The following is a 228,598-nucleotide window of genomic DNA, read 5'->3' as shown; positions in this document are numbered from 1 at the left end:
CGCGCGCGCCCTGCGGATGCACCGCGCGCGCCAGCGTGAACCAGCGGCTGCCGTCCTCGAGCTCGACCAGATGGCTCAGGATTTCGTCGCGGGCGAACGCCTCGAAAATATTCCACAGCGGACAGATTCCCGGGCCCTCGACCAGCGGCGAGGCGCTCGCGCCGGCATAGCGTTTCGAAACCTGCCCCGCGCGATCGACTCGCAGCAGGAAGAAAGGCAGCCCGCGCGCGCCGACGCGCTGGAGCGTGGTCAGCCGATGCGCGACCTGGCTGAAGCTCGCGCCGAAGCGGCGCTGGAGCAATTCCATGTCGTAGCCGCTCGCCTCGCAGGCACGCAGGAAGCGGGCATAGGGCATCATCACCGCGGCGGCGAAATATCCTGTAAGGTGACGGCGATAGAGGCGCTCGGCGACGCGATCGAGCGCGGCACCCTTCACCAGCGCGTCGATCTCCGCCCGCGCCTCCTCCGCCAGCCGTTCGGCCAGCGCGAAGCTGCGAGCCGAGGCGTCGAGCATTTCCGAGAGCTGGATCTGGCGCGCGTGCAAGTCGAGCCGCTTCATCCGATCAGGCATCACATCTGCAGGCAGGATGCGCACCGCGAGCTGGTGCTTGACTCGCAGCCGCTCTGCCATCGCGCCGTAAAGGTCTCCGGCGGCGATGCGGAGTTCGTCCGCCAGCGCTTCGGCCGCGGCATCGAGATCGCCGAAATGGTTGCGCCAGCGTTCGATTTCGCGGCGGACTTGGCGGCCGGCATCCTCGGGCTCGGCCGCACCCGCCGTCCCGCCGCCGATCCGGTCATAAGCGCGCGCGAATGCCTCGGCGCCGCCCGGCGCGCCTGCCAGCCATTCCTCTAACTGATGCCGATCGATCTCGAGATCGGCGAACAGCGGATCGGCGAGCCGCCGGCGAAGCGCCTCGCTGCCGCCCCCCGGTTCGCTCGCGGCGAGCCGGCGCGGATCGAAGTCATAGGTCTGGGCAAGCCGCAGCATCAACGTCGCCGAGACCGGGCGCTGGTTGCGCTCGACGAGATTCAAATAGCTCGCGCTCACGCCCAGCGCCTCGGCCATCGCGGCCTGGCTCAGTCCCAGCTGACGGCGCAGCCGGCGGACCGCGTGTCCCGCGAACAATTTCGCATCTGCCATTGCCTACAAGCCTTGTTCCTACTATGTTCTTATTCTCGACTTACACTCAGTTTGTAAATATATTTACATAGTTACAAGATCGGCCTGTTTTTCGACCACGTGTCAACGGTGCAATTGAACGAATTTCGGATAAAAGAGTCAATTTAGCACGCATATCAGCTTCCGACACCGTTCACATTGTCAAGGAAGTGACATGCCGATGACGTTCGAAGATCTTGTCCCCGCCCCCAGCGGCCGCTTCGACGGCATCGTCCGTCCCTATTCGGCCGAGGACGTGACCAGGCTGCGCGGCTCGCTGCCGATCGAGCACACCATTGCCCGCCGCGGCGCGCTCAAGCTGTGGGAGCTGCTCAGGAGCGAGGATTACATCCATGCCCTCGGCGCGCTTTCGGGCAATCAGGCGATGCAGATGGTCCGCGCCGGATTGAAGGCGATCTATCTGTCCGGCTGGCAGGTCGCGGCCGATGCCAACACCGCCGGGCAGATGTATCCCGATCAATCGCTCTACCCCGCCAATGCCGGTCCCGAGCTGGCGCGGAGGATCAACGCGACGCTCCAGCGCGCCGACCAGATCGAGCATATGGAGGGCGGCGCCACCCGCGACTGGTTCGCGCCGATCGTCGCCGATGCCGAGGCCGGCTTCGGCGGGCCGCTCAACTGCTTCGAGATCATGAAGGCCTATATCGCCGCAGGCGCCGCCGGGGTGCATTATGAAGACCAGCTCGCATCGGAAAAGAAATGCGGGCACCTCGGCGGCAAGGTGCTGATCCCCACCCAGGCGCATATCCGCAACCTGGACAGCGCCCGGCTGGCGGCGGACGTGTCCGGCGTGCCGACGGTGATCTGCGCCCGCACCGATGCCGAGAGCGCAAGGCTGATCACCTCGGATGTCGACGAACGCGACCACGAGTTCCTCACCGGCGAACGCACCGCCGAAGGGTTCTTCCGGTTGAAGGACGGCACCGGAGCCGATCATTGCATCAAGCGCGGACTCGCCTTCGCCAGCCACGCCGATCTGCTATGGTGGGAGACCAGCAAGCCCAATCTCGACGACGCCCGCCGCTTCGCCGAGGCGATCAGGCGCGAGCATCCGAACAAGATGCTGGCCTATAATTGCTCGCCCAGCTTCAATTGGGAGAAGAATCTCGACCGCGACGACATCGCCCGTTTCCAGCGCGAATTGGGCGCGATGGGGTACAAGTTCCAGTTCGTCACGCTCGCGGGCTTCCACCAGCTCAATTACGGCATGTTCGAGCTGGCGCGCGGCTACCGGGATCGCGGCATGGCGGCCTATTCGGAGCTCCAGCAGGCCGAATTCGCCGCCGAGGCAAACGGCTATACCGCGACGCGCCACCAGCGCGAAGTCGGCACCGGCTATTTCGATGCGATCGCCCAGGCAGTGGCCGGCGGCGAGAGCTCGACCACCGCGCTCGCCGAAAGCACCGAAGCCGCCCAGTTCAACAAGCAAGCTGCCTGAAAGGAGCAACTACGATGACCGGAGAACCCCAGCGCAGCCGCGCCGTCTTCTCGACCGAGGACTTCCGCCTGATCCGCGAGGCGGTCGGGACGCATCTGACCAAGATCAAGGACCGGCCCGAATCGATCAAATACGCCAATCTCTATCACCGCCTCGGCCGGGTCGCCTGACTCTGGGCCTGAAGCGAGACTTTCCTGGGGAGGAAAGGATGCCCGCCGGAGGATCACCCTCCGGCGGGCATTTCCCCTTGTGCGAGCCGCTCCACCCGGGCGAGATGCTCGTCCTTGCCGAACGGGAAGCGCCGGTAGAAGAACGCCGCCGCGAAGCCGAGCGACAGATAGAGCGCGGCAAAGAGGATGGTCAGCCGGTCCACCGTCTCCACCGGCACGCTCCCCGGCTTCGCCGCCTCGGGAAAGCCGGCGATGGCGAGGATCGAGCCCGCGACGAAGATGCCGAGCCCGCTCGTGCATTTCTGGACGAAGAACGCCCCGGCGAAGAACACGCCCTCCGAACGCCGCCCGGTCTCGGCCTCCGAATGCTCGACGACGTCGGCCATCATCGACGCGCCGAGGATGGTCGACGAGACCGAGCAGGTCGCGTTGATCGTGAAGATCGCCAGCAGCAGCGGCACCAGCACCGGATTGCCCGGCTCCGGGAACAGTCCCGCCAGCCGCAACCAGTAAGGCAGTGTGAGAAGCACCGCCGCCGCGATCATGAACCCCATCCCCGCCGCCGGCTTGCCGGTGTGCTTGGCGACGCGCGGCGCAATGAGGAAGGCACCCACTACCCCGAGCAGCAGGATCAGCCCGAGCCATTGGAAGTCGGCACCGCGAAATCCCCAGGCATGCGCGTAGAGATAATTGGACAGCGCATAGCTGATCCCCTGCGCCGAATAATAGCAAATGCCCGCCGCCATCAGGATCAGGAAGGCGCGGTTGCGCACGCTCTCGCGCAGCTCGCGGAAATTGGCGGCGAGCGATTGCCGTTCGATCTCGGGGCGCGGCAGCCGCCCGATCTCGCGATGCGTGCCGAGCGCCGAGACGAGGATCGCGACGAACATCGCCACTGCGCCGGCGAACGCGAAGCCGACATAGCCCTGCCGGTTGAGCAGCCCGGTCTCCTGCCCCGCCTCCGGTGCGAGGAAATAGCTGTACGAAGCCACCAGCATCGCCATGCCGCCCGCCCAGCCGAACAGGTAACGATAGGCCATGATCCGCGTGCGCTCGTCATAATCGGCGGAGAGTTCGGGGCTGAGCGCCTGCGACGGCACCTCGTAGGCCGAGACCGCGGTGCGCACGAGCACTGCGCTCGCGAACACCCAGACCAGCATCGCCCCGTGCGACCAGGCCGGCGGATTCCACAGCAGCAGCCAGCCGAGCGCGATCGGCGCGGCCGACGCGTACATCCACGGATGCCGCCGTCCCCAGCGCCCGCGCGTGCGATCCGACAGGAAGCCGATCGCCGGATCGATAAACGCATCGAGCAGCAGCGCGCACATGATCGCGAAGCCGACCTGCGCGGAAGGGAGCCCAAGCACCTGATTGTAGAAGAGCAAGAGGAAGGTGGAGAAACAGAAGTCCTTCACGCCGTAAGCGACCGCGCCGAACCCGTAAGCGAGCATCGTCGACTGGCGCACGCGGCGGACCGGCGGGACGGCCGGCGCGCCTGCGTTCGCTTCGTTGGCGGCCATGGCCGGCTCCTCTCGCGCTCACTGCTCCTTCGCAGCATAGGTGGCGCCGGGACTACGTCAATCGCCGTATTTGGAAGATCGGGTACGGCTTGCCGGATACGTAAGGGTAGCTATAGCTTGCCGGTTCGAACAACAGGAACGGTTCCCTCGATGTCGCTCGACCCGGAGATCTTCGATACGCTGATCGATACCATTCGCCGCTTCGTGCGCGAAAGGCTGCGTCCGCTCGAAGGCGAGGTCGAGGCCGCCGACGCTATTCCCGATGCGGTGATCGAGGAGATGAAGGGGCTCGGCCTGTTCGGCCTGTCGATCGCCGAGGAATATGGCGGGCTCGGGCTGACGATGCTCGAGGAGTGCAAGGTCGCGATCGAGCTGGGGCGCACCACGCCCGCGTTCCGCTCGACCTTCGGCACCAATGTCGGGATCGGCAGCCAGGGATTGGTGATGGCGGGCACGCCGCAACAAAAGGCCGAATGGTTGCCGCGCATCGCCAGCGGCGAAGTGATCACCAGCTTCGCGCTGACCGAGCCCGATGTCGGCTCGGATTCGGGCGCCGTGAAGACGCGCGCGGTCCGCGACGGCGATGTCTACCGCCTGTCGGGCACCAAGCGCTTCATCACCAATGCCGATAAGGCGCAGCTGTTTACCGTCATGGCGCGCACCGGCGACGAGCTCGGCGGGCGCGGCGTCTCGGCCTTTCTCGTGCCGCGCGACCTGCCCGGGGTGTCGATCGGCGAGCCCGAGAAGAAGATGGGCCAGAAAGGCGCGCGCGTCGCCGACGTGGTTTTCGACAACACTCCGGTCCCCGTCGCCAATCGGCTCGGCGAGGAGGGTCAGGGCTTCAGGATCGCGATGCAGGTGCTCGATCGCGGCCGGCTGCATATCTCGGCAGTGTGCGTCGGCGTCGCCGAGCGGCTGATCGCCGATTGCGTCGCTTATGCGAGCGAACGGAAACAGTTCGGCAAGCCGATCGCCGAGCACCAGTTGATTCAGGCTCTGATCGCCGATTCCAAGACCGAAGCGATGGCCGCGCGGGCGCTGATGCTCGAGACGGCGGCGAAGAAGGACGCAGGCGAGAACACCACGATGGAAGCCGCGGCGACCAAATATTTCGCCAGCGAGATGGTCGGCCGCGTCGCCGATCGCGCGGTGCAAGTCTTCGGCGGCGCGGGCTATACCGCCGATTACGGGATCGAACGACTCTATCGCGACGTTCGATTGTTCCGGATCTACGAAGGCACCAGCCAGATCCAGCAGCTGATCATTGCGCGCGAGACGCTGAAGCGCGGCGGGTAAATTCCCTCTCCTCTTCAGGGGAGAGGGTGGCGAGCGGAGCGAAGCCGGGAGAGGGGCAGTGGGAAATGGTGGCATCATGCCCCTCTGCCCTGTCGTCTCCCCGCAAGCGGAGAGAGGGAGTAAGAAGATGGACACCAACAGCCTGTTCCGCCTCGACGGCCGCATCGCGCTGGTCACCGGAGGATCGCGCGGGATCGGGCGAATGATCGCCCAAGGCTTCGTCGCCCAAGGCGCCAAGGTCTATGTCTCTTCCCGCAAGGCCGAAGCCTGCGAGGAGACCGCCGCGGCGCTCGGCGAGAATTGTATCGCTTTGCCCCACGACATTTCCACCGTCGAAGGCTGTCGCGCACTCGCCGAGGATCTGGCCGCGCGCGAATCGCGGCTAGACATCCTCGTCAACAATGCCGGCGCGGCCTGGGGCGAGCCGTTCGAGACCTTTCCCGAAGCGGGCTGGGACAAGGTGATGGACCTGAACGTCAAATCCCCCTTCTTCCTGACCCAGGCGCTGCACGATCTGCTCAAGGCCGGCGGCTCGGCCGAGCGTCCGGCCAAGGTGATCAACATCACGTCGATCGACGGCCAGCGGCTCAATCCGTGGGAGACGTACAGCTATCACGCTTCGAAATCGGCACTGATCTATCTGACCAAGCGCATGGCCGCGCGGCTGGTGCGCGATCATATCAACGTCACTTCGATCGCCCCCGGCGCCTTCGCCAGCGACATGAACAAGGCTGCGCGCGACCACGGCGATGCGGTGGCCAAGGCGATCCCGGCCAAGCGCATCGGCAGCGACGAGGATATGGCCGGCACCGCGATCTACCTCGCCAGCCGCGCCGGTGATTATGTGATCGGCGATACGATCACGGTCGATGGCGGACTGGTCAACGCCTCGCTCGGCGGCAGCATCGACGGCTAGAGCCGCCGTCCATTCGCGCCCGCTTCCCGCATCGCCTGCTTGTAGGCGCGGCGTACCTCGCGTGGCATGTCCGCGAGCATGGCCGATCGCACGCGCTCGAAACAATAAAAGCGATCGTTGCGCAGCACCTGGGGAGTCACTTCGTCTTCATGGTGCCGACAGAATTCGCGCGTGGCAGCGGCTACCCGCGCACGCAATTCCGCCCGACCGAAAGGGTCTTCGAGCGCGAGATCGCCAAAGACCAGACGCGCCGCCGGTTCGATGGACATGGCCGCCGCTCCGGTGGTGCAGGCGCCGAGCAGGATCAGCGGCAGGAACATGAGGGTCCGCATGGCAATCTCCCTTGTCTGCCGGCAAGCCGGCCCCGTGGCGCGGAATCGCGCTTTCGTTTTCGAGCTTCGCTTGCGCGGTCGGGCGCTAGCCCCCGAAGAGCTTCCGCCGCGCCTCCCAGTCCAACCGGTCTGCCTTCTCGCGCAACGACGCTGCCTCGCGTGCGTGCACGCCCCTGATTTCCTTCGTCACCGTGCCGTCGGCGGCGAGCGCCTCGAGCTCCTGCGCCCCGATCCGCATGCTCTTGGCCGAAGCGGCGAGTTCGCCGGCCTCCTCACGCCTCTCAGCCTTGCGTATGTCGGCTGCCATCTGCGCGCGATTTTTTCCAGCAGTCCGCTTGCGGGGCTCACCCCGAGGGCCGCGACTTTCGGCCAGCGCTTCCTGCCATGCCGCCGCCTGCGTTCCCGGCGCCGGGGGACTTGGCGGACTCGGCGCGGCCGGCAAAGGCGGCGTAACCCCCACGCGCCATGCCGCTTGCCCCGCGCTGTCTCGTTCCGGCGATGAACCCGGCTTCGCGTCGGTCGTATCCACCAGGCTCGGCGCGCGTGCCGAGGATGGCCTGCGCGAATAGCCGTCTGACCGTCGTATCGCTGGTGCTTCGGCCGCCTGGGCTGCGGGAATGAGCGAGGGAAGATAAGTCTCGATCGCTGGCGCCGGCGGGTCCGTTGCGACTCGCATCGGCGCGGGACGGGGCGCCGGCACGCGGGTCAATTGGGTAACGGCAAGGGGAGCGGCCGCCAGCGGCGCGCAGATCAACATCGCGGTACAGACCAGCCGACTGGCGGGACGCGCGGCTTCGGCATCGAGCACATGACGGATCCGCCGCCCGAGCGCGCCATATGTGATCGACATGCCGCATCCCGCGGGGTGCGCCGCGCCGCCCGCCAGCGCCAGCAGCGTCTGGGCGTAATCCGCCCGCGCTACATGGCGGATCGCATCTTCGTCCGCCGCCAGCTCGGTCTGCCGCGCCAGCTCGCATGCGAGCAGCCAGACCAGCGGATTGAACCAGAAGCACAATGTCGCCAGCTGCGAGGCCATCAGTACCGGCCAGTCGAACCGTCGGACATGCGCCAGCTCATGCGCGATCACCGCCTCGGCCTGTTCGGCACGCCGTTCGGTGGCGGGGCCGATCAGCACCCAGGCTGGCGAAAGGCCCCAGCTCATCGGAGCGACAATGCGCGGCGAGACCAATAGACGCACCGACCGGCGCAATCGAACTGCCTGCAGCGCTGTCGTCCAGCGGGGGTCGCGGACGGGCAATGCCCTGTGCGTCCAGCACCACAAGGTGATCAGTCCGATGCCGAGCCGCATGAGCAGCAACCCCGCGCCCGTCAGATAAAGCGTCAGTAGCCAGCTAAACGCCGTAGCAGCCTGCGCCTCCCCAATCGTGGGCAAAGCAGTTCCGGTATTCGCCGCTGCGGGGACCACGAAAGCGGCAGTTTCGAGCGCGGGAAGCACGGCAAGTTCAAACTCGGGACCTGCCCGCGCCAGTAGCGGCAGCATCAATAGCGCCGCCGTCCCCGCCCGGAGCAGTGCAACCCGCTCTCCAGGCGCGCGGCGCCGCAGCAGCTGGTTCGCCAACAGGGCGAGCCCCGCGATCAGTCCCGACTTCCAGCCGAGGTCGACGAGCAGCGCCAACATCACTCGGCCTCCTTGCGCGCCTTGTCGATCGCGCGCTGGAGCATATCGATTTCCGCGGAATCGAGGCGGGGCTCCATGCCGAGCAAAGCCGTGGCGGCCTGCGCAGCGGATCCCTGGAAGAAAGTCTGGACCAATCGCTGCAGCGCGGTCTCGGCGACCGTTTCGGTCTGCTCGACCGGCGCATAGACATAGGCCTGGTTGACCGTGCGGTGCACGACCAGCCCCTTGGCGACGAGCCGCCCCAGCAAGGTACGTACCGCGGAGTCGCTCGGCGGATCGGCGAGCGCAGTGCGCACAGTCGCCGCGGTGCCTTCACCGAGGCTGCACAGGATTTCGAAAACTTCGCGCTCGCGGCGCGGCAGCGACTCGATCATCACGCCCTCGCTACTCCATCCTGCTACGTTTGTAGCATGTTACAAATGTAGCAGCAAGGGCGTGAGTATCAGCGCGCGATTCCCCCCGCGGCGAGCACCGCCAGCGTCACCAATTCACTCGCGGTGGCGGTCATCGGCGCGATCTGGACGGGTTTCTCCATTCCGATCAGCATCGGCCCGATCGTCGAGTCGCCACCCAGTTCGCGGAGCAGCTTGGCCGAGATATTGGCCGATTGCAGCCCCGGCATGATCAGCACATTGGCCGGGCCCGAAAGCCGAGCGAACGGGTATTTCGCCATCTGGCGCGGGTTGAGCGCGACATCCGGCGACATCTCGCCCTCATATTCGAACTCGACCGAGCGCTCGTCGAGCAGCTTGATCGCGCCGCGGACATTGTCGAGCCAGCGCCCCTCGGGATTGCCGAAGTTGGAATAGCTGAGGAACGCGACACGTGGTTCGTGCCCCATGCGCCGTGCTACCTGTGCGGTGCCCTCGGCGATGGCGGCGAGTTCTTCGGCGTTCGGGCGCTCGTTGACCGTGGTGTCGGCGATGAACACGGTGTGCGACTGACCGACCAGGACGTGGATGCCGAACGCGGTGCGGCCCTTCTCATAGTCGATGACGCGCTTCACCTGGCGCATCGTCTCGGCATAGGTGCGCGTGACGCCGGTGATCATCGCATCGGCCTCCCCCAATTGGAGCAACAGCGCGCCGAAGATGTTGCGATCGCGATTGACGATGCGCTCGATATCGCGGCGCAGATAGCCGCGGCGCTGGAGGCGGCCGTAGAGGAACTCGACCATCCGCGGCACCAACGGCGAATTGACGCTGTTGTGCAGCTCGAAATCATCGGGATTGGCGCCGAGTTTCTGCAGTCGCTCATGGACCGATTCGCGGCCGACCAGCACCGGCGTGCCGTACCCACCCTCCTTGAAAGCGATCGCCGCGCGCAGCACCACTTCCTCCTCGCCCTCGGCGAAGATCACCCGCTTGGGATTGGCGCGCGCGCCCTCATACGCGAGGCTGAGCACCGACGTGGTCGGATTGAGCCGCGCGCGGAGCGACTGGCGATAGGCGGCCATGTCGACGATCGGCTTGGTCGCCACGCCCGAATCCATCGCCGCCTGCGCGACCGCCGCGGGGATGAGTTCCATCAGCCGCGGATCGAACGGTGCGGGGATGATATATTCAGGGCCGAAGGTGTGCTGCGTGCCGTACGCGGCGGCGACTTCCTCGGGCACCTGCTGGCGGGCAAGCTCGGCGAGCGCACGGGCGGCGGCGATCTTCATCGCGTCGTTGATCGTCGTCGCGCGCACGTCGAGCGCGCCGCGGAAGATGAACGGGAAGCCGAGCACGTTGTTCACCTGGTTCGGATAGTCCGAACGGCCGGTGGCGATGATCGCATCGGGCCGCGCCGCTTTCGCAACCGGCGGGCTGATCTCGGGATCGGGATTTGCCATCGCGAAAACGATGGGATTGGGCGCCATCGTCTTGAGCAGTTCGGGCGACAGCGAATTGGCCGAGGCGAGCCCCACGAACACATCGGCGCCGTCGAGAGCTTCGGCGAGCGTACGCTTGTCGGTGGCGACGGCATGTGCCGACTTCCACTGGTTCATGCTCTCCTGCCGCCCCTGATAGATCACCCCTTTTAGGTCGAGCATCAGCAGATTGTCGTGCGGCAGCCCCATCGCCTTGATCAGCTCGGCGCAAGCGATCGCCGCGGCGCCGGCGCCGAGCATCACCACCCGGGTAGTCTTGAAGTCGCGGCCGGTGAGGTGGAGCGCGTTGATCAGCCCTGCTGCGGCGATGATCGCAGTGCCGTGCTGGTCGTCATGGAACACCGGGATGTTCATGCGTTCCCGGAGCGTCTGCTCGATCACAAAGCATTCTGGGGACTTGATGTCCTCGAGATTGATCCCGCCGAAGCTTGGCTCCATCAGCTCGACGGCGTCGATGAAGCGATCGACATCCTCGGTCTTGAGCTCGAGATCGATCGAATCGACGTCGGCGAAGCGCTTGAACAGCACCGCCTTGCCTTCCATCACCGGCTTGGAGGCCAGCGCGCCGAGATTGCCAAGCCCGAGGATCGCGGTGCCATTGGAGATCACCGCGACCAGATTGCCCTTGGCGGTATAGTCGTAGGCTAGCGAAGGATCCTCGGCGATCGCGCGGACGGGCACCGCGACGCCGGGCGAATAAGCGAGCGCGAGGTCGCGCTGGGTCGCCATCGGCTTCGAGGCGATGATCTCGATCTTACCCGGCCGTCCCTCGGAGTGGTACAGCAGCGCCTCGCGCTCCGAAAACTGGACGTTCGATTCCTCAGCCATGCATCTCTCCTGACATCGGTCCTTTAGGAGCGACGTTCCGGGGCCGCAACACGTCCGAAACACGATGCGTATGGAAAATGATAGCGCTACCACCCACCGTGCCCGGCGGCGTGCGCGATTCGTCCCCAAGAAATCCGGTTCACGGTGTTGATCGGTGGGCGGGTTCGGCTAACCCGACATGCGCATGTCCTCCGCAGCCCCCACTCCGATGATGGCGCAGTATCTCGCCTTGAAGGCGGAGGCCGAGGACTGCCTGTTATTCTATCGCATGGGCGATTTCTTCGAATTGTTCTTCGACGATGCGAAGATCGCCAGCGCCTGCCTCGACATCGCGCTCACTGCGCGCGGCGAGCATGACGGCGAGCGCATCCCGATGTGCGGCGTCCCGGCGCATGCGATGGACGGCTATCTCGCCCGGCTGATCAAGGCGGGCCACCGCGTCGCCATCGCCGAGCAGACCGAGACCCCGGAACAGGCGCGCAAGCGCATGGGCTCCAAGGCACTGGTCAACCGGGCGATCATCCGCGTGGTGACCGCGGGAACGCTGACCGAGGAAGCGTTGCTCGACAGCCGCAGCGCCAATTGGTGCGTCGCGATCGGCGAGGCGGCGAGCGGCGTGGCGATCGCCTGCGCCGATATCTCGACCGGGCGATTCGAAGTGATCGAGACCGACGGTGATCGCGTCGCGGCGGAGATCGCGCGGCTGAACCCTGCCGAGACGATCGTCGGCGATGCCACCGCCTTCGCCGATCTGGCGACCGCGACGCGGCCGAGGGTCGATTTCGACAGCGCCGGGGGCGAAGCCCGGCTCAAGCGGCTGTTCGGCGTCGCGACACTGGACGGGTTCGGCACCTTCTCGCGCGCGGCGCTCGCCGCGGCGGGCGGGCTGGTCGCCTATCTCGAACATACCGCCAAGGGATCGCTGCCGTTCCTGCGGCCGCCCCGCCTCAGCCGCACCGATGCGGCGATGGCGATCGATGCGGCCACGCGGGAGAGCCTCGAGCTCACCGTCAGCCAGTCGGGCGCGCGCAAAGGCAGCCTGCTCGACGCAGTCGACCGCACCGTCACCGGCGCGGGCGCGCGGCTGCTGGGGCAGGACGTGGCCGCACCGCTGATGGATCGCGGCATGGTCGAGGCGCGGCTCGACCTGGTGCAGCGCTTCCACGACGATCCCGGCCTGCGCGACATGGTGCGCGGAAGCCTGCGCGCATTGCCCGATATCGGCCGCGCGCTCGGGCGGCTCGCAGCAGGTCGCGGCAGCCCGCGCGACCTCGGCCAGCTTCGTGACGGTCTCGATGGTGCGTGGCGGCTGGGTGAGCGGCTCGATGCGATCGACACGCCGCCTCCCTTGCTGTCCGAGCTGGTGCCGCAGTTGCGCGGGCACGGCGCGCTGATCGACTTGCTCGCCCGCGCGATGGTTCCCGAACCGCCGATCGACGCTTCGAACGGCGGATATATCGCCGAGGGGTATGACGCCGCACTCGACGATCTGCGCGATGCCGGCGCGGGCGGGCGGCGCGCGATCGCGGCGCTCGAGGCCGAATATCGCGGGCGCACCGGAATCACCGCGCTCAAGGTCCGGCACAACGGCGTGCTCGGCTATCATATCGAAGTGCCCGCCCGCGTCGCCGACCCGCTGATGAAGCCGGAGAGCGGCTTCACGCATCGCCAGACGTTGGCCGGCGTGGTGCGATTCAACGCGCCCGACCTTCACGACGTCGCGATCAAGGTGACCCAGGCGGGCGCACACGCGCTTGCCGCAGAGGCGGCGCATCTGGAGGAACTGACCGGCCGTGCGCTCGAACGCCGCGAGGCGATCGCCGCAACCGCCGACGCGCTCGCCCGGATCGATGTCGCCGCCGCGCTTGCCGAACGCGCGGCGGAAGGCGGCTGGGCGCGCCCGGCTCTGGTCGACCATGCTTGTTTCGAGATCGAAGGCGGGCGTCATCCCGTGGTCGAGGATGCGGTGGCGCGCGCCGGCGGCCGTTTCGTCGCGAACGACTGCAAGCTTTCCGAGGATTCGCGGCTGTGGCTGGTCACCGGGCCGAACATGGGCGGCAAATCGACCTTCCTGCGCCAGAACGCGCTGATTGCGGTGCTTGCCCAGGCCGGGAGCTATGTTCCCGCGGCGTCGGCGACGCTCGGGCTGGTCGACCGGCTGTTCAGCCGGGTCGGCGCATCGGACAATCTCGCGCGCGGGCGATCGACCTTCATGGTCGAGATGGTCGAGACCGCAGCGATCCTCGCCCAGGCGACGCCGCGCAGCTTCGTCATCCTCGACGAGGTCGGGCGCGGCACCTCGACCTATGACGGGCTGGCGATCGCCTGGGCAGTGGTCGAGGCGATCCACGAGGACAACCGGTGCAGGTGCCTGTTCGCGACGCATTATCACGAGCTGACCCGGCTGGCGGAACGCTGCGAGGCGCTGACGCTGCACAATGTCCGCGCGCGCGAATGGAAAGGCGAGCTCGTCCTGCTCCACGAAGTGGCGGAAGGACCCGCCGACCGCAGCTACGGTCTCGCTGTAGCGCGATTGGCGGGTTTGCCGCCAGTGACGATTCGGCGCGCCAAGGCCGTGCTCGACAAGCTCGAGGCCGGGCGCGCGAAGACAGGGGGGATTGCTGCAGGGCTCGACGATCTGCCCCTGTTCGCCGCCGCGGCCGAGGCCGAGGAGGAGAAGGTCGACGCATTGCGGAGCGAGCTGGAGGCAATCGACATCGACGCGCTCAGCCCGCGCGAGGCACTGGAGACCTTGTACCGGCTGAAGGGGCTGGCGGGCGAGCCGAACTAGGGGGCCCACCTCGACAGGGAAGCCCATCGCGGGCAAGGGCTGTCGCGGCGGCGCGCGCATCTTGCGAAACCAAAGGTCACACCAGGGTCACACTGGTAACCGCAAATTCCAGTGGCGGTGTGGCCATGCGGAAAAAATCTCGAAGTTCAGCCTGACGCGATGGGCGTTCCGGCCGGGATCGACATTGTCAAAGAGCGAGGGCGAAGCGCCCGAGCATCGATCTCAGCAGGCGAAATCCTACATTTCAAGCGGTTTGTCAGGCCGCAGCCAGACGCCCTTCTGCCACAGGGAGACGGCCATCGCCCGGCCGTGCCCCGTCGGTTCCAATCGCGCACAAATCCGGGGCCTCCGCTTCGCGAGGGAGGATTTTGGGGTATAGCCGCCTGCGATGACCGACCCGATGATCCGTATCGCCGAGGCGCTCGAACGCCTTGCGCCGCCGCCTGCCCCGCCTGCCGACCCGTTCGCCCATCCCGCTTATGTATGGCGCGGGCACAGCCTGGCGGCGGCACGTGCATTCGCACCGCTGCCGCTCGAAATGCTCCGCGGAATGGAGCCGCAGCGCGATGCATTGCTCGCCAATCTCGAGAGGCTCGCCAGCGGGAACGCCGCACAGGACGTGCTGCTCTGGGGCGCGCGCGGGACAGGCAAGTCGGCACTGGTGAAGAGCGCAGTCGCATCCGTGCAGGCCAAAGGCGGCAACCTCGCTCTGGTCGAGGCCGTCACCCAGCATCTCGACGCACTCCCTGAGCTGTTCGCGTTGCTCGCCGCCTCCGCGCGGCCTTTCGTCATCTTCCTCGACGATCTCGGCTTCGACGCAGCGGGCGATGCCCGCGCACTGCGCTCGCTGCTCGAAGGCGGCGCCGAGGCGCGGCCAGCCAATACCCGGCTGATCGTCACGTCGAACCGCCGCCATCTGATCCCGCGCGACATCGCCGAGCAGGCCAGCGCGATCAATCCGCGCGATTCGGTCGACGACAGTCTCGCGCTCGCCGACCGCTTCGGGCTGAGCCTCGGCTTCCACGCGATCGACCAGGACACCTATGTCGACATCGTCCGCGGCTATGCCGAGGCGCATGGCCTGAGCTTCGATCCTGCGGAGGCGATCAACTGGGCGACGCGGCGCGGCAGCCGGTCCGGGCGAGTCGCCTGGCAATATGTCGTCGATCTTGCCGGGCGATCCGGCAAGTCCTTGTAAAATACAGTTGATCCATATCAACTATAGCCAAGACGCGGCTTGACAGCAGGAAGACGATCGCGCCTTTTCAGCTCCGCATATGGGGCGAATAGGAGAGCTCGACCTGCCCGAAAGGCTGGCGCCGTACGCGCCGGCCTGGGTGACGCAGTTGCTGTTCGCGTTTCTCTGCGCCGCGGCCGGAATAGCCGCACGCGCACTTGTCGACACCTTCGCGCCGGGTGCGGGTCCGTTCGCGCTTGGCTATCCGGCGGTATTGGTCGCGGCGCTCTTCGCGCGGTGGCAATCGGGCGCGCTCGCCGCCCTTCTGACATTGCTCCACACCTGGTATTTCCTGCTGCCGCCCGTCAATTCCTTCTACCCCAAGGGTCCCGGGGACGGATCGCGGCTGCTCGTCATCGTGATTGCTTATGTGGTCATGCTCGCCGTCGCCGAAATCTTCCGCCGGGCAGTGCGCCGCGCTAGCGCCGAGCGCGACCGCCAGATTGCCGAGCGCGACCTGTTCCTCGAGGAATTCGACCATCGGGTGAAGAACAACTTCACGCTCGTCGCGTCGCTGCTCGACATGCAGCGCCGCCGCGCCGGCGAGGGCGAGACGGCCGAAGCATTGGCAAGCGCGCTAGCACGAGTGGAAAGCATCGCCCGCGCGCACCGGCATCTCTATCGCGGTGCCTCTGCGCCGGGAACGGTCGACATGGCGACCTATATCCACGAGCTCTGCACCGCGCTGGAGGAAGCGCTGTTCCTGCGCGGCGCGATCACGCTCATGTGCGAAGCCGACCACGCCGCATTGCCCCGCGACCGGGCCGTGTCGATCGGGCTGATCCTCAACGAGCTCGTCACCAACGCCGCAAAGCACGCGTTCGGCGAGCGGGAGAGCGGCACGATTTCGGTACGCTTCTCGGCGCGCCCGGGAGGCTGGAGGCTGATCGTTGCCGACAATGGCAACGGGATGCCGGTGGGGCGGCAGAAAGGCCGTCCGGGCGGGCTCGGCCAACGGCTGATCGAAGGGTTCGTCCGGCAGGCGCGGGGCGCGATCCGCACCGAGAGCAGCGGCGAGGGGACCGTCGTTACCGTGGATCTGGAGGCTTAGACTCGTTCCACTCCCTCTCGGGTAGGAAGTAGTTCAGTTTACCCCAGAGCCTCGACCTGCTCGGCGAGTTCCAACCAGCGCATCTCGGCCGCGTCCTTCTCCTCGCGCAGCTTCGTGATCCCGTCGCTAAGCTTGGCGAACTTGCCCGGATCGCGGGCGTAGAGATCGGGATCGGCCAGCGCCGCCTCGTCCTTCGCGATCTGCGCCTCGATCTCCTCGATCCGCCTGGGCAGCAGATCATAGTCGCGCTGATCCTTGTAGCTGAGCTTGGTCGCCTTCGGCTTGGCCGCTTCCGCCACAACCGGCTTGGCTGCGGCCTTTTTCGGCTCGGTCCGCACCGTCCGGCGCGCCTCCCAATCGGCATAGCCGCCGGCGACGACATCGACCTTGCCGCTGCCGTCGAGCCCTAAGGTCACCGTTACCGTGCGATCGAGGAAGTCGCGATCGTGGCTGACGATCAGCACGGTGCCTTCGTAATCGGCGATCACCTCCTGAAGCAGGTCGAGCGTTTCGAGGTCGAGATCGTTGGTCGGTTCGTCGAGCACCAGCAGGTTCGACGGCCGCGCGAATTCGCGCGCGAGCAGCAACCGCGAGCGCTCACCCCCGGACAGCGTGCCGATCTTCGCATCGGCGAGGTTGGGCTCGAACAGGAATTCCTTGAGATAGCCGTGGATGTGCTTCTTGACGCCTAGCACTTCGATCCATTCGCCACCCTGGGCGAGCACGTCGCGGACGGTCTTGGCCGGATCCATCAGGCTGCGCTGCTGATCGATGATCACTTCGTCGAGCGTCTTGGCGAGCCGAACGCTGCCTTCGTCGGGGGCGAGTTCGCCGGTGAGCAGCTTGAGCAAAGTAGTCTTGCCCGCGCCGTTCCTGCCGACCACGCCGATCCGGTCGCCCTTGGTGACGCGCAGGGTGAGATCCTTGATGATCGTGCGGTCCCCGAAGCGCTTGGTGATGTGCTTGGCGTCGATCACCACCTTGGTCTGGGCGTCGTCGCTGCCGATCTGGAGCTTCGCCGCGCCCTGCGGCCCCATCATCGCGGCGCGTTCGGCACGCATCTCCTTGAGCTTGGTCAGCCGGCCCTGGTTGCGCCGCCGCCGCCCGGTGACGCCGCGCAGCAGCCAATGCTCCTCGATCTTGAGCTTCGCATCGAGCTTCTGCGCGTTGCGCTCCTCCTCGGCAAAGACCTGTTCGGTCCACGCCTCGAACCCGCCGAAACCGATCTCGGCGCGGCGGATCGTGCCGCGGTCCAGCCACAAAGTCTGCTTGGTCAGGCGCGTGAGGAAGGTGCGATCGTGGCTGATCGCGATGAAGGCGCCGTTGTAGCGGCTCAGCCAGTTCTCCAGCCAGTCGATCGCCGCGATGTCGAGATGGTTGGTCGGCTCGTCCATCAGCAGCACGTCGGGGTTCTGCGCCAAAGCCCGTGCAATCGCGGCGCGGCGGCGCTCGCCGCCCGAGGCAGTGGCGGCGTCGCGGCCGAGATCGATGCCGAGCTGGTCCGCAATCGCCTCCGCCTCGTAGCGCTCGGGAGCATCGTCTCCGGCGAGGACGAAATCGAGCAGGGTATCGAAGCCGGTGACCTGCGGATCCTGTTCGAGCAGGACGACATGCGTACCCGGCACGATCGTGCGGCGACCCTCGTCGGAATCGATCCGGCCGGCGATCAGCCGGAGCAAGGTCGACTTGCCCGCGCCGTTGCGGCCGATCAGCGCGAGGCGGTCGCGCTCGCCGATATAGAGGTCGAGCCCGCGGAACAGCCAGCCGGAGCCCTGGACCAGCCCGAGGCCCTCATATGCAAGTACAGGTGCAGCCATGGCGGGCCACCTAGGGGGCCCGCACGCCCGCTGCAAGTTACACGCGGCTGACATGCGTGTTCAGGGGCTATTCAATGGCCGGACCCTATGCCATGCGGATGAAGATGCTGGCGAAACCGGTTTTATGCGCGTGCCTGGCAGGCCTCTCGCTCGTCGGGAGCGCCGACGCGCGCGTCCTTTCGATCGGGCAGGACAGCAATCAGGAGGCCGCCAACCAGCGCCGGCAGAGAGGCCAGAACCTTCCGGTCCGCGAGATCGAGCGCCGGGTGATCCCCCGCGTTCCCGGGGCGCAATATCTCGGATTCGATTACGATCCCGGCACGGACATTTACACGCTCAAGTTCCTGCGCAATGGATCGGTGATCTGGGTGGATGCCGACGGACGGACGGGCAACATCATTCGACGCACGGGCAATTGAGCGCCGGCTACGGGCGCGAGCACAGGGATTAGAGCATGCGACTTTTGATCGTCGAGGACGAACCCAATCTCGGACAGCAGCTCCGCAACGCGCTGGAAGGCGCGGGCTATGCGGTCGATCTCGCCACCGATGGCGAGGAGGGGCATTTCCTCGGCTCGACCGAGCAATATGACGCGGTGATCCTCGACCTCGGCCTGCCCGAGATCGACGGGCTGACCGTGCTCGATCGCTGGCGCAAGGAGGGCAAGACCACGCCGGTGCTGGTGCTGACCGCGCGCGACAGCTGGTCGGACAAGGTGGCCGGGCTCGATGCCGGCGCCGACGATTATGTCGCCAAGCCCTTCCAGACCGAGGAACTGATCGCCCGCCTCCGCGCGCTGATCCGCCGCGCCTCGGGCAATGCGTCCGCAGAGCTGATCGCCGGCGACATCCGCCTCGACACGCGCTCGGGCAAGGTCACCAAGGCGGGCGAGCCGGTCAAGCTCACCGCGCAGGAATATAAATTGCTCAGCTATCTGCTCCATCACAAGGGCAAGGTGGTCAGCCGCACCGAATTGATCGAGCATATCTACGATCAGGATTTCGACCGCGATTCGAACACGATCGAAGTGTTCGTGACGCGCATCCGCAAGAAATTGGGCGCCGACGTGATCACCACTATCCGGGGGCTGGGCTACAGCCTCGAGGAACCCGCGGACGCCTGAGATGGAGCCCGAAGGGGACAATGCCCCGTCCCCGGTGAGCGTCGAGGCGGCGCCCGAGCCCCAGCCGCGCCACTATGTGCGCGCGCGCGGCTCGGTGAGCCGGCGGATGATCCTGATCGCGGCGGCATGGATCTTCGTGCTGCTGGTCGGCGGGGGCGTCGGTCTCAACCGCATCCTCACCGATGCGCTCACGCGCAATTTCGACGAGCAGCTCGATTATCTGCTGACGTCGATGATCGTCTCCGCCGAACTGGACTCGCTGGGGCAAGTCATCCTGAATCGCGAATTGGCGGATCAGCGTTTTCTCGAACCCGGTTCGGGTGCTTACTGGCAGATCAGCGGCAAGGGGTTCGAGCCCTTTCCCTCGCGGTCGCTCTGGGACCGCAAGCTGCGCGTCAACCAGCGCCACGACGACCGCGAGCTCCACATCTACGACAGCGACGAATTCGTCGACAAAACGCCGCGTCCCGACCGCGACCCCAACGATCCCAGCAACCAGATGCTGCGGATCGCCGAACGCGACATCAAACTCCCCGGATCGCCGGTCCGCTGGAAATTCCAGGTGGCGCAGAGCCGCGACGGGCTCGACGCGCAGATCGCGACCTTGCGGCGGACCCTGGTGCGCAGCTTCGTGCTGCTCGGGCTCGGGCTGATCGCGATGGTCGGGCTGCAGACCTGGTACGGCCTGCTGCCGCTGCGGAAAGTGCGCAAGGAGATCGCGCGGCTGCGCGCGGGCAAATCGAAGCGGATCGAGGACCGCATGCCCGCCGAAATCGCGCCGATGGTTGAGGAATTGAACGCACTGGTCGAGCATAACGATCGCCAGGCGGAGGAGGCCCGGCGACATGCCGGCAATCTCGCCCACGCGCTCAAGACCCCTCTCAGCGTGATCATGAACGCCGCCGCGGCGGGACAGGAGGACCTTGCCCCCACGGTGATCCGCGAGGCGCGGACGATGCGCCGCCAGATCGACCACCACCTCGCCCGCGCCCGCGCCGTCGGCCGCCGCGGCAGCGCGCATAGCCGTGCGCAGGTCTGGCCGTCGATCGAGGCGGTCGAGCGCGCGGTGGCGCGGCTCTATCCCAATGTCCGCATCGACGTGGACGGCCAGAAGGACCTGATCGCGCATATCGAGCGGCAGGATCTCGACGAGATCCTCGGCAATTTGGTCGAGAACGCCGCCAAATATGGCGGGGGCAGCGTGTTCATCACCGCGGGCGTGCAGGCGGGATTTGTCGAGATCATCGTCGAGGATGACGGCCGCGGTATCCCGGAAGCGGACCGCATCCGCATCTTCGACCGCGGCGTCCGGCTCGACAGCGGCAAGCCCGGCACCGGGCTCGGCCTCGCCATCGTCCGCGACGTCGCGGAGATCTACGACGGCACCGTCAGCCTCGAGGAGAGCGACGATCTCGGCGGACTGCTCGTGCGCCTGCGGCTACCGGCGGCGAGCTGAGCCTCTGGGGAAATAGAAATCCTCCCTCGCGAAGCGGGGGAGGTGGCGCGCGTAGCGTGACGGAGGGGGCGTGGCCGCAAGTACATAGCTCGCGGAGAGGCCCCCTCCACCAGCTTCGCTGGTCCCCCTCCCCCGCTTCGCGAGGGAGGATTTAGAGCGCTCGCATCGCCTCGGCGGCGATCGTCAGGCTTTTCTTGCGGGCGTCGTGATCGAACATCGCGCTGGTGAGCATCAGTTCGTCGGCGCCGGTGCGGGCGATGAAGGCGGCGAGCTGGTCGCGGACCTTGTCCAGCCCACCGATCGCGCTGGCCGAAAGCACCTGATCGAGCATCGCATTGCCGTGCGGGCCCAGATTCTCGCGATAGCCATGGACCGGCGGGGGGAGCTGGATACCGCGTCCCGTGGTGCGGATCGCGACGAAGGCCTGCTGCTGCGAGCTGGCGAGGTACGCCGCCTCCTCGTCGCTGTCGGCGGCGAAGACGTTGAAGCCGAGCATCAGGTGCGGCTTGTCGAGCGCCGCCGAGGCACGGAAGTTGCGGCGGTACATGTCGATCGCCTCGTCGAGCAGTCCCGGCGCGAAATGCGAGGCGAAGGCATAAGGCAGTCCCAGCGCCGCGGCGAGTTGCGCGCCGAACAGGCTGGAGCCGAGGATCCACAGATCGACCTTCGCCCCCGCGCCGGGGGTGGCGCGAACGCCGGTCTGGCCGTCATCGGCGAAATAGCTTTGCAGCTCGATCACGTCCTGCGGGAAGTCGTTGCCGTCGCCGCCCAGCCCGCGCCGGATCGCCGCCGCGACCCGCTGGTCCGAACCCGGCGCACGGCCGAGCCCGAGATCGACGCGGCCGGGGAAGAGCGCGTCGAGCGTGCCGAACGCCTCGGCGACCTGCAGCGGCGAATGGTTGGGGAGCATGATGCCCCCCGCCCCGACGCGGATCGTCGCGGTCGCGGCGCCGACATGGGCGATCACCACCGCGGTGGCGGCACTGGCGATCCCCTCCATGCCGTGATGCTCGGCGACCCAATAGCGGGTGAAGCCCAGGCTTTCGGCATGGCGCGCGAGATCGGCGGCATTGGCGAGCGCCTGGGCGGCGCTCCCGCCCTGGACGATGGGAACGAGATCGAGCAGCGAATATGCGGTCATGGGAGCGGAGATGGGGCGCACCCCGCCCGAGCGCCACCCGAAGCTTTGCTTTCAGGCCGCGAAGCTTCTCAGAACCCCAAAGTCAGCCGCACCGCGCCGCCCTTGTCGCTCGGGAAGGAGGCGTAATTGCCCGGGTTGCGGCGCAGGAACAAATTGCTGCTCACATCGCCCCCCAGCAGCGGCCAGGAATAACGCAGCTCATAGTCGATCTCCCGCCCCTCCGGTGCGAGATTGATGAGGCCCCGGTCCCACGCGCTGACCGCCATGGTCGAGTAATCCCAGTCGGCGGGAAGCGCGATATGGATCCCGCCGCGCGCGACGCGAAGCGGCTGGGCGATGCGGAGGCCGAAGCTGTCGGCGGAGCCGAAGACCCCGTCCTTGCCGATATCGGCGGCGAAGGCGTTGGTGCGAATGAGACCGCTGCCCTGGACGCCCTGACGCAGCTTCGCACTGGTCCAGCCCTGCCGCATCGAGCCGCCGAGCGACCAGCCTTCACCCATGTCGTAGCGCAGCCCGAGATCGACGAAATTGCTGTCTGCGCGCGCCGCGCCCAGCCCGCCGCTGAAGCGCGCGCCGAGCACGGTGTCGCGCTCGCTGAGCCGGGTCAGCGACAGCCCCGCACGCAGATTGCCGAAGCTGCGGTCGAGGCCGAGCGTGGTGCGCCAATAGCCCGAACGCTGCGGATCCCAGCGGAGTGCCGCGAACTGGGTGTCACGGCGGCTGAGCACCTGGCCCTGCTCCTGCGCGAGGCTGACGCCCCACCGCCCGAGCGACTGGCGTACCGCGACCGAACCGCGCACATCGACGTCGAACCCGGCGCTGTGCAGCGGATCGCGCGCGACCAGGAAGGCGGGTTCGTCGCGCCCGGCGAGCCGCGCGGTGAGCGTGTTGCCGCTTTCCGACGCGCCGATCGCGAATTGCGCCGTACTGCCCAGCCTGCCGCTGACCGTGGCGGCGAGCATCCGCGCCACGCCGGCATCGCGCGTGCCGATGCCGAGCCGCTCGATCCGGATCGTGTCGCGCGTCGGCACCAGCGACACTGCGACGCTGAGATCGCGCATGCCGGCCGAGAAACTGCGCTGGCGCGTCGCCATCAGGGCAGGCAGCCGGCGCGCCGGGCCCTGGCGGACGATCGAGCGCGCGAGCTCGGTCGCGAAGGCGCGATCGAACGAATCGAGCACCACCGCGCCGAGTGCCCCCTGCCTGGCGTCGCCCATCGGCGTCGAGAGCGCGCCGTTGACGCCGGTAGAGACCGCGCCGGTCGATCCGGCGAGCGACGTCGTGCCGACCGGCTGGAAGGCGCGCGTGAGGTCGAGCACGCCGCGGCCATAGACCGGGTCGATGCCCGCCGCCCCGACGTCGCGCGCGGTTGCATAAAGGAGCTGGACGATCTGCGCGCCGGTGAGGTTCGGAAACGCCTGTGCGAGCAAGGCGACCGCGCCCGCTATCTGCGGCGCCGAGAAGGACGTGCCCGACCAGAGCATCGCCGTGTTGGTCTGGTCCGGCGCGCGCACGCGCTCGCCGACCGCCGCGAGATAGGCGTTCGCGCCGGTGCCCGCGCGGTTGCTGAAGGTCGAGATCTGATCGGCGGTACCAACCGAGCCGGCGATGATCACCAGTCCGCGCGCGCCTGCGCTTGCGGCGGCGCCCCCGGCAAAAGGATCGGGGTTCACGCCTTCGGGCTTGTCGCCATCATTGCCGGCCGAGATCACGATGACGATCCCCGCCGCCGTGGCGTCGCCGATCGCCTGGAGCAGCCGCGCATTGGGCGGATCCCCGCCCAGCGAGATGTTGACGACGCGCGCGCCGCCGGTACGGGCCGCGTCGAGCCCCAGCGCGATCGCATTGTCGCCGAAGCTGCAGCCGCTGTCGGGATCGCTGGCTTTCTCGGTAGCGCAGCTGCCCGGCGTGTCGGCGCGTGCGACGATGAGCTGCGCGTCGAACGCGACGCCGTGGGTGCCGGCATCGTTGCGGCGCCCGGCGATGGTGAAGGCCACCGCAGTGCCATGCCCGCCCTCGTCGTCGATCGTGCCGTTGCCGGCGGCGGCGATCGACGCGCCGGCGATGCGGCACGAACCCGTGCCGATCCCGCCCGAGCAATCGCCGAATTCGGCGCTCTGCAAGTCGATGCCGCTGTCGATCACGCCGACGCGGATGCCCGCGCCCGTGCCGCCATGGCTGTAGGCAGTGAGCGCATTCATCGAGACCGCGCCGATCGTCGCGCGATATTCGGCGGTGTCGTAGTTCACGCCAGGTGTCGGCGTAGGCGTGGGTACGGGCGTGGGAGTCGGCGTCGGTACCGGTGCGGGTGTCGGCGCGGGCGCCGGCGCCGGGATCGGATTGACTCCGCCGCCGCCGCTACCGCCTCCGCCGCAGGCGGCAAGCGCGAGGAAGCCGCTCATCGCCGCGCTTCGCATCAATCGCGCATGAAATCCCGCCCGCATCCTGTTGATCCCAGTTGGAGATGCACAATGGTGCAGATATGTTTCGCAGCCTTTACCGTAGCTTAATGCCAATCGTCCCTGCCGCCTTGCGGCGTTCGCGTCCACTCCGTAGAGCCCCGTTCCGATGCTTCCCGCGCTCTCCCATATCCGCAACTGGATCTTCGATCTGGACAACACGCTCTATCCGGTAAGTGCTAACCTGTTCACTATGATAGACGCGCGGATCGGCGAATATGTGCGGACGCTGCTGAATTGCGATGCGGACGAAGCGCACCGCATCCAGAAGGGCTATTTCCACGCGCACGGCACCACGCTTTCGGGGCTGATGGCGGAGCACGGCGTCGATCCGCACCATTACCTGGCCGATGTGCACGACGTCGACATGGACGTGCTGGAGCGCAACGAGGCGCTGATCGAGGCGCTGGCGCGGCTGCCGGGGCGCAAACTGGTCTTCACCAACGGCGATGCGCCTTATGCGGGAAAGGTGCTCGACCGGCTTGGCCTCGGCGAGACCTTCGAGGCGATCCACGACATCCACGCGACGCAGTATCGCCCCAAGCCCGATCCTTCGGCCTATCAGGGGCTGTGCGACGCCTATGGGCTGGACCCGCGGGAATCGCTGTTCGTCGAGGACATGGCGCGCAACCTGAAGCCCGCCAAGGCGATCGGAATGACCACGGTGTGGATCGACAACGGATCCGAGCAGACGCCGGACGCGGACCGCAGCTTCATCGACTATACCGTGACCGATCTCGGCCAATGGCTGCACGAAATTTTGGAGGATTGACGTGACCGACCTCGCCGCAACCATCGACGCCGCCTGGGAGGACCGGGCCAATCTGGGCTTCGGAACCGAGGGCGCGGTGCGCGAAGCCGTCGCCGAGGCGCTCAACCTGCTCGACCGCGGCGAGGCGCGCGTGGCCGAGCCGACCGCCGACGGCGGCTGGCAGGTCAACCAGTGGCTCAAAAAGGCGGTGCTGCTGAGCTTTCGGCTCAACGACAATGTCGTCGCCGAGGGCCCGGGCGGCGCCAATTGGTTCGACAAGGTGCCGTCGAAATTCGCGAACTGGGGCGAGACCGCCTTTCGCGAAGCCGGCTTCCGCGCAGTGCCCGGATCGATCGTCCGCCACGGCGCGCATATCGGCAAGGGCGCGGTGCTGATGCCGAGCTTCGTCAATATCGGCGCCCATGTCGGCGAAGGCACGATGGTCGACACCTGGTCGACGGTGGGAAGCTGCGCGCAGATCGGCAGGAACGTCCACCTCTCGGGCGGCGTCGGCATCGGCGGCGTGCTCGAGCCGCTCCAGGCCGATCCGGTGATCATCGGCGACGGCGCGTTCATCGGCGCGCGTGCCGAAGTGGCCGAGGGTGTGCGCGTCGGCGAGGGCGCGGTGCTGTCGATGGGCGTGTATCTGGGCGCCTCGACCAAGATCATCGACCGCGCGACGGGCGAGGTCCATCGCGGGCATGTGCCGCCTTATTCGGTGGTGGTGCCGGGCAGCACTGGCGGCGGCGACGGCAAGCCCGCGCTTTATTGCGCGGTGATCGTCAAGACCGTCGACGCGCAGACGCGCAGCAAGACCGGAATCAACGAGTTGCTGAGGGACTGATTCGGCGGCGCTTCCGCTCCGTATCGCTGTCAACTTTCACTGTTTGCACGGCGAATCGGGAATAAAGTTACGCCACCACGCAATTATGATGCGCAATTCTGTTGGAGATTTTCAACGGATTCAAAGAGCGCGTGCGACGAACGTCCCACATGAAATCCTACATTGGAAGCCTACGCCATTCCCTTCCCGTCACTCCCGCGAAAGCGGGGGGCCATCTCCTGCGGCAGCAACGAGCCAGACCGGTAGCATCAGCTGGATAGTCCGGGAGATGGGTCCCCGCTTTCGCGGGGATGACGACTGCCATGAAAATTCCCTAGAAGGCAGCATGACCGAAAGCATGACCTATGGGCGCTATCTCGCGCTCGACCGGCTTCTCACTGCCCAGCATCCGCTGTCGGACCGGCATGACGAATTGCTGTTCATCATCATCCACCAGACCAAGGAACTGTGGCTCAAGCAGATGATCGCCGAGTTGTTGCCGGCCAAGGCGCTGGTGCGCGAGGGGCGGCTGATCGAGGCCTATAAGGGGCTTGCCCGGGTGAGCCGGATACAGGCGGTGATGACCTTGAGCTGGGACGTGCTCGCGACGATGACGCCGTCCGATTACACGCACTTCCGCGAAGTGCTCGGCCCGAGCTCGGGCTTCCAGTCGGACCAGTTCCGCGCGGTTGAGACCTTGCTGGGCGTGCGCGGCGGCGGCGTGCCGGGGCCGCTGACTACCGAATTCGCCGCGCAGCCGAGCTTGTGGGACGATGCTAATGCCGCGCTCGCACGCGCCGGATTCGATGTTCCTGCCGAAGCCCTGACGCGCAACTGGCCCGAGAAATACGAGCCCAGCGATGCGGTCCGCGAGGCCTGGACGGTGGTCTATCGCGATCCGACGACGCATTGGGATCTGTATCAGCTCGCCGAGAAACTGGTCGATATCGACGATGCGCTGGCGACGTGGCGGCACAAGCATGTGCTCACCGTCAGCCGAGTGATCGGCGGCAAGAGGGGCACCGGCGGCACCGCGGGCGTGCCCTATCTCGAATCGACGCTCGTCAAGCGCGCCTTTCCGGAGCTGTGGTCGCTCCGCACCGACCTGTGAGATCGTACAAGCGCCTGTTCCAGCGGGCGATCGCCGCGGCGCCCGAACGGCTGCACTTCGCCGCGCATTCGCACCATTTGTGGCCCGATGCCTCTTATGTCGGCCAGCTTGCCGCATGGGAGGACGGGGTGCGCCTCGCCGACCGCAAATGGGAGCGGGTGATGGGCGAGATCTGGCCCGCGGCGCAGGGCCATGTCGCCGCCGAGCTGGGGCTGCCCGATTCTTCGACGATCGTGTTCGCGCCCAATACGCACGAACTGTTGCTGCGGATCGCCTCCGCACTGCCCCCGCGGCCGCTGCGCATCCTGACCAGCGACGGGGAATTCCACAGCTTCCGGCGGCAGAGTGCGCGGTGGGAAGAGGCGGGCAGCGCAGTGGTCGAGCGGGTGCCGCTCGGTTCGCTGGTCGAACGCGCGGGTTCGGGCGGGCATGACCTGATCTTCGTCAGCCAGGTCCAATTCGGCACCGGGCATGTGTTCGACGGGCTGGCCGAATTGGCGGCACTCGCGCGTCCCGAAGGGCCGTGGGTGGTGATCGACGGCTATCACGGCTTCATGGCGCTGGAGACCGATCTTTCGGCAGTGGCGGACCGGGTGTTCTATCTCGCCGGCGGCTACAAATATGCGATGGCGGGCGAAGGCTGCGCGTTCCTCCACGCGCCGCCGGGGTTCGGTCCGCGGCCGGAGACCACCGGCTGGTATGCCGAGTTCGACGATCTGTCGCTGCCGCCGGGCAGCGTGGGCTATGCGCCCGATGCGCGGCGCTTCCTCGGCGCGACTTTCGACCCCTCGGGGATCTACCGGTTCGTCGCGGTGCGCGACATGCTGCGGCAGGAAAGGCTGGGCACCGGCGACATCGCGGCGCATGCGGGCGCGCTGAAAGAACGTCTGCTGGCGGAGCTGCCGCTGGAGGCGGAGTTGCTCAATCCGGGATCGCCGGCGCGGTTCGTCGCATTGCGTTCGCCCGAGGCGGCGCGGTGGAAGGCGCAGCTCGAGGCGGAGGATGTGATCGTCGATGTGCGCGGGGACGTGCTGCGGATCGGGTTCGGGCTGTACCAGGATGTCGGTGATTTGGAGGGGCTGATCCGGGCGTTGAAGCGGGTCTGAAGGTGTCGCCACTCCACCGTTCGTGCTGAGCCTGTCGAAGCACGGCCTCAGGCAAGTCGCATGCGGATAGGCGCCCTTCGACAGGCTCAGGGCGAACGGAAGAAAGAGCGTTTGTTCAAAAACCTCAGTGCGCGCCGCCGACCCGCGGTACGCCGAGCCGGGGTATCTCGATCTTGGGGCAGCGGTCCATCACCACCTTGAGCCCCGCCGCCTCGGCGCGGGCGGCTGCTTCCTCGTTGATCACGCCGATCTGGAGCCAGACCGATTTCGCCCCGGCCGCGATCGCCTCGTCCACCGCCTCGCCCGCCGCGATCGAGCGGCGGAAGATGTCGACCATGTCGATGGGTTCGCCGATCTGGGCGAGATCGCGGAACACGAATTCGCCGTGGATATGCTCGCCGGTGATCTGCGGGTTGACCGGGATCACGCGGTAGCCGCGGCTCTGGAGATAGGCCATCACGCCGTAGCTCGGCCGATCCGGCCGGTCCGACGCGCCGATCATCGCGATCGTGCGCGTCTCTTCGAGCAACTGGCGAATGTCTTCGTCGCGGGTCAGCGGCATGGGCGTCATTCTCCGTTCGCGGCGATCCAGTCATCCAGCCGTGCCGCCAGTGCAGCGAACGTCTCCGCCTGCGGGCCGTTCCCCGCCGCCGGCGGATCGCCCGCGTCGGATGCGGTGCGGATCGTCAGTTCGAGCGGCACGCGGCCGAGAAAGGGTAGCCCCATCTTCGCCGCCGCGGCCTCCGCGCCGCCGCTGCCGAACGGATCCGAGATCTCGCCGCAATGCGGGCAGGCATAGCCGGACATGTTCTCGATCATGCCGACGATCGGCACGTTGACCTTGTTGAACAGGTCGATCGCGCGGGTCGCGTCGATCAATGCGAGATCCTGCGGCGTCGAGACGATGATCGCGCCTGCAGGCTTGTGCTTCTGGACCATCGTCAGCTGGAGATCGCCGGTGCCGGGGGGCAGATCCATGATCAGTATTTCGGCGTCGCCCCAATCGGCATCGACCATCTGGCCGAGCGCGCCGCCCGCCATCGATCCGCGCCACGCGATCGCCTGGCCGTCGGGCACCAGCCCGCCCATCGAAAGCAACGGCACGCCGAATTTGGTCTGCACCGGGATCAGGGTCTTTCCGCGCGCCTGCGGCCTGATGCCCTCGACGTCGAGCAGCCGAGTCTGCGACGGACCATAGATATCGGCATCGACCAGCCCGACGCGACGTCCGCGCTTCGCCAGCGCGATCGCCAGGTTCGCCGCGACGGTGGACTTGCCCACCCCGCCCTTGCCGCTCGCCACGGCGATCAGCCGCCGCGTGCGCCGCTCGCTGGTGAGCAGCACGCGGACTTCGGCGACGCCCGGCGCGGCCTCGACCGTGCGCCGGACATCGGCCTCGAGCTCGTCGCGCGCCTCGGGCCCGAGCCCGGTCACGTCGAGCACGATGCTCGCTTTGCCCTCTTCGAAACGCACCGTCGCGCGGCCCGCCGCGATCGGCGCGAGCGCCGCTTTCAAGCTGTCTGCATCCGTCATTACAGGCCAGATAGGCGCACAATCGGCGGCTGCCACTGTAAATCCGCGTATCCGTCCTTATAAAGACAGGCATGATGAACCTATCGGGCTGGCGCGGACTGGCCGGCATCTTCAAGAACGAAGCTCCCAAGAGTCCGTGGGGCAGTGGCGGCGGCGGCTCCGGAAACGGGGGCGGCTCGGGCAATGGCGGCGGCCCGCGCAACCCCTGGTCCTTCCCGCCCGACGGCAAGCGCCCACGCCCTGGCGCGACCAGCCTCGACGAGCTGCTCAAGCGCGCCCGCGGCGGTGGTGGTGGCCTCCCCGGGATTCCGTCCGGCAGCCGGCTGTGGATGCTGGTGATCGGCGGCCTGCTGCTGATCTGGGTGCTCTATACCAGCATTCATCCGATCGGCCCGCGCGAACGCGGCGTCGTGACCACGCTCGGTTCCTATTCGGCCACGCTGACCCCCGGGGTTCGGCTGACTCTGCCCGCGCCGCTCCAGCTCGTCGATGTCGTCGACGTCGCCAATATCCGCACCGAGAATTTCCCGCCGAGCGGCGAGAATCTGATGCTGACCGGCGACCAGAACATCGTCGACCTCGCTTATTCGGTGCGCTGGGACATCAGCAGCGCAGTCGACTACAAGTTCCAGATCGCGCGGCCCGAGGACACCGTTCGCGCGACCGCCGAAAGCGCGATGCGCCAGATCGTCGCAACGACGACGCTCAACGAAGCCATCGGCCAGGGCCGTTCGCGGATCGAAGGCCAGGTCCAGGCGACGATGCAGCAGATCCTCGACCAATATCATTCGGGCATCCGCATCCAGGGCGTCGCGATCCAGAAGGCCGCCGCGCCGCAGGCCGTGGACGAGGACTTCAAGCAGGTCACCGCCGCGCAGCAGGAAGCCCAGGCCAACAAGAACAACGCCAATGCCTATGCCCAGCAGGTGCTCGCCCAGGCGCAGGGCGAAGCGGCCGAGTTCGACAAGATCTATGAGCAGTACAAGCTCGCACCCGAGGTGACCCGACGCCGCATGTATTACGAGACGATGGAACAGGTGCTTTCGCGCACCAACAAGACGATCGTCGAGGCGCCCGGCGTGACGCCCTATCTGCCGCTGCCGGCAGTGCGCGGCGGAGGCGGCACGCCTCCCGCTGACGCTACCCTCCGGCCCCAGGCCCAGGCAGGAGCACCGCGATGACCGCCAGCTGGTTCCGCAGCCCGATCGGCATCGCCATCGCCGTGATCCTGGTGCTCGTGGTGATCATGAGCACGATCGCGATCGTCCCCGAATCGAAGCAGGTCGTGATCCTGCGGCTCGAACAGCCGCTCCGCACGATCAATGCCTATCAGCCCAACGAGCAGTTCGGGCGGACCCAGGCGGGGCCGATCTTCCGCATCCCCTTCATCGACCGCGTCGTCTGGGTCGACAAGCGCGTGCTCGACATCGATTTGCCCAACCAGCCGGTGCTCTCCACCGATCAGCTGCGACTCGAGGTCGACGCCTATGCCCGGTTCCGCGTAGTCGATCCGCTCAGGATGGTGGTCACCGTCGGCAGCGAGGAGCGCGTGCGCGACCAGCTACAGCCGCTGTTCGGCTCGTCGCTGCGCAACGAACTCGGCAAGCGGCCCTCCTCCACCTTGCTCAGCCCCGAGCGCGGCGAAGTGATGGACAATATCCAGAACGCGCTGCAGCGGCTCGCCAGCCAATACGGCGTCGAGATCGTCGATGTGCGGATCAAGCAGACCGAGCTGCCGAGCGGATCGCCGCTGGAAAGCGCGCTCAACCGAATGGCGACCGCGCGGCGGCAGGAAGCGGCGACGATCAAGGCGCAGGGCCTGAAGGAAGCGCAGATCATCCGCGCGACCGCCCAGGCGCAGGCCGCGCAGGTCTATGCCCAGGCGTTCAACAAGGACCCCGCATTCTACGATTTCTACCGTGCGATGCAGTCCTATCGGGCGACCTTCCTCGCACAGGGCGAGGGCAAGGGCGAGACGTCGATCGTGCTCTCTCCGCAGAACAGCTATCTGCGCGAGTTCATGGGGCAACGATGATCCTGCACCTTCGTTCATATTCAATCAGCGTTCAGCATTCGGGCGCGACAACCGCGCCCGAAACCTTGCCCATCCTTTGAAGGGATTCGTATCCGTGCGTTACGCCTACGCTCTTACCACTGCCCTTGCCCTGAGCGGCGCCGCCGCCGTGATGACCCTGAACACCACCGCCGGCGCGCAGACCGCGCAGAACGAGCCCGGCGCGATCCAGGCGAGCGTGCCGCGCGCCGGCGCGCCGATGAGCTTCGCCGACATGGTCGCCAAGCTCCAGCCCGCGGTGGTCAACATCTCGACCACGCAGCGCGTGCAGGTGAACACCAATCCGTTCGCGGGCACCCCGTTCGAGGGGCTCGTCCCGGGCCAGGGCGGCCAGCCGGTGACGCGCCAGGCGGAATCGCTGGGATCGGGCTTCCTGATTTCGGCCGACGGCTACATCGTGACCAACAACCATGTCGTCACCGCGGGCACCCGCGGCGCGGTCGTCGAAGCGATCACCGTCACGCTGACCGACCGCAAGGAATATAAGGCACGCCTCGTCGGCCGTGACGCGCAGTCGGACCTTGCCGTGCTCAAGATCGACGCCACCAACCTGCCCTTCGTTCGCCTGGGCGATTCCAATCAGGCGCGAGTGGGTGACTGGGTGGTCGCGATCGGCAGCCCCTTCGGCCTCGGCGGATCGGTGACCGCCGGCATCGTGTCGGCATTGCATCGCTCGACCGTGGGCGGGGCGTTCGACCGTTTCATCCAGACCGACGCCTCGATCAACCGCGGTAATTCGGGCGGTCCGCTGTTCGACCTCAGCGGCAACGTGATCGGGATCAACTCGCAGATCCTTTCGCCGACCGGCGGCAATGTCGGCATCGGCTTCGCCATCCCTTCGACCGAAGCCAAGCCGATCCTCGACCGGCTGATGAAGGGGCAGACGATCACCCGCGGCTATCTCGGCATCCAGATGCAGGAGCTCACCGCCGATCTCGCCGAATCGTTCGGCGTGCCCAAGAACGGCGGCACGATCGTCGCGCGCGTCGAACCCGGCCAGCCGGCGGAAAAGGCGGGCCTCCGCCAGGGCGACGTGATCGTCCGCGTCAACAACCAGGACGTCACGCCGGACCAGACGCTGAGCTTCATCGTCGCCAACGTGGCGCCGGGCACGCGCATCCCGATCGAGCTGATCCGCGACGGCAAGCGCCAGACCGTTACCGTCACCGTCGGCACGCGCCCGCCCGAGGAAGAACTCGCGCAGCAGTTCGATCTCGACGACAATGACAGCGGTCCGCAGGACGGCGAGACGACCGCGGCCGCATCGCTCGGCGTCGCCGTGACGCCGCTGACGCCGCAGATCGCGCGCCAGATCGGCGCCGATGCCAATGCCCAGGGCGTCGTCGTGGTGCAGGTCGACGCGAGCAGCGATGCCGCCGGCAAGGGCCTTACCCGCGGCGACCTGATCACCACGGCCAACCGCATCCCGGTGCGCACCGCGGCGGATCTGGCGCGGATCGTGGGCCAGGCGAAGAGCAGTGGCGCCAAGCAGGTGCTGCTGTTCGTCCAGCGCCGCGGGCTCGGCCGCTATGTGACGGTGCAGATTCCCGGCTGAGCGATCGCGTTCGACGGCTGACTATTGCCCGTTTCTCCCCTAGAACGATTTCCTGAAAGGGAGTTGGTCATGGCGGGAGAGACGGGCATTTTCATAGGCACGGCCGGCGCGGCCCGGCAGGAGCTGGTGCTCCGCCGCGCCAATCGGCACGGGCTGATCGCCGGCGCGACCGGCACCGGCAAGACCGTGACGCTGCAGGGATTGGCCGAGGGATTCTCGGCGGCGGGCGTGCCGGTATTCGTAGCCGACGTGAAAGGCGACCTTTCCGGGCTGGGCATGGCCGGATCGCCGACCGCGAAGACCCATGAGATCTTCGCGAAGCGGGCGCAGGAGATCGGCGATACCGAATGGTGCTACGGCGCGCTGCCGGTACAGCTCTGGGACCTGTTCGGCGAGCAGGGCCACCCGATCCGCGCGACCATTTCGGAGATGGGGCCGCTGCTGCTCGCGCGGCTGCTCGACCTCAACGAGACGCAGGAAGGCGTGCTCAACGTCGTCTTCCACGTCGCCGACGAGGAAGGGCTGTTGCTGCTCGACCTCGACGATCTCCAGTCGATGCTCGCGCATTGCGCCGATCGCGCGGGTGAGCTCTCGACCAAGTTCGGCAACATCACCAAGCCCAGCGTCGGCACGATCCAGCGCCAGCTGCTGCAGCTGCGGGCGCAGGGCGCCGAACATTTCTTCGGCGAGCCCGCGCTCGACATCAGCGAATTCATCCGCACCGACGAGAACGGCCACGGCGTGGTCAACATCCTCGCCGCCGACAAATTGATGTCCAGTCCGCGACTCTATGGCAGCTTCCTGCTGTGGATGCTTTCCGAGTTGTTCGAGACGCTTCCCGAAGTGGGCGATCCCGACAAGCCGAAGTTGGTCTTCTTCTTCGACGAAGCGCATCTGCTGTTCGACGATGCCCCCAAGGCGCTGCTCGACAAGATCGAGCAGGTCGTGCGGCTGATCCGGTCGAAGGGCGTCGGCGTCTATTTCGTCACCCAGAACCCGATCGACATCCCCGAGGACGTGGCGGGACAGCTGGGTAATCGCGTCCAGCACGCACTGCGTGCGTTCACGCCGAAGGACGCCAAGGCGGTGCGATCGGCGGCGGAAACCTTCCGCGCCAATCCGGACGTCGACGTCGCGACGGTGATCACCGAGCTGAAAGTCGGCGAGGCGCTGGTTTCGGTGCTGCAGGAGGATGGTTCGCCCTCGCCGGTGCAGCGCACGCTGATCCGGGCACCGGGGACGCGGGTGGGACCGCTCGCGCCCGAGGAGCGCGCGGTGCTGATCACCACAGATGCGGTGGGCGACAAATACGATACGCCGATCGACCGCGAATCAGCCGAGGAGATTCTCGCCGCGAAGGCCAACGAAGCGGTCGCGGCCGCAGCCGAGGCGCAGGCCGAGACCGAGGCCGACAAGGCCGCCGCGGCGCAGGCCAAGGAGCAGGCGCGGCTGGCCAAGGAAGCCGAGCGCACCCGTATCGCCACCGAGCGCGCGCAGGCGACGGCGACTTCGCCCTGGGCCAAGATGGCGACATCGGCGGCGCGTTCGGCTTCGTCCTCGATCGGTCGCCAGGTCGCGAACGAGATCGGCCGCGAGATTTTCGGCGGCTCCAGGAAGCGCTCCGGCGGCGGCCTGGGCGCGCAGCTGATCCGCGGCGTTCTGGGCGGGCTGTTCAGGGGCTGACAAGCACGGCATAGTATCTCCCGTTACCTTGGGGAGATAAGGACTTGGCGACCGACGCCGCGGCCCGCGCGCCGCTCGAACTCACGCTTCGCGGCGTAGTGCTGGGGGCGGTGATCACCCTCCTGTTCACGGCGGCGAACGTCTATGCGGGCCTCAAGGTGGGGCTGACCTTCGCGACCTCGATCCCGGCCGCGGTGGTATCGATGGCGATCCTGCGCTTCTTCCGCGGCGCCACGATCCTCGAGAACAACATCGTCCAGACGATCGCGAGCGCGGCGGGCACCCTCGCCGCGATCGTCTTCGTGCTGCCTGGGCTGATCATGGTCGGCTGGTGGTCGGGCTTCCCTTATTGGACTACCGTAGCCGTGTGCACCACGGGCGGCGTACTGGGGGTGATGTTCTCGGTGCCGCTGCGCCGTGCATTGGTGACCGGCTCCGACCTTCCCTATCCCGAGGGCGTCGCCGCGGCCGAAGTGCTCAAGGTGGGATCGAACAGCGGCGCGGGCGATGTCGAGAATGCCAAGGGACTGCGCGTGCTGATGCTCGGCTCGCTCTTCTCGGGCGGCTTCGCGCTGATCGCCAAGATGAAGCTGGTCGCCGAGGAGGCGGGCAAGAATTTCGCGATCGGCGGCACCGCCACCGGCTGGTCGACCAGCTGGTCGATGCTGCTGATCGGCGTCGGCCACCTCGTCGGCATCTCGGTGGGCGCGGCGATGTTCTTCGGGATGATCATCTCGTGGACCGTGCTCGTGCCGTGGCTGGCATCGAGCGGCGATCTTTCGGCCGGCGTCGACGCTTTGGTCAGCGGCACCTTCCGCGGGCAGGTGCGCTTCATCGGCGCAGGAACGATCGGCATCGCGGCGATCTGGTCGCTGCTCAAGATCATCGGCCCGATCATCGCGGGGCTGCGCTCGGCACTGGCGGCGTCGCGCGCGCGCACCGCGGGCGAGACGCTCGACCTGACCGAGCGCGACTTGCCGATCGGCGTGGTCGCATTGGTCACGCTCGCGACGCTCGTCCCGATCGCGTGGCTGCTCTGGGATTTCTCGGCGGGCGGGCCGGTGCACGATTATCCGGTCGCGGTGATCGGCGGCTCGCTGCTCTATCTGCTCGTCGTCGGCGTGCTGATCGCGGCGATCTGCGGCTATATGGCGGGCCTGATCGGCGCGTCGAACTCGCCGGTCTCGGGCGTGGGCATCCTCGCGGTGCTCGGCGCGTCGCTGCTGCTCGTGCTGATCTTCGGGCACGAGGCCGATCCGACGCGCACCAACGCGCTGATCGCCTATGCGCTGTTCACCACGGCGATCATCTTCTCGATCGCGACGATCTCGAACGACAATCTCCAGGACCTGAAGACCGGCCAGCTCGTCGGCGCGACGCCCTGGAAGCAGCAGGTCGCCTTGGTGATGGGCGTGGTGTTCGGCAGCCTTGCGATTCCGCTGGTGCTCGATCTGCTCAAGAACACGCTCGGCTTCGTCGGCATGCCGGGTGCCGGGCCGAATGCGCTCTCCGCGCCGCAGGCCGCCTTGATCTCGTCGATCGCCAAGGGCGTATTGGGCGGCGACATCGATTGGGGCCTGATCGGGATCGGCGTCGCGATCGGAGCCGGCGTGATCCTGCTCGACGAAACCCTCGGCCGGGCCCGCAAGATGCGGCTGCCGCCGCTTGCAGTGGGCATGGGCATCTATCTGCCGATGGGGCTCACCTTGCTGATCCCGGTGGGCGCGCTGATCGGCAGCCTGTACGACCGCTGGGCGCGGCGCAGCGCCAATCCCGAGTTCGCCGAGCGGATGGGCGTGCTGGCGGCGACCGGCCTGATCGTCGGCGAGAGCCTGTTCGGCGTGGCGTTCGCGGGCGTGCTCGCCTGGGCGAACCGCCATTCGCCGATCCCGCCCAACGACGCACCGCTGGCGCTGATGGGCGAGAGCTTCGAGAGCGTAGCGATGTGGCTGGCGCCCTTGATGTTCTTCGGGCTGATCGCGATCGCCTATGCGATCACGCGACGGATGGTGTCCAGCGTGCCGCCGGTATCCGAACCACCGGTCGATCAGGACATCGCGAACTATCGGTGAATTCTTAAATCCTCCCCCGCTGCGCGAGGGAGGATTAAAGGTAGGTCAGTCCATCTGCTCGAGCAGGGACTTGATCGGCACGAAGGCGAAGGCGACCGAGCTGTCGGCCACGCCGTAGGGAATGAACAGCTTGCTGCCGTGGCGGATCGCGCCGCAGGTGTAGACGACGTTGGGAACATAGCCCTCGCGGTCCTGATCGGCCGCCGCCAGCAGCGGCTCCTTCGAGCGCGCGAGCACCTTGGACGGATCGTTCTTGTCGAGCAGAGCTGCGCCGATCGAATATTTCCGCATCGCGCCGACGCCGTGGGTGAGCACCAGCCAGCCTTCGTCCACTTCGATCGGCGGGCCGCAATTGCCCATCTGGACGAGCTCCCACGGATATTGCGGCTTGATCAGCAGCTCGCCGCCTTCCCAATGGGTGATGTCGTCCGAGGTGTGGAGGAAGATGTTCTCGCCGTCCTGCCGGCCGAGCATCATGTACTTGCCGTCGATCTTCCGCGGAAACAGCGCCATGCCCTTGTTGCGCGATGCGCCGCCGCTCATCGGCACCAGATCGATCGCGCGCCAGTCGCGGGTGCGCATCAGCTCCGACTGGATCACCGAGCCGTTATAGGCCGTGTAGGTGCCGATCCATTCCTCGCTGCCGTCGTCATGGGTGAAATGGCAGATGCGTAAGTCTTCGAGCCCGTTGGACTGCGCCTTGGTGATCGGGAAGATCACCGTGCCCGAAAGCGTCGAATCGCGGTGGCGATAGACCGTCACCGGCCCTTCGGGGATCCGCGTCTCTTCCGCTTCGCGCGCGTCGGCCGCGGTGGCGAAGGGAGGCTCGGGAGCGAGAGTCAGCTCGTTCTTGTCGGTGATGATGCCTTCGCGGAACGACACCGACGAGATGTGCCCTTCCCCCACCGCGCGCAGCGACATGAGGATGCGCAACGAGCCCTTGGGCATGCCCGACTGATCGTAATGCGGCACGGCGCTGGGGTTCATCAGCGCGGCGGCGGCATAGCTGTATTCGTGGCAGAAATAGGCGCCGAGCAGCTGGCGCTTCTCGTCGCCGATATCGCCGCCGTCGAGCTTGAGCATCTCCTCGATCTCGTCATAGCGCGTCATGAACACGCGGCGGGTCTGCCAGTGACGCGCCTCGAAATCCTTGAGCACGATCTCGAGCTGGGCGCTCGCCTCGGCCGGCGACATCGCCAGCACTTCCTGAACGATGCGCTCGGAACGGCTGGGTCCCGAGCCGTTCTGTGCCCAGGCGATGTGAAAGGGGCGAACCACAACGCGCGACGGATCTGCCCGTAGCCGCAACGTGTGATTGAACAATTCCTGCATCAACCCCCCGATACCGTCCGAAAGCCGGCGCGAAGGGTTACGCGACGGCGGTGCGCGGGGTGCTTGCCACGTTTTCGGCGGGCTTTGAAAGTGCGGAAATGGCGCAATTCGCCAATTGGAGCGCCAGAATCGACTCGGCGCCCTGATTTCGGTTCAAACCGGTTGGCATCAGCCCGTCGAAGCAGCCGCCGTCCGCCACGGTCGCAAGCGGCAATTCGAGGTCGTTCGCGCCTAGATACCAGCGATAGGCGCGCATCGCCTCCTCACGCCAGCGCTCGTCGCCGGTCATCTGATACGCCGCGACGCATGCATCGATCGTCGCCTGCGCCTCGAGCGGCTGCTGATCGAAGGGCAACGGGTCCGAATAGGAACGCCCGAAGCTTTCGGTGCCCACCGCGCGGAACCGTCCCTCCGGCGAGGTCTGGCGTTCGACGATCCATGCGAGCGTCTCGAGGCCGACCGCGACGAAGTCCGGACGGTGCAGCACTTCGCCCGCGCGCAGCAATGCCTCGGGAAGCCGGGCATTGTCGTAAGCGAGAACGATCTCGAACCACTGCCATTCGGGGCGCCGCGCCTCGTCGAGCAAGGTAATCAGCTCCTCGCCGTACCGCGTGAGGATCGTGCGCGAGAGTGCGTGGCCGGGATGCGCCTCGATCATCGCGGCAGCACCCAGCATCGCAAAGGCGTGGCTGCGCGGCGCCTCGAGCTCGAGCGCGATCGACGCGGTATCGTCGAACAGCACCGAGGCCCAGTCGCGATGTTTCTGCGCCCGCGCATCGCGTGCGGTGACGCCGAGCGCCCAGATCGCGCGGCCGTTCGAATCCTCCGAGCCGACGTCCTCGCACCAGGTGCGATCGAAATTCATGAAGTTGCGGAAGCGGCGCTGATCAGGGTTCCACGCATATTGGACGAACGACGCATAGATGCTCGTCCACTTGTCGCGCACGCTTTCGTCGATACCGTCGATCTTCGACATCAGGATCAGCGCGCGGGCATTGTCGTCGATGCAATAGCCGTGGCGGCGATCGGGCACCGAATAGATCGAATGCTGGAGCATGCCGGTCGAATCGCTCATCCGCTCGACTGCGGCGAGATTAGGCTGGAGCGTGGCAAGCTCGGCGGTCGATTTAGCGAAGCGGTGCGGCCGGGCGGCGACGATCGCGGCCAGCTCGATCATCGCATTCTCGGCGAGACGCGGCCAGATCATCGTGCGGCCGCGGGCATAAGCGCGCTTCGACAGCGCCAGCCGCTCCCGCTCGTCGGTCAGCAGCCGGTCGATCTCGCGCGCGAAGCCGGCGCTGTCGCCGAAATTGACGAGCACGCCATGATCGTCAGCAAGGATCTCGGTGGCATGGACATAGGGCGTGGAGATCACCGGCTTGCCCACGCCGATCGCGTAGGAGAGCGTGCCCGAAGTGATCTGCGCCGGATTGTTGTACGGCGTGACGTAGAGATCGGCTGCCTGGAGATAATCGATCAGCTCGTCATGTTCGACGAACGCGTCGATGAACTGGACATGCCCGGCGACGCCCTTTTCCTCGGCAAGCGCCGTGAGGCGATCGCGATAGGCCTCGCCTTCGTGCGCGACGAGGTTCGGGTGGGTCGCGCCGAGCACGACGTAGAGCGCCTGGCGGTGATTGGCGACGACCTGCGGCAGGGCCGCGATCATCGTCTCGATGCCCTTGTTGGGCGCGAGCAGGCCGAAGGTCAGCACCACTTCGCGGCCTTCCCAGCCGAACCGGGCCTTCATGCTGTCCGGATCGGCAAAGGCGCGATCGGGCACGCCGTGCGGGATCATCACGATGCTCTTGTCGTCGGCGCCGTGCACGCGCTTGAGGATATCGCGGCCCTTCTCGGCCATCACGATGATCCGCGACGAGCGGCGGAGCAGAGCCTCCATCACCCGTCGCTCGTCGGCACTCGGCCGCTCGAGCACGGTGTGGAGCGTGGTGATGACCGGGATCGAGAGCCGGTCGGTCAGCGCGATCAGGAAATCGCCCGCCGGGCCGCCATAGATGCCGTATTCGTGCTGGATCCACAGTGCCTGTGCGCCGCTCGCCTCGATCGCGCGGGCGGCGTCGAGATAGGCGGCGCGATCATGCTGCGGGATCGCGCGCGTTACGGCATCGGGATAATCGTAACGGCCGGGATGATCGTCCATCGCATAGACGTCGACCTGAAGATCGGGATAGCGCTGCTTGAGCGCGTTGTAAGTGTCGGTCGTGTAGGTCGCGAGGCCGCATTTGCGTGGCAGGAAGTTGCCGATGAGCGCAAGGTGGTTGATACCGGGGGCGAGCATGAACGGCGCCATTCCTCTTCCTTCGCTACTGCAAACAACATGACTCTTTCGAGCCGCTTCGGACCTCCCAACTCTCGCTAAGCAATATGGTTTCATTCTTGTTGCATTGCAACATAAATGAATCCGACGAATCGTGCCGTAAATCTGAGGTTCAGCCTCGGCCTCGGTAACCGGGCACGTCCTGCGGCGGAATCCAGACGCCGGCGGGCGCCTCGCCCGACTGCCAGAAGACGTCGATCGGGATGCCGCCGCGCGGATACCAATAGCCGCCGATCCGCAGCCATTCGGGCTTCATCTCCGCGAACAGCCGCTCGCCGATGCCGACGGTGCAATCCTCGTGGAACGCGCCATGATTGCGGAAGCTGCCGAGGAACAGTTTCAACGACTTGGACTCGACGATCGTCTCTCCGGGCACATAGTCGATCACCAGATGCGCGAAATCGGGCTGGCCGGTGATCGGGCAGAGCGACGTGAATTCGGGCGCGGCGAAGCGGATCATGTACCGGCTGCCGGGGCGCGGATTGGCGACGTAATCGAGCTCCGCTTCCTCCGGCGTGGCGGGGAGGCTGGAGGTCTGTCCGAGATGCTTGGGTTCCATGGCGCGCATGTAGGCGTTTGCGGAGCGCTTTGCATCCTTCTAGGACCGACTGCGATGGACGGACTCGTAACGACAGCGTGGCTGGCAGGCGCATTGGGCTCGGAAGGCCTGGTGATCCTCGACGCCACCTACACCTCGACGCTGCCGGGCTCGGCGAAGCAGGACCCCAGGGCCGAATATGCCGCGGGGCATGTCCCGGGCGCATTGCTGCTCGATCTCGATACTCTGGTCGATGCGGACGATCCGCTCCCGTCGATGCTGCCGCAGCGCGACCTGTTCGAGGCGCGGATGGCGGATCTGGGCATCACCGCGGAGAGCCGCGTCGTCCTCTACGACAACAGCCCGCACCACACGTCGTGCCGGGCATGGTGGGTGCTGGGGCGGTTCGGAATCGAGGCGGCCTTGCTCGACGGCGGCATCGCGAAGTGGATGGCGGAAGGACGACCCGTCGAACGGGAGGTCCCTAACCCCGCTCGCAGCCGGTTCGAAGCGGGAGCGCCTCGGACGCAGGTGCGCAGCCTCGTCGAGATGCAGGCGACCGACGAGCAGATCGTCGACGCGCGTTCGGCGGCGCGCTTCACCGGCGACGAGCCCGATCCGCGCAAGGAATGCGCCCCCGGCCATATCCCCGGATCGAAGAACATCCCGCAGGGCCGCTTCTTCGAGGCGGACGGCACCTGGAAGTCGCCGGAAAAGCTCCGCGCCCTGTTCGAGGAGGCGGGTCTCGATCTCGCTAGGCCGCTCGTGGCGACCTGCGGATCGGGGATCACGGCGTCGGTCATCGCCTTCGCCGCGCACCTGCTGGGCCGCGACGTGCCGGTCTATGACGGCAGCTGGTCCGAATGGGGCGCGCTTGCCGCCACGCCCAAGGCGGTGGGCCCGGCATGAGCGACGAGAAGGACGCGACCAAGGTGGTCCAGGCCGGTCGGCGGCCCGAATGGACGCAGGGCATCGTCAATCCGCCGGTATGGCGCGCCTCGACGATCCTCTACGATTCGGTCGCAGAGCTCCGCGCGCGCGGCGCGGCGGACACGCACCACAAGCTGTTCTACGGCCGGCGCGGCACGCCGACGCAATGGTCGCTCGCCGAGGCACTGACCGAACTGGAGCCCGGCGCGGAGGCGACCCTGCTCTACCCTTCCGGAGTGGCCGCAGTGGCCGCGGCGTTGCTCGCGGTGCTCTCGCCCGGCGACGAATTACTGCTGGTCGACAGCGCCTATGATCCGACGCGTAGCCTCGCGGGCGGGCTACTCAAGCGCTTCGGCATCACCACTACCTTCTACGATCCGCTGATCGGGGCCGGGATCGCCGGGCTCTGCACCGATCGGACCAAGGCGATCTTCATGGAGAGCCCGGGCAGCCTGACCTTCGAAGTGCAGGACATTCCGGCGATCGTCGCGGTGGCGAAGGAACGCGGGATCGCGACCCTGCTCGACAATACCTGGGCGACGCCCTTGCTGCTGCCCGCGATCCAACTCGGTATCGATTATTCGATCCTCGCCTGCACCAAATACGTCGTCGGCCATTCGGACGTGATGCTCGGATCGGTCACAGCCGCCGAGGGCCAGTATGAGCGGCTTCGCGCCGCGACCTACCAGCTCGGCCAGACCGCGAGCCCCGACGACGCCTGGCTCGGCGCGCGCGGCCTTCGGACGATGGCGGTGCGGCTCGACCAGCATGGCCGTTCGGCACTGAAGATCGCCAGGTGGCTCGAGACCCGGCCCGAAGTCGCGCGGGTGCTGCACCCCGCGCTGCCCGGATGCCCGGGGCACGAAGCGTTCGTCCGCGATTTCCGGGGCGCGTCGGGGCTGTTCTCGTTCGTGCTGAACGGCGGATCGGACAAGGCACGCACGGCGCTGATCGACGGGCTGAGGCATTTCGGCATCGGCTATAGCTGGGGCGGGTTCGAGAGCCTCGCGATCCCGGTCGATCCGCAGCGTTATCGCAGCGCAACCAGATGGGAGGCCGAGGGACCGCTGGTGCGGCTCCAGATCGGGCTCGAGGATGCGGACGATCTGATCGCCGATCTCGAAGCCGGGCTCGCGCGCTTCACTGCGGCGCGCGGCTGATGGAGCGGCTCGGGGCCTGGCTGGCGGGACATAATCTGCCGGGCACTGCCGAGCTTTCGGAAGCCGCGATCGCCGCCGGGCTGGCCGCGATCGCGATGATCCTCGGCTGGCTGGCGGGGCGGCATATCGGCACGCGGATCACCGCCGCCTGGGCGGAGCGCATCAACGGAAACGCCGCGACCTTCCACCTGCGCGCCTGCGCAATCGTGCGCTGGAGCTCGGCGGCGATCCTGCTCGGGCTGATCGCCGTGAGCTGGCCGTGGATGCCGCTCGGCGCGCTGATCGTCGGCTTGGTCCAGGCCTTTTCGGTGGCGATGCTCGCGGTAGCGGTGCTGCGCGGACTCAATCTGCCGCGCTGGGCGGCCTGGACGCTGGCGGCGCTCGCCTTCGTCGCGGTGCTCAGCCACGCGATCGGCGGCTTTTCGGTGGTCGAGGTCACGCTCGATCGCGTCGGCATCCAGATCGGCCAGCGGCGCTTCTCCTTGCTCTCGGCGCTCACCATCGGCGTCACCATCCTGCTGTTGTTCGCCGGCGTACGGCTCGCGAACAAATTGCTGAGCCATTCGATCGGCAGTGCGCGGGGGTTCGATCCGACCCAGAAACTGCTCGTCCAGAAGCTCGCCGGCATCGCCGTGGTGGTGCTCGCCTTCTTCATCGGCGTCGACCTGCTCGAAGTGGACCTGACCGCCTTCACGGTCTTCTCGGGCGCGTTCGGGCTCGCGATCGGCTTCGGCATGCAGAAGACGATCGGCAATTTGATCGCGGGGATCCTCCTGCTGATGGACCGATCGATCAAGCCGGGCGACGTGATCGTGGTGGGCGACAGCTTCGGCTGGGTGAACAAGATCGGCGTCCGCGCGGTCTCGGTGGTCACCCGGGACGGCAAGGAGCATCTGATTCCGAACGAGAATCTGATGACGCAGGAAGTGGAGAATTGGTCGTACACCGATCGCAATGTCCGCGTCCGCATCCCGGTGACCGTGGCTTATGACTGCGATCTCAAGCGCGCGCAGGAACTGATGCTGCGCGCCGCCGCCGAGAGTCCGCGCGTGCTCGACAATCCGAAATCGAACGTGTGGCTGATGGCATTCGGCCAGTCCGGTGCCGAGCACGAGATCCTCGTCTGGATCAGCGATCCCGAGAGCGGCGTGGGCAATGTGAAGAGCGATGTGCTCAACCGGCTCTGGGTGCTGTTCAAGGAACATGGCATCTTTATCCCCTATCCGGTTCGCGACGTGCGGGTGCGTGAATGGCCGACAGACGGCGCTCCAGGCTCGGCGCCGGAATAGCGACCGGAAGTCCAAAACTCCCCTCCCCCTTCGCGCGAACCGTGCCTATCTTGGCGGCCGTGAGTTCCCAGCCGATTACCGCCCGCATCGCCGACGGCGTCGCCTCGATCCCTTCGGCGGAGTGGGACGCGTGCGCGGGCGAGGCCAATCCGTTCGTCGGCCATGCCTTTCTGTCGATCCTCGAGCGATCGGGATCGGCGACTGCGCGAACGGGCTGGCAGCCGTTGCCGATCCTTGTCGACGGCTGTGCGGGGACCGCTGGGGCGATCGCACCGGCCTATGTCAAATCGCACAGCCAGGGCGAATATGTCTTCGACCATGGCTGGGCCGATGCCTGGGAGCAGGCGGGCGGGCAATATTATCCCAAGCTGCAGGTAGCGGTGCCGTTCACGCCCGTGCCCGGACCGCGGCTGCTGCTGCGCGACGAAGCGCTGGCGCCGGCGCTGATCGCGGCGATCGAAGCAGTGACCGACCAAAACCGGCTGTCCTCGGCGCACGTCACCTTCGTCGAGGCGGCGCAATTGCACTGGTTCGAGAGCGCCGGTTGGCTGATGCGCGCCGGCACCCAGTTCCACTGGCAGAACCGTGATTATGCCGGCTTCGAGGATTTCCTCGCCGCCCTCTCCAGCCGCAAGCGCAAGGCGATCCGCAAGGAGCGCGCCGCCGCACTGGACGGGCTGACCGTACGGCACCTGACCGGCGCCGAGATCACCGAAGCGCATTGGGACGCCTTCTGGGAATTCTACCAGGACACCGGATCGCGCAAATGGGGGCGGCCCTATCTGACCCGCGCCTTCTTCTCGATGCTCGGGGCGGAGATGGCGGACAAGGTGCTGCTGATCTTCGCCGAGCGCGATGGGGTGCCGATCGCGGGAGCGCTCAACCTGATCGGCGAGGACGCGCTCTACGGACGTTATTGGGGCGCTGTCGAGGAAGTGCCGTTCCTCCATTTCGAGCTCTGTTACTATCAGGCGATCGACGCCGCGATCGCGCGCGGGCTGGCGCGGGTCGAGGCGGGCGCACAAGGCGAGCACAAGCTCGCGCGCGGCTATGCCCCGGTCGCCACCTGGTCGGCGCACTACATCCCCGACCCAAGCTTCCGCCGCGCAGTGGCGGATTTCCTGCGGCGCGAGCGCGAGGCGGTCGAGCGGGAGCAGGAATGGCTGGGCGAGATGACGCCGTTCAAGCGCGAGGGATGAGTTGGCGCTTTCGTGACCCCCTATCCCGTTCGCCCTGAGCTTGTCGAAGGGCCGTTCTTCTATCGTCCGGCCAAAGAAAAGAACGGTGCTTCGACAAGCTCAGCACGAACGGATCGAGGTCAACCCGCCATCGCTACGTCGTGCCTATTCGCCCACGGGCGAAGGCGATGCCTCCGGCTCGGGCAGATTGCTGGTGAGCTGCCGGCCGTCGTTGAGGATAAGGTCGCGCTCCCATTTGGGGAGCGGCAACTCGCCGGGGCGGATGACCGGTGCGGGAATGTTGTGATCGACGCGGTAGAGCGCGCTATGGCTGTGATCGTCGACATAGAGCGGCACCAGCCCCTGCAGGAAGCGCTGGTCGAACTGCGGCGGGCGGATCATCCAGACATAATCGAACGCATCGCGCGGGAAGCGGGTCAACGCCCAGGCCACCGGCCGCCACCATTCGCGCGGGCACTGGACGTCGGTGACGATCTGCGAGGGATCGTGCGCGAAGCGCTGGGCGTCGGCATAGCGCACCGTCAGCAGCTGCGCGCCGGGCATCGACCATTGATCGTTGGTGTAAGCCAGCTTGCGTTCGAGCGCGAGTGCGGGGACGTGCTGTAGGCGCGTCATCTTCCATTCGTTGTAGCAGGTCTCGCCGACGAAGCTGACCAGCCGCGCGCCTTCGGGCAGATGCTCGAGCGCCTTCAGCTCGCGGTCATAGGATTTGTCGTAGAGGAAGAAGCTCCACGTCGTCGCGGCGATGCGCGCAGTGAAAAACACCATGCCGATCGCCGCCACCACCGCCGCGCCGCGCATCGACATGCCGGGCTTGGGGCGGATCGCGATGATCCCGATCGCCATCAGGAACGGCACCAGCCGCATATCGGCGTAGGCCGATCCGAACACGATCCGCGGCAGCAGCACATAGACTGCCGCGAGGAACAGGAACGACAGGCTGAGGTTGCGCGAATATTGGAGATTGGGGTCGCGGATCGCCTTGAACAGCAGCAGGAACAGCACGCCGACCGAGGCGATGTCGAACAGCTGCCATCGATCGCGGAAGACCTGGACGATCCACATCATCTTGGCGCGCCAGTTGAACCAGTCCGCGGTCTGCCCGGTGACATGGCCGCCGCTGCGCCACATCAGCATCAGCAAGGCGGGCGGCGCCAGCACGAGGCACTGGATGCCCGCCTTGAACCACGGAAGCAGCCATTCGCGCACGAACCCCTGCCCGCGATGCGCATCGTGGTGGCGGACCAGTTCGGCCGAGAAAGCGAGTACGCCGAGCACGCCCCAGCCGAAGGTGTGCGTGATCCAGATCAGCACCGAGATCGGCAGGAATACGAGGCTGCGGAACTGAAACCTGCCGAGCCGCGCGAGCCGCAGCCACCAGCCGAAGCCGAGCAGCGCCATGCCCATCGACAGCGCGAAATTGACGAAGCCGAAATGGAAGGGGAAGGCATAAGCCAGCGGCAGCGCGAACAAGGCGGTGGCGGGAATGCGGCCATGGACCTCGCGTGCGATCATCAGCAGCCCGGCGACGGTCATCGCAGGGATCGTGATGACGATCAATTTGACTGCGAGCTCGAGCCCGAACACCTTGGACATGGGGATGACGAGCAAGTCGACTCCCAGATTGCCCATCAGGCTCCAGCTGAAATTATACCAGTCGTGCAGGTGCGGATATTGCGCGTAATCGAGCTGGACGCGGTAGCGCCCCATATGGCCGGGCAGGTCGACCAGCGGCGGAATATCCGGCCACAGCAGGGGCACGATCGCCATGAACGTGGCGAGCGCCACGAACCATCGTGTCTGCCACCAATACAGCTTCTCGCCCCGATCCATCGCGCCGCTTTAGTGCGTAGCGCGAGCCTCAGACAAGCGGTGGTTGTCGATCCGGTACAGGATATCGGTCCGATTGCGCCACAGCGGCTGCATTCCTGCGGTCAGTCGGTTGTCGAAAGCCGGCGGATTGATCAGCCAGACATAATCGAAACGGTCGCGCGGCAGCCCGGCGAGCGCACCGTTCATCGTCATGAAATCGGTTTGTATCGGGCAGGGTTCGAGCAGCACGAGCTGCGAGGGATCGGTGTCGTATTTGCCCAGGCCGGGCGCGATCACGGTGATCGGCGTGCTGCCGGCGAGGCGCCACTGATCGTTGGAGAAGGCCGAACGGCGCACGAGCGCCAGCGCAGAAAGATGGCTTTCGCGGCGATGCGCCCAGGGGTCGATGCAATTGGACCCGACAAAGGTGACCAGCCGCGCGCCATGCGGAATATGATCGAGCGCCGCGAGGTGGCGGTTCCATTCGCGATCGACCTGCCAAAAGCCGATCGTCGAACCTGCGGTGCGCACTCCGAAAAAAGCGAGCCCGATCAGCGCCAGTGTCGCCCGCTCGCGCGCGGGGAACGCCGCGCCCGCCCGGAAGGTCAGCAAAGCCAGGATCACCATGAACGGCGCGATCCGCATATCGGCAAAGGCCGAGCCGAACAGGATGAAGGGCAGGAACGCGAAGGCGGCGAACAGCAGCAGCGACGCGGCGGCGAGGCTGAGTGCGCGTTCGATCCGCCGGTCGCGCAATGCGCGGTAGAGAACGATCCCGATCAGCGCGACCGACGCGATGTCGTATATCGCCCAGCGATCGCGCAACACCATTGCGATGAAGCCGAGCTTGAGCCTGATCTCGAAGAAGCGGCCGGTGACGCCGGCGCCGTCGCTCGAACGCCAGACGAACAGCAGCACCATCGGCAGCGCGAGCGGCAGGCAGGCGACTCCCGCCATGACGAGTGTGGCGAGCCAGCCGCGTCCCTGCTGGCGCGCACGTGCCAGCTCGGCGCCGAACGCCATGATGCCGAGCACCCCCCAGCCGACGACGTGCGCGAGCCAGATCAGCGCCGAGAATGGAACGAACAATGCGGCACGAAGCCCGATCCGGTTCTGGCGGCCGAGCCGCAGCCACAAGGCAAAGGCATTGAGCGCGAGCGCCATCGAGAGCGCATGGTTCACGAAGCCGAACAGGAACGAGTAATTATAAGCGAGCGGCAGTGCGAACAGCACCCAGGGCTGAATCCGCCCATGCGCCTCACGCGAGATCCACAATATCCCGCTGGCGGTCAGCGCGGGAATGGCGAGGATGACGAGTTTGACCGCCAGCTCGAGCCCGAGCAGCGGCGCGAGGCCGGCGACGAGCAGGTCGACGCCGAGATTGCCGGCGATGCGCCAGTGAAACTGGTACCATTGCGACAGCACCGCGGCATCGGTGCCGAGCATCACTCGGTAGCGCCCCATATGGCCGGGAAGATCGGTGAGCGGCGGAATCGCAGGCAGCAGCAGCGGGACGATCGAAAGCAACACCGCGGCGAGCACGAAGCCGCGCGTTTCCCACCAGGCGGTTTCGATACGTTTCAAGGCCTGATCTCCGCGGGTAGGTGAGTGACGGCAAACAATGCCGGGGCATCGCCCGGGGGCGAGATCGGGCGCAGCCATGCCGGCGGCCGGCCGCTGCGCAACGCGCCGTTCAACCGCAGGGGGCCGCGCGCCTGCGCGCCGAGCTCTTCGAAGTCGCCGGGGCAAAGCGCGACATAATCGATCCTCCACTCGCGGGCGAGCATGCGGGCAGTCTCGGCCGGGCCGAGGAAGAAGCGGTACATCGCGGCGTTGCCCGCGCCGTTCCGATGATAGGGGGCGGCCACCACATGGTGCGGTGTGGCGGCGAGCGCGAAGGCGCCCATGTCGATGGGGGCCATCAATGTACCGGCCGGCAGCGCGGCGATCCGCGCAAGCGCGGCGGGACTGGAGCAATCGGCGCTCGACGGCGCGGTGGTGGTCGCGCCGCGCGATGCGAGCGCCTCACCCGTCAATGGATAGAGCAGCCCGGCGGAAATCAGCCAGGCGGGGACGAGCGCGGCTACGCCTTTCGCGCGCGCCGCAGTGATCAGCGCCGCGAGCGCGGGGGCGGCGAGCAGCGCGCCGGCATAGGCGCCACGAAGCTGGACCAAGGTCAATGCGAGCGCGGCGAGCTGGAGGGCGAGCAGTACCAGCCAGCGATGATCGCGCGTGCTGTGCCACGCCCAGCCGTTCGCGGCGATCCCCGCGAGCATCAGCCCGGCATAGCCGATCGCCTGCGAGATCGGTGCGCCGAACAAAGGCTGTGCCTCGGCGACATTGGCCAGCCAGAGTTGCGCGAGCAACGGATCGACCGCGCCATAGGGTCGCAGGCAACCGGGCGCGATCGCCAGCGTGCCGGCGGCCGCGACCACCGCGGCGACCAGCGCGGCAACCGATCGTCCCCTCGCCCCGGTCGAGGAGAAGCCGAACACGGCCAGCGCCAGCGGCGCCAGCGCCGCGAATTGCGCGGGGCGCCAGAGTTCGGCGGTGAAGCCGTCGCAGCCCGGCCAGTCCCAGCCGCTGGTGCGCAGCAAGGCGGATCCGGCGGCGAGCGCGAGGACCAGCGCCGTGGCATAGCCGGCCAGACGTGCCTGCCCCTCGCGCGTACCGTGGATCCAGCGCAGGACGATGGCGGCGGCGGCGATGGCGAGCAAGAATGCAGTCTCGACCCCGACGATCAGCGAAGCCGCAGTAGCGATTCCCGCGGCAGCACCCGCGGCGAGCGAACCGCGCCCGACCGCCGTCCACACCACTACCAGCAGAAGCACCATCTGCAGCCCGTGATGATCGATCCGGCCGGGCAGGAACAAGGTCGTCGCTGGATAGGCGAGCGCCGCCACTACCGCCGCCAGCTGTCCCGAGGCGCGCAGAGAGCGCGCGATGCCGGCGACGAGCGCCAGCGCTGCGACGAAGAGCAGAGCGGGCCAGGCGATCACCGCAGTCAGTTCGGCGGCGTGCACGCCTGCGAGCGGCGTCAGCAGGCGAATGATCGCCCCCGGCACGAGATCCGCCAGCCGCGACCAGTGCATTTCGAGCCCGGGAGGCGTCCCGAGGCGGTGCTGGGCGAGATCGCCGAATGACTGCCCGCCCAGCCAGTCGCGAATCTGCTGGAGCCGGACCATGTCGTCGGTGTCGGGCAGGCGCAGCGCGGAAAGACTGGCCCAGTCCCGCATTGTCCAGGCAAGCGTCAGCAGCCCCGCAAGGAGCAGTGCGATGCCGAGATCGCCCCAATGCCGGTCCTGCACATGCGCGGGCATGGCACCGGCCTAGCCATGCATGGTTAAGGCGGCGTTAGCCGTCGCGGCGGCCCAGCAAACGCAGCCGCAATGCGTTCAGCTTGATGAAGCCCGCGGCGTCGCGCTGGTCATAGGCGCCCTGATCATCCTCGAAGGTCACGACCTTCTCGCTGTACAGGCTGTTGGGCGAACGGCGGCCGGTGACGATGACGTTGCCCTTGTAGAGCTTCAGCCGGACGGTGCCGGTCACCTTCTCCTGGCTGTGATCGATCGCGGCCTGGAGCATCTCGCGCTCGGGGGCGAACCAGAAGCCGTTGTAGATCAGCTCGGCATAACGCGGCATCAGCTCGTCCTTGAGATGCGCGGCGCCGCGGTCGAGGGTAATCTGCTCGATCCCGCGATGGGCGAGATGATAGATGGTGCCGCCCGGCGTCTCGTACATGCCGCGCGACTTCATGCCGACGAAGCGGTTCTCGACCAGATCGAGCCGGCCGATGCCGTGCTTGCGGCCGAGCTCGTTGAGCGCGGCCAGCAGCGTCGCGGGCGACATCGCCTCGCCGTTCAGCGCGACACCGTCGCCGCGCTCGAAATCCACCGTGATCGTCTCGGGCTTGTCGGGCGCGTCCTCCGGATTGACCGTGCGCGAATAGACATAGTCGGGGACCTCGTCCCACGGATCCTCGAGCACCTTGCCCTCGGACGAGGTGTGGAGAAGGTTTGCGTCGGTCGAGAACGGCGCCTCGCCGCGCTTGTCCTTGGCCACCTGGATCTGGTGCGCTTCCGCGAACTCGATCAGGCGCGTGCGGCTGGTCAGGTCCCATTCGCGCCACGGCGCGATGACCTTGATGTCGGGCGCGAGCGCGTAATAGCCGAGCTCGAAGCGGACCTGGTCGTTGCCCTTGCCGGTCGCGCCGTGGCTGACCGCGTCGGCATTGACGAGCCGCGCGATCTCGATCTGGCGCTTGGCGATCAGCGGGCGCGCGATCGAGGTGCCGAGAAGATAGAGGCCCTCGTACAATGCATTGGCGCGCATCATCGGGAAGACGAAGTCCTTGACGAACTCCTCGCGCAGATCGTCGATGAAGATGTGCTCGCGCTTGACGCCGGCCTGCTCGGCCTTGCGCCGCGCGGGCTCGAGTTCCTCGCCCTGGCCGAGATCGGCAGTGAAGGTCACCACCTCGCACTGATATTCCTGCTGGAGCCACTTCAGGATCACGCTCGTGTCCAGCCCGCCCGAATAGGCAAGGACGACGCGGTTGATCTTGTCGGACATGAGGCAGGCGACTCCAGAAGATGCGTGGGAAAACCGTGCGCGCTCTAGGGTTCCTGCACCCGCGGCGCAACCATGGTAAGACCCATGCCGGAGGACAGGATGGCCGAAACCAAGACCAAGCCGACCGAGATGAAGGTCGCCGACTTCATCCATGCCGCCCCGGACGCAGTGCGCCGCGAGGACGCGAAGACGCTCGTCGCCTTGATGTCGCGGATTACCGGCGAGGAACCGGTGATGTGGGGCCCTTCGATCATCGGCTTCGGCAGCTATCATTACCGCTACGAGAGCGGGCACGAGGGCGACGCGTGCCGGCTGGGCTTCAGCCCGCGCAAGGCGGAGCTGGTGCTCTATGTGCTGAACGGCGGCCCGGAACAGGAGGCCCAGCTCGCGCGGCTGGGCAAGCACAAGACCGGCAAGGCGTGCCTCTACATCCGGAAGCTGGCCGACGTGGACATGGCCGTGCTCGAGGAGATTATTCGCGGGGCGCTCGCCTCGATGGACGCGCGCTATCCGCGCTAAGCCGATAGCCGCTCCGATATATCGGACGTCTCGCGCAGCGCCTGCTCCGCTTCGATCATATAATCGCGCGTGATCGGCAGCGCCGTGCGCGAGCGCGAGAACTGGAGCTGGTAATTGACCAGCCCGCCATTGACGAAGGCGACATAGGACCCCGCGAGATAGAAGGTCCACATCCGGAAGAAGCGCTCGTCGTACAGCGCGACGATCTCGTCCTTCGCGGCGACGGTGCGGTCGTACCAGGCCTTGAGGGTGTGGGCGTAATGCAGCCGCAGCACCTCGATGTCGGTCGGGAACATGCGCAGGCCTTCATAGCCGCGCGCGATCTCCGACAGCGCCGGGATATAGCCGCCGGGGAAGATGTACTTCAGCGTGAACGCGTCGGTGACGCCGGGGCCGCCGGCCCGCCCGATCGTGTGGAGCAGCATCACGCCTTCGGGGGTGAGCAATTCGCGGCACTTGTGGAAGAAGGTGCGATATTGCGGCGTGCCGACATGCTCGAACATGCCGACCGAGACGATCCGGTCGAACTGGCCGGTCATCTCGCGATAGTCGATCAGCTCGAAGCGCACCTTGCCATGCACGCCGCGTTCGGCGGCGCGCTCGCGGGCGACCTTGAGCTGCTCTTCGGACAGCGTGATGCCGACGACTTCGGCGCCGGTCTTCTCGTGAAGATAGAGCGCCATCCCGCCCCAGCCGCAGCCGATATCGAGCACGCGCATCCCGGGCTCGATCGCCAGCTTGGCGGCGATATGCGCCTTCTTGTCGAGCTGGGCCTGTTCGAGGTTGTTCGCCGGATCGGTGTAATAAGCGCAGCTATATTGGCGGTCGGCGTCGAGGAAGAGATCGTAGAGGCGCCGCGACAGATCGTAATGATGCGCGACGTTGCGCTTCGCCCGCCGCGCCATGTTGTAGCGGCCGATGCGGTGCATGACGGTGTTCGCCAGCCGGGCAAGCGGCTTGGGATCGAGCGCGGCGGTCGCGTCCTCCCAGCGATTGTTGCTCGTCATCAGCACGAGCAGGTCGAAGATGTCGCCCTGCTCGATCGCGAGACGGCCGTCCATGAAGCATTCGGCGGCGCCCAGGCTGGGATCGCGCATGATCGCCCCCGCGGCGCCACGCGCGAACCTTACCGTAACGGGCTTGAGGTGCGGATCGGGTTCACCGAAGCTGCGGCTGGTGCCGTCCGCATGGATCACTGTCAGCTGCCCGCGCTTCACTGCGCGCGTAAAAAACGTATCGATCAACGCCATCGGCCGAACTCGTCAACAGCCCCCACCAGCTGTCTAACTAGGGCCGGAACGACTTTTCGCAATGCGGAAAATCCATATCCGTCGTCCCGGCGGAAGCCGGGATCTCAGGCGAAGGCGCGATACGGCACGAGATCCCGGCCTTCGCCGGGATGACGGACAGGAACCTAGATCCCCGCATACCATTCGTAGCCGTTCGAATCCTCCCAATAGCCCCCCTTGCCCGCGCCAATCGCGGCAAGGCTGGCCACCGCCTCCACGCGCATCACGTACTTCGCCTGCTTGTAGCCGAGCTGGCGTTCGACCCGCAGCCGGACCGGCGCGCCATGGCCGACCGAGAGGGTTGCGTCGTTCATCGCCCAGGCGAGGATCGTCTGAGGGTGGAAGGCGTCGACTAGGTCGATCGATTCGTAAAAGGGCGTGCCGCCGAAGCGGTCCGCACAATGGAAGACGATGTAGCGCGCGCTGTCACGGATGCCGGCGAGCTGGAGCAATGTCTCGAGCCGCGGTCCCTGCCATTTGCCGATCGCGCTCCAGCCCTCGACACAATCGTGCCGGGTGATCTGCGCGCGCTGGGGCAGCGCCTGGATCTGCGCGAGGCTGAAGCGGAGCGGCCGCGCGACGAGGCCGTCGACCGTCAGCCGCCAGTCGGCGAAACGATTGGCGGCGAGGGCATTGTATTCGGGCGTGTTCGGGCTCGCGGTGCCGTTGACCCGAAAGATCGGGCTGCGCTGCTCGGCGCGAAATTCGCGGGCGAGCGCGGCGCGGCCGTTGATCGAGCGCTGGAGAAAGCGATGCGCGTCCTCCGCGCTCATCAGCGCGGGACTGTCGGTCAGCGAATCGCAGCCGGCGAGCAGGCTGGCGCCGCTGCCAACGAGCAGGGTCCGGCGCGTGATCACGAATGATCCTCCTCTGGCGCGCGCCACCAGCCGGTGATCATCGAACGCACTTCGTTGATCGGGCCGGCGAGGATCACCAGCGTCAGGTGGACGATAATGAACAAGGTCATGCACGCCATCGCGATGAAGTGGACCGAGCGCGCCGACTGGCGCCCGCCGAACAGGTCCGCCAGCCACGGCCACATACCCGGCGAGATCGCGAGGCCCGAGGCGATCAGCAGCGGGAGCAGTACGAAGATCACGCCGACATAACTGAGCTTCTGGAAGATATTATAGGCGCGCGGATCGTGCGGATCGTGGAAGCGCAAGGCAAGATGCGCCTTGAAATCGGTCCACAATGCGCGCGGCGCCAGCTCGCCGCGGCGGATGCGCAGGTCGCGCTGGATGTGCCGGTTGATCAGCCCGAACAGCATGTACGCCAGCAGCCCGAAGCCGAGCACCAAGGCGAAGAACAGATGCCAGTGCCGCGCGCCGGCGAGGCTGTAATGGCTCGGGATCGTCGCCCAGCCCGGGAAGCGCGGCAGCTCGAGCCAGGCATGGTCGAAATTCGCGCCGTAATGCCCCCAATAGAGCCGGGGGTGCGCATTGAAGATCATCAGCCCGCTGGGGATCAGGATCAGGATCGCGAGCGCGTTGATCCAGTGCCAGAGGCGCGTGAACGGCCGGTGCCGATAGATCGTGCGGGGCTCGGGAGGCGCATCCATGCCCACTCCTTAGCCTATCCGCCGTACGCGCGCACGAAGAAGACGAGCGTGGTGGCACCGGTGACCAGCAGCGTCCAGGCGCGGACCATGCCGGGCGACAGCTTCTTGCCGATCACGGCACCGAGCCAGCCGCCAAGGATCGAGCCGATCAGCATCGGCAGGCACGCCCACCACCAGACCATCGCGAATCCGATGAAGACGAAGGCCGCGGCGAAGTTCGCCACCGCCAGCATCAGGGTGCGGATCGCGAACAATTCGCGTGGGCGGATATTGGCGAGCAGGCCATAGACCGCGGTGGTGATCAGCCCCACGCCGCCGCCGAAATAGCCGCCATAGATGCCGAGAAACGCCTGCGTGATCAGCAAGGTCGGCCGGCCGATCGTGACGCGGGCATGGAGCCAGTCGGCCGCGCTTTTGCCGAACACCATCACGGCGAAGGCGAACAGCAGCAGCCAGGGGATGAGCAGATCGAATACCGCGGTCGGAGTGAGCACGAGCAACAGGCTGCCGACCAGCCCGAACGCGAAGGTGATCGCGGCCAGCAGCCGCACCGACAGGCCCGCAACGGGCGCGAGCTCGTCGCGATAGGCCCATGCACTCGTCCCGGCACCGGGGAGCAATGCGACGTTCGACGTGGCGTTGGCGATGTTGGCGGGAAGCCCGAGCGCGATCAGCGCCGGCAGCGTCGCGAAGGTGCCGCCGCCGGCCAGCGCGTTCATCGCGCCGCCGAGCACGCCGGCGCCGGCGGCCAATGCTATCGAGAAGAAGTCCACCGTAAGTCCGTTCGCCCTGAGCCTGTCGAAGGGCCGTACTTGTTTTTCCGGCGGTGAAAAGAAGAACGGTGCTTCGACAAGCTCAGCACGAACGGGTTAGGGTCATCCGACCTGTCTCTATGCGGGAGAAAAGCGGATGAACGATGTTCTGGCCGATTATGCCGCAGCGGCGACTCCTGAGCTGATCGCCGGCTATGACGCGCTTCCGCCCGAACAGATCTATGCGGCGGTGCTCGATCTCCTGCCGCGCCCGCCCGCCCGCATCGCGGATATCGGCGCGGGGACGGGCCGCGACGCGGCGTGGCTCGCCGAACAGGGGCATCGCGTGCTGGCGGTCGAGCCGGTGCGGGAATTCCGCGAGGCCGGGGCTGCACTCCACGGCGACCGGATCGAATGGCTGGACGACCAGCTTCCCGATCTTGCCAAGCTGCAGCAGCACGGCTCCTTCGATCTGGTGATGCTGTGCGCCGTATGGCACCATCTCGACACCGCTGGTCGCGCGCGCGCCGTGCCGGCCCTGGCGCAGGCCACAGCGCCGGGCGGCCAATTGATCCTGTCCCTGCGCCACGATCCGGCACCCGACCGCGGCACCTTCCCCGCACCGCCCGAAGAGGCGATCGAACTGGCATCTGCGGCCGGTTTCGATCTGACTCGCCGGGCCGAGACGGAGTCGGTGCACCCCGTAAGCCGGGCGAACGGAGTCCGCTGGACCTGGCTCGTCCTGACGAAGGATGCGAGCGGCTAGACTGAGAACCCATTCAAGCTCTTGATTTGACTACCAGGCTGCCCCCATTTCGTCATCCCCGCGAAAGCGGGGACCCCTCTCCTGAGCGAGCGACAAAATGCGCCGGTGCGATCGGGGATAAGATGGGAGATGGGTCCCCGCTTTCGCGGGGATGACGCGTTTTAATACGAGGCCTCAACCTCAGCCCAGGGCCGCGAGCTTTTCCTCGGCCTGCCGGTCGAGTTCGGCGCGGCTCTTCTTCTCCGACGCGGTCTTGAGCTGACCGCAGGCGGCGTCGATGTCGCGCCCACGGGGCGTGCGCACCGGCGCCGAATAGCCGGCCTCGAAAACGATGTTCGAGAAGGCGCGGATCCGCTCGGGCGCCGAACATTCGTATGGCGCGCCCGGCCATGGGTTGAACGGGATCAAGTTCACCTTGGCCGGAAGCTTGTACTTCTTGATCAGCCGGACCAGCTCGTGCGCATCCTCGTCGCGGTCGTTCTTGTCCTTGAGCATCACGTACTCGAAGGTGATCCGCCGGGCATTGTTGGCGCCGGGATAATCGGCACAGGCCTGGAGCAGCTCCTCGATCCCGTATTTGCGGTTCAAGGGCACGATCTCGTCGCGAACCTCCTTGGTCACTGCGTGGAGCGACACCGCGAGATTGACCCCGATCTCCTCGCCCGCGCGCGCCATCATCGGCACCACGCCCGAAGTGCTCAGCGTGATCCGGCGCTTCGACAGCGCGAGGCCATCGCCGTCCATCACCAGCTTCAAGGCATCGCGGACATTCTCGAAATTGTAGAGCGGCTCGCCCATGCCCATCATCACGATGTTGGTGAGCATGCGGCCCTCGGGCTGGCTCGGCCATTCACCCAGCGCATCGCGCGCGAGCATCACCTGCCCGACGATCTCGGCCGGCAGCAGGTTGCGCACCAGCCGCATCGTGCCGGTGTGGCAAAAGCGACAATTGAGCGTGCAGCCGACCTGGCTCGAGACGCACAAAGTCCCGCGGTCCGCATCGGGGATGAAGACCATCTCGTAATCCTGGCCGTCGTCCGAGCGCAGCAGCCATTTCCGGGTGCCGTCGATCGAGACCTGCGCCTCGACGACTTCGGGGCGCGAGATCACGAAGCGCTGCTCGAGCCAGGGCTGCATCGCTTTCGAGATGTCGGTCATCAGCGCGAATTCGGTGACGCCGCGATTGTAGATCCAGTGCCACAGTTGCTTGGCCCGGAGCTTGGCCTGCTTCGGCTCGAGCTGCGCGGTCTCCAGCGCCATGCGCAGATCGGCCTTGGAAAGGCCGAGCAAGTCGATGCGGCCGTCGGCGCGCGGCTTGAATTCCCGGGGCACGGGCACGGGATCGATGTGCCCCGGAATGGGCATGAGGGCGGCCGACTCTGTCTGCATGACGGCGCATCTAGTCGATTTCGCGCGCGAATTCCACTCCCGGTGGCGAATCCCGCCGCAAATGGCTGCTCCATCCCGCTTCTGCCACGCCGCGTCGCGGAGCGGTTGCCCCGGCGGGACCCCGCCGTCCAGCTTGGCGTTGGGGGCGTACCCAATTCGGAGCGTAATATGAAGTTTCGTACCTCGATGATCCTCTCCGCGGCGCTGATCTGCGCGCCGGCGGCGATGGCACAGACTGCCCAGACCTCGCCTGCGCCCGCCGAGCCGGCACCCGCCGCGCCGGCACAGGAAGGCACCACCGGTGCCGGCACCGCCACTACCGCCACTGCGGTGAGCGATGCCGAGATCAACCAGTTCGCCACCGCGGCGCTCGCGGTCGCCAAGGTCCGCCAGGACGCCACTGTTCCCGAAGCCGACAAGAACGCCAAGATGGTCGAGGCGATCACCGCGACGGGCCTGCCGGCCAAGCGCTTCAACGAGATCGCACAGGCGATGCAATCGGACACGGCGCTGAACAAGAAGATCCAGGACGCGGCAGCGGCACAGCAGCCGGCGGCGCCTGCAGCGCCAGCGCCGGCGAAATAACCGACGGGCGGGCGGCGACGCGTTCGCCGCCCGCATCGGCTCAAGCGGTGATACCGAGCGCGGCGAAGCTGGTCGCGAGCGATTGCGCTAGTGGCGTATGCGGTTCCTCGCCCAGAAAGGCGACGAGTTCGCGATTGTCGAGCCGCAGCGGATGCCGCCAATAAGGCCGCATCTCGATCATCTCGCGCATCGTCGGATTGAACGGCGCGATCAGCGGCAACGCCCACCACGGCATGCCGCGCACAGGTAATTTCCTGCCGAGCACTTCCCGGATCGAACGCGTGAAGCGCGTGCCGTCGGCATCCCAATGTCCGCCGAAATGGAAGCGCGCGAAGTGCGGCAGCACGGGCTCGCGATCCAGCAACAGCGCGAAGGTCTCGGCGACATCGGGCAGATAAGCCCAGGCGTGACCGATGCCCTTGCCGCCCGGATACAGGATCGAACGTACCCGTCCCGGCTTCACCATCCCCTGCGACAGCCAGCTATTGCCGGGCCGCGGGCCATAGAAATCGCCGGTGCGCAGGATCAGCGCGCGGACCCCGGAAGCGTGGATGCTCCGCTCCATCTCGACGCGGATCCGTCCCTTGCGCGTCGCCGGGTCCTGCGGCGAATCCGCCTGCGCCACCGGCGTGGCGGCGGGATCATAATTATAGATCGTCCCCGGCAGCACCAGCCGCGCGTCGTTCGCCCGCGCCGCGGCGATGCTGTTGGCGAGCATCGCCGGCACGAGCCGCGCCCAATCGCGATAGCCCGGCGGATTGACGGCATGCAGGATCGCCGCGACGCCCCGCGCGGCGCCCGATACCGCGGCGGCATCCATCGCATCGCCTTCGATCCATTCGATCCCGGCGTCGAGCCCCGGTCGCACGCTGCGCACCAGCCCCCGCACCTTCCAGCCGTGACGCACCAGCGCACGTGCCGTCTCGCCGCCAACGCCCCCGATCGCGCCGAGCACCAATGCCGTCTTTTCCATGATCGTCTCCATTGCTTGCCGGACAGCAGATGGACGCGGAACAACTCAAAGAAAATTGCCGAACCTTTGCAGCTCGCCTATACAAATTTGATGAGCTCACTCGATGCCGGAATCGATTGGGAGCGCCAGCGCGCGTTCCTTGCAGTCATGACCGAAGGCAGCTTGTCGGCCGCCGCGCGGCGGATCGGCATCGCGCAGCCGACCGTCCGGCGGCGGATCGAAGAGCTCGAGGCGGAGATCGGCACGCCCCTGTTCACGCGCAGCCCCAGCGGTCTGCTGCCGACGGAGCAAGCGCGCGCACTCGCCGAACATGCCCGCGCGATGGCGCTCGCCGCCGACGCGTTCGGGCGCGCCGCCTCTGCCGAAGCGGCCGAGATCGCGGGGCGCGTGCGGATCTCGGCGAGCGACGTGATCGCCGTCGAGGTGCTGCCGCCGATCCTAGCGCGCTTGGCGGCGCGACATCCGGCGTTGGTGATCGAGCTCAGCCCCAGCAACCGCAACGAGGACATGCTGCGCCGCGAGGCCGATGTCGCGGTGCGGATGGTCGCTCCGATGCAGGAGGCGCTGGTCGCGCAGCGGATCGGCGCGGTGCGGCTCGGGCTCCACGCCCACGCCGATTATCTCGCCGCGGCGGGAACGCCGCACACGCTCGAGGCCGTGCGCGACCATCGGCTGATCGGAGTCGAGCGCGACACGCCGATACTCCGCGCGCTCCAGGCACAGGGATTTCCGGTGCGCCTTGCCGATTTCGCCTTTCGCAGCGACAGCGATCTCGCCCAGCTCGCCGCGATCCGCGCAGGGCTCGGCATCGGCGTGTGCCAGGTGCCGCTGGCGGTGCGCGACGGGCTGGTGCGGCTGGTGCCCGAAGGCTTCGGCTTCGATCTGGAGACCTGGGTCGTCTGCCACGAGGATTTGCGCGGCGTGGCACGGGTGCGTGTAGTGTTCGACGCCCTGGTGACGGGGCTGCGCGAGTATCTCGGCTGATATCAGCGCCCCGCGCACCCCAAAGCCGCCGCATCGATCGCGGTTGCCGCACCCTTAAGCGCATAGGTGTCCGCAAAGGCGGTACCGTTGGCCGAGACCGTCTCGACGCTCATGCTGCGCCCGTCGCGGATCGCCGCGACCACGGCGGCATCGGTGCGCGGATCGGGGGCCCAGGCATCCATATCGCCCGCGCGGAGCTCGAAACGGCGCTCGCCGATCGCCAGCGTTACCCGGGCATTGGCCGCGCGCGCGCGACTGAGGCGGATGTGAAGCTGGTTGCGCGCGCCTTGTCCCGGCCAGGTCGCGATGCTGGCGAAGGGCTGGCTCCGGCCGCGCTCGACCGGTCTGGCGATCGCGAAGCAGCGCAACGGCGAAGGGTCGCGAAACGCGCCCCAGCTCCCGAAAACCCCCAGGGTGTCGCGCGGCTGGAGCAGCAGCGCCAGAGCGAGCGCGATCATGCCGGCGCCGCGCCGCGCCCGGTGCCGAGATGGACCACGTGCTCGACGCCCTGCTCGATCAGCACGATCGATCCCTGCGGCAGATCGGGCGCCACCGGTGCGTCGAACTGCGGCATCACGTCCATGCCCGTCATCACGCCGCGCAGGATGCGGCTCGACATGCCGTGCATGATCACCAGCCGGTCGCCCGGATCCTGGTCGGTATCGGCGAGCCAGCCCGAAACCCGCGTGGCGATCGCATCATACCATTCGCCGCCTTCGGGCGGCCGCGTGTACAGTCCGTGCTCGAGATCGAGGAACGTCCCGACCTCTTGCTGCAGATCGTCGTAATAGCGCCCGCTCCAGCTCCCCATGCCGATCTCGACGAGGCGATCGTCAGTCTTCACTTGATGCCAGTCGAGCTCGAGATGCTCGGCGATGATCGCCAGCGTTTGGAGCGCCCGGCCCGCGCTCGATGACCACAGGGTCAGCTTCGGCTTCGGGCCGAGCAGTTCGCGCAGCGCCGCGCCCATCGCATCGGCCTGGGCGAAACCGGCGCGGGTGAGCGGCGTGTGCGGATGATCGCCCTGCATCCGGCGCGCGATGTTGAACACCGTCTCGCCGTGACGCGCGATGAAATCGCGGCCCTTCCTGTTGCTGACGGGGCGGTTGCTGGCTGGCATGCGCCCTTCCTCAGCGCCTCCCGGCGCCAAAGGCAATGGCGGAATTGCGGCATGCCCCGATTCCGCCTCGTTTCGTTCATGCAACAAACAGGTGACTTACGGCATCAGCACACCCGCTCCGTCATCGGAGCGCAAGTACCAGTAACGGAGTATCCCCATGCGTAAGCTTATCCTCGCCGCGCTCGCCGCATCCGCCGCAGCCACTCCCGCCTTCGCGCAGGACGCGACCTTCACCGGCCCGCGCGCCGAAGCGATCGTCGGCTGGGATCATGTCGGCGACGATTCGATCAGCAACGGATCGCGCGACGGCGTCGTCTATGGCGGCCAGCTCGGCTATGACTATCAGGCCGGCAAGGCCGTGTTCGGCGTCGAAGGCGAAGTCACCGGTTCGACCACCAAGGACACCGCCAACGGCGTGCTCGTCGCGGGCGACCGGCTGAAGGTCTCCGCCGGCCGCGATCTCTATGTCGGCGCCCGCGCCGGCTTCGTCGTCGGCGAACGCGCGCTGATCTATGCCAAGGGCGGCTACACCAATGCCCGCTTCAACTCCGAATACACCTCCACCACGGGCACGATCGAAGACCATGACACGGTCGGCGGCTTCCGCGTCGGCGCGGGTGCCGAGGTCAAGCTCAACGACAAGGTCTATCTGAAGGGCGAGTACCGCTATTCGAAGTATGATTCGGACAATTCGGGCATCGACGCCAAGCGCCATCAGGTGCTGGGCGGCGTCGGCGTCCGCTTCTGAACCAGATAATCCTCCCCCCGCTTCAGCGGGGGAGGGGGACCAGCGAAGCTGGTGGAGGGGACCTAGCCGCAAGCGACGTGCTCGCGGCCAAGCCCCTCCGTCACGCTGCGCGTGCCACCTCCCCCGCTAAAGCGAGGGAGGATTGATCATGAGCAACACCCGCCCCGCTGTTGCTCTAATATCACGCTTTTTCCTGTTTATCTGAGGTTCATGCAACTGCGGACTCGGGTCCCCAGTTATGGCCCGGCTCGCACGAACAAGCGGGCCGGTACCCAAGGAGTAGTTATGCGTAAGCTTGTATTCGTCGCCGCCCTAGCCGCCTCGTCGGCCCTCGCCGCCCCCGCCTTCGCGCAGGATGCGGCCCCCAGCGGTTTCCGTGTCGGCGTGGTCGGCGGTCTCGACATCGTCCGCCCGGGCGACAGCGAGGATTCGCGCGTCCGTGGCGACGACCAGAGCATCGAGGGTGCCCAGTACGGCGTCGAGGCCGGCTATGACATCCCCGTCGGTGGCGTTGTGCTCGGCATCGAAGGCGAATTGAGCGGCTCTACCGCCAAGGTCACCACCGACACCAGCGATCCGAACTTCTTCGGCTATGGCCGCGTCAAGGCCGGCCGCGACATCTATGTCGGCGGGCGCGTCGGCGTTCCGGTCGGCACGGGCACTTTGCTCTATGCCAAGGGCGGCTACACCAATGCCCGACTGGACGTGACCGCCGACAACGGCACCACCACGACCGACGAGAATTTCCAGCTCGACGGCTGGCGCGCCGGCGCGGGTATCGAAAAGTCGATCGGCACCAACACCTATGCCAAGCTCGAGTATCGCTACTCGAACTACACCAAGGCGGATTTCCAGTTCGCCAACGGTACGGTGACCGACACGTTCGACGTCGATACCGATCGTCACCAGATCGTCGCGGGCGTCGGCTTCCGCTTCTGAAGCACGCCCCACGCCAAATTTGGTGTGCATGAGAGGGTCGGGGCGCTTGCCCCGGCCCTTTTTGGCGTTAGAGATTGTGACCGAGCCAATCGTCAGCGCCCGGATTCGAGCGCGGCACCGGGGGTTTTGAGTGATGAAGGCGACGATCGAACGCGCAACTCTGTTGAGGGGCCTCAGCCACGTCCAGTCGGTGGTCGAGCGGCGCAACACGATCCCGATCCTGTCCAACGTGTTGATCGAGGCGCAGGCCGGGGGCACGATGCGGCTGATGGCGACCGATCTCGACCTGCAGATCGATGAGACGATCGCCGCCGCGGTCGATCAGCCGGGCGCGATCACCGTCTCGGCGCACACCTTGTTCGATATCGTGCGGAAGCTGCCCGAGGGCTCGCAGGTCGAGCTCGCCGCCGCGGAAGGGCGGATCACGGTCAATGCCGGCCGCGCCAAGTTCACGCTGGCCACGCTGCCGCGCGACGATTTCCCGATGATCGCCGAGGGCGAGCTGCCGACGACGTTCGAGCTGCCGGCCGAGACGCTCAAGCAGATCATCGACAAGACCCGCTTCGCGATCTCGACCGAAGAGACGCGTTATTACCTCAACGGCATCTTCCTGCACGTGACCGACGACGCCCAGCCGCTGCTCCGCGCCGCCGCCACCGACGGCCACCGCCTCGCGCGCGTCACCGTGGCCCGCCCCGACGGCGCCGACGGCATGCCCGACGTGATCGTCCCGCGTAAGTGCGTCGCCGAGCTGCGCAAACTGCTCGACGAGGTCGATGGTTCGGTCGGCGTGTCGCTCTCCGGCTCGAAGATCCGCTTCGATCTCGGCCAGGCGATCCTGACCTCGAAGCTGATCGACGGTACCTTCCCCGATTACAGCCGCGTCATCCCGACCGCGAACGACAAGATCCTCAAGATCGACCCCAAGAGCTTCATGCAGGGCGTCGACCGCGTCTCGACGATCGCCACCGAGAAGACCCGCGCGGTCAAGATGGCGCTCGATCGCGACAAGATCATCCTCTCGGTCACCAGTCCCGAAAACGGTGCGGCGGCGGAAGAGGTGCCGGGCGAATATGCTGCGATGCCGTTCGAGATCGGCTTCAACAGCCGCTATTTGATGGACATCCTCGCGCAGATCGAAGGCGACCTCGTCGAGGTCCATCTCGCCGATGCCGCGGCACCGACCTTGATCCGCGAGAATGACAGCGCACCGGCGCTGTACGTGCTGATGCCGATGCGGGTCTGAATCGCGACGAATTGAGGCCAGTTATCCACGTATTTCCGCGAGTCGCGACAATACGTAGGATTTTGTTTGCAAGCGGCGTGGTAAAGCGCCGCCCATGCTCGGACTGGAAGCTTTGGTATCGTTCAACGACCGGCGCGCACGCGAAGAGCGCGAGCGGGCCGAGCGGGCGGCCAATGCCCGCGACCGTGCGCTCCACCTCGAAATGGCCTCGATTTTCCAGCGCCGCGCCGAGGTCCGCAAGCGGCTGATCCTGTAATTCTCACTGCGCCTTGACGGCACTCACATCGGCACGCGCGCGATCGCGCACGGCGCGGACCTGCGCATCGGCATGGCGCTCGACGATCCGCGCTTCCTTGCGGAGTGCCTCGACGCGGGTCTCGAGCCGCTCGGCCTCGAAGCCGTTGGCGATCTCGGCCTGGCCGGCGATCGTGTCGGCCTCGGCGCGGAGCGCGGCGGCCTCGTTCCCAGCGGCGGATTGGATCGCCTCGGCTTCGGCGCCGGCGACCTGCTGGATATTGTCGATCTGCGCCTGTTCGGGCGTTTTCGGGCCGCAGCCCGGAAGTAGCAGGCCGGCAAATGCGGCGGGCACGATCCAGCTTCGCATCGAACGTCTCCCTCTTCGCGCAAAAGGATGGACCGAATTGAACTTTCCGGCAATGTTTGCTATTTACACTGTTGTCAGTAGTTGAGCAGGCAGATCATGGCGACCCAGGCACCCGAGCCGTTCAATCCCGGCATCCCGATGAAGCGCGAATGGGGCACGGCGCTCTCGGCATTGCGCCGGCTGCTGTCGAACGGCGACGATACCGAGCAGGTGTTCCGCATCATGCGCGCGCTGAACGGCGACGTGACCCAGAAGAATTACCGCAAGCTGCTCACCGTCCCCGGCGGCGGCAAGCTCGCCTATCGCCGGCTCGAGCTCGCCGAGCGGCTCTCGGATCGCAGCTGGATCGACGGCTTCGCCGAGGGCACCGTCGGTGCGGCGTATCGCAGCTTCCTCGACGCCACCGGCTATACCGCCAAGGGGCTCGAGGAAGTGAGCATGAACGCGATCGGCGTCGAAGCCTTCACTGTCGAGCATCCTTATGCCTGGATGGGCCGCCGCGAGCGCGACATCCATGATCTCTGGCACGTCCTCACCGGCTACAAGGCCGACGAGCATCTCGGCGAGGCCTGCCTCGTCGCCTTTTCCTATGCGCAGACCGGCGGGCTCGGCTGGGCGTTCATCGCCGCCGGCGCCGCGCTCAAGAGCATCCGCATCACCGGCAAGCTCGATTTCCTCCGCGCCGTGATCGAGGGATACCGGCACGGTAAGCAGGCCGGCTGGCTCCACGGCGAGGACTACGAGGCGCTGCTCGCCGAGCCGATCGACGCCGCACGGCGCCGGCTCGATATCGCCGAGCCGCGGGCCTATCGTGTCGCGCAGGCCAGCCTCGCCGAGGCGGGGCTCACCGGGATCTGAGGCTCAGGGCTTGGCGGGTGGCTGCGTCGGTTCGTCGAGCGCGGCGTCGAACGCCTCCGAGTCGAGCAGCTCCGCTGGAGCCGCGAAACGCCCGGCATCGATCTCGTCGCCGCTCACATTCTGCAGCACGATGTTTTCGGGACCGGCGAGGCGCAATACCGTCCCCTTGGCCAATACTGCAACGATCTGGTCGCGGAAGCCCATATTGTTCCCGAAGAACGGCGCGAACCCGTCGAGTGCGCGTGCGATACCCCGATGGAACACACCCCCGACCGGCGCGAGCTGCGCGTCGGCGCTCACCACCATCGCCAGCGTGGCGGGCTCCTGCCCCTCTGGCGCGATCTGCCAGTTGCTGCCCCTGCGGCCGGCGACGACCTCGTCCTTTCCTTGCGTCGTGACGAAACGCATCGTTGCCATTGGGCCGCCGGTCGGAGCGTTCTTCGGCGCCTTCGTCTTGAGAAGCGCGAAGAATATGTCGCTGCGCGTAGCACTCACCTTGCCATTGTGGGTGATCAGGATGAATTCGTCGCCGCCGTGGCGGAGCAGCGCGAACTTGCCCGGTATCTCGGCGCGATAATCGCCGCTGTCGTCGACCTCGACGGTGAGCTGCGACTTGCCGACCGAATAGGTCGCGGTGACGTCGGCCGCAGCGGGCAACGGCGCCAGCGCGAGCGCGAGCGCAAGAACCGATGCCCCGCGCATCACTTCGCCTTGGGGGCAGGCGTCGGTGCAGGCGCCGCCGCCGGCTTTTCCTCCATCGGCGGCGCACCCGCCGCAGCGCGGGCACGGGCGCGTTCGGCGTTGAGCCGCGCCTTCAGCGCCGTCTTGTCGATCACTGCCGGCAGCGCGAAGACCTTGGCGTCGATCGGCGCCTTGTCGATCTTGTCGAGCTTGAGCGCGTCGCCGAAGCGCAGCACCATGCCCTTGTCGAGCATCTCCTCGACGCGCTTCTCGAGATTGCCCTGCCCGCCCTGGACCTGCTGCATGCCCGCGGTGCCGAGGCGCGTCTGCATCGACAGCGCCTTGCCGACATTGGCGAGCGCCGGATCGCTGCTGACCACTGCCTCGATCGTCTCGGTCGGCGGGGCGGCCTTGGCATCCTTGGCCGGCTTCGCGCTGACGTTCCATACATCGCCCGCGATGCCGGCGACGGTCTCGCTGCCTTTCTTGACGAGTTCATAGTCGCTCTGCGGCCCCAGCCCGGTGGGCTTCATCCCCTCCTCGCGCATCATCTCGCCCATCGCCGCGATGAAATCGCTCACCTTGGCCGCGAACCGGCCCTTGCTGTCGGTCAGCACCAGATATTCGGTCCCGCCGTTGCGGACGAGGACCTGCTGGCCGCTCTCGACCCGTGCGTCGCCATTCGCGGCCGCCTGGACGGTGATCGACCCCACACCGCCGCCCAGCGTGTAGCGGGCAGTGGTGTCTTCGGGCGCCTTCGAACAGGCGGCAAGGGCAAGCGCCGCGAACGCGGCAACGCAAATACGGATCATGATGTCTCCTTTGCGCCTTCATCGGCGAAGCGCTGTCCGGCGGCAAGTGGCTGCGCTAGAGGAACGGTCAAATGGCCGTCACGCGACTTGTCCTCACCGATTTCCGCAACCACCGCGACGCCGTCCTCGCGGCCGGTCCGGGCTTCGTCGTGCTCACCGGCGAAAACGGCGCGGGCAAGACCAATGTGCTGGAGGCGCTGTCGCTGCTCGCCCCGGGACGCGGGCTCCGCCGCGCGCCGCTGTCGGAGATGGTGCGGCAAGGCGCGGCCGGCGGTTTCGGCGTGGCGGCGACGCTCGGCGATGTCGAGATCGGCACCGGCACCCAGCCCGACACCCCCGAGCGGCGGCTGGTGCGGATCAACGGCGCCGGCGCGGCGGCGGCGGCGCTCGCCGAGTGGGTCACGATGCTCTGGCTCACGCCCGCGATGGACCGGCTCTTCGTCGAGGGGCCGGGCGAGCGCCGCCGCTTCCTCGACCGTCTCACTCTCGCGCTCGCCCCCGGCCACGCGCACCATTCGACACGCTACGAAGCCGCGATGCGCCAGCGCAACCGCCTGCTCGCCGACGAAGCCCCCGCCAATCCCGAATGGCTGACCGCGCTGGAGGCGCGGATGGCCGAGCATGGCGCCACGATCCACGCCGCCCGGCGCGACGCCGTCACGGCGCTCGCCGAACGGCTGACGGCGCAGCCCGAGGGCGTCTTCGCCCGGGCGGGCCTCGCGATCGAGGGCTGGGAGGGCGATACCGAAACGCTCGCCCGTGAGTTGCGCGAAGGCCGCCGCCGCGACGCCGCCGCCGGGCGCACGCTCGCCGGCCCGCACCGCGCCGACCTGCTCGTCACCCATCTCGGCAAGTCCCAGCCCGCGCATCTCTGCTCGACCGGCGAGCAGAAGGCGCTGCTGCTCGGCCTCGTCCTCGCCCATGCCGAACTGGTCGCCGACCGCGTCGGCCGCGCCCCGATCCTCCTCCTCGACGAAGTCGCCGCGCACCTCGATCCGGGCCGCCGCGCCGCCTTGTTCGAACGCCTGGCCGGCCGCGGCCAGGTCTGGATGACGGGCACCGAAGCCACCTTGTTCGATGCGGTGCCGGTCGACGCGACGCGCTATGTCGTGGCCCACGGAACGATCGACCTCGGCTAGCGGCGATGGCGCTCGAACCTGTGTGGAGAGAATGATGACGGATCCGCCAAAAGCGTGGGATGCAGAACTGGTCGGCAAATGGCTCGAGCGCCGGTTGGCGGCCGCGCGACACGATCAGGCGGCGGCGGACCGGCGCGGCTACGAGGCGCGGGACGATTACGACAAGGCAGCGGCCGAGGAATGGGTTTGCCGCGCGCTGCAGTCGCCCGACTGCACCAGAGAGCAGGCCGCGCTCGCCCGCCGCATCAAGGAACTGATCGGACAGGACGACTATCGGGCGACGGGCATCTACGACGACATCCGGTTCGAACGCCATGTTCGCGGCCACCTCAGGAAACTGGCGAAGATGACCAAGGCGAATGAGGGCTTCGAGAAGACGCTGCGCTATCAGTGAGCGGGGCAGAGGGCTTCCGGGACCGGAGCAAGTGGCAGCTAACGTCCCAATTGCGGACCTCGTTGATCCTCCCCGTGCCGGGGAGGAACGGAACGTCCGCTATCCACCAATAGCCGCCCCCTCCGTCCACTGAATCCGCTGGAAATGTAGGATTTGTTCTGCTTTCGTTCACTCATGAGCGAACCACAGAACCTCCGCGCCGACGCCCTCCGATCGCGCTTGTCGCTTGACACGCAAACACGAAAACGCGTCAAGCAAGACTCCCCCGGCCCGACCGCCGCATCCGGCAAGACCCGCAGAAATCCGCGGTTTTCCGAGCCAACCAAAAGGTTGGATCCCGCCGGCGCGGCCGCGCTTGCCAACCTTATGGTTGGCTATCGGCTTGACGCGACATTCCGCGCGCTCGCCGATCCCACCCGACGCGCGCTGCTCGCGCGGCTCGCCGGGGGCGAGAAGCGCGTGACCGAGCTGACGCGCGGCTTCGCGATGAGCGAGACCGCCGCCGCCAAGCATCTCGCATTGCTCGAAGCCGCCGGGCTGGTCCGCCGGCGCCGCGACGGCCGCCACAGTTTCTGCACGCTCGCCGTCGATCCGCTGACCGAGGCAGCGTTGTGGCTGCGCCGCTGGCAGCGATTCGAGAGCAAGCGCGCCGCCGGGCTCCGCCGGCTGCTCGACGCCGCGGAAGGCCCCGAATGACGCCCGCCGCCGTCCACCTTGCTTCTCCTGAAGCCCCTCCCCTGAAGGGGAGGGGCTATTTCCACCCATTTTGCTTCCGTTTCGCAGGGAGCGACCCTATATGCTCGGCATGGCAAATACCGACGATCAGACTCCCGAAAACCTCCCCAACGCAAATGCCTACGGCGCAGACTCGATCAAGGTCCTCAAGGGCCTCGACGCAGTGCGCAAGCGCCCCGGCATGTATATCGGCGACACCGACGACGGCTCGGGCCTCCACCACATGGTGTTCGAGGTTTCGGACAACGCGATCGACGAGGCGCTCGCCGGGCATTGCGACAAGATCATCATCCAGCTGAACGCCGACGGATCGGTCTCGGTCGAGGATAACGGCCGCGGCATCCCTACCGGCATCCATTCCGAAGAAGGCGTCTCGGCGGCCGAGGTCATCATGACCCAGCTCCATGCCGGCGGGAAGTTCGAGAACACGTCGGACGACAATGCCTATAAGGTGTCGGGCGGCCTGCACGGCGTCGGCGTGTCGGTGGTCAACGCGCTCAGCGAATGGCTCGATCTCAACATCTGGCGCGACGGCGAGGAGCATTACATGCGCTTCGCGTTCGGCGATGCGGTCGCCCCGCTCAAGGTCCTCGGCCCCGCGCCGGAAGGCAAGAAGGGCACGCGCGTCACTTTCCTCGCCAGCCCCGCCACCTTCAAGATCACCGAATATGATTTCGAGAAGCTCGAGCACCGCTATCGCGAGCTCGCCTTCCTCAACTCGGGCGTGCGCCTGTTCCTGCGCGACGCGCGGCACGAGGAAGTGAAAGAAGTCGAGCTCTATTACGAGGGCGGCATTGCCGCGTTCGTGAAGTATCTCGATCGCAACAAGGTGCCGTTGATGCCCGATCCGGTGGCGATCGCCGGCACCCGCGACGACGTGACGATCGACGTCGCGCTCGAGTGGAACGACTCTTATTACGAGAACGTCCTCTGCTTCACCAACAACATCCCGCAGCGTGACGGCGGCACCCACCTCGCCGCGTTCCGCGCCGCACTGACCCGCACCCTCAACAACTATGCCGACAAGTCGGGCATGCTGAAGAAGGAGAAGGTCACCCTCACCGGCGACGACATGCGCGAGGGGCTCACTGCGATCGTCTCGGTCAAATTGCCCGATCCCAAGTTCAGCTCGCAGACCAAGGACAAGCTCGTCAGCAGCGAAGTCCGCCAGCCGCTCGAATCGCTGATGGCCGACAAGCTCGCCGAGTGGCTCGAGGAAAATCCTGCGCACGCGCGTTCGATCATCGGCAAGGTGATCGACGCCGCCGCCGCGCGCGAGGCCGCCAAGAAGGCGCGCGAGCTCACGCGGCGCAAGGGCGTGATGGACATCGCGTCGCTGCCCGGCAAGCTCGCCGACTGCCAGGAGCGCGATCCCGCCAAGTCCGAACTCTTCCTCGTCGAGGGTGACTCGGCCGGCGGCTCGGCCAAGCAGGGCCGCGACCGCCATTTCCAGGCGATCCTTCCGTTGCGCGGCAAGATCCTCAACGTCGAGCGCGCGCGCTTCGACCGGATGCTCGGCAGCCGCGAGATCGGCACGCTGATCCAGGCGATGGGCACCGGCATCGGCCGCGACGACTTCAACGTCGAGAAGCTCCGCTACCACAAGATCGTCATCATGACCGACGCAGACGTCGACGGCGCGCATATCCGCACGCTGCTGCTGACCTTCTTCTATCGCCAGATGCCCGAGATCATCGAGAACGGGCACCTCTACATCGCCCAGCCGCCGCTCTACAAAGCGAGCAAGGGCCGCAGCGAAGTCTATCTCAAGGACGATTCGGCGCTCGATCAATATCTGGTCGATGCGGGCGTCGGCGGGAACGTGCTCGAAGGTCCCGGCGGCGCACGCAGCGGCGAGGATCTGCGCAGTCTCGTCGAGCATGCCCGCCGCATGCGTACCCTCATGCGCTATGTGCCGCGGCGCTACGATCCGATGATCATCGAGGCGCTGGCGCTCGGCAACGGGCTCGATCCCGCCGCCACCCGCGAACAGCGTGCCGCGAGCCTCACCAGTGTCGTCACCCGGCTCGACGCCGCCGATGCCGAGGCGCGCTGGTCGGCGCGGGTGACCGAGGATGGCGGCTATCATTTCGAGCGGCGCTGGCGCGGCGTGACCGATCACCACATCGTCGAGGCGGCGTTCCTCGTCTCGGCCGAAGCGCGCAAGCTCCATTCGCTCGCCACCGAACAGGCCGAGAGCTATCTGCTGCCGTCGAAGCTGGTGCCGTCCAAGGCGATCCCCGCCACCGAGATCGAGGCCGCGGCCGCGCTCGAAGGTGAGGAAACCGAGGAGCCGGTGACGGTCGCCAAGGGCGAGGCGCTCGTGTCACGCCCGAGCCAGCTGCTCGACGCGATCCTCGCCGCAGGGCGAAAGGGCCTGTCGATCCAGCGCTACAAGGGCCTCGGCGAGATGAACGCCGAGCAGCTTTGGGAGACCACGCTCGATCCGCAGAACCGCTCGATGCTGGTGGTGCAGGTCGATCAGGCCGATGTCGCCGACGCGATCTTCACCCAATTGATGGGCGACGTGGTCGAGCCGCGCCGCGAGTTCATCCAGGAGAACGCGCTGAGCGTCGCCAATCTCGACGTTTGAGGATCGTTACAGGGCCTGTCCCAGTATCGCTTCGACTTCGCTGCGATAGGTACGGCTCATCATGAGCTTGGTTCCGGTCTTCAACACCACCTCGAATTCGCCATGCGAGCGGCGTTCGAGGCACTCGATCGATCTGACGTTGACGATGTGTGAGCGGTGGATACGGACGAAGCGAAAGGGGTCGAGCCGGCTCGCCACCGCTGCCAGGCCGGCGCGATACAGGAACGCATCGCTTTTCGAATGCACGGTCACATACACGCCCGCCGCTTCGATCCAGTCGATATCATCGGTCATCAACAGGCGGGTCGTGTCGCGTGACTTCACTGTAATCCAGTCCCAGATCTCGCCGGGCTTGGCGCGCTTCGCAATCAGCTTGAGAAGCTCGGGACCGAAGGCATTGGCGCCATCCGAGCCGGTGGAGCGGCCGTCGTCCAGGCGCTCTTTGACCCGTTCCATCGTTCTGTCGAAACGCCGATCGCTGAACGGCTTGAGCAGATAGTCGATCGCTTCCACTTCGAAAGCCTGGATGGCGAAGCGATCATAAGCGGTGACGAACACCGTGAGGGGCATGTTCTCCGGGCCAACGGCCTCCATGACCCCGAAGCCGTCGACGCCGGGCATCTGCACGTCGAGGAACACGATATCCGGCCGCGTGTCCTGGATCCTCGCGATCGCGGATAATCCGTTCTCCGCGCTCAGGATCGACGCGATGTCGGCATCCTTTGCCAGCAGGTCGCAAATTCGCCGCCGCGCCGGCGCTTCGTCATCCACCACCAGTGCACAAAGGGGCCTAGCCTGCGATGCCACGCGTTTCGGCTCCAGTCCTGTGCAGGGGAAGGTGGATCGCTACTTCCGTGCCTCCGCCCTTGCGTCGCGAAATGGTGAAATCGTGACCGTCCGGCTCCGCATAAAGCGCCTGAAAGCGTTCGCGCGTCACTCGTATGCCGAGGCCCGCAGACGTTTCCATCCCCCAATGAGGCGGCAAGCCGACACCGTCGTCAAGCACCTTGATGTGCAACTGGTTGCCGACGTGACGGGCCGAAACCACGATCTTTCCGCCGGACATGCGGCCTTCGAGTCCGTGGCGAACCGCGTTTTCCACGAGCGGCTGCAGGAACATCGATGGCACCATGGCCGAAAGCGCCGCCGAACCGACCTTGATCTGGATGTCGATCCTCTCTCCGAAGCGCAGCTTCTGGATCGCGATATAATGGTCGAGCAGCGCCAGCTCCTGCGCAAGCGTTATCTCCGTGCTGCCCTGACATTCGAGCGAACGCCGAAGCAGCGCGCCGAGGTCCTCTATCATTTCCCGGGCTAGTTCGGGGCTCGCCGCGAGTTCCGACGAGATGGCATTCAGCGTGTTGAACAGGAAATGCGGTTCGAGCTGGAGGCGCAGCGCGTTCAGATGGGATTCGACGAGCCGCTTCTCGACCCGCGCCAGTTCGACCTGGCTGTTCATGTAACGATTATAGTATCTAAAAGTCTGCAGGATGCCAATAATGGCGCAATATGTTCCCCAACCTCCCAGATAGAAATAAATAGCGAATTCAGTACTTTTGATTGGATTCCAGTAGATAGAAGGAATCGGGTACAATATCAGGCCGGCAAGATAGGTATGGATAAGGCTGAACGGGATACTCAACGCAAGATGCGCGGCTGCGACGCGGAAGACACTTTGGTAGGCCGACGTCAGTTTACGATCTACCAGCAACACCGCGGGCGTGAGTAGCGCCCAAGTCCAGGATTCGACGAATTTGCCGATGGTCTCATTCCATCGGAAGCCGTCCACCATGTCCGGCACAGCGATGAAAACGCCTACCGCCGTCCATAACAGGAAGATCAGGACCGCCGGCATCAGCTTCGCTCGCCAGGTTTTGATCCCGGATGCTCCCCCAGGCACAGAAAGGATTCTCAACGGGTTTGGGAGGTCGGGCCCCGATGGGAGTTTGTGAAGAGCACGGTTCATATGCATCACTATCGATCAATCCGGTCACGGGTTGAAGAGCCCTGTCGCATGCCGGGTCGTGACGTGCGGCACAGGTGCTTCGAGGCGAGTCCTCTTTGCCATGAAAAACCACTTAGCGTGCCCGGCTCGGACTCGATTTTTTTGATCGTCAGCGATTCTGCTGACGGCCTCTGGATTGAGACAAGGCCGTTCGAACCGGCCCAGTGCCGATGTTCCATCGGCAGGAATAGCCGGTTCGCTGCCGACAATGTCCTTTCGCCCCTTAAATCAGACAAGATGTCCCGATCGTTTCCGGCAAAAATGTTACCGAACGGACTGACACTTTGTCGAACGGACCTATAATTTGCGAACCGGTCTAAAACAGGAATTTTCCCTGTTAAATCAGTATTTTCTCCTACAAAATCCAACTCCCCTTAATGGACACGATCGAGAGTTTGTGTCCTTTGTGCGGCGTAACAGTTGGTCCATTCGCCCCGCCTTTGGTGCTGGCGAGCGAGAACCGGCGACCGCTGAATGCGAGCGGCACACGAGGAGAGGGAAATCTAGGATGCGATTCAAGACGAGCGACAAGTCCGGACGTTGGCTGGGATCATCCTCTTTTGTTTTAGCAACAATGTTAGCGCTACCAGCGCTGGCCCAGACCAGCGGAAGTTCCGCGGGGGCGGCCGAGCCCGCCCCGACGCAGGATCAATCCGGGGATCCGGCTGAAGCACAGAACGATGCGATCGTCGTGACGGGCCGTCGCGCCGCATTGCAGGCTGCCGATGAGCGCAAGAAAGCGTCGGAAAGCATCATCAATTCGGTCGTGGCCGACGAAGCGGGCAAGCTGCCCGACAATTCCATCACCGAGGTTCTTCAGCGCGTCTCGGGTGTGAGCATCGTGCGCTTCGGCTCGCTGGGCGATCCGGACCATTTCTCGGTCGAGGGATCGGGGATTCAGGTGCGCGGCCTCAGTGGCGTCGCCTCGCGGCTGAACGGCCGCGAGATTTTCAGCGCCAATGGCGGGCGCGGACTGGTCTGGGGTGACGTCACACCCGAGTTGATGTCGGCTGTCGACGTCTACAAGTCGGCGACCGCTGACCTGATCGAGGGAGGAACCGGTGGCCAGGTCGATCTGCGCACCAAGCTGCCGTTCGATTTCTCGCCCGGCTGGCACGCCGCCGGCAGCGTGGAGGTCAGCTACGGCGATTTGGCTGGGAAAACGGACTATTCCGGGTCGATGCTCCTCTCGAATCGCTGGAGCACCGGGATCGGCGATATCGGCATCCTCGTCGATCTGGCGACCAGCCAGCTCACCTCGCGGTCGAACTTCTTCCGTACCGAACCCTATTTTCGCCGGCGGCTGCTGGGAGAAACCGAGGACGTGTTCCTCCCCGGCGGCTATGACTTTGGCGACGAGGAATTCAAGCGCAACCGGAGCGGTATCTACACTGCAGTGCAATGGGCGCCGAGCGACGATTTGACGCTGACCGGTATCTACTTCCAGTCACGCTACAAGAACCACAACCAGTCGCACTTCGCGATGCAGACCTCGCAGGATCTGGTCGTCAATCGCAACCAGAGCGAGTTCGATGAGAACGGCGCCCTGCTGTCGACAAGCGCGATGTTCCTGCGCAATGCGAACACCTTCCTGCCCACCGGCGGCACCATCAACGGCGGCGGCGGCACCGAGGGCACGCGCTCGAAGTCGATGACCCGGGATATCTCGGCCGAATTCAGCTGGCAGCCGGGGCAAGGTCCGCTCAAAATTTCGGGCGCCTATCAGAATACCCTGTCGACATCCCGGCTCAATCGCCTCGCGATATTCCGCGATGTGCCCTTTCCCTCGACATTCGGCTTCGATCTGACCGGTGACTTCCCCAAGATCACCTTGCCGGCGTCGATCTCGACCACGCTCGCCAATCCGGCCAACTATAGCTGGTCCGCGGCGATGCCGCATGATGAGCGCAATCGTGGCACGATGGATTCGTTCAACCTCGATGCAGAATACACGTTCGAGGACAGCTTCTTCCGTGCCGTGAAGGTCGGCGGACGCGTATCGGAGCGCAGGGAGCGCGACCTCAACAACGGCTTCACCTGGTCGGCACTGGGCCGCGGCTGGAACGGCGATCCGCAATTGACCTTCGCCGATGCGCGGCCGGGGGATGTGGAATATTACGCCTTCGACAATTTCTTCCACGGGGACATCGATGTCCCCGCGAATACGCTGTGGCCCTCAGTCGCGCTCGTCGAAGGGGTGACCGCCGACGAACTTCATCGCTCCGCACCCCTAGGATATGGCGGTCCGCGGTCACGGCCGGTAGCGTTCCAGCCGGAGGATCTGGGCCTATGGAAGACCGAAACTTCCGCCGCTTATGCGCAGGTCCGCTTCGGGCGGGATTATGAGGCTGGCAAGCTCGGATTCTCGGGCAATATCGGCGGGCGCGTGGTCCACGTGAAGAACGAGTCGCAGGGCTTCATTGTCCAGGACGCCTTCACCTATGTCCGCAACGGCCAGACGGTGAGCCTGGCGCGCCGGGTCGACCCCCGCGGAGGCAGCGCGAGCTTCACGCGGTTCCTACCGTCGGTGAACCTGCAGTTGCAGCCGGCCGAGGACGTCAAGCTGCGCGCGGCCTACAACATCACCATGGACTTGCCGAACTTCAACGCGACGCGCGGCGGCGGCAACATCGGTGTCGCGACGACCCCGAATCAGGTTCAGGGCCAGCCCGGCATCTTCACCAACTTCACGGCCTCGACCGGCAATCCTTTCCTGAAGCCCGCCATGTCCAGCAATGTCGATATTTCGCTGGAATGGTACGCCAAGCCGGGAACGATGTTCTACCTGAACGGCTTCTACAAGCGCATCACGGATCTGCCGATCTATTCGCTGACCCAACGTGAGGTGACGATCCGTTATCCAAACGGATCCACGGAAGTCGCCAGCGCGGCGGCTTCGGACGTGATCACCGCCACGGAGGCCGCCACGGTGAAGGGCGTCGAAGTGGGCGGCCGCGCCTTCCTCGACATGTTGCCGGGCGCTTTGGCCGGCTTCGGCATTGAAGCCAATTATACCTATATCGACAGCAAGAATCCGGGCGACCTCTATCGGGACATCTTCGGAACGATCCGCAACGATGCGCCGCTTCAAGGTCTCTCGAAGCACAATTACAACGTCACCCTGCTCTACGAAAGGAGCCAGCTTTCCGCTCGCGTGGCCTATTCCTGGCGGTCGAAATATCTGCAATCGACCAACGCGAATGGCACAAATCCGACCTATACCTATTCGCCAGTGCCGACCGCTTCGCTTCCGCCGGGTACGCAGATCGCATTGCCCACTTATGGCGACGGCTATGGCCAGGTCGATGTGGGCCTGACCTACAAGGTGACCGACAATCTGTCGTTCACCGTCAGGGGCACGAACGTGCTCAACGCGACGCAACGCACGCTGATGGGCGGCTACAAGAACGACGCCATCTATACGCGGAGCTGGTTCCAGAGCGACCGGCGTATCAGCCTCGGCGCGAATCTGGCATTCTGACACCCTCCTGGTGGCGGGCGGCACAAAGCCCGCCACCATTTTTTGCTCGGAGTGCATCGATGGTTTCCGAAGGCCGGCGAATCCTGGTCGTGGGAGGCGGAACCGCCGGCTGGATCACGGCGGGATATCTCGCGCGGATGCTGGGCGCCGATCGGCCCGGCGGGATCGCGATCACCCTGGTGGAATCGCACGATATCGGCATTCTCGGCGTCGGCGAGGGCACCTTCCCGACGATCCGCAGGACGCTGGCGCGGATCGGGATCGACGAAGCCGAGTTGGTCCGCCGCTGCGGCGCCACCTTCAAGCAAGGCGCCAAGTTCGTCCACTGGCGGCATGCACCCGGCACGCCGGGGCGCGATCACTATCTTCACGCCTTTCAGGAAACCGACGACCGCGATGGTCCGGAGCTCCTCCCTTACTGGCTGCTCGGCCTCGCCGGCGATGCCAATTGGGACGAAGTCAACACGCCGCAGAAGCGCGCGGCCGACGCGCACCGTGCGCCCAAATTGCCGAGCCATCCCGATTTTGTCGGGCCGCTGAACTATGCCTTTCACTTCGATGCGGTGTCGCTCGCCGTGCTGCTCCGCGAACAGGGCATCGCCAATGGCGTGACGCATCTGGTCGACACCGTGCAGGAAGTGCTGCTCGGCGAAGACGGGGCGATTGCCGGGGTGCGCTGTGCCGAACGCGGCGTCCTGACGGCGGACCTCTATATCGACTGCACGGGCTTCCGCGCCGAATTGATCGGCAAGGCGCTCGGCCAGCCATGGAAGTCCTGCCGCGACGTGCTTTTCTGCGACGGCGCGGTGGCGATCCAGGTCCCTTATGCGCGACCCGACGATCCGATCGCCTCCTATACCATCTCGACTGCCCAGCAGGCGGGGTGGATCTGGGACATCGGGCTCGAGGCCCGGCGCGGCATCGGTCACGTCTATTCGTCCGCGCATGGCGACGCGGATGAGGCGGAGAGGGTTCTGCGCGACCATATCGGTCCCGCCGGCGCAAAGCTGGAAGCGCGCAGGTTCCGCTTCGACGCCGGATATCGCGAAGTGAACTGGGTCAAGAACTGCGTGGCGGTAGGCCTCTCCAGCGGGTTCTTCGAACCGCTCGAGGCGACGGGAATCGTCTTCTCCGAAATCGCCGCAGGCGTGATCGCCAATCTCTTTCCCTGGGCCGGCGATTTCGAGACTTCGGCACGCCAGTTCAATGACAACATGCGCCGCCGCTACGAACGCACGCTCGATTTCATCAAGCTGCATTATTGCCTCAGCGAACGGCGCGACAGCCAGTTCTGGTGCGACAATGTCGATCCGGCCTCGGTTCCCGACAGCCTGAAGGAATTGCTCGATCGCTGGCGGTTCCGGCCGCCCAACGAGATGGATATCGATCGGAACGTGGACATCTTCACGGAGTCCAGCTGGCAATATGTCCTGTACGGGATGGGCTGGAAAACCGATCTATCGGCCAAGGCCGGCGTTTTCCGGTTCGAGGAGGAAGCCAAAGCGGCCTTTGCCACGATCCGGCAACAGGGCGAGTTCGCGATCCGCCAGCTGCCGTCGAACCGCGAACTGGTCCGCTTCGCGCAGCGGTCCGGCTTCGGTCAGGGCGCGAACGCAGCATGATACCGCCGACGACCGAAGCGCCGATCACCCGGCTGGTGATCGTCGGCGGCGGCTCGGCCGGCTGGATGACGGCGGCCGCGGTCTCGCGCCTGGTCGATGCGGGCGTCGCGGTGACCCTGGTCGAATCGGACGAGATCGGCACCGTCGGCGTGGGCGAGGCGACCATCCCTCCCCTGCTGGATTTCAATGCCGCGCTCGGCATCGACGAGGATGAATTCGTCGCCGCGACCCAGGGCACGTTCAAGCTCGGGATCGAGTTCGTCGATTGGGGCAAGCGGGGGGACAAATACATCCATCCCTTCGGCAAATATGGCCGTCCGATGCTGGGCATCAATTTCCACCAGATCTGGCTGCGCCAGCATCTGTTGGGCGGCGATGCCGATCCGGGCCCGGTAGACGACTACGCCATCTCGATTGCGGCGGCCCGGCGAGGGCGCTTCGCCAAGCCCGCCAACAACCCCGAGGCGGTACTGTCCGGCCTGGCTTACGCCTATCATTTCGATGCCGGCCTCTATGCCAGGTTCCTGCGCGGGCATGCGGAAGCGCGCGGCGTGGCTCGCATCGAGGGCAAGATCGCAAATGTCGAGCAGGCCCCGCTCGACGGGTATATCACTGCGGTCGTCCTCGAAGACGGCCGGCGGATCGAAGGCGACTTCTTCGTCGATTGCAGCGGATTCCGTGCGCTGTTGCTCGGGCAGACCCTAAGCGTTCCCTATCGCAGCTGGCAGCATTGGCTGCCCTGCGACAGTGCCCTCGCAGTGCCCAGCGCGAGCGTAGCGCCACCCACGCCCTATACGCGATCGAGCGCCGAGCGCGGCGGATGGCGCTGGCGCATTCCCCTGCAGCACCGCGTGGGCAACGGCCACGTCTTCTCGAGCGCGCATACCGACGAGGAGACGGCATTGCGGCGGCTGCTCGACGGGCTCGACGCGCCGACGATCGCCGATCCGCGCCTCCTTCGCTTCACTGCCGGGCGGCGGGAGAAGCTGTGGGAGAAGAACTGCGTGGCGATCGGCCTCGCCGGCGGCTTCATCGAGCCGCTCGAATCGACGAGTATCCACCTGATCCAGTCCGGCATCTTCCGCCTGATGTCGCTGTTCCCCGATCGCGGCTTCAGCGGAATCGAGATCGACGAATATAATCGCTGGCTGATCGAGGAATACGAGCACATCCGCGATTTCATCATCCTGCATTATCACGCCACCGAGCGCGCCGATTCCGATTTCTGGAATCATTGCCGCACGATGGACATCCCCGACAGCCTCGCCGCGCGGATCGAATTGTGGCGCGAAAAGGGGCGAATCTTCCGGGCGCATAATTCGCTCTTCACCGAAGAGAGCTGGATCGCCGTCCTGCTCGGCCAGAACATCGTCCCCCGCGCCGCCGATCCGCTGGTGGCGATGCTCCCGGTCGGAGAGACCGTCCAGTTCATGAACCATATGCGCGAGATCGTCGCGCGCACCGCCGAGGCGATGCCGACCCACGAGGACTATATTGCTATGAACTGCGCCATGGCGCGCCAGGTGGCGCAATGAGCTTCAAGGGACTCGGCATGGCGTTCGCGGTAGCGGCCGCATGCGCGATGGCGCCGGCTTCGGCCGCGCAACCGCAGCTTGCCGCCGAGGCGCAGTCGCGGCACATCGCGGTGGACCTGCGAAAAGCCGCCGGGCCGCTGGATCGTTCGTTCAACTTCTCGGTGGGATCGGATTATCCGGGAACGCTGATCCGTCCCGAGAGCCTGGCGCAGCTCAAGCTCGCCGTCGACGAGCTCGGCTTTCGCTATATCCGCTTCCACGCCATCTTCCACGACGTACTCGGCACCGTTCGCGTCGAGAACGGACGAACCGTCTATGACTGGACGAAGATCGACCAGCTCTACGACGCCCTGCTCGGCATGGGGATCAAGCCGTTCGTCGAACTCGGCTTCACGCCTGACGCGATGGCGAGCTCGCCCCAGACGATCTTCTTCTGGAAGGGCAACACGTCGCACCCCGAGCCGAAGGCCTGGCGCGCGCTCGTCGATGCGTTCGTGCGACATCTGCGCAGCCGCTACGGCGCCGAGGAAGTGCGCCGTTGGTATTTCGAGGTCTGGAACGAGCCCAATCTCGACGGCTTCTGGGAGCGCGCCGACCAGAAAGCCTATTTCGAACTTTACGAAGCGAGCGCCCGCACGATCAAGGCCATCGATCCGGCCCTGCGCGTCGGAGGCCCCGCGACGGCGGGCGCCGGCTGGGTGCCGGAGTTCCTCGATTATGCCCACCGCCGGGGACTCCCGGTCGATTTCATCGCGACGCACACCTACGGCGTCGATGGCGGCTTTCTCGACGAGAAGGGTCAGGACGACAATCGGCTGTCGACCAACCCCGATGCGGTCGTCGGCGACGTTCGCCGCGTGCGCGCGCAGATCGCCGCCTCGCAATATCCGCGCCTGCCGCTGTTCTTCACCGAATGGAGCGCAAGCTACAATCCGCGCGACCCGGTCCACGATTCCTATGTCGCCGCCGCCTATATCCTGACCAAGCTCAAGGCGACGCGCACGTTAGCGCAGGGCATGAGCTACTGGACCTATAGCGACCTGTTCGAGGAAGCCGGTCCACCCCCCACGCCCTTCCATGGCGGGTTCGGCCTCCTCAATCGCGAAGGCATCCGCAAGCCGGCCTTCTTCGCCTACAAATATCTCAACCTGCTGCGCGGGCGCGAAGTGCCCTCGAACGAGGCGCAGAGCTGGATCGCCACCGAGGGAAATCGCACCGCAGTGCTGCTCTGGGACTGGCAGCAGCCGAAACAGACGCTCAGCAATCGGCCGTTCTTCACCAGGGTATTGCCCGCGCAGGAAGCGGCGCCGGCCGAACTGCGCTTCGCGGGCCTCGCGCCGGGCAAGTACCGGCTGTCGATCCGCCGGACCGGCTTCAAGGCCAACGACGCGCATACGCGTTACCTCGAAATGGGTTCGCCGGCCACGCTCTCGCCGTCGCAGCTGGCCGAGTTGCAGGGGCTTTCGCAGGACCTGGCCGAGACGGTGCGCACGGTGCGCGTCGCAAGGAGCGGCACCTATGCGCTGCGCGTGCCGATGCGGAGCAACGACGTGGTGCTCGCACTGCTCGAGCCGATCGGAACCCGGAAATGAGAACCACCCGCCGCGAGGCCTTCCATCTGGCCCTGGGCGCCGCGGGCACGCTCGGAGTCGCCGCGCCGGCCGCCGCTGCCGGCCGCGCCGGTGATCGGCCCGGCTGGAGGACCGGCATCGAGGGGCAGCGCCTCGCCGATCTGGGGGACGGCCGATACCGCAATCCCGTCCTCGCGGGCGACCGGCCCGATCCCAATGTGCTGAAGGATGGCGACGACTATTTCGCCACCTTCTCCTCGTTCGAATATTATCCCGGGGTGCCGATCTGGCATTCGCGGGATCTCGTCCACTGGACCCCGCTCACGACTGCGCTGCGCAAGCATATCGGGTCGGTATGGGCACTCGATATCGCGAAGCACGAAGGGCGCTATTACATCTACATCCCCGCCCTCGACACCAACGATCCCGCACGGCCGCTCAAGACCTGGGTGATCCACGCCGATGATATGCGGGGCCCGTGGAGCGATCCGGTCGACATGCGGATCGACAACTATATCGATCCGGGGCACGCGGTCGGCGAGGATGGCAAGCGCTATCTGTTCTTCAATGGCGGGCACCGGGTGCGCATCAGCGACGACGGCCTCTCCGCTGTGGGCAAAATCGAGCATGTCTATGGCGGCTGGCCGATCCCCGACGACTGGATCATCGAGGGCTTCGCGCTCGAAGGCCCCAAGCTGCTCCGCAAGGACGGCTGGTTCTACATGTTCTCGGGCCAGGGCGGCACTGCCGGGCCGCCGACGAGCCACATGGTCGTCGTCGCCCGGTCGCGATCGATCCATGGCCCGTGGGAGAATTGCCCGCACAATCCCATCGTGCGGACGGCGCACCGGGACGAACCCTGGTGGTCGCGCGGGCACGCGACTCCCGTGCAGGGTCCTGCGGGCGACTGGTGGCTGATCTATCACGGCTATGAGAACGGCTTGCGCACACTCGGGCGCCAGATGCTGCTCGAGCCCATGGCGTGGAGCGCGGACGGCTGGCCCAGGGCCACCGGCGGCGACCTCTCGCGCCCGCTCGCCAAGCCTCGTCCCGCATCCACCGGTCCGCATGGGGTCGCGCTCTCCGGTTTCACCGATAATTGCTTCGATACGAAACTCGCCTTTCATGGGTCGCGGCGCGATTATGCGCGGCGCGCGAAACTGCAGGACGGCGTGCTGCATCTGGAGGGTCAAGGCTCGGGTCCGGCCGACGCGTCGCCCCTGCTGTTCGTCGCGGGCGACAGATCCTACGAAGTTTCGGTCGAGCTGGAGATCGACGATGCGGCGCAGGGCGGGTTGCTGCTCTTCTACAACGACAAGCTGTTCTGCGGGCTCGGGCTCTCCGAGGGCAAATTGCACGCATATCGCATCGGCCAGGAGGAACGCTGGCCCCCCGGCGGTCCCGCCACGACGCGGCGTCTGCACCTGCGCGCCGTCAACGACGAGAACGTCGTCACCTTCTTCCACAGCCTGGACGGGAAAAGCTGGACCAAGGAACGCTCGTTTGAGGTCGCCGGCTACAATCACAATGTCGCGGATGGCTTTCTGAGCCTGCGGCCCGGCATCTACGCGTCGGGCAAGGGCAGCGTCACCTTCCGCAACCTGACCTATCGCGCGCTTCCGGCACAGCAATGAAGCCGACCCTCCATCCGCGCCGCACATCATCAAGGAAAGAGCCATGAACCTTCGTTGCCTTTTGCTCACTGCTTCGGCGTTGTGCGCGAGCCCCGCAGCCGCACAATCGCTCGCAACGGTCGACCGCAACGGAAGCATGGTCTCGATCGAGGCCTATGGCCCGAACATCGTGCATGTGACGATCGCCCTCGACAAGAAGGAGCTCGACCAGGGACCGGGCTATGGGATCAACGCCAAGGCGGATCCCGCCGGATGGGCGCATCGTAGCGACGCATCCGGCGACGTCTTCACTTCGCCGGCGCTTCGCGTGACGGTCGACGCCAAGCCCTGGCCCAAGCCTCCGTCCCAGATGGAGCGATATTTCGCGCCCTCGCTCCCGCCGGTGTCGATCTCCATCGCGGGTGTGGACGGGCGCGCGATCACCCGCATGAACGGCTGGGAGCTGGCACCGCAGACGGTAAACGGGGAAAAGACCTTCCGTACCGGTGCGAGCTTCGCCGACACCGCCGACACGCATTATTACGGCCTGGGGCAGAACCAGGAGGGAATCCTCGACCTGCGCGGGCGCACGATCGACTGCCGCCACAATTATGATGCGCCGGCTGGCGAGACGGTATGCGTGCCCTTCCTCGTCACCAACAAGGGCTATGGCATCGTCTGGGACAATCCGTCGGCGACCACCGTCTCTCCCGGGCTCCACAGCACGACGCGCTTCCAGTCGCAGGTCGGCGAGCGGGTATCGTTCTTCGTCATTACCGGGAAAAGCACCGACGAGCTATATGCCGGCTATGCGAAGCTGACCGGCGAGACGCCCCTCCCGCCAAAGGCAGCATTTGGGCTCATCCAGAGCAAGGCGCGCTACGAAAGCCGCGACGAACTGATGCGCGTCGCGGAGGGTTACCGCAGCCGGAAGTACCCGCTCGACATCATGGTCCTCGACTGGTTCCACTGGACCCGGATGGGACAGCTCGACATCGATCGGAACGCCTTCCCCGATCCTGCGGGCATGAACCGGGAGCTCCACGACCGGGGCCTGCATTCGATCATCAGCGTCTGGCCGCGCTTCGAACGCGAATCGCGCTATTACGATATGCTTTCGGCCAAGGGATGGCTGCTCAAGGATGCCGACGGTCGGACGGCGGACGGCCTCGCAGTACGCTCCGATCGCGCCGGCGCGCTGCTCGACAGCACCAATCCGGAGGCGCGGCAGTGGTTCTGGGGCAAGATCCGCGACAATATCGCGAGCGAGGGCTTCGACTGGTTCTGGCTCGACGAAACCGAGCCCGACCTCGTCCCGAGCGGTCATTTCTATTCGATCGGATCGGGCGACCGCTATTACAACCTCTATCCCCTGGTTCACCCCAGCAGCGTCGCGGAAGGGTCGGCACGCGACTTCCCCGACAAGCGCAACCTGATACTCGCGCGCGCTGCGTATCTGGGGGCGCAGCGCAATGGTTCCCTGTTCTGGTCATCGGACGTGCATTCGACATGGGAGGCCCTGCGCCTTCAGGTGCCGACCGGTCTCAACTTCACTGCGAGCGGACTGGCGTATTGGGGAAGCGACACCGGCGGCTGGATGTGGCCGAGCGGCCCCAAAGCGGAGCGTCCGGTGCTCGTCGATCCGAAGGGCGCCACCGCCATGGGCCAGGACTATACCGACTATCCCGAGCTGTTCGTGCGCTGGTTCCAGTACAACACCTTCACGCCCACGCTGCGCATCCACGGCCAGCGCCCGGCGACCGCCATCTGGGAATATGGCAGCGCCGCCGAACCGATCCTCGCCGATTATCTGCGGCTCCGTTATGCGCTGATCCCGTATCTCTATTCGCTCGGGCGGCAGACCTACGAGACGGGCGCACCGTTCATGCGCGCGCTCTTCATGGACTTCCCCGATGATCCGGCGGTCGTGAATATCGGCGACGAGTATATGCTCGGGCCGGCGTTCCTGGTGGCGCCGGTCACCGAACAGGGGCACACCAGCCGCCGCGTCTATCTGCCCAAGGGGAGCGACTGGTACGATTACTGGACCAACCGGCGATACACCGGCGGCCAGACGATCGACGCCGCGGCGCCGATCGAGCGGATTCCGGTCTTTGTCCGGGCCGGATCGATCCTGCCCATGGGCGTGCCGGTCTCGAGCACGGCGGAGAAGCAGAAGCTGCAGGCGATCCGCGTCTATCCGGGCCGGGACGCACGATTCACTCTGTATGACGACGACGGCATCACCAATGCGTATCGCCGGGGCGGCGGAACGAAGACCGAGCTCGTCTGGAACGACGGCAGCCGGACGCTCTCCAGCAAGACCAGATTGCCCCTGGGCCAGGATGCAGCGCAACTGGTGCAGGTGGTGAGCGCGACGGCGCCATGAGCATGGTTCGCGAAAAGCCGCATATCTCGTGCGACGCATGACTGGAGGAACGGTTCGAATGTGGCGACTTTTGGCAAAATGCGCGCTGGCGCTCGCGACGGTCGCGGCCGTCCCCGCGGCGGCCCAGGAGCTTCCCCGGCTGGTTTCGCGCGACGGTCGCCATGCGTTGCTCGTCGACGGAGCACCGTTCCTGATGCTCGGCGCGCAAGCCAATAATTCGAGCAATTATCCGGCGATGCTGCCGAAAGTCTGGCCGGTGATCGAGGCGATGCACGCCAACACGCTCGAGATCCCGATTGCCTGGGAGCAAGTGGAGCCGGTCGAGGGGCAGTTCGACTTCTCGTTCCTCGACACCCTCGTCGAGCAGGCGCGCGCGCACAAAGTCCGGCTCGTGCTTTTGTGGTTCGCGACGTGGAAGAACACCGGCAACAGCTACGCGCCCGAATGGGTGAAGCGCGACACCGCGCGTTTCCCGAGGATGAAGAAGCCCGACGGCACGACGCATTATGCGCTCAGCCCGCACGGGCGAAACACGCTCGAGGCCGACAAGCGCGCCTTCGTCATGATGATGCGGCACCTCGCGAAGATCGATCGCGACCACAATGTCATCATGGTGCAGCCCGAGAACGAGGCGGGCAGCTATGGCCTGGCCAGGGATCATGCGCCCGAGGCGGATCGCCTGTTCAAGGGCGATGTCCCGGCGGAGCTGGTCCGCGCGCTCAAGGTAAAGCCGGGAAGCTGGACCGCAGTGTTCGGCAAGCGTGCGGAGCAATATTTCCAGACCTGGTACCTCGCCCGCTTCATCGACGAAGTCGCCGCGGCCGGTAAGGCCGTGAAGCCGCTCCCCATGTATGTGAACGCGGCGCTCGGGGACGCCTTCACCGACGAGGGCGGCAATGTCGGTCCCTCGGGCGGGCCGAACTGGAACGTGATTCCGATATGGAAGGCGGCAGCGCCGCACATCGACCTCGTCGCGCCGGACATCTACAACCGCGATGCGCTGGCGGTAGAAAGCTTTCTCGAGAAATATGCCCGGCCGGACAATGCCTTGCTGGTGCCCGAGATCGGCAACGCGCTCGACTATGCGCGCTTCCTGTGGCCGGCGCTCGGCCGCGGCGCAATCGGCTTCGCGCCCTTCGGCATGGATGCCACCGGCTTCTTCAACTACCCGCTCGGCGCCAAGGCGCTCGACGCCGCGACGATGGAGGCCTTCTCGGGCCCCTATGCGATGCTCGCACCGATGGCACGCGACTGGGCACGCATCGCTTTCGAAAACCCCGTCTGGGGAACGGCGAAGGGCGCGAAGATTCAGGCCAAGGTCTTCGGCCGCTGGCAGATCGCTGCGGAATATGGCCGGTGGCAGATGGGCGAACCGGGCTGGACGAGCTGGACCAAAATCGATCCGCACCCGCTGGCCGAGGCGCCGGTCGGCGGAATGGTCGCGGCGCAGCTGGGGCCGGACACTTTCCTGATCAGCGGGAGCCATGTCCGGATCCGGCTGACCGCCGCCGGCGCCGCGCCGAACGAGCAGGCGCAGATCATCAGCGCGGAGGAGGGCAGCTTCGTCGCGGGCAAATGGACGATGCGCCGGCGCTGGAATGGCGACCAGATCGATTACGGCCTCAATTTCACCGGCGAGCCGGTGATGCTCAAGGTGACGATGGGCCTGTACCGCTAGATGCAGGACCCACTATCTACCTCGTAGCAGCCCGCAAGGGAGAGACGGCGATCCGGTATCGGCTGCGCAGCCATCTTCGACTAGCCTGCCGTCAGGGGTGTCGACGGCACATGCCGTTCAAGGCCATTGTGGATCACGCGCACCTCGGTAACGCTGGCGTCGGAAGCGACGCACGTCACGCGCGGCGCCAGAACGGAACAACGGACATGTCGCTCTACACGGTCTTGGCAGTCGTTGCTGGACTGGCGTGCCTCGAATGGGCTTTGCGATTGCGGGAGCGAAGGAGAAAATCCGCTCCGAAGTCTCCCGCCGCCCCGGATTGGTCGAGCTTCACGGACTATGCGGCGCTTGCGGATGCCGCGCACGAGGCGCGGTGGCTCGCTCCCGATGCCTTTCTCCAGGGGCCGTTCAGGCGGTTTCTCGAAATGGCGAGCGTTCCGGGTGATTACCTGAGGGTCCGTGCCCGGATCATGGAGTTTTGCCGCGGCGCTTTCCTCGCCTATCGGGAAAGCTGGCGCGAGCGCGGTGTCGACCCCGTCGAACTGCACGCGCGTGCACGCGCCATGGCAGCGGACCGGTTCGGGCGGCTCGACGCCGAGGATCGCGATTACCTGCTCGAGGTGTTCGACGGCTTTTCGGATCACAATCGCCGCGGCACGCCAGTCGTCCCTCTCTCGGAACCGCGCGGGGACCCGGCGCCGCATCGCATCGATGCTCGCTGATCCGATCCCCCGGTTCGGATACGGCATTGCCGGTCGGCGTGCCGCACGTATCGACGATTTCGGCGAAACTGGTCGTCCGTTCATTGCAGCGTCAGGCGTGCGGTCGTAGCGTGCGAGGCAGGAATTTGCCGGGGATGGGAATCGGATGCGCGTGCGGACCTTGATGCTGTGGGTGGCGACGGCTGCGCTCGGGTTCGGCGCGGCGCCGGCTTCCGCCCAGATCACCACGATCGACCCCAACACCGCGATCGATTCGGACCTGCAGGCGCCGCCGCCGGTGCAGAACGATCCGCAGCCCGTGGACCAGGGTGCCTATCAGGAAGCTCCGCGCACCGATGCGCCGGTCGCTCCGCAGCCCGTGGAGATACCCCCGGCCGCCGGGACCGGCACTGCCGCCGGCGCGCGCGCGCAGGCGACCAACACCTATCAGCGCGACGACCTGATCGGCGCGGCCGAGGGCGTGTTCGGCAAGGGCGCGTCGGGGCTGGCCGGGATCATCGAGAACATCCTCAAGGACCAGGGCGAGCCCAACGCCTATATTGCCGGGCGCGAGGCGGGCGGCGCGATCGGCGTCGGCCTGCGGTACGGCTCGGGCGAATTGTTCCACAAGGTCGAGGGCCAGCGGAAGGTCTATTGGACCGGCCCGTCGATCGGCTTCGACATCGGCGGCGACGCCAACAAGGTCTTCGTATTGGTCTACAACCTCTACGACAGCCAGGAGCTCTACAAGCGCTTCCCCGCCGGCGAGGGCCGGGTCTATTTCGTCGGCGGCTTCTCGGCGAGCTATATGCGCCGCGGCGACGTGGTGCTGATCCCGGTCCGGCTCGGCGTCGGATGGCGGCTCGGCGTCAATGCCGGCTATATGAAGTTCAGCGAGAAACAGCGCTGGCTGCCTTTCTGACCCCGCGGGAGCGCTGCGCTCCCCGGGGTTTAGGAACGAACGCTCGACACCGGCGTTTTGCCCGCTGTGTCGGGCCGTCATCGGGTCCCGTGGGGAGTCCATGACGACGATTGCCGATTCAAGTGAGGCGGGCGTAAACCGGTTCGAGATGCTCGTTCAGAGCGTGACCGACTATGCCATCTACATGCTCGATCCCACCGGCAAGGTGGTGAGCTGGAACGCCGGCGCGCAGCGATTCAAGGGCTATCGCGAGGACGAGATCCTCGGCCAGCATTTCTCGCGCTTCTACACCGACGCCGATCGCGCCGCGGGGATACCCGCGCTGGCGCTCCGCACCGCCGAGTTCGACGGCCGGTTCGAGGCCGAGGGCTGGCGCGTCCGCAAGGACGGGACGCACTTCTGGGCGAGCGTCGTCATCGATCCGATCCGCCAGCCCGACGGCACGCTGATCGGCTTCGCCAAGGTCACCCGCGACCTCACCGACCGCCGCATCGCCGACGAAGCATTGCGCCGGAGCGAGGAACGCTTCCGCCTGCTGGTCCAGAGCGTGACCGACTATGCCATTTACATGCTCGACACCGGCGGCCATGTCGCGAGCTGGAACGCGGGTGCCGAGCGCTTCAAGGGCTATACCGCGGACGAGATCATCGGCGAGCATTTCTCGCGCTTCTACACCGAGGAGGACCGCGAGGCCGGCATCCCGCGCCGGGCGCTGGAGACGGCGACGAACCATGGCCGGTTCGAAGCCGAGGGCTGGCGCGTGCGCAAGGACGGCACGCGCTTCTGGGCGAATGTCGTGATCGATCCGGTCCGCGATTCGAGCGGCACGCTGGTCGGTTTCGCCAAGGTCACGCGCGACCTGACCGAGCGCCGCCAGTCGCAGCTCGCGCTCGAACAGGCACAGGAGGCGTTCTTCCACTCTCAGAAGATGGAGGCGATCGGCCAGCTGACGGGGGGCGTCGCGCATGATTTCAACAATCTGCTCGCCGCGATCGTCGGCAGCCTCGATCTCGCCCGCCGCAAGATGGCCAACGGCGCCGACATCTCGCGTTTCATCGACAATGCCATGAAGGCCGCCGAGCGCGGCGCGGCGCTCACCCAGCGCATGCTCGCCTTCGCGCGCAAGCAGGAGCTTGCGCTGGAGACGGTGGATCCGGTGGCATTGGTGCGCGGCATGGCCGAACTGCTCCAGCGCACGATCGGCGGCGGCGTGCGCATCGACACCGAGTTCCCGCTCGTCGTCCCGCATGTCCACGCCGATCCCGCGCAGCTCGAGCTCGGGCTGATCAACCTGGCGGTGAATGCCCGCGACGCGATGCCCGACGGCGGCCGCATCGTCATTGCCGCACGCGAGGAGCATGTCGCGTCCGGAGAGGGCTTGAAGCCCGGCGCCTATGTCTGCCTGTCGGTCATCGACAATGGCCAAGGCATGGACGCGGAGACGCTCGCCCGCGCCACCGAACCCTTCTACACCACCAAAGGTGTCGGCAAGGGCACGGGCCTCGGCCTGTCGATGGTGCACGGCTTTGCCGAGCAATGCGGCGGCAAGCTGTCGCTGCGCAGCCGCGTGGGCGAAGGGACGACGGCCGAACTCTGGTTGCCGGTGTCCGACGGCGATGTACCCGGGGATCGGCCGGAGGCGTCCGAGCAACCCCCGGCGGCCATGGATCAGCTGGTGGTGCTCGCGGTCGATGACGACGCGCTGGTGCTCACCAACACCGCGGCGATGCTCGAGGATGCCGGGCACCGCGTGCTCCTCGCATCGTCGGGCAGGGCCGCGCTGCAGCTGCTGAGCGAAGCCCGTGTCGACATGGTGATCACCGATTTCGCCATGCCCGAAATGAACGGCGCCCAGTTCGCCGAAGCGGCGCAGGCGGGTTGGCCCGGACTGCCGGTCCTGCTCGTCTCGGGCTACGCCGAACTGCCCGAAGGCATCGCCGAGGATCTGCCGCGGCTCGCCAAGCCGTTCGGCCAGGACCAGCTCCTGCGCGGCGTCGCCCGGACCATGGCGGCGAACCGCCCGGCTGCTGAACTGCTCAAATTCCCGGCGCGCAAACGACGCTAGCCGGCGAACCCATTCAACCCGTCAATTCGACTACAGGCTGGCCCCAATTTCGTCATCCCCGCGAAAGCGGGGACCCATCTCCAGCATTATCCACGATCGCGCCGGTGCATTTGTCGCGCGCTCAGGAGATGGGTCCCCGCTTTCGCGGGGATGACGCTTTATGAGCATGAGTCCTAAACCTCGACGGCCGTGGACTTCCCGGCCGCGCAATCCCAGACTGCGGCCATGCTCGTTTACGCAATTCTGGCGCTGCTCGCAGTCAATCTCTGGACGATGCTGCGCTTCCATCAGGACAAGCAGCGCGCGATCGCGGGCCAGCGGCGGATTCCCGAAGCGGATCTGCTCGCATTGGCCTTTATCGGCGGCACGCCCGCTGCGTTCGCCGCGCGCCATTTCTTCCGCCACAAGACCCGGAAGCAGCCCTTCTCGACCTGGCTGTGGCTGATCGTGATGATACAGCTCGGCGTTGCGATCGGGTTCGCGCTCTAGAAGCCGAACCGCCGCCTCGGCCGGGGTGGCGGTTCCTCGGCGGGCTCGCGGTGGATCATCCAGCTATGGTTCTCGACGATCCGCGCCGGAACCGGCCGTCCGCGTTCGTCGCGCGAGGGGCGGAAACGGAAGCGCTGTTCGATCAGCCGGCAGGTCGTGGCATCGAGCTCGGCGCTGCCGCTCGAACGAGTGATCGTGCATTCGCGGACGCGGCCGTCGGTCCAGACCAGATAGCGCACGCCCACCGTCCCGCCGATGCCTGCCTCCGCGGCGCCCTCGGGATAGTCCGAATCGCGCAGCTCGCCGCGCACCAGGCGGGGCGGGGTCTCCGCACCCCCATCGCCGCTGCCGTCGCCTTCGCCGCCACTGCCACGGCCATCGCCTTCGCCGCCGCTCCCGGTGCCGGGGCCGATCACGTCGGCATTGCCGGCCGTCGGAGCGCTGCCGACACCCGCGATCGGCGCGGCGATGACCGGCGGTGGAACGGGGAGCGGCACCAGCGGCGTCGGCGCCACGATCTCGGTCGGCTCCGATCGCAGATTGGGCGGCGATGCCGCGCCTTCGCGCCGGTGGCTGGGATTGCGGTGCGGCACGATCTTCTCGCGCGGCGGAGGCGGCGGCTCCGGGCCGACCTCGAAGAGAGTCAGCGCTTCCCCGGGAGATTTGCCGCTGCCGATCGCGAGCCCCGCCACCAGCGCATAGCCGAGCGCAGCGGTCAGCAATGCCGCACCCAATGCAGCCCTGCCGCGCTCCGCTCGCGTCGATCGCACAAAGGTCATGATCACAGACGCCGACCTCGTCAGGAAATACGCGTCCCCAACAACATAGGTCTCATGAACGTGCGCTGGCGCTCAAAGGATGCACCGCAGCGACGCGCCCGGATCAGCCGAACTCGACGGCCTCGAACCGCACCGGCGCGCCGATCGCGGCATTGGCGAGCTCGCCTTCCCACATCACCCTATTGCCGCGGATGATCGTGCCCAGCGGTTTGCCGGTCAGCGCCATGCCCGTGAACGGCGACCAGCCGCACCGCGAGGCGAGCCAGCTCTCCTCCACCGTCCAGCGCGCCTTCAAATCGACGATCGTGAAGTCGGCGTCGTAGCCGACGGCGATGCGCCCCTTGCCGACGATGCCGAAAATCCGCTGCGGCCCGGCGCTGGTCATGTCGATCAGCCGCTGCAGCGTCAGCCGTCCCTCGACGACATGGTTGAGCATCAGCGGCAGCAACGTCTGCACGCCCGGCATGCCGCTGGGGCTCGCCGGATATTCCTTCGCTTTCTCTTCGCGCGTGTGCGGGGCATGGTCCGATCCGATCACGTCGGGAACGCCCTGGACGAGCCAGCGCCACAGCCCGTCGCGATGCGCGCCCGATCGGATCGGCGGGTTCATCTGCGCAAAGGTGCCGAGCCGCGGATAGGCGTCCTCGCCCGCCAGGGTCAGGTGCTGCGGCGTGACTTCGCAGGTCGCGACGTCCTTGTTCCTGCCGAGCAATTCGAGCTCGGCGGGCGTCGTCACATGGAGCACGTGGATCCGCCGCCGCGCCTCGCGCGCGAGCCGCAGGATGCGCTGCGTCGCGAGCAATGCGCTCTCGTCGTCGCGCCACACCGGATGCGAGGCGGGATCGCCGGTAACGCGCTCATCCAGCCGCGCATTCATCCGCGCCTCGTCCTCGGCATGGATCGCGACGCGGCGCTTGCCCGAAGCCAGCACCCGCGCCAGCTCCGCATCCTCGGCGACGAGCAGGTCGCCGGTCGATGCGCCCATGAAGATCTTCACGCCGGCAGTCCCGGGAAGCCGCTCGAGCTCCTTGAGCTGCGGCGCGTTTGCGGCGGTGGCGCCGACGTAGAAGGCATGATCGCACCACATGCGATCCTTGGCGCGGGCGAGCTTGTCGGCGATCGCCTCGGCGCTGTCGGTGTTGGGCTTGGTGTTCGGCATTTCGAACACCGCGGTCACGCCGCCGAGCACCGCCGATCGGCTGCCGCTCTCGAGGTCTTCCTTGGCCTCTAACCCCGGCTCGCGAAAATGGACCTGGCTGTCGATCACGCCGGGCAGCACGTCGAGCCCGGTGCAGTCCACCGTCTCGCCGGCATCGCCGACCTGGCCGATCGCCACGATGCGGCCGCCGGTCACGCCGACATCCACTTCGGCCGGTCCGCCGGGCAGATGCACGCGCCCGCCCTTGAGCTTGAGATCGACGCCAGCCATTTTCGCCCTCTTCCTTAGTGCGTGTCCGGCTCCTACCTGTTCGCCATGAACGAGACCAGCCCCGGAACATGGCTATCCGATCGCGCGCTGCTGCGCGTCGGCGGCGAAGACGTGCGCGGCTTCCTGCAGGGGCTGATCACGCAGGACATGGCGGAAGTGAAGCCGGGGGAGCCCAAATGGGCCGGCCTGCTCACGCCGCAGGGCAAGGCGCTGTTCGATTTCATCCTCTGGGACGACGGCGACGCGATCCTGATCGACTGCGAGGCCGATCAGCGCGATGTGCTCGCCCGTCGCCTCACGCTCTACCGGCTCCGCCGCCCGATCACGATCGAACCGGTGGAAGGCGGCATCCATTGGAGCGCCGAGGGCACCGACGGCGTCGCCGATCCGCGCCTCCCTGATCTTGGCCGGCGCTGGCTCGGCTCCGCGGCCGGAAGTCCGGCGACGGGCTGGCTGGCGCATCGCCTGCGCCTCGGGGTGACGGAGGGTGCCGCCGAGCTCGGCCAGGACAAGACGCTCTGGCTCGAATGCAATGCCGCCGAACTGGGCGGCGTCAGCTTCACCAAGGGTTGCTATGTCGGGCAGGAGAATACCGCCCGGATGCACTATCGCGCCAAGGTCAACCGCCGGCTGGTCGTCGCCCCGATCGGCGAGGCCGGCGACCGTACGCGCGCGATCTGGCCGGAGCTGGGCCTCATGGTCGAGTTGCGCCGCATCGAAGCCTTGGGCGACGCCATCGTTCCGAACTGGCTGCACGCCGCAATCCATGAGCAGTCGGAGGCATCGCCCACGTGACTACACGGAATGCCGTCCGCCGGATCAGCTCACATCGGGCGGCGGCGTCCGGAACAATCCGCGCGCGATGAACCCGACCAAACCGATTGCCGCCACCGCCGTGCTGCCGACGAGCGTGGCGAGGATCTCCACCGGCAGATCGAAGCCGCCGACCCGATAACCGGCCCCGATCACCAGGAGCCCCACCGTCCCCGAATAGAGTTCGAGATAGAGCAGGATGCGGCCCGCATAGGTTTTCCGCATCGCGCGGTCGGCCTTTACGTTCTTGATCTGCGATCGCGCAAGTCGATTGCGCAGCCGCAGCGCCTCGAGCTCTTCGCTCTCGAGCATATCGTTGAGGTCAGGCCGCATCTTGGCCTCGACCAACGCCGTGCCCGCGGCGATCGCGTCGAGCGTCGGATCAGGCAGCTTGGCGGGCGGCGAGGTCAAGGAAATACTGCCGGATTTTCTCGGGGTTGATCTCGTGGAAGCGGCCGCTGCCTTCGCCATAGACCTGGGTCCATGGCGTGTCGGGCTCGTGCGTCAACGCGGAGAGCTTGAAGGCGTGGAAGCGTCCATAGTTCTGATAGACCCGGTCGATGATCGCCTGCTCATCCTCGCCCAGCCGCGCCCGCGCCGGAGCGCCCGCGGTTTCGTCGTCGAGCACTCCCGGCAGATATTCGCCGTTGCGGATCTCGCGCGTGACCGGCGCGCGGCCATAGGCCCGCAGCGCTTCCCACAAATCCCGATAGACCGGGCCATAATCCCATGCCTGCGGATCATCGTGGGTGAGCTTCTCGCCGTTGATCGCGAGGTTCCAGCCGTGCGCGATGTAAACGAGCTTCTGGAGCTGCATCTGCGTGAGCGCGCGGTTCTCCGCCGCGGCGCGGCGGATGAACTCATTCGCGATTTCGGCGGACCATGCGGCCATCTGCGCTCCTCCTGGACCAATTCATATAGGAACTCGGTTCAGAACGGAAACAGAACCGTTCTCGCCGGGAGCTCCGTCCAGCGGCTGCGGCGAAACATCACAATTGATACCCACAAAGAAAAAGGGAGGCCGGTTTCCCGACCTCCCAAATTCTTGCCGTTCCGAAGAACCTGCGTGGCTTACTGACCCGAACCCGGGCCGTACATGATTTCCACGCGGCGGTTCTGCAGTTCGCGGACGCCGTCGGCGGTCTCGACGCGCGGGCGGCTTTCGCCGAACGCTTCGGTCGAGATGACGCCTTCGGAGACGCCACGGCCCGTGAAGTAGGCCTTGACCGCGTCAGCGCGACGCTGCGAGAGGCCCACGTTGTAGGTGGCAGGACCCGAACGATCGGCGTGGCCAGCCAGCATGACCTGCGAGTTACCGCAGTTCTGATAGTTGCTGATGGCGTTGTCGAGGATGCTCGCTGCCTCCGGCGTGATGTCCGACTTATCCCAGTCGAAGAACACGATGTACGGTCCGGGGGTGCACTGCACCGCCTGCGGCGGCGGAGCGGGCTCGGGCGGAGGAGCAGGCATCGGCTCCGGCGCCGGTGCCGGCGGCGGTGCGACGGGCTCGGGCTCGGGAGCACCGAAGTTGAACACCAGTCCGCCCATGATGCTGTGCGACCGGAAACGGCCGAACCACGGACGACCCGCAACGTCGACGAGCTCGGCGCCCGGCGCGTTGAAGAAGCGATACTTCAGCGACACGTCGATATTGTCGGAGATCGGAGCGCGGACGCCCGCGATCGCCTGCCAGGCAACGACCGTATCCGAATCGTCGAGGAAGTCGCCATTGGTGTTCAGACCAAGGCGGCTCTTGACGCGCGCAACGCCGAGACCGGGGCCGACAAAGCCCTGGACGCCGTCGTCATCGCCGAAATCCCACAACGCATTGACCATGAAGCTCAGCGCCGACGTACGGCCGCCCGCATAGTCATAGGTGCCGCCCGGCGCGAACGCCGTGCCACCTGCAGCGGTGACATAAGGAAGCGTGGTGGTCGAGCGAAGGCCCGTCACGTTGGCGGCGCGATAGCCGACTTCCGCCTCGAGGCGAACCGGGCCAAGATCGTAGCCGACGGTTCCGCCGACGTCGAAACCGGCGCGATGATCGACGGTGACACTGTCGATCGCAGTGCCGACGTCCCAATCGATGTCTTCGACCAGCATGGCGCCGCCCTCGACACCCACGTACCACGCATCGTCGCGTGCAAGTGCGGGCGTGCTCAGCGCGGTCGTTGCTAGTGCCAGAGTTACGGCAAGCTTCCGCATATTAATCCCCTTTCAAAGTTGTCACTACGGACAGCGACAAACTCACTACCGAAACGAAAGTTTCTGCGCAAGCTCACAAAACCGGTACCGTTGCATTAATGACACAGGTTTAATCACCTTCGATCAAACCATGCGTGCGCAATGCATCCAGCACCGAGGCTATCGCTGCCCGCGCTTCCGCATCAACCGTCGATCCTCCCGCAGGTTCCGCGATCGCGGCGCCCCTTGGCCCAACCACTTGGTCTCCCTCGACAAATAGTTTTCCGTGCAGTTCGCTCAGCCGCCAGGCGCCGCCTTTGAACAGCGCAAGGCTCCCGGTCGAGCCAATCCAGAGCTGCATTCCTTCGCGCGGCTGCACGAAAAGCCAGCCCGACTGCGTCCACCCGGCAATCTCATGCGCATGGCCCGCCCAATCACCGCCCGGGGCAGCGCCGACGATCCAGCAATCGCCCGGATCCGGATCCGTTGGCGGCGCGTCGATCGCGGCAACCACCGCGCCCTGCACTGCGATATCGAGGCGCGCGATCGCCTCGTTGACGAGCATCTCCTTCTGCGCCTGCCCCGGCTGGAGCAACGGCAGCGCCAGCCGCGGCGTATGCATCTCGCTCATTCATTCTCTCCCGATCAACTCAGTTCGAGCGTCGCCGGGCGCGACAGGCCATGCGAGCCGATTTGCCGGACGACGATCCTCGTCGCCGCGATTCGCTCTTCGGAACTCAATGCGAATCGCGGCTCTGGCGTTTCCGCGACCTGCGGCGGGTTCTCGGCGCGCTCGATCGTCACCTGGTAGCGCTCGCTCTCCTCGCCCAGCGGCGCATCGACGCCATCGATCCAGTCCCAGCCCAATCTGCTGCGCCGAACCCAGCGGATCTCCGCGCTCCCGTCAGGCAGATCATCGATACCCACATGCACGGGCGCCGGAGGCACGATCGAGATGCCGGTCATGAACGCCTCGGCCCCGGCCGCGTCCTCGTCTCCCACGCCTTGGGCAAGCACGCGCGCGCTGGTCCCGACCGCCTGCATCGAAAGGTCGAGCATCACCAGCGTGTCGGGCTCGAGCAGCACGAATCGATCCCCGGCTAATTGTCCCCCGATCGCGTCTTCGGTCCCGCGACGCCCGCGCCAGAGGCCGCTCAGCCGCCAGCGTCGCCCGCCCAGCGGCACCGCATGCGCGAACTGGAGCAATTCCGCGCCCACCATCGCGAGATTCGCCCCCGCCGCCAGCGCAGCGGTATCGGCGTCGTGGAGCAGCATCGCGCCGTTCGCGAGCTCGACCACGAGCGTGTTCGCCCGATCCTCGAGATGGCTCGGAGCCGTTCCGGGCGCAGTCACGACATGCCCGAGCACCGCCGGCATCGCCGTCGCTCCCGCGGGAGACCAGCTCGCGCCGTCCGTGCTGATCAGCAATGCGGCGCTTCGCCATCCCGGCCCGGTCCCCGCCGCGGCGATCGCCAGTCGCGGCGTCGTCGCCAGCGAACCCAGCGGCGGAAGCTCGAAGGCATGGACCACCGTTTCCCCCGTCGCGAGATCGGGCGCGGGCAGCACCCGCCCGCCGCTCGCTTCGGCACTCGGCATGCCGGGCGTCACTGCGACGCATTCGAGCAGCACCACCATGTTCTCGAGCCGCCAACGCTCGACGCGCCATGTCCCCGGCGCTCCTGCTATCGTGACGCGCTCGCCCGGACGTATGCCCAGCGAACCCCAGGGCAGCGCCACGGTGCGCCGCTCGCGCTCCATGTCGAAGCGCATCAGTGCCGCCTCGGCGATCGTCTTGGCGCCGGCCGCGTCGATCGCCGCGGCAAGCTCCATCCGCGCCTCGCGCACTCCCGCGCCCGGCCGCACGGCGCGCTGCACCCCGGCCTGATAATCACGCCCGGGCTCGTAATAAGCGAGCGTCAGCGTGCGCGGCGCGAAATCGGCGGCGGCGACGTCGCGCCGGCCCCGCCCGTGTTCCTCGCCCGCGCCCATGTCCGCCAGTTCCACTGCGGCGCCGTCGCCGTGCAGCAGCGCAAGCTTTCCTGCATCGGCGCGGAACCATCCGCCCGCGGCACCCGCCAATGTCTCGATCACTGCCCGCGCGCTCGCCCCCGAAACGGCGAAGCCCGCCAGCGCGGTCGTGCCTTCATCGGCGGTCAGCACGTCGCCGGCCAGCGCCTGCGCGATCGCGCCGGCTGCCTGCGGCCCCGGATCCGCGATCACTTCGAAGCTCAGCGAGGGAATGCGATTGCCGAAATCGCCGAGCTCGAGATCCTCGAACACGGCGTAGGCAATCCCGCGATGCGCGGGCGTCATTGCGATCCCTTCCGCCGCGGCGATCAGCGGGTCGGGCGCCTGGTCCTCGGAGCCCGGATGCAGGCGAAATCGCGTTCGCGCCTTGAAGTCGCCCGCGGCGCCGCGCAGCAGCTTGCCGTCCGCCCAGATCCGCCCGATGCCCAGGATCGGCCGCGTCGACAGCGCGACTGCGAACGACGCGGTATAGCTGTAGTTCGTCGTGCTCGGCCGCCCCTTGCCGCCGCCCTGCGTCGATCGGTGCTCGACCAGGTCGGTCGCCCAGATCACCGATCCCGCGACGCGCATCGTCCCGAATATCTTCGGGATCTGCGTGCCGTAGGAGGATGTCTGCACGCGCAGCTCGCTCAGCCGCGGCCCTTCGCGCCCCTTCGGCTTGAACAGCACTTCGCGATCGACCACGCTGCCCAGCAGGCCGCCGATCGCTCCGCCCATCGGCCCGCCGATCAGGCTGCCGGCGACCGTCAGCACGATTGTCGCCATGTCAGTCTCCTCTCGCCAAGCGCCAGCGGCCGATCACCGGCCAGGGCAATCCGGGTCGCTCCACCACCCGCCGCAGCATCGCGTCGGCATGGATCACGCCCGCCTCCGCCTGGATCGCGAAATGCAGCTGCCCCGGGCCCGCCTTGAAGAGCAGCAAGTCGCCGGGCCGCGGCTCGGCCGCCGGCACCAGCCCGAGCGCCTCGATCGCCGCACCCACCCGCCCGGCATCGCCGCTCCGCAGCGCATAGCCGCTCGGCACGGTCCCCTCGAACCCCTCCGCCCGAAGCGCCAGCGCCGCCAGCCCGATGCAATCGAGTCCTTCGGCGAGCCCCTCGATGCTCCGCCCGTGCAGCCGGAACCGCACGCCCAAGGCCGCCCGCGCCGCCGCGACGGCGCGCTCGCCCGGCATCATCCGCCCGGATACCGCGTCAGCAGGTCGATCCCCGGCAGCCAGGGTTCGCCGCGGAAATTGACGGCATTGCCGAACCGCCCCGCACAGGTCGCCAGGCTCTTGTCGCACCCCTCGACCAATTCGACCAGCGCGCCCACCCCCACGAAGCGCGGTGGCCGCCGCAATGTCACTGTCGCGCCGTCCGATCGCGCGATGGCATCCTCCAGTCCCGAATTGCCGCCGCCGAACCAGCGCAGCCGCCCGCCGCCATAGCCATTGGCCACCGGCTCGCCCGCATCGAGCGTCAGCACCGATCCCGCCACCGCGGTTACCCGCGCAAACCTCCGCCGCCCCGCCATCGCCACGCGGCAGCGCCGGTCGCCCAATTCGGCCCGGCATTCGGGCGAAGTCTCCTCCACCACCGGCCGCTCCAGTGCATCCGATAACCCCCGCAGTTCCGCAGTCAGCATTCCGCCGCGCGTCTCGACCGCGCCGATCGTCCCGTCGCCCAACGCCACCCTCGCGCCCGGCGCCGACCAGTCGGTCGCGAACAGCATCACCCGCGCCCCGTCCCAGCGCCCGGCGAGCAGGTCGACCTCGCCGATCGCCGTGCTGGTCAAGGCGCCGGTCACGTCCATGCTGTCGGCGTCGAGGCTCGCGCTCCGGCTGATCGCGCTCGGCGTCATCCCCGGCGCCGCGCGATAGACGAGACCGTCGATCTCCAGGTCGCGATCATGCGCGGTGATTCCGATCGTCACGCCGTCGCGCCGCTCGATCCGCCAGCACAAAGCGAGGGTGGTGCATTCGCCATCGAGCCAGCTCATTCGCGCACCTCGATCAACGGCACCGAAGCCGCCGCCCCCGCCAGATAGGTCGCCCGGCTGACATTGAGCCGGTCCTCCGCGAACCGCACCGGCACGTCGAACTCGAAGCTCGCCGTCACCACCGCGCCCGCGGCCGGCGCCGTATCGAGCGTCACCACGCCCCCGGCCCCCAGCGTGAAATCCTCCGTCGCCAGCCCGTCCACCGCCACCCGCACGCTGCCGCTTACCGGCCGGGTGATCCGCCGCACCACCTCGCCATAGCGCCGCACCAGCTGGAACCGCGCCTCGACACCGTCGCCGACGCCCAGCACTTCGTCCTCGCCCGAGGCATCGAACGGATCGCGCAGCCGGAAACCCCGCGCCGGCCCCATCCGCGCGCGGAAGAAGCCGATCAAAGCGGCGATGTCCGCCTCGGATCGCACCCCCGGCCCGACATCGTAGCGCATCCGCGCCTCGGCCCATTCGGCATTGCGGTTCTCGCGCCCGCCCGCGCTGGTCACGATCGCCGTCGAAACCTCGGGCGCCACTTCGGCCTCGCGACCCAAAGCGAGCGGAAACAGCACGTCGTCGAACGCGTCCACATCACTCTCCCCATCGAAATGCACGAAGCCGTCGCGCAGCACCTGCGGCAGCGCCCAGACGAAGGTCGCCGCGACCCCGCGCCTGCGCCCCCGTTCCGCCGCCGCGGCGATCGGCCGCCACTGCGCCTTGTCCGCCGGGTTCAGCACGAACCCCGCCAGATAATGCTGGTCCGCCGCCGCATAGCCCAGCCGTGCCTCGGCAAGCGCGACGCCCTTCGCGCTTGCCGAGACGTTGCCCGCCGCCGCCCAGTCATAATCCTCGAGCTGCAGCACATCGAACGCCGGCGCCGCCCAGCCGATCGGCAGATTGGCGCGCTTCAATTCGGGCATCGCTTTATCCAGCACCGTCGGCAGATAGGCGAGCAGCAGCACCTCCGCCCCCGGTGCCCAGCGCACCACCTCGCGCAACGCCAGGGTCGATGCCGCCAGCAAGGCCCCCGCCGCGTCGAGCACCGCGGTATCGACCGCCCCCCGCACATTCTGCTCGGCCGGATCGTCCAGTTCGGCCCGCGCCGCATCGTCATGGATGCACAGCCGCCCGTCGGGCATCACCCACCACCACGGCTCGCCGACCTGGAACTTCACCGCCAGTCCCGCGGCCTGTGCGATCCCGACGAACGCCAGCGCCACCACCCGCAGATAATACATCGCGCCCGAATGCGCCGGGGAGAGCAGGGCCGAGGGCGGGCTCCACCCCGTCAGCCCCGGCGATCCGTCGGCCGCGCGCTGCTTCCAGTCGTTCCAGCAATGCTGGTCGAGCAGTTCGTACGACAGCGACCAGATCACGTCGTAGCCGAACGCCTTTGCGCGCCGCGCGAAGTCGCCATGCCACGCCGCGCACGCCACATTGAGCGTGCCGCCCGCCAGGCTCACATAATAGCCGCCCGAATTGGGCTCGAGCCGGAAATAATGGCTCATCCCCACATAATGCAGGATGCTCCCGCAATAGCCGAGCTGCAGCGCGTTGCGCAGCACCCGCGCGGGCGTCAGATGGTAGCAATCGTCATAGCCGTTGGCGATCCGCAGCCCATGCTCGGGCACCACCACATCGCCGATCGCCAGCACCGAACCCGGCCCCTCGCATGCGATCCCGCTGATCTCGACCCAGGCCTCGGCCGGCGCGGCCAGGGGCGCATCGGTGGCAGTGTATCCCGCCGGCACCAGCGAAACGAACATCCGGTCGACATCGCCCGCGAACACGGGGTCCGCCTCGCCGGGCAGCAGATATCCACCCTCGACGCTGGCAAAGTCGATCGCGACCAGCGCATCCTCCGGCGATCCGCTCGCATAATTCCACAGCCGCACATACCAGGCGCGCGGCGCACCCGCGGCATCGCGCCCCTCGATCGTCAGCACCGGCCCGTTGACGGCGTCGAGGGCCAGCACTCCGGCGGACCGCCAGCGAAACCGCAGCCGGCACCCGCGAAAGTCGCGATCGGTCTCGTAGCGGAGCAAAGGATGATCGTGCCGGTCCTCGGCCTCCCAGATCAGCCCCGCCAGATCGTCCTGGCGATAGAAGACCGCATCGACGCGCAACGCATCGGGCGCCGTCGTCGTCACCGAAGCCATCATCGGCCGCGGGAAGTTGACCGTCCAGTAAGCCGGATCGAAGCGCGAAATCACGCCCTCCGCCTGACCGCGCCGTTCGGATGCGAGCCAATGCGCCATAAAACTCCCTCTCCCCAGCTCGCCGGCAGACTCCCCTCCCTGCAAGGGAGGGGTAAGGGGTGGGTGTCGGAGGCGAGGCTCGATGCCTCGCTTCCGACTTCGTCGCAGGGCGCCGCTCTCGCGGCGCACCCACCCCCGGCCCCTCCCTTGCAGGGAGGGGAGCACTCGTTTCACTCCACCCCCGCCAACGCCGCCTTCACTGCCCGCGCCACTTGCCGGCTCGATTGCGCCAGCGCCCGCGGCGCCTCGCCCGGTCCGGCGTTCACCGTGATCGCCACCCGCACCTCGCGTGGCCCCGCCGCCATGGGCGCCGCCACCGAACCCGCGCTCGACGGCACGAACAGCTCCGGCCCGCGCTCGCCGACCCAATAAGGCCGCCCGGGGCTCACCGGCCCGCCCGTCGCCCGTCCGGGCGACCCGCCGAACAGCCCGAGGATCGCACCCAGCAGTCCCCCGCCGCCCGCCGCGCCGCCGCCCAGCGACCCCAGTCCCTGGTGCAGCGCCGATGCCGCGATCTCGCCGAGCACCCCCAGCGCCATCACGCGCAGATCCTCGAACCCCAATTTGCCGGTCTTCACTGCACGCAGCAGCGCGCTTTCGACTGCGCGCCCGGCACGATCGGCGCCCGCCTCCAGCGGTCCCTCGATCGCCCCACGCATCTCCGCCACATCGCGCGCAAAGCCGCGCGTGTCGGCGCGCACGCTGACGATCAGCCGTTCGATTTCTTCATCCATCGGGAAAAAGCTCCTTGAGCCGGGCCAATTCGCCATCGCCGAGCGGCGCCGCTTCCTCGCCCGCCAGCGCCCGCACCAGCGCGCCCAGTTCGGCCGGCGTCGCGTTCCAGAAAGTCTCGGGCGTCCAGCCGAACGCGAGGCCGGCCGCCCCCGCAAGCCGAACAGCGCGGCCAGAAAACTCCTCCCCGGGACGGGGAGGGGAACCAGCCGCAGGCTGGTGGAGGGGGCTCTCCACAGAGGATGTCGCCCGTGGCGCTCCCCCTCCACCACGCCCTTCGGGCGCGGTCCCCCTCCCCGTGCCGGGGAGGATCTGATCCTCCGCCATCACCGCCCCGCCAATATCTGCCCGATCAGCGCCTTGAGCGCCGGTATGTTCGCCGCCAGCCCGCGCGCCGTCACGCCCTCGGCAAAGCCCTCGCGGCTCAGCCCTTCGGGCCGCTCGCGCAGGCAATGCCAGAACAGGGCGACCATCTCGCTTAGCGCCAGCCGCCCGTCCGCGGCGCGTTCGACCAAGGCGAACAGCGGCCCCAATTCCCCCTCCGCCGCCACCAGCGCCGAGAAGCTGGGCCGCAGCACCAGCATTTCGCCGGCGACGCGCAGCTCCGCCTCGCCCCGCGCGGGATTCGCCCCGCTCATGCGCTCACCACCGGCCCGGAACTCTCCAGGCTCAGCGTGTAGCTGCGCTCGCCGTTGAAATCCCCGGCATAGTCCAGCCGCGTCACCAGGAACCGCCCGGTCATGCTCTCGCCGCTCTCGAAGCTCAGCCGGTAATCGTCGATCACGCCCGACAGCGCATTGGTCTTCACCCGCGCCTCCGCCGCCGATCCCGTGAACACTCCGGCGCCCGAAACGCTCACCGAACGCACGCCTGCGCCCGACAGCAATTCGCGCCACCCGCCCGAATCCTTCGACGTGATCACCACCGCCTCGCCATTGACGCTGAGCTGCGTCGTCCGCAGCCCCGCCACCGTGGTGAAGCCCACCGGCGATCCGCCATTCCCCACCTTGAGCAGGAACGCGCTACCCTTCTCCGCCGCCATGTTCTTTCTCCTCTAAGATCCTCCCCGGAACGGGGAGGGGAACCAGCCGCAGGCTGGTGGAGGGGGCTCTCCCCAAAGGATGTCGCCCGTGGCGCTCCCCCTCCACCACGCCCTGCGGGCGCGGTCCCCCTCCCCGTGCCGGGGAGGAGTCAATTCGCCTGAAGCATCCGCACCCGGAACTCGACGACCGCCGCGCACAGCCCGGGCCCTTCGCGAAAAATCCGGCTGCGCAGGAACGCCAGGCTGGCGATCCGCCACCCCTCGCCCAACTCGCTCGGCAGTCCGGACACTGCCGCGGCGGCATGATCCGCCAGCGCGCGCAGCCGCGCGCGATCCTCGCCGGCCTCGAACAGCCCGACGGCCAGCCGGCCCTCGCGCCCCATCATGTCCTTGGTGCTCCAGTCGACGAGCACCGGATCCTCGACCACCGCAAAGGGCCGCACCGCGCGTGCCGGGGCTGCATCGAACACGCCGTTGATCGCGATCCCCAGCCCCGGATGCGCGCCGAGCACTGCCTCGACGGCCTCGGTCAACACTGCATGCGCGCTCATCGCATCAGCCCTCCCAGCCAGCGGAGCGCCGGATCGCGCAGCATCCGCCGCGCCAGCCCACGCCCGGAAATCACCACGCGCCCCGGCTCGGCCTCGGCCGACACGCCCGGCAGCTTTTCCCGCGCCGCCGCCGCCAGCCGTGCCGCGGCACGCTCAGCCGCCGCCGCGCCCAGCGTCTCCGCCCGCGCCTCGAATCCCTCCATCATGCCGATCGCCGCGCATTTTCGAGCCGCATCCGCCGCCACGGCCGCCACAAAGCCGCGACCGCCGCCGGCGGCGCCCCGCCGCTCGCCCGCGCTTCGAAGAGATGCGCCGCCAGCAGCACCACGCCCTGCGTCAGCGGCGCGGGCAAAGCGCTCCATTCCGCCGCAAGGCCCGCCGCATAGCCGACCCGCAGCCGTCCCGCCGCGATCGCCGCGCTGCCGCGCACCCAGCCTTCGCCCGCCGCGTCGATATCGATCGCATAGGTGTCGGCGGGGAGCGCGAAGCCGTTGTCGGACACGTTCAGTCCCTCGACGCTGTCGATCGTCGTCACCGGCGCGCCGACGAGCCGCTGCCACGCGGCATGCGCGGGCAGCACCGCCTGCCATGTCCGCACGATCAGCGCCTGGCCGGTAAACGCCTCGCACAGCGCCAGCGCGGTCTCGGCATGGGCCTCGAGCAGCGCGTCCTCGGCCGTGCCCGGGATCCGTAAATGAAGCTTGGCGGCATCGCGCGCAGCAACGATCGCCGCCGCCGGAAAGGGCGGAGCAAGCATAAATGTCTCCTCACTATTGAGCTCCCCTCCCTGCAAGGGAGGGGCTGGGGGTGGGTTGTGGCGACCGGGGCTCGATGCCCCGGTCGCCACATTTTTGGCTGCGAGCCTTTTTTTTGGGCGCGCAGACGCGCGCACCCACCCCTCGGTCCCCTCCCTGCAAGCAGGGAGGGGAGGTCGGATCACGAAGCCGCGAACTTCAGCAGCTTGATCGCCTCGGAGTTGCTCACCATCCCGCCCACGCGCTTGGTCGCGTAGAAATGCACGAACGGCTTGTTGCTGTACGGGTCGCGCAGCACCTGCGTCTCGCCGCGCTCGGCGATCAGATAGCCCGCCTTGAAGTTGCCGAACGCGATCGACAGCGAATTGGCCGCGATGTCGGGCATGTCCTCGGCCTCGACCACCGGGTAGCCGAGCAGGGTCGCCGGCTGCCCCGCCGCCAGGCTCGGCGCCCACAGGAACGCGCCGTCGATGGTCTTGAACTTGCGAATCCGGGCCAAGGTCGCGCTGTTCATCACCCAGCTCGCGCCCTGCCGATACGGCGCGCGCAGGCTCTGAACGAGGTCGATCAGCTTGTCCTCGGGATTGGCCGCAAACGCCCCCGCCGCGCCGCTCGCGACATATTGCAGCGTCCCGAACGCCCGCGCCGCATCCCCGGTCGCAGCCGTCGCGGTGGCGAGGAAGCCCCGCGGCTTGTTGGTCCCGTTGCCGTTGACGAACGCCGACCCTTCCGCTGCGGCGAACTCGCGCGCGATCTCCTGTGCCAGCCATTCCTCGACATCGAACGCCGCGTCGTCGAGCATCGCCTGGCTCGCCGCCGGATTGGCGTAGAGGTCGCCGCTCGGCGGGGCGACTTCGTTGAAGGTCGGCGTCGCCGTCTCGGTCCGCGCCGCCGTCTCCGCCGCCCAGCCCGAAGCGATCCCGCCGCTGGCCACCAGTTTCCGATACCCGCTCGATCCCACCTTCACGACATTGGCGATCGCGCGAATGGGCGAGACCGCCTTCAGCGTCGCGTCGATCCGGGCATCGATCTCCTCGGGCACGGCATAGCCGCCCGCCGCATCGCTCGCCCCCGACAGCGCCTTCATCTCCACCCCGCCGCTGCCGGCGCGCAGGAACCCCTCGAACGCCGCGCTGCCCAAAGGCCGCCCGCCCGCCAGCATCGGCCGCACCGGCGGCAACCCCGCATTCTCCACCGCCTCGAAACTCGCCTCGAGCGCATCTGCCTTCACTTCGATCATGTCCGTCTCCCACAAAAAAACCTCCCGCGCGAACCGCGAGAGGGCACACCGACTTTCCTGAATCTCTCCGGCTAGCCCTCGCTCACCGCATGCACGCGCGCCAGCGGCTGCATCGGGCTCGCCACCAGGCTCACTTCGAGCAATTCGAGCCCCTTGATCTCGCGCCGCGGCCCGCCGCCCGCCTCGGTCACCCGATATCCGAACGACAGCCCGGTCACCGCGCCCTTCGCCACCGCCGCGGCGAGTTCGGGCACCGCGACGCGCCCGATCACGCGCAGGCCCCGGCCGTCCTCGCTCAGTTGCTCGATCTCGCCCACCGGCTTGCCCGAATGCTGCCACAAGAGCGGCACCGGTCGCGCCAGCCGGAACGCCCCCCGGCGCACGACGTCGCCGCCGCGATCGGGCACGTCGAACACCGCGGCATAGCCGGCGAAGCGCACGCTCATTTGAGCCACCCGGGGAATCCCAATTTCACTGCGAGCCCGACCAGTACGAGGGCCGCGAGCATCCGCCCCGCCCAGGAGAACGCGGCCTTCAATGCCGAGCGCTTGGCGTCGCGCCATGCCCCCAGCAATTCGCGCAGCTCCGCCATGTCCTTCGCCGCGCCGACATCCTCCAGCCCCAGCCGCGCCAGCGCCCGCTGCGCGCTCAGCTCGCCTGCTTCCTCGGCGATCGCCCGCAGCGTCGCCGTATCGGCACCGTCTTCCTTCGCCTGCTCGATCAGTTGCGCGAGCACCGTTTCGTTACGCATCACATTTCTCCCGATTGCCGCGCCGCCCGCGCGCGCCTAGGCCGTCGACATGCGCCGCCGGCTCTTTCCCATGTTGGTCCTGTTGACCGTCGCGCTCGCCGCGCTGCTCGTCTGGCTGTGGTGGTCGGACTATGTTCCGATCGACAAGTGCCTCGACGCCGGCGGCGCCTGGAATGCCGAGGCGCGCACCTGCGTGCTCACCGTCACGACAATCCGACCATAGCCCTCTTCTCGTCGTCGCTGAGGAAGTCCGCCGCGCTCACCTGGCGCCACAGCCGCTCGCGATCCTCGGCCAGCGCCGCCACCCGGTCCAAGTCGACCGCCAGCGCCGCGTCCGGAAACCACCCCGCCAGCGCCTGTGCCAGCCCGGCGAGGATCGTATCCGCCACCGGCAGGATCGCCAGCCGCCACAATGCCCGGTTCGCCTCGCGGTAATTGGCGAAGGCGGTGTCGCCCGGCAGTCCCATCAGCATCGGCGGCACGCCGAAGGCCAATGCGATCTCGCGCGCCGCCGCCGCCTTCAATCCCATGAAGTCCATGTCGGCGGGCGTCATGCTCATCGCCTGCCATTTCAGCCCGCCCTCGAGCAGCATCGGCCGCCCGGCATTGGCGGCCCCGGCGAACGCCGCCTCGAGCTCGCTCTTGATCCGCGCGAACTGGTCGGGGCTCAGCACCCCGCCGTCGCTCACGTCATAGACCAGGGCCCCCGAAGGCCGCGCCGCATTGTCGAGCAATGCCTTGTTCCAGCGCGTCGCGGCATTGTGGATCGCCACCGCGCCCGCCGCCGCGCCCAGGCAGCCGAGCCCGTAATGATCGTCGACCGGATTGAACGCCTTGATATGCGCCACCGCCGGCCGCCCCCCGGGATCTTCCGCCGCGAGCCGGCTGACATGCTCCCCTACCCGATACCGATACGCCACCGGCCAGCCCCCGGCATCGGCCTCCACCGTCACCCGCTCGGGCCTGAGCGCGAACAATTCGCGCACCTGCCCGGCGCTGTCGCAGAGGATCTGCACATAGGCGTTGCCGTGGAGCAGCAATTGCGCCGCCACCGTCTCGATCAGCACCTGCCCGCCCGACCGCGCCGTCGCCAGCGCCGCCAGCGCCGGATCGCTCGCCTTGAGCGGCGCCGATCCCACGCCTTCGCTCACCAGTTTCACCGCGCGCTGCGCCACCGGATTGTTGCAATAGCCTTCGCGCACCTGCGCCTCGTAGCTGCGCGGCCATTCGCCGAGGCTGGTGATGCTCCCGCCCCGCGCCAGCGCCGGCCGCACGCCCTCGCGCGCGGACTTGCGTCCGAACCATTTCATGCCCGTCTCCTGATGTGCGAACCGTAAACTCCCCTCCCTGCAAGGGAGGGGTTGGGGGTGGGTGCGACCCCGGCGAAGGCCGGGGGAGCCCTCCGATGCGCTCGGTAATAAAAGAAAAGGCCGGGCATCGAGCCCGACCTTTTCTACCCACCCCTGACCCCTCCCTAGAAGGGAGGGGAATACCGCTACCGCTTGATCCCGAACCAGATCACGTGCCGCGGCCCCTTGCCGTTGCTCCGCGCCTTCACGCCGACTTCCTCCACTGCGAAGTCCGCATCGCGCAGCCGCCGCGCGAACGCGGCGTCCGGCGCTGCCGACCATATCGCCAGCACCCCGCCGGTCCGCAGCGCGGCCCTGGCCGCCGCCAGCCCGCGCATCGAATAAAGCCCGTCATTGCCCGGCCGGGTCAGCCCGTCCGGCCCGTTGTCGACGTCGAGCAGGATCGCGTCATAGCCGCCGCGCCCGTGCCGGATCATCGCCCCGACATCGTCGAGCACCACCTCCACCCGCCGGTCGTCGAGGCATCCCGCCGCCAGCTCGGCCATCGGCCCGCGCGCCCAGTCGATGATCTTGGGCACCAGCTCGCTCACCGTCACTCGCGCGTCGCCGTCCAGCCGCTTCAGCGCCGCCCGCAGCGTGAACCCCATCCCGTATCCGCCGATCAGCAGGTGCGGCGCCGGCACGCGCAGCCGGTCGATCGTCATCTCGGCGAGCGCTTCTTCCGATCCGCTCATACGGCTGTTCATCAATTCGTTGCGGTCGAGCACGATCATGAAGTCGTTGCCCCGCCGAAACAGCCGCAGCGGATCCCCGCCGGGCACTTCGGCCGTATCGATCAATTCCCGCGGTACCATCCCGCCGCTATCCGCGCTGTCCGGCCGCTGCACAAGCCATAAAGCCCCTCCCCTTCAGGGGAGGGGTTGGGGGTGGGGCATGTCCGTCTCACCGAGACCGACGTGCATGTTGACAGGCCCCACCCCAACCCCTCCCCTGAAGGGGAGGGGCTAAGAAGACCCCCTCACATCAGCGTAACCCGCGCCGCACCCCTCTTCCCCAGCATCAGCTCGGTCATCGCCCACACCAAAGCGTCCGCCCGGTCCGGCGAGCGGCCCGGCCCCTCATAGCCGCCGCCCGCCTGCAGCCCGCACAATTCGTCCTCCAGCTCCGGAAACGCCCTGGCATGCAGCACCTTTCCCGCCTCGTAGAGCAACGCCACCGGCTCGGCCCGCGCGCTCTTGCCGCGCGAGGCATGGACCAAAGTCACCGGCAGCCCGGTATCGGCGCCGCGCAACACGCTCGCCACCATCTCGCCGCCCTGGTTCTTCTCGGCCACCACCCGGTCGGCGCCGCACCGTGCCGCGCATTTCGCCACCGCACGCGCCCAGCCTTCGGGCGAGACCCCCGACACCGTGGCATCCTCGATCACATAGCCGCGCCCGTCGCGCCCCAGCCCCACCGCGACGATCCCGCACGCATCGCCCCCCGCGCTCGCCGGCGGATCGACGCCCACTATCACGCGCTCCAACTCGGGCGCCGCCTGCACCCGCACGCGCTCGATCAGCGCCCGCGTCCAAAGCGCACCTTGCACATCCTCGAGCAACTCGCCGTCCAGCTCCTGCCGCCCCAGCCGCGTGCCGGCATAGGTCGCCAGCATCGCCTCGACGAAGCGCTCGGGCAGATGCGGATTGTCGCGCGTCCGCCCGCGGACCAAAACCGCCGCCGCATCCGCCAGCCGCTCCACCCGCCGCATCAGCTCGGTCGGCTTGGGCGTCGTCGTGACCAGCACCCGCGGCTTGGTTCCCAGCCGCAATCCCAGCATCAGATTGTCCCACGCTTCGGTTCCGCGCTTCCATTTGCCGATCTCGTCGCACCACGCCGCATGGTGCTCGGGCCCGCGCAGTGCCTCGGGCGCTACCGCCGAATACACAAAAGCCTTCGCACCCGATGCGAAGCGCACTTCGCCGCGCGTGCGGTTCCAGTCGATCGCCTCGCCGCTGCGCGCAACCGCGAGCAAGCCGCTCGGTCCCTCGACCATCACCCGGCGCACGTCTTCGGCGTTCCCGCCGACCAGCGCGAAGCGCCCGTTGCGTACCCGCCGCGCCAGCCCGCTCAGCCATTCGGCGCCGGCGCGGGTCTTGCCGAAGCCGCGCCCCGCCAGGATCAACCACACCAGGGGATCGCCGCCCGGATCGAGCTGCCCGGCATGCGCCCAGATCGGAAAGCGCTCGAACCATTCCACGCACTGCACGTCGTTCAGCCGCGCCAGCACCTGCGCCCGCTGCGTGGCCGGCAGGCGAACGAATGCCCGGAGCAGCGCCAGGTCGTCGGGATGCACCGTCTCAGGCGTCATCGGACTTGCCCAATCGCTTCTCCGCCGCCGCGATCGCCTTGGCCAGCGCGGCGTTGGTTTCCTCCCGCGTCGGCATTTGCCGCTGCTTGCCGCGAGCACCCGGCAACCTGTGTCGCGACGCGCGATGATGCTTGAGCAATTCCATCGCCTTGGCGAAGTCGAAGCGCGGCAAGCTCTCCGCGATCTCGGCTTCGGCGCGCCCCGGATCGGCGGGTTCGAGCGGGACGCCCGCCCCGCCATGTTCGAGCACCATCGCCTCGAGCCGGTCATATCCCGCCTCCAGTGCCTCGCGCCACTGCGCCACGAACTGCGGATCCTTCGCGCGCTGGGCATAGACGCTGCTCAAGGTGATCTCGGCAAAAGCGGCGGCGCGCGTGACGTTGCAGGTAAGCGCCAGCGCATCGAGGAACCGCTGCCGCCGTGCCGGTGTGAAGGCCCGCCGGCCCGGCTTGCGCCGCTGCCGCTGTCCGTCACGGTTGCCCGTGATCAGGTCATCCATCCTGTTTCTCCCGAAACGAAAAAGGCCGGCGCACCTCCCGGTGCCCGACCCATCCAGAGGCCCGAAGGCCCCGACTCGCAATTCTTCAGCGTTCACTACATGTGCCACATCAACGTGACGATGTCAATCTAAAAGTGCCTATTTGGTTTGTTCTTCTGGTTCCCCTCCCTGCAAGGGAGGGGAATCGCGGTGCTGAATGTCGATACGCCCCTAGGTTGAGAACCTATTCAACCCGTTGCTTTGACTGACGAGTTCCGCGAAAGCGGGGACCCATCTCCGACAGTCTCCACAAACGCACCGGTGCATTTTGCCGCTCGCTCAGGAGATGGGTCCCCGCTTTCGCGGGGATGACGTGCTTTTAATATGAGTCCTCACCTAGCGTCCCCTGCGTCGCGCCAGCCATCCGATCAAAAGCGCAACGACAACAATCGATAGCGTGAGGATCGACAAAACAGTGAGATAGATTGCCGCATGTGAGCCGCTCATTCCGGCTTCTCCGCGGGCTCATCGGCCGCCGCCTCCCGCTCGACCTTCTCCCAAAACTGCGTCCGGATCGTATGACGAAGGTAAGCCGCGCCGAACAGGAGGCTTCCAAAAGCTTCCCAATATTCACGCGTGAAGAAGGACCGAACGTAGTTGCGAAGCGTCATTCCGGCGGTCCATTGCCGAAATAATAGGATGCAGCCGAGCCGCAGAGCGCAAGCGATGGCAAACATCGCCAAGAAGCCAGCCACGGCGACATGTTCCAGATATCGATCACTCCGCCGTCTCCGACTCGCAATTCTTCATTGTTCCCTAGTTGTGGCGTATATGTAGTTTACACACCCAATAGGAACGCGCATGTTTCTCCCAACGACTCGTGGGGAGGGATAAATGCCGGCATACATCGTGGGCTACGATTTGGATCAGCCGAACCAACAGTATGACTGCTTGAAGAAGAAACTCGAAGCGTACGGCACTCAGTGGCGCTTCCAGCAATCTGTGTGGCTAATTGATACCAGCGATTCCGCGGCAACGATCAGGGACAACCTAAAGAGCTGCTTGGACTCTGGCGACAAGCTCTTTGTCGGTCGACTTGCTGGCGAGGCCGCTTGGCAGGGGTACTCGGACAAAGGCAACTCGTGGCTGACGAAACTTCTGACCGCGGGGTTTGGTTGACCATCGGCACGTCGCTCATCGCTTGGCTCCCGGCGTAGTTCACCAGCATGCCGATTCCTCTAGCACGAGCGTGACGCTGTGTCAAGAGAAATAACCGATTTGGTTATACCTTATCTACCCATGTGTTGCGCAGCCAGTCGAATGTGTCCTTTCTATCCGGCGGATGCAGACCCGCCCAAGTAATATCTTCGGGGATCTCCATGACGAGCGCCACAGCGCTAGTGATGCCTAGCTCCCGGAGTTTGTCTCGAATGCCGATGACGGAGATGGCGCCTTGTCGTCGTGTGACGAGCAACCAGAAACTCGGCGCACGGTGCCACCACCCGACACCATGCTCTTTTAGGTAGGCAAGGAACGCCTTTTCGCCGGCCTCAGAAAGCGACGCCGTAACGATGAAACGGTAAGTCATTCAGTTTTCTCACTCGGCTCACTCGTCTCACTTTGACGAGCCGGCCCAGCCAGCTTTGGCGGTTCAATTACCCCCACCGCGCTATCGCCATAAATGCCGTGTTCGATAGCCATCTTATGGAGGGTGTATTTTTCTGAGCGCAGCGCGTCCCGATCGTAAAACAAGCAAAACACGTAGGACGCTGCATAAATCGTGAAAAAAACTGCTAAGGGCGCCGAAATAAGCACTATAATCCAGTTGTCTGCCTTGGCTGTGATGGCTGTTACGAGGACCAATAAGAGAGCAGAAATTGGCCACATGAGGGAACGCAGTACGTCCGATCGCGTCAGTCCCGCCTGCATTTGCTCACGCAAGACTGCGGCTATCTGCAGAAAATTAGGCACCGAGCTTCTCGGGCTTTGGCTTCGTCTTCACCAACTTTCCCAGCCGCTCCTTGAAGCGCTCGGGGTCGTCGTCCGTCTCAAGCTCGCGCGCGGCTTCCTTGAATTTCTCAAGCTGGCTTTTGGGTTCGCTCATCGAAAAGCCCTCCGTCAAATGGGTTCCTCGCCTGAGTAATTTCCATTCTCGTGCCGTCCATGCAGCAGATCGAGCCGTCCAGCCGTAGGAGGTCATCGTGGTCGTAGGTGTGGAATAGCGGCACATTCCACACAATTGCGCTCGCCAGATGGATCGAGTCCGGACCCCTAAGTCTGTCAGTTTCGCGAATCAGCTTGCGCGCCCATTTTGCGATCCGGGAGTCGAGGCTCACGAGTTTAACGAAGGGTTGGAAAAACAGATCGTCTAACAGTGCTATGCTCTCTGGCGAAATCGGCCGTGAGCTGTTCTTTTCGGATTTTAGTCGGTTCGCCTCGACAATCGAAATTGTGGCGGACCAAATTTCAATCAGGCCCTGCCGTGCGAGACCGTACACGCCTTGAAGTTGGGCCAACCGATCGGGTTCAGCATTGACGAGGCCTAGCCACGCACAACTGTCCCAATAGACCTTCGTGGGGTCAGCCAAACCTCTCTCCCCAAAATTCGTCTAGGTGCTCCTGGACAGTTCGGCCGGCAGTTATATCCAACCCCTTCAAGGCCACGACTGGAATGTCGGCCCACACGACAGGCTCGTGAAATGAAGCATTGATACGTTTTAACTTGCCGTCGCTACCATACGTGAGCTTTCCGCCAATACGCAATTGTCGGCCTTCCCACGCCTCAGACCATTGATGCTCTGGCCCAACCTCTGCCGCTAACTCCGCGGTCAGGACGCAGACCACCTTTTCTCGCGATAGGCGCTCAATTACGATAATCGCGGGAGAGCTATAGTATCGCGTTAGTCCTATGACTTGGCACTCAACGGTTCCGTATTCGGTTCGCTGGGCGTCTTCGACGGGATCTAAATCAGCCAGCGCCTCGATGCCGATCCGCGCAGAGGTGGGCACAATGATCAGAGCGGGCTCCCCCTCGATCACGATATCGGTGTGCCCCACGCCGTCGAGATTTCGCTTCAGCGCACGCTTGAGCAGCTTCCCGGGCTCGCTTTCAAGCCAGTCTGGCCGCGTGCCCGCCAGCACCGTGGAAATCGCCACCGCGTACAGGTGGGTGACGCGATCAGCCTCAAGCGAAACGGAAATTTGCGGGTCACGTGAAAAGGCTTCCGCAGTCACGGTGAACGGAGGCGAATTAGTGTGAGCCTCAGTCAACCGCCAAATGATCTGACGCTCGCTGCTATCGCCCGCCTCGATCCCCTCAAGCGCGCCGATCATATCGAGCACTTGTTTCATCGCGTCAGACACAGTGAGGTATTCGCCAGAAAGATCGGACGGATGAACCGTGATCGAGACCGATTTGGCCATTATTTCCCGACGTTTAAAATCTCCGAAGGAGATTCTACGGGGCAACCTTCCCGCCGTCAACCTAACCATTTAGGCGTTGAGCGCTAGCCACGATTTCGATGCGGCTTGGTGATCCAGCGGTCACGTTTGCCGCCCGTCGATTTCACTCCGGCCTAACTCTGGGATAATAGGTGCTGTGTAGGTCAGGCGCTTGCCGACGATGCCAGCCACGGCGTTACGCGCCCGCTGGCGGTCATCCACGCCATTGGCGATGCGGTTGTTATACCGGAACTCGAACTCCGCCAGATAGCGGTGAAGATGCTGCTCACCACAGTGCTGGCAGCCGATTAGAATAATTTGATGGCTTCTTTATTGGTATTCCCGACCTTCCCGCCCCCTATCAACGCCGATGCCGGACCGAATGTTCGCCGGCGGTAGCAAGGATGTTCGTTGATGGGTGCCAGGGAATTAGCGCGGCGACTTGATCAGGCGTCGCTCGGCAAAACCTTTCTCGGTGCGGCCGCCTTGTTGTTCGGGATCTCCTCGTTCGTGCAAGGAGACTTCACGATCATGGGGCAGCCTGTCCCACAGAGTTCATCGCTCCGCCACGCTATAGCTTACGTGCTTGCGGGCTTACTCGTCGTCAGCGGCGCGGGATTGTTGAAGTCGGGTACCGTTCGCCCGGCAGCCAGGACTCTGATGGTGATCTTCGGAATATACAGCCTTTGCTACCTCAGGGTCTTGGTTGGACCGCCCGTGCAAGTGAACGCCTTGATGGGCCTGGCGGAGCAGTCGTCGGTGCTGGTAGGTGCTTGGGCGGTACTGCTTATTCTGCGCGAAAACGGAACATTCGGGCCGAGAGCTGCGAGAATCGCCTTCGGCATATGCTCCCTGATATTCGCTCTTGCCCACTTTGTTGCCAGGGTGCCGATGGCCAATGCGGTGCCTGTCTGGATGCCGGGCGGTCAGATGTTCTGGGCACTCGCCACGGGCGTCGGTCACCTGGCTGTCGGGGTCGCGCTGATCTCCAATCTAGCTGCCGTTCTCGCGGCACGCCTGGGCGCAATGATGTACACGTGCTTCGTATTCCTGGCTTGGCTGCCGGACGCGTTCAGTCACCCCGCTGAAGCGTATCGCTGGGCTGGCGCCGCATTCAGTTTGTGTATGGCAGGTGCATTGTGGCTGGTGGGCGACCTGATCTTCACCCGTCGATTGGCGGCAGCCATGGAACGAGGACAGACCTCCCGCGCCCATTACACGGCAGCAATCCCTGGCTGAACCTCAAGGCCTCGCGTCGAGCTTCACGCTGACGCGGGGCACGTGAGCCGCTCGCCTCGATAACGTCACGATTGCCCCAGGACGCCGCTTCGGGCATTCGCCGCCTGCATGCACCGATATCTTGCCTGGGCCTTCTGGGCCGCTCTCGCCTTCGCCTTCGTCATGGCGACGTTGCCGCATCCGCCACAGCTTCCGGGCGATCCGGTCGACAAGGTCCAGCATATCCTCGCGTTCACGGTGCTCACTGCGCTCGCCTGCGCCGCCTGGCCCGCGATGTCGCGGCTGCGGCTGCTGATCGCCCTTTCGGCGTTCGGCGCGCTGATCGAGGTCGTTCAGGCGATCCCGGCGCTTCACCGCGATTCCGACTGGCGCGACTGGGTGGCGGATACGGGCGCGATCCTCGTCACGCTCGCGCTCGCCGCCGCCGCCCGGCGCCTCGTGCGCGGGCGTCAGGCGGAAGCGGCGCGCCTGCGGAACGGCACGTCGCGGCGCCAATAGGTCAGCGCGCGCCACGCCCATTCGATCGGGCCGTACTGGAAGTGTCGCAGCCACCAGGCGGCGAGCACCAGCTGCGCGGCGATCGCGCCGATCCCGACCCAGAGGCGCGTCAGCTGGTCCCAGTCCTCGTAATGGCCCAGCCCGAAGCCGTAGAAGACCGGCACGAACACCAGGGATTGCAGGATGTAGAGCGTGAGCGTCGTGCGGCCGACCGCCGCGAGCGGACGGATCGCGACGCGCGCCGGGCTCTGGAAGAGCGCGAGCAGCACCAGCAGCCACACTGCCGTGCCGGAGAGCTCGAACCAGCTGCCGAGCAGATAGGAGAGCAATCGGTCGGACGCCTCGCCGTGATGCTGCGCGGCGAACCACGCCTTGATGCCGTCGCGCAGGAAATAGAAGGCCAATGCCGTCGCCGCGGCGGCTGCCAGCGCAAGTCCGCGCGCCTTGGCGAAGTCGCCCAGCCGCGCGAAGAAGCCGATCCGCCCGAGCACCATGCCGACCAGGTACAGGCCGAGGATCTGGGTGAACCGCCCCGATTCGACCATGAACCACCATTTGGGCAGCTGGCCGGTCCACAGGTTCGCGCGGAAATGCTCGGCGAGGTTGCCGTGGAGATAGACGGCCATCGCCGGGTCCGAGAAATGGTGCGGAGGCTGGTTGGCCCAGCCCGCGCCCGACATCGCCGCGGCGAGCTGGAAGAGCTGGATCGGGTTGGCGAAGCACAGCAATGCGATGCCGATCAGCAGCCGATTGCTGCGCACGCGGTGGAAGGCGAGCAGCAGGAAGCCCATCAATGCGAGCAACTGGATGATGTCGCCGCGATAGACCATCGCATGGACGAAGCCGATGCCGAACAGCACGGTCAGCCGCCATGCGAAGCGCGCAGTGAAGTCCACGCCGCGCTGCGCCGCGCGGCCCATCAGGACGAAGAAACTGAACCCAAAGCACAACGCAAGCAGCGAAAAGCTCTTGCCCATGAACAATAGATAGACCGTGTCCGAGATCGGGCCGGTCTTCGGATCGGCCCAATAGAGCTCGTAGCTCTCGATCATATGGACCAGGAACAGCGCCAGCAGCGCGAAACCCCGTACGATGTCGACCGATTCCAGCCGCGCGTCGCTGGCCCTTGCGGTCGTGATGGCGTGCATGCGTGCTCCCGTTTTCGCAGCGACTTAGCGGCCGCGGCCGCGAAATCAACGTGCCTGCGGCGCTTTGGGGGCCGATCTTTACGGGTTGTTGGGGATGCGGCGCGTAGCGTTCGGCATGCTCGGGGGACTGAAGAACTGCCTGCTGGCGCTCGCCGCGTGCACCCTGCTGTGGTGCGGCGCGCCCGCGTGGGCGCAGGCGGGCGTCGCGGGCAAGCCGCTCCGGGTCTGCGTGCTGCGCGATACCGGCGGGATGGACGCCGCGGCTCTGATCCGCCGGCCCGGCCGCTTCGACTGCACCACGCCGCAGCATCAATTCGGGCCGGGAAGCTACTGGGCGGTCTCCGAGGACATCGACCAGCGCTCGCGCTCGCGCGCGCCGCTCAACGTCCGGATCGCCAGCCTGTGGCAGCAGGGGCTCACGCTCCACGTCCTCTACAGCGACGGCAGCATCCATTCGCAGGGCACCGACGCGCGCGGAGTCACGCCGTACATCCAGCTCGGCGCGATCGTCGAGCAGCCGTTGCCGCGCCTGCAGGCGCGGGTGGTCCGGCTGATGTGGCATGTCGAGGGCGCCAGCAATCTGCGCGGCATCCTCCTCGGCGCCCGCCTCTCTACCGGCCAGCAGAGCGAGCATGCGAATTTATCGATGGCCGCGCTTTACGCGGGCTTCGCCGGCCTCGCGATCGCGCTGATCATCTACAATCTCGCTTTGTGGGGTGCGCTGCGCCACCGCTTTCAGCTTTATTACTGCATGATGGTCGGGCTGCTGCTCGCTTATACGTTCTCCTCGTCGGGCGCGCTCGCCTGGGCCTGGCCCGATATCGCCAACAACACCCGCCTGCGCATCAATTACCTGTTGGTCGGCAGCACCGGGACCGCCGCTCTGGTCTTCGCGCGCAGCTTCTTCGAGGAGCGCATCTTCGCCGGCTGGCTTGGCCGCTACGCGACCTGGGTCGGTGTCGCGGTGACCGGCATCGGGCTGTTCTATTTCCTCACCGCGCCGTTCGCGATTCAGGCGGTCGACCTCGCCTTCACCTGCGCGTTCGTCGCGCTGGCCGCGGCGGTGGTGCCGGTGCTGTGGCGCGCGTGGCGGCTCAGGAGCAATTATCTTTGGCTGTTCGCCATTGCCTGGGGCGCGCCGCTCCTGACTTCGGTGCTGCGCGCGCTTGCCAATATCCACATATTGCCGTGGAGCTTCTGGATCGACAATTCGACGATCCTCGCGATGATCGTAGAGGCGATCGTCTCCTCGCTCGCGGTCGCCTATCGCATCCGGCTGCTGCGCGACGAGCGCGACGACGCGATCGAGCGCGAAGTGATGATGCGCCGCCTCGCCGATACCGATCCGCTCACCGGGCTGCTCAATCGCCGCGCCTTCCTCCACCAGGCGATCGGCCGCATCGGCGAGCAATTGCTGCTGATCATCGACCTCGATCACTTCAAGCGCGTCAACGAAACGCTCGGCCATGACGGCGGCGACGAGGTTCTCCGCGTTTTCGCCCGGATGCTGCGCACTTCGGTGCCGCAGGGCACGCTGGTCGCGCGCATCGGCGGCGAGGAATTCGCGATCCTCACGCCCGCCGAAGCCCCGATCGAGCCCGAGGCGTTGCTCGTCCGGCTCCGCCAGATGCGCATGCCCTTCGACGTCCAGGTCACCGCCAGCATCGGCACCTGCCGCGGCACGCTCGCCAGCGAAGTCGACTGGAAGGCGCTGTACCGGGTCGCCGACGCGGCATTGTTCGAAGCCAAGTCGGCGGGGCGCGATCGCGTCCGCCATGCCCTGCGCGACGCCGCCTGATCGCTTGCCGCTTCGCCCCGCCGGGCTTATGGCTGGGGAATGATGCAGCGCCGCCGAACGATCCTGCTCGCAGCCGTGGCGGCCTTGGGCCTGGTCGCATTCGCCTCGCCCGATCACCGCGCCGACATCCGCATCCTCACCCACCGCACCGGCGATCTCGATCCGCAAAAGGCGCAGGCGGTCGTCGATATCGGCCTCGCTTCGATCTCGGTCCTGGTGACCTGGAGCAAGCGGCTGGGCTATTGACCGCAAGCGAGGCTTGCTTACACCAATGTCAATGACTGATCCCGAGCAGGTCTGGCGTACCGCGTTCAATCACCCGGGCAAGTGGGACGATGTCTTCCCGCCCGTTTCCATGGTCGAGCTTTTCGAGGCGAGCGCCGCGGCCCATCCGCACGCGCCGCTCCTCGATTTCATGGGCCGGAAATACAGCTACGCAGAGACGCTGGACGGCGCCGATCGCGTCGCCTGCGGACTGAAGGCGCTCGGCTATGGCCGGGGCGACCGGATCGGGCTCTTCCTGCCCAACGTCCCCCATTATGTCGCGGCTTATTACGGCATTCTCAGGCTCGGCGCGACGGTGGTCAATTTCTCGCCGCTCTATTCGGTCGAGGAGCTGGCGGCGCAGGTCGAGGATTCGGGGACGAAGCTGCTCTTCACGCTATCGGCCTCGGCATTGCTGCCCACCGCGCTCAAAGTGCTCGAGGCGAGTGCGCTCGAGCGGCTGGTCGTGGGATCGGTGGCGGGCGCGCTGCCGCCCACCAAGTCGCTGCTCTATCGCTGGTTCAAGGCGAAGGAAGTCGCGCCGCGCCCCGACGATCCCCGCATCCTCGCTTTCTCGAAGCTGATCGCCAATCCGGGCAGCTGCGAGCGCGTGACGCTCGATCCCGAACGCGATCTCGCATTGATCCAATATACCGGCGGCACCACCGGTACGCCCAAGGGCGCGATGCTGACGCACCAGAATCTCTCGGCCAACGCGCGGCAGGTCGCCCGGCTCGATCCGGACCTGGGCAAGACGCAGGACAAGATCCTGGGCGTGCTCCCGTTCTTCCACGTCTTCGCCAATACCTGCGTGCTCAATCGCACCGTGTTGACCGGCGGCGAGATCGTGATGCTGCCGCGCTTCAATGCCAAGCAGGCGCTCGCCGAGTTGCGCCGCACCCGGCCGCGCTCGCTGCCCGGCGTCCCCACCATGTACCAGGCGCTGCTCGACGCGCCGGGAATGAAGCCCTCGGATTTCACCAGCCTGCGCTATTGCGTATCGGGCGGCGCGCCGCTCCCTGCCCAGCTCAAGGAGGAATGGGAGCGCATCACCGGTGCGCGGGTGATCGAGGGCTATGGCCTGTCCGAAAGCTCGGGCGTGGTCTCGACCAATCCCTATGAAGGCCTCAACAAGCCCGGCACGATCGGCCAGCCGCTCGCCGGCACGCGCGTCCGCCTCGTCGACAAGGAGGATCCCACGCGCCCGCCGCCGCCGGACGAGCCCGGCGAGATCGTCGTCTCGGGCCCGCAGATCATGAAGGGCTATTGGAACCGCCCCGAAGCCGATGCCGACGTGTTCGTCGACGATCACTGGCTGCGCACCGGCGATGTCGGGACGATCGACGCGGACGGCTATATCCGCATCGTCGACCGGCTGAAGGACATGATCGCGGTCGGCGGCTTCAAGGTCTTCCCGAGTCAGATCGAGGCGGTTCTCTATCGCCACCCGGCGATCAAGGAAGCGCTCGTGATCGGCCTGCCCGACGCCTATCACGGCGAGCTGCCCCACGCCTATGTCGTTCTCGACGCGGATGCCGAGCCGATCTCGGGCACCGAACTAAGCCTCTGGCTAAACCCCCAACTCGGCAAACACGAACGAGTCTCGGAAGTGGTGGTGCGCGAAAGCCTGCCCAAGACGATGATCGGCAAGTTGAGCCGCAAGGACCTGCTCGCCGAAGTTCGGAGCCCCAACTAGTTCCTTCCCGGAACTGGAGGGGGACCGTGCCACGCAGTGGCGTGGTGAAGGGGGTTGCTCTCCTCGTGCCTTACACCCGCAGGTAGCTGCCTTCCCCTTCCGGGGAGGGATTTGCCTCGGTGGCGGACATCTCCGCCGCCGTTGCAGCCCACCCCCACCAGGCCTAGACTGGCCGCCGCAAGGAGGTCCCATGCTCCCCCGTCTCGCCGCGCTCGCGTTTCTCGCCCTCACTGCTGCTGCCCCCGCCGAGCAGCGCATCGACGTTGCGCTCTCCAATTTCGAATTCATCCCCTCGACCATCCAGCTGACTCACGGCCGGCCTTATGTCCTGCATCTGACGAGCAAGGGCGGCCACAGCTTCGCGGCCAAGGCCTTCTTCGCCGCCGCGACGATAGCACCGGCGGACCGCGCCAGGATCAAGGAGGGCAAGATCGAGCTCGAAAGCGGCGAGACCGCCGACATCCACTTCACTGCCCCCGTCCCCGGCAACTATCCGATCAAATGCACCCATTTCCTCCACGCCAGCTTCGGTATGACCGGCAGGTTCGTCGTGCACTGAGCCTTGGGTCTCAATCCCCCGCCTTCCCAGCACCGTACATCACGGCCTTCAAGTTCATGAACTCGTGCATCCCCCACGGCCCCAGCTCGCGGCCGTGCCCCGACAGCTTCACCCCCCCGAACGGCGCCGCCGGCGTCGAGGCGAGCAGCGAATTCACCGCGGTCATTCCGGACTCGATGTCCCGCGCGAACCGCTCGATCTCGGCCTCGTCCCTGGTCCACACCGCCGAGCCGAGCCCGTAGGGAACGTCGTTCGCCAGCGCGATCGCCGCGTCCACATCCTCCGCCTTGTACACTGCGGCGACCGGCCCGAAGATCTCCTCCTTCGCGACATCGCTCTCCGGATCGAGCCCCACGAGCACGCCCGGTGTCATCCACGCGCCTTCGCGGTCGATCTTCTCGGCACCGAACAGCAGAGTCGCCCCCGCCGCCTTCGCGCGTTCGACCTGCTCCAGCACCGTATCGCGCTGCGCCTCGCTGGAAAGCGGCCCCATCACCGTGGCCGCGTCCATCGGATCGCCGATCTTCACCGCCTTCATGCCTTCCGAGAATTTGTCGAGGAACGCGTCATAAACGTCCGCTTGCACGATCATCCTCTTGGCGCAGATGCAGCTCTGCCCGGCATTCTGGACGCGCGCGGTAACCGCGGTCTTCGCCGCCAGATCGAGATCGGCCGAGGGCATCACGATCAGCGGATCCGATCCGCCCAGCTCGAGCACCACTTTCTTGAGCGCCTTGCCCGCCGCCTGCGCGACCTTGGCGCCCGCGCTTTCGCTGCCGGTCAGCGTCACGGCCACCACGCGCTTGTCGGCGATGATGTCCGAGACCTTGTCGGACTTGATCGCGAGGTTCTGGAACAGCCCGTCGGGCGCGCCCGCCGCGCTCGCCAATTGCTGCATCAGCGCGCCGCAGCCCTGTACGCTCGACGCATGCTTCAGCAGCGCGACATTGCCCGCCATGATCGTCGGCGCAAGGAAACGGACCACCTGCCAATAGGGGAAGTTCCACGGCATCACGGCGAGCACCGGACCCATTGGCAGCCAGCGCGCCACCGCGCGGCCGCCGGGCGTCGTCACTTCGGTCGGCTCCAGATAGCCAGGCCCATGCTCGGCATAATGCCGGAAGCCCGAAATGCATTTCTCGACCTCGGCGATCGCGCCGGTGATCGGCTTGCCCATCTCCTTCACCGCGGTCTCGGCCAAGTGCTGCTTGTTCGCTCCCCATTGGTCCGCGATTCGCCCGAGCAACGCGGTCCGCTGGTCGAGCGGGGAATTGCGCCACGACTGGAAGCAGGTCTGCGCGCGGCTCAGCGCCAGTTCCACGTCGTCGGCGTCCAGCTCGCGGAAGCTTTCGCCGGCCTCGCCGGTGGCGGGGTTGATGCTCGTGAACATGGCGCGCGTCTCCTCGAAACTCCGTGCTCAACATGTGGTGTGGTTCGGCGGTTGCAATCCCCGCCCGCCCTGCCGCATAGCGGGCGCATGGCAGACGAAGCGCAAATCTCGGAGCTCTCGTTCGAGGAGGCTCTCAAGGAACTCGAGCGAATCGTCATGCGGCTCGAAAGCGGCGACGCACAGCTCCAGGAGGCGATCGACCTCTACGAACGCGGCGACCAGCTCCGCCGTCAGTGCGCCGCCCGGCTCGACGCCGCGCAGGCCCGCATCGAGGCAATCCGTACCGACGCGCAGGGCCGCGCCACCGGCACCGCTCCCTTCGCCGCCGGCTGACCGGGTGGCGAGCGTGGCCGACGCGTCTCTCGCGCTCCAGTCGGCGCTCAGGCAGGTCTCCACCGAGATCGATCGCCAGTTCGACGTGCTGCTGGCGATCCCCGACGATCCCCGCGAAGGCCTGTACCGCGCGATGCGCCACGCCGCGATCGGCGGGGGCAAAAGGCTGCGGCCCTTGCTCGTATTCGGCACTGCAGGCCTGTTCGGAGTCAACCGCACCGCCACCGCCCGTGTCGCGGCCGCACTCGAATGCATCCATGTCTATTCGCTGATCCATGACGATCTGCCGGCGATGGACGATGACGACATGCGCCGCGGCAAGCCGACGGTGCACAAGGCATTCGACGAGGCGACTGCGATTCTCGCCGGCGATTGCCTGCACGCGCTCGCCTTCGAGATCCTCGCCGGCGAAGCGACGCATGCCGATCCCTTCGTGCGCGTCGAATTGGTCGGCGCGCTCGCCCATGCCTCGGGGCCCTCGGGCATGGCGGGCGGGCAGATGATGGACCTGGAGGCCGCGAAGGCGAGCTTCGACTTGCCCACCGTCACGCGGCTGCAGGCGATGAAGACCGGCGCGCTGATCTCCTGCGCGGTCGAGAGCGGCGCGATCCTCGGCCGACTGCCGCCCGAGGGCCGCACGGGCCTGCGTGGCTATGCCCGCGATCTCGGCCTCGCCTTCCAGATCGCCGACGATATCCTCGATGCCGAGGGCGACGAAGCGCTCGCCGGTAAGAAGCTCCGCAAGGACGCGTCGGCCGGGAAGGAGACGTTCCTCACCCTGCTCGGCCTCGATCGCGCCCGCGAACAGGCGCGGCTGCTGGTCGACCAGGCAGTCGCGCATCTGAAGCCTTACGGCCCCGAGGCCGATCTGCTGCGCGACATCGCGCGTTACACGCTGGAGAGGGATCGATGAGCGTCCGCATTGGAGTCTATCCCGGCACCTTCGATCCGATCACGCGCGGTCATATGGACATCATCCGCCGCGGCGCGAAGCTGGTCGACCGGCTGGTGATCGGCGTGACCACCAATCCCTCCAAGTCGCCGATGTTCACGATCGACGAACGTCTGGCGATGGTAGAGCGCGAGACCGCAGGGATCGAAGGCGAGATCCACGTCGTCAGCTTCGATTCGCTGCTCATGGACTTCGCCGAGCGCGAAGGTGCCGGCATGATCGTCCGCGGCCTGCGCGCCGTCGCTGACTTCGAGTACGAATATCAGATGGCGGGGATGAACCAGCAGCTGAACGATCGCGTCGAGACGGTCTTCCTGATGGCCGACGTCTCGCTCCAGCCGATCGCTTCGCGGCTGGTCAAGGAAATCGCCCTGTACGGCGGTGCTATCCGCAAGTTCGTTAGCCCCTCGGTCGAGGCCGACGTCGTCCTCCGGGTCTCGGAGATCGGCCGCAAGGGCAGTTGAGTCGCGGCCTTCCCGCCGCCACAGAGTTGCTCTAGACCCTTTGTCGACAAGAGAAATCCGAGTGGGGATGTTGATGCGTTTCGTTGCCGCTTTGGCCGCTGCTGCCGCCATGTTGATTGCCGTGCCCGCCGTCGCCCAGAAGGGCCCTGCCGCCAAGCCGGAGGTCGAGACGTTCAAGGGCGTCGCCGCCGATCCCAAGGCGACCGTCGCGACCACGGTCGCTGCCGATCCGGAAAACACCTGGGTCCTCGATCTTTCGACCGGGGGCCGCGTCACCATCCGGTTGCGCCCCGATGTCGCGCCCAAGATGGTGGCGCAGGTCAAGACGCTCACGCGTCGCAAATTCTACGACGGCATCGTCTTTCACCGCGTGATCGACGGCCCCGAGAACATGGCGCAGGGCGGCGATCCGACCGGCACCGGCACCGGCGAATCCGATCTTCCGGACGTGCCCGCCGAGTTCAACAATCTGCCCCATGTCCGCGGCGCGGTCTCGGCCGCGCGCACGCAGGACGTGAACAGCGCCAACAGCCAGTTCTTCATCATGTTCGGCCCGCGCCTCGGCTTCGATCATGATTATACGGTGTTCGGCCGCGTGGTCGAAGGCATGCAGTGGGTCGACAAGATCGAACGCGGCGAGCCACCCGCGAACCCGACGCGCATCCTCCACGCTTATATCGCCGCGGACAATCCGCCGCCTTATCAGGCCGCACCGGTCGCCGCGCCGGCGCTGCCGGAGGGCGAGACCAAGGTCACGCTGCCTCAGTAAGTGAACGTCGACCTTTTCGATTTCGAGCTGCCGAGCGAGCGGATCGCGCTCCGCCCGGCGAGCCCGCGCGATTCCGCGCGCCTGCTCGTGCTGGAAGGCGCGGAGACACGCGACGCGACCGTGCGCGAGCTGCCACGGTTCCTCCGCCGCGGCGACCTGCTCGTGTTCAACGACACCCGCGTCATCCCCGCCCAGCTCGAGGGGCTGCGCGGCGAACGTAATGATGGCGCACAAAGCGCGCCGGGCGCACGCATCGGCGCCACCCTGCACAAGCGCGAGGGCCCGCGGCGCTGGCGGGCGTTCATCCGCAATGCCAAAAGGCTGCGCGAAGGCGACAGCGTGGATTTCGGCCACGGCGTCACGGCGCTGGCGTCGGACCGCGCCGAAGATGGCAGCTTCGCGCTCGATTTCGGCGGCGACGAGCCGGTCGAACTGCTGCTGACACGCTGCGGCCGGATGCCGCTGCCGCCGTACATCGCCTCGAAGCGCCCCACCGACGCGCGCGACGCCGAGGACTATCAGACGATGTTCGCGAGCGAGCCCGGCGCCGTCGCCGCGCCGACCGCCGCGCTGCATTTCACGCCCGAACTGCTCGCCGCACTCGAGGCTGCCGGGATCGGCCACGCGACCCTGACGCTCCATGTCGGCGCAGGCACCTTCCTGCCGGTCAAGGCCGAGGACACCGACGCGCACAAGATGCACGCCGAATGGGGCCGGATCGACGCCGCGACCGCCGACCGGCTCAACGCGGTCCGCGCCGCAGGAGGCCGGGTGATCGCGGTCGGCACCACCAGCCTGCGCCTGATCGAGAGCGCCGCAAGCGCGGACGGCGCGATCCGTCCCTTCGAAGGCGACACGGCGATCTTCATTACCCCCGGCTATCGCTTCAAGGGGATCGACGGCCTCGTCACCAACTTCCATTTGCCGCGCTCGACCTTGTTCATGCTGGTATCGGCGCTGATGGGGCTCGATCGGATGCAGGCGGCCTATGCCCATGCCATCGACAAGGACTATCGTTTCTATAGCTATGGCGATGCCAGCCTGTTGCTGCCCTGACGGAAGGACATCGATGCGCCTGTTCCTGCTGTTCGCCGCGCTCGTCGCCAGCCCCGCACTCGCCCAGCAAACGCGGCCGGCGCAGGTAACCCCGGTCGTGCCCGGTCCGCAGGCCCAGCCCGCCGCCACGGTAATGGCCGAACCGGTGGCGATGATGATCGCGGCGTTCGATCGCGACGGCGATGCCCTGGTGAGCCGCGCCGAGTTCGACGCCGGGCTCCGCCACAGCTTCGACAGCGTGGACACTCGCAAGACCGGCTCGCTCGGCTATATCGCGTTTTCCGACTGGTCCGAGCGCTGGCTCGGTGACCGCAACACCCTGCCCAGCCCGTTCGAGACCGATCGCGACGGCGACAACCGCATCACCTGGGACGAATTCGCCGCGCGCTTCGCGCTTCTGTTCACGCGATTCGATACCAACAAGGACGGGTCGCTCTCACGCAGCGAGCTGCTGACGCTGCGCCCCCAAATGTTCGATCGCGACCGGCGCGGGCGCCCCATGAACGCACCCGCGAAGCCTCCGCGCAATTGAGGTCCTAGCATCTCATGCGTTTGCGTGGCTAAACGACGATAATGGCCGGACATCACGAGCACGATCATCACCATGCCCATGGTCCGGCCGATTTCGGCCGCGCCTTCGCCATCGGCACGGCGCTCAATCTCGGCTTCGTGCTCCTCGAAGGCATTGCGGGCTTCCTCACCGATTCGGTCGCCTTGCTCGCCGATGCCGGTCACAATCTTTCCGACGTGCTCGGGCTGCTCGTCGCCTGGGCAGCCGTGGAACTCGCCAAGCGGCCCGCCTCGAAACGCTTCACCTACGGCCTTCGCGGCAGCTCGATCCTCGCCGCACTGACCAATTCGGTGCTGCTGCTCGTCGCCGTCGGTGCCATCGCCTGGGAGGCGATCGGGCGTTTCTCGGATCCGCCGGCAATCGCAGGCGGGACGGTGATGATCGTCGCCGGCCTCGGCATCGTCGTGAATCTCTCCACGGCGCTGCTGTTCGCACGCGGGCGCAAGAGCGATATCAACATTCGCGGCGCCTATCTCCACATGGCGGCCGACGCCGCGGTCTCTGCCGGCGTGGTGATCGGCGGCGGGCTGATCCTGCTGACCGGCTCGGAATGGGTCGATCCGGCGGTGAGCCTGGTGATCGTCGCGGTCATATTGTGGAGCACTTGGGGGCTGGCACGCGAATCGCTGACGATGGTGCTCCAGGCGGTTCCCGAAGGGATCGACGCGGACGCGGTCCGGAACACCCTGGCGAGCCTGCCCGGCGTCGCGCGCGTCCACGATCTCCACATCTGGCCGATGAGCACGACCGAGGCGGCGCTGACCGCGCATCTGGTGATGCCCAGCGGCCATCCGGGCGATGCATTCCTGATCGACCTGCAGCATCGTCTCGCGCACGATTTCCGGATCGATCACACCACGGTCCAGATCGAGCTGGGCGAAGGCGCCGAATGCCGATTGCATGGGCACGCGCATGGTTGAGGCGACACGCGCAGACGGCGCGCCGACGCCGCCGATCCGGCTGGTGATCTTCGATTTCGACGGCACGCTGTCCGATAGCGGCGACTGGTTCCTGTCGGTGGTCGACCAGCTTGCCCGGCGCTTTCGCTTCCGCACCGTCGCCCCCGACCAGGTCGAGATGCTGCGCCACAAGAGCTCGCGCGAAGTGATCGATTTTCTCGGCATCTCGCGCTGGAAGATGCCGTTGATCGCGCGCCATCTGCGCAAGCTCGTGGGCCGCAACGCGCATGAGATCGAGCTCTTTCCGGGCACCCCCGATCTGCTCGAGCGGCTGGCGGATACCGGCGTCAAGATCGCATTGGTCACCTCGAATTCCGAAGCCAATGCGCGCAAGATCCTCGGCGAGGAGCATGCCGCCCGGATCGACTTCTATGCCTGCGGCTCGTCCTTGTTCGGCAAGGCGCCCAAGTTCCGCCGCGTGCTCAAGAAGATGGGCATTCCCGCCGCCCAGGCGCTGGCGATCGGCGACGAGACCCGTGACGTGGATGCCGCACGCGAAGTCGGGATGCGCGCCGGCTCGGTATTATGGGGCTATGCCAGCGAGGCGGTGCTGACTGCGCTTCAACCCGACGCCCTGTTCCGCAAGCCGCAGGACATCATCGACTACGTCGCCGCGCATCGCTGAGCCCTAGACAGACCGCTGATATATTATCGTCATCCCGGCCTTGAGCCGGGATCCCGCTTCTTCTGCTTGGCCAAAGCAGTGGGACCTCGGCTCAAGGCCGGGGTGACGAGGGAAGCATACAAGTCTCAATCTAGTCCAGATGCACCGCCAGCCAGACACTCGGGCGGTCCTTTGCGGTCCATGTCACCCAATGCCTCTGTCCGCCCGCGATCCAGACATGGTCGCCCGGGCCAAGCGTCACCTCGGCCGAATCCTCGATGCGCAGGCCCGCGGCGCCCTCGAGCAGCAACACCCATTCGTCCTGCGCCTGCACCATCGGTTCGTCTTCGGGTGTCGCCTGCCCGCGCGAGACGATCCGCTCGACACGAATGCCTGGGCGCGCCAGCAATTCGGTGAACGCCTCGGCGCGCTTCGCCGCGGGCAGCTTCGTCAGCAGGTTCGCCACCTTCACCTTGAAGCGCGGCTTCGGCTTCGGTTTCGGCGCCGGAGCCGCTTTCACTTCGGGCTTGGCCTTTTGCCGCGCCTTCACCGAACCCGCCGACTTACTCCACGCATTGCTCGCCGCGCCGCGAAGATAGTCCTCTACCTCCTCGGCGCCGGCGATGAGCCCGTCTTTCTCGATGCCGAACACCGGCGCCCCTTTCGCGTCGTGCAGCCCGTATTTGCCGAAGTCGCCGCCCGGCTTGCGCCGCCGCGAGCTCACCAGCTTCAATCCGCGATGCGCCGCCATCTCGCGCAGCTTCTCGGTCGTCTCGTTCGGCATGATCCCTCGACTCAAGGCGATTGGGGCCGCTAGGGCAACGCCCCATGTCATCCTCGGCTCCCCGTTTCCAGTTCACCATCCACGCCACCGACGGCAAGGCGCGGCTCGGCACCATCGCGATGCAGCGCGGCGAGATCCGCACGCCCGCCTTCATGCCGGTCGGCACCGCCGCCACGGTCAAGGCGGTCAAGCCGCAGGATGTTCGCGCCTCGGGCGCCGACATCCTGCTCGGCAACACCTATCATCTGATGCTGCGCCCCACCGCCGAGCGCGTCCACAAGCTCGGCGGGCTGCACAGGTTCATGGGCTGGGATCGGCCGATCCTCACCGATTCGGGCGGCTATCAGGTGATGAGCCTGTCCGAGCTGACCAAGCGCAGCGAGGAAGGCATCGTCTTCAAGTCGCATCTCGACGGCTCGCGCCACATGCTCAGCCCCGAACGCTCAATGGAGATCCAGCGTCTGCTCGGCTCGAACATCGTCATGGCGTTCGACGAGCTCGTCCCCACCATTTCGACTCGCGACGTGCAGGCCGCGGCGATGGAACGCTCGATGCGCTGGGCGAAGCGCTCGCGCGCGGGGTTCGACGCCGGCGGCGAGCATGCCGAGAACAACGCGCTGTTCGGTATCCAGCAGGGCGCGCTCGATGAGGGGCTGCGAAAGGCATCGGCCGACGCATTGCTCGACATCGGCTTCGACGGGTACGCGATCGGCGGGCTCGCCGTCGGCGAGGGACAGGAAGCGATGTTCGGCGTGCTCGATTATGCTCCGAGCCAGCTCGATGCCGCCAAGCCCCGCTACTTGATGGGCGTCGGCAAGCCCGACGACATCGTCGGCGCGGTCGAGCGCGGAGTCGACATGTTCGATTGCGTCCTCCCCACGCGCTCGGGCCGCACCGGGCAGGCCTTCACACGCACCGGCCCCATCAACATCCGCAATGCGAAGTTCGGCGAGGACGAGGGGCCGCTCGATCCCACCTGCGCTTGCCCGACCTGCACGGGCTGGAGCCGCGCCTATATCCACCACCTGGTCCGTGCCGGCGAGATTCTCGGCGCGATGCTGATGACCGAGCATAATCTCTGGTTCTACCAGCAGCTCATGGCCGATCTGCGCGCGGCGATCGGCGAAGGGCGGCTGACGGCATTCGCCGACGATTTCCGCGCCCGCTATCGCACGGCCGAACCGCCGAAGCCTTGACTTAACCATCTTCTGTTCCGTCGCGGGACGGGTCGAAATCGAAGGGCGTTTCGTTCAACTTTTCACGATATATGCGCTGCTTTCCGGGCCCTTTGGGCTTCCATGAGGCAGCGCATTTGTTCTGGCGGCGGTTCACCCGAATACAGACACGAGGGCTGACGGCGGGGGCTTTGGTCTCGCTGGTCGGCGCCGGATTCTCGGCGCAGGCGCTCAGCCCGGAGCCGCGCACCACCTCCGGCAAGCCTGCCGTCAGCGGCTATGAGGCCGAGGATCATTTTCCCGGCGCGGCTTATTATACCGCCGTTTCCGACGAAGCGGCTGCGGCGAGTGGCACGACCGGGACGATCGCGCTCCCCGATCTGCCCGTGCCCGAAAATGCCGTGATCGATTCGTCGATCCAGCCGGCCGCGCCGTTCCGCCTCGCCGGGAGCGCAGTCGATAACGCGCGCGCGCTCCAATGCCTCACCACGGCCATCTATTATGAAGCGGCGAGCGAGCCCGACGACGGGCAGCGCGCCGTCGCGCAGGTCGTGCTCAATCGCGTGCGGCATCCGGCATTTCCCGCCACGGTGTGCGGCGTCGTGTTCCAGGGCTCGGAGAAAAGCGGCTGCCAGTTCAGCTTCGCCTGTGACGGTGCGATGGCGCGCATCCCGTCGCGCACCGCGTGGGACCGCGCCGCGCGGGTCGCCGGGGCGGCGCTCGCCGGCAGCGTGTTCGCGCCGGTCGGCATGGCGACGCATTACCACACTTATGCCGTGACGCCGTCGTGGAACCGCAGCCTGGTGATGACCGGCGTGTTCGGCGCGCATTTCTTCCATCGCTGGAAGGGCTGGTGGGGCATGGCCGCCGCATTCCGCCAATCCTATCAGGGCGGCGAGCCCTTGCCGGCGCCGCATGCGAGCGCGGCTGCGACGATCGCCGCCGTGCAGCCGGTGCCGCAGCCCGTTGCGGCTGCGTCCCGGCCGATCAACGAAACGATCCAGCCGGCGCATGCCGAGAGCGGCATGCCCACCGCCGATTATGCCGCGGCTGCGCTTCCGGATTCGCAGATCCTCGACAAGTGGAAGGACAGCGGCAAGCCTTTGCGCTGAATCGGGACATTGTGTCCCGGATTGACGCTGCCGCGTTCCGGAAAGCGTTTGCGCGCGTTCCGGAACGGCTCCTAGTCTGGGCGCATGAAAAAGCCTGTCAGTCCGGAAGATTTCGGCGACATCATCGAAACGATGATCGAGACGCAGGCGCTGCTTGTTTCCTCGATCTACGTCGATCTGGTGAATTTCGGGCTGCTCGAAACCGATGCCGCCGCTCGCCGGCTGCAATCACTCGGCAATCTCACCACCACGCCCCACCACCGCCACCCGGAAGTCGCCGCCGCGCTGGGCGACCGCCTGCGCGATTATGCCGACGGCTTCGAACGGGCGCATCGCAGCGGCGACCGCCCGCAGGTTCGGCTTCGTGTGGTGAACGGCGGCAAGCGCTGAGCGTCAGGCGCGGTGCCGGTGGGCTTCCGCTTCGGCGGGATCGGCGGAATTGGCCCGGTGGCGACAGAATTCAGGCTTGAGCGCCCAGCCCTGCCCTCGCACCGAATGGATGAAATCGCGGCCGCCGCTGGCCAGTTTGAGCTTCTGGCGTAGGTTGGACACGAACACGTCGATCGTCCCCATCGACGCTTGTTCGGCCGCGTCGGCATACAGCGCCTGATGGATGTTTCCGCGCGAAACCGGCTGCGGCATCGCCTGCCAGAGCAGATCGAGCACGTGCTTCTCCGATTCGGTCAGCCCCACCTGCCGCCGGCCGACGCGATACTGGTTCTCCTCCGGCCGATAGACCAGCGAATTGAAATAATCGTTGCGCAGCTCGCGCGGCTTCGCACCCTTTTCCAGCGCGGAGAGGACGAGGCCGACCAGCTCCTCGCGATGCGAGTCGAGCACGGCCTCGAGCGCCGGCGCCTCTCCCGCCGCAGGTGCGTCCTGGCTCAGCTCCGACGCCCGCCGAACCAGGTCCAGCGCGTCGTCCACCGAGCGGCGGCTTTCGATGAGCCGCGCTTCCGCGTCGCGCAATAGCCTGGCGAGCGAATTGCCCTCAGCGCCCATGCCGCGATCCGGATGCACGGATGCAGTCGACTGCCGCAAATGCAGTGGCAGTGATCGGTACCGCGAGGCGGCCGGACTTTGTCACAGTTACGCAAAGCATAAATGAAGCCACTATACGTTAAGGTGCACCGATGCGATAAGATGCAGTGTAGCATCTCGTCGCCCAAGACATTCCACCAATCTTTGCGCAAGCGCAACCATCGATGTCTCTTATTGTCGCAATAATGTATTGTTAATTGTTTAATAACTGCGACTGTGTACCCATATTATAGTTAATTTTTCGTTAATTACTGGCGTTCCTGAATTCACGAGTGATCTGGACTATGCGCCGCCGCTTCGAGCCGTCGGCAAATCCGCCATGGGTGGTCGCTTGCTACGCCCGCGCTCCCGGCGTAGCCCTCCGCCATGACCGACTCGACGCCCGCACTCGACTATGTCGAGACCCATATCGACGACAGCCTCGATCGCCTGTTCGCGTTGATGCGCGTACAATCGATCTCCACCGATCCGGCATATGCCGAACAGTGCCGCGTCGCCGCGCAACTGCTCGCCGACGAGCTGACCAGCCTCGGCTTCGAGGCGCGTGTCGCGCCGACCGAGGGCCATCCGATGGTGGTCGCGCATCAGGAAGGCGACGGCCCGCACGTGCTGTTCTATGGCCATTACGACGTCCAGCCGGTCGATCCGCTCGCGCTCTGGAAGCGTGATCCGTTCGATCCCGTGCTCGAGACGCGCGCCGACGGCACCAAGGCGATCGTCGGCCGCGGCGCATCGGACGACAAGGGCCAGCTGCGCACCTTCATCGAGGCGTGCCGCGCTTGGAAGGAGATTGAGGGACACCTTCCGGTTCGCGTCACGATCCTGTTCGAAGGTGAGGAAGAATCGGGCTCGGAAAGCCTCGAGCCGTTCCTTCGGGCCAATGCGGAAGAGCTCAAGGCCGATTTCGCGCTGATCTGCGACACTTCGATGTGGGATACCGCCACGCCCGGCCTCACCATCGGCCTGCGCGGCATGGCCGGCGGACAGGTGACCGTGCGCGGCCCCTCGCGCGACCTTCACTCAGGGCTGTATGGCGGCCCGGCACGCAACCCGATCCAGGTGCTGACCAACATCCTCGCCGATCTCAAGGACGCCGACGGTCATGTCACCTTGCCCGGCTTCTACGACGGCGTTCACCCCTTGAGCGACGAGGTCCAGAAGAGCTGGGACGCACTCGGCTTCGACGCGAACGAATTCCTCGGCGATGTCGGCCTCAGCGTCCCCGCGGGCGAGAAGGGCGTCGGCGTGCTCGAGCAGAGCTGGGCGCGGCCCACCGCCGAGATCAACGGCATCTGGGGCGGCTATACCGGCGAAGGCTTCAAGACCGTGATCCCCGCCGAAGCCCATGCCAAAATCAGCTTCCGCCTCGTCGGCGATCAGGATCCCGACCAGGTCTGGGCGGCGTTCGAGGCGCATGTCCGCTCGCGCCTGCCCGCCGACTGCTCGGCCGAGTTCAACGTCCGCGGCGGATCGCGCGCGATCAGCCTTGCCAGCGACAGCCCGCCGCTCGCCGCCACGCGCGCCGCGCTCGATGCCGAATGGGGCAAATCGGCGTTGCTCGCCAGCGGCGGCTCGATCCCGGTGGTCAATTCGATCCGCTCGATCCTGGGCATGGACAGCGTGATGGTCGGCTTCGCGCTCAACGACGACAATATCCATTCGCCCAACGAGAAATACGACCTCAACAGCTTCCACAAGGGCATCCGCTCCTGGGTGCGGATCCTCGGGCGACTGGGAGCGATGGAATCGGCAAGGCAGACCGAGACCGCCTGAAGCGGCTACGGTTGACAGCGTCGGGTCCGAAGCCGGATAGGCAAGGCATGGTTCCCCTTTCGTTCGGCGGTCATGCGTTTCAGGCGCTCGCGCAAGGAGCGCTCTACTGGCCTGCCCGGCGCGCATTGCTCGTCGCCGATCTCCATTTCGAAAAGGGAAGCTGGTTCGCCAGCAAGGGGCAAATGCTGCCGCCTTATGATTCGCTGGCGACGCTCACCGATCTGTCGGCATTGGTGACACGCACGGGCGCAGTCGAACTCTGGTGCCTGGGCGACAGCTTCCACGATTCGGCGGGCTGCGAACGACTTCCCGCCGATGCCCGCGCGCTTCTCACCGGACTTACCGCGCAGCTCGACTGGCGCTGGATCACCGGCAACCATGATTCGCTGCTGATCGATCATTGCGGAGGTACGATCCTCGAAGATGCCGAGGTCGATGGGCTCATCCTCCGCCACGAAGCCGAGCCGGGCGAGATCCGCCCCGAGCTGTCCGGCCATTTCCATCCCAAGTTGCGAATCAACATCCGCGGCCGGCAGGTTTCCCGCCGCTGCTTCGTCGCCACCGCCACCAAGCTGATCCTGCCCGCGTTCGGCGCGCTCACCGGCGGGCTCGACGCGCATCATCCCGAGATCGTCCGCGCGGTGGGGCGCGGCGCGCAAGCGCTCGTCGCACTCGACGATCGCCTGCTGCGCTTCCCGCTCGCCGCCTAGTTTTTCCGGATCGTCCCCGAACACGTCATCGGCCCGGACCCACGCAGCGTGCATTCGGGCTTGCCGAATATGGCGATTTCGCCGCTGCCCATCGCCATGGCCTGCGCGGTATAGCGAACGTTGAGACGGACATTGCCGCTGCTGTCCGACGTCAGCCGTGCGTCCCCGGCGGTCAGCCCGGCGGCATCGATCGAGCCCGCGCCGGAATTGCGCAGCGTCGCACGCGCAGTGGTTCCCGCCAGCGTCATCGCGCCAGTGCCGGTCAGGCTCGCATTGAGATCATCGGCCTTGATCGCCGCGACATCGAGACTCCCCGACCCGGTCAGCACCAGATCGATGCGCCCGCCGCGCATCTGCGCCACGCGCACCCGCGCGCCGCCGGTGAGCGTCACTCCGCGCAGCGCCAGTACCGACACGCGGACTTTGGGCAAAGGGGCGGCCGCGCTCTTCGCGCTAGCCCAGGAGAGCGGCCCGGCGCTCACTACCATCGTGTCGCCATTGACCTGCACCGCCACCTGATCGAGCGTCCCGCGGACACCGCTGGCCGTCGCGCGCGGCGAGCCGGTCACGACCTCGACTTCGAACGGTCCGTCGACGCGCAACCGCTCGAAACTGCCGACCATGAAGCTGCGTTCGTCCGCCGGCGCGGCGGCGGTGAGCAACAGGAGCGGAGCGAGGAGCAGCGATCGCATGCCGCGACAGTCGCTCCCTGCGCCCCTTCAGGCAAGCCTTAGCTGCAGCGCGCCTCGCCCGAACCGACCGCATTCACCGAGCATTTGGCGCCGCCGCCCAGTTCGGCATCGCCCGAACCGACGATCGAGACCGACGCAGGCCCCTTCACTGTCCCGAGGACGTTGCCCGATCCCGCGATCGAGACCTCGGCGCTTGTGGCGGTCAGGCGTTTCGCGTCGATGTCGCCCGAACCGGCGATCGAGGCGGAGAGCTTCGACGCACTGCCGGCGACGCTGAGGTTGCCCGAGCCCGCGATCGACAGGTCGGCCGCATTGGCGCGGAGATCCGCCACGCTGAGATTGCCCGAGCCGGCGATCGCGCCGTCGAAATCGCCTTCGCCCCGCTGCGCAGTCAAATCGCCCGAACCACTGACCGTTGCGGAAGTGAGCTTGGGCATTACGACATGAACGCGTGCGCCATGGTCGTTATTGAACCATTGCTCCTTCGAATCCTTGCGGCCGACCCGCAGCGTGCCGTCGACGACGCGGATGTCGAGCTTGTCGAGCACCTTGGGATCGCCTTCGGCTGTCACCGAGAAGTTCTGGCCGGTCTTGACGTCGACATCGTCCGGCCCGCGCAGTTCGACACCGGCGAAGCCGCTCGCGGCGAAGCTGCGCGAGGCGCCCGTGCCGCTCGCCTGAGCCGCCTCGCCCTTCTTCTCCCAGTTCGACTGGCATGCGGCCAGCGGCAACAATGCGATCATCAGCAACATACGCATTTCCTTCTCCCGAACTCGTGTGTTGGTTAGGCAATACACTATCAATCGACAAAGGAAAAGGGGCGGCCGTTGCCGGTCCGCCCCTCGTCAAAAGTCACTGGGCTGCGCGCGTCAGGCCGGGACCTTGTCCTTGTTCCAGATCGCAGCGGATTTGCGCAGGATGTCGAGGATCTTCTCGAGCGCGGTCGGCTCGTCGACTTCCTCCATCGCGGCCAGCTCGCGCGCGAGGCGCGATGCGGCGGCTTCGAAGATCTGGCGCTCCGAATAGCTCTGCTCGGGCTGGTCGTCGGCGCGGAACAGGTCGCGGACCACTTCGGCGATCGACACGAGGTCGCCCGAATTGATCTTGGCTTCATATTCCTGCGCGCGGCGCGACCACATGGTGCGCTTGACCTTGGGCTTGCCTTTCAGCGTCTCGAGCGCTTCCTTGAGCGTCTTGTCGCTGGAAAGCTTGCGCATGCCCACGCTCTCGGCCTTGTTGGTCGGAACACGGAGCGTCATCTTCTCTTTTTCGAAGCGCAGGACGTAGAGTTCGAGCTGCATGCCCGCAATTTCCTGCTTCTGCAGCTCGACCACACGGCCCACGCCGTGCTTGGGGTAAACGACATAATCGCCGACATCGAAGGACAGCGCCTTGGCAGCCATGGGCTAGAGACCTTTCCGTGAATAACCGGCCCCGAACGATTGCGGCGTCGACCCAGACGCGGCTGGCGTCGGGCAGGCGGTTCGGGGCAACAACCTATGCTTCTCCGGGCGGAAGGGCGATACATCGCCTCCGTCCTGGCCTATTTAACACGGTTGCAATAAAATTACCAGCCGCGCGTCATCGCTGCGGCGCATTTATGTGCACTGCGGCGAAGATTCTTGTCGGGACCGCGCAAACGGCGCGCCGGGATCAGCTCCCGGTGCCGGGCTCCGCCGAGAAATACTTGTCGAACTTGCCTTCCTGGCCCTTCATCGCGTCGGCATCGGCCGGGACATCGCCCTTCTGGGTGATGTTGGGCCATTCCTCCGAATAGGTGCGATTGAGCTCGAGCCACTTTTCGAGGCCGTTCTCGGTATCGGGCAGGATCGCCTCGGCCGGGCATTCGGGCTCGCAGACGCCGCAGTCGATGCACTCGTTGGGATTGATGACGAGCATGTTCTCGCCTTCGTAGAAACAGTCGACCGGGCACACTTCGACACAGTCCATGTACTTGCACCGGATGCAGGCGTCGGTGACGACATAGGTCATGGCAGGTCGGCTCCCTGAGCGGCAAAGGTCTGTAACGCGCGCCCCTGCTATGCCTGGGATTCTATCGCGTCAACGTTTCTGGGGGCTTGGATTTCCAGTCGGGTGTAAAGCTCAGCTGCTTCGGCGGGCGGGCCGCGCCGCTTCGGCAGCGCCTCGACCCGCAGCGCCAGAACCTTGCCGAAGAGCGGGAAGACGATGATCGATCCGATCCGCACCGGGGCCGCCGAACGCTCGATCCGTCGCCCGTCGAGCCGGAGCGTGCCCTTCTCGGCGATCGCCTGCGCCGCGCTGCGCGACTTGGCCAGCCGGGCGAACCACAGGAAGCGGTCGAGCCGGATGCTCGCGGCGTCAACCACCGCGCAATCCGGCGAGCACCGCAAAGGCGTTGTCGGTCGGAGCGGCGCGGGGCTTGGCGATCGGAGTCAGCCCCTGCCAGATCCAGCGTTGCGGCTCGCTTTCGCGCGCCCTCGCGGCCTTGAAGCCGAGCTGCGCCATCAGCCGCGCCAGCGTCTCGGGTGTGAGGCCGATCGAAGTCGCCAGCGCGGAATCGGGCATAAAGGGTTTCCGCCCCTGCCGCGCGTCGTGTGCGGCGCGCGCGATCCGCTCGACCAGATCGACACGCACTGCCTGCGCGCCCAGTGGACGGAAGCCATGCGCGAGGTCCGCGCCCGGCGCATTGCGGGGCAATACCGTCGAACCCTCGGGCGGCGCCTCGGCCAGCGCCATCAATTCGCGCCGCCACTTTGCCGCACCGGGCTTGAGCAAGCCCGGTGCGAAAAGATCGAGCGTGCCGATGGTGATGCCGATCGCGCGCAAGCGCTTCCGCGCATCGGCGTCGAGCCCTTCGACCAAAGCCGCCGCCGCCCGCCGGGGGAGCAGCCCCCCGGCATCGAGCAGCGCATTGGCGAGCGCGCGCAGCGGCCCGCCCGCTTCGGGATCGCGGCTCGCGGCGTCGAGCTTCGACAAGGACGGCAGCTGCCGGGCGACCTGCGCGGCGAACCAGCCTTCCAGCCGCGCCTGCACGGCGTTGCGCACCGGCGGATCGAGTATGTCGAGCGCCCGATCGAGGACGATCTTCGGGCGGACGAGGTTCGGCCCAGGCCGGAGTTCGGCAATCGCGGACCCTCGCCACTCTACTGTATTGTTCCCCGGCGAAGGCCGGGGCCCAGACTCAGCGTTGCTACTTTCAAGGCTGGGCCCCGGCCTTCGCCGGGGAACGATGACCAGCTCGGTATCAGCCGCGTTGATCAAGGCTTCGCCACGCTTGCGATATTCGCCCGCCAGCCTCTTCTCCGCCGCGGCGAGCAACATCCTTTTATCCGCGGCGCGCGCGTCGGGCTGGACGGTGAAGCGGAAGCCATGGATCGTGCCGAGCGGATGCTCCTCGACGCTCACTTCGCCCTCGGGCCCGATCGTCACCGGCAGATTGGAGGCATCCGCGCCGATCTGGCGGAGCAGCACGGTGGTGCGCTTGTCGACGAAGCGCTGGGTCAGGCTGGCGTGGAGCGCGTCCGACAATTTCTCCTCGATCGCCCGGGTACGCTCGGCCCAGTGGATCGGGTCCTGCAGCCAATCGGCACGGTGCGCGATATAGGCCCAGCTCCGCGCCGCCGCGATGCGCCCGGCGAGCGTCTCGACATCGCCGGCCATGTTGTCGAGCCGCTGGATCTCGTCGGCGAACCATTGGTGGGGGACATGGCCATTGGCTTCGGAAAGATGCCCGAACAGGCGCCCGACGAAGCGCGCATGGGGATCGACGCCGAGCTTGCGGAAATCGGGCAGCCCGCACGCCGCCCAGAGCCGTGCCACCATCCGGGGCGAGCGCACCCGTGCGCGTACCCAATCCTCCTCCGCCAGCCGCTTGAGCACCGCGAGATCGACTGCCTCGGGCGCCGCGCGGAGCACTTCCTCGCGCGGCTTCGCCTCGAGGCTGGCGACCAGCGCGTCGATGCTGTCAAAATCGGGTTCGCCTTCGCGCCAGTAGAGGTGCTCGAGCCGCGGCACCTTGTGCGCTTCGAGCGCCAGCACTTCCTCGGGGGTGAAGGCGCTCGGCCCCTCATCGTGGAGCGCGCCGAACGTTCCGTCCTTCTGGTGACGGCCGGCGCGGCCGGCGATCTGCGCCATCTCGGCCACGGTGAGGCGGCGCTGGCGGCGGCCGTCGAACTTGGAGAGGCTGGCGAAGGCGACATGGCTCACGTCCATGTTCAGTCCCATGCCGATCGCGTCGGTGGCGACGAGATAGTCGACCTCACCCGCCTGGAACATCGCGACCTGGGCGTTGCGGGTGCGCGGAGAGAGTGCGCCCATCACCACCGCAGCACCGCCGCGCAAGCGTCTGAGCGCCTCTGCCACCGCGTAAACCTCCTCGGCGGAGAAGGCGACGATCGCCGAGCGGCGGGGGAGGCGCGAGAGTTTCTTCGCACCGGCATAGCTTAGCGTCGAAAAACGCGGGCGGCCGATGATCTCGGCGTCGGGGACCAGTGTCTTGAGCATCGGCTTCATCGAATCCGATCCCAGGATCATCGTCTCGGCATATCCCCGTGCGCGCAGGAGCCGATCGGTGAAGACATGACCGCGTTCGGGATCGGCGCCCAATTGCGCCTCGTCGAGGCCGACGAACGCCACTTCCCTCTCCAGCGGCATGCTTTCCGCGGTGCACAGCAGCCACTTGGCCTTGGGAGGGAGGATCTTCTCCTCGCCGGTGATCAGCCCGACCGATTCAACGCCCTTCATCCGGACGACACGATCATAGACCTCGCGCGCGAGCAGCCGCAGCGGGAAGCCGATCATGCCGCTGGCATGGCCGCACATCCGCTCGACCGCGAGGTGGGTCTTGCCGGTATTGGTGGGGCCGAGCACCGCAGTGACCGGCGAACGCGCGAACTGGCTCATGTCGCTAACCAACATCGTTCCGAGTCAGCCCTTAAGCAACACCCCCTGATTGCAAAGGTCCCTTAACCATGTTGATTTATTAGGACATTCGAACACGAGGCCTCTCTTGGTCCCGACACTTGCACAGGTCGGCGCAGCAAAGAGAGCGGAATGGGCTGCTTAATTTGACTTTAAACGCTCTCTTCCACAGTGATCCGGTGTTCGCCGGGGGTGGCGACATTTTCGACGACGGAGTTTTCGGGGGGCATCGCGCCTTGTTCCTGCGTAACGATCATGGCCTGGAGCTCGGCGGCGGCGGCATCGCCACGCCTGCGTTCGCCGCTGTGCCCGGCACTGCCCTCAGCACCCAGCTCAAGCGGCGCTTCTTCGCCGATCTCGATCTGGCGCCCGATCTCGGCGCGCGGATCGGTTCGCTCACCTGGTATCGCGGCGTCGCCACCTGCATCGGCCTGTGTGCGCTGACAGTGCTGATGGCGCCCGGCTTCGAAACCCCGATCTACGGCACCGTCGCGCCCGCGCTCACCGGCGCCGAATGGGATGCGGCCCGCGCGCAGGCGATCACCCCGCTCGCCCAGGGCGCGACCACCGGCTACCGCGTCGCCGCGACCAGGCTCGTCTCGCCGCTGACCGACACGCCCGAACGCCCGATGATCGAGGGAACCGCCAAGCTCGCGTTCGGCGAGGCATTGGTCTCGGTCCTCCAGCGCACCGGCGTCGGCAAGGCGGACGCCACCCAAGTCGGCCAGCTCGTGTCGAGCGCGATGCCGCTCGGCGAGATCCAGAGTACGCTGCTCGACTACCAGCTCGGCAGGCGTCCCGAGAAATCGCAGCCGCGGCCGCTGGAGAAGCTCGAGCTGCGCGCCGCATTCGACAAGAGGATGGAGATCACCCGGGTCGGCGCTTCGCTCAACCTGAAGGTCATCCCGATCGCGATCGACCATACGCCGCTGCGCGTGCAGGGCGCCGTCGGATCGAGCCTGTATCGCTCCGCACGCGCCGCGGGTGCACCGGCCAAGGCAGTCGAATCCTATATCCGCACCCTCGCCACCCGCGTCCCGGTCGCGCGCCTCGGCTCGGACTGCAAGTTCGACATCATCGTCAAGCAGGCGCGCGCCGCGACCGGCGAGGTCCAGCTCGGCAACCTGCTCTATGCCGGCGTCAGCGGCTGCGACGACAAGGTCCAGATGATGCCGTGGGAATCGAACGGCAAGATCGAATGGTTCGACGGTGCCGGCAAGGGCAACAAGACCGGCATGATGGCGATGCCGACCAACGGCCGCTTCTCGTCCGCCTTCGGCATGCGCCGGCATCCGATCCTCGGCTATACGCGGATGCACAGGGGCGTCGACATCGCCGCGCCCTGGGGCGCACCGGTCTATGCCGCGACCGACGGCGTCGTGCAGTTCGCCGGGCGCAGCTCGGGCTATGGCAATTTCATCAAGCTCGATCATGGCGGCGCGTTCGGCACCGGCTATGGCCATCTCAGCCGCATCGTGGTGCGCAGCGGACAGAGCGTGCGCAAGGGCCAGGTGATCGGCGCGGTGGGCAATACCGGTCTCTCGACCGGCCCGCACCTCCATTACGAGCTCTACAAGAACGGCGTCGCGGTGAATCCGCGTTCGGTGGCGTTCAGCTCGCTACGCCAGCTCACCGGCAGCGACCTCGGCGAATTCCGCTCGAAGCTCAACCAGCTCCTGTCGGTGCCGGTGGGGCGCGGGGCGGAAAAGGACGAGGACTGACACTCCTTCTCGGGATCCGATCCCGGCCTGAGCGGCGCTGAACCGGCCGCTCTGATCCAATCGCGTCAGTCGCGCGCGCGCCGCTCCGCATATTCCGCTCGCGCCGCGTCCATGCGTGCAGAATTGGCGACTACCCATTCGGCGAGCGTCTGGACCGGCTGGAGGAGATCGCGACCGAGATCGGTGAGGGCATATTCGACCTGGGGCGGCGTGACGGGCGTCACGGTGCGCGACACGAAGCCGTTCTCCTCGAGTTCACGCAGCGTCGATGCCAGCACCTTCTGACTGATCTCGCCGACCTCGCGGCGCAGCGCATTGAAGCGGCGAGGACCCCGCCCGAGCACGCGCACCACCAGCATCGTCCACTTGTCGCTGATCCGCGCGAGCATCCGGCTGATATGTTCGCAGCGCGCGGTATCCGCATGGTTATCTAGTGTCGCCAAGGTGCCTCCTTGTTGATCCATGGAAACCTTCCGTAATCTGGTTACTCCAAGAAACCAGCATAAACGAGGTTATCATGAGTACCAAACCCCGCATCGCCGTCATCGTCGGTTCGACCCGGCCCACCCGATACGCCGACGCGCCCACGCGATGGATCCTGGCGCAGGCACAGGCGCGCGGGGACATGGACCTGGAAGTAGTCGATCTGCGCGATCATCCGCTGCCCTTCTTCGACGAGATGGCTTCCAATCTGTGGATGCCGAGCCAGAATCCGGAGGCGGTCCGCTGGCAGCAGACGATCGGCGGGTTCGACGGCTACATTTTCGTAGTCGCCGAATATAACCACTCGATCACCGGCGCGCTCAAGAACGCGCTCGATCAGGCTTACAAGGAATGGAACCGCAAGCCCTTCACCGCGATCGGCTATGGCGGCACCGGCGCGGTGCGGGCGATCGAGCATCTGCGCCAGATCGCTGTCGAGCTGCAGATGGTCTCGACGCACGCCGCGGTTCACATCACCGGCGGCGATTTCATGGCGGTGCACCCGGCGTTCGGCAACAAACCGATCGAGGAGATCGAGACAAGCCTGCTGCCGTCGGCGAAGACTGCACTGGACGAGCTGGCCTGGTGGGCGAAGGCGACGATGGCCGCCAAAGCGACCGAGGCCTGAGGGCATCGACGGACGAGCCGGTGTCATCGCCGGCTCGTCTCCGGATATACCGGTTACTTTCCCTGCGAGCGCCAGCGCTTGATCGTGCGTTCGAGCATCTGCTCCTCGCCGCCGGTCTCGCGCCACAGCTCGGAAAACAAAGGATCATCGGACGCCGGGCGCTTGCCGTCCTCGAGGGCGTCGAACAGCAAGCGGATCGGCGTCGCGACGCCTTCACCCACCGCGATGCACTCGCGATTCCGGAGCGCCGGAATCGAATCGAGGAAGCCGCGCGCGCCTTCGGGCATCGCCGCCTTGACGAAGGCCTGGTCGCGCTCGTTGTTGAGCCGCATCGACAGGATCGTGCCGCACTGTGAAAGCACACCTTCGGCGAGATCCGACGGGCGCTGCGTGATCAGGCCCAGCGAAACACCGTATTTACGGCCTTCCTTGGCGATCCGGCTGAGGATACGGCCGACCGACGAGCCATCGGCGTTGCGCTCGTTGGGGACGTAGCGATGCGCTTCCTCGCACACCAGCAGCACCGGGCGCTTGGCCTCGCCGCGCGACCAGATCGCGAAGTCGAACACCATGCGCGACAGGACTGCTACCACCACCGACGTGATCTCGCTCGGCACGCCCGAGACATCGACGATCGAGATCGGCTTGCCGCCGCCGGGCAGGCGGAACACGCGCGCCAGGAACGCAGCCATCGTATCGGCGACGAGCATGCCCGAGAACATGAAGGTGTAGCGCGGATCGCCCTTGATCTCGTCGATCTTGCTGCGCAGGCGGAGATAGGGCGCCGTATCGGTCGCCTTGTCCATCTTGCCCATTTCGAGCTGGAGGATCTGGGTGAGGTCCGAGAGGAGATAGGGGATCGGCGCATCGACGGTGAGCTTGCCGAATTCCTGCGCGAGCCGGTTCTTGCCCTTGGCGAGCAGGATGCACTTGGCGAGGATGTCGGCATCGACCTGCCGGTCCGAGCCCTGCGTGGTGAGGAACACCTCGCAATGCTCCTCGAAGTTCATCAGCCAATAGGGCATCTGCAGGTTCGAGACGTCGTAGAGCGCGCCCGTGGTCTTGAACGCACTGGCATATTCGCCGTGCGGATCGATCATCACGATATGGCCCTGCGGCGAGAGCTCGCAGATCCGGTGGAGGATCAGGGCGGCCGCGGTGGACTTGCCGGTACCCGTCGAGCCCAGCAATGCGAAATGCTTGCCGAGCATCGAATCGACATAGAGCGCGGCACGGATGTCCTTGGTCGGATAGACATTGCCGATCTCGATATGGGCGCGATCGTCGGCGGCGTAGATCTGCTTGAGATCGGCGGTCGAGACCGGGAACACCGCGCAGCCGGGCGTCGGATAACGCGTGACGCCGCGACGGAACTTGTAGAGCTTGCCCGTGAGCTTCTCCTCATCGCCCTCGCCGAGGAAATCGACCTGCGCGAGGATCCGATCGCCGCCGGCATCGAGGCGCAGCGAACGGACATTGGCGATCAGCCAGATGCTGCCGACGCGCAATTTGACCTGGCTGCCCACCTGCCCGGCATTGGCGACCGCGACGTCGCTGTTGCTGGCGAGCGCCTCGATCTCGGCGGGGTCGAACATCACCTGGCTCGACGATCCGGCGATCTCGAGCACCGCCCCGATCGAGCGGGCCTGCGCGCGCGGCGAGACCGCGTCTCCCGACGAAATGGGCGCGGCATTGTCGAAGGCGCGCGCACCGAACTGACCTTCCATCGGATACTCCCCGGGGTTGTGCGGAGCATCATGCACACGGGAGCGTAAATTTTGGGTGTGCAGCGTCTCCGCGGACGTGCCGCTAGAATCGCCGCCAGATAGCGCCGGCGCCCCAGCCGAACAGCACCGACAGCGCCACCGCCACCAGCCCATAGGAAATCGAATAATGCTGGGCGCTGCTGGCGACGAAGCGTTCGAACCCCGATTTGCGGATGTCGATCGGGCGCACCGCCGCAGCGAGCACGCGACCGTTCTGGATCAGGAAGGTTTCGGCGGTGAAGCGCCCCACGGGCACGCGCGCCGGTATGGCGAGGCGCGCGCGATAGAGAACGCCGCCGGTGATCTCCACTGCGCCGGGAGCTTCGTAATAAAGGCCGCTGCGCGTGCGCAGATCGACGAGGCCGCGATCGAAGCGCTGCTGCACTTCCGGAACGGCGCCCGAGGCAGGGGAGAGCTGGAGGCTGTCGACGCCGAGCTCGAAGATCGCGCGGGTACGCTCGTCGACGATTTTCCGGATCGGACGTGGCGAGGCGATGGCATAGAAGCTCGGCGCCGAGCGATAGCGCATCGATTCGGCGTTGAGCCAGATGCCCGCCCGCTGCGCCTTCTCGCGCACGAGAATCGCTTGGGTGGGGCCCTTGACCACCACGACGATGTCCACGGGCCCGTCCTCGGGATCGGGTGCGCGGCCGCGTGGATAGAGGATCGCGCCGAACAGCAGCAGCTCGGCGCCGGTGAATGAATAAGCGATCTCGATGTCGCGTTGCGACACGTCGGGGACCAGCACCGGCTTCGCCTGCCCCATCAGCACCGGCGCACCGAGCATCAGCAGGATGGCGCCGAGCCGCTTCACAACAGCTCCACCGAGAAGATCTCGTCCGGACGCCAGGCGAGTCCGAGCAGCATGCGCAGCGCCACGACGATCACGATCAGCGCCAGTGCGAGGCGGAGATATTCGGGCTTCGCCTTCTGGGCGAGGCGGGCGCCGAGCTGCGCACCGGCCACCGAGCCGAGCAGCAGCAATACCGCGAGGACGATGTCTACCGCCTTGGTGGTGGTGGCGTGGACCATCGTCGCGGCGGCAGTGACGAACAGGATCTGGAACAGCGACGTGCCGACGACGACCTGCGTCCCCATGCCGAGCAGATAGAGCATCGCGGGCACGAGGATGAAGCCGCCGCCCACGCCGAGAAGCACGGTCAATATGCCGGTGAAGAAACCTAGCAGCAGAGGGGCGAGCGGCGAGATATAGAGCCCCGAGCGATAGAAGCGCCAGCGCAAGGGCAGCATCGCGACGAGCGGATGGTGGCGGCGCTTGCGGGGTTTAGGCGGGCGGGCGCCACGCTCGACGCGAACCGCCGTCACCGATTCCTGGAGCATCAGCCCCCCGATCGATCCGAGCATCAGTACATAGAGGATGGCGATCACGGTATCGATCACGCCGGTCGCCTGGAGTATCCGGAACAGCCCCGCGCCGGCGATGCTGCCGATCACGCCGCCGGCGACGAGCACCAGCCCCATGTGCACGTCGACTCCGCCGCGCCGGAAATGCGCGAACACGCCCGAGACGCTGGCGCCGGTCACTTGGCTCGCCGCGGATGCGGCGGCGACGGTGGGCGGGATGCCGTAAAAGATGAGCAGGGGCGTGGTGAGGAATCCGCCGCCGACGCCGAACATTCCCGAGAGCAGCCCCACGCCGAGCCCGAGCGCCACGATCACCAGCGCGTTGACGGACAGATTCGCGATGGGAAGATAAAGATCCATTGCGCGGAGGCGATACCGCGTTTGTGCGGCGGTGCAAAAGCTTCCGGGCTAGAAATCGCTTCCGATGGTGAGCGCGAGGCCCGAGCCGGGGCGGGCGTCGCCTGCGATGCGCTGGCGCCAATCGAGCGCGAGCCGCACATTCTGCCTGCCGATCGGGAGCGCGAGCGTCGCTGAGGGGCCGAGATCCAGGCGCGCGGCGTCGCGCTGCGCCGCGCCCCAGGCGCCGCCGCCGAGCGCGAGCCGTACACCACCGCCCTCGGCGAGCGTGCGCGTCGCGCGGACGGCACCGTCGGCATAGGGTTCGGTGCGGTTGCGCCGGATCGCTCCCGCCTGACCATAGGATTCGAGCCGGAACCCGGACGCGATCGGTCCGTCGAACCCGGCGATCACTCCGATGCCGGGTCCGCTTTTGATGCCGTCCAGTCCGAAGCGCTGCTCGGCAACGAGGCGCACCGGTGCGCGGGTGGGCTGCCATTCGAGACCGAGCGAGGCCTCGGCGCCCCTGCTCCGGAGCGGAGTCACTACCCGCGCCAAAGCTGCCAACCGGTGGCTGGGAAGGAGCATATATGCCAAACGGACCCCGGCCTGCCCGCCTCCGATCTGGCTCGCTCCCGGCGCCGCGCCGAGCCCCGTGCCCGGACGCGCCACCAGCCACGCGCTCGCCGACCAGCGCGAGGGAGAGAGCGGCAAGCGATCGGGTTGAGCGGCGAGCGGCACTGGCATGGTCGCGACACCGATCGTGGCCGGTGCCCCATATTGGACGAGCGCGAGCAGCGCCATCTGGACGCGTTCGGGGTCCGCGGCGATCATGGACGTCATCGTGCGCGGGGCCGGCTGATGTTCGCCGACGGCTGCGGGGATGCGTGCCGCTCGAATAGCCGCAACCGGAGGCAGTTGCACCGGCGCGGCGACCGCGCCGGGAATAGCCGGCGATACCAGCGGCACCGCCTGTCGGATCGCTTCGGGGAGCGAGCCGGTCTGCGACCAAAGCAAGACGATGCGGATTCCGACCCAGCCGAGCGCCACCAGTGCGAGGAAGCGGATCGGGCGCCCCTGTCCGGTCACCCGGCCGCCTGTTCAGGGAGATCGGGAAACTGATGGTCGGTCTTGTCCCAGCGCGGCGCGGCGCCGAACAGCATCCGCGTGTAGAGCCCGATCGCCCGGCGCGCGGCGAAGAGCGCAATGTAATTGCCGACCAACACCCGCGGCGCCGACCACAATGCCTCGCGCCAGCCATAAGCGCGGTGCACGAACGCGGCGCGTACCAACAGACGCCAGCCGACGAGTGCGAAATTCATCCAGAGCAGCGCCTGAACGGACGGATCGAGCACCGGCGCCGCCGATCGATCGACCAAATGAACAAGTGTCGACACGCTCCACAGCAGCAGCGTGCAATAGGCGATCGCGAGCACCGGCAGCGCTAGCGTGGCGCGCCGATCGCGCATCCGCATCCAATTGTCGCCGAGATGCGCGGCCGCGTGCCATCCGGTGCGGTCCCATCCGGCCAGCGCGATGCCCGTCAGCCAACGTGCCTTTTGCCGGACCGCGGCCCGGAGCGTGTCCGGGAAATAGGCACGCACGGCGACTGGCGGTCCGCCGACACGCTCGGGTACGCGCACCAGCAATGTCTTTCCGCCCATCGCGTGGATCGTCAGCCCGAGTTCGTAATCCTCGGTGAGGCTGGTCGCATCGAACGGCGCGCCGCCGCGCGCGCCGGCAATCGCGCCGAGCATGTCGCGCCGGATCGCGCAGCCCACTCCTGCCAGCGGCAGTCCCGCACCCAGCGCCTGGCGCACGACGAGCGTTTTCGCATGCGCCTCGGCAAACTCGTCGCAATAATGGCCGGCGACGAAGCGCGATCGCGGATGCGGCAAGGGCAGCACCGGCAACTGCACCGCCGAGCAATGCCGTAGCTGATCGGCGAAGACCTTGAGTTCGAGCGCGTGAACGATGTCCTCGGCATCGTGGAGGACGATCCCCAGCGTCGGGGAGCCTTCCGCCGCCTCGTCGCGAAGCAATGCGCGCCAGAGCGCGTTGAGACAATCGGCCTTGGTGGTCGGCCCCGGCGCGCCGCCGATCACCAAGCGTATGCGAGGATCCTTCTCGGCAACCTCCGCGACGGCGGCGATGGTTGCCGGATCATTGGGATAGGTCCCGACATAGATCGCATAATCGGCATGATCGAACCGGCGCAGCGCGGTGCGCAGCATCCTGCCGATCACCTGCGACTCGTCCCACGCCGCCACGAACACCACGATCCGTCCCGGCGGAACCGGCCCTGCACATTCCGGAGATAGGAGGGCGCGCTGCGGCGGACCGCCCACGCGCAATCGAGCGCGCCTCGCCAGATAGATCAGGTCGACCAGCAGATCGTCCAGGCCGCCGATCAGGAACCAGATCGCCGCGAACAATGTCGCCTCACGCGCAAACGCATCTATCGCGGTGATCAGCACGACCGTCCCAGCACCGCGAAATCTCCGATTCGGATGCACTCATCTTCAGCAATGTTTATTAAATGATCAAGTTGACTTGGCCGGGACTCTCCAGATTTTCATCCGTTTCGGAGTCGGTCATTTCGCCGTTGGCCTGTTTCCCCTGCCCGGCTAGGGTGCGTCGGCCTTTGGGGGGATTTGTGCCATGAAGCTCGTTGCCCGGCTCGGTATTCTGGCATTGATAGCCGCGCCGCTGGGCGCCACGCTCGCGATGGGTGACAACAGCCCGCAGGTCGAGATGGCCACGCCCGGCGTCGGCGATGGCGCGATCGAGCGGTTCACCGCGCGTTTCAATCAGCCGATGGTGCCGCTCGGCGACCCCCGTGCGGCGGGACCGTTCACCGTCGAATGCCCGGTCGGCGGCGAAGGGCGCTGGGTCGACCAGCAGACCTATGTCCATGAATTCGCCAGCCCGCTCCCCGGCGGCGTGACCTGCACCTTCACCTTGAAGGACAAGCTCAAGAGCCTCGCGGGTTACGCACTGACCGGCCAGAGCAAATTCACCGTCGACAGCGGCGGCCCGATCGCGCGCGCGGTGCTGCCGAGCCGCTATGGCGGCGAGATCGAGGAGGACCAGACCTTCCTCGTCGCCGCCAATATCGCGCCCGATCGTGCCTCGGTCGGCGCCAATGCCTATTGCGCGGTCGACGGGATCGGCGAGCGGATTCCCGTCGATGTGCTGCCCGCCGACGTGCCGGGCAAGCTGCTCGCGGGGCTGGGCACCGATCAATGGTCGGTGCAGAGCTTCCTCGAGGAAGCGGGCTTGCCCAAGGCGCTTCCCGCCGCGGAAGCCGATCGGGTGAAAGCCACTGCCAGCGTGGTCGCGCTCAAATGCCGCCGGCCCCTTCCGCCCGGCCGCGACGTCGCGCTCGTCTGGGGCAAGGATATCGCCAGCGGCGGCCGCATCGCGGGCACCGACCAGCGCTTCGACTTCACGGTGCGCAAGCCCTTTGCCGCGCGCTTCGAATGCTCGCGCGTCAACGCGCAGGCGGGCTGCAGCCCGGTGCAGGACGCATGGGTACGCTTCTCCGCGCCGATCCCGCGCGCGCAGGCCGAGGCGATCCGCATCACTTTGCCCGACGGCAAGGCGCTGACGCCGATCTTCTCCGACGAAGAGAAGCGCAAGGCAGTGATCGCGGACGTAAAGTTCAAGGCGCCACTACCGGCCGCGGTCACCGCCAAGTTGACACTCCCCGCCAATGTCGCAGACGAAAGCGGACGCAAGCTCTCCAACGCCGAACGCTTCCCGCTCGATGTCCGCTTCGACGAGGCGCCGCCGCTGGTGAAGTTCGCCGCGGATTTCGGCATCCTCGAAGCCGCCGAGGGCGGTGTCCTCCCGCTCACCGTGCGCAATGTCGAGGGGCAGCTCGGCGGCAAGCAGATGGCGGTCGGCGGACAGAGCCTCAGGGTCGAGGGGGGCGACGGGGAGATTGCCAAGTGGTTGCGGGCGATCGACGATGCCGCGGAGACCAAGACCACATCGACGCAGCACGGCGACGAGACGATCCGCGTCAATCTCACCGGCAGCGAGCCGTTGCTCACGCCTGCCACCGGCAGGCCGTTCCAGGTCTCGCTGCCCGGCAAGGGCAAGGAATTCGAAGTCGTCGGCATCCCGCTGACCAAGCCCGGATTCTATGTCGTCGAACTCGCCAGCCCACGTCTGGGCAGAGCCCTGCTCGGCCGCGACAGCCCGCGCTATGTCGCGGCGGGCGCGCTCGTCACCAATATGAGCGTGCATTTCAAATGGGGCCGCGACCAATCGCTGGTCTGGGTCACTGCGCTCGACAGCGGCAAGGGCGTCGGCAGCGCCGAAGTGCGCATCACCGACAGCTGCACCGGCCAGATCCTCGCGAAGGGCACCACCGATGCCTCGGGCCGGCTCGGCGTCCCGGCCGGGCTGCCCGAGCCTGAGACCTATTCGGGCTGCGAAGGCAGCAGCTCCTCGCCGCTGATGGTGTCGGCACGCAAGGCCGATGATTTCAGCTTTACGCTCACCCAATGGGGCGACGGCATCCGCCCGTACGACTTCGACCTGCCTTATGGCTGGCAGAAGCAGGATCAAATCTTCCACACCGTGTTCGATCGTGCACTCGTCCGCCAGGGCGAGACGATCCACATGAAGCATATCGTCCGCCAGCCGATCGCGACCGGCTTCGGCACTTCACCGGCGTTCACAGGCACATTGCGCCTCTCGCATCGCGGATCGGACACCAAATACGACCTGCCGCTGACGATCGACGCCAACGGCATCGGCGAGACCGAATGGACCGCGCCGCAGGGCGCCAAGATGGGCGATTACGACATCCAGGTCGTGACGACCGAGGGCGAGAACGAGAAGATCGCCTATACCGGCCAGTCGCTCAAGATCGACGAATACAAATTGCCGACGATGAAGGCGTCGGTCACGGGACCCAAGGAGGCGGCGGTGCGCCCCTCGACCCTGCCGCTCGACCTGTTCGTCGGATATCTCTCGGGCGGCGGCGCGGGCAATTTGCCGGTCGAATTGCGCGTCGGCTGGTTCGAGGGCGTTACCGCGCCCGACGGCTATGACAGCTACAGCTTCGGCGGCCGCGCGCTGACCGAGGGCGTGAAACCTTTGAACGGCGACAGCGAGACCGACGAGGAATCGACACCGCTGCCGCCCACCCAGACCTTGCCCGTCACGCTGGGTGGCGACGGCACCGCACGCACTTCGATCGAAGTGCCGCAGAGCCTAGACCAGCCGACCAACATGCAGATCGAGATGGATTATCAGGACGCCAATGGCGAGATCCTGACCGCCTCGCGCCGCATCCCGATCTACACCTCCGCGGTCCAGCTCGGCATCAAGACCGATGGCTGGCTGATGAAGCAGGACGATCTGCGCCTGCGCTTCGTCGCGCTCGACACTTCGGGCAAGCCGCTCGCCAACCAGTCGATCTCGGTCGAGCTCTATAGCCGCGAGATCCTCACCGCGCGGCGGCGGCTGATCGGCGGCTTCTATGCGTACGACAACCAGATGAAGACGACGAAGCTGGGCGCGACGTGCTCGGCGACCACCGACGCGCAGGGGCTGGCGACCTGCCAGCTCGATCCGGGCGTGTCGGGCGAAGTCTATGCCGTGGCGACCACCAAGGACGCCAATGGCAATGTCGCGCGTGCGACGCGCTCGACCTGGCTGGTCGGCGACGACGATTGGTGGTTCGGTGGCGACAATGGCGACCGGATGGACGTCATCCCCGAGCAGCTCGAATACAAGGCTGGCGAAACCGCCAAATTCCAGGTCCGCATGCCCTTCCGCGAGGCGACGGCCTTGGTGACGGTCGAGCGCGAGGGCGTGCTCTCGAGCTTCGTCGTCGGCCTCAGCGGCAAGGATCCGGTGATCGAAGTGCCGATGCCGGCATCCTATGCACCCGACGTCTATGTCTCGGTGATGGCGGTGCGTGGCCGCGTGTCAGGTTTCGCCAATTGGCGATCGAGCCTCGCGCGCGACTGGGGGCTGCCCTTCTCGCAGGACGGCGGCAAGCCGACTCCGACGGTCGATCTCGCCAAGCCGGCTTACCGGCTCGGCATCGCCAAGGTGAAGGTCGGGTGGGAAGGCCATCGGCTTGGTGTCGCGGTCAAGGCCGAGAAAGCGACCTATGCCGCGCGCGACATCGCCAATGTCGACGTGCAGGTGAAGAATCCCGACGGCTCGCCGGCGCGCGAGGCCGATGTCGCCTTCGCCGCAGTCGACGAGGCACTGCTCCAGCTCGCGCCCAATGAAAGCTGGGACGTGCTCACGGCGATGATGGGCGACCGGCCGATCTCGGTGCTCACTTCGACCGCGCAGACCCAGGTCGTCGGCAAACGGCACTACGGCAAGAAAGCCGTCGAGGCCGGCGGCGGTGGCGGCGGCGATCTCTCGGGGCTCAACCGCGAGAATTTCCAGCCGGTGCTGCTGTGGAAGGGCAAGGTGCCGCTCGACGGCAATGGCCGCGCCCGCGTGCAGGTGCCGCTTTCGGACGCGCTCACCTCGTTCAAGCTGGTCGCGATCGCCACCAATGGCGCGCAACTGTTCGGCACCGGCGAGGCGAGCGTCCGCACCCATCAGGATCTCAGCATCTATCCGGGCGTGCCGCAGGTGGTGCGCTCCGGCGACACCTTCGGGGCGATGTTCACGCTGCGCAACGGATCGGACAAGCCGATGCGCGTGACGGCGAATGTCGTGCTCAGCCCGGCTGTCGCTACCGGCAAGCCGCTGACCGTCGACATCCCGGCGGGCGGGGCCGCGCCGGTCAGCTGGAACCTCACGGCGCCCAACGCCGCGGGCAAGCTCAGCTGGACCGTGTCGGCCAAGTCCGCCGACGGCAAGGCAGTCGACAAGGTGACGGTGGCGCAGGATGTGATCCCGGCGGTGCCGGTCGAAGTCTGGGCGGCGACGCTCGCCCGGGTCGGCGAAGGCACGAGCTTCTCGATCGCGCCGCCCGCGGGCGCGCTGCCCGGCTTCGGGATGGTCGACATCAGTCTCGCCGACACGCTTGCCCCGCCGCTCCAGGGCGTGCGCGATTACATGGGGACCTATCCCTATGGCTGTCTCGAGCAGCGCACGTCGCGGGCGATCGCGCTGGGCGACAGCGGAATGTGGAACGGCATTGCCGGCGAGCTCCCCGCTTATCAGGACAGCGACGGGCTGCTGCGCTACTTCCCCGGCGAATGGGCGGGATCGGAGGCACTGACCGCCTATATCCTGTCGATCACCGCCGAGGCCGGCCTGCCGCTGCCCGACGGGCCGCGCGCCAAGGCGATCGACGCGATGAAGGCAGTGCTCGACGGCCGCCTGCGCCGCGAGGATTATGGCGATGTCCGGCTCCAGCGGATCGCCGCCTTCTCGGCGCTCGCGCGGCAAGGCGCGGCGACCAGCGCGATGCTCGGCCAGCTCGGCATTGCGCCGGCCGAGATGCCGACTTCGTCGCTCGCCGACTATCTCGCCGCGCTGGGCAAGGTCCCCGGTCTCGCCAACGGCGCGCAGCTCCGCGCCGATGCCGAGCAGGTGCTTCGCCAGCGGCTGGTCTATGAAGGCACACGCATCGACCTCAGCGACAAGGGCAATATGCCGTGGTGGCTGATGTCGTCGGACGACGAAGCGGCGATCAAGGCAGTGATGGTCACGCTCGGCCGCCCCGGCTGGCAGGCCGACACGCCCAAGATGATGGTCGGCGTGGCGATGCGCCAGCAGCGCGGCCATTGGGGCACCACCACCGGCAATGCCTGGGGTACGATCGCCGTCCGGAAATTCATGGCCGCCTATCCGGCGGAGGCGATCGCGGGGGTGACTACCGCGAGCCTCGGCAGCGCGAGCGTCAACCGGCCCTGGCCGCTGCTCGAGCCGCAGCGCAGCTTCAGCCTGCCGCTGCCGGCGGCGACCACGCCGCTGGTGATGCGCCAAGCGGGCGGCGCGGGGCCATGGGCCTTCGTCCGGGTCAAGGCAGCGGTGCCGCTGACCCAGCCGTTGATGGCGGGGTACAAGATGACCAAGCAGGTCAGCGTGGTGCAGGGGCTGGTGCCCGGGCGGTATACGCGGGGCGACGTCATCAAGGTGACGATCAGTGTCGAGGCATCGGCCGAGCGCAACTGGGTGGTGATCAACGATCCGGTGCCGAGCGGCGCGACGGTGATCGGCAGCCTCGGCGGCCAATCAGAGATGCTCAATGCGCAGGCGGGCACGGCCGAGGGCGTATCGCCCAACTGGATCGAGCGCGGGCAGGGTTCGTGGCGGGCTTATTATGGCTGGGTGCCGCGCGGCAGCTTCACGATCTCGTACGTGATGCGGCTCAACGCCTCGGGCCGGTTCAGTCTGCCAGCGACGCGCGTCGAGGCGATGTACTCGCCCGAGATCCGCGCCCAGCTGCCCAATGCAGTGATGACGGTGGCGGAGCGGTGATCTCTCTCCCCGTCATCCCGGCGAAAGCCGGGATCCAGAGCTATGAGCGAGACGGCATAGAAACACTGGATCCCGGCTTTCGCCGGGATGCCGAATTGTAGTGAAGCAGCGCCTTTCGGGTCTGATCCAGCGTATCGATCGCTTCCCCGAAGCGCTCGTCGCATGGGGACGTCGCCAGCGCGCCGCATGTCGCGAGCGCGGCTGGCGCGGCATCTTCACGCCTTCGCGAATCGTGCTCACCGCCGCGGCCCTGCTCATCGGCAGCTTCGTATCGCTCTCCTGGGTCACGCGCCCGCCGCCGCTCCCCGGCTACGCCGCGGTAACCGCCAACTGGCACCCCTCCGAGGCCTGGCTCTACGATCGGGGCGGCCGTCTGATCGACAGCACGCGTGTCGATTACCAAGCGCGCCGGCTCGGCTGGGTCCGCCTCGCCGACATATCGCCGGTGGCACGTGACACCCTCGTCGCCGCCGAGGACCGTCGCTTCCGCAGCCACGACGGCGTGGACTGGTGGGCGCTCGGCGGTGCGCTGCGCGACCGCGCCGAGGGTAAGCGCGCGCGCGGCGCCTCGACGCTGTCGATGCAGGTCGCTGCCTATCTCGCCCCCGATCTCGCGACACCGGGCCATCGCAGTACGTGGGACAAGGTGCGCCAGATGCGCGCGGGCGCCGCGCTCGAGGCGGGCTGGACCAAGGACCAGATTCTCGAGGCGTATCTCAACCTCGCCGGTTTCCGCGGCGAGGCGCAGGGGATCGGCGCCGCGGCTTTGGGGCTGTTCGGCAAGACGCCCGCGACACTCACCCGCGACGACGCGTTGCTGCTCGCGGCCCTGCTTCCCAATCCCGGCGCGGGATCGACCGAAGTCGCGCGGCGCGCCTGTGCACTCAGCCGCGACAAGGATTGCAGCCGCTTCGCCGGCGCCGCAGCGTCGATGCTCGGCCCGGCGCGCAGCCTCGCGCTCGATCCGGGGCTCGCGCCGCACCTTGCCGCGCGATTGCTCGACAAGCCGGGCGCGCGCGTGACCACCACGCTCGACGCGCGCATCCAGTCCGTCGCGATTGCGGCGTTGCGGCGCCAGCTGCAGGGATTGGGCGGCACCCGCGCGAGGGACGGCGCGGTCGTCGTGGTGGACAATGCCAGCGGCGACGTGCTCGCTTATGTCGGCGGAATCGGCGGCGAATCGACGGCGCCCGCGGTCGACGGCGCCTCGGCATATCGCCAGGCCGGATCGACGCTGAAGCCGTTCCTCTACGCGCAGGCGATCGAGAAGGGCTATCTCACCGCGGCCTCGATCCTCGACGATTCGCCGGTCCAGCTCGACACCGCCTCGGGGCTCTACGTCCCCCAGAATTACGATCGCGCATTCAAGGGACCCGTCTCCGCACGCATCGCGCTGGCGGGATCGCTCAACGTGCCCGCGGTGCGCACGCTGCTGCTGACCGGAGTGGATGCGTTTCGCGACCGGCTGTGGGACACCGGCTATCGCGGGCTGGTCGAGGACGGCCAATATTACGGCTATTCGCTGGCGCTCGGCTCGGCCGAAGTGACCCTGCTCGAGCAGGTCGCCGCCTATCGCAGCCTCGCGCTCGGCGGACGCTGGTCGCCGCTGCGGCTGACCGAGGCATCGCGCCACGAGCCGCTCCGGCAGATCGTCTCACCCCAGGCGGCATGGATCGTCGCCGACATCCTCGCCGATCCGAACGCACGTGCCGGCACCTTCGGCGTCGATTCGGCGCTGCGCCTGCCCTTCTGGGCCGCGGCCAAAACCGGCACGTCGAAGGCGATGCGCGACAATTGGTGCATCGGCTTCAGCGACCGGTTCACCGTCGGCGTGTGGGTCGGCAATCTAGAAGGCGATCCGATGCGCGCGGTCTCGGGCACCAGCGGCGCGGCGCCGGTATGGCGTGACGTCATGATGACATTGCACGCCGCCACGCCTTCCAGACCATCACCGCCGCCGGCCGGAATCGAGACGCGGCAAATCCGCTTTGCCGAGGGCATCGAGCAGCCGCGCCGCGAATTTTTCGTGAAGGGCACTGCGCTCGACCAGGTCGCGGCGGCGCCCGAGACGGCGCGGCGGCCGCGGATCGTCAATCCGGTGGCGGGCAGCGTCTATGCGCTCGACCCCGATATCCCGATCGATCGCCAGCGGCTGGCGATCGCGGTGGCGGGGCAGGTTGCAGGCCATCGCCTGCTGCTCGATCGCGAGGATCTGGGCACCGCCGATTCGCGCCCGTTGCTGCTGCCGACGCGCGGGCAGCACCGGTTGCGGCTGGTCGATCTCGGCGGACGCGTGGTCGACCAGATCCTCTTTACGGTGCGCTGAAGATTCGCATTTCGCTACGGGAGCGAAATGCTTTTCCGCGCGTTCAAATGCGCGGTCCTTCCCTTTCGGACCGTGTCTCAGGGCACCGGCCGCGCCGCCGCAACCGGCGCGGCCGAACCCGGACCGCTCACGCGGCCCGGGTTCGGTCCATTTACCAGTAGAAGCCCGGGATCACACGCACCACGACGCCGCGGCGCGTATCGATCAGCAGCACGTCGTTATAGTGACGCACCCAGCGCTGATAGCGCCCGACCGGGGGCAGCCGATAGCGCCACGGATCGCCGATCACATAGCGTGAACCCCAATAAGACGGGGCGATCCGCACGCCGCTGCGGAAGCGGGTATAGCCGAACGGCGCCCGCCAGTTGCCGCGGGCATAGACGCCGCGGTTGCGTGCGCGATAGTCGCGCCAGTCATTGTCGCCCCAGCGGCGATCGCGGTCGCGCCGATCCTCGCGATATTCCTGACGTGCCTCGCGGACGTCGCGGCGCTCGTCGCGAATGTCGCTGCGATCGCCCCGGCGCCGCGCATCGCGCAGCTCGCGCTGTTCCTCGCGGATGTCCTGGCGGTCGCGGCGCAGCTCGCGGTTCGATTGCGCGCTGGCGGCGGTGGGCACAGCCACCGCGGGCATCGCCACGGCGGCAAGCAGGGCTGCGGTGATGATCTTCTTCATGTGGATTCCTCCAAGCTCACAGGCCGGTTCTTCCGGCACCGCTGCAATCTGGAGGAGTCCGGCTGAACCGCGCGGGAATGCGCTGGTCAGCAATCAGCAACTTTGATTACTGGCCCGATCCGCCCGGAGGGCCACCGCCGCCGGTGCCCGGTGCGCCGACCGTGCCGATATTGCCGAACAGATCGCTGAAGAAGCTGCGCTTGCGGCCCAGGGTCGGGGTCTTCTTGCCATAGGGATCGACCGAGGCGATCAGTTCCTTGCCCATCTTCTCGACCGAGGCGACGTTGCCAGCCTGGTCGAAGCGAATGCGGATCGTGGTCTGGTCGCGCACCTTGGGATCGCTATAGCCGAAATTCCGGCTGTCGCGGGACACGTAATACCATTCGCCCTGGTTGAACTGGCTGGTCAGCGTCGGGCGGCCGAGCGTCTGCATCACCGATTCGCGCGTATCGACGCCGGGTTGGACCGAATCGACGAGCTCCTTGTCGATGACATAGCCCTGGTGCGACTTGATCGGCGCGCAGGCAGTGCCGCCCATGGCGACGAGGAGCGCGGCGCAACCGGCCAGGCGAACGGGGAAGGGCATCGAAATCTCCAGGGCAACGCGAGCACCGGCGCACGCATTGCATCGCGCGCCATTCACCTCAATATGCGGCAAAATGCGGCCAAACAAGGTCGCGCCACAAGTTGCACGGACGAAGACCAACCATGGGACTGCTCAAGCGCCTGTTCGGCGCCTCCGATCGCGGCACTGCGCCGCAGCTCTACGCGGGCATAGTCGCCAGGGGCCGCGCCCCGCATTGGTATACCGAAGGCGGCGTCCCCGACACGATCGACGGCCGATTCGACATGATCGCCGCAATACTCTCGCTCGTCCTGCTGCGGCTCGAAGGCGAAGCCGAGGCAAAGGCGCCGAGCACCGCGCTCGCCGAATGCTTCATCGACGACATGGACGGCCAGTTGCGCGAGATCGGCATCGGCGACGTCGTCGTCGGCAAGCATATGGGCCGGATGATGGGCATGGTCGGCGGCCGGCTCGGCGCCTATCGCGCGGGGCTCGCGGGCGAGGGCCTCCGCGCCGCTTTGGTCCGCAACGTCTATCGCGGTCAGGCGCCGGCGGATCCCGCGCTCGCCCATGTCGAGACGCAACTGCTCGCGCTCCGCGATAGCCTTGCCGCCACGCCTACCGCCGCGATCATCGCCGGGGAGCTGCCGCAATGACTCCCGAATTCCCGCGCCCGCACCGGCTCGACCAGATCGGCGCCGGCGAAACCAATGTGACGGTCGAGGCCAACGAGACCGAGCGCGCAGCGTTGGCCCGGCGCTTCGATCTCGTCGCGCTCGACCGTCTCGCCGCAAGCTTCGCGCTGCGCCGCGACGCGGCCGGCGTGCGCGCCAGCGGCCATTTGTCGGCGGCGGTGACCCAGTCCTGCGGCGTCACCGGCGACCCACTCCCCGCGAAGATCGAAGAGGATTTCGCGATCCGCTTCCTCACCGAACCCACCGAGGACGAATCGCACGACGAAATCGAGCTGGCCGAGGAGGATCTCGACACCGTCTTCTACACCGGCAGCGCGCTCGATCTCGGCGAGGCGGCAGCCGAGACGCTGGCGCTGGCGCTCGACCCCTTCCCGCGCAGCCCCAATGCCGCGGAAGTGCTCAAGCAGGCCGGTGTGATCAGCGAAGAGGAAGCGGGGCCGTTCGGTGCCCTCGCGGCGCTCAAGGACAAGCTGGGCAAGAAGTAACGGGGAACGCCTGCTGTTGGTGGGAAGCGGTCCGGCTGCTTCCGAATCATGAGAGGCGATCGGCGGCCGTTCCGGAAAGCTTGGCATTCCACTAGAGATGCGCTGAAATCAATGCGCGGGGGCACGATGCAAACGATCGGTCTGATCGGAGGAATGAGCTGGGAGAGCTCTGCGGAGTATTACCGGATCCTCAATCAAGGCGTTCGGGACCGGCTTGGCCCCACGGCATCGGCTCGTTGCCTTCTCTGGTCCTTCAACTTCTCGGAGATCGAGGAGCTACAGCATAAAGGCGACTGGCAGGGTCTTACCGCTCGCATGGTAGATGCCGCGCAACGGCTGGAGTCTGGCGGTGCCGATGTGCTGCTGATCTGCACTAACACCATGCACCGTATGGCGCCTGCCGTCGAGGCAGCGGTCAAGATACCCCTGATACACATCGCCGATCCGACGGCCGAGCGCATCAGGGCGGCAGGCTTCCAGAAGGTCGGGCTACTCGGCACCGCGTTCACGATGGAACACGACTTCTACAAGGGCCGGCTGGCCGAACGGCACGGACTGAGCGTCATCGTTCCCAATGACGAGGATCGCGCAACGGTTCACCGGGTAATCTACGAGGAGCTGGTCGCAGGAAGGGTCGTTCCGGCGTCGCGGGACGCCTACCGAGCGATCATCACGCGTATGGTCGAGGCTGGTGCGGAAGCGATAATCCTCGGATGCACCGAAATCATGCTGCTGGTCCAACCAGAAGACAGTTTGGTCCCAGTTTTTGATACCACTGCGATTCATGCCGGAGCGGCGATCGAGGTGGCCCTGGCGGACTGAAGGATGGATTCCGCTATTGGCTGCAACTGGACCGTAAGCGCCGGCTAGCTCTTCGCAGCAATCCCCCGCGCCAGCATCGCCGCCACCGTCTCCGCGATCGCCTCGGGCGCGACGTCCTCTTCCCACACGCTGTAGCGCAGGCCGAGGAACACGTTCATTCCCATGATCGCCCAGGCATGGACCTCGCCGACATCGTCGCGCACTTCGCCGCGCTCGGCCGCCGCGCGAAGTCGCCTGGCGATGCGCTCGGCGGTGGTGGCATAGTGCATGCGGAAGCTCTCGGGATCGACGAACTCGGCCTCGTCGATGATCCGGTAGATCTCCTTGTGGGTGCGCGCGAACTTGATGAAGGCGAGCAGCGCCGCCTGCTCGGCCGCGATCTGGCCGGGCGCATCCTTGAGCGCGGGGGCGACATGCTCGCGGACCTGCTCGGACATGTCGCGGACCAGTGCGCGGAACACCGCGTCCTTCGAATCGAAATAGGTGTAGAAGCTGCCGAGCGCGACGCCGGCGCGGCGGGTGATCCCGCTGATCGAGCCTTCGTGGAAACCCTTCTCGCCGAATTCCTCGGCCGCGGCGTCGAGGATCGCGCGCAGCGTTCTCCGCCCGCGCGCGGTGCGCGGCTCCTTGCCCGCGCTCGCCGCCTCGCTGCCGTCCACCCTGTGGGGTGTGGCGTCCGCGCCACTGCCGCCTGGCATTTGCCTCTCCCCCTCATTCTTCCAAGTTGAAACCCGGTTCAGGTTTCAGTATAGCTTCCTTCAACAGCTTACAACCCGCGCACGAGACGGGTCGAATTCTGGGGAGGAAAATGACCATGTCACGCCTGATTCCGTCTGCCCGTACGATTCTCCAGGCAGGCGCCGCCTTTGCCGCTCTCTCCACCATGCCGGCCCTTGCGCAGGACAATCACGACGCGAACGCCGCAGCTTTCGAGAGAGCTGCTCAGGAGGCCAGCGACGCGGTCGTCGAGGATCCCGGCGAAATCGTCGTCACCGCGCGCCGCCGCGAAGAGACGCTGCGCGACGTGCCGATCGCGATCACTGCGTTCACCGGCGAACAGCTCGAGGCATCGGGCGCGCTCGACATCACCGACATCGCGAATACCACGCCCAACGTGACGCTCGAAGTGTCGCGCGGCACCAATTCGACGCTGTCGGCCTTCATTCGCGGCGTCGGCCAGCAGGATCCGGTCGCCGGGTTCGAGGCGGGCGTCGGCATCTATCTCGACGATGTCTATCTCAACCGTCCGCAGGCCGCGGTGCTCGACATCTACGACGTCGAGCGGATCGAAGTGCTGCGCGGACCGCAGGGCACGCTGTACGGCCGCAACACGATCGGCGGCGCGATCAAATACGTCACCCGCCGACTGGGCGACAAACCGACGTTCAAGCTGCGTGGCACCTATGGCTCGTACAACCAGATCGATGGCGTAGTCAGCGCCAGCGCGCCGCTCGGCAATACCGGGCTGCGCGTCGGTGCAGCCTATGCGCGGCTGACCCGTGATGGCTTCGGCGAGAATCTCACCACCGGCGCCGAGAATTACGACAAGGACCTGTGGGCGGCACGCGGCACGATCGAATTCGAGCCCAGCGCCAGCGCCTTCTTCCGCGTCTCGGGCGATTACACCAAGGACACCAGCCAGCCGCGCGGCGGCCACCGGCTGATCCCCGGCATCGCCACCGGCGCGCCGGTGCTAGACGATGTCTATGATACGCGCGCCGGCCTCACCAGCCCAGCGCAGGAAGTCGAGGCCTGGGGCGTCACCGGGCTGATCGAATTGAAGCCCGCCGACTGGCTGACCTTCCGCTCGATCACCAGCTATCGCAAGGACGACAGCGCCACGCCGATCGACTTCGATTCGCTTCCCGCGGTCCAGGTCGACGTGCCGGCCTTCTACAACAACAAGCAGTTCAGCCAGGAAGCGCAGTTCCTGATCGACACCGGGTCCTTCTCCGGCCTGCTCGGCGTCTATTATCTCGACGCCGAGGCGCGCACCGTGTTCGACGTGCGGCTGCCGGGCGGGGTGACGGCGCTGACCTATGGCAATGTGTTCACCGACACCGTCGCGGTGTTCGGCGACTTCACCTACGATCTCGGCGAGATGTTCAGCGTCTCGGCGGGCGGGCGCTATACTTGGGATCAACGCCAGTCGACGATCCTGCGCCGGACCTATCTCGGCGGCGGCTCACCCTTCTTCGGCGGCACCGGCACGCTGTTCGCGACCACGTCGAACTTCCGCGGCAGCGCCGATTTCGCACAATTCACGCCGCGCGCCTCGATCAGCTTCAAGCCAAGCGCCGATCACAATCTCTACGCAAGCTGGGCCAAGGGCTTCAAGGGCGGCGGATTCGATCCGCGCGGCCAGTCGACCGCCTGCCGCAACCCCGCCGGCGGCGCCTGCTCGCCGCAGCAGGTCTATGATTTTCTCGCTTTCGATCCCGAGAAGGTCACCACGTACGAGATCGGCTACAAAGCCAGCCTGCTCGATCGCCGCGTCAATCTCGCGCTCGCCGCCTTCCAGTCGGATTATACCGACGTGCAGGTGCCCGGCTCGATCGGCACGACGGTCAATGGCCAGCAGACTTTCGTCGGCGTCACCACCAATGCCGGCAAGGCGCGGATCAAGGGCGTGGAATTCGAAGGCAATGTGATCGCCTCGCGCGATCTCGGCGCCCCCGGCGGTACGCTCAACCTGAGCTGGACGCTCGGCTATCTCGACGCGAAATATCTGCACTTCATCGATGCGCGCGGCATCGATGTGGCGAACCGCCGGAAGATCCAGAACACGCCGGACCTGACCGCCAGCGGCACCCTGGCCTATAAGGTGCCGGTCGGGGACGGCTCGATCAGCGCAAGCACGACGGTGTCGTATCGCAGCGATTCGCAGCAATTCGAGCTGCGCACGCCGCTGCTCGACCAGCCCGCTTATACCTTGCTCGACGCCAATCTCGTCTGGGACATCAACCAGACCTTCTCGCTCGGCATCCACGGCCGCAATTTGACCAACGAGCGCTACATCGTCGCGGGCTACAATTTCCTCGCACAGAACCCGGACACCGGCGATTTCCTGCGCACGCCGGCGGGAGCCTATGTCCCGACGCTCGGCACCGAAGGCGTGCTCACCGCATATTACGGCAACCCGCGCCAGGTGTTCGTGACCGGCACGGTGAAGTTCTGAGAAACCCTCTCCCGCTTTCGCGGGAGAGGTAGCGAGACTTGGCAGCTTGCTGCCTAGTCGCAGCGGTGAGGGTCTTCTTCTTCCTCGCCGCGAAAGAAGAAGACCCTCACCCAACCCTCCCCCGCGAAGGCGGGAGAGGGCTATAGGCCCGCCCATGAACCACACCCATTCCGCTCCGCGCCCAGCCTATCCCGCCGTCGTCCTCGCGATGCTGCTGCTCGTCTACACCTTCAACTTCCTCGACCGGCAAATCCTGAGCATCCTCGCCCAGCCGGTGAAGAAGGATCTGGGGCTCGACGATGCGCAGCTCGGCATGCTCGGCGGGCTCGCCTTCGCCGCGCTCTATTCGACACTGGCGATCCCGCTGGCTTTGCTCGCCGACCGGACCAGCCGGACCTGGGTGATCACTGTCTCGCTCGGGGTGTGGAGCGGCTTCACGGCCTTGTGCGGCTTCGCGCAGAACTTCACGCAGATGTTCCTGTTCCGCCTCGGCGTCGGGGTCGGCGAGGCGGGCGGCGTCGCGCCGAGCTACGCACTGATCTCGGATTATTTCCCGCCCGAGAAGCGCGCACGGGCGCTGTCGATCTATTCGCTCGGCATCCCCTTGGGCGCCGCGGGCGGCGTGCTGCTCGGCGGCTATATCGCGCAGAATGTCGAGTGGCGCACGGCGTTCATCGTCGTCGGCCTCGCCGGCGTGGCGATCGCGCCGATCTTCCGGCTGGTGGTCAGGGATCGCCCCCGCCCCGCCGCCACTGCGGAGAACCAGGTGCCGGTCGCGCGGGTGTTCGGCATCCTCGCCGCCAAGCCCGGCTTCTGGCTGATGGCGTTCGGCGCCGCGGCCGGATCGATGTGCGGATACGGCGTCGCCTTCTGGCTGCCGAGCCTGATGCAGCGCAGCTTCGGGCTGAGCCTCGTCCAGACCGGCCAGTTCTTCGGAGCGCTGCTGCTCACCGGCGGGGTTGCCGGCATATTGCTCGGCGGCTGGCTGGGGGACCGGCTGGGGCCACGCAACCGCCGCTGGTACGCGCTGGCACCTGCGATCTGCTACGCTGCGGGCGCGCCCTTGTTCATCGCGGGGGTATTGGCCGACAGCTGGCCGATCGCCTTCGCCTTGTTCCTGCTGCCCCAGGCCCTGGTCTATGTCTGGCTCGGCCCGGTGCTCACCGCGGTCCAGCACCTCGTCCCCGCCCATATGCGCGCGACCGCTTCGGCCAGCTTCCTGCTGATCAACAATCTGATCGGGCTAGGGCTCGGTAGCTGGGCGATCGGATCGCTCTCCAAGGCGCTCACGCCGGCTTATGGCGACGAGGCGCTGCGCTACGCGATCGCCGCGGGGCTGTGCCTCTATCTCGTCGCCGGCGCGCTGATGGCGCTGGCCAGCCGGTTCCTCCAGCGCGATTGGGTGGACTAGCGCTCCCGGGTCGCCGCGAACTTCACGTTCGAATAGCGGTCGGCGATATAGCCCACTTCCCACGCCGATTTCGCGAGGAACACCGGGTTGCCGTCGCGGTCCTTCGCCATCGCACCGCGGTTGAGGCCCATGAACTCCTCCAGCGCCTTCGGATCCTCGCTAGACACCCAGCGCGCGGTCTCGAACGGCGCGGGTTCGAGCCCCGCCGCGACCTTGTACTCCGCATCGAGCCGCGACAGCAGCACGTCGAGCTGGAGCTGGCCGACCACGCCGATGATCCAGTTGGAACCGATGTCGGGGTAGAAGACCTGGGTCACACCCTCCTCGGCCATGTCGTCCAGAGCCTTGCGGAGCTGCTTGGTCTTGGTCGGGTCCTTGAGGGCGACACGACGCAGGATTTCGGGCGCGAAATTGGGCAGGCCGGTGAAGCGCACATCGGCGCGCTCGGACAGCGTGTCGCCCACCCGCAAAGTCCCGTGGTTGGGGATGCCGATGATGTCGCCCGGATACGCCTCGTCGGCCAGCTCGCGCTCGCGTGCGAAGAACAGGATCGGCGAATGGATCGCGATCGGCTTGCCGTGGCCGCTGGGAGTCAGCTTCATGCCGCGCTTGAAGGTGCCCGAGCACAGCCGCATGAATGCGATGCGATCGCGGTGGTTGGGGTCCATATTGGCCTGGACCTTGAACACGAAGCCGGTGACTTCGTCGCGCGACGGCTCGACCGGGGCGGGCTCCGCCGGCTGGGCGCGCGGCGGAGGCGCGAAGCTGGCCAGCGCCTCGATCAGCGAATCGACGCCGAACTCCTTGAGCGCCGAGCCGAAATAGACCGGGGTCAGATCGCCGTGGCGATAGGCCTCGGCGTCGAACTCGGGATAGCCGACCCCAGCCAGCTCGACTTCCTCGCGGAGCTTGGCGAGGTTCTCGGCGGAGACGATCGCGTCGAGCTGCGGATCGTCGAGCCCGCTGGTCTGGATCACCTTGCCCTGGAATTCGCGGCTATTGCCCTCGGGGAGCAACAGGCGCTTCGTCGCGAGATCGTAGATCCCTTCGAAATTGCCGCCCATCCCCACCGGCCAGGTCATCGGCGTCACGTCGAGCGCGAGCAGATTCGCCACCTCGTCGAGGATGTCGAACACCTCGCGGCCCTCGCGGTCGACCTTGTTGACGAAGGTGATGATCGGGACGTTCCTGAGCCGGCAGACCTCGAACAATTTCCGCGTCTGGCTCTCGATGCCCTTGGCCACGTCGATCACCATCACCGCCGAGTCGACCGCGGTCAGGGTGCGATAGGTATCTTCGGAAAAGTCCTCGTGGCCCGGCGTGTCGAGCAGGTTGAAGGTGATCCCCCCGCGCTCGAACGTCATCACGCTCGACGTGACCGAGATGCCGCGCTGCTGCTCGATCTTCATCCAGTCCGAACGCGCGCGCCGCGCCTGCCCGCGCGCCTTGACCTCGCCGGCCAAGTGGATCGCGCCGCCGAACAGCAGCAATTTCTCCGTGAGCGTGGTCTTGCCGGCGTCGGGGTGCGAGATGATCGCGAAGGTACGGCGGTCGTTGATGTGGTCGGAAGGCATGCAATATTTGTCCGTTCGTGCTGAGCTTGTCGAAGCACGGTTCTGTTGCAGGGGCGGTAGAAGAAGGACCGCCCTTCGACAAGCTCAGGGCGAACGGAGGTTACGCGTCCAGCGTCACCTGCATGCTGAAGGTGCGGGCTTCGCCGGGCGCGAAGCGGAGGATGCCGGGCTTGTCCCAGATCTCGCCGTCGAAGCCTTGTCGGTCGGCGATGCCGTGCCACGGCTCGATGCAGACGAAGCGCGCGCCGGGCTTGGTCCAGATGCCGAGCTTCGGCATGCCGACAAAACCGATCTCGAGCCCCCGCCCTTCGCCGCCGTCATAGCGCAGCGACCGGCTTTCGAGACTGTCCCACACCAATGCATCGCGCGCGAACAGTTCATCGGCGAGCTTCAGTTCGCGCCCGTCGAGCGGGCTCGGCCAGGTCTCGGGCGCGATCCAGCCACCGGGCACAATCGCAGAGAGTTCGGCCGGCTCCTGCTTTTCGAAGACGATGCGGTGATCCGCACGTGGGCGGCCGAACGGCAGCGGCCAAGCAAAGGCCGGATGGAAGCCGAAGCTGGCGGGCATGTCGCGATCGCCGGTATTGGTCACGGTGATGTCCGTCGCCAGCGTCGCGCCGATGAAGGTAAACGCCGCGTCGAGCGTGAAGGCGAAGGGATAGACCGCACGGGTCTCGTCATTGTCGGACAGCCGGAACACCACGCGGTTCGCCGCCTGCTCGGTCAACGCGAACCTCTGCCGCCGAGCGAAGCCATGCTGCGGCAGCGGATATTCCTCTCCGTCGAGGCGGTATTTGTCGCCCATCAACCGTCCGACGATCGGGAAGAGCAACGGCGCGCGGCCCGCCCAGAATGCCGGATCGGCATCGGTCATCAGCTCACGCCCGTCGGCGACACGCAGGCTCGACAACTCCGCCCCCAGCGGGCTGATCGCGGCGTGAAGCCCCGCGCTCGCGATCTCGATCCAGTCGTCGGCCAAGGCTCAGCCCTCGCGGTGGACGAGGAAGGGCGACCAGGCCTGGTTGACCGGCATCAACTCGATCGTGTTGACGTTGAGGTGCGGCGGCTGCTGGGCGACCCACAGCATCGTCGCGGCGATGTCCTCGGCGGTCATCGGATCGACGCCGGCATAGACCTTGTCCGAAGTCTCCTGGCTGCCGGTGCGCACCAGCGTGAATTCGGTCTCGACCATGCCCGGCTCGATCGAGCAGACGCGCACGCCGGTGCCGATCAGGTCCGAGCGCAGATTGAGGCTGAACTGGCGCACGAACGCCTTGGTCGCGCCGTACACATTGCCGCCGGGATAGGGGTAATTCGCCGCCACCGAGGCAAGGTTGATGATCGCGCCTTTCCGCTCGATCAGCTGCGGCAACAATTTGTGCGTGACCGACACGAGCGCAGTGATGTTGGTGTCGATCATCGTCGTCCAGTTGGACAGCGACGCCTGCTGAGCCGGCTCCAGCCCCAGCGCGAGCCCGGCATTGTTGATCAGCAGGTCCACGCCGCGGAATGCCTCGGGCAGGTCATCGAGCGCCGCGTCGCGCGCGGCCCCGTCACGGATATCGAATTCTAGCGTGTGGAGCGCGTCGCCCAGTTCCGCCTGCAGCGCCGCCAGCCGATCGGCACGCCGCCCGGTGCCGATCACGTTCCACCCCGCCGCGACGAACGTCCGCGCGGCGGCTTCGCCGATGCCGGCCGTGACGCCGGTGATGAGAGCGGTGGGCATGCAATTCTCCGTATCCGTCATCCCGGACTTGTTCCGGGATCCACTAAGCCTCCCGCGAGACGCCGGAGCCTCCAATCCTGCCATTGCCTCCCGGTGGACCCCGGCACAAGCCTGTCCTGAGCGCCTGCCTTGCAGGCAGTCGAAGGGGCCGGGGTGACGGTCAGGGAGCTCAGCCCCGCAGCGTCGCGCCGAGCTTCGCCGCCGCGGCGACCACCTTGTCCGCCACCGCCTTGAGCTCCGCATCGGTGAAGCTCTTCTCGCCCGGCTGGAGCGTGACTTCGATGGCGAGGCTCTTCTGCCCCTCGGGCACGCCGGTGCCGGTGAAGATGTCGAACAGCCGCGCGTCGACGATCACCGCCTTGTCGGCGCCCTTCACCGTGCGGACCAGATCGCCCGCCGCCAGCTCGGCCGGCACGAGGAAGGCGAAGTCGCGGGTGACTGCCTGCAGCGCGGGAGGCGTGTAGGCCGGACGCATGAAGCCGCTTCCACGCTTGGCCGGAAGCGCATCGAGATAGATTTCCACCGCCGCGACATCGCCGTCGAGGTCGAACGCCTTGAGCACGCCGGGATGCACCATGCCGAATGCGGCGAGCACCGTCTTCGGCCCGAGCCGCAAGGTCGCCGACTGGCCCGGATGATAGACATCGCCCGCCTCCCCCATCACCTGCAGATTCGCCACCGGCGCTCCCGCGGCTTCGAGCAGCGCCAATGCCTCGGCCTTGGCATCGAACGCACCGAAACGTTGGCCCTTGCCGCCCTGCCAGCCGCGGGCCGAGCGGTCGCCCGCCAGCACCACGCCGAGCGTCAGCCGCTCCTTGTCGGCGAGGTAGCGCCGGCCGATCTCGAACAGCCGGACCCCGCTCGCGCCGCGCTTCACATTGCGCTCGGCCGCGGCGAGCAGGCCGGGCAGCAGCGACGGCCGCATGACCTTCATGTCCTCGCTGATCGGATTGGCGAGGCTCCACGCCCCCCCGCCGAACGGCGCGGCCTCGGCCTCGGAAATGAAGCTCCACGTCACCGCTTCGTTGAGTCCGCGCGCCGCGGCGGTGCGGCGAAGCTTGCGCTCCAGCTTCTGCTCGGGCGTGGCGGTCGGGCGGGCGACGCCGGGCACGCGGTCGAGCGGCGTCGGCGGCACCTTGTCGATGCCTTCGATGCGGATGACTTCCTCGACCAGATCGGCGGGGCCGTCCACGTCGCGGCGCCAGCTCGGCACCGTGACGTTCCAGTCGGCGCCGACCGTGAAGCCGAGGCTTTCGAGGATCGCCTTCTGCCGATCGGCCGGCACGGCGAGCCCGCCCAGCGTTTCGGCAAGGGCCGGATCATAGCGATAGCTGCGCGGCGTGGTCGGCGCCTGCCCGGCGCGCGTCACTTCGCTGGCGGTGCCGCCGCACAGGTCGACCACATAGCGCGCCGCGATCGCGATGCCGTCGTCGAGGAACGCAGGGTCCACCCCGCGTTCGAAGCGCGAACGCGCGTCGCTGGCCAAATTGAGCTTCTGGCCGGTGCGCGCAATGTGATCGGGATCGAAGAAGGCGCATTCGATCACCACGTCGGTGGTCGCCTCGGACACGCCGGTATCCTCGCCGCCCATGATCCCGCCGATGTCGTGCACGCCGGTATCGTCGGCGATCACCGTCACGCTCTCGTCGAGCGTATAGGTCTTCTCGTTGAGCGCGAGCACCTGCTCGCCGGCCTTCGCCTTGCGCACCACCAGCGCGCCGCTCAGCTTCGCCTTGTCATAGACGTGCAGCGGGCGGCCGAGATCGATCATCACATAATTGGTGATGTCGACCAGCGCCGAGATGGGGCGCTGGCCGATCGCCTTGAGGCGCTGCTGCATCCAGTCGGGCGAGGCGCCGTTGGTGACGCCGCTGACGGTCTGTCCGAAATAGGCCGGGCACCCCTCGGGCGCCTCGATCCGCACTTCGGGACCGGCGCCGCTGGTCGGCACCGGATCGACCTCGAGCGGCTTGAGCGTCCCCAGCCCCGCCGCGGCGAGATCGCGCGCGATGCCGCGTACGCCCATGCAATCCTGGCGGTTAGGGGTGATCGAGACGTCGATCACGGCGTCGTTGAGTCCCGCATAATCGGGATAGGGCATGCCGATCGGCGCATCGGCGGGGAGTTCGATGATTCCCTCATGATCGTCGCCGAGCTCGAGCTCGCGCGTCGAGCACATCATGCCGTTCGATTCGACGCCGCGGACCGCGGCGACCTTGAGCTGCATGCCGTTGGCCGGCACCACCGCGCCCGGAAGGCCGAGCACACCGACCAGCCCGGCGCGCGCATTGGGCGCGCCGCAGACGACCTGCAGCGGCGCACCTTCGCCGGTATCGACGGTCAGCACCTGCAATTTGTCGGCCTGAGGGTGACGCTCGGCAGTGAGCACTTTGGCGACGCGGAACGCCGCGAGCTTCTCGCCCGGATTCTCGACGCCTTCGACTTCGAGACCGACGCGCGTCAGCGCCTCGACCACGTCGTCGAGCGAAGCGGTCGTCTCGAGATGCTCCTTGAGCCAGTTCAGCGTGAACTTCATGCGCCGACTCCCCCGCTCAGCGTGGGCACGTCGAGCGCCGAGAAGCCGTAATGGCGCAGCCAGCGCAGGTCGCCGTCGAAGAAGGCGCGCAAGTCGTCCATCCCGTATTTGAGCATCGCCAGCCGGTCCACGCCGGTGCCGAACGCAAAGCCCTGCCATTCGTTCGGATCGAGCCCGCAGGCGGCGATCACCTTGGGGTGCACCATCCCGGAGCCCAGCACTTCCATCCAGCCTTCGGACCCGCCGATCACGCGTTTTCCGTTGACCACCGAATAGCCGACATCGACCTCGGCGCTGGGTTCGGTGAAAGGGAAATAGCTCGGCCGCAGCCGCAACACGATGTCGTCGCGCTCGAAAAACGCCTTCAGGAAGGTCTCGAGCGTCCACTTCAGGTGACCGAGCGTGATCCCCTTGTCGATCACCAGCCCTTCGATCTGGTGGAACATCGGCGTGTGCGTCGCATCCGAATCCGAGCGATAGACGCGGCCCGGCGCGATGATCCGGATCGGCGGCTTGTTGGCCAGCATCGTCCGGATCTGCACCGGCGAGGTGTGGGTGCGCAGCAGATGCTTCTGGCTGCCGTCGGCCTCGGGCGGGAAATAGAAAGTGTCGTGCATCGCCCGCGCCGGATGGCTCTCGGGGATGTTGAGCGCCGTGAAATTGTGCCAGTCGTCCTCGATCTCGGGACCCGTCGCGACGGCGAAGCCGAGGTCGGCGAAGATCTCCGCCAGCTCGTCCATCACCTGACTCACCGGATGCACCGAGCCCGCGGGAACCCCGTCGACCGGCAACGTCATGTCCAGCGTCTCGCTCGCCAGCCGCGCATCGAGCGCCAGCCGCTCGAGCACTGCCTTGCGATCGGCCAGCGCCGCGGTCACTGCCTCGCGCAGGCCGTGGATGCGCGGGCCCTGTTCCTGGCGCTCCTCGGGGCTCATCCCTCCGAGAGTCTTGAGCAGCCCGGTGATCGCGCCCTGCTTGCCGAGTGCATGGACGCGCAGCGCCTCGACGGCGTCGAGCCCGTTCGCGGCGTCGATCGAGGCGAGCAGGCCGCTGCGCAATTGTTCGAGATCGGTGGTCATGAAAAGGCCCGAACCCCAGAGTGCGCACGAGGTCAACCCTCCGCCGCAAGATTCGCCTCTGCACACGGCCCATCGCGGGGGCGGGGCAGGATGACGCAGCCCCCTTCTCGCCGGTCCGCGATCATGAGACGCCACCGCCGTCGACTTGTGTGCTTGGAGGCGACCGATGTTGATGCAGGCAAGGCTCGAAACCGTCGATTGTCCCTGCTGCGAGAGCGACGGGCACCGGCACTGGGCATCCGAGAACGGCTATGACGCCGTCAAATGCACCGGCTGCGGCACCGTCTATATCCGCGAGCGCCCACGCGCCGAGGACATCTCCGCCGCCGCGCGCGACGGCGTCCACCCGACCGAAGACGGCACGCTCGATCAGCGGCTGCGCCGCCAGGGCTGGAAGGTGCCTTTCTATGCCGGCATCGTCCGCCGCTTCTTCGAAGGCGAGAAGGGCCTGAGCTGGCTCGATGTGGGTGCCGGCAATGGCGAGTTCGTCGAGGCAGTGCAGCACGCGCTGCCCGATGCCAAGGCCAGCGGTATCGATCCGATGGAAGTGAAGGTCGCACGCGCACAGCAACGTGGCGTGCCGATCACCGCGCAGACGCTGGAGGAAGTGACCGGCAGCTACGACGTGATCTCGATCATCAACGTCTTCTCGCACGTCCCCGACTTCCAGCATTTCGGCGGGCTGATCCGCGCCCGGCTCAAGCCCGGCGGCTCGCTGTTCGTCGAGACCGGCAATGGCGGCGACCTGCCCTCGCGCGCCGATTATCCCGGCGAGTTGCTGCTCCCCGACCATCTCACCTTTTCGGGCATCGAGCAGATGAAGCAGACTCTCGGGCGCCTCGGCTTCAGGCGCATCGAGCATTTCAGCCGCCGCACCGATCATCCGCTCTGGGCCGCCAAGCAGATCGTGAAGAGCGCGCTCAAGGGCAAGCCGAAGCTGGTCCTCCCCTGGACGCGCAAGTTCCGGACGGTGTTCTACCGCGCCTATCTCGACGGCTAGACCCGGCTGCCGAGCAGCGCCCCGCCGAAGCCGATGAACATCACCCCCGTGGCGCGGTTGAACAGCTTCTGGCGGCTGGCCGGCGCGAGCCAGCCGGCCAGCGACCGCCCGCCCAGCGCATAGACGCCGTACCAGAAGCCCTCGATCACCACGAAGCTCGTCACCAGCACGCCGAGCTGGATCCAGAACGGCCGATTCGTGTCGAGGAACTGCGGAAACAGCGCCGCGGCGAAGATGATCAGCTTGGGATTGGACAGCCCGGTGGCCAACCCCGTCGCATACAGCGCCCCCGCCGAGCGCCGCGTGTGCGGATCGCTCGCCGCGGCGCCCACCGGCGCGCGCCACGCCTTGGTCCCCAGCCACACCAGATAGGCGACGCCGGCATAGCGCAGCACGTCGTACAGCCCCGGCGCCGCCTTGAGCAGAGCGCCGAGTCCCGCCGCCGAGGCGAGCAGGCAGAGCAGGACCGCGCTCATCAGCCCCGCCATCGAGAAAAGCGCGCGGCGCGGCCCGTGATGGATGCTCTGCACCATCACATGGAGCATGTTCGGCCCGGGCGTCCCCGCGATCAGGAACACGGCAGTGACATAGAGCCACCAGGTCTGCATCGCCATTTCGCTTGCCTCCCAAATCCAAACCGTCACCCCGGTGACCGCAGAAAGAAAAAGGGCGCCGGTGGTAACCACCGACGCCCCAAATCTTCTCGCTCTCGGTCGCCTCAGGCGGCCTGGGGCAGAGCCGCCTTCGCCTGCGCGACGATGGCGGTGAACGCCTCGCCTTCGTGCATCGCGATATCGGCCAGAACCTTCCGGTCGAGTTCGATGCCCGCGAGCTTGAGCCCGTGCATGAACTGCGAATAGGTCAGGCCTTCGGCGCGGACGCCGGCGTTGATGCGCTGGATCCAGAGACCACGGAAGGTCCGCTTCTTAACCTTGCGGTCGCGATACGCGTACTGGCCGGCCTTTTCGACGGCCTGCCGCGCGATGCGGATCGTGTTCTTGCGACGGCCGCGATAGCCCTTCGCCTGTTCCAGGATATTCTTGTGCTTGGCGCGGGTGGTAACACCCCGTTTGACGCGTGCCATGTCTGCTGGCCTCCCTTACTTCAGGCCGTACGGCGCCCACGCGATAACGCGGGCGGTATCGGCGTCGGCGAGCACGGAGGTGCCGCGATTCTGGCGGATGTACTTCGCGTTGTGCGAAATCAGGCGGTGGCGCTTGCCGGCGACTCCGTGCTTCACCTTGCCAGTGGCGGTGAGCTTGAAGCGCTTCTTGACGCCGCTCTTCGTCTTGAGCTTGGGCATTTTGGTCTCCTTGCTAACTCGAACGTGCGAACAGCCGCGGCAGCCCTTGATGGCCGGGCGTGTTCCTGACGTTCGAGGAAAGCGGGGCGCATAACCGAAGCCCTGCCGCAATGCAACCTGAGTCGGGAACCCCCGGAGGTTGCTGCGCTTTTCAGCCTTTATGGCAGAGGAACCACCGCCCCCGGCCAGCGGCGCTGCTCCGGCAAGGCCCGCACGTGCGCTCGGCACGCCGCTCGCCAGCGTCATCGCCGCCGTCACCACGATCCTCGGGCTGCTCGTCCTCGCCTGGACGATCCTGTTCGTCACCAAGGGCCGCTTCCTCAAGTCCAGCTTCGAAAAGGTCGTCGCGGCGCAGACGCATCGCAATGTGCACGTCGGTGGCGATTTCCAGCTCTATTTCGCGCCGTTCAACGTCAAGTTCCTCGCCGAGGGGCTGACCGTCTCCAATCCCGAATGGGCGGGGCGCGGCAATTTCTTCTCGGCGAAGAAGATCGATTCGCGCATCTCCACCTGGAGCCTGATCACCGGCAATCGGCGGATCAACTGGCTCGGGCTCGAGGACGGCCATGTCGACCTGCAATGGGACAAGGAAGGTCGGCGCAACACCTGGACCTTCAGCGAGGAAAAAGGCGAACCGCTCGACCTGCCGATCATCCGCCGCGCGCTCGTCCAGGGCACGATGATCCGCTATGTCGACCCGCGGATGCGGATCGCCGCGGGCATCCGCATCCACACCGTAGAGGCGCGGGACACCGCGTTCGCCAGCGCGATACGCTTCGACGGGAATGGCACCGCGCGAGGCACGCGTTTCACGCTCGCCGGCGCGCTGCTCACGCCCAACGCCACCGTCGCGGGCGGACAGAACCAGCTCCAGCTCCATATCGAGGGCGTCCGCACGCGGATCGACGTCGCGGGCACGCTTCCCGGCGCGACCGAGATCGAAGGCGCCGATCTCCACATGGATGCACGCGGGCAGAACCTCGCCGACGTCTTCTCGGTCGCGGGCATCGCCGTCCCCGACACGCGCAATTATCGGCTGCGTGCGGATCTCACCAAAAGCGGCGACGAATGGCGCTTCACGCGGCTGCGCGGCCGCTTCGGTGCCAGCGATCTCGCCGGCCGCTTCACCGTGGCGATGAAGGAGCCGCGCCTGCTGCTCACCGCGGACCTCACGACGCGCGTGCTCGACATCGTCGATGCCGGCCCGTTCATCGGCTACAGCCCGCAGGCATCGGCCGCGGGCGCAGTGGTGACGACCCAGGCCACCGGCACGCCGCGGATCCTTCCCGATGCCCCGCTCCGCGTCGAAGCGCTCAGGAACTTCGACGCCAAGGTCGACTGGAAGGTGCGCACCGTCCGCGCCAAGAGCCTGCCGGTCTCGAACATCACATTGGGGCTCGATCTGAACGACCGGCTGCTCAAGCTCAGCCCGCTCAATTTCTCGATGGCCCGCGGCACGGTCAATTCGGACATCACGATCAACGCGCGCCGCGATCCCGTTTTCACCGATTACGACATCCGCCTCTCGCCGACGCCGATGGGCGTGCTGCTCGCCGGGTTCGGTGTCGAGGAATCGGGCACCACCGGCACCTTGAAGGCGCGCGCGCAGATGACCGGATCGGGCAACAGCGTGCGCGATTCGCTCGCCAATTCGAACGGGCGCATCGCAGTGATCCTGCCCAAGGGCAGTTTCTGGACGCGCAACGTCCAGCTCTCCGAACTCGATATCGGCGTGTTCATCCAGAAGATGTTCGAGAAGAAACTGAAGGAGCCGGTGCAGATCAATTGCGGGCTGATCGGCTTCAGCGTGCGAAACGGGATCGCCGCGGCGGATCCGATCCTGATCGATACCGAGAAGAACGTGATGCTCGGCCGCGGCGGCTTCAGCTTCAAGAACGAGACGCTCGACCTGGCCTTCCGCGCCGACAGCAAGAAATTCAGCCTGTTCTCGGGCCAGTCGCCGGTGGGGATCGGCGGCTATTTCGCGCGGCCGAGTATCGACGTGATCAGCCCGGAGCTGGTCGGGCGCGCCGGCGCCGGCCTCGGCCTCGGCGTGCTCGCCAGCCCGTTCGCCGGAGTGATCGCATTCGTCGATGTCGGCGATGCCAAGGCGGCGGATTGCGGCCCGGTGCTCGCCGGTGCCTCGGCACGCGCCCAGCGCACCGACAAGGGCAAGCCCCGTGACGATGTCGGCAAGGGCACGACCGCCAAGTCCGAAAGCGGCAAGGCGTCGAAGGGCGAGCGCAAGGAACAGCGCAAGAAGTTCCTCGGCATCTTCTAAAATCCCTTCTCCCTTGATGGGAGAAGTCTGAAGGCTCCCCTCCCTGCAAGGGAGGGGCAGGGGGTGGCTGCGACCCCGGCGAAGGCCGGGGGAGCCCATCGACCTGCTCGGAAAAGAAGGAAAGCCCGGGCATCGAGCCCGGCTTTCCTTACCCACCCCTAACCCCTCCCTTGCAGGGAGGGGAACCTGAATATCGATACGGCTAGCGTCTCGCAGCGACTATACTCCCCACCAAACGACTCGAAGGAGAGCGAGCATGGCCGAGAATCAGGGCCCGATGGACGGCGTCACCGCGCATCTGACGATCCGCGAGGGCAAGGGCAGCGAAGCCGTCGAATTCTACAAGAAGGCGTTCGGCGCCGAGGAGCAGCTCCGCCACCTCGCCGACGACGGCAAGCGGATCATGCATTCGCATCTGAAGATCAACGGCGGTTCGGTGATGCTCAACGACGACTTCCCCGAATATACCGGCGGCATTTCGGTCCCCGCCGGCGTCACATTGCACCTCCAGACCGACGATGCCGACAAATGGTGGGAACGCGCCGTCGCCGCCGGCGCAACCGTACGCATGCCGCTCGACAACCAGTTCTGGGGCGATCGCTACGGCCAGGTCGTCGATCCGTTCGGCCACCATTGGTCGATCGGTGGGCCGGTGAAGGAATAAAGGCGCCTTATCTGCGCCGTTGCAATGTAGGATTTCACCTGCTTGGCTGGCGCAATGCCGCGTCGCAACGCCCTCCGCGCCGCCCCTGATTCGCTCGCCACATTCGGCCCGAGGCAAAGTTTACGAATGGACCGCGACTCCCGCAACTTTGCGGTGTCAATGTCCCCGACAGGCGAGTGCTTCGAGGATCTCCTCGATCCGCGCCGGATCGCCGGCGGCAATCACTTCGCCGTTGCTGCCGGCATGGAGCGGATCGCCTTGCCAGTCGCACATCCGCCCGCCCGCGCCCTCGACCACGGGCACCAGCGCCGCGAAGTCGTGAAGCTTGAGCCCCGCCTCGACGACGATATCGAGCCAGCCGCTGGCGACGCAGCCGTAATTATAGCAGTCGCCGCCGAGCACCGTGCTCATCACCGCGGCATCGAGATGCTCGAAGGCATGGAGCTGATCGTCATCGAACAAGGCGGGCGACGTCGTGCCGAGGATCGCGCCCTTGAGCTCGCGGCAGGCGCGCGCCTGCGCGGGTTTGCCGTTGAACAGCGTCGGGCGCCCTGCGACGCCGAGCCAGCGCTCGCCGATGATCGGCTGGTCGATCACGCCGAGCAAAGGCCAGCCGTCCTCGATCAGCGCGATCAGCGTCCCGAAGATCGGGCGGCCGGCGATGAAGGCGCGGGTGCCGTCGATCGGATCGAGCACCCATTGCCGGCCGCTGCTGCCTTCGCGTACGCCGAATTCCTCGCCGATGATCCCGTCCATCGGCCGTTCGGCGATGATCAGCCGGCGCATCGCCTCCTCGGCCTCGCGGTCGGCGAGCGTCACCGGCGACAGATCCTCCTTGGCCTCGAGCCCGAACGAGCCGCGGAAGCGCGGACGGATCGCCGCGCCCGCCGCATCGGCAAGGCGTTGGGCAAGTGCGACATCGGTCTCGGAAACAGGCATGACCGCTGCCCTACCCGCCCCTTTTTGACTCGCCAAGGTCACAAAGCGCTGCCAGTCGTTCCGCTTATGCGCCTCGTCCCGTTCGTCATCGGCATTTTCATCGCCATGCCCGCCGCCGCGCAGGTGCGTGCGGTGCCGGCCCAGCCGGCTTCCGAGCAGGAAGCTTTGCGCGGCGTCGAGGTCTTCCTCGTCAACGAGACAGCGGCGCCCGTCGCCGATGCCGGACCGCGCCAGATCGAAGTGACCGCAGTCGACGGCACGCGCCTCGTGCTCGAGCGCGCGCCCGGGCCGACCCCGACGATCGCGCCCGGCGGCTTCGCCAAGGCACGCTACGTTCCGGTGAGCATCGCCAGCGTCGCCATACCGCCCTCGGACCAGCATCCCGCGGCGAAGATCCCGGCCGAGGAGACCGTAGTCCAGAGCTCGACCGGCTCTTCAGCGGGGTTCCTCGATCGATTCGAACCGCACGAGCCCATCTACGGCGTGTTCGGCACCGGCGACGCGGGCGGCAAGCTCCAGATGAGCTTCGCCTTTCGCCCCTTCGCCGAGGACGCGCCGCTCAAGCTCGGCAATCTCCGCTTCGCTTATACCCAGACGATGTTCTGGGCGCTGAGCGAGCCCTCGGGCCCGTTCCGCTCGACCATTTATTCGCCCGAAGTCTATGCCGATATCCCCTTCGACGAGACCACCAGGGTCGCGCTCGGCTGGCGGCACGATTCGAACGGCCGCGGCATGGCCGATTCGATCGACGTCAATCGCATCTTCGGCCGCGTCGAGAAGAGCTTCGATCTCGGCGGCGACTGGCATCTCGATGTCGCGCCCCAGGCCTGGTTCTATGTCGGCCGGTTCGGCACTGCGCCCGACGCGAAGGACTATCTCGGTTACACTGCGCTCACCGCCGCGATCCGGCAGAAGGATGGGCTCAAGATCGCGCTCACCGGCCGGGGCAATTTCGAGACCAAGCGCGGCGGCGCCGAATTGTTCGCTTCATACCCGCTGGCCCCGATCGGCGGCGGCATCGGATTCTATCTCTTCGGCCAGGCCTTTACCGGCTATGGTGAGGCACTCGACGACTATCGACGAAACGACTCGCACGCGCGAATAGGGATCGCGCTGACCCGATAACCCAAGGAGTGATGCCATGCGGACCAAGCTTTTCCTCGCCGCCCTGCTCCTGCCGCTGTCGCTGCCGGTCGAGGCGGCGCTCGCCCCCGGCGCCGTGGCGCCCGACTTCAGCGCCGCGGGCGCGATGGCGGGCAAGCCGCTCAGCGTGAACCTCAAGGCGGCGCTGAAGAAGGGGCCGGTCGTCCTCTATTTCTTCCCGGCAGCGTTCACCGGCGGCTGCAATGTCGAGGCGGCGGCCTTTGCCGCGGCGCTCCCCGATTTCACCGCCGCCGGCGCGACCGTGATCGGGATGACCGCGGGCAATGTCGACAAGCTCGTCGCCTTTTCGAGCGAGCATTGCGCGGGCAAGTTCGCGGTAGCGGCGGCAAGCCCCGCCGTGATCAAGGGCTATGACGTGCTGCTCAAGAAGCCCGACGGCACGCCGACGACGATCACCAGCCGCACCAGCTATGTGATCGCCCCCAACGGCAAGATCCTGTTCGCCCATACCGACATGAACCCGAACGACCATATCAAGCTGACGCTGGACGCGGTCCGCAAATACAAGGCGGGAAAGCGGGGCTGATCGGCGCCCGGGTCTCATTTGCTCACCGGATGTTAGCAGTTGGCCATTAGGCACTGACCCAACAGATATGCGGGACGGGACCGCAAGGGATACCGCAACCGAGATGCACGGGGGTTAGTGGCTATGGTCGGCGCAAGGGCCGTCCGGGCGGCAAGTGAAAGCGATTCGCCGCGCCGTCTTTACGACCGGATCGGCGAATTCCTGGTCAATCAGCGGCTCGACCCCGATCCGGGCAACTATGCCTTCGCTTATCATCTGCTCGCCAATCCGGAGGGCCCGCTGGCCCGCGCGGTCCATGCGCTGACCGACGGCGGCGTCCGCCTCACCCAGCGCGACATCGAGACGCTGGGCTGCGATCTCCGTCCGGCCCAGAACGGCAAGGGCGCGAAGGAAAAGGCCGACGGCCTCGTCGCGCAGACCCAGATGCAGGTCGAAGGCTTCCAGGACATGGTCACGGCCATCCGCGCCGAGACCGAGGATTTCGGGCGCGATCTCGCCGCGAGCGCCGAAGCCATTTCGCGCTCCACCGACGCCGGCGGAGCGATCGCGATCGACGAGGTCGCCCGGATCACCGCCGCGATGATCGAGCGCGTCCACAGCACCGAAGCCCAGCTGGCACGCGCGACGTGCGAGGCCAGCGAGCTCCGCGAGAAGCTGGAGGAAGCGCGCGACAATGCCCGGCGCGATCCGCTCACCGATCTGCCCAACCGCCGCGCGCTCGAGGAAGCCTATGCCGCGCAGGCGGCATCCGGCACGCAGATCTGCGTCGCGGTTTGCGACGTCGATCATTTCAAGTCGGTCAACGATCGCTTCGGCCATGCCGTCGGCGATCGCGTCCTCAAGGCGATTGCCGAGGCGCTCGGCCAGACCTGCGCCGGACATCTGGTCGCGCGCTATGGCGGCGAGGAATTCGCGGTGCTCTTCACCGGAGTCGATCTCCGCACCGCACGCGACATTCTCGATACTGCCCGGGTCACGGTCGCGACCAAACGCTATCGGCTGCGCGAAAGCGACGCGCCGCTCGGCGAGATCACCTTTTCGGCCGGGATCGCCCCGGCGGCGGCGGGCGAAGGCCTGTCGACCGTGTTCCACCGCGCCGACCGGCTGCTCTACGCCGCCAAGACCGCGGGACGGAACTGCCTCCACATCGGGTGACCGATATCGGACAGTGATTGTCCGCTTCTGATTGGGATTCTACACCAACCTGGTGCGAATATTTTCCCAACTTTTCCACCCTTCCAAATGTCAATTGATACTTTTCAATGGCTTAATGGAGTTGGCACGCTCCCTGCTAATATCCTGGCATCGGCCGCCGGATGATCCGGAAGCCGCCAACCAGGGAGTAAGATCAATGACCGTTCGTCTCGACTCGTTCCACCGCACCCTCGCCGTCCTCGGCTCGGTTCTCTTCACTGTCGCTTTCGTGGTCTTCTCGACCCCCGTGGTTCCGATCGCATGAGCCGGCTCGCTCAAAAGGAGAAAATCACCATGGTACGCAGCATCATGCTTGGCCTGGTCTCGTTCGGCCTCACCGCGACGATGATCCTCGCCACCGCGACGCAGGGTTCGGCGCTCATCGCCTGAACCCTGCCCCGCCGCCCCCGGGCGGCGACGAGACGCGGAACCTCCGGCGTTCCGCACCGGTTCTCTCGGCAACCCCTCCACTGGAGCCAGCCGATGAGCGATACCGACACGATCGACATGATCCACGAGGACGCGCTGCCCGGACACGAGAGCGCGCTCGAGCCCAAGCCCGATTGGGAGCCCCGTTACCCCGGCTCCGGCCGATTGCGGGACAAGGTGGCGGTGATCACCGGCGCCGACAGCGGCATCGGCCGCGCCGTCGCCGCGCTCTATGCCCGCGAAGGCGCGCATGTCGCGATCCTCTACCTTTGCGAGCATGACGATGCCGCGATGACCGCGGACATCGTCCGCCAGGAAGGTCGCGAGGCGCTGACCATCGCCGGCGACATCGGCGACAAGGCGTTTTGCGACCAAGCGATCGCGCAAGTGATCGAGCGGTTCGGCCGCATCGACCTGCTGGTGAACAATGCCGGCGAGCAGCATCCCGACAAGGACATCACCGACATCACCGAAGAGCAGCTCAAGCGCACCTTCCAGACCAACATCTTCGGGATGTTCTTCCTCACCCAGGCGGCGATGCCGCACCTGAAGCAGGGCGCCGCGATCGTGAACTGCACCTCAGTGACGATGTACCAGGGCTCGAAGGAGCTGCTCGACTATTCGAGCACCAAGGGCGCGATCACGGCTTTCACGCGCAGCCTTTCCGAGAACCTCATCGAAAAGGGCATCCGCGTGAATGCCGTCGCCCCCGGGCCGATCTGGACCCCGCTCAACCCGATGGGCGGCGCTTCTCCCGAGAAGATCGAGCATTTCGGCGAGAACACGCCGATGGGCCGCCCCGGCCAGCCCAACGAAGTCGCGCCCTGCTTTCTGTTCCTCGCCTGCGAGGACGCCAGCTACATGTCGGGCCAGGTGCTCCATCCGAACGGCGGAACGGTCGTCAACGGCTGAGCGCTTAAATTGACTCTTTTTACGGAAACGCGCGCAATCTCGTAATTTTCTTTCCCATGCGTGGCGATGCCAAAGAGCGGCCGGGCAGCACCCGGCCGCTCCACTCAATCAGCTGAAATCCTACATTGCAAGGCGTGATGTCGAGTGGGATGCTGGGCGTAGCGCCATTTAGATTCCCCTCCCTACAAGGGAGGGGTTAGGGGTGGGTAAGGAAAGGCCGGGCTCGATGCCCGGCCTTTCCTTTTGTCGAGCCGCGGTGAAGGGCTCGCTGCGCTCGCACCCACCCCCTCCCTTGCAGGGAGGGGAGTTCCGCGCCGAATGCCGATACGGCCTATGTCGCAGCGACCGCACCGATCGGGCCGACCGGCGCCTCCTCGCCGCGCGAATAGGTGCCGGTGAGCACGCCCGCGGCCAGCACGCGGCCGGCCATCGCGCGGACGATCGCGCTGCGGCCGGGACTGTCGCCGACATCAGGGCCGGGCCCCAAAGCGAACAGCTGGAAGGCGTAATTGTGCGGGCCATGGCCGGTGGGCGGATCGGGCGGCAGCCACCCCTCGCCGAAGAAGCTGTTGCGGCCGACATCGGTGCCGCCGCGATCGCCGGCGCCATCGGCGCGGATTGCGCCTTCCTTCAGTTCGCCGTCCTCGGGCGGCAGGTCCCAGACCACGGCATGGACCAAGGGCTGCGGCGCGGGCGCGTCGGGATCCTCGACGATCAGTGCCAGGCGCTCGGTACCCTCGGGCACCCCCGTCCAGAACAAGGGCGGCGACACGCCCTCGCCATCGGCCGTGAACCGCTCGGGCAGGCGCGCACCGTTGGCGAAGGCCGGGCTGGCGAGATGCAGCGCCTCGAACGTGCCGAGCTCGCGCTGCGCGATCGCCAGCTTGCCGACCCCGGCGCGCAATCCCTTGAGCGCGCTTCCCAGCCAGTGCGGAACATGTTCGAGCATCGGGCCCTCCTGCGGATTGGAAGCGTGAACGACCGGACCGGCAAAACTATCCGGCCAAATCGCAGCGCCGTCACGATGCTGGCGCGGATCGTCCCTTTGAGCTAGCGGGATCGTCATGAGCGCACCCCATATCGTCGCCTTGGGCGGAACCTTGCGGGCCGAATCCACCACCGGGCGGCTGCTCGCGGCGGCGCTGGAGATCGCCGAGGCGCGCGGCGCGCGCACCACCCTGCTGACCGGCGACGACATCGCATTCCCGCATTACGAGCCCGGCAATGCCGACAGCCATGCCGCGATCGGCCGCTATCTCGCCGCGTTGCGTACCGCCGACGCAGTCATCGTCGGGTCGCCCGGCTATCACGGAACGCTGTCCGGACTGGTCAAGACCGCGCTCGATTATGTCGAGCAGTTGCGCGCCGACGAGCGCGTCTATTTCGACGGGCTTCCGGTGGGGCTGATCGCGACCGCGGCCGGCTGGCAGGCGGCGGTTTCGACGCTGCAGGCACTGCGCACCATCACCCATTCGCTGCGCGGCTGGCCGACTCCGATGGGACTGGCGATCAACACCGCCGAACCCGGCGACGCCATTGCCAAATGCAATCCGCAGATGGACGTCATGGTCGGCCAGATCTTCGACTTCCTGCGCCGATGATTTCGGATGCTTAACGTTTTCGTGAAGGCTTTGCGGCTAGTGTAGCGCTTTCGAACCGGGGGGTTTTGAGCGCGAATGGATCAGGCTTCGGCCCAGCGAATCGCGGGCGCGCGCCGCAAGGCGATGCGTACCGTCCTGGCGGCCGGGAGCTGCCGCACGAGCCTGAACGAGATCGCCCAGCGACTGGGCAATCTCGGTTATCTGGTCGTGCTGGGCGAATCCGCGCCGCAGGCCCTCGAACTCATCTCGGCGCGGGGCTTCGATCTCGCGCTGATCGACACGCTGTCGCCCGAAAACGCCGCCATCCACATGCTCAACGAAATCCGCGGCTCGCGTGACACCGCCGATCTGCCTGTGATCCTGCTGGGACATGCGGACCGCGTGATCGAGGCGTTCAACGCCGGCGCCGACGACTGGCTGGCCAAGCCATTCGCCTTCGACGTGCTGGCAGCCCGCATCGATCGGATCCTGGCACGGGCAGCGCGGATCGACGAACTCAAGCGCTCCAACCTGGCGCTCGACGCGCGCATCGCAGCGCGGGCGATCGAGCTGGGCGAGGCAAAGGCCGAGCTGGCCGTCGCGCGCACCGACCGTTCCCGGTTGATGGCCTCGATCCGCAGCCTGCACGACGCACTCGCCCTGCAAAGGAATGCGGCTTAGGTTGGGGCTCATATTCAGAATGCGTCACCCCCGCGGAAGCGGGGACCCATCTCCTGAGCGAACAGCAAAACACCGGCGCTCGTGGACAATGTCGGAGATGGGTCCCCGCTTTCGCGGGGATGACGAAGAGAGAGAACAGTCCGTTAGTTAAATCAACAGCTTGTATAGATTCTCAACCTACCGCTCGAACCAGTGCCGGCGGATGAAGTAGAAGGCGATCGCCACCGCCATCACCACGCACAGCCAGAACACCCCCCAGAACGCCCAAGGCTCGTGCGCATAGGGTATGCCGGCAACGTTCATGCCGAGCAGCCCGGTGATGAAGGTCAGCGGCAGGAACACCATTGCGGCTACTGCAACGATCAGCGAGCGCTGGTCGAGCTGCTCAGCGCGGAGATCGGTGAGCGTTTCGTGCGTGAGTGCCGCGCGTTCGCGGATGCTCTCCAGCTCCTCGGCCATGCGCGCGGCGCGATCGGCCGCCGACGAGAGATGGAGCCGATCGTCGTCGCCGAGCCAATCGCTTGGCATCGCGGCGAGCTTTTCGATCGCGGCACGCTGCGGATTGAGGAAACGGCGGAAACCGATCGCCTGGCTCCGCACGCGATTGACCGTGCGGCGGAGTTCGAACGCCTTGCCCGCGGAGATCTGTTCCTCGCAATCATCGAGCGAATCGCCGAGATCCGCGACTACGGGATCGAGCTCCTCGGTGATCGCCTGCGCCAACGCCGCGATCAGATCGCCCGGATCGAGGATCTTGCCCGTCTCGACCAGCTCGCGAACCGGATGGAGCGCATTCAACGCCTTGCGCGTGACCGAGAAGACGCAGCCGCCATGCGCGTAGATACGGATCGAGGCGAGGAGATCGGAGGTCGCGAGCTCTTCGGACGAAAGGCCTCGCAGATTGATCACCGCGCCCTCGCCTACCGAATCGCAGCGCGGACGGGTCTCGGCAGCGGTCAGCGCCTCGATGATATAAGGGGACAGCCCGGCCTCGCCGCCCAACCATAATTGTGCGCGCTCGTCATTGGTGGTGAGATGGATCCAGACCAGCCCGGCGCGGCGCCCGAGCGCCTGCTTGAGCGGCGGCGACTCGACCTTGCCGTCTTCGACCACATAAGCGAAGCCGCTCATGCTTCCATCTCCAGATAGATTGAGAGGCCCGGACCGGGATCGGCCGGGGGGCGATCGCAGGCGATGCGCGCGGCATCGGCGCGGGCGCGGTCGAGGATCGGCGACGGGACTTCGCTGCGATGGAAGACGCGGTCGGCCTGCGACAGCGCGCGCGCCTGGCGCAGCGACAGGTCGTCCGGGTCCGGCGATGCGAGCGTGAACCGCAACAGGCCGGCTTCTGTCGTGGCCGAGCCTTCGACCCAAGTCTCGACGGCATCGGCAGGATGATCGCGGAGAGGATCCAGCGGGCCCGCGAGCGCGGCACCCAATGCGCGACGGCGTTCGCCGATCTCGGACCAGCGGCCGCGGATCGCCGGTTTCGCCGCCTCCAGCGCACGGGCGAGGCCGCCGAGGCTTGCCGGCAGCACCGCCTCCAGCCGCTGCCGCAAAGCCGCCGCCAGCCCCGCCGAAACCCCGCCGGTGCCGATCGCCACGAGCACCGGATCGCGGTCGACGATCGCGGGCAAAGTGAAATCGCAGAGATCGGAGCGATCGACTGTGTTGACCAGCACGCCGCGAGCACGGAGGCGCGCGACGACGAGCCCGGGGTCTTCTGTAGCAACGATCGCAAGCGTCGCCTCGTCGGTCTCGCCTACAATCATAGCGCCCGCGCGTTCGAGCAGGCGGCGCTTGGCCTCCGCCGCCTCGCCCGCGCCGACCAGGATGACCGGCCGCCCCGCCAGCTTCACGAAGATCGGCAGGGCGGCGAGGCTCATTTCAGCCAGTCCGGAACATGCTCTTCGGCCATGATCGCCTCGGCCGAGATGCGGCCCGCGACGATCTCGAACCGGTCGCCCGAGACGAGCACTTCGGGGACGAGCGGGCGACTGTTATAAGTGCTCGCCATGGTGGCGCCATACGCGCCGGCGCTGCGGAAGATCGCGAGGTCGCCGGACTTCACGACGTCGATCTCGCGCCCCTTGGCGAAGACGTCGCTGCTCTCGCAGACCGGGCCCGCGACATTGGCGATCATCTTCTCGCCGGTGGGGCGCACCGCCGCGAAATCGTGCCAGGCATCGTACATCGCGACGCGCGCGAGATCGTTCATCGCGGCATCGACGATGACCCAGGGGTTGACCGCGCCCGGCTTGACCCAGAGCACTTCGGTCAGGAGCACGCCCGAATTGGCCGAGATCACCCGGCCCGGCTCGAACATCAATTCGACGTCCCAGCCGCGCGTGACCCGCTCGACCATCGCGCCGAATTCGGCGGGCGACGGCGGATTGTCGCCTTCGCGGTAGCGCACGCCCAGCCCGCCACCGAGATCGACATGCGTGATGGTATGGCCGGCGGCGCGCAGGTCTGCGACGAGCCTGCCGACGCGCTCGAACGCGCGCTCGAGCGGCGCGAGGCTCTGGAGCTGGCTGCCGATATGGACCGCGACGCCGCGCAGGTTCAGCCCGGGCAAAGGCGCGAGCCGATCGAAGATCGCCGGCGCCTCGTCGATCGGCAGGCCGAACTTGTTCTCGGCGCGGCCGGTGGAGATCTTCTCGTGCGTGCCGGCGTCGACATCGGGGTTAACCCGCAAGGTGGCGGGGGCGCGCAGCCCGCGCGCGGCGGCGAGCTGTGACAGCACCACGCCTTCTTCCTCGAGCTCGAGGTTGAACTGGCCGATGCCGACGCCGAGCGCTTGATCGAGCTCAATGCGGGTCTTGCCGACGCCCGAGAAGACGATGTCCTTCGCCGCCATGCCCGCCGCCAGCGCGCGGGCGAGTTCGCCGCCTGAGACGACATCGGCGCCGAAGCCTTCATTGGCGAGGAGCCGCAGCACCGCGAGATTGGGGTTGGCCTTGACCGCGAAGGCGAGATGCTTGCGCGCGATCCCGGCAAGACCGTCGCGGAACACCCGCGCATGGCGCTGGAAGGTCGCGGCGGAGTAGACATAAACGGGCGTGCCGACTTCGGCGGCAATGCGCGCGAGCGGCACGTTCTCGACGTGCAGTTCGCCGTCGATCAGATTGAAATGGTCCATGATTTTCCGTCAGTTGGGCGGCGGCAGATCGAACTTGTCGCTGCGCCTCTTGTCCGTGCTCTCGATCAGGTCGTCGCTTCGCGCGGGGCGGGTCTGCACCGGCGGCTTGAGCAGATCGTCGGGAGTCGGCGTCGCCGTGGCGCCGAACGGCGCCGGCGGCAGCGCCTGGCCCGGCGCGGGTTTGAGACCTTCGCGCGCGCCGCAGCCGGCCAGCGCAAGAAGTCCTCCCAAAACTAGCAGCCGCTTCATCGACCTTCCTCCTCGCGCGCCTTGCGGGCGGCGGCGATCGCCGCACGCACCCGCACCGGCGCGGTGCCGCCGAAACTCGTGCGGCTGTTGACCGACGCATCGACGCTGAGCACGCCATATACGCGATCGTCGATCCGCGCGTCGATTTCCTTGAGCGCATCGATCGATAACTGATCGAGCCTGGTGCCGGCCTGCTCGGCGGCGGCGACGGCGCGGCCGGTGATGTGGTGCGCCTCGCGGAACGGCACGCCGGCCTCGCGGACCAGCCAGTCGGCCAAATCGGTCGCGGTGGCGAACCCCGATTCGGCGAGGCCGCGCATGCGATCGGTGCGGAAGGTCGCGCTCTCGACCATGCCGGTCATCGCCGCGATGCAGAGGCCGAGCAGATCATGCGCCTCGAACACCGGCGGCTTGTCGTCCTGCATGTCCTTCGAATAGGCCAGCGGCAGGCCCTTCATCGTCATCATGAGGCTGACCAGGGCGCCGGTGATCCGCCCGCTATGCCCGCGCACCAATTCGGCGGCGTCGGGATTGCGCTTCTGCGGCATGATCGAGCTGCCGGTCGACCATTGATCGGATAGCTGCACGAAGCCGAAGGGCTGGCTCGCCCAGATCACGAACTCCTCGGCGAGCCGACTGAGATGCAGGCTGCACTGCGCCGCGGCGGTCAGGTATTCGATCGCGAAGTCGCGGTCGGAAACCGAATCGAGCGAGTTGCGGGTGGGGCCCTCGAAGCCGAGCGCGGCGGCGGTCGCGTCGCGATCGAGCGGAAAGCCGGTGCCGGCGAGCGCGGCGGAGCCAAGCGGGCACAGGTTCATCCGCGCCCGCGCGTCCCTGAGCCGCGAGCGATCGCGCGCGAACATCTCGAAATAGGCCATCAGATGGTGGCCGAGCGTCACCGGCTGCGCGCTCTGGAGATGGGTGAAGCCGGGCATCACACTCTCGGCGTGCTCCTCGGCACGCGCGAGCAATGCGTCCTGCAAGCCCCCCAGCGCCGCCTCGGCCTGGTCGATCGCGTCGCGCACCCAGAGGCGGAAATCGGTCGCCACCTGGTCATTGCGCGAGCGTGCGGTATGGAGCCTGCCCGCGGACGGCCCGATCCGGTCGGCCAGCCGCGCCTCGGCGAGCATGTGGATGTCTTCGAGCGCGAGATCGTCGGGCACGCCCTCGGCTTCGAACTCGGCGGCGACCTGCGCGAGTCCCTCGGCGATGCGCGCCGCATCCTCGGCCGAGACGATGCCCTGCTTGCCCAGCATCGCGGCGTGCGCCTGCGATCCGCGGATATCCTGCCGCCACATTCGCTTGTCGAAGGGAATCGAGGCGTTTATCTCACGCATCACCGCGGACGGGCCTTCGGCGAAGCGCCCACCCCACATGGCATTGGAGCTGTCCTTGCGCCCAACGATTGCGCTTCTCCTTCTCGCAGCGAGCCTGATCGGCGGCTGCGATAGGCAATCCGGGCAGCCGCAGCAAGCGAACGCCACGAATGTCGCCGCCGAAGCCGCGCCGGCGGCACTCGACAAGATCGATCGCAGCCACAAAGGCGAGGCCGCGCCGAGCTTCGCCTTCGCCGATCAAAAGGGCAGGAAGGCCACGCTCGCCGACTTCCGCGGCAAGCCGGTGCTGCTCAATCTCTGGGCGACCTGGTGCGCGCCGTGCGTGAAGGAAATGCCGACGCTCGACGCGCTGGCGGTGCGCGAAGGCGACAAGCTTCAGGTGCTGACGGTGAGCCAGGATTTCGAAGCGGCCAAGGTCGCGCCCTTCTTCGAGAAGGCGAAGTTCCGGAAGCTGCAGCCATGGCACGACCCCGAGACTGCGTTCAGCCTCCAGCTCGGCGTCAATCTGCCCACGACGATCCTCTACGATTCGAGCGGTCGCGAGGTCTGGCGAAGGCAGGGGGATACCGACTGGACCGGCGACGCGGCGGCGAAGCTGATCGGGGAAGCGGGGTGAGTCCTGGGTTGAGAACTTATACAAGCTGTTGATCTGGCTGACGTATCCATTCCCATTTTTGTCATCCCCGCGAAAGCGGGGACCCATCTCCCACGGTATCCACGAGCGCACCGGTGCATTTGCCTCTCGTTCGGGAGATGGGCCCCCGCTTTCGCGGGGGTGACGCGTTTTGAATATGAGTCTTCAACCTAAGCGGCTTCGTGCTTGTCGCGCCGTCGCTTGCCGAACAGCATGCCGCGCTCCAGCCGCGTGCAGAGCGCCGCATAATAAGCGCGCAGGAACGCCAGCTCGTCGCCATCGGGGCCGATCCAGCCGATCCGCGTCCGGATCGTGCGGGCGACGACGATCATCGCGAGCTCGTCCTGTCGGCGCAGCACTTCCTCGAGCTTCTGGAGCTCGAATTCGCCATAAGCGGCGAGCTGCTGATCAGTGAACACATAGCGATCGAGCGCCTCATGGCCGACCACGCTGGTGCCGAGCTTCCGCCGCGGGAGGCGCACCACCCAGGTGCCGGCGATCAGATCACCGACGCGCATGTGATCGCGATTGAATAGCGGGAAGAGCAGGAAGCAGCCGCTCCACAATAGCCCCGCGGCCGACATCGCGAAGTCCGCGAGGCCCTGGCTGCTCTCATAAGCGAGGAAGGAAAGCGGCAGGAAGAATTCGAGCTCGCGCATCGCGTTGCGCGCCACGACCGCGTGTCCCGAAAGGCGGCGCCCGTCGCGCGAGACCACGCGCAACTTCAGGACGCGCTTGCCGATCGTCGCCGAGCGCGTGCCGAGTTCGAACGCCGTGAAATAGAAATTGCGCAGGACGAAGAAGCCGAGCAGCCAGATCGCCGCGACTGCCTGGAGCGCGACCGGCCCGCTGCTCGCGGCGCCGATGACCATGAAGATCGCGACGAGCGTGAATACCACCAACACGGCGGCGATGATCAGCAGGTCGAGCACGAAGGCCCCCGCGCGTTCGCCGACGCTGCCGAGATGCAGGCCCAGATCGACGCCTTCGGGCGTCACGAATTCGCGCAGGTCGCTCCTGGCGGCACGGGCGGGGCGGTCAGCCATTCGCGTCCTCGCGAACCGGCATGACGTAGAAATACAGGAGCCAGCCGAACAATGCGACGCCGCCGATCGCGGCGCGCGCGGCGTCGCTCTGGACCACCTGGCGGCCGACGCCTTCGAGCAGGCCGGCGACGCCGAGCATCACCACCACGCCCAGCATCGCGATCGCCGCGGTGCGGCCCGCGGAGACCGCGGCGTCGCCGCGTGACGCCCGCCCGGGAAAGGCGACCGCCATACCGATGTGAAGCCCCGCGGCGCCGGCCAGCGCGATCGCGAACAACTCGGTCGTGCCATGGATCGAGAGCCAGGCGATCGCCTGAAGCCCGAGCCCCTTGGAGACGTGGATCGCGAGGAAGGCGCCGAGGATGCAGCCATTGTAGAGCAGCAGCAGCACCGTCGGCACGCCGAACGCGAAGCCCAATGCGAAGCACATCAGCGAGATCTGGGCATTATGGGTGAACAGCAACGTCGCGAACAAGGCGAGCGGCCCCTCCGAATGATAGAGGACCGCGCGCAGTTCCTCCGGCGAAGCCTGAGGCCCGCGCCCGCCCGCCAGATCCTCGGGAACGATCGCGTAGAACCAGGCCGGATCGCGGAGCACCATCAGATAGGCGGCGAGCGCACCGACGAGCATCAGCGACACCGCCACCAAAGTCTCGCGCCCGATGGAGCGGATCGCCCTGGGCCAGGCATGGGCGAAAAAGTCGCTGATCCGGTGCCACAAAGGCGGCTGGACGCCGTAAAGGATGAAATAGGCGCGCGTCGCCAGCGATTCGAGATAGGCGACCAGATCCTTATCGAGCGACGTCTCGCGCGCGGCCGAGAGCGACGACAAGGTCGCGCGATAGAGCACCGGCAGCTCGAACAGATCCTCGTCGCTGAGCGACGGCGCGCGGCCGCGCTCGACCCGATCGATCAGCGCTTCGAGCCGATCCCAATCGTGCTCGCGCGCGGCGCGAAAACGACCGCTGCTCAGGTCCGACGCGCTCACAGCAGATTCCTTCGCTTGAAATCGAGATATTGGCGCACCAGCGCCGGGCCGACCGCGTCGTGCGCCGCTTCGAGCACGTGGATACCGAGATGGCGCAGCCGCGACACCACGAGCCGGCGCTCGCGCAGCATCGCCGCGGCGGCAACCGCGCGCGATACGTCGTCGACCTCGTGCGGCTCGGCAGCGGCGATCGCCTCCAGCTCGGCGTCTTCGAGTACCACGAACAGCACGAGATGCCGCTTCATCAGGTTCGCGGCGGCGCGGATCATCATCTCGGCGCCCGCCTGATCGGTGAATTCGGTGAAGACGATCACGAGCGAGCGCCGCGTCAGATCCCCGGCGAGCGTGGCCAGCGCGAGCGTGAAATTGGTCTCGGCGGTGCTGTAGTCGAGCTCGCCGGCGAGCCGCTGCATCAGCGGGAAGGCACGCGTTCCCGAAACCGTGCCCGATGCGATGCGCGGCTTGGAATCGAACCCGAACAGGCCGACGCGGTCGCCGAGCTTGAGCGCCGAATAGGCCGCGAGCAGAGCCGCGCTGATCGCCCGGTCGATCCGCGGGAGCCCGGCGACCGGCTCGCACATCGCGCGTCCCGCATCGATCGCGAACACCACCTGGTTATTGCGCTCGATGCGATTCTCACGCGCGAGCAGCTTGAGATGGCGGGCGCTCTGGTTCCAGTCGATCGTGCGCCGCTCCATGCCCGAGCGCCACTCGGCCAGCGCATCGAACTCGCTGCCTTCGCCGCGATCGATCCGCATCATCTCGCCGACCTGCGCGTCGCGCAGCAGCATCGCCGCCGCGGCGCGCACCGGCCGTATATCGGGCGTGATCACGATTCTGCGATCGAGCGCTTCGACACGCTGGCGCCAGACGAGCCCGAGCGGCCCGGTCCAGCGCAACCATAATTGCCGAAGCCCGTCCGTTCCCCGCCGGACGGGCGTGAAGGCGATCAGGGCGGTCCGCTCGTCGGGGGCGAGACGGACACGTTCGTCGGCGAGCGGGACGAGACGCGGCCCGGTGGCGATCGCGAATTCGAGCGCGAGCGGCGCGTTCCCGTGGCGATCGACCGTGATCTCGACTACCAACGGCGCGCCGATCTCGACGGCGCCCGGGAACTCGAGCTGGAAATGGGGCGACGCCCGGGTGAACAGCGCATCGAGCCCGACCAGCGTGAGCGCGAGCGGCACCCAGACCAGCCCGACGAACCACAAATGCGGAACGAGCACGCCGAGCAGCAATGCGAGCGGCGCGCCGGCGGCCAGCAGCAGCACGCTTCGCCGCGTCGGGCGTATCAACGCGGCGCCTCGACCTGCTCGACCAGAGCCGCAACCACGGCATCGACCGAGCGCCCGTCGATCTCCGCCGCGGGAGACAGCAGCACACGGTGCCGCAGCGCCGCCGGGGCGAGGCGCTTCACATCGTCGGGCAGGACGAAATCGCGGCCGTCGAGCGCAGCATAAGCGCGTGCGGCAGCGGCAAGCGTCGCGGCGGCGCGCGGCGACGCGCCGAGCTGGAGATCGCCGGTATTGCGCGTCGCGCGGACGAGGCGGACGACATAGTCGACGATCTCGTCGGCGAGCCGATTGACCGAGACGGCATCGGCGGCGGCGCGGATCGCCGCGGCATCGGCGACGCGCGTCACGCCCCAATCCTCGGGATGCGGCGTGCCGAAGCGATTGCCCATCGCCGCGACCATCCGCCGCTCTTCCTCGTCCGAAGGATAGCCGACGACATATTTGAACAGGAAGCGATCGAGCTGCGCTTCGGGGAGCGGATAGACGCCCTGATTCTCGATCGGGTTCTGCGTGGCGACGACCATGAAGCGATCGCTCAGCCGATGGTCGATGCCGTCGATCGTGACGGTGCGCTCCTGCATCGCCTCGAGCAACGCCGCCTGCGTCTTGGGCGGAGTGCGGTTGATCTCGTCGGCGAGCAGCAGCTCGGTGAAGATCGGCCCCTGGGTGAGCGTGAAGGACGAGGTCTGGAAGTTGAACAGGTTCGAGCCGAGAATGTCGCCCGGGAGCAGGTCGGGCGTGAACTGGATTCGGCCGTAATCGAGCCCGGCGGCGCGCGCGAAGCATTGCGCGAGGAAGGTCTTGGCGGTGCCGGGTGGCCCTTCGAGCAGGATATGGCCCGAGGCGAACAACGCGACGAGCATCAGTTCGACGGCATCGTCCATGCCGACCACCGCCTTGCCCACTTCGCCGCGGATCGTTTGGCCGAGCGCCTTCACTTCATCGATGTTCACGCGTCACGGTCCTCTTCCACTGATAGAGATCGCGCGCTGCATCGAGCAGGCGACGCGTGTCGGGGGCATCGGCGGCGCGGGCCGCCAGGTGCGAAAAGGGCTCGGCGGCGGGATCGAGCCGATCGAGATAACGGTCGAGCGCGTCGCCGCTCAGCCCGGCCGGCGCGCCGGTGCTCGCCGCCGCCGCCTCGCGCACCAGAGCCGCATAGCGTTCGCCGGTCCGGTGGCGCCGCCGCGCGAGGCGGAGCAGGGCCGCGCCGTTGTCGGCCAGCGCGCGCTTGCCGAACGCCAGGCCGCGTTCCGGCAAGGCGGTCGGCCCGAAGCGCAGCATCGCGTGCCAGCCGGCGAGCAGCGCCGCGACCAGCACGCACAGAGTGAGCGGCAGGAACGGCGCCTCGAAAGCGAGCTTGAGCAGGTTGGGATTGCGGCCGAAGCCGTGGAGCGTGAGATCGAAGGCGACTCCGCCGCCCGCACCAATCTCGTCGAGGATGTCCATCGCGCGCTCGGCGCCTTCGCGCGTGGCGAGGCCCTGATTGTCGAACAGATCGGGATCCGCGACGATCGTGAGCAGGCTGTCCTCTACGGTAGCCGCGAGCGGGGCGCCGTCGGGCGCCGCGTAGATCGTTTCGAGGCCGGCGCCCGAGATCGTGCGAAAGGCCTGTTTAGGCGACGAACCCACCGTAACCGCTCTCGCCTCGGAGAGCGGCAGCGCCGCCAAGCTCTCGGGAATGGTGCCGGTGGTGCGCACCCAATTGGGCTTGCGCGGAAGCGGGACGGCGATCCATTTGGGCAGGATCACCAATGTCGGCAGCCCTTCCCCTTCGCGCCGATCGAGGATGGCCTTGACCGCCGCTGGCTTGGTCCCGGGGCCGGGAGTCAGCACCAGTAGGACATCGTCGCCCAGATCGGCCTCGCGCCGCACCATGCGCACGTCGCCGCGCGTCTGCTTGACCAGATCGGCCAGCCCGGCGAACCCGATTGCCGAGGTCGACAGCGCGTGCGTGCCGCCATTCTGCGCCGGCCGCAATTCGTCGGCATACGCGAACAGCAGCAGGAACGAGACGAAGCCCACGATCGCCAATGCGACGAGGACGAGCACCGCGCGCACCGTGAACGCCGGGGCCGATGCACCGCTCATTTCCAGGATCCCGGCAGCGCGAACGCCCCATAGGCCGCGCGTGCCTCTTCCCAATCGCCGCGCGCGAGGCTGCGCCCGCCGAACAGGCTCCGCTCGACCGGCGTGGCGAGCGCGACGAAGGCGGCGCGGACGCGCTCGGGCAGCCCCGCCAGCGCGCCGATCTCGCGGCTGGTCAGCGCGGGACGCAGCAGCCGCGGGCGATTGCGCGCGATATCCTCGAGGCCACGGTGCAGCAGCAGCCGCGCGGCTTCCTCGTAGCGCCCCTCGGCGGCCATCGCGTCGGCTTCGGCGAGCAGCGCGCGCGCCACCTTTTCCTCGGGCCGCCATGCGGCGACTTCGCTCTCCGGCACGGCGCTCGCGTCCCCCTGGCCGCGCCGGCGCAGCAGGCTCCGCACGATCAGCCACAGGATCGTCGCGGCGCCGAGCGCGACCAATGTCCAGAAGATCCATCCCATATATGGGCCGAGCGGCTCGAGCGTCCGCGCGAGCCAGCGCAGCCAGGGCGGTATTTCAGTCGGCTTGGCGGCGGGCAGCTCGAACTGGATATCGGTTCGCGCGCGCAGCTTCGCATGCGCCGCCGCGATCGATTCCGTCGCGGATCCTTCCGCCGTTGCCTTGACTGCCCCCACGATGCGGAGGCTAACCGATCCTCCCGGACGTGAAAAGCCATTCAGGCTGGACTTGGGCCATAGTTTGGGTTCACTTTGCCGCGCGGCGAGCTCGATCGCCGGAACAGGGGGAATTATGGCAGAGGTCGGAGAAGGGCAGTACGAAATCGCCAGCGTCATTTCGCGATCGTTCGCGACGATCAGTTCCAATTTTGTGTTGTTCGCCGGGCTCGCCGTGGTCCTGGCCGGCGTGCCGGCATTTGCGCTGAATGCATGGCAGGCGAGCGTCAATGTGAATTTCGCGACGGGTCAGCCCGATCTCGGCACGGTCCTCAGCCCGTCCTATCTCGGACCGATCTTCGCGGCCTGGATCGTCGCCGTGGTGACCGGCGCCGTGCTCCAGGCGGCGCTCACCCGCGCGACCGTCCTGCACCTCTCCGGCGAGAAGCCGACCTTCGCCCAATGCCTTTCCGTCGGCCTGGCGATGATCCTGCCGATGATCGGGATCGGCATCCTGTTGTCGCTCGGCGTCGGCCTCGCGATGCTGCTACTGATCGTTCCGGGCATCATCCTGTGGCTGTGCTGGTCGGTGGTCGTGCCGGTATATGTTCAGGAGAAAGTCGGCGTGCTCGAAGCCTTCGGGCGCAGCCTGGATCTCACGCGCGGCGCGCGCTGGCGGATCTTCCTGACGATGCTGCTGGTCGTCGTCGGCCTGTGGCTGCTCAGCATCCCGGCGGGCATGCTGACCGTCGCGGCGGCCGCGAGCGGTTCGATCATCGTCACTGCATTGTTCAGTTCGGTGATCAGCGCGCTGGGCAGCATGGTGATGGTGACGGTGCAGTCGTGCATCTATGTCGAACTGCGCAACGTCAAGGAAGGCGTGGCGCCGGCCGATCTCGAGGCGATCTTCGCCTGACGCACCCGTATCGGCTACCGGGGGCGGCTACGCGCCGCCTCCGGCCCGACGTCAGACATTGACGAGCGACGTCGGCCAATCGACAGCTCGGCCGCTGTCCATCGCCTGCTCGCCCAACAGCGAGGCCACGCTCGCCCAATAGGCCTGGCGCAGCAGGCCGGGCACCGGCGTCCCGCTGCGCACCGCCTCGCCGAACGTCTCGAACTGCAGCATCGTCTCGTCATATTCGCCCCAGCCGAGCGACTCGCCCGGCGTAGTCACCGGCAATTCGGGAAACCAAGTGGCGCCGCCGATCGGCACGGGGCGCTTGCGGCCCTCCTTCACGTCCTGCGTCATCCGCCGAAGCGCGGGTACGCCCGGCGGGTTCTCCTTGAAGATCCGGCCCAGCTCGGGTTCGATCGTGCCCTTGCTCCCCTGGATCTGCTCCTCGCAGCCATAGCGGGCGTTGTTGAGCAGCGAGGTCCAGACCAGCTTCCGACCGCCGGCATAGTCATAGACCAGAGCGGCATGGTCATAGACTTCGCGGCCATCCTTCCAGAAGCAGATGCTTCCCGATCCGATCACGCGCGTCGGCGCGGCGTCGAGGAACCAGTTGGCGACTTGCAGCTGGTGCGTGGCGAGCTCGGTCATCAGCCCGGCCGAACTCTCGCGATACAGGCGCCAGTTGAGCCGGCGGTCGGTGCTGTCGGCGGGGACCGGGCGCCGCCAGCTGGTATTGCGATGCCAGCTGGCGCGGATCTGAGTGACAGTGCCGATCTCGCCGGCCTTCACGCGGCGGAGCGCATTCAGATAGGTCGGGTTGAACATGCGCTGGTGGCCGATCTGGAGCACCTTGCGGCTATCCTGCGAACGCTTCACCATCGCGCCGCAATCCATGATCGTCCGCGCCATCGCCTTCTCGCACCAGACGTGCAGCCCGGCGTCGAACGCGTCGAAGGCATGGCGCGCATGGACATGGAGCGGCGTGGCGATGACCACGGCGTCGATCCCCTTGGCATCCAGCATCGCGCGGTGATCGGCAAAGGCGGGGACACCCGCATCGACCAGCGCGCGGGCCCGCGCCAAGTGCGGTTCGTAATCGTCGCAGAGCGCCGCGACGACGCAGTTGCGGGTCTTCGCGATGTTCCGGATCAGCGTCCGGCCGCGATCGCCCGTGCCGATCACGCCCAGCCGCACGCGATCGGTCTGGAGCGGTTCGGCACCGGCGGCGAAGGCGGCCCAAGGCGCGGCAGCGGCAATTCCCGCCGATGCCTTGAGCACATGGTCGAGAAACGACCGCCGCGTCAGGTCAAAATCCTTGTCGATCATTCTGCAACAATCCTAACTGGCGAGACGGGCATCGCCTTCCTCTCGCGTAAAATCAAACAGGAAGCGGCGCGCGCTCTCCCCGAGCAGGCGGGCCGCCCGCGCATCGTCGGCGACGAGCAACGCCGTGCTCATCGCCTCCGCCCGCGCGCCGCTGCGATCCACCGCGATCGCCGTGCGTCGACCGGTGACGATCGCCCCGTCGGTCGGCCGGATCATCGGCGCACGATCCGGCGCGTGCGTTCCCGCGCCGACGGTGGCCGAAATCGAAAGCGCCTCGTCCGTCAGCTCGATTTCGACGAGGACATGATCGGATTCGAGCGGGTGCGGGATGGAAAACGGCCATCCTCCGCCGAGCGGATGCTCGCCCACCACCGCGATCGAACTCTCGCCTGCCGATAGCAGTGCCGACACGACACCCCCGCTCCGCAACACGTCGCACGCCCGGTCGAGCGCGAAGCCCTTGCCGAACCCGCCGAAGTCGAGCGCGACGGGCTGCGAGGCGCGGATGCGCGCGTTCTCGCGATCGAACGCGATCGTCTGCCATCCCGCCGCGCCAGGACGGGCATCGACTGCAGGATCGAACAGCCCAAGCGTTCCTGCATGAGCCGCCTCGATCTCGACCAGCGCGTCGAACAGCACGCGATCGTCGACCACCGCCTCGCGGCCGGCCATCAGGCATTCGTTGAGCGCAGTCGCCGCCGAAGGGCGGTGAATGGTCAGCGTGTCGTCGACTGCCTCGATCGCGCGCCGCGCCTCGATCATCGCGTCGGCACCGGGCGTTCCGAATCGATGCAGCTCGATCCGGGTACCCATCGCGACGAAGCGCTCGACCTGCGTCGTGATTGCGGCGAGCGTCAGGCCTTCACCTCCCAGCCGGGCTCATAATCGACCGACCATAATTTCATCCCCTCGGGGCTCGACGGCCTGCCGGTCGTCGCGTCCAGGGTCAGCACCGATCCGGTGCGATAGGCGATGTTCCCCAGGTGACAGAGCGTCGTGCTGATATGCCCCTCGCGGATCGGCGAGGCGAGCGCGTTCGTCCGGCCGCGGATCACGTCGACCAGATTGCCGGCATGATAGACGTCGAGCGCGCCTTCGCCCACCGTGCCGGTAGTCTCTGAGCTCGCGGCCGCGACCACCTTCCGGAGCGGCTTGCCCGCCAGATCGAACAGCTCGAATCCGTTGCGGTCGACGATCGCCGACCCCTTGGTCCCGAGGAACAGCACCCCGCGGCCGCGGCCATAGCGCTCCATTCCGTTGCAGCTGTTGCCGTCCCACCGGATCGTGCGGCCGTCGGCATAGACGAGGTCGAGCGCGAGCGTGTCGTACATCTCCCAATCGTCGCCGCGGTAGAACCGCCGCGATCCGCGCGCCGACACCGTCTTGGGATACGTGAGCCCCATCAGCCAGCGCGCCACGTCGAGCTCGTGCATCGCGTTGTTGCAGGTCTCGCCGGTCCCGTATTTCCAGAACCAGTGCCAGTTATAGGGCACGAGGTTCGAGCGATAGGGCCCGCGCGGACGCGGCCCCTGCCACAGGTCCCAGTCGAGATGCGCCGGCGGGGCCATCTCGTGTCCGCGGCCGATCGAGACGCGGTTGTTCGCATACCAGGTCTGCGCCTCGTATATCTCGCCCAATTCGCCGGCGCGGATCAGATCGGCGAGCTGGCGCGTCTCCTGGCTCGATCGCTGCTGATTGCCCACTTGCAAATGCCGTCCGGTGCGTGCCTGCACGGCGATGAGCGCCTCGCCCTCCGCGGGCACCATGCCGATCGGCTTCTCCAGATAGACGTGCTTGCCCGCGTCCATCGCATCGATCGCCAGCTTGGCATGCCAATGGTCCGGCGTGGCGACCGTCACCACGTCGATTGCCTTGCTCTCGAGCATCCGGCGATAGTCGTGCACGGTCTCCGGCGCGGGATTTCCCTTGGCGGCGAACTCGCCCGCACGCTTCGCCAGCACCTTTGAATCGACGTCGACGAGATGGGTGACCGCGACGTTCGGCAGCTTGGTGAACGCGCTCATATGCGCCTGTCCGCGGCCGTTCACCCCGATCACCGCGACGCGCAGGCGATCGTTCGCGCCCTTGATCCGGGCGTAGCTGCGCGCGCTCATCGCCATGCCCAGCGTCGCGCCCGCACCCTTGATCACTGTCCGGCGGTTCAGCATCGATCCCGTCCCTTTCACAACTCGCGCAGCTTGATCGAGCGGAAATCGACGCGGTTGCCATGGTCCTGCAACAGGATCGGCCCAGCCTCGCGCTCGCCGAACTTCGGCCATTTCGCATATTTGCTCTGCGCGACCAGCGCGCGGAATTCGGGCGATCCCCGTTCGTATTCGACCACCTTGAAGCCGTTCAGCCAGTGCTCGACATGGCGGCCGCGAACGACGATCACCGCCCGGTTCCACTCGCCCGGCGGGTTGAACCTCTTGTTCGGACTGGCCGGATCGGAGAGGTTCCGCGCAGTGATCAGGTCGTAGAGCGAACCGAGCGTGCGATTGCCGTCGCGGCCCATCTTGGCATCGGGATGGCGCGCATCGTCGAGCAGCTGGAATTCCAGCCCGATCGCCGAGCCCTCGCCCTTCAGCAGATCGGGGTCGACGAAATATTTGATCCCGCTATTGGCGCCGGGGGTCAGCCGGAAGTCGACCGAGAGCTCGAAATTCCGATAGTCGCGCGTCGTGATGATGTCGCCGCCATTGGTCGCTTCGGCGCCGCCCGCGCCTTCGACCGACAGGATGCCGTCGTGCATCGACCAGCCCTTCTTCGGAAAGTCAGCCGCCCTGGCGCTGCGCCAGCCGCTGCTGGTCTTGCCGTCCCACAACAATTTCCAGCCGGCGCGCCGCTCGGCGTCGGTCAGCCGGTTGGCGAGCCATCCCTGTTGCTCCAGCGGCGTCGCCCGCGAAGCGAAGCGGCCCGGTGCATCGGTGACGATCCGCACGTTGCGGAAACGCACTTCGGGCTGTCGGCTCGCTTCCGCGTCGGAGATGGCGTGGACTTGGAAGGCGATGAAACCGCGCGCGTCGGTATCGTCGGCGATATCGGCTGCCGGCACGCCATTGATGAAGGTGCGCAGGCGGTTTCCGATCGCCTCGACCCGATAGTGATTCCAGTCGCCCGAACGGAAAGCGCGCCGTGCGGCATCGTTGCGGCCGAGCGTATAGAGCCACTGGCGGCGCTGCTCGTCATAGATGCCCGCGCTCCAGCCGCGCGGCGACGGATCGATCTCGGCCTGATAACCATGGACGGCGCCCTCACGATAATCGGGCCGGCTCTGGCCGCGGATCATCACGCCCGAATTGAGTTTCTGGTCGGTCTTCGCGTCGAATTCGAGGATGAAGTCGCCATATTGCGCATCGGACACCAGCCAGCTGTTCGCCTTTCCCGGCGCGGCGCGGCCGACGAGCTCGCCGTTCGCCACGTCGAACCCGGCCTTCCCGCCGGCGGTGTGCCAGCCGGCCAGCCCGGCGCGCGGCGTTATGTCACGCCATTGCGACTGGCCTTGCGCCGCTGCCGGAAGCGGCATCATGCTCAGGAGCGGCACCGCAGCCAGGGCCAGAAACGCGATTCCTCGGGCCATGCCGCTCTCCCTCATCCTTTTACGAGCGCCGGCCGGCCCTCGCAGGGCGTTATCGCCCATTGTAACCGCTATCGCGGCGTGTTCTGCCCCATTAGTAAATTGTGGCCTGACCACGCGCAATAGGTTGTCAGACATTTTTATCTGGAAGCTGATCAGCAGCGGCTGTGGCCTGCCCAAGATGCGGGGCGTTGCTCTCGTACTCGTACAGGAATTTCGTTCCAATCCACTCTGTGGGATTCAGTCTCACATGTTAGAGATAGTCCGCCGCTTCCATTTTGGTCATGCCACATGAGCCATTTCTGTCAGACCACTGTTGTCATATATAATTGGCAATGATACCTGACCTCAGCTGACCAAGAAGACAAAAGTCGATTGTCAGCGGCGCCTGGGCGGATCGCCGGGCGTCTGGGCCTAACGGGAGAGGCGATGTGAACTGCAACCGGCGCAACAGGCGTGGACTGCTGATTTCGACTAGTTTCATTGGGCTGGCGCTAGCGTCGCCCGCCATGGGCCAGACGGTCGGGCAGGAACCCGCGCCCACCACCGGTCAAACCGCGGGGGATCCCGCCAGTCCATCCGCCCCCCAGGACGCCGCCGCTCCGCAGGCCGACGATATCGTCGTCCAGGGCTTCCGCGCCTCGCTGGACAGCGCATTGAACCTGAAGCGGCAGGAAACCGCCGCGGTCGACAGCATCGTCGCCGAGGATATCGGCAAGTTTCCCGATTCCAACCTCGCCGAATCGATGCAGCGGGTTCCCGGCGTGGCGCTCTCGCGCGGCGATGGCGGCGAAGGCCGCAACATCTCGGTGCGCGGGCTCGGCGCGCAGTTCACCCGCGTGCGCATCAACGGGATGGAAGGCGTCTCGCAGGTGACCGGGACCGACATCCGCGGCGGCGTGAGTACGGCACGCTCCTTCGACTTCATCACCTTCCCGACCGAAATCTTCTCGGCATTGTCGGTGCGCAAGACGACCTCCGCCGACGTGGAGGAAGGATCGCTCGGCGCGACGGTGGACCTGCGCGCGCCCAAGCCGTTCGACCAGAGCAAGGACTTCGCCGTCTCCGCCACTGCGCGCGGCATCTACAATGATATCAGCAAGAAGGTGGACCCGCGCCTGTCCGCATTGGTGTCGAAGAAGTTCGGCGACACGTTCGGCGTGCTCGGCAGCGTCGCTTATTCCCGGCGGCATATCGAGGAATATGCCTATTCGGCAGTCGATATCCTGCCCACCTATGTCGCCGGCCAATCGCAGTCCGTCCTGTTGCCGGGGCAGACGACGCCGACCTCGATCATCTTTCCGTTCTGCACTCCGATCGGGTACACCTATCAGGGCGTGGCCGTCACCAGCCCCGGCCCCAACAACACGGTCGGCAATCCGGGCGTCTCGGTCGGCGCCGACGCGAACAATTGCAGCACCGGCAATCCGCGCACCAGCACTCGCGCAGCCTATGACTATGTCATGAGCCGTACCGGCGTGTCCGGACGCCCGGGCGGCGGCGTGTTCCTTCCCCGCCTGCCGCGTCCGGTGAAGTCGAGCCAAGAGCAGGAGCGCATCGCCGGATCGCTGACATTGCAGTGGAAGCCGAGCGACCGCACCGACATCTCGATCGACGGCCTCTATGCGCGGTTCAAGGTCGATCGCCTCGACACGATGCTGGATGCGCGCTCGATGGGGCGCACCTTGTCGAACGGCGGCCAGCCGATGATGTCGATCAAGGAAATAGAAGTCGACGACAATGGGTCGCTGATCCACGGCTTGTGGGACGGCGTCGATCTGCGATCGGAAATGCAGAACGACAAGTTCACCTCGACCTTCCGCCAGGTCAACTTCAACTTCGATCACCGCTTCAGCGACGCTTTCCGTGTCTACGGCCTCGCCGGCGTTTCCGATTCGGTGCTGCAGGACAACAAGCTGCAGGTGGCGATCGACGCCAACGATACCGACAATTTCTCGATCGATTTCCGCGACAGCCCCAACATTCCGAAGCTGAGCTACGGCGTCGATCCGACCGATCCGACGATCTTCTCGTTCGGGCCGCCGCGGCCGGACGGCAACCAGCGCGGCCAGATATCCTATTTCGACCGCCGCAATAAGATCGTCAGCAAGACGTTCGAGCTCAATAGCGAATGGAAGGCGGCGCCCGGCTTCGCCCTGCAGACCGGCGGCCAATATCGCACGGGCACCTATACCCAGCGCCAGTTCGACCTGGCCCCGACCTACCGCCTGCCACAGACCCTGCCTGCGGGCGTTTCGCTCAGCGACCTGACGTTCACCACCACGGGAGTGAACAAGAATCTCGGCGGGAACATGCAGGATTTCGCCGCGATCGACCCGGACAAGTTCCGGGCGGCGATGAACTTCGCCAGCTATCCCTTGTGCGGCATCGAATGCGGCAGCGCCTATGGCCGGGTGGCGGAGAAATACAGCTCGGGCTATCTGATGGTGAAGTTCACCACCGAGGATACGCTGCCGTTCACGGTTCGCGGCGACGCCGGCGTCCGCTACGTCCATACCCAATTGAACACGGAGGGCACGATCCCCGTCAACGCGCCGGCCGGATCGCAATATCCGACGCTCGGCGTGATAACGCCCGTCGAGCGCTCCTATGAAGACTGGCTGCCGTCGGTCAACGTCGCGATCGACCTGACGTCGAACCTGATCGGCCGCGTGTCCGTGGCACGCGTGATGTCGCGTCCCTCCTACGGCCAGCTGATCCCGAGCGCGAGCGTCAACGCCGTCATCCGTACCGGATCGGCCAGCAATCCGTTCCTCGATCCGATCCGCGCCAACACCTTCGACGCGGCGCTCGAATGGTATTTCGCGCCGGGCTCGCTGCTGTCGGTCGCCTATTTCCACAAGAATATCGAGACCTACATCCAGAACACGAACCAGCTGGTACCGTTCAGCGATCTCAACCTGCCGCTCTCGTTGCTCTCCGGCAGCACCGCGAGTCCGTCCGAACTGTTCAACTTCTCGCGCAGCAACAACACGCCCGGCGGCCCGCTGAGCGGCGTCGAGGTCAACGTGCAATTGCCCTTCCGCTTCCTGCCGGGCTTCCTCCGCAACTTCGGCGCGCTCGCCAATTTCACGCGGGTACGGTCGAACATCAACTATATCCTGCAGACCAACCCCGTCACTGGCCAGCCGACGCTGGCCGTGACCGCCCCGCTCGTCGGCTTGTCGCCTGAGACGGCCAGCGGCACGGTCTATTATGAGGATGATCGCTTCAGCATCCGCTCGACCGTCAATTATCGTTCGGGATATCTCACCGGCATTCCGGGCCCGGTCGACAGCGACGCCAACGGCGCGGCAAGCTCGATCTTCGTCGATGCCTCGGCCTCGTACAACATCAGCGAGAACATCAAGCTCATCGCCGAAGTGCAGAACATCACCAACGAGCAGAACCGGCTCTACACCGATACGACGCGGCAGGACCCGCTATACACCGCCACTTTCGGCCGCACCTTCGCGCTGGCGCTGAACCTGCAGTTCTGACGCCGTCGCGAGGGCCGGTCCTTCCGGCAGGCGGCAGCGCACATCCAGATTCCCCTCCCTGCAAGGGAGGGGTTAGGGGTGGGTAAGGAAAGGCCGGGCTCGATGCCCGGTCTTTCCTTCTTTTCCGAACATCTCGATGGGCTCGCTACGCTCGCACCCACCCCCAGCCCCTCCCTTGCAGGGAGGGGAGCTTTCAGGCTGAAGTCAATACACCCTCGAAAATGCCGCCCGCTACTTTGCGGCGCCGAGCGCCGGGTATTTGATGCCGAGCTGGTCCAGATAGGTCGGGTACTTCTTCGGATCGTAGTAAAAGGCCTTCAGCTTCGGCCGCATGCGATCCATCAGCTCGCGGTTCAGGTGGATCGCGGGCTGATCGGCTGGCGTCAGCACCGGATCGTATTTCTGGTCCTTCAGCTGGACGTTGGCGAAGAAATCCTTCGCATCGGCGACCAGCTTCGGCTGGGTCATCAGGTCCAGCACGGTCATCGCGACCGCCTTGGCGCCGCTCACCGCCCCCTTGTGCGCGATCGGCGTCGCCATCGCGATCGCCGCCAATTTGTTGTGCGCGATCATGCTGGGGATGTTCGAGGGGAACCGGATGGTGATCGTCGGCACGTTCCACATGATGTCGCCGATATCGTCCGATCCGCCGCCGAAGGAACGGTCGCGATTCTCCGGCGTCGACAGTTCGGAAATGGTGGTCGCGAGCGGCTTGATCGGCCGCTGGTTGGCTTCCTGCACCGCGCGCGTGAATGCCTGGTCGTCCGCGGACCATTGCGGCATGCCCACTGCCTTGATGTTGGCGTAAGCGGCCTCGGCCAGCGGCTTGTTGCCGTAATTGGGCGCGGCATAGCCAAGCAGCCGGTGCTCGACCGTGGTCCCGGTCGCCTTCGCCGCCGCTTCGGACATCTCGTTGCCGAGATTGTAGAGATTGCGGACGCTGTCGAATTTCTGGTCGCGGAAATAATACCAGACCGAAGCCAGATCGGGGACGACGTTGGGCTGACCGCCGCCGTTGGTGATCACGTAATGCGAACGCTGGCTGAGCGGCAGGTGCTCACGCCGGAAGTTCCACGCCGTGTCCATGATCTCGACGCCGTCCAGCGCGCTGCGCCCCTCCCAGGGCTGGCCGGCGGCGTGCGCGGTCTTGCCGTGGAAGGTGTATTCGGCCGATACCAGCGCGTTGTTGCCCATATCGCCCCAGCCGGTGCTGAAGTCGCTGCTGACATGGGTGAAGATCGTCGCGTCGACGCCCTTGAACAGCCCCGCCTTGACGTAGAAGGCCTTGGCCGCGAGCAGCTCCTCGGCAATCCCGGGCCACAGCATCAGCCGCCCCGGGATCTTGTTCTTCTCCATGATCGTCTTGGCGGCGATCGCGGCCGCGATGATCAGCGGCATGCCGGCATTATGGCCTTCGCCATGTCCCGGTGCGCCCTCGATCATCGGCTTGAGCTCAGGCGAACCCGGATATTGCGACAGGCCCAGCAGGCAATCGACATCGCTGCCCAAAGCGATCAGCGGCCCGCCGCTTCCCCAGGTCGCGGTCCACGCGCTCGGCATGCCGGCCACGCTTTTGGTGATCTTGAAGCCGTTCTTCTCGAGGATGCCGGTCAGATATTCCATCGTTTGGAATTCCTGAAAGCCGGGCTCGGCGAAGCTGAACACCGAATCGACCATCTCCTGGACCAGTTTGGCATGGGCATCGACATTGGCCGACGCCTCGGACTTCATCGCCGCCAACTGGTCGGCGGGCAGGGGTGCCGCTTGGCGGACGGCCCGGTCGATCGGCGTGGCCGCGACCGAAGTGGTGATGGTCGAGGCGATCAAGGCGGCGGCGATGGTACGAGTGAGCGTCGACATGCGATTCTCCGGTTTGAAAGGTGAAAGCAGTGCCGGGAGCGGGCGCGATGCCACTCCCGGGCTCGTCAGAAGTGAAAGCGCACCCCCAGCCGGTATACGCGGCCGAGCACGTCGTAGAGCGCCCGGTTGGTCTGCGGATAGGCTGGCGTATTGTTGCCGGTCGGGCCGTTGCCGACCAATACCGGATCGGTATCGAAGACGTTGCGGATCGACAGGAAGCCCTGGAACTTGGCGCCGGCCATTTCGAAGCTGCGATTGGCCATCAGGTCGAAATAGATCGCGCCCGCGATATCGTTGCGGTTGACCGTGCGATTGGCCACGGTCGAGGCGGGGCAATCGGTCGCGCAGACGACGTAGCTATTGTCGTAGACGCCGCTGCTCACGCCGCGGCCGACGACCTGGAAGCCCCAGGAGTCGATGTCGTAGCCGGCGCTGAACCGATAGGTCCAGCTCGGCAGGCTGCCCGAATTCTGGCCCGCGGCTTCGGTGGGCACGTCGATGCCATTGTTGGTGTAGAGGCTGATATTGCGCGTGCCGAGCGCGCGCAGCGACAATTCGCCGCTGCCGATCGGGCGCCGGTAACTGAGCTCGATATCGACGCCCTTCGATTGGATCGAGACGAAGTTGGTCGGCCGCAGCTCGATATTGGTGATCGCGAGCCCCTGCGTGGTGACGCCGCGTCCGCCGGTGGTGGTGATCGCGGCGCAGGCTTCCGCATTGGCCTGCTCATAGCATTGGGTGACGAGGGTCTGCGCGCTGATCGTGTTGATCGCGCCCTTCAGCTTGATGTTGAAATAGTCGACCGAGGCGGCGAAGCCCGGCAGGAAGCTCGGCGTGAAGACCACGCCCAGGCCGAGCGTCTTGGCGATTTCCGGCTGCAGGCTCTGGTTGCCGATCGTCGCTTCGAGGAACTGGTCCGCGCGTTGCCCCCCGCCCGGAAGCGGCACGTTGACCGTGTTGGTGCGCCCCGTCGCCGCGGCGAACAATTCGCCCAGATTGGGCGCCCGGATGTCGCGCGAATAAGTGCCGCGCAGCTTGATGTCGTCGATGACCTGCCAGGTCAGGCCCGTCTTCCACGTCGTGACGCTGCCTGAAGTCGAATAATCGGTGACGCGGAACGCTCCGTTGAAGTCGGCGCCGTGGAACAGCGGCACGACCGTCTCGATATAGGCTTCCTTGACGTTGTACTTGCCGAAGGTCGGCACGTAATTGCCGTAGATCCAGGTCGGCGCGGACACGCCGTTGGTCACGCGCGGCTGGAACAGCGGATCGACCGATCCCGATACCGATTCCCGGCGATATTCCGCGCCGAACGCGAGCGAGATCGGCCCCGCCCACAGATCGAACAGATTGTTGGTCAAGAAGTTGAGCGCCGCGACGTCCTGCTTGAGCGTCTGCTCGCGCAGCGGCTGGAGGCCGCCATAGAAGATATAGTCGAGCGCGGCGGGAGTGACGCCGCCAACGCCGATGCGGTTGATCGGCACGCAGCCATTGCCGGGCGTGGCGAGCGTCGAGCGGCAGACGATCGTTCCCGCCGCGATCCCCGCCGCATTGCCCGCGGGCGCCACCACCGCGTCGGTCGCCAGCGCCATGCGCTCGACGTTCCATGCATTGGTGAGCAGCTCGTCGGTCTTGGTGACGCCTTTCTGATAATATGCGTCCCAGGCCCAGTCGCGGTCGAACAGGCCGAACTTGCCGTTCGCGCCGATCACGAAGCGGAACACTTCGCGCGTATTGTCGCTGCCCTGGGGCGGGATCCCGGCATTGCTGGTGCCGATCTGCACCGCGGTCACCCGCGTGGCCGCGGTCGCGTTATAGGCATTCACCTGATTGATGAACGACTGCGGCAGATAGGCATTGATCAGCCCGCCATTCGCCGCGCTGGGCGCCACCTGGATCGCCACGCCGGTGGACGGCGTCTGCTGGTAATAGCTCTGCCCGTTATAGCGGCTATAGGCGAACTGGCCGAACAGCTCGAATGCCTCGTCGAACTCGTAGCTGAGCCGCGAAAAGGCGCTGATCCGCTCCTCGCTCGGCTGGAGCGTGGCGCTGCCGAGATGGCCCTCGCGGGTATAGAGATAGTCGCCGCCGACCATCCATTGTCCGTTGACCTGGCCGAAAGCGAGGTTGCCCGTGGTCGCCCGGCCGGTGGCGGGATCGATCGTGCCGAAATAGGTGCCGCGGAAGGGGCCGGTGCTGATCAATCCGCCGGGGGTGAATTGGCTGGTGCCGATCCCCGCCTGCACCAGCCGCGCCGGATAGCAGATCGTCGCGGCATTGGTGTCGGTGCACGCCGCCGCGCTGTAGGCGGGATTGTCGATCTGGAAGAAGCCGGCGTCGTTCCAGTCGCGGTCGATCGTCTGGATGCCCTTCTGGGTGAAATATTCGCCGCTCGCGATGAAGTGGCCGCGTCCGTCGGCGAAAGGGACGCCCGCGGTCAGCGAGATCTTGTGGTTGGGCGCATCGCCATAGGTCGTGACGCCATATTCATATTCGCCCGAGAGCCCGGTGAAATCCTTGTCGAGGATGAAGTTGATCACCCCCGAGACCGCGTCCGAGCCATAAGCCGACGAGGCGCCGCCGGTCACCACCTCGACGCGCTTGATCAGGGCCTGCGGGAAGGTGTTGACGTCGACCACGCCGCTGGTCGCCGAGGCCACCGAGCGCTGGCCGTCGAACAGGACGAGCGTCCGGTTCGATCCGAGCGAGCGCAGATTGACCGATGCGATGCCGGCAAGGCCGTTGCTCAGCGATCCGTTCGAATTGGCGGGAGTCGAGCTGCCGCGCACCGAAGGCAGCGTATTGACGAAGTCGGCGATGTTGGCGGGCGCCTCGGTCTGGATCTCCTCGCTCGTGATCACGCTCACCGGGGTGGGCGCGGTATAGCCGTCGCGCTCGATCCGCGAGCCGGTGACGGTGATCTCGTCACCCTCGGCGATGGTCTGGCCGGTGACCGGGTCCACCGCGGCTTCGGGCTTGCCGCCGGGAGTGTTGACGGTTTCCTGCGGACCCGGAGTCGATTTGCCCGGGCCGCGGGCATCCTGTTCGGGTTCCAGCGCGGCCTGGGCGCGGGCCGCCTGCCCCGCCAGGCAGAATGCCAGGGCCGCCGTGGCAACGAGCCCGTACTGCGCAAGGATGGTCTTCTTGTTCGTGCGATGCGTCGGCGCAGTGTACGTCTTGTTCATGGATCACCCCTGGTTGTGGATGGGCGATCCTCTCCCCTGGAATGCGTCAGCAACCCTGTTTGACGGATCCGTCCGCAAGGCGCCGGATCCGTCTTATTGTGCAACGCACTATATCAGAGCCGTCCCGTGGCTTCCCGGCGTTCTCCAACGCGTCCGCGACGGTGATTGAAGGATTCGATCACATCGTCTCGCAGAAATAACAGAATCGTGCGCGCACCGGCGCCATGAAGAAGCTTTACTCCAACCCGCGTGGGTGGATTCGCGCGGTGAGCATGAATTTCTGCAGATGCGAAAAGCGCGTCCCTAAATCAGGCTCATCGCCTGGAGGATCGCGGGTGCGAGCGGGCGTCTTTCCACCGATCGCATCAGGAAACTGCTGCGGATCCGCGCGACGTGCGGCAAGGTGGAGAGCTCGCGCCGATAGACCCGGTCGTAATCCTCGAAGGATCGGACGTGGATCATCATGATGAAATCGGTTTCGCCCGACACGAAGCTGCAGAACGACATCGACGGGCAGCGGACCACGGCTTCCTCGAACTCGTTCAGCGCGGTTTCGGCCTGCGAGCTCAATTCGATCGAGACGAGCACGTCGATGCTGAAGCCCAGCCGGGTCTTGTCGACATCGGCGGTATAGCCCTTGATGACCCCCCGATCCTCGAGGATCTTGCGCCGGCGCGCGGTCGCGGTGCTCGAGAGGTGGATCTTCTCGCCCAGCGTGACGTCGGTGGCGCGTCCGTCGGCTACGAGCTGCTGCAGCAGCCGCATATCGGTGGCGCTCGGCCCCCGCCATTCGTTTTCGTCCACCAAAGTCGACCCCCTTTGCTGGATTCTGTCAATTTATGCGGGAAACTTGTCGGTATTTAGCGGGATGCACAACCCCCGTCCGTGCTATTTTTCGCAAGTGCAGCGTTTGGGAGACGGTGGATGAAGCGGCAGACTGGCATGGCGATGTGCGCAACCTTCGCAATCTTCCTGACCGCCCCGTCCGTCAGAGCCGATGACGGGCCGTTGCTGCCGGTCAAGGCGGAGCAGAGCGACGGTCGCATCCTGTTCACGCTGCCCGCACCCGATCGCGACGGCGTCGCGGGGCGCTTCATCTATGCGAACGCGCTGCGGTCGGGCCTCGGCTCGGCCAATCTCCGGCTGGATCGCGGCATGGTGGGGCCCGAGCAGGTCCTCGCTTTCCGCCGGATCGGCAAGAAGATCGCCGTCACTTTCGAGAATCTGCGCTTCCGCGCCACCGGCGACACCGGCGTCCAGGCAGGCGCGCGCACCAGCTTTCCGTTCAGCGTCGTCGCGATGCTCGACGTGGTCGCGACCGGGCCCGACGGCGCCGTGACGGTCGACATCGCGCCGTTCCTGACCAGGGACCTTCTGGGCATCGCCGATGCGCTGAACGAGGGCGGCAAGGGCTTTCGGCTGGTCGATTCGCTGAGCGCCACAGATCCGGCATCGGTGAAGGTCTTTCCCGACAATATCGAAGTCGACACACTGCAAACCTACCAGTCGGACGCGCCGGGAAGCGAAGTCGAGCGCATCGCCGTCGCGCCCAAGCAGATCGGCTTCATCGTCCACCACAGCTTCGTCCGGCTGCCGGCGCCGGGCTTCCAGATGCGCAAGTTCGACACGCGCTCGGCTGCCGGGGGCGAGCAATATTATGATTACGGCACCCCGCTCGGCGAAGACGTCGTGCAGCAACTCGCCAATCATTTCCGCATCGAGAAAGTCGATCCCGCCGCGCCGCGTTCGCGCGTCAAGAAGCCGATCGTCTTCTACATCGATCGCGCCGCGCCCGAGCCGATCCGCACCGCTCTGCTGGAGGGCGTGAATTACTGGCAGGCCTCGTTCGAGCGCGCCGGATTGATCGATGCCTTTCGCGCCGAGATCCTGCCCGAAGGCGCCGATCCGCTCGATATCCGCTACAACATGGTCAACTGGAGCAACCGGCTGACGCGCGGCTGGTCCTATGGCGGCGGGATCGTCGATCCGCGCACGGGCGAGATCATCAAGGGCAATGTCGTGATCGGCGCGCTCCGCGTGCGGCAGGACATGATGATCTTCGAAGGGCTGGTCGGCACCGCGGAGAACAACAGCGGATCCGCGAACGATCCGGTGCGCGTCTCGCTCGACCGTATCCGCCAGCTCGGCGCGCACGAGGTCGGCCACGCACTCGGGTTCATGCACAATTTCGCCGCCAGCATCCAGGACCGCACCTCGGTCATGGACTATCCCGGCCCGCGGATGCGGTTGGCGAACGGCAAGATCGACCTTTTCGACGCCTATGCCAAATCGGGCGGCGCGTGGGATGATTTCACCGTCGACTGGCTCTATGGCCAGCCGGCGCCCGGCGTGGATCCCGATGCGGCGGCGCGCGACAAGGCGCTGGCGGTGCAGGCGAAGGGCCTCCGCTTCGTCACCGACATAGACGGTCGCTCCCCCGATACGCCGAGCCCCTGGGGAAGCATGTGGGACGACGGTCCCGACCCCGTCGCGTCGCTCCGCCAGATCATGGCGGTGCGGAAAGTAGCGCTGGCGAATTTCGGCCCGGGCGTGCTGCGCCCGAACGAGGCGCTCGCCAATCTGCGCCGCAAGTTCGTGCCGGTCTGGCTGCTCCACCGCTACAATGTCGACGCGGTCGGCAAGCTCGTCGGCGGGATCGACTCGGATTATGCCGTGCGCGGCGACAATCACCCGACCGCCAGCCCGGTGCCCGCGGCCGCGCAGATCGCCGCGATCGATGCGCTGATGACGACCTTGTCGCGCGAGACGCTGTCGGTGCCCGATCGCCTCGTCATGCCGCTTTCCGCCGCGATCAACGGCCGCGGCGACGCGCAATTCGATCAGGAGGTGTTCCGCAACGCCGGCTCGTTCGCCTTCGATCCGCTCGTGGCCGCCGATGTCGCGGCGCAGCTCACGCTCGATTCGCTGCTGGCGCCGGCCCGACTCGCCCGCCTGTTCGAGCAGCATCGGCGCGATCCGGCGATGCCTGGGGTCGAACTGCTGCTGGATCGTATCCAGTCCGCCGCGATCGCCGCGCGCCGCGATCACGTCGGTCGGCGCATCGCCCATCGCGCGATCATGACGATCGCCCGTTCGGCGAAGGACGCGACGACCTCGCCGGACGTCGCGGCGATTCTCGAGGATCGCCTCGCCCGCCTCGCGACGAACCTGGATGCGGGCGGCTCCGGCGAGGGCGGCATCTGGAGCCGCCACATCGCGAAGCTGCTCAAGGACAAGGACCTTCTCCAGCGCGAACTCGACAAGCGCCCGGCGGCGCCGACGATCCCGCCCGGCATGCCGATCGGCGACACCGGCTGGTTCGACGACTGACCTCGCGTCAATCTCCGTCGGCCTGAAGCGTGACGCGGCCCGGCTTCAGCCCGGGCGCGGTCGCGAGCACGGTCACCTTGCCCGAACCGGTGCCGCGCACGAAGGTGACGGCCTTGCCTCCCGCCGCGGCGCGCTGCGGCGAAGCGAAGGCGGTGTGATCGGTGATGCTGCCATTGTCGAGCGCGGCGAGCGCGGCCGGCCCGGTCACCGTCACGGTCAGCAGGTCGCGGGCGCCCGGCACCAGCACGCCCTTGGCATCGACGATCTCGATCCGGATCGCAGCGACTTGGTCGAAGCCGGTACCGACCTTCGGTGTCTCGGCGACCATGCGGATCGCCGCAGGCGCGCCGGCGGTGCGCAGCACGTCCTCCGCGACCTTCTTGCCTCCACGATAGCCGACGGCGCGCAGCTCGCCCGGAACGAAGCCGACGGTCCAGGCGATGGCACTGTCATCGGCGTTGCGCGGCTTGCGGGCGAGCGAACGCCCGTTGAGCAGGAGTTCGACTTCGTCGGCATTGGAATAGACTTCGACCTTCTCGTCATGCGCGGCGAGGGTTTCAGGCGTCCAGTCGGCAAGCGCGCCGGGCCCGCGCGGCTGCGGCATCGCCACGCCGACCATCGTCGGCAATTCGCTGGTGTCGATCACCGGCGTCACGCGCCGCGCGAGCTTGACCACCGGCTTTTCGGACCACCAGCTCGCCCGCTCCCAGCCGATCGGCTTGACGCCGTCGATGCGGTCGACGAGCCCCGAGGGGTTGCTGATCGCCGGCCAGCCCGCGCGATCGGCCTCGCCCAGATAATCGACACCGGTCCACAGGAACATGCCGGCATAAGCGGGATTGTCGCGCACCACGAGCCAGCTCGCGCGGTTCTTGCTGTTCTCGGTGCCGATGATCTTCCGCGTCGGCTTGTCGGCATGCGCCTTGGCGAGCTCGTTCTCGCGGTAATTCTGGCCGACCACGTCGAGCAGGTCGGCGGTGCCGTTTTCATAGTCCTTGGTGGTGTTCGGGCGGAACAAAGCCATCGTCACCGGGCGGGTCGGATCCTCTTCGTGGAAGACCTTCTGGAGGCGCTGGATGATCGACTGCGCCACCAGCGGATAGGGCGTGTCGTGGATCTCGTTGCCGATCGACCAGATCACGACGCTCGGATGATTGCGGTCGCGCCGGACGAAATCGCGCGCGTCGATCGACGACCAGTCGGTGAAGAACAAGTGATAGTCGTTGGGGTTCTTGGCGACGGTCCACATGTCGAACGCCTCGTTCATCACGACCAGGCCGAGCCGGTCGCACAGATCGAGGAATTCGGGGGCGAAAGGATGATGCGCGGTGCGGATCGCAGTGACGCCGAGCGCCTTCAGCCCCTTCAGCCGGCGCTCGTAGAAAGCGAGCGGCACCGCCATTCCGAACGGCCCGCCATCGGCGTGGATCGCAACGCCCTTGAGCTTGATGTTGCGCCCGTTGAGCCAAAAGCCGGATGCCGCCTCGAACTTCGCCTCGCGGATGCCGAAGGGGATGCGCTCTTCGTAGAGCAAGGTGCCGTCCGCGCCGCGCACGCGGACCAAGGCAACATGGAGTGCGGGATCATTGATATCCCAGCGCCGCGCCTTTGCGATGCTGCCTGCGAGCGTGAGCGGCGTCGCCCGCCCGACGGCGAGTTGCGCCCGCGTTCCGGCGAAGGTCGCGATCGTTTTCCCATCCGGAGCTAGGATCGTCGCTTCCAACCGGGCGTCGACCGGTGCGGCGCCGCGATTGGTCACATCGCTCGCGATCGAAAGCTGCGCGGTCTCACCATCCAGCCTGTCGACCCGCACCGCGGTGCGCCAGGCATCGGCATAGACGTCGCCCAGCATTATCAGCCGGACATGGCGATAGATACCCGATCCCGCATACCAGCGCGATGCCGGCTGCGCCGAGGTGTCGGTGCGCACCGCGATGACATTGTCCTGCCCCGCGGGATTGAGGTGCGGCGTCAGTTCGTAGCGGAAGCTGGCATAGCCATTGGGGCGATGCCCGACATGGTGGCCGTTGATCCACACGCCCGAGCGCTCCATCGCGCCGTCGAATTCGACGAACACGCGCTTGCCGGCGTCGGCGGTGGGTATCGTGAAATGCTTGCGGTACCAGGCGACGCCGCTCGGCAGAAAGCCGCCCGATCCGGTGGCCGGCGCGTGCGCATCGAACGGCCCCGCGATCGCCCAGTCATGCGGAAGATCGACGCGCTGCCACGCCGCGTCGGCGAAACCCGCCGCTTCGGCCCCCGCAACATCCCCTTTCGAAAAGCGCCAGTCGGCCTCGATCGGAGTCGTGCCGGTGACCTGCGCATGGCCCGACGCTCCCCAGAGGAACGCGGCAAGCAGGACAAGCGCAAGGCGCGCGACCAGGGCAGCAGGCATGGGTCTCTCCTTTTCCGCTCTGGCGGCGGGCACCGAAGGATAGAAAGAATTATCCCGCAATGTAAAGATGCGTGCCAATTATTGAGAGTTGCGCGGCAAGCGTCGGGGCTGGATTGAGAGCATTCAAAACGCGTCATCCCCGCGAAAGCGGGGATGACGAAGTGAGGGATCAGCCCGTTAGTCAAATTAACAGGTTAACCTAGCGCCTCGCCAGCGCCCCGAGCCCCACCCGCTCCGCCGCGACATACCGGTCTCAGTCGGCGCGCCTCCGGAACCCGCCATTGCCCAGATTCCACGCCGAGCCCGAATAATAGACGAACGGCTTTCCCGGCGTGACGCGCAGCAATGCGAGATGATTGTCCGCGTCCTTGACGACATCGACGAGCATCGCCGGATCGAAGCGCAGTGCGATCGCCATCCGACCGTGCTCCTTCTCCTCGGGGGCCACCAGGAAAGCATGCCGCGCGCCTTGTCGACCGTCAGCTCGCCCTCGACGCCGGTCGGTTTGCGCGCGTTGCCGATGCCCACCACCAGAGGCCCCGTTTTGTCCGAACGGATCGTCGAGACCATCCGGGTGAAGTGCGTGCCCATCGGCGAGGTGAAGCGCCACAGGCGCGGCAAGCTCAGGCCAGCGCGTTCACCGCCGCATCCCAGGCGCGGGCCTCGTCCTCGCGCCGATCGTGCACCATCGGCACGCCGGCAGTCGCGGTCGCCGGGTCCACTTCGATGCTCGCATCGTAGAGGAAGGTCGCGTTGCCGCTGATCGTCACCCTGCGATCGGCGCCGGCGCGCCCGCGCACCAGTCCGCCCTTGTTGAACACGCGTATATCGGCGTCGAACGGAACGCGTCCGGTCAGCGCCGCCGACAGTACCGACGCCGCCATCGCGCTGCCACAGCTGTCGGTAAGGCCGACGCCGCGTTCGAAGGTCCGCACGAACAGATCGGGCCCGCGCTGCTCGACGAACGACACGTTCGCCCGTCCCGGGATCAGCGCCGGGCCGGCCTCGCACCACATGCCCAGGGTCACTAATTCGGCCTCGTCGATCGCGTCCACGAACGTCACCAGGTGCGGATTGGGCATAGCCACCGCGGTGAAGGCGCGGTCGCTAGGCAATTCGTCCAGCGTGCCGCGGATGCCAACATCGGCGAGATCGGTCGAGGCCGGACCGACCAGCGTGCGAATCGTCGCCACGCCCGGGGCCAGTTCCACCTCGCGCGCGACGTTGGCCGAGCTGGTCTTGAGCTTCACTTCCGCCGCGTCGATCCCGAGCGCCTCGAACCCCGCGCGCGCCACGCAGCGCAGCCCGTTGAGGCAAGTCTCCGCCTCGGAACCGTCCGAATTGAACATCCGCATCCCGAAGGCGTGGGTGTCGTCACCGGTCGTCAGCAGCAACAATCCGTCGCCACCCACCGGCCCGTCGCGATCGGCGAGCGCACGCGCCACGCCCGCCCATTCCGCATCGCGCAGATCGAGCGCGCGCGCGTCGATGAGGGGGAAGTCGTTCCCCGATCCGTGGCATTTGGTGAAGGCGAAGCGCATGCCGCCCATCTAGGGTGCGGCAAGCGGCATGGCTACTCCCTCACGCCGCCTGCTGCGCCGTCACCGGTCCGCCCATCGCAGTCACCAGCGCCTGATCCTTATCGATGATCGCGGCGAAGCTCGGCCGTGCGAGGATCGCAGCGGCATACGCGGCGGTGCGCGGATGCCGGTTCGGGTCGGCCTTCACGCCGATGCATCCCAGGGTCGCGAACGGGCTCGCCACCGCGATATCGGCCAGGGTGATCCGGTCCTCGACCAGGAAGCCGCTCGCCGGAATCACGTTCTCCAGATAGTCGAACAAGGGCGGCAGCAAGTCGCGCTCGGCACAATCCGCGGCATCGTGATCGCATTCCTGCTTGAGCACGCGCGGCCGGACGAAGCGATTGCCGAAGATCGCGGCACCCGCCGCCATGATCATTGTGTCGGCCAGCTCGTCATACCAGATCGTCCGCGCCCGGGCGCGCGGCTCGAGCGGGATAAGGTTGGGCTCGGGATATTTGGCCTCCAGATAGGCGACGATCGCCGACGAATCGGAGATCAGGAAGTCGCCGTCCTTGAAGGCGGGTATCTTGCTGAACGGGCTTGCGGCCTGGAAATCGGGGCCGCCGCGGCCCAGCCCGGCCGGCTGGAGTTCGAGCTCCAGCCCTTTTTCCGCCCCGAACACCATGCATTTGCGTACATAAGGCGAAAGTGTCGAACCAAATACAATCATCGGAAATTCCCCTCCATCATGCTGCGAAACCGGCACTCCGGACCCGGGGGAACACCTGATACGCCACGACAGCGCGAATCCGCTGTGCCAAGGAGAAGCCGTTGACAGTCTTCCTGTTCCTGCTCGTCCTTGGCGTCGCCGTGACCCTCTTCGTGGTCCTGCGGCGCTTGACGATAGTGGAACAGGAGTTGCGCCGCGTCGAGTCACTCGTCGTGCGGCTGGAGGAGCGCGCGTCCCATTTCGCCGCACCTGCCGCGCCGCCCGCCGCGGAAGCGCCTGCCGAAGCTGCGCGCGCGCCCGCGCCGATCGCCGCAGCCGCGCAGCGTTCGCCCGCACCGGCAGCACGTGTCGCGCCGCCGCCGCGCCCCGCGCCGCCTCCGCTCAACCTCGAGTCGCTGATCGGCGGCCGCCTGCCGATCTGGATCGGCGGCGCGGCCCTGGTCCTCGCGGGCTTTTTCCTCGTGCGCTATTCGATCGAGAGCGGGCTGCTCGGCCCCGCGATCCGCACCGCGATCGCCGCATTGTTCGGCGTCGCGCTGATCGCCGCCAGCGAAGCCGCGCGGCACTTTCCCGCGACCGCCGAGGATCCGCGCGTCGCGCAGGTGCTCGCCGGCGCCGGCATCGCCAGCCTCTATGGCACGCTCTACATGGCGGCTGCGCTCTACCATCTGATTACGCCGCTCACGGCCTTCGTCCTCGTCCTCTTCGTCACTGCCGCGGCGATGGGACTGGCGCTGCGCCACGGCCCGCCCACCGCGGTGATGGCGCTGATCGGCGGCTTCGTCGCGCCTCTGGTGGCGGGGTTCGACGCCGCAGGGATCGGCCCGCTGCTCGTCTATCTCGCTCTGTTCATCGCCGCCTTGTTCGGGCTGGCGATCCATCGCGGCTGGGGCTGGCTCGCGCTCGCGGCGAGCATCGCCGGCTTCGGTTGGATCAACTTCCTGATCGCCGCATTGCACGGGCGCGATCAGGATCTGTCCGCGGTCGGCGCCTTCACCATGCTGCTCGCCGCCTGCGCCAGTGCCGCCTTGCCCGCCACCGGCACGCGCAATCCCTGGCTGCGGCTCGCCCCGCTCGTCGCCGGCTTCGTCCAATTGCTCGCGCTCGCGCCCTCGCTCGAATTCGGCGCGCTCGCGTGGAGCTTCTACCTCGTCCTCGCCGCCGCAGCCCTGTTCCTGTCGTGGCGCCAGTCGCTTTATCTGCCCGCAGCGCTCGCGGCAGCGGGCTTCCTGCTGGTGCTCGAAGCTCTCGCGCTCCTACAGCCCGAACGGACCGCAACGCCGCTCGCCGCCGCAATCGCCACCTTGCTGTTCGCTCTGCCCGGCCATGTGCTCGCGAGCCGCGGCCGCGGCTGGGCAGCGCTCGCGCTCGGCGGCACTGCCGGGCCATTGCTCATCGCACATAGCTGCGCGCCGTCGCTGCTCGCGCCGGCTGCCTGGGGGGCGCTCGAATTGCTCGCGGCCGCCGCCTGTGCGCATATGGCGTGGCGGCATAAAAGCGAGACGGACGACATCGTCCTTACCGCCGCTAGCTTCCTCGCTGGACTGCTCGCGGCACTGGGCCTCGCGCAGTTCCTGCCCGACGCGTGGCTCGGGCTTCCACTCAGCCTCGCGCTGCTCGGTCTTGCCGGCTGGGCGCGTGTCGCCCGCGCGCCGGCATTGTTCGAGCTTCCGGCGTTGCCCTATATCGCCGCCTTGCTCGCCGCCACGATACCGCTGGCGGCGCTGGCAGACCTGATCTCGGCTTCGCTTGGAGGCGATCGCCTGCCGTGGCTGCTTATCCCCGCTCTGCCCGATCTGTTCCGCACGCTCGCGCTGCCGACGATCGCATTGCTCATCCTCCTGTTTGATGCGCGTCAGCTCGGCCGCGGGCGCCGCTTCGTCGGCAGCGTCGCGATCGGCATCGGCATCCTGCTGCTCTACGCACTCGCCAAGCAGCCGCTGGCGATCGCCACGTCGGAACGCTTTGAGGCGATCGGCTTCATCGAGCGCGCGCTGCTGACCCAGGCCTGTCTCGCCGCCGGCTGGTATCTTCTCCGCAACCGCCGCTTTCCCTCGCTCGCGACGATTCTGCTGGGCCTCGGGCTGCTGCGTCTGGTCTGGTTCGATCTGCTCATCTTCAATCCTGCGATCGAGGCGCAGGCAGTGGGTGGCATCCCGCTGCTCAACGCCGCGGTCCTCCACGCCGCCCTCACCGCCTTTTGGCTATGGACGCTGCCCGCCAAGCAAGCCTGGCGCGCGGGCGCCGCATTGCTAACCATCGCCGCCGCGCTCGCATTCGTCCGGCAGGCGACGCATGGCAGCCTGCTCACTGGACCGGTCACCACACTCGAGAATGGCGGCTATTCGGCCGCATTGCTCGGCATAGCCCTGTTCTGGCTGTGGCGCGGCATCACCGCCGGGGTCCATGATCTTCGCATCGCCGGGCTCGCTTTGCTGACCCTCGTCACCTTCAAGGTTTTCCTCGTCGATGCCGCCGCGCTCGACGGCGTGCTGCGCATCCTGTCCTTCCTTGCGCTCGGCATCACGCTGATCGGGATCAGCTGGGCCTATAGCCGCTTTCTCGCGCGCCCCTCGCCCGACGGCGAGGCGCCGCAAGCGCTCACCGAAGCCTGAGCTGTCACGGGAGCCGATAATGATCGGCGATCCGGTCGAGCGCGAAACCGAGCACCAACTTGCCGGCGCGGCTCGGCCAACCGAGCGATTTCTCCGCGGCGGCCAGCCTTTCGCCCGCGCAGACCACGCGCCACAACACGTCCGAAAGTCCCGGACCGGCGGCCGCCACTGCCTCGGTGAAACGTCGTTTCGCCGCGATCTGCGCAAGCGTCGGGTCGAGCGCTTCGGGGGGGCCGCGTCGCCCGCCGGCGCGGGGGCTCGCATCCCAGCGCATCGTCACCCGCGGCCCCAAAGCGGCGGTTTCATAATCGGCGCGCAGCCGCTCGCCCGCCTCGAATTGCCGCGCGTCGATGCGCCCGCGCGACCGCAGCCATGTCAGTGGCGATTCGGCGAGATTGACTGTCACCCGCCGGCCCGTCCGCTGTGCGGCAATGCTCGAGACGCCCAGCCCGTCGACGTTCCGCTCCGCCAGCTCTCGCATGTTGATCTCCTTTTGTTCCGATTCGTTCCTCTTGCCATAGAGTCCTGTTTGTAGGAAAGAGAAAAAACCAAATCGGTTAGGAGCTGCGTAGTGATCACGGCAATCCGCGAAGTTCGGCGCGCCAAGGGGCTCACTTTGGAGGAAGTGGCGCAGCGCTGTGTGCCGCCCACCACCGCACAGACGATCGGCCGGCTGGAAACCGGCACGCGTACCGTTTCCGTCGGCTGGCTCAATCGCATCGCCGACGCGCTCGAGGTGGATGCCGCCGATCTGGTCCGCCTGCCCGATCGCCCCGAGATCGCCGTCGCCGCGGTGCTCGACGGCAGCGGCGCGCAGGCGCCGCGCCGCCCCGCATCGGTGGTTCCGCCACGCGGCGAAGCGGGGATGGTCGCAGTCACTGTCGGCGGCGGCATCGGCGATTATCGCGCGGGCGACGAGATCTGGTGCGACCGGCTCGCACCGGAGAGCTATGCCCGCGCGCTCAATCGCGACGTGCTCGTGCCCCGCCCTGCCGGGCGCTTCCTGTTCGGCCGGCTGATCGGGCGCGAGGGCGACAAACTACACTTGCTGCCGCTGGGCGCCGGCGCCCGCCAGCAGGTGGTGAGCGATCCGCCGTGGATCGCCTGTGCAGTGCGGCTCGTCCGCGCGCTTTAGGGCACGCCGCTTCCCCCTTGCCGGCAGCCCCGCAGAGGCGCAATCTGCGAGGCAGAAAAGGGCAAAATGCAGGAGGGGACTGCGATGATCAGAACAGCGATGACGATCGCCGCCGCGATGATGTTCGCCGCGCCGGCGCTGGCCGAGGACTGGGATTTCGTCCTCGTCAACAACACCGGCAAGCCGATCAAGGCCGTCGAGATCTCGCCCGGCGGCGCCGGCACCTGGGTCGCCAACAAGGTCGAGCCCGAGATGAAGCGCGAGGGCGCGACCGGGCCGGGCAAGCGGATGACCGTGCATTTCGACAAGGGCACCGGCTGCAAATACGACATCAAGGCGACCTTCGCCGACGATACCAGCGCGGTGTGGTCGGGCATCAATGTCTGCGACAACGCCTATGTGACGGTGAACTACGCCAACGGCACGCCGACTTTCAAAGCCAGCTGAGCATTGTGTTGAGTACGGATAGGCCACCTCAACCGGCTTAGATCGAGAGGCACCCGAGGCTGTGACCATCACTTATTGCGACGCCAGGTAAGTCTCGAGATGGGCGACAGCGACGGTGCGCCGATCCGGGCAGAAGGAACGTGTTCCCCGACGGCCATCTCTGGGAGTGGCCTGGAACCCGGCAAATTTGCCCGATGAGAGTTGAGGTCGCAACTTCACGCATTCCTGCAGCTGGGCGTTTTAGTAACGCGGACACTTCATCAGGCTCACGGGCTCGCAAGGGTGTGGGTCAAGAGCACCGGGGTTAGCCGAAATCGATCTTGAAGACAGTGGCATGCCGCGTGGACAGCGTGTCGGGAATATCGATGACCAGGGCGCTGCTCATTTGCCGGAAGCTGACGGGGACACGATGGCCGAGCAATCGAACCCGCCGCACCCGACGGACCTCAAACGGGTTGCCGGTGGCGAGCGAGCGTATCGTGGTCGTGCCCGAAGGCTGACCAAGCGCAATAGCATAGAGCGACTCGCCCCTGGTGGTGAAGCGGATGTCCCGCGCGGTATAATCGACCTTTTCCTTGAACATGCCGACCCCGGCCTCGGTCGGTCCCTCGCCGTGCACCTTCCACGGACGCGTGCCGTGTATCGCTTCCGAATTGATCTTCATCCAGGCCGCCATCTCGGCCAGCAATTGTTCCGATTCAGGCGGTAGACTACCGTCGGCATACAGCACCACGTTGAGCAGCATGTTACCGTTCTTGCTGACGATATCCGCCAGCATGGTAATGACGTCGGCCGCCGTCTTGTATTTGTCCTGTTCGTTGTAGAACCAGTCGCCATTGGACGTGTCGGTTTGCCACGGCAGCGGGTTGATCCCGTCGAGCACGCCGCGCTCGACGTCCTGCACTCCCCATTCCTTGTGGAACTCGCCCGGACCCCAGTCCTTGCTCGCGTACACGGCCTGCAATTCGCCGTTCCGAGTCGCGCGGCTGTTGTACAAATGCGCGAGCAGCGAACGCCCAACCTCGCCGAAGGGCAGTCCTCCGTCCGAATAGAGAAGATCGGGCTGATAGGAATCGATCAAGTCGCGGATTCTTTCGAACCAGTGCGCGTGGAATTTCGCATTCTTGGTGTACCAGCTGGCAGGCGTGTTGAGGTACGGTTCGTCGCGATTGTCGTGATACAGATCGGCATATCGCGGATCCGCGCCATCATAACGCACGCCCAGCTTCGGCCAGAACTGATCGTAAAGATGGTTCGGGTGCCACCAAGTATAGCTGGCGCCCAGATGCTCGGACACGCCGAACCGTAGCCCCCGGCGCTTCGCTGCCGCCTTCCACGCGCCGACGATATCACGCTTCGGCCCCATGGCGGCTGCGTTCCAGCGATGGTGCCTCGAATTCCACAAGTCGAAATTGTCGTGGTGCACACCCATCGACACGAAGTATTTCGCGCCGGCCGCGGCATATCTGTCCATCAGCGCATCGGGATCGAACTTCTCGGCTTTCCAGAGCGGGATGATGTCCTTGTAACCGGCTTCCGAAGGATGGCCGTAGGTCTTCAAGTGGTGATCATAATGTGGGTGACCTGGCACATACATGAAGCGTGCATACCAATCGCCTTGCCGGGGCACCGCTTGCGGGCCCCAATGCGCCCAGATCCCGAGCTTGGCGTCCCGGAACCATTCAGGCGTGCGATAGGCTTTGAGCGATTCCGCTGTCGGTTCGAAGCGGCCAGGCGCCACGTCGAGGCGGCGATCCTGAAAAGCAGCGCCGCCATCGCTCGTGCCCCGCGCACGCGCAGCCACGCCGAGGCCCAACGCCGCACAGGGCGCCAACAGGACGTCGCGCTTGCTAAAAGTGGCCATCCAGCCCTCCCCTATAAACGCCTGCCCGAGACGGGATCGCATATTTGCAAATAAGTTTTCATGTAGCAAGCGCGTGAATGGCGAGGCAGGCCGCTCGACCGGAACCATGCCCCAGCGCTCCACGGCCGACAGGACGTTCCAGCTTGCGTCATATCGATATCCGAGCGAGATCGCGCACTGTCACATATCTGACGGACTGGGAGACACAATGGCACGAGCTGGGCTCAAGGGCACCTATGCCGCTCCCGCGATCGGGAAGGCGTTCGAAGTCATCGAGCTCCTCGCGACCAGGCCCGAAGGCGCATTGATCACCGAGATGGCGGCCGATCTGAACCGCTCGGTCGGCGAGCTTTTCCGGATCGTGGTGGTGATGGAGCAGCTCGGCTACCTGCGTAAATCGGACACCACCGATCGCTACACCGTAGCCTACAAGCTGCTCGACGTCGCATTTCGCGCAACACCCTCGCAGGACCTTATTCGCGCGGCGATGCCGGAAATGCAGGTGCTCGCGCTCGAAGCCGGGCAATCTTGCCATCTCGTCGTGGCTAACGGAGGCCGCGGCATGGTGGTCGCCCGCGAGGAGCAGCCAGGCACAAGGGGTTTCGCCCTCAAGGTCGGCGCGCATATCGACATCATTCACAGTTGCTCGGGACAGGTGATCCTGGCCTTTTCCAATCTCCAGCGCGCCGAGCGGATCGTTCGCGCCGCCGAAGAGGAGCGGAGTATATCGGTCGACCGGAGCTGGCTGGCGGAGCGGTTCGCCGTCATCCGGCGAACGGGCCATGACAGTCGCAAGAGCCCGATAACCCATGGCGTGACGGACATCAGCTTTCCCATATTCGGCTTCGACCGAAACGTG

Annotated in this window: 208 protein-coding genes and 1 pseudogene (2 of these 209 only partly in view); 95 read left to right on the top strand and 114 right to left on the bottom strand. The window is 66.6% G+C overall.

Going from position 1 to position 228,598, the window contains the following annotated elements; genetic code table 11:
* Positions 1-1,141, bottom strand: partial view of a helix-turn-helix domain-containing protein gene (locus tag ASE13_RS13500; RefSeq protein WP_056616702.1) — the 5' portion only. 236 nt of this gene lie to the left of the window's left edge; 1,141 of the gene's 1,377 nt are visible here — the first part of the coding sequence; it begins with the start codon at positions 1,139-1,141; the stop codon falls past the left edge of the window.
* Positions 1,142-1,334: 193 nt separating this feature from the next.
* Here ASE13_RS13500 and aceA point away from each other — a divergent pair, with 193 nt between their 5' ends.
* Positions 1,335-2,618 (top strand): isocitrate lyase, encoded by a 1,284-nt coding sequence (gene aceA, locus ASE13_RS13495; RefSeq protein WP_056616699.1) that lies wholly within the window; start codon positions 1,335-1,337, stop codon positions 2,616-2,618.
* Positions 2,619-2,632: 14 nt separating this feature from the next.
* Entirely contained in the window at positions 2,633-2,788 is a 156-nt protein-coding gene (locus ASE13_RS20180) for a hypothetical protein (RefSeq protein ID WP_200955709.1), read from the top strand.
* Between the two features lie 53 nt (positions 2,789-2,841).
* On the opposite strand, the gene ASE13_RS13490 is transcribed toward ASE13_RS20180, so the two are convergent.
* Positions 2,842-4,308 (bottom strand): MFS transporter, encoded by a 1,467-nt coding sequence (locus ASE13_RS13490; RefSeq protein ID WP_235536978.1) that lies wholly within the window; start codon positions 4,306-4,308, stop codon positions 2,842-2,844.
* A gap of 150 nt (positions 4,309-4,458) precedes the next feature.
* Between ASE13_RS13490 and ASE13_RS13485 the strand changes: the two genes are divergently transcribed.
* Together ASE13_RS13485 and ASE13_RS13480 are read left to right on the top strand one after the other, a co-directional pair.
* Positions 4,459-5,604, top strand: a complete 1,146-nt coding sequence (locus tag ASE13_RS13485) for an acyl-CoA dehydrogenase family protein (protein WP_056616696.1) — start codon at positions 4,459-4,461, stop codon at positions 5,602-5,604.
* Positions 5,605-5,731: 127 nt separating this feature from the next.
* Positions 5,732-6,520, top strand: coding sequence for an SDR family oxidoreductase (locus ASE13_RS13480; RefSeq protein ID WP_056616692.1), 789 nt, complete (start codon positions 5,732-5,734; stop codon positions 6,518-6,520).
* Here ASE13_RS13480 and ASE13_RS13475 read toward each other — a convergent pair.
* The 4 genes from ASE13_RS13475 to ASE13_RS13460 form a co-directional block, all read right to left on the bottom strand.
* On the bottom strand, positions 6,517-6,840 hold the full coding sequence (locus ASE13_RS13475; protein WP_235536977.1) for a UrcA family protein: 324 nt from the start codon (positions 6,838-6,840) through the stop codon (positions 6,517-6,519). The two genes, ASE13_RS13480 and ASE13_RS13475, sit on opposite strands and share 4 nt — an antisense overlap.
* A 97-nt stretch (positions 6,841-6,937) precedes the next feature.
* Positions 6,938-8,491, bottom strand: a complete 1,554-nt coding sequence (locus ASE13_RS13470; RefSeq protein ID WP_056616686.1) for a M56 family metallopeptidase — start codon at positions 8,489-8,491, stop codon at positions 6,938-6,940.
* Positions 8,491-8,865 carry a BlaI/MecI/CopY family transcriptional regulator gene (locus ASE13_RS13465; RefSeq protein ID WP_056616681.1) on the bottom strand — a complete coding sequence of 125 codons (375 nt, stop codon included), beginning with the start codon at positions 8,863-8,865 and terminating at the stop codon, positions 8,491-8,493. The genes ASE13_RS13470 and ASE13_RS13465 overlap by 1 nt, the downstream gene beginning before the upstream one ends.
* 68 nt (positions 8,866-8,933) lie before the next feature.
* Entirely contained in the window at positions 8,934-11,192 is a 2,259-nt protein-coding gene (locus ASE13_RS13460) for an NADP-dependent malic enzyme (protein WP_056616678.1), read from the bottom strand.
* Positions 11,193-11,400: 208 nt separating this feature from the next.
* Between ASE13_RS13460 and mutS the strand changes: the two genes are divergently transcribed.
* The 3 genes from mutS (at position 11,401) to ASE13_RS13445 (ending at position 16,271) form a co-directional block, all read left to right on the top strand.
* Positions 11,401-13,983, top strand: a complete 2,583-nt coding sequence (gene mutS, locus ASE13_RS13455; RefSeq protein ID WP_056616674.1) for a DNA mismatch repair protein MutS — start codon at positions 11,401-11,403, stop codon at positions 13,981-13,983.
* 388 nt (positions 13,984-14,371) lie between these two features.
* Entirely contained in the window at positions 14,372-15,181 is an 810-nt protein-coding gene (locus ASE13_RS13450) for an ATP-binding protein (RefSeq protein ID WP_056616673.1), read from the top strand.
* Positions 15,182-15,260: 79 nt separating this feature from the next.
* A complete protein-coding gene (locus ASE13_RS13445; protein ID WP_056616672.1) occupies positions 15,261-16,271 on the top strand; it encodes a sensor histidine kinase in 1,011 nt (336 codons plus the stop codon).
* Between the two features lie 38 nt (positions 16,272-16,309).
* On the opposite strand, the gene ASE13_RS13440 is transcribed toward ASE13_RS13445, so the two are convergent.
* Positions 16,310-18,088, bottom strand: a complete 1,779-nt coding sequence (locus tag ASE13_RS13440; RefSeq protein ID WP_056616665.1) for an ABC-F family ATP-binding cassette domain-containing protein — start codon at positions 18,086-18,088, stop codon at positions 16,310-16,312.
* Positions 18,089-18,162: 74 nt separating this feature from the next.
* Between ASE13_RS13440 and ASE13_RS13435 the strand changes: the two genes are divergently transcribed.
* The 3 genes from ASE13_RS13435 to ASE13_RS13425 all read left to right on the top strand — a co-directional run bounded on the left by ASE13_RS13435 (position 18,163) and on the right by ASE13_RS13425 (position 20,667).
* Positions 18,163-18,507, top strand: a complete 345-nt coding sequence (locus ASE13_RS13435; protein ID WP_156404881.1) for a hypothetical protein — start codon at positions 18,163-18,165, stop codon at positions 18,505-18,507.
* A gap of 35 nt (positions 18,508-18,542) precedes the next feature.
* Entirely contained in the window at positions 18,543-19,211 is a 669-nt protein-coding gene (locus ASE13_RS13430) for a response regulator transcription factor (RefSeq protein WP_029937243.1), read from the top strand.
* A gap of 106 nt (positions 19,212-19,317) precedes the next feature.
* Positions 19,318-20,667, top strand: coding sequence for a sensor histidine kinase (locus ASE13_RS13425; RefSeq protein WP_056617833.1), 1,350 nt, complete (start codon positions 19,318-19,320; stop codon positions 20,665-20,667).
* A 151-nt stretch (positions 20,668-20,818) separates the two neighbouring features.
* Here the strand turns inward: ASE13_RS13425 and ASE13_RS13420 are convergent, their stop codons facing one another.
* The gene (locus ASE13_RS13420) at positions 20,819-21,808 is read right to left on the bottom strand and encodes an LLM class flavin-dependent oxidoreductase (protein WP_056616663.1); all 990 of its coding nucleotides are present in this window, start codon (positions 21,806-21,808) and stop codon (positions 20,819-20,821) included.
* A 68-nt stretch (positions 21,809-21,876) separates the two neighbouring features.
* On the bottom strand, positions 21,877-24,210 hold the full coding sequence (locus ASE13_RS13415; protein ID WP_235536975.1) for a S8 family peptidase: 2,334 nt from the start codon (positions 24,208-24,210) through the stop codon (positions 21,877-21,879).
* Between the two features lie 166 nt (positions 24,211-24,376).
* On the opposite strand from ASE13_RS13415, the gene ASE13_RS13410 reads away from it, so the two are divergent.
* The 4 genes from ASE13_RS13410 to ASE13_RS13395 all read left to right on the top strand — a co-directional run bounded on the left by ASE13_RS13410 (position 24,377) and on the right by ASE13_RS13395 (position 28,058).
* Positions 24,377-25,039 carry a pyrimidine 5'-nucleotidase gene (locus ASE13_RS13410; protein WP_056616660.1) on the top strand — a complete coding sequence of 221 codons (663 nt, stop codon included), beginning with the start codon at positions 24,377-24,379 and terminating at the stop codon, positions 25,037-25,039.
* Position 25,040: 1 nt separating this feature from the next.
* Positions 25,041-25,862 carry a 2,3,4,5-tetrahydropyridine-2,6-dicarboxylate N-succinyltransferase gene (gene dapD / locus ASE13_RS13405; RefSeq protein WP_056616657.1) on the top strand — a complete coding sequence of 274 codons (822 nt, stop codon included), beginning with the start codon at positions 25,041-25,043 and terminating at the stop codon, positions 25,860-25,862.
* A gap of 325 nt (positions 25,863-26,187) precedes the next feature.
* Positions 26,188-26,952: a tryptophan 2,3-dioxygenase gene (locus tag ASE13_RS13400; protein ID WP_056616654.1), complete on the top strand. Its 765-nt coding sequence runs from the start codon at positions 26,188-26,190 to the stop codon at positions 26,950-26,952.
* Entirely contained in the window at positions 26,949-28,058 is a 1,110-nt protein-coding gene (locus tag ASE13_RS13395; protein ID WP_056616649.1) for a class V aminotransferase, read from the top strand. Before ASE13_RS13400 ends, ASE13_RS13395 begins: the two co-directional genes overlap by 4 nt.
* 124 nt (positions 28,059-28,182) lie before the next feature.
* On the opposite strand, the gene ASE13_RS13390 is transcribed toward ASE13_RS13395, so the two are convergent.
* Positions 28,183-28,620, bottom strand: coding sequence for a CoA-binding protein (locus ASE13_RS13390; RefSeq protein ID WP_056617826.1), 438 nt, complete (start codon positions 28,618-28,620; stop codon positions 28,183-28,185).
* Positions 28,621-28,625: 5 nt separating this feature from the next.
* Positions 28,626-29,591: a P-loop NTPase gene (locus tag ASE13_RS13385; RefSeq protein ID WP_056616646.1), complete on the bottom strand. Its 966-nt coding sequence runs from the start codon at positions 29,589-29,591 to the stop codon at positions 28,626-28,628.
* A 71-nt stretch (positions 29,592-29,662) separates the two neighbouring features.
* Between ASE13_RS13385 and hflK the strand changes: the two genes are divergently transcribed.
* The 5 genes from hflK (at position 29,663) to ASE13_RS13360 (ending at position 36,975) form a co-directional block, all read left to right on the top strand.
* Positions 29,663-30,772: a protease modulator HflK gene (gene hflK / locus ASE13_RS13380; protein WP_082596778.1), complete on the top strand. Its 1,110-nt coding sequence runs from the start codon at positions 29,663-29,665 to the stop codon at positions 30,770-30,772.
* Entirely contained in the window at positions 30,769-31,626 is an 858-nt protein-coding gene (hflC, locus tag ASE13_RS13375; protein WP_056616643.1) for a protease modulator HflC, read from the top strand. Before hflK ends, hflC begins: the two co-directional genes overlap by 4 nt.
* 94 nt (positions 31,627-31,720) lie before the next feature.
* Complete coding sequence (locus ASE13_RS13370) at positions 31,721-33,220, top strand: Do family serine endopeptidase (RefSeq protein WP_056617824.1); 1,500 nt, start codon at positions 31,721-31,723, stop codon at positions 33,218-33,220.
* Between the two features lie 69 nt (positions 33,221-33,289).
* Positions 33,290-34,903: a helicase HerA-like domain-containing protein gene (locus tag ASE13_RS13365; RefSeq protein ID WP_056616640.1), complete on the top strand. Its 1,614-nt coding sequence runs from the start codon at positions 33,290-33,292 to the stop codon at positions 34,901-34,903.
* Between the two features lie 44 nt (positions 34,904-34,947).
* Positions 34,948-36,975: an OPT family oligopeptide transporter gene (locus ASE13_RS13360; RefSeq protein ID WP_056616638.1), complete on the top strand. Its 2,028-nt coding sequence runs from the start codon at positions 34,948-34,950 to the stop codon at positions 36,973-36,975.
* Between the two features lie 45 nt (positions 36,976-37,020).
* On the opposite strand, the gene ASE13_RS13355 is transcribed toward ASE13_RS13360, so the two are convergent.
* The 3 genes from ASE13_RS13355 to queF all read right to left on the bottom strand — a co-directional run bounded on the left by ASE13_RS13355 (position 37,021) and on the right by queF (position 41,213).
* On the bottom strand, positions 37,021-38,307 hold the full coding sequence (locus ASE13_RS13355; protein WP_056616634.1) for a glycoside hydrolase family 130 protein: 1,287 nt from the start codon (positions 38,305-38,307) through the stop codon (positions 37,021-37,023).
* Between the two features lie 37 nt (positions 38,308-38,344).
* Positions 38,345-40,618 (bottom strand): glycosyltransferase family 4 protein, encoded by a 2,274-nt coding sequence (locus tag ASE13_RS13350; protein WP_056616631.1) that lies wholly within the window; start codon positions 40,616-40,618, stop codon positions 38,345-38,347.
* Between the two features lie 139 nt (positions 40,619-40,757).
* Positions 40,758-41,213 carry a preQ(1) synthase gene (queF, locus tag ASE13_RS13345; protein ID WP_056616627.1) on the bottom strand — a complete coding sequence of 152 codons (456 nt, stop codon included), beginning with the start codon at positions 41,211-41,213 and terminating at the stop codon, positions 40,758-40,760.
* 45 nt (positions 41,214-41,258) lie between these two features.
* Between queF and ASE13_RS13340 the strand changes: the two genes are divergently transcribed.
* From ASE13_RS13340 to ASE13_RS13325, 4 genes are read left to right on the top strand one after another with little or no spacing between them, the layout of a single operon-like run.
* Positions 41,259-42,092 (top strand): sulfurtransferase, encoded by an 834-nt coding sequence (locus ASE13_RS13340; protein WP_056616624.1) that lies wholly within the window; start codon positions 41,259-41,261, stop codon positions 42,090-42,092.
* Positions 42,089-43,273, top strand: coding sequence for a cystathionine beta-lyase (metC, locus tag ASE13_RS13335; protein WP_056616621.1), 1,185 nt, complete (start codon positions 42,089-42,091; stop codon positions 43,271-43,273). Before ASE13_RS13340 ends, metC begins: the two co-directional genes overlap by 4 nt.
* Positions 43,273-44,562: a mechanosensitive ion channel family protein gene (locus ASE13_RS13330; protein WP_056616618.1), complete on the top strand. Its 1,290-nt coding sequence runs from the start codon at positions 43,273-43,275 to the stop codon at positions 44,560-44,562. The genes metC and ASE13_RS13330 overlap by 1 nt, the downstream gene beginning before the upstream one ends.
* 59 nt (positions 44,563-44,621) lie before the next feature.
* Positions 44,622-45,761 carry a GNAT family N-acetyltransferase gene (locus ASE13_RS13325; RefSeq protein ID WP_056617821.1) on the top strand — a complete coding sequence of 380 codons (1,140 nt, stop codon included), beginning with the start codon at positions 44,622-44,624 and terminating at the stop codon, positions 45,759-45,761.
* 144 nt (positions 45,762-45,905) lie between these two features.
* Here the strand turns inward: ASE13_RS13325 and ASE13_RS13320 are convergent, their stop codons facing one another.
* The 4 genes from ASE13_RS13320 to ASE13_RS13305 are packed head-to-tail and all read right to left on the bottom strand — an operon-like array spanning position 45,906 to position 52,145.
* Positions 45,906-47,594 carry a hypothetical protein gene (locus ASE13_RS13320; protein ID WP_056616615.1) on the bottom strand — a complete coding sequence of 563 codons (1,689 nt, stop codon included), beginning with the start codon at positions 47,592-47,594 and terminating at the stop codon, positions 45,906-45,908.
* A gap of 9 nt (positions 47,595-47,603) precedes the next feature.
* Positions 47,604-49,157: a hypothetical protein gene (locus ASE13_RS13315; RefSeq protein ID WP_056616612.1), complete on the bottom strand. Its 1,554-nt coding sequence runs from the start codon at positions 49,155-49,157 to the stop codon at positions 47,604-47,606.
* Positions 49,154-50,893, bottom strand: a complete 1,740-nt coding sequence (locus tag ASE13_RS13310; protein ID WP_056616607.1) for a hypothetical protein — start codon at positions 50,891-50,893, stop codon at positions 49,154-49,156. The genes ASE13_RS13315 and ASE13_RS13310 overlap by 4 nt, the downstream gene beginning before the upstream one ends.
* A gap of 34 nt (positions 50,894-50,927) precedes the next feature.
* Positions 50,928-52,145 carry an argininosuccinate synthase gene (locus ASE13_RS13305; protein ID WP_056616605.1) on the bottom strand — a complete coding sequence of 406 codons (1,218 nt, stop codon included), beginning with the start codon at positions 52,143-52,145 and terminating at the stop codon, positions 50,928-50,930.
* Positions 52,146-52,244: 99 nt separating this feature from the next.
* Between ASE13_RS13305 and ASE13_RS13300 the strand changes: the two genes are divergently transcribed.
* Positions 52,245-52,664, top strand: a complete 420-nt coding sequence (locus ASE13_RS13300) for a DUF1801 domain-containing protein (protein ID WP_056616600.1) — start codon at positions 52,245-52,247, stop codon at positions 52,662-52,664.
* Here ASE13_RS13300 and ASE13_RS13295 read toward each other — a convergent pair.
* From ASE13_RS13295 to ASE13_RS13280, 4 genes are all read right to left on the bottom strand, one after another.
* Positions 52,661-53,914 carry an SAM-dependent methyltransferase gene (locus ASE13_RS13295; RefSeq protein WP_056616597.1) on the bottom strand — a complete coding sequence of 418 codons (1,254 nt, stop codon included), beginning with the start codon at positions 53,912-53,914 and terminating at the stop codon, positions 52,661-52,663. The genes ASE13_RS13300 and ASE13_RS13295 overlap by 4 nt on opposite strands.
* A 164-nt stretch (positions 53,915-54,078) precedes the next feature.
* Positions 54,079-54,810 carry a molybdopterin-binding protein gene (locus ASE13_RS13290; RefSeq protein ID WP_235536974.1) on the bottom strand — a complete coding sequence of 244 codons (732 nt, stop codon included), beginning with the start codon at positions 54,808-54,810 and terminating at the stop codon, positions 54,079-54,081.
* The gene (locus tag ASE13_RS13285; RefSeq protein ID WP_056616587.1) at positions 54,807-55,514 is read right to left on the bottom strand and encodes a cytochrome b/b6 domain-containing protein; all 708 of its coding nucleotides are present in this window, start codon (positions 55,512-55,514) and stop codon (positions 54,807-54,809) included. The genes ASE13_RS13290 and ASE13_RS13285 overlap by 4 nt, the downstream gene beginning before the upstream one ends.
* A gap of 14 nt (positions 55,515-55,528) precedes the next feature.
* Positions 55,529-56,287, bottom strand: a complete 759-nt coding sequence (locus tag ASE13_RS13280; protein ID WP_056616585.1) for a sulfite exporter TauE/SafE family protein — start codon at positions 56,285-56,287, stop codon at positions 55,529-55,531.
* Between the two features lie 136 nt (positions 56,288-56,423).
* On the opposite strand from ASE13_RS13280, the gene ASE13_RS13275 reads away from it, so the two are divergent.
* Entirely contained in the window at positions 56,424-57,032 is a 609-nt protein-coding gene (locus ASE13_RS13275; protein WP_056616583.1) for a class I SAM-dependent methyltransferase, read from the top strand.
* A gap of 180 nt (positions 57,033-57,212) precedes the next feature.
* Here ASE13_RS13275 and rlmN read toward each other — a convergent pair whose 3' ends face one another.
* Complete coding sequence (gene rlmN / locus ASE13_RS13270) at positions 57,213-58,421, bottom strand: 23S rRNA (adenine(2503)-C(2))-methyltransferase RlmN (protein ID WP_056616581.1); 1,209 nt, start codon at positions 58,419-58,421, stop codon at positions 57,213-57,215.
* Positions 58,422-58,589: 168 nt separating this feature from the next.
* Here rlmN and ASE13_RS13265 point away from each other — a divergent pair, with 168 nt between their 5' ends.
* The gene (locus tag ASE13_RS13265; protein WP_056616573.1) at positions 58,590-59,006 is read left to right on the top strand and encodes a DUF4168 domain-containing protein; all 417 of its coding nucleotides are present in this window, start codon (positions 58,590-58,592) and stop codon (positions 59,004-59,006) included.
* A gap of 40 nt (positions 59,007-59,046) precedes the next feature.
* Here the strand turns inward: ASE13_RS13265 and ASE13_RS13260 are convergent, their stop codons facing one another.
* Positions 59,047-59,991: an NAD(P)H-binding protein gene (locus ASE13_RS13260; protein WP_200955706.1), complete on the bottom strand. Its 945-nt coding sequence runs from the start codon at positions 59,989-59,991 to the stop codon at positions 59,047-59,049.
* A 78-nt stretch (positions 59,992-60,069) separates the two neighbouring features.
* On the opposite strand from ASE13_RS13260, the gene ASE13_RS13255 reads away from it, so the two are divergent.
* Positions 60,070-60,963, top strand: coding sequence for a LysR family transcriptional regulator (locus tag ASE13_RS13255; RefSeq protein WP_056616570.1), 894 nt, complete (start codon positions 60,070-60,072; stop codon positions 60,961-60,963).
* Positions 60,964-60,965: 2 nt separating this feature from the next.
* On the opposite strand, the gene ASE13_RS13250 is transcribed toward ASE13_RS13255, so the two are convergent.
* A complete protein-coding gene (locus ASE13_RS13250) occupies positions 60,966-61,421 on the bottom strand; it encodes an invasion associated locus B family protein (protein ID WP_056616568.1) in 456 nt (151 codons plus the stop codon).
* Positions 61,418-62,083, bottom strand: coding sequence for a histidine phosphatase family protein (locus tag ASE13_RS13245; protein WP_056616565.1), 666 nt, complete (start codon positions 62,081-62,083; stop codon positions 61,418-61,420). Before ASE13_RS13245 ends, ASE13_RS13250 begins: the two co-directional genes overlap by 4 nt.
* Positions 62,084-62,240: 157 nt before the next feature.
* Here ASE13_RS13245 and ASE13_RS13240 point away from each other — a divergent pair, with 157 nt between their 5' ends.
* The 4 genes from ASE13_RS13240 to ASE13_RS19895 all read left to right on the top strand — a co-directional run bounded on the left by ASE13_RS13240 (position 62,241) and on the right by ASE13_RS19895 (position 65,272).
* A complete protein-coding gene (locus ASE13_RS13240; protein WP_056616558.1) occupies positions 62,241-62,831 on the top strand; it encodes an outer membrane protein in 591 nt (196 codons plus the stop codon).
* A gap of 285 nt (positions 62,832-63,116) precedes the next feature.
* On the top strand, positions 63,117-63,770 hold the full coding sequence (locus ASE13_RS13235) for an outer membrane protein (protein WP_056616556.1): 654 nt from the start codon (positions 63,117-63,119) through the stop codon (positions 63,768-63,770).
* 133 nt (positions 63,771-63,903) lie between these two features.
* Entirely contained in the window at positions 63,904-65,016 is a 1,113-nt protein-coding gene (gene dnaN / locus ASE13_RS13230) for a DNA polymerase III subunit beta (RefSeq protein WP_056616553.1), read from the top strand.
* A 94-nt stretch (positions 65,017-65,110) separates the two neighbouring features.
* A complete protein-coding gene (locus ASE13_RS19895) occupies positions 65,111-65,272 on the top strand; it encodes a hypothetical protein (RefSeq protein ID WP_156404880.1) in 162 nt (53 codons plus the stop codon).
* 3 nt (positions 65,273-65,275) lie between these two features.
* Here ASE13_RS19895 and ASE13_RS13225 read toward each other — a convergent pair whose 3' ends face one another.
* Complete coding sequence (locus ASE13_RS13225) at positions 65,276-65,620, bottom strand: hypothetical protein (protein ID WP_056616549.1); 345 nt, start codon at positions 65,618-65,620, stop codon at positions 65,276-65,278.
* An 81-nt stretch (positions 65,621-65,701) separates the two neighbouring features.
* Here ASE13_RS13225 and ASE13_RS13220 point away from each other — a divergent pair, with 81 nt between their 5' ends.
* Positions 65,702-66,478, top strand: coding sequence for a Coq4 family protein (locus ASE13_RS13220; RefSeq protein WP_321164349.1), 777 nt, complete (start codon positions 65,702-65,704; stop codon positions 66,476-66,478).
* A 3-nt stretch (positions 66,479-66,481) separates the two neighbouring features.
* Here the strand turns inward: ASE13_RS13220 and ASE13_RS13215 are convergent, their stop codons facing one another.
* Both ASE13_RS13215 and ASE13_RS13210 read right to left on the bottom strand, forming a co-directional pair.
* A complete protein-coding gene (locus tag ASE13_RS13215) occupies positions 66,482-67,180 on the bottom strand; it encodes a hypothetical protein (RefSeq protein ID WP_056616542.1) in 699 nt (232 codons plus the stop codon).
* Complete coding sequence (locus ASE13_RS13210) at positions 67,180-67,971, bottom strand: hypothetical protein (RefSeq protein ID WP_056616539.1); 792 nt, start codon at positions 67,969-67,971, stop codon at positions 67,180-67,182. Before ASE13_RS13210 ends, ASE13_RS13215 begins: the two co-directional genes overlap by 1 nt.
* A 71-nt stretch (positions 67,972-68,042) precedes the next feature.
* Here ASE13_RS13210 and recF point away from each other — a divergent pair, with 71 nt between their 5' ends.
* The 4 genes from recF to gyrB all read left to right on the top strand — a co-directional run bounded on the left by recF (position 68,043) and on the right by gyrB (position 72,832).
* Positions 68,043-69,110, top strand: a complete 1,068-nt coding sequence (gene recF / locus ASE13_RS13205) for a DNA replication/repair protein RecF (protein WP_056616536.1) — start codon at positions 68,043-68,045, stop codon at positions 69,108-69,110.
* Positions 69,111-69,144: 34 nt separating this feature from the next.
* Entirely contained in the window at positions 69,145-69,504 is a 360-nt protein-coding gene (locus ASE13_RS13200) for a hypothetical protein (RefSeq protein WP_200955705.1), read from the top strand.
* A gap of 366 nt (positions 69,505-69,870) precedes the next feature.
* Positions 69,871-70,200, top strand: a complete 330-nt coding sequence (locus ASE13_RS13195) for an ArsR/SmtB family transcription factor (RefSeq protein ID WP_056617814.1) — start codon at positions 69,871-69,873, stop codon at positions 70,198-70,200.
* A gap of 109 nt (positions 70,201-70,309) precedes the next feature.
* Complete coding sequence (gene gyrB / locus ASE13_RS13190) at positions 70,310-72,832, top strand: DNA topoisomerase (ATP-hydrolyzing) subunit B (RefSeq protein ID WP_414885317.1); 2,523 nt, start codon at positions 70,310-70,312, stop codon at positions 72,830-72,832.
* A gap of 6 nt (positions 72,833-72,838) precedes the next feature.
* On the opposite strand, the gene ASE13_RS13185 is transcribed toward gyrB, so the two are convergent.
* Complete coding sequence (locus ASE13_RS13185; RefSeq protein ID WP_200955704.1) at positions 72,839-73,603, bottom strand: LytR/AlgR family response regulator transcription factor; 765 nt, start codon at positions 73,601-73,603, stop codon at positions 72,839-72,841.
* A 19-nt stretch (positions 73,604-73,622) separates the two neighbouring features.
* A complete protein-coding gene (locus tag ASE13_RS19520) occupies positions 73,623-74,687 on the bottom strand; it encodes a sensor histidine kinase (RefSeq protein WP_162254693.1) in 1,065 nt (354 codons plus the stop codon).
* Between the two features lie 724 nt (positions 74,688-75,411).
* On the opposite strand from ASE13_RS19520, the gene ASE13_RS13175 reads away from it, so the two are divergent.
* The 11 genes from ASE13_RS13175 (at position 75,412) to ASE13_RS13125 (ending at position 92,903) form a co-directional block, all read left to right on the top strand.
* Complete coding sequence (locus ASE13_RS13175) at positions 75,412-78,318, top strand: TonB-dependent receptor (RefSeq protein ID WP_056616520.1); 2,907 nt, start codon at positions 75,412-75,414, stop codon at positions 78,316-78,318.
* Between the two features lie 59 nt (positions 78,319-78,377).
* Positions 78,378-79,940, top strand: a complete 1,563-nt coding sequence (locus ASE13_RS13170; RefSeq protein ID WP_056616517.1) for a tryptophan halogenase family protein — start codon at positions 78,378-78,380, stop codon at positions 79,938-79,940.
* Entirely contained in the window at positions 79,937-81,475 is a 1,539-nt protein-coding gene (locus ASE13_RS13165) for a tryptophan halogenase family protein (protein ID WP_056616515.1), read from the top strand. Before ASE13_RS13170 ends, ASE13_RS13165 begins: the two co-directional genes overlap by 4 nt.
* Positions 81,472-83,067: a GH39 family glycosyl hydrolase gene (locus ASE13_RS13160; RefSeq protein ID WP_235536973.1), complete on the top strand. Its 1,596-nt coding sequence runs from the start codon at positions 81,472-81,474 to the stop codon at positions 83,065-83,067. The genes ASE13_RS13165 and ASE13_RS13160 overlap by 4 nt, the downstream gene beginning before the upstream one ends.
* Positions 83,064-84,680, top strand: a complete 1,617-nt coding sequence (locus ASE13_RS13155; protein ID WP_056616511.1) for a family 43 glycosylhydrolase — start codon at positions 83,064-83,066, stop codon at positions 84,678-84,680. Before ASE13_RS13160 ends, ASE13_RS13155 begins: the two co-directional genes overlap by 4 nt.
* A gap of 43 nt (positions 84,681-84,723) precedes the next feature.
* The gene (locus ASE13_RS13150) at positions 84,724-87,048 is read left to right on the top strand and encodes a TIM-barrel domain-containing protein (RefSeq protein WP_056616510.1); all 2,325 of its coding nucleotides are present in this window, start codon (positions 84,724-84,726) and stop codon (positions 87,046-87,048) included.
* Positions 87,049-87,106: 58 nt separating this feature from the next.
* Entirely contained in the window at positions 87,107-88,726 is a 1,620-nt protein-coding gene (locus ASE13_RS13145) for a DUF5597 domain-containing protein (RefSeq protein ID WP_056616507.1), read from the top strand.
* 110 nt (positions 88,727-88,836) lie between these two features.
* Positions 88,837-89,448 carry a hypothetical protein gene (locus ASE13_RS19890; protein ID WP_156404878.1) on the top strand — a complete coding sequence of 204 codons (612 nt, stop codon included), beginning with the start codon at positions 88,837-88,839 and terminating at the stop codon, positions 89,446-89,448.
* A 145-nt stretch (positions 89,449-89,593) separates the two neighbouring features.
* Positions 89,594-90,349, top strand: coding sequence for a DUF1134 domain-containing protein (locus ASE13_RS13135; protein WP_056616501.1), 756 nt, complete (start codon positions 89,594-89,596; stop codon positions 90,347-90,349).
* 100 nt (positions 90,350-90,449) lie between these two features.
* Positions 90,450-92,414, top strand: a complete 1,965-nt coding sequence (locus ASE13_RS13130) for a PAS domain-containing sensor histidine kinase (protein WP_056616498.1) — start codon at positions 90,450-90,452, stop codon at positions 92,412-92,414.
* Positions 92,415-92,639: 225 nt separating this feature from the next.
* Positions 92,640-92,903, top strand: a complete 264-nt coding sequence (locus tag ASE13_RS13125; protein ID WP_056617804.1) for a DUF1294 domain-containing protein — start codon at positions 92,640-92,642, stop codon at positions 92,901-92,903.
* Here ASE13_RS13125 and ASE13_RS13120 read toward each other — a convergent pair.
* Both ASE13_RS13120 and ASE13_RS13115 read right to left on the bottom strand, forming a co-directional pair.
* A complete protein-coding gene (locus ASE13_RS13120) occupies positions 92,900-93,682 on the bottom strand; it encodes an energy transducer TonB (protein ID WP_082596772.1) in 783 nt (260 codons plus the stop codon). The genes ASE13_RS13125 and ASE13_RS13120 overlap by 4 nt on opposite strands.
* Positions 93,683-93,785: 103 nt before the next feature.
* Positions 93,786-95,111 (bottom strand): dihydroorotase, encoded by a 1,326-nt coding sequence (locus tag ASE13_RS13115; RefSeq protein WP_056616496.1) that lies wholly within the window; start codon positions 95,109-95,111, stop codon positions 93,786-93,788.
* Positions 95,112-95,156: 45 nt separating this feature from the next.
* Between ASE13_RS13115 and ASE13_RS13110 the strand changes: the two genes are divergently transcribed.
* Positions 95,157-95,906: a YgfZ/GcvT domain-containing protein gene (locus ASE13_RS13110; protein WP_056616492.1), complete on the top strand. Its 750-nt coding sequence runs from the start codon at positions 95,157-95,159 to the stop codon at positions 95,904-95,906.
* A gap of 24 nt (positions 95,907-95,930) precedes the next feature.
* Here the strand turns inward: ASE13_RS13110 and ASE13_RS13105 are convergent, their stop codons facing one another.
* The 18 genes from ASE13_RS13105 to ASE13_RS13020 all read right to left on the bottom strand — a co-directional run bounded on the left by ASE13_RS13105 (position 95,931) and on the right by ASE13_RS13020 (position 109,436).
* Positions 95,931-96,335 carry a hypothetical protein gene (locus ASE13_RS13105; protein WP_056616490.1) on the bottom strand — a complete coding sequence of 135 codons (405 nt, stop codon included), beginning with the start codon at positions 96,333-96,335 and terminating at the stop codon, positions 95,931-95,933.
* Entirely contained in the window at positions 96,307-96,816 is a 510-nt protein-coding gene (locus ASE13_RS13100) for a Panacea domain-containing protein (RefSeq protein ID WP_056616487.1), read from the bottom strand. Before ASE13_RS13100 ends, ASE13_RS13105 begins: the two co-directional genes overlap by 29 nt.
* A 179-nt stretch (positions 96,817-96,995) precedes the next feature.
* Positions 96,996-98,129 carry an OmpA family protein gene (locus ASE13_RS13095; RefSeq protein WP_056616483.1) on the bottom strand — a complete coding sequence of 378 codons (1,134 nt, stop codon included), beginning with the start codon at positions 98,127-98,129 and terminating at the stop codon, positions 96,996-96,998.
* 109 nt (positions 98,130-98,238) lie between these two features.
* Entirely contained in the window at positions 98,239-98,739 is a 501-nt protein-coding gene (locus tag ASE13_RS13090; protein WP_056616477.1) for a DUF2793 domain-containing protein, read from the bottom strand.
* A 14-nt stretch (positions 98,740-98,753) separates the two neighbouring features.
* The gene (locus tag ASE13_RS13085; protein WP_056616475.1) at positions 98,754-100,901 is read right to left on the bottom strand and encodes a phage tail protein; all 2,148 of its coding nucleotides are present in this window, start codon (positions 100,899-100,901) and stop codon (positions 98,754-98,756) included.
* A 1-nt stretch (position 100,902) separates the two neighbouring features.
* Positions 100,903-101,310, bottom strand: a complete 408-nt coding sequence (locus ASE13_RS13080; RefSeq protein ID WP_414885387.1) for a peptidoglycan endopeptidase — start codon at positions 101,308-101,310, stop codon at positions 100,903-100,905.
* Positions 101,310-102,116 (bottom strand): DUF2163 domain-containing protein, encoded by an 807-nt coding sequence (locus ASE13_RS13075; RefSeq protein ID WP_056616469.1) that lies wholly within the window; start codon positions 102,114-102,116, stop codon positions 101,310-101,312. Before ASE13_RS13075 ends, ASE13_RS13080 begins: the two co-directional genes overlap by 1 nt.
* Positions 102,113-104,365, bottom strand: coding sequence for a DUF2460 domain-containing protein (locus ASE13_RS13070; protein ID WP_056616466.1), 2,253 nt, complete (start codon positions 104,363-104,365; stop codon positions 102,113-102,115). The genes ASE13_RS13075 and ASE13_RS13070 overlap by 4 nt, the downstream gene beginning before the upstream one ends.
* Positions 104,366-104,535: 170 nt before the next feature.
* Complete coding sequence (locus ASE13_RS13065) at positions 104,536-105,099, bottom strand: hypothetical protein (RefSeq protein WP_056616465.1); 564 nt, start codon at positions 105,097-105,099, stop codon at positions 104,536-104,538.
* Positions 105,092-105,334, bottom strand: a complete 243-nt coding sequence (locus ASE13_RS13060; protein WP_056617798.1) for a phage tail assembly chaperone — start codon at positions 105,332-105,334, stop codon at positions 105,092-105,094. The genes ASE13_RS13065 and ASE13_RS13060 overlap by 8 nt, the downstream gene beginning before the upstream one ends.
* 89 nt (positions 105,335-105,423) lie before the next feature.
* Positions 105,424-105,735, bottom strand: a complete 312-nt coding sequence (locus tag ASE13_RS13055) for a gene transfer agent family protein (protein ID WP_056616462.1) — start codon at positions 105,733-105,735, stop codon at positions 105,424-105,426.
* Positions 105,732-106,139 (bottom strand): phage major tail protein, TP901-1 family, encoded by a 408-nt coding sequence (locus ASE13_RS13050; protein WP_056616460.1) that lies wholly within the window; start codon positions 106,137-106,139, stop codon positions 105,732-105,734. The genes ASE13_RS13055 and ASE13_RS13050 overlap by 4 nt, the downstream gene beginning before the upstream one ends.
* A gap of 149 nt (positions 106,140-106,288) precedes the next feature.
* On the bottom strand, positions 106,289-106,690 hold the full coding sequence (gp17, locus tag ASE13_RS13045; RefSeq protein WP_056616456.1) for a tail completion protein gp17: 402 nt from the start codon (positions 106,688-106,690) through the stop codon (positions 106,289-106,291).
* Positions 106,687-106,896 carry a hypothetical protein gene (locus ASE13_RS20355; protein WP_056616454.1) on the bottom strand — a complete coding sequence of 70 codons (210 nt, stop codon included), beginning with the start codon at positions 106,894-106,896 and terminating at the stop codon, positions 106,687-106,689. Before ASE13_RS20355 ends, gp17 begins: the two co-directional genes overlap by 4 nt.
* On the bottom strand, positions 106,893-107,447 hold the full coding sequence (locus ASE13_RS13035; RefSeq protein WP_056616448.1) for a head-tail connector protein: 555 nt from the start codon (positions 107,445-107,447) through the stop codon (positions 106,893-106,895). Before ASE13_RS13035 ends, ASE13_RS20355 begins: the two co-directional genes overlap by 4 nt.
* Before the next feature lie 179 nt (positions 107,448-107,626).
* Positions 107,627-108,685: a phage major capsid protein gene (locus tag ASE13_RS13030; RefSeq protein ID WP_056616445.1), complete on the bottom strand. Its 1,059-nt coding sequence runs from the start codon at positions 108,683-108,685 to the stop codon at positions 107,627-107,629.
* A 71-nt stretch (positions 108,686-108,756) separates the two neighbouring features.
* Complete coding sequence (locus ASE13_RS13025; RefSeq protein WP_056616436.1) at positions 108,757-109,131, bottom strand: HK97 family phage prohead protease; 375 nt, start codon at positions 109,129-109,131, stop codon at positions 108,757-108,759.
* Positions 109,128-109,436: a DUF6127 family protein gene (locus tag ASE13_RS13020; RefSeq protein ID WP_025495775.1), complete on the bottom strand. Its 309-nt coding sequence runs from the start codon at positions 109,434-109,436 to the stop codon at positions 109,128-109,130. The genes ASE13_RS13025 and ASE13_RS13020 overlap by 4 nt, the downstream gene beginning before the upstream one ends.
* Positions 109,437-109,506: 70 nt before the next feature.
* Here ASE13_RS13020 and ASE13_RS20055 point away from each other — a divergent pair, with 70 nt between their 5' ends.
* The gene (locus ASE13_RS20055) at positions 109,507-109,659 is read left to right on the top strand and encodes a hypothetical protein (protein ID WP_162254687.1); all 153 of its coding nucleotides are present in this window, start codon (positions 109,507-109,509) and stop codon (positions 109,657-109,659) included.
* On the opposite strand, the gene ASE13_RS13015 is transcribed toward ASE13_RS20055, so the two are convergent.
* The 5 genes from ASE13_RS13015 to ASE13_RS12995 form a co-directional block, all read right to left on the bottom strand.
* On the bottom strand, positions 109,640-110,746 hold the full coding sequence (locus tag ASE13_RS13015) for a phage portal protein (protein WP_056616433.1): 1,107 nt from the start codon (positions 110,744-110,746) through the stop codon (positions 109,640-109,642). The two genes, ASE13_RS20055 and ASE13_RS13015, sit on opposite strands and share 20 nt — an antisense overlap.
* A 185-nt stretch (positions 110,747-110,931) precedes the next feature.
* Positions 110,932-111,600 carry a spermidine synthase gene (locus ASE13_RS13010; protein WP_056616430.1) on the bottom strand — a complete coding sequence of 223 codons (669 nt, stop codon included), beginning with the start codon at positions 111,598-111,600 and terminating at the stop codon, positions 110,932-110,934.
* A 164-nt stretch (positions 111,601-111,764) separates the two neighbouring features.
* Complete coding sequence (locus ASE13_RS13005) at positions 111,765-113,096, bottom strand: DNA-packaging protein (RefSeq protein WP_056616427.1); 1,332 nt, start codon at positions 113,094-113,096, stop codon at positions 111,765-111,767.
* Entirely contained in the window at positions 113,086-113,595 is a 510-nt protein-coding gene (locus ASE13_RS13000) for a hypothetical protein (protein WP_056616424.1), read from the bottom strand. The genes ASE13_RS13005 and ASE13_RS13000 overlap by 11 nt, the downstream gene beginning before the upstream one ends.
* Positions 113,596-114,077: 482 nt before the next feature.
* Positions 114,078-114,245, bottom strand: coding sequence for a hypothetical protein (locus ASE13_RS12995; protein WP_156404877.1), 168 nt, complete (start codon positions 114,243-114,245; stop codon positions 114,078-114,080).
* Positions 114,246-114,468: 223 nt separating this feature from the next.
* Between ASE13_RS12995 and ASE13_RS12990 the strand changes: the two genes are divergently transcribed.
* The gene (locus ASE13_RS12990; RefSeq protein WP_056616415.1) at positions 114,469-114,753 is read left to right on the top strand and encodes a hypothetical protein; all 285 of its coding nucleotides are present in this window, start codon (positions 114,469-114,471) and stop codon (positions 114,751-114,753) included.
* Positions 114,754-114,856: 103 nt separating this feature from the next.
* Here ASE13_RS12990 and ASE13_RS12985 read toward each other — a convergent pair whose 3' ends face one another.
* From ASE13_RS12985 to ASE13_RS19515, 5 genes and pseudogenes are all read right to left on the bottom strand, one after another.
* Positions 114,857-115,162, bottom strand: coding sequence for a hypothetical protein (locus ASE13_RS12985; protein ID WP_056616413.1), 306 nt, complete (start codon positions 115,160-115,162; stop codon positions 114,857-114,859).
* Positions 115,163-115,537: 375 nt separating this feature from the next.
* Positions 115,538-115,678: a hypothetical protein gene (locus ASE13_RS20175; RefSeq protein WP_200955703.1), complete on the bottom strand. Its 141-nt coding sequence runs from the start codon at positions 115,676-115,678 to the stop codon at positions 115,538-115,540.
* The gene (locus ASE13_RS12975) at positions 115,653-116,162 is read right to left on the bottom strand and encodes a type II toxin-antitoxin system VapC family toxin (protein WP_082596770.1); all 510 of its coding nucleotides are present in this window, start codon (positions 116,160-116,162) and stop codon (positions 115,653-115,655) included. The genes ASE13_RS20175 and ASE13_RS12975 overlap by 26 nt, the downstream gene beginning before the upstream one ends.
* Positions 116,155-116,997 (bottom strand): hypothetical protein, encoded by an 843-nt coding sequence (locus tag ASE13_RS12970; protein WP_056616405.1) that lies wholly within the window; start codon positions 116,995-116,997, stop codon positions 116,155-116,157. The genes ASE13_RS12975 and ASE13_RS12970 overlap by 8 nt, the downstream gene beginning before the upstream one ends.
* A 120-nt stretch (positions 116,998-117,117) precedes the next feature.
* Positions 117,118-117,315 (bottom strand): annotated as a pseudogene (locus tag ASE13_RS19515) (hypothetical protein); the annotation flags it as partial.
* Between the two features lie 114 nt (positions 117,316-117,429).
* Here ASE13_RS19515 and ASE13_RS12965 point away from each other — a divergent pair.
* Both ASE13_RS12965 and ASE13_RS12960 read left to right on the top strand, forming a co-directional pair.
* Positions 117,430-118,254: a hypothetical protein gene (locus ASE13_RS12965; RefSeq protein ID WP_056616403.1), complete on the top strand. Its 825-nt coding sequence runs from the start codon at positions 117,430-117,432 to the stop codon at positions 118,252-118,254.
* A 108-nt stretch (positions 118,255-118,362) separates the two neighbouring features.
* On the top strand, positions 118,363-118,752 hold the full coding sequence (locus ASE13_RS12960; RefSeq protein ID WP_056616401.1) for a hypothetical protein: 390 nt from the start codon (positions 118,363-118,365) through the stop codon (positions 118,750-118,752).
* Here ASE13_RS12960 and ASE13_RS12955 read toward each other — a convergent pair.
* Positions 118,704-119,900 carry a DUF418 domain-containing protein gene (locus tag ASE13_RS12955; RefSeq protein WP_056616398.1) on the bottom strand — a complete coding sequence of 399 codons (1,197 nt, stop codon included), beginning with the start codon at positions 119,898-119,900 and terminating at the stop codon, positions 118,704-118,706. The two genes, ASE13_RS12960 and ASE13_RS12955, sit on opposite strands and share 49 nt — an antisense overlap.
* A gap of 94 nt (positions 119,901-119,994) precedes the next feature.
* On the opposite strand from ASE13_RS12955, the gene ASE13_RS12950 reads away from it, so the two are divergent.
* The 4 genes from ASE13_RS12950 (at position 119,995) to ASE13_RS12935 (ending at position 124,217) form a co-directional block, all read left to right on the top strand.
* Positions 119,995-121,698 (top strand): sensor domain-containing diguanylate cyclase, encoded by a 1,704-nt coding sequence (locus ASE13_RS12950; protein WP_056616395.1) that lies wholly within the window; start codon positions 119,995-119,997, stop codon positions 121,696-121,698.
* A 39-nt stretch (positions 121,699-121,737) separates the two neighbouring features.
* Positions 121,738-121,944, top strand: a complete 207-nt coding sequence (locus ASE13_RS12945; protein ID WP_056616392.1) for a hypothetical protein — start codon at positions 121,738-121,740, stop codon at positions 121,942-121,944.
* A 31-nt stretch (positions 121,945-121,975) separates the two neighbouring features.
* Positions 121,976-123,658, top strand: a complete 1,683-nt coding sequence (locus ASE13_RS12940; RefSeq protein WP_056616389.1) for an AMP-binding protein — start codon at positions 121,976-121,978, stop codon at positions 123,656-123,658.
* A 190-nt stretch (positions 123,659-123,848) separates the two neighbouring features.
* The gene (locus tag ASE13_RS12935) at positions 123,849-124,217 is read left to right on the top strand and encodes a cupredoxin domain-containing protein (protein ID WP_056616387.1); all 369 of its coding nucleotides are present in this window, start codon (positions 123,849-123,851) and stop codon (positions 124,215-124,217) included.
* A gap of 10 nt (positions 124,218-124,227) precedes the next feature.
* Here ASE13_RS12935 and ASE13_RS12930 read toward each other — a convergent pair whose 3' ends face one another.
* Positions 124,228-125,607, bottom strand: coding sequence for an NAD-dependent succinate-semialdehyde dehydrogenase (locus tag ASE13_RS12930; RefSeq protein ID WP_056616384.1), 1,380 nt, complete (start codon positions 125,605-125,607; stop codon positions 124,228-124,230).
* A gap of 87 nt (positions 125,608-125,694) precedes the next feature.
* Between ASE13_RS12930 and ASE13_RS12925 the strand changes: the two genes are divergently transcribed.
* From ASE13_RS12925 to ASE13_RS12890, 8 genes are all read left to right on the top strand, one after another.
* Entirely contained in the window at positions 125,695-125,940 is a 246-nt protein-coding gene (locus ASE13_RS12925; RefSeq protein WP_056616381.1) for an exodeoxyribonuclease VII small subunit, read from the top strand.
* Between the two features lie 13 nt (positions 125,941-125,953).
* Complete coding sequence (locus ASE13_RS12920) at positions 125,954-126,853, top strand: polyprenyl synthetase family protein (protein ID WP_200955702.1); 900 nt, start codon at positions 125,954-125,956, stop codon at positions 126,851-126,853.
* A complete protein-coding gene (coaD, locus tag ASE13_RS12915; protein WP_056616377.1) occupies positions 126,850-127,356 on the top strand; it encodes a pantetheine-phosphate adenylyltransferase in 507 nt (168 codons plus the stop codon). The genes ASE13_RS12920 and coaD overlap by 4 nt, the downstream gene beginning before the upstream one ends.
* A 73-nt stretch (positions 127,357-127,429) precedes the next feature.
* Complete coding sequence (locus ASE13_RS12910; RefSeq protein WP_056617795.1) at positions 127,430-128,125, top strand: peptidylprolyl isomerase; 696 nt, start codon at positions 127,430-127,432, stop codon at positions 128,123-128,125.
* Positions 128,126-129,181 (top strand): tRNA preQ1(34) S-adenosylmethionine ribosyltransferase-isomerase QueA, encoded by a 1,056-nt coding sequence (gene queA / locus ASE13_RS12905; RefSeq protein WP_056616374.1) that lies wholly within the window; start codon positions 128,126-128,128, stop codon positions 129,179-129,181.
* Between the two features lie 13 nt (positions 129,182-129,194).
* The gene (locus ASE13_RS12900) at positions 129,195-129,713 is read left to right on the top strand and encodes an EF-hand domain-containing protein (RefSeq protein WP_056616371.1); all 519 of its coding nucleotides are present in this window, start codon (positions 129,195-129,197) and stop codon (positions 129,711-129,713) included.
* A gap of 41 nt (positions 129,714-129,754) precedes the next feature.
* Complete coding sequence (locus ASE13_RS12895) at positions 129,755-130,672, top strand: cation diffusion facilitator family transporter (protein WP_056616368.1); 918 nt, start codon at positions 129,755-129,757, stop codon at positions 130,670-130,672.
* Positions 130,665-131,336: an HAD-IA family hydrolase gene (locus ASE13_RS12890; RefSeq protein ID WP_056617792.1), complete on the top strand. Its 672-nt coding sequence runs from the start codon at positions 130,665-130,667 to the stop codon at positions 131,334-131,336. The genes ASE13_RS12895 and ASE13_RS12890 overlap by 8 nt, the downstream gene beginning before the upstream one ends.
* Before the next feature lie 130 nt (positions 131,337-131,466).
* Here ASE13_RS12890 and ASE13_RS19885 read toward each other — a convergent pair whose 3' ends face one another.
* The gene (locus ASE13_RS19885; RefSeq protein WP_235536971.1) at positions 131,467-132,099 is read right to left on the bottom strand and encodes a cupin domain-containing protein; all 633 of its coding nucleotides are present in this window, start codon (positions 132,097-132,099) and stop codon (positions 131,467-131,469) included.
* A 44-nt stretch (positions 132,100-132,143) separates the two neighbouring features.
* On the opposite strand from ASE13_RS19885, the gene tgt reads away from it, so the two are divergent.
* The 3 genes from tgt (at position 132,144) to ASE13_RS12870 (ending at position 134,776) form a co-directional block, all read left to right on the top strand.
* A complete protein-coding gene (tgt, locus tag ASE13_RS12880; protein ID WP_056616365.1) occupies positions 132,144-133,295 on the top strand; it encodes a tRNA guanosine(34) transglycosylase Tgt in 1,152 nt (383 codons plus the stop codon).
* A 71-nt stretch (positions 133,296-133,366) separates the two neighbouring features.
* A complete protein-coding gene (locus ASE13_RS12875) occupies positions 133,367-134,386 on the top strand; it encodes a cell wall hydrolase (RefSeq protein WP_082596769.1) in 1,020 nt (339 codons plus the stop codon).
* An 84-nt stretch (positions 134,387-134,470) separates the two neighbouring features.
* A complete protein-coding gene (locus ASE13_RS12870; RefSeq protein WP_056616362.1) occupies positions 134,471-134,776 on the top strand; it encodes a hypothetical protein in 306 nt (101 codons plus the stop codon).
* Between the two features lie 3 nt (positions 134,777-134,779).
* Here the strand turns inward: ASE13_RS12870 and ASE13_RS12865 are convergent, their stop codons facing one another.
* The gene (locus tag ASE13_RS12865; protein ID WP_056616359.1) at positions 134,780-135,388 is read right to left on the bottom strand and encodes a winged helix-turn-helix domain-containing protein; all 609 of its coding nucleotides are present in this window, start codon (positions 135,386-135,388) and stop codon (positions 134,780-134,782) included.
* Positions 135,389-135,793: 405 nt separating this feature from the next.
* On the opposite strand from ASE13_RS12865, the gene ASE13_RS12860 reads away from it, so the two are divergent.
* The gene (locus ASE13_RS12860; protein WP_056616357.1) at positions 135,794-137,200 is read left to right on the top strand and encodes a M20/M25/M40 family metallo-hydrolase; all 1,407 of its coding nucleotides are present in this window, start codon (positions 135,794-135,796) and stop codon (positions 137,198-137,200) included.
* 47 nt (positions 137,201-137,247) lie between these two features.
* Complete coding sequence (pdeM, locus tag ASE13_RS12855) at positions 137,248-137,910, top strand: ligase-associated DNA damage response endonuclease PdeM (protein ID WP_056616354.1); 663 nt, start codon at positions 137,248-137,250, stop codon at positions 137,908-137,910.
* Here the strand turns inward: pdeM and ASE13_RS12850 are convergent.
* The 6 genes from ASE13_RS12850 to ASE13_RS12825 form a co-directional block, all read right to left on the bottom strand.
* Complete coding sequence (locus ASE13_RS12850) at positions 137,907-138,602, bottom strand: GIN domain-containing protein (protein WP_056616351.1); 696 nt, start codon at positions 138,600-138,602, stop codon at positions 137,907-137,909. The two genes, pdeM and ASE13_RS12850, sit on opposite strands and share 4 nt — an antisense overlap.
* A gap of 38 nt (positions 138,603-138,640) precedes the next feature.
* Positions 138,641-139,360: a head GIN domain-containing protein gene (locus ASE13_RS12845; RefSeq protein WP_056616348.1), complete on the bottom strand. Its 720-nt coding sequence runs from the start codon at positions 139,358-139,360 to the stop codon at positions 138,641-138,643.
* 111 nt (positions 139,361-139,471) lie between these two features.
* The gene (locus ASE13_RS12840; protein WP_056616345.1) at positions 139,472-140,005 is read right to left on the bottom strand and encodes a CarD family transcriptional regulator; all 534 of its coding nucleotides are present in this window, start codon (positions 140,003-140,005) and stop codon (positions 139,472-139,474) included.
* A gap of 250 nt (positions 140,006-140,255) precedes the next feature.
* Complete coding sequence (fdxA, locus tag ASE13_RS12835) at positions 140,256-140,594, bottom strand: ferredoxin FdxA (RefSeq protein WP_056616341.1); 339 nt, start codon at positions 140,592-140,594, stop codon at positions 140,256-140,258.
* Between the two features lie 47 nt (positions 140,595-140,641).
* Positions 140,642-140,950 (bottom strand): S4 domain-containing protein, encoded by a 309-nt coding sequence (locus tag ASE13_RS12830; protein ID WP_235536970.1) that lies wholly within the window; start codon positions 140,948-140,950, stop codon positions 140,642-140,644.
* The gene (locus ASE13_RS12825) at positions 140,943-143,486 is read right to left on the bottom strand and encodes a helicase-related protein (protein WP_056616338.1); all 2,544 of its coding nucleotides are present in this window, start codon (positions 143,484-143,486) and stop codon (positions 140,943-140,945) included. The genes ASE13_RS12830 and ASE13_RS12825 overlap by 8 nt, the downstream gene beginning before the upstream one ends.
* Positions 143,487-143,683: 197 nt before the next feature.
* Here ASE13_RS12825 and ASE13_RS12820 point away from each other — a divergent pair, with 197 nt between their 5' ends.
* On the top strand, positions 143,684-145,225 hold the full coding sequence (locus ASE13_RS12820) for a M23 family metallopeptidase (protein ID WP_235536969.1): 1,542 nt from the start codon (positions 143,684-143,686) through the stop codon (positions 145,223-145,225).
* Between the two features lie 65 nt (positions 145,226-145,290).
* On the opposite strand, the gene ASE13_RS12815 is transcribed toward ASE13_RS12820, so the two are convergent.
* Positions 145,291-145,668 (bottom strand): winged helix-turn-helix transcriptional regulator, encoded by a 378-nt coding sequence (locus tag ASE13_RS12815; RefSeq protein WP_235536968.1) that lies wholly within the window; start codon positions 145,666-145,668, stop codon positions 145,291-145,293.
* A gap of 74 nt (positions 145,669-145,742) precedes the next feature.
* Between ASE13_RS12815 and ASE13_RS12810 the strand changes: the two genes are divergently transcribed.
* Positions 145,743-146,336, top strand: coding sequence for an NADPH-dependent FMN reductase (locus tag ASE13_RS12810; RefSeq protein ID WP_056616333.1), 594 nt, complete (start codon positions 145,743-145,745; stop codon positions 146,334-146,336).
* 53 nt (positions 146,337-146,389) lie between these two features.
* On the opposite strand, the gene ASE13_RS12805 is transcribed toward ASE13_RS12810, so the two are convergent.
* The 5 genes from ASE13_RS12805 to ASE13_RS12785 all read right to left on the bottom strand — a co-directional run bounded on the left by ASE13_RS12805 (position 146,390) and on the right by ASE13_RS12785 (position 152,280).
* Positions 146,390-148,063 (bottom strand): ATP-binding protein, encoded by a 1,674-nt coding sequence (locus ASE13_RS12805; RefSeq protein ID WP_082596767.1) that lies wholly within the window; start codon positions 148,061-148,063, stop codon positions 146,390-146,392.
* 82 nt (positions 148,064-148,145) lie between these two features.
* Entirely contained in the window at positions 148,146-148,868 is a 723-nt protein-coding gene (locus ASE13_RS12800) for a TIGR02186 family protein (protein ID WP_200955736.1), read from the bottom strand.
* 44 nt (positions 148,869-148,912) lie between these two features.
* The gene (locus ASE13_RS12795) at positions 148,913-149,827 is read right to left on the bottom strand and encodes a sulfite exporter TauE/SafE family protein (RefSeq protein WP_056616328.1); all 915 of its coding nucleotides are present in this window, start codon (positions 149,825-149,827) and stop codon (positions 148,913-148,915) included.
* 48 nt (positions 149,828-149,875) lie between these two features.
* A complete protein-coding gene (locus tag ASE13_RS12790) occupies positions 149,876-150,892 on the bottom strand; it encodes a hypothetical protein (RefSeq protein WP_235536967.1) in 1,017 nt (338 codons plus the stop codon).
* Positions 150,889-152,280 (bottom strand): glycosyl transferase family protein, encoded by a 1,392-nt coding sequence (locus tag ASE13_RS12785; protein WP_056616325.1) that lies wholly within the window; start codon positions 152,278-152,280, stop codon positions 150,889-150,891. The genes ASE13_RS12790 and ASE13_RS12785 overlap by 4 nt, the downstream gene beginning before the upstream one ends.
* A 184-nt stretch (positions 152,281-152,464) precedes the next feature.
* On the opposite strand from ASE13_RS12785, the gene ASE13_RS12780 reads away from it, so the two are divergent.
* Positions 152,465-158,221: an alpha-2-macroglobulin family protein gene (locus ASE13_RS12780; RefSeq protein ID WP_056616322.1), complete on the top strand. Its 5,757-nt coding sequence runs from the start codon at positions 152,465-152,467 to the stop codon at positions 158,219-158,221.
* 232 nt (positions 158,222-158,453) lie between these two features.
* Positions 158,454-160,547 (top strand): penicillin-binding protein 1C, encoded by a 2,094-nt coding sequence (pbpC, locus tag ASE13_RS12775; RefSeq protein ID WP_414885386.1) that lies wholly within the window; start codon positions 158,454-158,456, stop codon positions 160,545-160,547.
* Positions 160,548-160,698: 151 nt separating this feature from the next.
* On the opposite strand, the gene ASE13_RS12770 is transcribed toward pbpC, so the two are convergent.
* Both ASE13_RS12770 and ASE13_RS12765 read right to left on the bottom strand, forming a co-directional pair.
* Positions 160,699-161,220 (bottom strand): RcnB family protein, encoded by a 522-nt coding sequence (locus tag ASE13_RS12770; protein ID WP_056616320.1) that lies wholly within the window; start codon positions 161,218-161,220, stop codon positions 160,699-160,701.
* A gap of 106 nt (positions 161,221-161,326) precedes the next feature.
* Complete coding sequence (locus ASE13_RS12765; protein ID WP_156404876.1) at positions 161,327-161,806, bottom strand: outer membrane protein assembly factor BamE; 480 nt, start codon at positions 161,804-161,806, stop codon at positions 161,327-161,329.
* A 122-nt stretch (positions 161,807-161,928) separates the two neighbouring features.
* Between ASE13_RS12765 and ASE13_RS12760 the strand changes: the two genes are divergently transcribed.
* The 3 genes from ASE13_RS12760 (at position 161,929) to ASE13_RS12750 (ending at position 163,787) form a co-directional block, all read left to right on the top strand.
* Positions 161,929-162,441: a ubiquinol-cytochrome C chaperone family protein gene (locus ASE13_RS12760; protein ID WP_056616317.1), complete on the top strand. Its 513-nt coding sequence runs from the start codon at positions 161,929-161,931 to the stop codon at positions 162,439-162,441.
* Complete coding sequence (locus ASE13_RS12755) at positions 162,438-162,965, top strand: YceD family protein (RefSeq protein WP_056616314.1); 528 nt, start codon at positions 162,438-162,440, stop codon at positions 162,963-162,965. Before ASE13_RS12760 ends, ASE13_RS12755 begins: the two co-directional genes overlap by 4 nt.
* A 126-nt stretch (positions 162,966-163,091) precedes the next feature.
* Positions 163,092-163,787 carry an aspartate/glutamate racemase family protein gene (locus tag ASE13_RS12750; protein WP_056617765.1) on the top strand — a complete coding sequence of 232 codons (696 nt, stop codon included), beginning with the start codon at positions 163,092-163,094 and terminating at the stop codon, positions 163,785-163,787.
* Between the two features lie 44 nt (positions 163,788-163,831).
* On the opposite strand, the gene ASE13_RS12745 is transcribed toward ASE13_RS12750, so the two are convergent.
* The gene (locus ASE13_RS12745; protein ID WP_082596766.1) at positions 163,832-164,485 is read right to left on the bottom strand and encodes a TetR/AcrR family transcriptional regulator; all 654 of its coding nucleotides are present in this window, start codon (positions 164,483-164,485) and stop codon (positions 163,832-163,834) included.
* 116 nt (positions 164,486-164,601) lie between these two features.
* Here ASE13_RS12745 and ASE13_RS12740 point away from each other — a divergent pair, with 116 nt between their 5' ends.
* Both ASE13_RS12740 and ASE13_RS12735 read left to right on the top strand, forming a co-directional pair.
* Positions 164,602-166,965, top strand: coding sequence for a TonB-dependent receptor (locus ASE13_RS12740; RefSeq protein ID WP_082596843.1), 2,364 nt, complete (start codon positions 164,602-164,604; stop codon positions 166,963-166,965).
* A gap of 154 nt (positions 166,966-167,119) precedes the next feature.
* Positions 167,120-168,376 (top strand): spinster family MFS transporter, encoded by a 1,257-nt coding sequence (locus ASE13_RS12735; protein ID WP_056616302.1) that lies wholly within the window; start codon positions 167,120-167,122, stop codon positions 168,374-168,376.
* Here ASE13_RS12735 and ASE13_RS12730 read toward each other — a convergent pair.
* The 5 genes from ASE13_RS12730 to pheS all read right to left on the bottom strand — a co-directional run bounded on the left by ASE13_RS12730 (position 168,373) and on the right by pheS (position 175,291).
* Entirely contained in the window at positions 168,373-169,950 is a 1,578-nt protein-coding gene (locus ASE13_RS12730; protein ID WP_056616299.1) for a peptide chain release factor 3, read from the bottom strand. The genes ASE13_RS12735 and ASE13_RS12730 overlap by 4 nt on opposite strands.
* A 100-nt stretch (positions 169,951-170,050) precedes the next feature.
* Positions 170,051-170,929: an aldose 1-epimerase family protein gene (locus ASE13_RS12725; RefSeq protein WP_056616297.1), complete on the bottom strand. Its 879-nt coding sequence runs from the start codon at positions 170,927-170,929 to the stop codon at positions 170,051-170,053.
* 3 nt (positions 170,930-170,932) lie between these two features.
* A complete protein-coding gene (locus ASE13_RS12720; protein WP_056616294.1) occupies positions 170,933-171,676 on the bottom strand; it encodes an SDR family NAD(P)-dependent oxidoreductase in 744 nt (247 codons plus the stop codon).
* Positions 171,677-171,845: 169 nt separating this feature from the next.
* Positions 171,846-174,212, bottom strand: coding sequence for a phenylalanine--tRNA ligase subunit beta (gene pheT / locus ASE13_RS12715; protein ID WP_056616291.1), 2,367 nt, complete (start codon positions 174,210-174,212; stop codon positions 171,846-171,848).
* On the bottom strand, positions 174,209-175,291 hold the full coding sequence (gene pheS, locus ASE13_RS12710) for a phenylalanine--tRNA ligase subunit alpha (RefSeq protein WP_056616288.1): 1,083 nt from the start codon (positions 175,289-175,291) through the stop codon (positions 174,209-174,211). Before pheS ends, pheT begins: the two co-directional genes overlap by 4 nt.
* Before the next feature lie 166 nt (positions 175,292-175,457).
* Here pheS and ASE13_RS12705 point away from each other — a divergent pair, with 166 nt between their 5' ends.
* Complete coding sequence (locus ASE13_RS12705; protein WP_056616284.1) at positions 175,458-176,291, top strand: class I SAM-dependent methyltransferase; 834 nt, start codon at positions 175,458-175,460, stop codon at positions 176,289-176,291.
* On the opposite strand, the gene ASE13_RS12700 is transcribed toward ASE13_RS12705, so the two are convergent.
* The 3 genes from ASE13_RS12700 to rpmI form a co-directional block, all read right to left on the bottom strand.
* A complete protein-coding gene (locus tag ASE13_RS12700) occupies positions 176,288-176,905 on the bottom strand; it encodes a LysE family translocator (protein ID WP_056616281.1) in 618 nt (205 codons plus the stop codon). The two genes, ASE13_RS12705 and ASE13_RS12700, sit on opposite strands and share 4 nt — an antisense overlap.
* A 104-nt stretch (positions 176,906-177,009) precedes the next feature.
* Entirely contained in the window at positions 177,010-177,375 is a 366-nt protein-coding gene (gene rplT, locus ASE13_RS12695) for a 50S ribosomal protein L20 (RefSeq protein ID WP_056616278.1), read from the bottom strand.
* Positions 177,376-177,390: 15 nt separating this feature from the next.
* Positions 177,391-177,594 (bottom strand): 50S ribosomal protein L35, encoded by a 204-nt coding sequence (rpmI, locus tag ASE13_RS12690; RefSeq protein WP_056616276.1) that lies wholly within the window; start codon positions 177,592-177,594, stop codon positions 177,391-177,393.
* 160 nt (positions 177,595-177,754) lie between these two features.
* Between rpmI and ASE13_RS12685 the strand changes: the two genes are divergently transcribed.
* A complete protein-coding gene (locus ASE13_RS12685; RefSeq protein ID WP_056616273.1) occupies positions 177,755-179,875 on the top strand; it encodes an AsmA family protein in 2,121 nt (706 codons plus the stop codon).
* 256 nt (positions 179,876-180,131) lie between these two features.
* Positions 180,132-180,539, top strand: coding sequence for a VOC family protein (locus ASE13_RS12680; protein ID WP_056616271.1), 408 nt, complete (start codon positions 180,132-180,134; stop codon positions 180,537-180,539).
* A 156-nt stretch (positions 180,540-180,695) separates the two neighbouring features.
* Here the strand turns inward: ASE13_RS12680 and hisN are convergent, their stop codons facing one another.
* Complete coding sequence (hisN, locus tag ASE13_RS12675) at positions 180,696-181,478, bottom strand: histidinol-phosphatase (protein ID WP_056616268.1); 783 nt, start codon at positions 181,476-181,478, stop codon at positions 180,696-180,698.
* Between the two features lie 66 nt (positions 181,479-181,544).
* On the opposite strand from hisN, the gene ASE13_RS12670 reads away from it, so the two are divergent.
* The 4 genes from ASE13_RS12670 to ASE13_RS12655 all read left to right on the top strand — a co-directional run bounded on the left by ASE13_RS12670 (position 181,545) and on the right by ASE13_RS12655 (position 185,703).
* Positions 181,545-182,603, top strand: a complete 1,059-nt coding sequence (locus ASE13_RS12670; RefSeq protein WP_056616265.1) for a phospholipase A — start codon at positions 181,545-181,547, stop codon at positions 182,601-182,603.
* Between the two features lie 16 nt (positions 182,604-182,619).
* Entirely contained in the window at positions 182,620-183,168 is a 549-nt protein-coding gene (locus ASE13_RS12665) for a peroxiredoxin (RefSeq protein ID WP_056616264.1), read from the top strand.
* Positions 183,169-183,291: 123 nt separating this feature from the next.
* A complete protein-coding gene (locus ASE13_RS12660) occupies positions 183,292-184,323 on the top strand; it encodes a GGDEF domain-containing protein (RefSeq protein WP_056616261.1) in 1,032 nt (343 codons plus the stop codon).
* A 522-nt stretch (positions 184,324-184,845) separates the two neighbouring features.
* Positions 184,846-185,703, top strand: a complete 858-nt coding sequence (locus ASE13_RS12655) for an SDR family oxidoreductase (RefSeq protein WP_056616259.1) — start codon at positions 184,846-184,848, stop codon at positions 185,701-185,703.
* Positions 185,704-186,034: 331 nt separating this feature from the next.
* On the opposite strand, the gene ASE13_RS12650 is transcribed toward ASE13_RS12655, so the two are convergent.
* Positions 186,035-186,652 (bottom strand): YbhB/YbcL family Raf kinase inhibitor-like protein, encoded by a 618-nt coding sequence (locus ASE13_RS12650; RefSeq protein WP_056616256.1) that lies wholly within the window; start codon positions 186,650-186,652, stop codon positions 186,035-186,037.
* 115 nt (positions 186,653-186,767) lie between these two features.
* Here ASE13_RS12650 and ASE13_RS12645 point away from each other — a divergent pair, with 115 nt between their 5' ends.
* Both ASE13_RS12645 and ASE13_RS12640 read left to right on the top strand, forming a co-directional pair.
* Complete coding sequence (locus ASE13_RS12645) at positions 186,768-187,304, top strand: NADPH-dependent FMN reductase (RefSeq protein WP_056616254.1); 537 nt, start codon at positions 186,768-186,770, stop codon at positions 187,302-187,304.
* Between the two features lie 75 nt (positions 187,305-187,379).
* Positions 187,380-187,964, top strand: a complete 585-nt coding sequence (locus ASE13_RS12640; protein WP_235536966.1) for a response regulator transcription factor — start codon at positions 187,380-187,382, stop codon at positions 187,962-187,964.
* 177 nt (positions 187,965-188,141) lie between these two features.
* On the opposite strand, the gene ASE13_RS12635 is transcribed toward ASE13_RS12640, so the two are convergent.
* From ASE13_RS12635 to argH, 5 genes are read right to left on the bottom strand one after another with little or no spacing between them, the layout of a single operon-like run.
* Entirely contained in the window at positions 188,142-189,095 is a 954-nt protein-coding gene (locus ASE13_RS12635) for a zinc transporter ZntB (protein WP_056616251.1), read from the bottom strand.
* Positions 189,092-189,850, bottom strand: a complete 759-nt coding sequence (locus ASE13_RS12630; protein WP_056616248.1) for a bifunctional precorrin-2 dehydrogenase/sirohydrochlorin ferrochelatase — start codon at positions 189,848-189,850, stop codon at positions 189,092-189,094. The genes ASE13_RS12635 and ASE13_RS12630 overlap by 4 nt, the downstream gene beginning before the upstream one ends.
* Complete coding sequence (gene lysA, locus ASE13_RS12625) at positions 189,847-191,106, bottom strand: diaminopimelate decarboxylase (protein ID WP_056616244.1); 1,260 nt, start codon at positions 191,104-191,106, stop codon at positions 189,847-189,849. The genes ASE13_RS12630 and lysA overlap by 4 nt, the downstream gene beginning before the upstream one ends.
* A gap of 9 nt (positions 191,107-191,115) precedes the next feature.
* Complete coding sequence (locus ASE13_RS12620) at positions 191,116-191,355, bottom strand: hypothetical protein (protein WP_056616241.1); 240 nt, start codon at positions 191,353-191,355, stop codon at positions 191,116-191,118.
* Complete coding sequence (argH, locus tag ASE13_RS12615; RefSeq protein WP_056616239.1) at positions 191,352-192,731, bottom strand: argininosuccinate lyase; 1,380 nt, start codon at positions 192,729-192,731, stop codon at positions 191,352-191,354. The genes ASE13_RS12620 and argH overlap by 4 nt, the downstream gene beginning before the upstream one ends.
* Before the next feature lie 16 nt (positions 192,732-192,747).
* On the opposite strand from argH, the gene ASE13_RS12610 reads away from it, so the two are divergent.
* Positions 192,748-193,308 (top strand): TlpA disulfide reductase family protein, encoded by a 561-nt coding sequence (locus ASE13_RS12610; RefSeq protein ID WP_321164348.1) that lies wholly within the window; start codon positions 192,748-192,750, stop codon positions 193,306-193,308.
* A gap of 188 nt (positions 193,309-193,496) precedes the next feature.
* Here ASE13_RS12610 and ASE13_RS12605 read toward each other — a convergent pair whose 3' ends face one another.
* Genes ASE13_RS12605 through ASE13_RS12580 form a run of 6 tightly spaced genes read right to left on the bottom strand, consistent with a single transcriptional unit; the run spans position 193,497 to position 199,375 of the window.
* Positions 193,497-194,372, bottom strand: coding sequence for an RDD family protein (locus ASE13_RS12605; RefSeq protein WP_056616233.1), 876 nt, complete (start codon positions 194,370-194,372; stop codon positions 193,497-193,499).
* On the bottom strand, positions 194,365-195,360 hold the full coding sequence (locus ASE13_RS12600) for a stage II sporulation protein M (RefSeq protein WP_235536965.1): 996 nt from the start codon (positions 195,358-195,360) through the stop codon (positions 194,365-194,367). Before ASE13_RS12600 ends, ASE13_RS12605 begins: the two co-directional genes overlap by 8 nt.
* A complete protein-coding gene (locus ASE13_RS12595) occupies positions 195,357-196,631 on the bottom strand; it encodes a DUF58 domain-containing protein (protein WP_235536964.1) in 1,275 nt (424 codons plus the stop codon). The genes ASE13_RS12600 and ASE13_RS12595 overlap by 4 nt, the downstream gene beginning before the upstream one ends.
* Positions 196,632-196,651: 20 nt before the next feature.
* Positions 196,652-197,608 (bottom strand): AAA family ATPase, encoded by a 957-nt coding sequence (locus ASE13_RS12590; RefSeq protein WP_056616227.1) that lies wholly within the window; start codon positions 197,606-197,608, stop codon positions 196,652-196,654.
* Positions 197,595-198,746, bottom strand: a complete 1,152-nt coding sequence (locus ASE13_RS12585) for a DUF4350 domain-containing protein (RefSeq protein WP_056616224.1) — start codon at positions 198,744-198,746, stop codon at positions 197,595-197,597. Before ASE13_RS12585 ends, ASE13_RS12590 begins: the two co-directional genes overlap by 14 nt.
* On the bottom strand, positions 198,743-199,375 hold the full coding sequence (locus ASE13_RS12580; protein WP_056616223.1) for a hypothetical protein: 633 nt from the start codon (positions 199,373-199,375) through the stop codon (positions 198,743-198,745). The genes ASE13_RS12585 and ASE13_RS12580 overlap by 4 nt, the downstream gene beginning before the upstream one ends.
* A 115-nt stretch (positions 199,376-199,490) precedes the next feature.
* Between ASE13_RS12580 and ASE13_RS12575 the strand changes: the two genes are divergently transcribed.
* Positions 199,491-200,270: a hypothetical protein gene (locus tag ASE13_RS12575; protein WP_056616220.1), complete on the top strand. Its 780-nt coding sequence runs from the start codon at positions 199,491-199,493 to the stop codon at positions 200,268-200,270.
* Positions 200,271-200,321: 51 nt separating this feature from the next.
* On the opposite strand, the gene ASE13_RS12570 is transcribed toward ASE13_RS12575, so the two are convergent.
* The 4 genes from ASE13_RS12570 to ASE13_RS12555 are packed head-to-tail and all read right to left on the bottom strand — an operon-like array spanning position 200,322 to position 205,158.
* A complete protein-coding gene (locus ASE13_RS12570; protein WP_056616218.1) occupies positions 200,322-201,578 on the bottom strand; it encodes a Gfo/Idh/MocA family protein in 1,257 nt (418 codons plus the stop codon).
* Positions 201,579-201,590: 12 nt separating this feature from the next.
* The gene (locus ASE13_RS12565; RefSeq protein WP_056616215.1) at positions 201,591-202,391 is read right to left on the bottom strand and encodes an FAD:protein FMN transferase; all 801 of its coding nucleotides are present in this window, start codon (positions 202,389-202,391) and stop codon (positions 201,591-201,593) included.
* A gap of 41 nt (positions 202,392-202,432) precedes the next feature.
* A complete protein-coding gene (locus ASE13_RS12560; RefSeq protein WP_056617758.1) occupies positions 202,433-203,746 on the bottom strand; it encodes a Gfo/Idh/MocA family protein in 1,314 nt (437 codons plus the stop codon).
* Between the two features lie 14 nt (positions 203,747-203,760).
* Positions 203,761-205,158, bottom strand: coding sequence for a DUF1080 domain-containing protein (locus ASE13_RS12555; RefSeq protein ID WP_235536963.1), 1,398 nt, complete (start codon positions 205,156-205,158; stop codon positions 203,761-203,763).
* A gap of 506 nt (positions 205,159-205,664) precedes the next feature.
* On the opposite strand from ASE13_RS12555, the gene ASE13_RS12550 reads away from it, so the two are divergent.
* Positions 205,665-208,655, top strand: a complete 2,991-nt coding sequence (locus ASE13_RS12550; protein WP_082596764.1) for a TonB-dependent receptor — start codon at positions 205,665-205,667, stop codon at positions 208,653-208,655.
* A 231-nt stretch (positions 208,656-208,886) separates the two neighbouring features.
* Here the strand turns inward: ASE13_RS12550 and ASE13_RS12545 are convergent, their stop codons facing one another.
* From ASE13_RS12545 to ASE13_RS12535, 3 genes are all read right to left on the bottom strand, one after another.
* On the bottom strand, positions 208,887-210,515 hold the full coding sequence (locus ASE13_RS12545; RefSeq protein WP_056616209.1) for an amidohydrolase: 1,629 nt from the start codon (positions 210,513-210,515) through the stop codon (positions 208,887-208,889).
* A gap of 65 nt (positions 210,516-210,580) precedes the next feature.
* Complete coding sequence (locus tag ASE13_RS12540) at positions 210,581-213,700, bottom strand: TonB-dependent receptor plug domain-containing protein (protein ID WP_235536962.1); 3,120 nt, start codon at positions 213,698-213,700, stop codon at positions 210,581-210,583.
* Between the two features lie 303 nt (positions 213,701-214,003).
* On the bottom strand, positions 214,004-214,504 hold the full coding sequence (locus ASE13_RS12535) for an Lrp/AsnC family transcriptional regulator (RefSeq protein ID WP_235536961.1): 501 nt from the start codon (positions 214,502-214,504) through the stop codon (positions 214,004-214,006).
* Between the two features lie 120 nt (positions 214,505-214,624).
* Here ASE13_RS12535 and ASE13_RS12530 point away from each other — a divergent pair, with 120 nt between their 5' ends.
* Positions 214,625-217,030 (top strand): zinc-dependent metalloprotease, encoded by a 2,406-nt coding sequence (locus tag ASE13_RS12530; protein ID WP_056616205.1) that lies wholly within the window; start codon positions 214,625-214,627, stop codon positions 217,028-217,030.
* Positions 217,031-217,037: 7 nt separating this feature from the next.
* On the opposite strand, the gene ASE13_RS12525 is transcribed toward ASE13_RS12530, so the two are convergent.
* The 4 genes from ASE13_RS12525 to ASE13_RS12515 all read right to left on the bottom strand — a co-directional run bounded on the left by ASE13_RS12525 (position 217,038) and on the right by ASE13_RS12515 (position 221,678).
* Positions 217,038-219,425: a glycoside hydrolase family 2 TIM barrel-domain containing protein gene (locus ASE13_RS12525; RefSeq protein ID WP_056616202.1), complete on the bottom strand. Its 2,388-nt coding sequence runs from the start codon at positions 219,423-219,425 to the stop codon at positions 217,038-217,040.
* Between the two features lie 253 nt (positions 219,426-219,678).
* Positions 219,679-219,843: a hypothetical protein gene (locus ASE13_RS19880; RefSeq protein ID WP_156404875.1), complete on the bottom strand. Its 165-nt coding sequence runs from the start codon at positions 219,841-219,843 to the stop codon at positions 219,679-219,681.
* A 205-nt stretch (positions 219,844-220,048) separates the two neighbouring features.
* Positions 220,049-220,966 carry a diaminopimelate epimerase gene (gene dapF / locus ASE13_RS12520; protein ID WP_056617747.1) on the bottom strand — a complete coding sequence of 306 codons (918 nt, stop codon included), beginning with the start codon at positions 220,964-220,966 and terminating at the stop codon, positions 220,049-220,051.
* A 40-nt stretch (positions 220,967-221,006) separates the two neighbouring features.
* Positions 221,007-221,678: a glutathione S-transferase family protein gene (locus tag ASE13_RS12515; protein WP_056616199.1), complete on the bottom strand. Its 672-nt coding sequence runs from the start codon at positions 221,676-221,678 to the stop codon at positions 221,007-221,009.
* Positions 221,679-221,779: 101 nt separating this feature from the next.
* Between ASE13_RS12515 and ASE13_RS12510 the strand changes: the two genes are divergently transcribed.
* Positions 221,780-224,293 carry a DUF2339 domain-containing protein gene (locus ASE13_RS12510; protein ID WP_056616197.1) on the top strand — a complete coding sequence of 838 codons (2,514 nt, stop codon included), beginning with the start codon at positions 221,780-221,782 and terminating at the stop codon, positions 224,291-224,293.
* 4 nt (positions 224,294-224,297) lie between these two features.
* Here ASE13_RS12510 and ASE13_RS12505 read toward each other — a convergent pair whose 3' ends face one another.
* A complete protein-coding gene (locus tag ASE13_RS12505) occupies positions 224,298-224,774 on the bottom strand; it encodes a DUF6456 domain-containing protein (protein WP_056616193.1) in 477 nt (158 codons plus the stop codon).
* Between the two features lie 90 nt (positions 224,775-224,864).
* Between ASE13_RS12505 and ASE13_RS12500 the strand changes: the two genes are divergently transcribed.
* Both ASE13_RS12500 and ASE13_RS12495 read left to right on the top strand, forming a co-directional pair.
* Positions 224,865-225,428, top strand: coding sequence for a helix-turn-helix domain-containing protein (locus ASE13_RS12500; RefSeq protein ID WP_056616190.1), 564 nt, complete (start codon positions 224,865-224,867; stop codon positions 225,426-225,428).
* Positions 225,429-225,512: 84 nt separating this feature from the next.
* On the top strand, positions 225,513-225,875 hold the full coding sequence (locus ASE13_RS12495) for a hypothetical protein (RefSeq protein WP_056617744.1): 363 nt from the start codon (positions 225,513-225,515) through the stop codon (positions 225,873-225,875).
* A gap of 304 nt (positions 225,876-226,179) precedes the next feature.
* Here ASE13_RS12495 and ASE13_RS12490 read toward each other — a convergent pair whose 3' ends face one another.
* Positions 226,180-227,847, bottom strand: a complete 1,668-nt coding sequence (locus ASE13_RS12490) for an alpha-L-fucosidase (protein ID WP_235536960.1) — start codon at positions 227,845-227,847, stop codon at positions 226,180-226,182.
* A 100-nt stretch (positions 227,848-227,947) separates the two neighbouring features.
* On the opposite strand from ASE13_RS12490, the gene ASE13_RS12485 reads away from it, so the two are divergent.
* Positions 227,948-228,598: the 5' portion of an IclR family transcriptional regulator gene (locus tag ASE13_RS12485; RefSeq protein WP_056616185.1), read on the top strand. It continues 132 nt past the right edge of the window; only the first 651 of its 783 coding nucleotides appear in the window; it begins with the start codon at positions 227,948-227,950; the stop codon falls past the right edge of the window.

The sequence above is a fragment of the Sphingomonas sp. Root241 genome, assembly GCF_001428865.1.
Classification (GTDB): domain Bacteria; phylum Pseudomonadota; class Alphaproteobacteria; order Sphingomonadales; family Sphingomonadaceae; genus Sphingomonas.
The sequence above is the reverse complement of the archived record's forward strand: the minus strand, read 5'-3'. Positions and strand labels throughout refer to the sequence as shown.

Bases quoted from the DNA above. Each gene is read 5' to 3' on its own strand.
- ASE13_RS12560 (WP_056617758.1), bottom strand. From the start codon at position 203,746: ATGCTGAACCGCCGGACAGTGATCAAGGGTGCGGGCGCGACGCTGGGC.
- ASE13_RS13390 (WP_056617826.1), bottom strand. From the start codon at position 28,620: ATGCCGCTGACCCGCGACGAAGACATTCGCCAGTTGCTCGAAGAGACG.
- ASE13_RS12950 (WP_056616395.1), top strand. From the start codon at position 119,995: ATGCGGCGCGTAGCGTTCGGCATGCTCGGGGGACTGAAGAACTGCCTG.
- ASE13_RS12870 (WP_056616362.1), top strand. From the start codon at position 134,471: ATGAAAAAGCCTGTCAGTCCGGAAGATTTCGGCGACATCATCGAAACG.
- ASE13_RS12740 (WP_082596843.1), top strand. From the start codon at position 164,602: ATGTCACGCCTGATTCCGTCTGCCCGTACGATTCTCCAGGCAGGCGCC.
- ASE13_RS13365 (WP_056616640.1), top strand. From the start codon at position 33,290: ATGGCGGGAGAGACGGGCATTTTCATAGGCACGGCCGGCGCGGCCCGG.
- ASE13_RS12635 (WP_056616251.1), bottom strand. From the start codon at position 189,095: ATGAGCGGCTTCGCTTATGTGGTCGAAGACGGCAAGGTCGAGTCGCCG.
- ASE13_RS13385 (WP_056616646.1), bottom strand. From the start codon at position 29,591: ATGACGGATGCAGACAGCTTGAAAGCGGCGCTCGCGCCGATCGCGGCG.
- ASE13_RS13460 (WP_056616678.1), bottom strand. From the start codon at position 11,192: ATGGCTGAGGAATCGAACGTCCAGTTTTCGGAGCGCGAGGCGCTGCTG.
- ASE13_RS13245 (WP_056616565.1), bottom strand. From the start codon at position 62,083: ATGCCAGCCAGCAACCGCCCCGTCAGCAACAGGAAGGGCCGCGATTTC.
- ASE13_RS13085 (WP_056616475.1), bottom strand. From the start codon at position 100,901: ATGGCGACAATCGTGCTGACGGTCGCCGGCAGCCTGATCGGCGGGCCG.
- ASE13_RS13450 (WP_056616673.1), top strand. From the start codon at position 14,372: ATGACCGACCCGATGATCCGTATCGCCGAGGCGCTCGAACGCCTTGCG.
- ASE13_RS19520 (WP_162254693.1), bottom strand. From the start codon at position 74,687: ATGCCGGCGGTCCTGATCTTCCTGTTATGGACGGCGGTAGGCGTTTTC.
- ASE13_RS13175 (WP_056616520.1), top strand. From the start codon at position 75,412: ATGTTAGCGCTACCAGCGCTGGCCCAGACCAGCGGAAGTTCCGCGGGG.
- ASE13_RS13005 (WP_056616427.1), bottom strand. From the start codon at position 113,096: ATGACGCCTGAGACGGTGCATCCCGACGACCTGGCGCTGCTCCGGGCA.
- ASE13_RS12620 (WP_056616241.1), bottom strand. From the start codon at position 191,355: ATGAAGCGGCTGCTAGTTTTGGGAGGACTTCTTGCGCTGGCCGGCTGC.
- ASE13_RS12650 (WP_056616256.1), bottom strand. From the start codon at position 186,652: ATGCTCGAACATGTTCCGCACTGGCTGGGAAGCGCGCTCAAGGGATTG.
- ASE13_RS13250 (WP_056616568.1), bottom strand. From the start codon at position 61,421: ATGATCGCGCTCGCTCTGGCGCTGCTGCTCCAGCCGCGCGACACCCTG.
- ASE13_RS12935 (WP_056616387.1), top strand. From the start codon at position 123,849: ATGCTCCCCCGTCTCGCCGCGCTCGCGTTTCTCGCCCTCACTGCTGCT.
- ASE13_RS12750 (WP_056617765.1), top strand. From the start codon at position 163,092: ATGCAAACGATCGGTCTGATCGGAGGAATGAGCTGGGAGAGCTCTGCG.
- ASE13_RS13420 (WP_056616663.1), bottom strand. From the start codon at position 21,808: ATGACCGCATATTCGCTGCTCGATCTCGTTCCCATCGTCCAGGGCGGG.
- ASE13_RS12875 (WP_082596769.1), top strand. From the start codon at position 133,367: ATGCGCTGCTTTCCGGGCCCTTTGGGCTTCCATGAGGCAGCGCATTTG.
- ASE13_RS13160 (WP_235536973.1), top strand. From the start codon at position 81,472: ATGAGCTTCAAGGGACTCGGCATGGCGTTCGCGGTAGCGGCCGCATGC.
- ASE13_RS12515 (WP_056616199.1), bottom strand. From the start codon at position 221,678: ATGATTGTATTTGGTTCGACACTTTCGCCTTATGTACGCAAATGCATG.
- ASE13_RS12545 (WP_056616209.1), bottom strand. From the start codon at position 210,515: ATGTCGACGCTCACTCGTACCATCGCCGCCGCCTTGATCGCCTCGACC.
- ASE13_RS12845 (WP_056616348.1), bottom strand. From the start codon at position 139,360: ATGCGTATGTTGCTGATGATCGCATTGTTGCCGCTGGCCGCATGCCAG.
- ASE13_RS12630 (WP_056616248.1), bottom strand. From the start codon at position 189,850: ATGAGCCTCGCCGCCCTGCCGATCTTCGTGAAGCTGGCGGGGCGGCCG.
- ASE13_RS13340 (WP_056616624.1), top strand. From the start codon at position 41,259: ATGGACGGACTCGTAACGACAGCGTGGCTGGCAGGCGCATTGGGCTCG.
- pheT (WP_056616291.1), bottom strand. From the start codon at position 174,212: ATGAAGTTCACGCTGAACTGGCTCAAGGAGCATCTCGAGACGACCGCT.
- ASE13_RS12760 (WP_056616317.1), top strand. From the start codon at position 161,929: ATGGGACTGCTCAAGCGCCTGTTCGGCGCCTCCGATCGCGGCACTGCG.
- rlmN (WP_056616581.1), bottom strand. From the start codon at position 58,421: ATGCAGACAGAGTCGGCCGCCCTCATGCCCATTCCGGGGCACATCGAT.
- ASE13_RS19890 (WP_156404878.1), top strand. From the start codon at position 88,837: ATGCCGTTCAAGGCCATTGTGGATCACGCGCACCTCGGTAACGCTGGC.
- ASE13_RS12825 (WP_056616338.1), bottom strand. From the start codon at position 143,486: ATGAGCCAGTTCGCGCGTTCGCCGGTCACTGCGGTGCTCGGCCCCACC.
- ASE13_RS13320 (WP_056616615.1), bottom strand. From the start codon at position 47,594: ATGGATCGGGGCGAGAAGCTGTATTGGTGGCAGACACGATGGTTCGTG.
- ASE13_RS13295 (WP_056616597.1), bottom strand. From the start codon at position 53,914: ATGGCGTTGATCGATACGTTTTTTACGCGCGCAGTGAAGCGCGGGCAG.
- ASE13_RS13355 (WP_056616634.1), bottom strand. From the start codon at position 38,307: ATGCAGGAATTGTTCAATCACACGTTGCGGCTACGGGCAGATCCGTCG.
- ASE13_RS12685 (WP_056616273.1), top strand. From the start codon at position 177,755: ATGGCAGAGGAACCACCGCCCCCGGCCAGCGGCGCTGCTCCGGCAAGG.
- ASE13_RS13255 (WP_056616570.1), top strand. From the start codon at position 60,070: ATGAGCTCACTCGATGCCGGAATCGATTGGGAGCGCCAGCGCGCGTTC.
- ASE13_RS12490 (WP_235536960.1), bottom strand. From the start codon at position 227,847: ATGGTTCCGGTCGAGCGGCCTGCCTCGCCATTCACGCGCTTGCTACAT.
- ASE13_RS12605 (WP_056616233.1), bottom strand. From the start codon at position 194,372: ATGGCTGACCGCCCCGCCCGTGCCGCCAGGAGCGACCTGCGCGAATTC.
- ASE13_RS12865 (WP_056616359.1), bottom strand. From the start codon at position 135,388: ATGGGCGCTGAGGGCAATTCGCTCGCCAGGCTATTGCGCGACGCGGAA.
- ASE13_RS13465 (WP_056616681.1), bottom strand. From the start codon at position 8,865: ATGATCGAGTCGCTGCCGCGCCGCGAGCGCGAAGTTTTCGAAATCCTG.
- ASE13_RS12730 (WP_056616299.1), bottom strand. From the start codon at position 169,950: ATGCCTTCCGACCACATCAACGACCGCCGTACCTTCGCGATCATCTCG.
- ASE13_RS12960 (WP_056616401.1), top strand. From the start codon at position 118,363: ATGCACCGATATCTTGCCTGGGCCTTCTGGGCCGCTCTCGCCTTCGCC.
- ASE13_RS13440 (WP_056616665.1), bottom strand. From the start codon at position 18,088: ATGGCTGCACCTGTACTTGCATATGAGGGCCTCGGGCTGGTCCAGGGC.
- ASE13_RS13330 (WP_056616618.1), top strand. From the start codon at position 43,273: ATGGAGCGGCTCGGGGCCTGGCTGGCGGGACATAATCTGCCGGGCACT.
- ASE13_RS13195 (WP_056617814.1), top strand. From the start codon at position 69,871: ATGGTTGGCTATCGGCTTGACGCGACATTCCGCGCGCTCGCCGATCCC.
- ASE13_RS13285 (WP_056616587.1), bottom strand. From the start codon at position 55,514: ATGGATGCGCCTCCCGAGCCCCGCACGATCTATCGGCACCGGCCGTTC.
- ASE13_RS12780 (WP_056616322.1), top strand. From the start codon at position 152,465: ATGAAGCTCGTTGCCCGGCTCGGTATTCTGGCATTGATAGCCGCGCCG.
- ASE13_RS13350 (WP_056616631.1), bottom strand. From the start codon at position 40,618: ATGGCGCCGTTCATGCTCGCCCCCGGTATCAACCACCTTGCGCTCATC.
- ASE13_RS13235 (WP_056616556.1), top strand. From the start codon at position 63,117: ATGCGTAAGCTTGTATTCGTCGCCGCCCTAGCCGCCTCGTCGGCCCTC.
- ASE13_RS13155 (WP_056616511.1), top strand. From the start codon at position 83,064: ATGAGAACCACCCGCCGCGAGGCCTTCCATCTGGCCCTGGGCGCCGCG.
- ASE13_RS12895 (WP_056616368.1), top strand. From the start codon at position 129,755: ATGGCCGGACATCACGAGCACGATCATCACCATGCCCATGGTCCGGCC.
- ASE13_RS12945 (WP_056616392.1), top strand. From the start codon at position 121,738: ATGATGCAGCGCCGCCGAACGATCCTGCTCGCAGCCGTGGCGGCCTTG.
- gyrB (WP_414885317.1), top strand. From the start codon at position 70,310: ATGGCAAATACCGACGATCAGACTCCCGAAAACCTCCCCAACGCAAAT.
- ASE13_RS12700 (WP_056616281.1), bottom strand. From the start codon at position 176,905: ATGGCGATGCAGACCTGGTGGCTCTATGTCACTGCCGTGTTCCTGATC.
- ASE13_RS19885 (WP_235536971.1), bottom strand. From the start codon at position 132,099: ATGCCGAACGAGACGACCGAGAAGCTGCGCGAGATGGCGGCGCATCGC.
- ASE13_RS13130 (WP_056616498.1), top strand. From the start codon at position 90,450: ATGACGACGATTGCCGATTCAAGTGAGGCGGGCGTAAACCGGTTCGAG.
- ASE13_RS13490 (WP_235536978.1), bottom strand. From the start codon at position 4,308: ATGGCCGCCAACGAAGCGAACGCAGGCGCGCCGGCCGTCCCGCCGGTC.
- rpmI (WP_056616276.1), bottom strand. From the start codon at position 177,594: ATGCCCAAGCTCAAGACGAAGAGCGGCGTCAAGAAGCGCTTCAAGCTC.
- ASE13_RS12745 (WP_082596766.1), bottom strand. From the start codon at position 164,485: ATGCCAGGCGGCAGTGGCGCGGACGCCACACCCCACAGGGTGGACGGC.
- ASE13_RS12570 (WP_056616218.1), bottom strand. From the start codon at position 201,578: ATGATCGACAAGGATTTTGACCTGACGCGGCGGTCGTTTCTCGACCAT.
- ASE13_RS13265 (WP_056616573.1), top strand. From the start codon at position 58,590: ATGAAGTTTCGTACCTCGATGATCCTCTCCGCGGCGCTGATCTGCGCG.
- hflC (WP_056616643.1), top strand. From the start codon at position 30,769: ATGACCGCCAGCTGGTTCCGCAGCCCGATCGGCATCGCCATCGCCGTG.
- ASE13_RS13115 (WP_056616496.1), bottom strand. From the start codon at position 95,111: ATGGCTGGCGTCGATCTCAAGCTCAAGGGCGGGCGCGTGCATCTGCCC.
- ASE13_RS12955 (WP_056616398.1), bottom strand. From the start codon at position 119,900: ATGCACGCCATCACGACCGCAAGGGCCAGCGACGCGCGGCTGGAATCG.
- lysA (WP_056616244.1), bottom strand. From the start codon at position 191,106: ATGGACCATTTCAATCTGATCGACGGCGAACTGCACGTCGAGAACGTG.
- ASE13_RS12765 (WP_156404876.1), bottom strand. From the start codon at position 161,806: ATGCCCTTCCCCGTTCGCCTGGCCGGTTGCGCCGCGCTCCTCGTCGCC.
- ASE13_RS12890 (WP_056617792.1), top strand. From the start codon at position 130,665: ATGGTTGAGGCGACACGCGCAGACGGCGCGCCGACGCCGCCGATCCGG.
- ASE13_RS13430 (WP_029937243.1), top strand. From the start codon at position 18,543: ATGCGACTTTTGATCGTCGAGGACGAACCCAATCTCGGACAGCAGCTC.
- ASE13_RS13435 (WP_156404881.1), top strand. From the start codon at position 18,163: ATGGCCGGACCCTATGCCATGCGGATGAAGATGCTGGCGAAACCGGTT.
- ASE13_RS13015 (WP_056616433.1), bottom strand. From the start codon at position 110,746: ATGAAATGGTTCGGACGCAAGTCCGCGCGCGAGGGCGTGCGGCCGGCG.
- ASE13_RS12860 (WP_056616357.1), top strand. From the start codon at position 135,794: ATGACCGACTCGACGCCCGCACTCGACTATGTCGAGACCCATATCGAC.
- argH (WP_056616239.1), bottom strand. From the start codon at position 192,731: ATGTGGGGTGGGCGCTTCGCCGAAGGCCCGTCCGCGGTGATGCGTGAG.
- ASE13_RS13150 (WP_056616510.1), top strand. From the start codon at position 84,724: ATGAACCTTCGTTGCCTTTTGCTCACTGCTTCGGCGTTGTGCGCGAGC.
- ASE13_RS12555 (WP_235536963.1), bottom strand. From the start codon at position 205,158: ATGGCCCGAGGAATCGCGTTTCTGGCCCTGGCTGCGGTGCCGCTCCTG.
- fdxA (WP_056616341.1), bottom strand. From the start codon at position 140,594: ATGACCTATGTCGTCACCGACGCCTGCATCCGGTGCAAGTACATGGAC.
- ASE13_RS19895 (WP_156404880.1), top strand. From the start codon at position 65,111: ATGCTCGGACTGGAAGCTTTGGTATCGTTCAACGACCGGCGCGCACGC.
- ASE13_RS12990 (WP_056616415.1), top strand. From the start codon at position 114,469: ATGCCGGCATACATCGTGGGCTACGATTTGGATCAGCCGAACCAACAG.
- ASE13_RS12985 (WP_056616413.1), bottom strand. From the start codon at position 115,162: ATGACTTACCGTTTCATCGTTACGGCGTCGCTTTCTGAGGCCGGCGAA.
- ASE13_RS12755 (WP_056616314.1), top strand. From the start codon at position 162,438: ATGACTCCCGAATTCCCGCGCCCGCACCGGCTCGACCAGATCGGCGCC.
- ASE13_RS13145 (WP_056616507.1), top strand. From the start codon at position 87,107: ATGTGGCGACTTTTGGCAAAATGCGCGCTGGCGCTCGCGACGGTCGCG.
- coaD (WP_056616377.1), top strand. From the start codon at position 126,850: ATGAGCGTCCGCATTGGAGTCTATCCCGGCACCTTCGATCCGATCACG.
- ASE13_RS12495 (WP_056617744.1), top strand. From the start codon at position 225,513: ATGATCAGAACAGCGATGACGATCGCCGCCGCGATGATGTTCGCCGCG.
- ASE13_RS12805 (WP_082596767.1), bottom strand. From the start codon at position 148,063: ATGGAAGGTCAGTTCGGTGCGCGCGCCTTCGACAATGCCGCGCCCATT.
- ASE13_RS12655 (WP_056616259.1), top strand. From the start codon at position 184,846: ATGAGCGATACCGACACGATCGACATGATCCACGAGGACGCGCTGCCC.
- ASE13_RS12565 (WP_056616215.1), bottom strand. From the start codon at position 202,391: ATGGGTACCCGGATCGAGCTGCATCGATTCGGAACGCCCGGTGCCGAC.
- ASE13_RS12910 (WP_056617795.1), top strand. From the start codon at position 127,430: ATGCGTTTCGTTGCCGCTTTGGCCGCTGCTGCCGCCATGTTGATTGCC.
- ASE13_RS13135 (WP_056616501.1), top strand. From the start codon at position 89,594: ATGCGCGTGCGGACCTTGATGCTGTGGGTGGCGACGGCTGCGCTCGGG.
- ASE13_RS13080 (WP_414885387.1), bottom strand. From the start codon at position 101,310: ATGCCGGGCGAGCGCGCCGTCGCGGCGGCGCGGGCGGCCTTGGGCGTG.
- ASE13_RS13415 (WP_235536975.1), bottom strand. From the start codon at position 24,210: ATGAGCGGCTTCCTCGCGCTTGCCGCCTGCGGCGGAGGCGGTAGCGGC.
- ASE13_RS13075 (WP_056616469.1), bottom strand. From the start codon at position 102,116: ATGAGCTGGCTCGATGGCGAATGCACCACCCTCGCTTTGTGCTGGCGG.
- ASE13_RS12525 (WP_056616202.1), bottom strand. From the start codon at position 219,425: ATGCCTGCTGCCCTGGTCGCGCGCCTTGCGCTTGTCCTGCTTGCCGCG.
- ASE13_RS12530 (WP_056616205.1), top strand. From the start codon at position 214,625: ATGAAGCGGCAGACTGGCATGGCGATGTGCGCAACCTTCGCAATCTTC.
- ASE13_RS13275 (WP_056616583.1), top strand. From the start codon at position 56,424: ATGAACGATGTTCTGGCCGATTATGCCGCAGCGGCGACTCCTGAGCTG.
- ASE13_RS13215 (WP_056616542.1), bottom strand. From the start codon at position 67,180: ATGCGCGGGGCATCGGTTCTTGCGCTCGCGCTCGCGCTGGCGCCGTTG.
- ASE13_RS20355 (WP_056616454.1), bottom strand. From the start codon at position 106,896: ATGATGGAGGGATTCGAGGCGCGGGCGGAGACGCTGGGCGCGGCGGCG.
- ASE13_RS12800 (WP_200955736.1), bottom strand. From the start codon at position 148,868: ATGGGGCAGGCGAAGCCGGTGCTGGTCCCCGACGTGTCGCAACGCGAC.
- ASE13_RS13170 (WP_056616517.1), top strand. From the start codon at position 78,378: ATGGTTTCCGAAGGCCGGCGAATCCTGGTCGTGGGAGGCGGAACCGCC.
- ASE13_RS12540 (WP_235536962.1), bottom strand. From the start codon at position 213,700: ATGAACAAGACGTACACTGCGCCGACGCATCGCACGAACAAGAAGACC.
- rplT (WP_056616278.1), bottom strand. From the start codon at position 177,375: ATGGCACGCGTCAAACGGGGTGTTACCACCCGCGCCAAGCACAAGAAT.
- ASE13_RS13310 (WP_056616607.1), bottom strand. From the start codon at position 50,893: ATGCCCGCGCATGTGCAGGACCGGCATTGGGGCGATCTCGGCATCGCA.
- ASE13_RS13065 (WP_056616465.1), bottom strand. From the start codon at position 105,099: ATGGATGAAGAAATCGAACGGCTGATCGTCAGCGTGCGCGCCGACACG.
- ASE13_RS13030 (WP_056616445.1), bottom strand. From the start codon at position 108,685: ATGATCGAAGTGAAGGCAGATGCGCTCGAGGCGAGTTTCGAGGCGGTG.
- aceA (WP_056616699.1), top strand. From the start codon at position 1,335: ATGCCGATGACGTTCGAAGATCTTGTCCCCGCCCCCAGCGGCCGCTTC.
- recF (WP_056616536.1), top strand. From the start codon at position 68,043: ATGGCCGTCACGCGACTTGTCCTCACCGATTTCCGCAACCACCGCGAC.
- hisN (WP_056616268.1), bottom strand. From the start codon at position 181,478: ATGCCTGTTTCCGAGACCGATGTCGCACTTGCCCAACGCCTTGCCGAT.
- ASE13_RS13305 (WP_056616605.1), bottom strand. From the start codon at position 52,145: ATGTCCGACAAGATCAACCGCGTCGTCCTTGCCTATTCGGGCGGGCTG.
- ASE13_RS12670 (WP_056616265.1), top strand. From the start codon at position 181,545: ATGCGCCTCGTCCCGTTCGTCATCGGCATTTTCATCGCCATGCCCGCC.
- hflK (WP_082596778.1), top strand. From the start codon at position 29,663: ATGATGAACCTATCGGGCTGGCGCGGACTGGCCGGCATCTTCAAGAAC.
- ASE13_RS13225 (WP_056616549.1), bottom strand. From the start codon at position 65,620: ATGCGAAGCTGGATCGTGCCCGCCGCATTTGCCGGCCTGCTACTTCCG.
- ASE13_RS20175 (WP_200955703.1), bottom strand. From the start codon at position 115,678: ATGAGCGAACCCAAAAGCCAGCTTGAGAAATTCAAGGAAGCCGCGCGC.
- ASE13_RS13425 (WP_056617833.1), top strand. From the start codon at position 19,318: ATGATCCTGATCGCGGCGGCATGGATCTTCGTGCTGCTGGTCGGCGGG.
- ASE13_RS12680 (WP_056616271.1), top strand. From the start codon at position 180,132: ATGGCCGAGAATCAGGGCCCGATGGACGGCGTCACCGCGCATCTGACG.
- ASE13_RS12840 (WP_056616345.1), bottom strand. From the start codon at position 140,005: ATGGCTGCCAAGGCGCTGTCCTTCGATGTCGGCGATTATGTCGTTTAC.
- ASE13_RS13200 (WP_200955705.1), top strand. From the start codon at position 69,145: ATGACGGATCCGCCAAAAGCGTGGGATGCAGAACTGGTCGGCAAATGG.
- ASE13_RS13445 (WP_056616672.1), top strand. From the start codon at position 15,261: ATGGGGCGAATAGGAGAGCTCGACCTGCCCGAAAGGCTGGCGCCGTAC.
- ASE13_RS12550 (WP_082596764.1), top strand. From the start codon at position 205,665: ATGGGCCAGACGGTCGGGCAGGAACCCGCGCCCACCACCGGTCAAACC.
- ASE13_RS12660 (WP_056616261.1), top strand. From the start codon at position 183,292: ATGGTCGGCGCAAGGGCCGTCCGGGCGGCAAGTGAAAGCGATTCGCCG.
- ASE13_RS12795 (WP_056616328.1), bottom strand. From the start codon at position 149,827: ATGGATCTTTATCTTCCCATCGCGAATCTGTCCGTCAACGCGCTGGTG.
- ASE13_RS13110 (WP_056616492.1), top strand. From the start codon at position 95,157: ATGAACGAGACCAGCCCCGGAACATGGCTATCCGATCGCGCGCTGCTG.
- ASE13_RS19880 (WP_156404875.1), bottom strand. From the start codon at position 219,843: ATGGCGATCGCACTGCGCTTCGATCCGGCGATGCTCGTCGATGTCGTC.
- ASE13_RS12645 (WP_056616254.1), top strand. From the start codon at position 186,768: ATGAGCGCACCCCATATCGTCGCCTTGGGCGGAACCTTGCGGGCCGAA.
- ASE13_RS12585 (WP_056616224.1), bottom strand. From the start codon at position 198,746: ATGAGCGGTGCATCGGCCCCGGCGTTCACGGTGCGCGCGGTGCTCGTC.
- ASE13_RS13010 (WP_056616430.1), bottom strand. From the start codon at position 111,600: ATGGTACCGCGGGAATTGATCGATACGGCCGAAGTGCCCGGCGGGGAT.
- dnaN (WP_056616553.1), top strand. From the start codon at position 63,904: ATGAAGGCGACGATCGAACGCGCAACTCTGTTGAGGGGCCTCAGCCAC.
- ASE13_RS12925 (WP_056616381.1), top strand. From the start codon at position 125,695: ATGGCAGACGAAGCGCAAATCTCGGAGCTCTCGTTCGAGGAGGCTCTC.
- ASE13_RS13240 (WP_056616558.1), top strand. From the start codon at position 62,241: ATGCGTAAGCTTATCCTCGCCGCGCTCGCCGCATCCGCCGCAGCCACT.
- ASE13_RS13480 (WP_056616692.1), top strand. From the start codon at position 5,732: ATGGACACCAACAGCCTGTTCCGCCTCGACGGCCGCATCGCGCTGGTC.
- ASE13_RS13475 (WP_235536977.1), bottom strand. From the start codon at position 6,840: ATGTTCCTGCCGCTGATCCTGCTCGGCGCCTGCACCACCGGAGCGGCG.
- ASE13_RS20180 (WP_200955709.1), top strand. From the start codon at position 2,633: ATGACCGGAGAACCCCAGCGCAGCCGCGCCGTCTTCTCGACCGAGGAC.
- ASE13_RS12770 (WP_056616320.1), bottom strand. From the start codon at position 161,220: ATGAAGAAGATCATCACCGCAGCCCTGCTTGCCGCCGTGGCGATGCCC.
- ASE13_RS20055 (WP_162254687.1), top strand. From the start codon at position 109,507: ATGTTGGTCCTGTTGACCGTCGCGCTCGCCGCGCTGCTCGTCTGGCTG.
- ASE13_RS12900 (WP_056616371.1), top strand. From the start codon at position 129,195: ATGCGCCTGTTCCTGCTGTTCGCCGCGCTCGTCGCCAGCCCCGCACTC.
- ASE13_RS12995 (WP_156404877.1), bottom strand. From the start codon at position 114,245: ATGACGCTTCGCAACTACGTTCGGTCCTTCTTCACGCGTGAATATTGG.
- ASE13_RS13090 (WP_056616477.1), bottom strand. From the start codon at position 98,739: ATGAGCGAGATGCATACGCCGCGGCTGGCGCTGCCGTTGCTCCAGCCG.
- ASE13_RS12850 (WP_056616351.1), bottom strand. From the start codon at position 138,602: ATGCGATCGCTGCTCCTCGCTCCGCTCCTGTTGCTCACCGCCGCCGCG.
- ASE13_RS13055 (WP_056616462.1), bottom strand. From the start codon at position 105,735: ATGAGCGGGGCGAATCCCGCGCGGGGCGAGGCGGAGCTGCGCGTCGCC.
- ASE13_RS13035 (WP_056616448.1), bottom strand. From the start codon at position 107,447: ATGCTTGCTCCGCCCTTTCCGGCGGCGGCGATCGTTGCTGCGCGCGAT.
- ASE13_RS13050 (WP_056616460.1), bottom strand. From the start codon at position 106,139: ATGGCGGCGGAGAAGGGTAGCGCGTTCCTGCTCAAGGTGGGGAATGGC.
- ASE13_RS12930 (WP_056616384.1), bottom strand. From the start codon at position 125,607: ATGTTCACGAGCATCAACCCCGCCACCGGCGAGGCCGGCGAAAGCTTC.
- queF (WP_056616627.1), bottom strand. From the start codon at position 41,213: ATGCGCGCCATGGAACCCAAGCATCTCGGACAGACCTCCAGCCTCCCC.
- ASE13_RS12970 (WP_056616405.1), bottom strand. From the start codon at position 116,997: ATGGCCAAATCGGTCTCGATCACGGTTCATCCGTCCGATCTTTCTGGC.
- ASE13_RS13100 (WP_056616487.1), bottom strand. From the start codon at position 96,816: ATGGCCGCATGGTCCGCCGAAATCGCGAATGAGTTCATCCGCCGCGCC.
- ASE13_RS13400 (WP_056616654.1), top strand. From the start codon at position 26,188: ATGACCGAAAGCATGACCTATGGGCGCTATCTCGCGCTCGACCGGCTT.
- gp17 (WP_056616456.1), bottom strand. From the start codon at position 106,690: ATGAGCGCGCATGCAGTGTTGACCGAGGCCGTCGAGGCAGTGCTCGGC.
- ASE13_RS12705 (WP_056616284.1), top strand. From the start codon at position 175,458: ATGTTGATGCAGGCAAGGCTCGAAACCGTCGATTGTCCCTGCTGCGAG.
- mutS (WP_056616674.1), top strand. From the start codon at position 11,401: ATGATGGCGCAGTATCTCGCCTTGAAGGCGGAGGCCGAGGACTGCCTG.
- ASE13_RS13165 (WP_056616515.1), top strand. From the start codon at position 79,937: ATGATACCGCCGACGACCGAAGCGCCGATCACCCGGCTGGTGATCGTC.
- ASE13_RS13025 (WP_056616436.1), bottom strand. From the start codon at position 109,131: ATGAGCGTGCGCTTCGCCGGCTATGCCGCGGTGTTCGACGTGCCCGAT.
- ASE13_RS12810 (WP_056616333.1), top strand. From the start codon at position 145,743: ATGAGTACCAAACCCCGCATCGCCGTCATCGTCGGTTCGACCCGGCCC.
- ASE13_RS12720 (WP_056616294.1), bottom strand. From the start codon at position 171,676: ATGCCCACCGCTCTCATCACCGGCGTCACGGCCGGCATCGGCGAAGCC.
- tgt (WP_056616365.1), top strand. From the start codon at position 132,144: ATGTCATCCTCGGCTCCCCGTTTCCAGTTCACCATCCACGCCACCGAC.
- ASE13_RS13260 (WP_200955706.1), bottom strand. From the start codon at position 59,991: ATGGAGACGATCATGGAAAAGACGGCATTGGTGCTCGGCGCGATCGGG.
- ASE13_RS12965 (WP_056616403.1), top strand. From the start codon at position 117,430: ATGGGTGCCAGGGAATTAGCGCGGCGACTTGATCAGGCGTCGCTCGGC.
- ASE13_RS12505 (WP_056616193.1), bottom strand. From the start codon at position 224,774: ATGCGAGAGCTGGCGGAGCGGAACGTCGACGGGCTGGGCGTCTCGAGC.
- ASE13_RS13120 (WP_082596772.1), bottom strand. From the start codon at position 93,682: ATGACCTTTGTGCGATCGACGCGAGCGGAGCGCGGCAGGGCTGCATTG.
- ASE13_RS13070 (WP_056616466.1), bottom strand. From the start codon at position 104,365: ATGGCGCATTGGCTCGCATCCGAACGGCGCGGTCAGGCGGAGGGCGTG.
- ASE13_RS13410 (WP_056616660.1), top strand. From the start codon at position 24,377: ATGCTTCCCGCGCTCTCCCATATCCGCAACTGGATCTTCGATCTGGAC.
- ASE13_RS13210 (WP_056616539.1), bottom strand. From the start codon at position 67,971: ATGATCCGTATTTGCGTTGCCGCGTTCGCGGCGCTTGCCCTTGCCGCC.
- pdeM (WP_056616354.1), top strand. From the start codon at position 137,248: ATGGTTCCCCTTTCGTTCGGCGGTCATGCGTTTCAGGCGCTCGCGCAA.
- ASE13_RS13485 (WP_056616696.1), top strand. From the start codon at position 4,459: ATGTCGCTCGACCCGGAGATCTTCGATACGCTGATCGATACCATTCGC.
- metC (WP_056616621.1), top strand. From the start codon at position 42,089: ATGAGCGACGAGAAGGACGCGACCAAGGTGGTCCAGGCCGGTCGGCGG.
- dapF (WP_056617747.1), bottom strand. From the start codon at position 220,966: ATGCGCTTCGCCTTCACCAAATGCCACGGATCGGGGAACGACTTCCCC.
- pheS (WP_056616288.1), bottom strand. From the start codon at position 175,291: ATGACCACCGATCTCGAACAATTGCGCAGCGGCCTGCTCGCCTCGATC.
- ASE13_RS12735 (WP_056616302.1), top strand. From the start codon at position 167,120: ATGAACCACACCCATTCCGCTCCGCGCCCAGCCTATCCCGCCGTCGTC.
- ASE13_RS13300 (WP_056616600.1), top strand. From the start codon at position 52,245: ATGGCCGAAACCAAGACCAAGCCGACCGAGATGAAGGTCGCCGACTTC.
- ASE13_RS13125 (WP_056617804.1), top strand. From the start codon at position 92,640: ATGCTCGTTTACGCAATTCTGGCGCTGCTCGCAGTCAATCTCTGGACG.
- ASE13_RS13470 (WP_056616686.1), bottom strand. From the start codon at position 8,491: ATGTTGGCGCTGCTCGTCGACCTCGGCTGGAAGTCGGGACTGATCGCG.
- ASE13_RS12940 (WP_056616389.1), top strand. From the start codon at position 121,976: ATGACTGATCCCGAGCAGGTCTGGCGTACCGCGTTCAATCACCCGGGC.
- ASE13_RS13095 (WP_056616483.1), bottom strand. From the start codon at position 98,129: ATGCGGAAGCTTGCCGTAACTCTGGCACTAGCAACGACCGCGCTGAGC.
- ASE13_RS13000 (WP_056616424.1), bottom strand. From the start codon at position 113,595: ATGGATGACCTGATCACGGGCAACCGTGACGGACAGCGGCAGCGGCGC.
- ASE13_RS12640 (WP_235536966.1), top strand. From the start codon at position 187,380: ATGGATCAGGCTTCGGCCCAGCGAATCGCGGGCGCGCGCCGCAAGGCG.
- ASE13_RS12575 (WP_056616220.1), top strand. From the start codon at position 199,491: ATGGCAGAGGTCGGAGAAGGGCAGTACGAAATCGCCAGCGTCATTTCG.
- ASE13_RS12665 (WP_056616264.1), top strand. From the start codon at position 182,620: ATGCGGACCAAGCTTTTCCTCGCCGCCCTGCTCCTGCCGCTGTCGCTG.
- ASE13_RS13020 (WP_025495775.1), bottom strand. From the start codon at position 109,436: ATGCGTAACGAAACGGTGCTCGCGCAACTGATCGAGCAGGCGAAGGAA.